The following is a 230,686-nucleotide window of genomic DNA, read 5'->3' on the forward strand; positions in this document are numbered from 1 at the left end:
ATGGAACCGTAAAATGTCAGTAAGCGGCGATTCCGTCAGCGACGCATCCCTCAACAAATTGGGTGAGCAGGACCTCGCGATCCCGGACGCTCCCCTTCCGGTGTCGGTTTTGACAGGTTTTCTGGGCAGCGGCAAAACGACGGTCCTGCGCCATCTTCTGGAACAGCCCGATATGGCGAACGTCGCGGTGATCGTTAATGAATTCGGCGAAATAGGCCTAGACCACATGCTGGTCGAGAATGCCAAGGAAGATACCGTCCTGCTGAGCAGCGGTTGTCTGTGCTGCACCGTTCGCGGCGACTTGGTAGAGACTATGCGCAAGCTATTCAAGCAGCGCGTCCGGCGCGAGGTCCCACCCTTCGACCGACTGGTCATTGAGACCACGGGCCTCGCCGATCCGGCACCGATCCTGCAAACCCTGATGAACGATCCTTTCCTGGTCGAACGCTTTCGCCTGGATGGAGTGATCGCAACAGTCGATGCGGCCAACGGCGGCAACACACTGGACAATCATTTCGAGTCGGTGAAGCAGGCTGCAGTGGCTGACCGTCTTCTTTTGACCAAGACCGATGTCGCCGATGCCGCAACGGCAGAGGTCTTGATGCTGCGGTTGAAGGAACTAAATCCAGCAGCTCCAATCCTTCCGGTCGCTCAAGGTGCGGTTGAACCCTCAGCTCTCTTTAACGCCGGGCTTTACGACCCGACCACCAAGAGTCTGGATGTGCAACGCTGGCTGAAAACCGAGGCGTACGACACGCCAGATGCCGCGCAACACCACGAACACAATCACGGCGGAGGGCATCATCATGACGTAAATCGTCACGATGCCAGCATCCGTGCTTTTTGCATCACCCGCGACGAACCACTGAACTGGGACCGCCTGAACTCCTGGGTCGAGATGCTGATCATGCTTTACGGAGGGAATCTGCTGCGCATCAAAGGCATCCTGAACATTGAAGACAGCGACGGGCCGATTGTGATCCATGGCGTGCAGCATATGTTTCACCCGCCGATGCAGCTGGAGAGCTGGCCGGATGACGATCATCGCTCACGCCTGGTCTTCATTACCCGCGACCTGGAGCGGGAAATGTTCGAACACACCCTGGAAGCCTTTGCCGGCGGGTCCGATCTGACCTGACGACCGGCAAGATCACATTCCGCTGTGCAGGCCTTTACAGTCCGGGATAAAATAATCGCATGAGCAAAGCCTTCACAAAAGAAAGCGACGGCGAAGACGAGGACCTGCCTGAAGAGGCGGAACCGCTGCCGCCTGGACTTAAGAACTATATCACGCCCGAAGGCTTGCAGCGTTTACGGGACGAACTCAAGCACCTGCGCGTTGAGGAACGCCCGAAAGTGGTTGAGGTGGTCTCCTGGGCGGCCGGCAATGGTGACCGGTCGGAAAACGGCGACTATATCTACGGCAAAAAGCGTCTCCGCGAGATCGATCGGCGCATGCGCTTTCTGATCAAGCGGATAGAGATTGCCGAGGTCGTGGATCCCGCTCGCCAAACCAACCGCGAGCAGGTCTTTTTCGGTGCCACCGTCACTTACGCAGATTCGAATGACGCCGAACGCACGATCCGCATCGTGGGCGTCGACGAGGCCCGCAGCGAGTTCAACGAAGTAAGCTGGATTTCGCCGATTTCCCGGGCGTTGCTCAAAGCCGGTGAGGGCGATGTCGTCGAGGTCCGCACACCAAATGGACGGGAGCCTATCGAAGTGCTCGAAATCTCCTATCAGGACACCTGAAACGCGGCCTAAACCGACAGCGTATTATGGTTGCGGTCAAGAAATTCGCGAAAGGCGTCGAGCCCGACCTCTATGCCTTCCCGGCCAAACCCGATCCTAAAGCGATCAGCCGGTGTCTCCATCAATTCTGACCGGTAGATCGATGCGGGCAGCAAAAGAACCCCGCTTTCTTCGATGAGCGCGGTACAGAAAGCTTCAACATCGCCTTGCCCCCGGTAACGGGGAAAGCCAATACAGCCGCCATCGGGATGCCGCCAGTTGAACATCGAGGGATAGTCGGCGAAAAACCGGTCCAGCGCTGCAAGGTTCCGTCGCAGCAATGTGCGGTTTCTCTCAAGAATTTTGTCACGAACAGTCAGTGCGATCACAGCGAGCCGCTCGCTCGGCGCAGAATTACAGATCGACAGGTAGTGCTTGTAGCGTTCCAGCTTCAAGAGAGCGTCCGTATCCTGGCTGGCAATCCAACCGATCCGTAGACCGGGCAATCCATATGCCTTCGACATGACCCCCAGGGAAAGGCCCTTCTCATAAGCGTCGGCGGCCTGCGGCAGGCATTTGGTCTCGTCAAGTTCGAGCATCCGGTAGACTTCGTCGTTGAAGAGATAAAGGCCGTGCTCACGACACAGCGCGATGAGTTCGGCATAATCCTCCTTTGGCATGACGGCGCCGGTCGGATTGTTCGGAAAGTTGACCGAGACAAGCTTTGTGTTAGGTCGAATCGCTTGCCTGATATCATCAACATCCAGGCGCCAGCCATTGTCCGGGTCGAGCGGCACACCGGTGACATCGCAGATGTCTAGGGGGATCGTTTCCGCTGCCTGATAGTTCGGTACCACCACGATCACATGATCGTCGCGCGTTAAGAGGACGCGCATAGCGGCGTAAACGCCTTCCTCGGCGCCCGCGAAGCAGAGGATGTTCTCCGGCGCCATCCGATCGTAGGTGGCGGCAATCGCAGTGCGAAGGTCAGGGGCACCCCAGGTTTCTGTATAACCAAGCCAGAGGTCCTTGAACACGTTCGCTTCTGGGATGCCCGCGAGACCGCAAAGAGCGCCGATGCTCATACTCTGAACATCTGAAGCCGTCATGTGATGCTTGGCGGTAAATTCCCATTTTGAGAAGTAGGTCTCGAGTTCGAAATTGCGCATTGGCCTACACCGCCTCCACCGAATCTTTGAACCCCATCGGATCCTTTTTGCGACGGGCATCTTTCAAAAGGTTGTAGAGACTGGCGCGGGATATTCCGAGCGTCTTGGCGGCATATTCCGGAGATCCCCGCATCTGTAGAACACCGGCCCGTTCGAGGGCTCTGATCAGCGCAACCTTGTCATCGCGCTTTGCTGTGACGAGTGTGACGCCGCGCTCTGCAAGCGTTTGCGCAATCACCGTATTTGCCGCTGCGCGCCAATCCTGCGCAAACAGCGCTTTTGAGTGCGGCGCCTGTCCGATCACGCTTAAGGACGCAATGAGATCCGCAGCCGCGGAAAAGGCAGCGGTGCGCATATTCACGCAAATCAGCCCGATGGGCCGGCTTTCGCTATCCCGTACGACCGCGGTGAAGGATCGCAGCACCTCCCCATCCCAATTGGTTTGCGCATAAGGGCCGATGATGTCGCAGGCATCGACATCCGCCTCAAGGCCTTTGGTGTCGATGAGTGACTCATCGCCCGCAACGCGATTGGAGAGGCTTCCCTCAATCCCCGCTATTTTGCCGGTAAGAAGATCATGCAGGACGACCTCCACCTGCCCGGGGAAAAGCCGGGCGATCAGGACGCTCACGGGGCCGTATTGCTGCGATAGTAGATTCATGCATTCATTGAGCACGATTTAAATAATATGTCTATTTTTATATTTTTTGTCTTATTCTTTCTGGCAGTCAGCTGCCGCGAACGAAGACGAGGTCGCACTGGAACGACAAACATTGCAGAAGCCAGCAAGACCCGCAGATCAGTCTCTCAGGCTGCGTAGAGTTTTGCGTAGCGCGAAGGCGTAAGACCAAAGGCGGATTTGAACATTCGGGTAAAGTGCGCCTGATCGGCGAAGCCGGCCTCCAGAGCCAGTTCAGCGAGCGATCCCTGCGGGCTCAAGCGGCAACGCGCGTAATCGAGGCGGCGCGCAAGGGAATAGCGATAAGGGCTGGTGCCAAAGGCAGATCTGAACTGGCGCGCAAGATCGTAGCGGGTCAGTCCGCTGACCATTTCCAGTTCCGCTGATGCCACGACCCGGTGGTGTTCGGCATCGAGAAATTGTCTGGCCTTCTCCAGCGCAGCCAAATCAAAATTTCTACAGGAGGTTCCAGAAACAGACTTGGGATCACCTTGGCGCAGGCCTTCCGCCAGCTCGAAAATCATGCTGTCCGCAGCCAGCGGCTCAAGCCTTGGCTGAAAACCGTCATGAAATGCGGTCCCGATCACTCCAGCAAGCTTCGGATTAACGGAGACAGCCTCAGGAACGAAAGGCAGGCTGGCCCTTGGGCCTGCAATCTGACGTACAGCCTCAATTACGCGTACGGGAGATACGTACAGCATGCGATAACCGAAGCCTTCGTCACTGCCTGCGTGCCCGTCATGCGCTTCATCCGGGTGCAATACGATCACCTTTCCAGCCGTACTGGCCTGAGAAGCACCGCGATAGTCAAAAGCCTGTACGCCCAGATCGGTAAGGCCGATGGCGTAGGTGTCGTGCCGGTGTTTGTCGTAGGCATGACCTTCGAACCAGGCCTCGAACAGCTCGACACCGGGAGCAGAGGCAACCGCGCGGAACCAATCGCGGCCATTTGCTCTACGCTGCCCTTTCGGCCCGCACAAACGTTCAAGACCTGCGCTGCTTGATCTGTTTCTCTTATCGACCATGGGACTCCGAAGTGGCTTATCCAGAATCAGATAGGAGGTGCCGTCATGCCTTACGACCCCGGTACGATAAATCTGGCCGACAAGTTCGGCAAATTTTCCGAGCGCTGGTCACCAAAGATCATTGGTCAGCTTAACAACTTGCATATCAAAATCGCGAAGATCCAGGGGGAGTTCACCTGGCACAGTCACGAAGACACGGACGAACTTTTTATGGTTCATAAAGGCCGCCTGACGATCAGGTACCGAGATGGAGAAGCGACCCTTGGCCCCGGCGACATCCACGTCGTGCCAAAAGGGGTCGAGCACCTGCCGGTTGCCGAAGAGGAATGCGAGATCATCATGATCGAGCCGGCTGGCACACTCAACACAGGCGACGCCAGTGATGAACGAACCGTCGAGGATCCACCCTGGATTTAGGCCCCCGTTTCCGGCAATTGAAGGGTCAAGCAAATGTCTCCCGAGCAGGCGCTCGCCTTTTTCCTCTTCGCCTTTGTCGCTGCCGTCACACCCGGGCCGAGCAACGTGCTGTTGACCGCGACCGGAGCCAATGCCGGTCTGCAGCGCGGTTTGCCCTGTCTCTTTGGGGTCGTCCTGGGCATGGGCTTCATGATGGCTGTGGTCGCCTTCGGTCTGGGCTCCGTCGTCCTGGACAGTCCCCGGGTTTTGGAGGTCTTGAAGTGGGGCGGAGCAGCCTTCCTGCTGTGGCTGGCGTGGAAAATCGCAAGCTCAAACCCCTCGGAGGCGCAATCCAAGCAAGAGCCCCAAAACACCAAACCGATCGGCTTCCTGGGTGCCGCATCCTTCCAGTGGGTCAATCCGAAGTCCTGGCTTGTTTGCGCTGGCGCCGCGGGAACTTACCTGCAGGCCGATGCCGCTGGTGCTTTGCTTCAGTCTCTCGCGCTCGGCGGGGTTTTCATCCTCGCCGCTCTGCCGAGTTCTTTCCTCTGGCTCGTCGCGGGCGTTGCCCTGCAGCAGGTCCTCCGCGAACCCAAGAGGCTGCGCCTCTTCAACATCATCATGGGTGGCCTTTTGGCTGGTTCAGTGGTGTTCTTTATCTGGTAACCTGTGGCAGTCACCGAGACTTGACGCAGAGATCCCGATAGCCTTTGGACAGTCCGGCGCAGATCGGATATGCAAGGCACAGCGCAGCGCGAACCGGAGGTGGAGAGATGAGCAGCAACCCAAGCAACGTGGGCCAGGACGTCAAAGGACTTGGGACCCTGTTTCCACTGGGCGAAGACACCACACCATACCGCAAACTCTCCGACGAAGGCGTTTCCGTCGAGAACTTCAACGGCGAAGAGATTCTAAAAGTCGATGCCGAAGCGATCCGACTGCTGTCCGAGCAGGCCTTTATGGACATCAACCATTTGCTGCGCCCCGGTCATTTGGAACAGCTGCGCAAGATTCTGGACGATCCAGAAGCTTCGCCAAACGATCGCTTCGTTGCCTTTGATCTGTTGAAAAACGCGAACATCGCCGCGGGTGAAATCCTGCCCATGTGCCAGGACACGGGTACGGCAATCATCATGGGCAAGAAAGGCCGCCGGGTCTGGACAGCAGGCGGCGACGACAGCGCGTTGGGTAGAGGTGTGCTTGACGCCTACGACAAGCGCAACCTGCGTTACAGCCAGGTCTCGCCAGTGACCATGTACGAGGAAAAAAACACCGCTAACAACCTGCCAGCCCAAATCGAGATCTACGCGGAAGGCGAAGACGCCTACAAGTTTCTCTTCATCGCCAAAGGCGGCGGCTCGGCCAACAAATCCTTCCTGTTTCAGGCCACCCCTTCGATGCTGACGCCGGATCGGCTGATCGAATTTCTGGACGAAAAGATTCGCACTTTGGGGACTGCCGCTTGCCCGCCCTATCACCTGGCGATCTGTATCGGCGGCACCTCGGCCGAAATGGCGCTGAAGACCGTGAAGCTGGCCAGTTGCCGCTACCTGGACAGCCTTCCGACCCAGGGTTCCGACCAGGGCCATGCCTTCCGCGATACCGAGATGGAAGCGCAGATCTTCAAGCTGACCCAGAACATGGGGATCGGTGCACAGTTCGGCGGCAAGTATTTCTGTCACGATGTGCGTGTCGTGCGCCTGCCACGCCACGGCGCCAGCTTGCCGATCGCGTTGGGTGTTTCCTGCTCCGCCGACCGTCAGGCCATGGGCAAGATCACCAAGGACGGCGTCTTCCTCGAACAGCTGGAGACCAACCCGGCCAAGTATCTGCCGGATGTCGATGCCGAATCGCTAGGTGGCGAGGTCGTGAAAATCGATCTCACCCGGCCCATGCCTGAAATCCTGACGGAGCTCAACAAGCACCCGATCAAGACCCGTCTTTCGCTGACCGGACCAGTGATCGTCGCCCGCGATGCTGCCCACGCCAAGCTCCGCGCACGTTTGGACGCCGGCGAGCCGCTTCCCGATTACTTCAAGAATCACCCGGTCTACTACGCCGGACCGGCCAAGACACCTGAGGGCTACGCATCGGGCTCCTTCGGGCCAACCACGGCGGGGCGGATGGATGGCTTCGTCGATCAGTTCCAGGCCGCCGGTGGCTCCATGGTCATGCTGGCCAAGGGCAACCGCAGCAGTAAGGTCCGCCGGGCCTGTGCCGCACACGGCGGGTTTTATCTGGGCTCAATCGGTGGCCCGGCCGCGCGTCTGGCTCAGGACTGCATCCGCAAGGTCGAATGCATCGAATATCCAGAACTGGGCATGGAGGCCATCTGGCGCATCGATGTGGAAGACTTCCCGGCCTTCATCGTGATCGACGGCAAGGGTAACGACTTCTTCCTCGACCTGAATCTGGAATAGCCCTAACCGGCCAACAGATGCTTTGCAAAGGCGCGCTCGGTGAGCGAGGGTTTCTTGTCGAGCAACTGGACCAGCGAGATACGGTTGATTTCATCCGCCGGACCGGAAAGAACGGCGCGTAACTCGCCACGCTGCAGTTCGGGCTCAACCAGGTGCGAACCGAACACCGCAAGGCCAAGGGACAACTTCACGGCTTCGACGAGGGCGTGGCTGTCATCAACCGTCAGCGCAATGTCCAGGTTTGGCGGCACCTTGCCGAAGTGATGGCGGAACCAGCTTTTGAGATCAAAGATCTGACTCTGATGAGTCAGGAACTCAGACTTCGCCAGCGATTCGAAACTTGTGTCTGCGAGCCCGTGCTGTTCGTAGTAATCCCGCGAGCAGAGCAGCGTCATGCGTTCTTCGAACAGGGTTTCCAAGCTGAATAACGACGATCGAAGCCGCGAGGGATTGAAGTCATCGAAGACGTCGGCAATCGTGAAATCCAACTCGCCTTCCTCAAGCAGCGACAACAGTCGCGTCTGATTACCCAGCTCAAGGGCAAACTCGACCTCGGGGTAACGGGCCCGGAAGGAGGCCAGCTTTGCCGGAAGATAACAGCGGCCGAAAGCGACGGGCGCGCCGAGTTTAAGCAGACCGGATGGACGCTCCCCCGCAGCTTTGATTGCGCGCACTTCACTCTCCAAGGACGACAGAAAGGGATCGATGCGCCGGAACAGGCTGTGTCCTGCCGAGGTCGGTACCAATCCTCTCGCTGCGCGGGTGAAGAGCGCCACGCCGATTTCCGCCTCCAGTTTGCTGAGCGATTGACTGACGGCGGAGCGGGTGACGGAAAGCGCACGTGCTGCCCCTACGGTGTTATTGTTCTGGTAGACGGCTTGAAAAGCACGCAGACGATTGAGATCCATTTTGCTTAACCTTGCTAATCCTGTAGCTGTAAATGATTAGCAGGAATTATCAAAAGGCGGCAGAAAGATTGATGTATCGCGGTTTTTTGGTTGTTTTCCAATGTGCTTAACCAGTAGCAAAACTATTAATTAACGAAGAGTTAAAATATGAATGACACTGACCTTTCAGCGTTGATTGACCGCTACTGCGCGGTCTGGCGGGAACCCGACTCGGCGGCACGAGCTTCCCTCCTGGAGGTCGTCTGGCATAAGGACGGGCGCTATTGCGATCCGACTGCTGAAGCGGTAGGACGCGCCGCACTCAACAATCTCATTGGCGAAACCCTGACGCGCTTTCCGGGCGGTCAAGTCATGCGCCTTAGCGCCGTGGATGTTCACCACGATTGCTTTCGCTTCACCTGGACTATGCAGCTGGGCGAAGGGAAACAACTGCCAGAAAGTATCGATTTCGGCAGGCTCGCGGAAGATGGGCGCATCGCTGAGATTGTTGGGTTTTTCGGATTGATCGGCGGCGAGTGAACCGGTGATTTCAGCGCGTGAACGACATATCCTATTAGGTTAGTACTGCTAATCCAATTCGTTACCAAGTTTAACTTTTTTACTCGTCCGACTCACCATAAATCTGAAGACAACAGCGGCCTCGGATGTCCCGATGGCCTTTCGCACTTCAGATTCAAAGGAACAGAGCAATGGACCTGCTACGGATTTCAGCCTTTTCGGAACATGGCAATGGCGGCAACCCGGCCGGCGTCGCCTTCGTAGAGACCATGCCGACCGAAGCGGAGATGCTGAAGACCGCTGCCGAGGTGGGCTATTCGGAAACCGCTTTCCTCACCCAGACCGACAAGGGTTGGCGCGTTCGCTACTTCGCGCCGGAAACCGAGGTGCCCTTCTGCGGTCACGCCACCATCGCAAGCGGCGCGGCATTGGGTGCGCGCTTTGGGGCCGGCACCTACGCGCTGGAGCTCAATGATGCCAACATCACCGTCGACGCGGAGCAAACCGGCAGCAACGGTTGGGGCGCAGCCCTGCAGTCGCCCGAAACCTGGTCCAAATCCGCGCCCGAAGACCTGACCAAACCGGTTCTCGCCGCTTTCGGTCTCAACCAGGATGACTTGGACCCACGCCTGCCTCTGCGTATCGCCAACGCCGGTGCCTCCCACCTGGTCATCGGCCTGGCCAGCCGGGCAACTCTCGCCGGGATGAGTTATCCCTTCGATGAGGTCAAAGCCATCATGGCCGACGCCGGCCTGACCACCATCAGCCTGATCTGGGCCGAAAACGACAGCCGCTTCCATGCCCGCAACCCCTTTGCGGTCGGCGGCGTCTACGAAGATCCGGCTACCGGGGCGGCAGCCGCCGCTTTCGGCGGCTATCTGCGCGATATCGGCTGGCTCAAGGACGGCGGCACCATCGAGATCCTGCAGGGTCAGGACATGGGTGCGCCCTCTGCACTAATGGTCAAGATTAGCCCGACTAAAGGAGAGAGCGTACGGGTATCAGGCGGCACGCATGTGATTGAATGAATGGGAATGAGCTGCGCATAAAGTTCAGCACAGCCCTCACCCCGCCTCGATCACCACCACCAGATCATGCGGCTCTACGCGAGTGCCCGCCGGAGCGACGACCTCAATCACTTTACCGCTCACCTCCGCGTAAACCGCCGTCTCCATCTTCATGGCTTCGATGGTGAAGAGGCGGTCGCCCTGTTCGACGGCATTGCCCGGTGAGGCAGAGACAGAAACGATCAGGCCGGGCATGGGCGCGCCGATCTGGCCGGGGTCGTTTTCGTCGGCCTTACGGTGCGTACGTGCGTTGGCGGCGAGCTGTCTGTCGGTAACCTTGACCGTACGTGGCTGGCCGTTGAGCTCGAAAAAGACCGTACGTTCACCGTCATCATTGGCATCGCTGGTGGCCTGATAGCGGATGATCAGGGTTTTGCCGCGTTCGATATCGACACCAATCTCCTCGCCATGTTCCAGGCCGTAGAAAAAGGCGGGGGTCGGGAGGATTGCGACGTTACCGAAGCTGCGGCGGTGCTTGGCGTATTCCTCAAAGACGCTCGGATACATCAGATAAGAAGCCAGATCCCGGTCGCCGACCTTGCGGCGCAGCTTTCGCTCGATCTCGGCGCGTTCCTGCTCCAGGTCCAATTCCGGCACCACGGAGCCCGGACGCACGGTGATCGGCGTCTCGCCCTTAAGGATCTTGTCCTGCAGCGCCTTGGGAAAGCCACCCGGCGGCTGCCCCAGGTCGCCGCGGAACATCTCGATTACGGACTCGGGGAAGGCGACATCGTGGTTGGGATCCTGGACCTCGGCGGGGGTCAGATCGTTGGTTACCATGAACAGCGCCATGTCGCCGACCACCTTCGAAGAGGGCGTAACTTTGACGATGTCGCCGAACATTTCATTGACCGCAGTGTAGGCTGCGGCGACTTCGGGCCAGTGGGCTTCAAGACCCATTGAGCGCGCCTGCTGACGCAGGTTGGTATACTGACCGCCGGGCATGCCATGCTCGAATACACCCGCCGAGCCGGAGCGCATATCGCTCTCAAAGGCCTGGTAATAACGCCGGACGCCGTCCCAGTAGTTCGCGGTCGAACGCAGAGCCACCCGATCCAGGCCCGGATCCCGCGGCTGACCGCTCAGGGCCTCGACGATCGAACCCAGGTTGGGCTGTGAGGTCAGGCCGCTCATGGAATCCATTGCAGCATCGGCAGCATCCACACCGGCTTCTGCAGCCGCAAGAACCGAAGCACCGGCAATACCACTGGTATCGTGCGTGTGGAAATGGATCGGCAAGCCGACCTCTTGCTTCAGTGCGCCGATCAGCTCACGCGCAGCAACCGGTTTGCAAAGACCCGCCATGTCTTTGACCGAAATGACGTGAGCGCCGGCCGCTTCGAGCTGCTTCGCCATATCGATATAGTATTTGAGGTCGTATTTGGTCCGGCTCGGATCGGTTATGTCGCCAGTATAACAGATCGCGGCCTCGCAGATCTTGCCGGTTTCGATCACAGCATCCATTGCGACACGCATGTTCTCGACCCAGTTCAGAGAATCGAAGACCCGGAAGATATCGACACCTGCGTCGGCAGACTGCTGTACGAAAAAGCGCACCACATTGTCAGGGTAGTTCTTGTAGCCAACACCGTTGGAACCGCGCAGCAGCATCTGGAACAGGATGTTTGGAATTCGTTCGCGCAGTTCGGACAGACGCTCCCAGGGATCCTCCTTCAAGAAGCGCATGGCAACATCGAATGTCGCGCCACCCCAGCATTCGAGCGAAAAGAGCTGCGGCAGGGAACGTGAATAGTGCTCGGCGATCGCCAGCATGTCATGGCTGCGCATACGTGTCGCGAAGAGCGACTGATGGGCGTCCCGGAAGGTCGTATCTGTAACCAACAGCTGTTTCTGCTCCAGCATCCATTTGGACAGGCCCTCGGCGCCAAGCTCATCGAGCAGATCGCGACTGCCTTTGGGCACTTCATCGACGTCCGACGTGGTGGTGACGAGGATCTTGGTTGCAGGAAGCTGAGGCTCTGGCATAGGCCCGGGCAGCGGGCGCCCCTCAACCTCGGGATTGCCGTTGATCAGGACATCGCCTATGAACGAAAGCAGACGGGTCGCCCGATCGCGGCGAGGATGTACTTCGAAGAGCTCCGGCGTCTGATCGATGAACCGCGTCGTATAGTCTCCGGCAACAAAACTCGAGTGGCCGATCAGGGTTTCCAGAAAGAACAGGTTGGTCGCCACACCGCGAATCCGGAACTCGCGCAGAGCCCGGTCCATGCGATTGACGGTTTCTTCAGGCGTCGGCGCCCAGGCTGTCACCTTTTCCAGCAGCGAATCGTAAAACGGCGTGATCAATGCGCCGGAATAGGCTGTGCCGCCGTCCAGGCGAATGCCGAAGCCGTTGGCACCGCGATAGTTGGTGATGCGCCCATAGTCGGGGATAAAGTTGTTCTGTGGATCCTCGGTCGTGACCCGGCACTGTAGGGCGTGACCGTTGAGCTGAATGTCTTCCTGTGACGGAACACCGCTCTCCGGCGCACCAATCTTCGCACCCTGAGCGATGCGGATCTGTGCCTTGACCAGATCGACGCCGGTAACCTCTTCGGTCACGGTATGCTCGACCTGGATCCGTGGGTTTACCTCGATAAAGTAAGTCTCGGCGCTGTCCACATCGTAGAGGAATTCGACCGTCCCAGCGTTCTGGTAGCCCGCTGCACGGGCCAGCTTTACCGCGGACTGACAGAGTTTTTGACGTTGCGCCTCGTCGAAGTAGGGGGCCGGAGCACGCTCGACGACCTTTTGATTGCGTCGCTGCATGGTGCAGTCGCGCTCGTAGAGGTGCACGATGTTGCCGTGCAGGTCGCCCAGCACCTGAACTTCAACATGACGCGCCCGTCGTACAAGTTTCTCGAGGAACACTTCGTCCCGGCCAAAAGCAGCCCTGGCTTCGCGTTGGCCGGCTGCGACCTGTTCGAAGAGCTCATCCGCGGTTTCGATGATCCGCATGCCGCGGCCGCCACCGCCCCAACTGGCTTTCAGCATCACGGGATAACCGACCTTCTCGGCCAAGGCCGCGATTTCGGCTTTGTCGTTGGGCAGCGGACCGGTCGCCGGCATGACCGGTACGCCGGCAGCTTCGGCCATCTGACGGGCCTCGACTTTACTGCCGAAGCTGCGCATCACGTCCGGCGACGGACCGATAAAGGTAATACCGGCACGACGGCAGGCGTCGGCAAAGTCAGGGTTCTCAGACAAAAAGCCGTAGCCGGGGTGAATGGCATCGACTTTGGCTTCCTTGGCAACCCGAAGAATTTCGTCGATTGCGAGGTAGGCCTGAACAGGCTCACGACCCTTACCGATCAAATAGCTCTCGTCCGACTTGAAACGATGCAGAGCGAAGCGGTCTTCGTGGGAATAGACGGCAACAGTGCGAATGCCCAGTTCACTGGCGGCACGCAGCACGCGAATCGCAATCTCACTTCGGTTTGCAACCAGGAGCTTCCGAAAACCCTTATGACCGCTTTTACCCTGTGCTCCCGGCATGCCTGCACTCCTGTCTTTTCATCTATTCGCCTTAGATTGGCGTCCCATTTTTTCGCCGTTCTCATGACGGCGCCCCTTGAGTTCGATCGCTTCACTCCTCCCCCGAGCGAAACGTGAATCAGCCACAGCCTGATTAATTTAGAGTGCGATTCACGTCCTTGATTACTTCAATCAAGAACGATCGCGCTCTATATGCCCCAGCGCCCTCTGCGACTCCAGGAATTCGGTTGACCAAACGTCTGTTTTGCCAGCTTTAGAGGGCCAAATGACTGCATGACCGAGAGTCCGAAGGGGATCAAGCGCGTTAATCGCGTTGTAATCTTCGAACCAACCTGACTCTCGAGTCTTTTGTCCACCCAGCCAGATCGCTTTATCTCTCCGCCTGGAGTCGCGCCGCCCCAGCACTGGATTGATCAGCTTGGTCTGGAACCTTTTGGGGGAAGCGGTTAGTGTTCAGAGCTTGCTGTGAAAGGTAGGTTCTACGCCTTTCACAACCTGGGTCGGCGAGGACTCACCACGGCAAGCTTCGGTTCTCTTTTTGCGCAAGGTTCGACTCAGGTTCGATGAACCACAAAGAAGTACAGATGATGGCTGCGGAGTTCGTGCTCGGAACGCTGAACCGGGCCATGCTGCTGCAGTTCAAGGACGAACTGACCAATAATCCGGCATTGCGTGAAGCCGTTAAAGATTGGGAGCGCCGCCTGGGCGTTGAACGCACGGGCGTCGCATGCCAGCCCAAAGCGCAGAGCGATTTGAAAACAGCGCGACAACCTTCCATACAAGGTGCAGGCGGCGACCAGGAAAACGGGAAAACTGCCGCTACTGACGTTGCGGTGCCGGTCAACAATCTGGAAGAAGCTGCCTCACCTCCAATTGTCGAAGCTGTTCGCAGTGAACCCCAAACCGGACTAAGGGCGTCCGAGACTGGTCCTGAAGCGGAAAAATCAGAGGCCGAACCTGAGGCCGAACAGTGGGTCGAACCGACGCAACCTCAATCGGTGAAGGCAGAATCTGCAGAATCTACTGAATCGCAGGCCCCTGCAGATAAGGCGACCCGCGAAAATCCACTTGTACTGCGCGCGGAAGAAGGCGAATGGGAAGCCTTGGCACCACGGGTCTACAAAAAACTCCTGAACCGCGACGATAGTTTTAACCGGCAGAGTTATCTGCTGCGAATGATCCCGGGCGGCCGGATACAACCCCAGCGCCGGGGCGGCATTGAAGAAGTTTACATTCTGGAGGGCCGGCTCTCGATCGGTGAGAACTCACTTGGCCCAGGTGACTTCCACGCCTTTCCGGCGAAGAGCTTCGTCCCCGAATTCACAGCGTCGAGCGACAGCCTCATCCTGGTCCGCGGACATATCGCCGAACGGATTCCAGATCCTGCGGGCACGGCTTGATTTTTTCAGATTTATACGCAAGCACTTGACTTTTGGCACCTTTTGCCACTAGACCGGAATGTTGGTTAACCATATTCACTCAAGACTAGTGCCGGATATAACCGTCAGTTCGTTTACGTCTTGGTCATAAACTGCTGCGAGACTGTTCGAGCTGAACAACGGCAATTGAGGATGAAATACGTGTCGATACTGCCTATCGGACATCTCGCGTTTACCAAGGCCGATATCAACGTGCTCGTCGAGGCGGGCAACACTTTGGTGGACGACCGTTTGGCCGGATCCTGCGTTCCGGTCGAAATCGACAACGGCGAGGTTGTCGTCGCTATCCTGGACCAGGACGACGAATATCTCCTCTGCGCGTTCGGAAAAGACCACGGTTGGTACTGCGCTTACGATTCGGAATGGTCTGTGATTGCCCGCAGCCAGTTTATCCAGGACGTTATGGATGTGCTGCCTGGTGTAGCGGCAAACGACCGAAGGTCGGCAGCCAACGCCGCCTGAGCACTCGCCTCAAACCTGATCAAGTTTCCCTCTGCGTCCACCGATCCACGAAGTGCGTCCGGATCGGGCGGGCGGCAGAAACCGAAAGACGGCGGCCCCGAAAGGGCCGCCGTCAATTCGCTCAGATAGGTCTTTCCCGCTGAAGCGCGATCGTTCTTGATCGAAGCGATCAAGAGGATGAACACCCTTCAACTCATCATGACAGAGCCCGGTTCGCGCTTTTCGCTTTAACAGCGAAAAGCAATCAGACTCTCGATCAAACTCTCCACCTCAATTGTTTCCAATTAGAGGCAGTTTGATCTGACCCCGATGACGGGCTCCCTACTCCTTGGGAACCGCCGGATCCTGGGACGATTGGGCGTCAGGCACCTGCTCAAGAGCCGGTACTTCACTCTGCTGTTGCTGCGAGGGATCATCGCAAGCAGCAACCGCTGCACCCAAAGCAAACACCGCAAGGATTGGCGCAAATCGCTTCACTTCAAACATTTCAGTAACCTCCATAACAATACACCATCGTTATGAATCGGATATTTGAGTCGGTAAAGTGACATTCAATCGTTTTTTACATTGTTTCTTTTATGTCACAGAATGTCATTTATTTGACATCCATTAATCACTGCGCGATCACAGAAGCATGTCTCTGTGATGACTTGTTGTTGGACAGTGAACGCCATCCGCCTAACTTCATATATCTCGCGCGTTACTTATTCGGCACTTGTTTGCTCGCCAACCCGCGTCCCCGGAGTCCGACAATTTTCACTGCCTCAATAAAAAATATGAGCCAGTCTCTGCTATGACACTTTGGAGGGCGGGTGAATTTCTAAATCGCTTCGATCAAGAACGATCGCTTTTCAGCGGCTTCATGTCCTTGGCCGTGGCGTAGATCAAAGACGCCAACAACAAAGCGGCGGCGATCGATGCAAAGCCCAGACGATATCCCTGTTCATTCGACAATCCATTGCGATTACTGATCTCCAGCACGATGCCGAAGCCGCTTTGCATCAGCGGAATGCCGGCCACCGAAACCAGAGTCAGTAAGGTCGAGGCCCGGCCGACGAAATGATCCCCAAAAAGTGACCGATTATGTGCGGCCAGAGGCAGGTAGAACTGCTGGCAGAACGTCATGAGGACCAAACAGGCGATTGCCGCAACAAGTGGAACCTGTGGCCAGATCGCAAGCAGAGAGAGGCTGCAGAACGACAGGCAGGCGCAGCCGAGAATCACACCTTTACGCGTTCCGAAACGGCGGTCCAACGGACCCACAACCAGTCCCGCAACACTGGTCGACAGAAAAAGGGCGAAAAGGATCATACCGGTTTGAGTTCGTGTGAGGCCGTGTATCTCCTGAAAGTAAGGACCACCCCAGAGTCCAGCGATAGCCGTAATGGGCGCAAAGGTGACCAGACCCAGGGCCAAGATCTTGTAAAAATCCCGATTACCGAAGATCTCACGGTAACCGTACAGGGTTTCCTTGATCGAACTGGGGCGGGCCTGGCTTTCGCGATACTCGGGCGGTGCATCCCGGATCGTTAGATACCCGAGCAGAGACACTGCCAAGATGAGCAGGCCCACAGCGGCGAAATTTGCGCGCCAACCGAAAAGTCCGATGGCTTCGGCAAGCGGATAAGTCCCCGTCAATCCGCCAATCCCGCCGATCGCAACCATTAGGCCTGACAGTGTGGCGAATCTGTCCTGAGGATACCATCTGGTAAAAAGGAGATAAGCCCCGGCCGTGAGGGACGCAAATCCAACACCCAACATGATGCGCGCGGCCAGGAGCCACTGGACGTCGTCGGCCTGGGAAAAAAGCAGGCTGCCAAATCCAGACACGGCAAGAGATAGCGGAACGACCCGTCGAACGCCGTAGCGATCCAACGCAATGCCCGCCGGCACCTGCATAATCACCGTGGCAATAAACATCGCGCCGATTACGCCACCCAGCGCTGTCGGCGTCAGCTCAAGTTCTTCAGTCAGAACCGGCGATATGATCCCGCCGGCCGCACGATGAAACTGCGCGACACTGAAAGTCATGGCACTGAAGAGGACGATCCAGATCCGAGCCAAAGGCGAAACAGATGAAAAGATCAAGAAAACCGCACTCTCTTACTTCCCCGCCGCTTTTGTCGTGAACACATCAAAATCCCTCACAACCTTTGCTGCGACAAGGAAGGCTCTACCTTCGTCCGATACGGGATCGCATAACCAAAGGCGCATTCTCTGCCTGTAAAGCCACGAAATGCTGTGATCTTGGAGAACGCCGGCCGACCGGCAGCAAAACTTAACGGACAGCAGGCCGTTTCCCAAAGAATTTTGATTGGTCACTGGAAGAATGGAGCGGGCGAAGGGAATCGAACCCTCGTCGTAAGCTTGGGAAGCTTCTGCTCTACCATTGAGCTACGCCCGCGACAGGCATTTTGTATAAGCGATGGACAAAGGCGATGCAATGGCGCTGCCGCCAAGCCTGCCTCCCGCGTGACAGCCTTGATTCACCGCACGAAAGGTAAAAGCCGCGTGAACGCGATTTGCAATTACTGACATTGATGGATATGCGCGTTAGGTTGCGGCTCGCTCAAGGGTATCCGAAGCCGAAGAAAAGAAATAATGATGCGCACCATTTACACCCGAATTCGCCAGATTTTTATTGGACTGGCCTGCTTGATTGTTGTCGCAAGCGCCGCTCAATCCCAAGCCCTGGCGCAAACTCAATCTCAAAACCCGACCTGGGACGAGACCCTTGCCGCAGCCCGTGGTCAAAACGTCTATTGGAATGCCTGGGGTGGAGACGAGCGCATCAACGCCTACATCGCCTGGGTCGGCAAGCGTGTCTGGGACGAATACGGGATCAGCCTGAATCATGTTAAACTTGCGGATACAGCCGATGCGGTGTCCCGCGTTCTGGCAGAGAAAGCCGCAGGAAGGACCTCTGGCGGCTCGATCGACCTTATCTGGATTAACGGTGAAAACTTCGCCGCCATGAAGGAAAATGGATTGCTGCATGGCCCCTTCACCGAGCAGCTTCCCAGTTTTGCCGCCGTCGATTTCGAGCACAAGCCAAGCACGCGTGTAGACTTCACAGTCCCGGTCGAAGGCCTGGAAGCGCCCTGGGGCATGGCCAAGATCAACTTTATCTACGACAGCGCCCGTGTAAAAACCACCCCGCGCTCAGTGCCGGATTTTCTAACCTGGGCTGAGGCCAACCCGGGCCGATTCACCTACCCAACCCCACCTGACTTCATCGGTTCGACTTTCCTCAAACAAGTTTTGATTGAGCTGACTGAGGATCGTGACGAACTGCAGAAGCCTTTTGTCAGCGAAGAGCGCTTCACGGCAGTCACCGCACCACTGTGGGAGTATCTCGACAACCTGCATCCGCATCTCTGGCGCAAGGGCGAGCTGTTTCCGGCCAACGGGCCAGCCCAGCGGCAGCTTCTCGATGACGGCGAAGTCGATATTCACATCTCCTTTTACCCATCGGAGGCATCGTCGCTGATCGCAACCGACCTGCTGCCGGGCAGCGCGCGTGTCTTCGTGCTTGAGGAAGGCACGATCGGGAACACGCACTTTGTGGCCATTCCCTTCAACGCGTCCGGAAAGGAAGCCGCGATGGTTGTTGCCAACTTCCTGATGAGCCCGGAGGCACAGGCCGAAAAGCAGAATGAATCCGTCTGGGGCGACGACACGGTGCTGGCAATGGCAAAGCTTTCGAACGAAGACCGCCGGCGCTTCGACGATCTGCCCCGTGGCGCGGCCACATTGCCTCCGGAAGAACTGGGCGCCACCCTTTTGGAGCCACATCCCGCCTGGATGACCCGGATCGAGGCAGAATGGCAAAAACGCTACAGTCGCTAGAGGGCGAATTACGTTCGTGCTTGTTTCAGACGGGAATGACCGCACTCTGGAGCAATGATCAGCGAAAGTGCCTCGAAAGTGAGCGCTGGATCGGCGCGCAGGTTTGCCCTGCGGCACCGTGACTTGCGCTTCAGTATCCGGGTGAATGAGTTGTGAGCAAATTTCAGCGGATTGAGGTCCTTCGCTTTGCGCCCATCTTCACCATGGTGTTGTTTCTGGCCCCGGTCTGCGCAGGATTGATCGGAACCTGGTTGCCGGCAGTTGGAATTTTCCCAGCCTTGGGCGGAGAGGAATTCAGCCTCGCCGGTTGGCACGAACTCTTCGCTTACCCCGGCCTTGGCTCGGCGCTCCGCCTGACGTTGACCTGCGGTCTTCTATCAACCGTCCTGTCGCTGGTTCTGGTCATCGGGTTCGTGGCGTCCTGCAACGAGCGAAAATCCTTTCGTGCTCTCCGTCGCTTCATTACCCCGCTCCTGGCGGTGCCACATGTGGCCATCGCAATCGGTCTTGCGTTTCTGATTGCTCCCAGCGGATGGTTCGTGCGTCTGTTTTCGCCCTGGGCGACCGGTTGGACGACGCCTCCGGACATCGCCAGCGTGCAAGATCCTTACGGATTCGCCCTAACCGCCGGATTGGTGGTCAAGGAGTTGCCGTTCCTCTTTCTCATGACGCTTGCAGCCGTGCACCAGACCCACGCCGATCGCCGACTGGCAATTGCCCGATCGCTTGGGTACGGTCCGGTCACCGCATGGATTAAGACCGTGCTCCCGGCAATCTATCCGCAGATCCGTCTGCCGGTATATGCCGTTCTCGCCTTTTCACTGTCCGTCGTCGACATGGCCATGATCCTGGCTCCGACCACTCCGCCACCGCTGGCGGTGCTGGTTCTGCGCTGGTTTAACGACCCCGATTTGAGCATGCGCTTCGTAGCTGCGGCCTGTGCAAGCCTGCAGTTCGGCATTGTCGCGGCCGCCATCGGCGGTTGGCGGCTGCTCGAAATCCTGGTCGCCAGACTTGCAAGACCCTGGTTGATCGACGGGCGGCGGGGCGGCGGCGGTGATACCCTTGCATCCATCTTCGGCTTCACGGCCACAATGGTCTGCGGATTAGGGGCGCTCAGCATCCTAGGGATGGCGCTTTGGTCCTTCACGCGACGCTGGCGTTACCCGGATGTGTTGCCAAGCGCCATTTCCCTGGACAGCTGGATGCGTCAGGGCGGATCGATCCTGCAGGCCGGCCTGAACACACTGTCGATCGGGCTGGCATCCGCGGCAATCGCGACGATTCTCGTTGTCGCCTGCCTGGAGAACGAGCGCCGGCAAAGCGTGCAAACAACAACGCGCGGTCTTTGGCTGCTCTACGCGCCCCTGCTGGTGCCGCAGATCGGCTTCCTCTTCGGCACCCAGGTTCTGGCGGTGCAATTGAACATCGACGGCACCTGGTGGGCCTTAGTCTGGACCCATCTTCTATTCGTGCTGCCCTACGTGTTCCTCTCACTTTCCGACTCCTACCGCAATCTCGACGAACGCTACGTGAGAAGTGCACTTTGCCTCGGTGCATCGCCCAACCGGACCTTCTGGCGGGTCAAGGTTCCCATGCTGCTGAGGCCAATCCTCTATGCCATGGCGATCGGATTCGCGGTGAGTGTCGCCCAGTATCTGCCAACTCTATTTGCAGGTGGTGGCCGATATGTCACTCTGACAACCGAAGCTGTCAGTTTGGCGGCCGGTGCCAATCGCCGTGTTGTCGGGGTTTTTGCTCTGTTGCAGGCGACCTTGCCGATGATCGCATTCGGTTTGGCAATCGGCATACCGGCACTTCTTTATCGCCATCGGCGCGGCTTGAGGGGAATCGCGTGAATCAATCGTCCGGACAAGGCAGGACACAGGGCCGCTTGGCCTTGCGCAACGTGACGCTTGGAATCGGTGGCCGCCCCCTCATTGCACCGCTTGATCTGGAAGTTACCGGCGGTGAGATCGTGACCCTCATGGGGCCGAGCGGATCGGGAAAGTCCAGTATCCTTGCCTTTGTCTGCGGCACATTGGACCCGATCTTCGACACGGCGGGAAAAATTTTCATCAATGAACAGGATATGACCAACCTCCCGCCCGAACGTCGGCGGGCCGGTATTCTTTTCCAGGACGATCTGTTGTTTCCACATCTGTCGGTAGGCGAAAACCTCGCCTTTGGCCTGCCTCAGCGAATCACCTGTCGACAGGAACGCCAAGAGCGCATCGGCCAGGCTCTCATCGAAGCGGACCTGGAAGGATTTGAACGGAGAGACCCGGCAACATTGTCCGGCGGGCAGCGCGCCAGGGTCGCGCTGATGCGCACACTTCTATCCGAACCGCGAGCATTGCTGCTGGATGAGCCCTTTTCGAAGCTTGACGTGCATCTGCGCGAGCGGGTGCGCCGGTTCGTCTTCGATCATGCGCGCTCCGAGGGATTGCCGACTTTACTGGTGACCCACGATCCCGAAGATGCAGCCGCAGCGGGAGAAAAGGTTCTTGAAGTCAAACCCGCTATGGTTGACAATTTCGCCGCACCTATTACGCCGCAAAAAAATCATGAAATGTCCACAAATGATCGCGCCGAAGTCGGGATAATAAAAAAATCGATCACTGTAACGCGATAGGATCAGAGTCGGCGTGGATATTTGCCGTCAAACAGTTTTGACAGCAGGAATCGCTACAACTAAACTGCGGTCTCACCAGTATCAAGTCAGTAACAACACGTATTGCAAAGCCACTTGGATCCGGATCAGAATTACATCGTTATTATATTCGGCGCGCCATATTGAGCCGCCGTCAAGGAGAGTGTGAATATGTTCCCCACTAAATTACTCGGCGCTCTCGCCGCTTTGACCCTTTTAAGCGGCTGTGCTGGATTCGGTGTTGGCTACGACATCGAGAACATGCGCAACGCCACTGCGAGCGGCGGCACGCCTTTTACCCAGGCGCTGACCGACGAATATCGGCAGATCACTCTGTTCGAAGCCGATGAAATGTATGACTGGCAGGATGCTGGTTATTTTGCCCAGAAAGGCCTTCGCGCCTCGGGCGGCGAGACTGTACTGCCTGAAGAAATCAGCGCATGGCACCTACCGGCCGATAAGGTTGGCGAGTTGACAGATGCCCGTGCCAGACTCATGGCTGCCCTCGATGGGGGCGGACGCGAGAACAAGCCCATGAAAGCGGCGCATGCACAGGGTCGTTTCGACTGTTGGATCGAACAACAGGAAGAGAACCATCAGCCTGATCACATCGCAGCCTGCCGCGACGAGTTCTACGCAGCGATCGAAGCTCTGGAAGACAAGCCTGCGCCGGCACCTGCGCCAGCACCTGCACCTGCGCCAGCTCCGGTAGAAGCGCCTAAGCCTTTCGTCCTTCTGTTTGATTTCGACAGCTCCAGTGTTCGGGGCGGTGACTTCCAGAAGCTCGACGAGGCCGTTGCAGCAGCAAGCGCTTTGGATGACGCCGAATTTGCCGTTACCGGTCACGCAGACCGCGCCGGCGCCGAAGATTACAACATCGATCTTTCTCTCAAGCGTGCGGACGCGGTTCGTGCGGCTCTGATAGAGCGTGGTGTGGCTTCGGACGCTGTCTCGGTCGGCGGTCGCGGTGAAGCCGAATCTGCAGTTCCGACTGCTGACGGTGTACGCGAACAGGCCAACCGTCGCGTCGAGGTTATTATCCAGTAACCTGAAGCGTACTTAACCGGGGTCATCCCCGGCTGATCCAAGGGAACGGCGTCGCGCAAGCGGCGCCGTTCTTATTTTGCTTGATCGCTAGTCGCGATATACTAAGGTCCGCCCGAGAAAGAGAGCAGGGCCTTTCCTGATCGAAACGATCAAAAAGGTGGTTCTCTCTTCAACTAGTTAGAGTAGAGACTGTTTCACACTTCATCTCGAGCCGAAGTGATGTAATCAGGCTCTGAATGGCCTCATGGCCGCAAGCGGGCGAGGCCACGAGGGTCTGCGCGGCGGCAGTAGTCAGGCAAGGAGTTCCACGGGCCATGTATTCCGCGACGACGCGCGGTATCCGCGTTACGGTCAAACCGGTCTATCTGGAAGAACAGTCATCTCCTTCCGATAGCCATTTCGTATGGGCTTATCAGGTCCACATCGAAAATACCGGCAACGAGATCGTCCAACTCCTCAACCGCTATTGGCGGATTACCGATTCGCTGGGCCGGGTTCAGGAAGTTCGGGGGGCCGGCGTTGTTGGCGAACAGCCACAGCTCAGTCCCGGCGAATCCTATGAATATGCCAGCGGCACACCGCTTTCGACCCCATCAGGCATCATGGTCGGCTCCTACGAGATGGAATGCCCGAATGGCGAACGTTTTGACGTCGAAGTCCCGGCCTTCTCGCTCGATAGTCCGCACCAACCCGTGCAGTTGAACTGACACCGGAACAGCATCGAACCGCCGCTAGACCCGGCAAAATGACCCTACACCCCCTTGCCTGCTGCGGATCCTCGTCCAGATCATTGCCGAAACAAGGCGAAATTGGGCCGCAGTAACATGGAGTTTCGAGCGTGAACACAGATCCTTCCTCAGACGCTTCATCAATACCGGAGCACGGCAGCCAGGAAAAACCGACGCGCGAAGAGGCACTGCGCGCTGTGGAAACCCTGTTGCGTTGGGCCGGCGACGACCCAAAGCGCGAGGGTTTGCTTGGCACACCGGACCGCGTGGTGCGCTCCTATAATGAGTTTTTCGGCGGATACGACGTTGATCCCGACGAAGTGCTTCAGAGGACTTTCGAAGAAGTCGAAGGCTATGACGAGATCGTTTTGTTGCGCGATATCAACTTTGTCTCACACTGCGAACATCACATGGCCCCAATCATCGGCCGTGCACACGTCGCCTACATGCCCGATAACCGGGTCGTAGGCATCAGCAAGCTGGCACGGGTGGTCGAAGCCTATGCTCGCCGTCTGCAGATTCAGGAAAAAATGACCGCGCAGGTCGCAAATACGATCAACGACGTGCTGAAACCCAAGGGCGTCGCCGTGGTTATCGAAGCGTCTCACCAGTGCATGACGACTCGGGGCGTCAATAAATCCGGTGTCACGATGGTTACCAGCCGCATGCTCGGTTTGTTTCGCAGTAACGCCTCGACCCGCCGGGAATTTCTGGCGCTGGTCGGCTCGCCACAGACCAGGTCTTCCTGAAAGCAGGCAGGTTCAACCTGAAACACTTGAGTTCCAGGCCTCAACTGCGCCTAATAGAGCGGGTTCAGCGGCAAAATATAACTGATGACAGAACGCGACGATAAGATAACTCGGTACACGGTGCGCCCGGCGGCGCCCGGCACGCCTTCTTGCCGGGAACCCTTGGCCACATCGAAAACGCAGCGCGGAGCCTCAGCGTGATGGAGCTGCGCCCGGTCGTTTTTGTTGCCGGTATCCTGATGTCAATTCTTTCAGTGGCGATGATGATCCCTGCAGTCGTCGACGCTGCCGCCGGCCACTCTGACTGGCAGGTTTTCGCAGCCTCGTCGGCCATTGCCCTGTTTCTCAGCGTCTGCATGGTTCTGACAACCCGTTCCGGCTGGTTGACCTTCACCCTGCGCCAGGCCTTCATGATGACCAATCTTTCCTGGCTAATGATCGCTACAGTCGGTGCGCTGCCTTTCGCTTTCAGTGAGCTCGAGTTGAGCTTCACCGACGCCTTTTTCGAATCCATGTCCGGCGTTACAACCACCGGCTCGACAGTAATCGTCGGCCTCGACAATGCGCCACCCGGTATTCTCCTTTGGCGAGCCATTCTTCAGTGGCTCGGCGGCATTGGTATCATCGTCATGGCAGTCGCGATCCTGCCGATCCTGCAGGTCGGTGGTATGCAGATGTTCCGCGTCGAGGCCTTTGATACCGACAAGGTCCTGCCGAAAGCCGCCCAGATTGCGGCTGAGATCTCCATCGTCTATGTGTCGCTGACCGTCTTCGCCGCGATTCTGCTCTGGAGTCTGGGCCTCTCCGGCTTCGATGCCATCGCCCATGCCATGACCTCGATCGCAACTGGCGGCTTTTCGACCTATGACGCCTCAGTCGGGCAGTTCGACAGCAGCGCCGTCGACTGGTCGATCAGTCTCTTCATGATTTTGGGCAGCCTGCCCTTCGTGCTCTATCTGCGGGCAGTACGTGGGAATTTCCGTTCCCTGATCAACGACAGCCAGGTGCGTGGTCTAATTGCGTTGGTCGTTCTTGCGATTCTGGCGACCGCTGCCTGGGTAGTATCCCATGAGATCATGGATATACCGGCCGCCCTACGATACAGCACATTCAACGTCATTTCGATTATCACCGGAACCGGCTATTCAACTGCGGACTTTGGCCAGTGGGGCGGCTTCGTCGTGATTCTTTTCTTTATGCTGATGTGCGTCGGCGGCTGCGCCGGCTCAACCACTTGCGGCATCAAGATCTTCCGCTTTCAGGTACTCTACGCCACCGCGAAAACCCAGCTGCATCGCCTGATGCAGCCTCACGGTATCTTCTTTCCCTATTACAACAGAAAGCCGATTTCCGAAGGCGTCTCGGAATCCGTGATGGGCTTCTTCTTTCTCTTCGCCGTCAGCTTCGCGTTACTGGCCATTGGTCTTGGCATGTTCGGCCTCGACTACATCACAGCGCTTTCCGGTGCTGCGACCGCACTCGCCAACGTAGGTCCCGGCTTTGGCGAAACCATCGGGCCTTCGGGCACCTTCGCGCCCCTTCCGGATGGTGCAAAGTGGCTTATGAGCGCCGGCATGCTGCTCGGCCGGCTCGAACTCTTTACAGTTCTGGTCCTCCTCACCCCCGCGTTCTGGCGCGGATAGGCACCCAAATCCATTGAAATAGGTTACATCATGGCAAGACAGACGTTCACGACGCGCGAAATGATCGACCGGCTGATCGGATTCGACACCACCTCCGCTCTGTCGAACTTGGCGCTGATCGACTTCGTCGAAGACTATCTGCACGGCTATGATGTTCCGACCCGGCGCACCGCCAATGCTGAGGGGACGAAGGCAAATCTCTTCGCAACCATCGGCCCCGAGATCGAAGGTGGAATTGTACTCTCCGGCCATACCGATGTGGTTCCCGTCACCGGGCAAAACTGGGCAAGCGACCCCTTCACGGTCGTTGAACAGGATGGGCGGCTTTACGGTCGCGGCACGTCGGATATGAAATCTTTCAGCGCGGCGGCGCTCGCGCTGGTCCCGGAATTCCTCGCCAGGCCGCTGAAAAAACCGATCCACCTTGCGCTTTCCTATGACGAGGAGGTCGGCTGCCTCGGCGTTCGGAGCCTGATCGCCGATCTGGCTGCGAATCTGCCCCGCCCTGCCATGGTGATCATCGGCGAACCAACCTCTATGCGCATCGTCAACGGTCATAAGGGGATCGCGGTCTACGAAACCCGCATCACCGGTCAGGCGGCACACTCCAGCCAACCGCATCGCGGCGGCAACGCAATCATCGCGGCAGCTATGCTAATTGATTTCATCCGCAAAATGGCCGAAGAAAAACGTGCCAACGCCATGCCGGAATCAGGCTACGAACCACCCTATACAACCTTCAATGTCGGGGTGATCGAAGGCGGTACCGCGCAAAACATCATTGCACAGAACTGTAACTTCCAGTGGGAACACCGGACATTACCCGGCGACGACCCTGCAGCCATTCTTGCCAGCTACCAGGGCTTTGTCGCAGAAACCGTCTTACCGAAACTGCGGGAGTTCGCACCGGAGGCTGAGATTTCCACCGAACTGCGCTCAAGCGTGCCAGCATTGATGCCAGAAGAAGAAGGGGCAGCCGAACAGCTTGTGCGCCTGTTGACCGGTCTGAACGCCAGTGAGGTGGTTTCATTCGCAACCGAAGGCGGACTGTTCCAGGAGATCGGCATCTCGACCGTCATGTGCGGACCCGGCTCGATCGATCAGGCACATCAACCAAACGAATTCATCGATCTCTCACAGGTCGAACTCTGCGAGTCCTTCCTGAACAAGCTCGCCGATTGGGCAGCGAGCGCGTGATCGCCACCATCCAGGAACTCAAAGTGTCATGTAGGGGAAAAACACGCGCCGGATCGTTGGGTCGAGTTGCTGATCGATATCGCGCATGATGTCTTCAGTCAGCTTGAACCAAACTTCCTCGCGTTCACGCAGAGACAGGTCTTCCGGTGTTGTGGTCGAGCGTTCAGCCCTTGCATTCAGATTCGCGAGCGTGTTGCCGAAGTTGTCGACGATCTTCATCTCAACGACCATACGTGCCAGATAACGCTCCGTCTGCTCAGTCGTGAAAGCGCCAGTCAGACCGCCTTTGGTCTCAAGCTGCTCTTCTGTCACCGATGCGTCTTTCAGGATGAAAAACGCCTTGTTATCGGGCCCCACGGCGCGCAGGCGATCCGCTGCCCAGCGCTCAGCTGCCTGAGCCGGCGCCACCGGAAAAATATGATCGACATTCGGAGCGGTCTTTGGGGCCTCGTACTCGGACTCGTAAACGATCTCACTGACGTTCAGCTTGATCTCGGGCAAGTGACGGAATGTGATTTCCGCGAAGTTGTTCTGTGAAGGCGGCGTCTCACAGGCAGCAAGAACCAGACCGAACAGTACCATCACGGCCACACGAGCCGTACCGCGCAAAGCGAGGTGCATTTTCCCCAATCCTCTCGAAAGCAATCGTCTTGAACTTGGTCGGTCCATTCTGAATCAAAACAAACCGGGAATCAGTCCCTTTTTCAATAAAAGAGAGAGCGGCTCGCATCCCTGATTGTTCCGGTCAAGAACGGTCACACCCTGATCAGACTTATAGCAGTAAATTGTGTTCAAAAAACAGCTGCAGTACGGGCGTTCTTGCTTCGAACGATCAGAGACTTGAACCAGATACATAAAGACCGGCGGAATTCCGACTACTTATACAATCGGTCCAGCGCTGTGTCGTCATAGCGATAGTCGGTGTTGCAAAATTCACAGGTCGCAACGACCTCACCGTCAACCTTTAACGTCTCCACCTCTTCGCGCGGCATCTGACTCAAGACGGCCTCAAGACGACTGCGTGAACAGCGGCAACCGAACATGACAGCCCGGCGTTCAAACACACGAACGCCTTCCTCGTGGAACAGGCGGAACAATAAGTCGTTGGCTGGCAGGTCGATGTCGAGGAGCTCATCTTCCGTGCAGCTGGCTTGCAGTATCATGGAGCGGCGCCAGTCTTCTTCACGCAAATCATCGTTCTGCCCGCTAGTCTTGGCTTCGTCCGGCAGGCGTTGCAAACCAAGCCCGCCGCCGCGCCATCGCCCGCCGACCTTTTGCACAGCGATCATCAGGCCAGTCTGGAGCTGTTCCGATTGCCGGAAATAATGCAACAGACAATCGGATAGACTGTCGCCATCCAAATCGACGATGCCTTGATAACGCTCACTCGCAGACCCCTGATCGACGGTAAAGGCCAGATAGCCTTTACCAAGGAGTTCGGGGACGGTGAAACGCCCGGAATCCACGTCCCGAGAGGCCATGACAGCAGACAGCTTATCTTGATCAAATCCGGCATAGCCGCGCAGATCACCTTCAGAAGTGACGTCCGCCACCATGATGTTGATGGCGCCTTCCCCCTTGACCTGCAACGTGAAGACCCCGCTGTACTTGAGCATACTGGAGAGAAGACCAGCAAGCAGGAGCAATTCACCAAGCGTTGCCGCCACGGCGTCGGGATAATCGTGCCGCCCGAGTATGGTCTCCAAGCTATCGCCCAGCTTAACCAGACGGCCACGAATGCCCGATGTCTCAAGGATGAAGGGCTGAACCAAATCGTCGAGAATCGGACTATCGGAGGGGCCGGCACCTCTATCTGAAGTTATTTCGCCAGGCACCAGTAGAGAATCCCTTTTTGAGCGTGCAGTCGGTTCTCGGCTTCGTCCCAGATCACCGACTGTGGCCCATCGATTACCGATGCGGTCACTTCGTCGCCGCGATGTGCGGGCAGACAATGCATGAAAACCGCGTCCGGCTTCGCGAGTGCCATCAAGCGGTCGTCAACCTGATAGCCGCGCAGAACATTGTGCCGAGTCGTCCCGTCATCGTCCCCCATGGAGACCCAGGTATCGGTAACCACGCAGTCCGCGCCCTGGACCGCGGCCTCCACATCCGGCGTCACAACGATCCGCCCACCCTCGCGCGCCGCCCATTCAAGAACGTCTTCGGGCGGAGACAGGATATCCGGACAGGCCAGCCGGAGTTCAAATCCAAAGCGGGTCGCCGCATGGATCCAGGAAGTGGCCATGTTGTTGCCATCGCCGGACCAGGTAATGACCTTGTCCTTGATGGCGCCACGGTGTTCCTCGAAGGTCATGACGTCTGCCATGAGCTGACAGGGATGTGTCCGGTCTGTCAGCCCGTTGATCACAGGGACCGTCGCGTACTCCGCCATCTCCAGAAGGATATCCTCCCTGGTGGTACGGATCATGATGGCGTCGACATAACGCGAGAGAACACGCGCTGTATCGGCTACGGTCTCACCCCTGCCAAGCTGAGTGCCGCTGGGTTCCAGAACCACAGCATCGCCACCGAGTTGACGCATGCCAACCTCAAAGGAAACACGGGTTCGGGTCGACGGTTTCTCAAAGATCATCGCAAGCATCTTGCCGGCGAGCGGCTTGCTCTCCCCACCAAGAATTTCACCCTGCTTTAGAGACTTTCCGATGTCGAGGATGCCATGTAGCTCCTCACCGCTGAAGCTGTCGAGATCAAGAAAGTGATTGAGATCGGATTTCGAGGACGATGTCATGCGACACCGCCCAAAGCCGTCTTAGGCCAATCGGCACAGACCTGCTCGAGAGCAGTCAGAGCCTCATCGACCTGCTCTTCCTCAATAATCAGCGGCGGCAGGATACGAATCACGTTTTCCGCTGCACCGACCGTCAAAAGTCCACGATCCCGCAAAGCAGCAATGAGTTCACCGTTGGTGGGAACTGCCTTCAGGCCAAGAATAAGTCCCGTGCCGCGAACTTCTTCAAAGACATGCGGATTGGCGGCAACGAGCTTCTCCAGCTTCGCTTTGAGAAGCTTCCCGATAGCTTCAACGTGCTTAAGGAAACCTTCGTCCAGCATGACATCCAATACGGCGTTACCGATGGCCATAGCCAGCGGGTTGCCGCCGTAGGTGCTGCCATGAGATCCGGCTTTCATCCCCGAGGCAGCCTCTTCGGTCGCCAGGAAAGCCCCAAGCGGGAAACCGCCGCCAATGCCCTTGGCCAATGCCATGACATCCGGTGTGATCCCGGCCCACTCGTGGGCAAAGAGCTTTCCGGTCCGGCCCATACCGCACTGAATCTCATCAAAGATCAGCAGGAGGCCGAACTCGTCGCAGACTTCCCGCAGGGCGCGTAGGTATTCCGGCGACGCAGGACGGATCCCGCCTTCGCCCTGAACCGGCTCAACCAGGATCGCAGCCGTTTCCGGCGTAATCGCTGCGCGCAGTTCATTCATATTGCCAAAAGCAACATGATCAAAGCCTTCGGGCTCCGGACCAAAACCTTCCAGATACTTCGCATTGCCGGCCGCAGAAAGCGTGGTCATTGTCCGGCCGTGAAAGGCGTTGTTACAGGCAATCACCCGATAGCGTTCCGGATGTCCTTTGGCGTGATGGTATTTGCGAGCAAGCTTCAGCGCCCCCTCCATCGCTTCGGCCCCGGAGTTCGAAAAGAACACGCGATCGGCAAAACTGTCGGCTACCAGCCGTTCGGCCAGGCGCTCACCATCAGGAATCTGATAAAGATTGGAAACATGCCACAGCTTGGCGCCCTGCTTTGTCAGCGCGTCGACCAGATGTGGATGGCTGTGTCCCAACGCGTTTACGGCGATACCTGCAGCAAAGTCGAGAAATCGTCGTCCATCGGCCGTGTACAGGTAAGGGCCCTCACCTCTTTCGAAGGCGAGGTCAGCGCGGGCGTAGGTTGGCAAGAGTGCTTGGCTCACGAGGTCCTCCTTCTGGCTGCACGTCGACCAAAAAAAATGCCCGGGGAGGCCGAAGCCACCCCGGATACCAGCAGAATATTCGCTGAAAGCTTCTTTCTGTCAACAGAGCGCTGCGCAAAGCAGCTATGAGCGCAAGGGAGCGCATCTAGTGGAGAGAGAATCAGTAGAGGCGGGTAAGCCGGTAGCCCTGGCCTTGCAGAAGTTTCAAAACACCTTTTTCGCCCGGTAAGTGGAGAGCGCCAACGGCGACGAATGCCGCACCTTCGTGCAATCGCTCCTGCATGCGCTCAACCATCAGGAAGTTACGCCGATCAATAACATCGGTTTGAAAACTCTCCCAGGCCTCTCTGTCGGCCTCGTCGAGACTTTCCATGGCCAGCGACTGTATCGCCGAAATATCCCGGGCCAGATAAAGCTGAAGCAGCCGTTCGAACTGCATTTCGAATTGATCAAGCTGGCGCAGAACGGAATCCAGATATGCCACCTGCACCTCATCCTGGAGGCTATCGAAAAGCGCAAGCTGTTCGTCCAGCGTTTCCAGACCATAGACCGGAACACCAAAATCTCTCGCTCTCGTCTGCAGGGCAAAGTCGAGTGCCTTTTTACCCTTTGCTTTGCGCTGTTGTTCTGACGGCGGGACTGAAAACATCAGGTACAGCGCCCAGGGCTTGAAACGCTGTAAGACGTGCTCGGGCAAGCCGTAGAGCTCTGCAGCCTTGCCGACCAGCTTCAACTGCTCCCGGTTCAGATAATCGCCAAGTGTCTTGCCGCCATCGAGAGACATCAATTTGAGGGCCCTGGCCTGATCGCTCGAGGATTGGCGAATTTCAAAGGTGGCCGACTTTGCTAAGGCAAAGGCCTCGCGAACCGCCTTTGGCAGGTTGAGAATGCGTGGGTCCGATACATGGATCGTTCCCAGGACGTAACTCGGTTCCACACTATCGTTTGGCGCCTCTACTTTCCAAAGAAGACCCTGACCGTAAACCAGCTCCCGGGACTGGACCGATGATCCCACTGGCCAAACGACGAGCAGCGCAAACACCAGCGAAGCGGAACGGTGCCGCGCGCCCTGCAAAATCAAGTCAGCGATTGTTGAAATTTTTCCCGCCAAGCTCATATCGGCCCTCACCAATCCACACACCTACTCGTTTATGCCTGAGCCCGAACCACTTCCCAGTACGCCATTTCCACCCCAAATTATAGAAATTCTATTAAAGATTGCATTTGATCAAATTTACGATGCCCCACTCACACAGGTTCACGCTTTGATTCGATATCCAATGGCGAACAACCGCCAGGCAAGAAGCGCCAACAACCCAGCAAGTCCCGCGATAAACAATCCTCCGGCCAGCACAGATGCATCGCTGTGGCCGGTCAGAGCGGTCCTAAAGCCATTAATTGCATGGAACATCGGATTGCCGAGCAACAGCCAGTCATAGCCGTCAGGCACGCGGTCGATGGAAAAGAAGGTGCCGGAAAGCAGCCCCAAAGGCATCACCAGGAAAGTCTCGGCTGCGCTGAAGTGATCCCAACGTTCCGCCCAAATTCCAACGATTACGCCAACCAAAGAAAAAAGCACGGTCCCACCAAACGCAAAACCAACAGCCATCATAGGGTCGGAAAAGGGCAGATCGATGAAGATCGCAAAGATCGCCATCAGCACGCCGCCTGTGATGAGGCCGTTGGTCGCTGCTCCCAGGCAATAACCAAGGGTGATTTCGAACGGCGTCAGTGGCGCCATCAGCACGTCCTCGATAATGCCTTCCTGTTTATCGTGGATGATCATCACCGCCGCGGAGTCGAAAGCGACCTGGGCGAGCGTAAACATCGCGATGCCGGGTATGACGAATTGAGCTAGCGTGAGATCGGGCGACATGGGGGCACCGCCACCCAGAGCCAGGACAAAGACAGTGACGAAAATACAGCTTGAGACCACCGGACCTGCAATTGATTCCAGACCATAGCGCAGGAACCGCAACACCGCCTTTCGCGAGTAGAGCACCCAAAGTCCGCGCCAATTCACCGAACCATAGCGTCTGGCCAGTCTTGGTCGTCTCGTATGCTGCATCGCGCCCGAGCTCATGAATGACCCGCTTTTGCTCTACTGAAAGACGCCCTGGACGGGCAATCGCCCATGCCGTTTCACAACGGTATCATGCTTTAAGGCGATAACCTGTCGCAATCATGCGATGGGCTGTAAATCCCAGAAAAAGGTTCACCGCAAGAACCAGAAAGAAACCTATCGCCAGCGAACCGTCCGCATGGCCGATGAAGCCATAGCGAAACCCGTCAATCATGTAAAAGAAGGGGTTGAGATGGGCGATGAAGCTCCAATTCTCGGGAAGCCGCTCGATGGAATAGAAGGTGCCTGAGAGGAATGAAAACGGTGTAATGATGAAGTTGGTCACGGCGGCGATGTGATCGAACTTTTCGGCCCAGATCCCTCCGATCAAGCCAAGTAGCGCCAGCATCAACGATGCATTGACCGCGTGCCAGACAATAAATCCGGGATTATGGATCGACAAGGGAACGAACAACGACATGCCCAACGCAACCACGAAGCCGACCATCACACCACGTGTGACACCGCCGCCGGCCACGCCGATCACAAGCTCAGCCGGAGACAGCGGCGGCATCAGCAGATCGACAATGTTGCCTTGGACCTTGGCAATCAAGATCGAGGAAGAGGTATTGGCAAATGAGTTCTGCACCATGGACATCATGATCAGGCCGGGGCCCAGGAACAGGATGTAGTCAACGCCCCCCGCCTGACGCCCTGCGCCACCCAGCGCGAGCGCGAAGACAGCGAGAAACAGCAGGGTGGTTACCATGGGGGCCAGAAGCGTCTGGGAAAAGACGTTCATGAACCGGCGGACTTCCTTGACGTAAAGCGTCCAGAGTCCGCGCCCGTTGATCGCCCCCATCTTGCGCGGGGACAAGGGTTTTGTCGTCGGAGAAGATTGCATAGCGGATGAAATAGTCCTCTCACGCGCCGCTTGCAAGCCGTGCGTTGCGCAATCAGCCTGGCAACGGTTGCACCGACATTCAAACAACGCGTCGAAACATGGCCGGAACACCCGCCTGTAAGCAGTGTCGAGAAGCTTTGCGAGGGCGTCGTCAGCCCGACCGCGCTATTTTCAAAGGAGCCTCGAGCGGGCGAGGAAAACAGATTCGAACAGATGTGCCTTGGCCGGAACTGCTGGTAATCGATAAGCTACCGCCGTGAAGCTCAATCAAACTCTTTGCAATCGGCAATCCGAGCCCGGTACCGTCATAGCGCCGTTCCAGACCGTCATCCACCTGCGTAAAAGGCTGCAAGATCCGGTCAATATCCACTTTCGCAATTCCTATCCCGCTATCCTCAACGACCAATAACACCTGGTCTTCCTGCGAAATTGCCTCAATGTCCACGGATCCGCCGGGCATCGTGAATTTGATCGCATTGCCCATTATATTCAGCAAAATTTGCCGTAGGGCCTGTCGGTCGGCATCCAATTGAATAGACGTTTCGCAAGTGCGACAATGAAGCGTTATGCCCGCTTCTTCAGCCTGAAGCGAAAGAAACACAATTGCCTCACCCACCGCCGCACCAACGTCCACCGTCTCGTAGCGCAATCGTTTATGTCCTGCCTCGATCTGCGCCATCTCGAGAATACCATTTACAATGTTGAGCAGATGGATGCCCGCACCGTTGATCGTTTGCGCATAGTCTTCCGCCTTTTCAGCAGAAACCTGGGTAGCAGCGAGAAGTTCAGAGAAGCCGATAATCGCGTTCAGCGGCGTTCTTAGCTCATGACTGGTCGCAGCTAGGAACGCTGTCGTGGCTCGCGATGCAGACTTTGCTTCCTCCATCGCCTCGCGCAATTGAACCAATGCCGCTTCGCGGATCGTAACATCCGACCCGACGCCATGCCATCTGCCGTCATCTCTCTTTCGGCCGGACAGGGAGATCCAGCGATCCCGACCGCCCACATCCTGCGTCCGGACGATCAGATCGCGAAAACGGTCCTGTTTTGACAAAGCTTCCAACAGCTCCGTCCAACCCGAATCTTCTCCGCCTGTCACTAGATCCTGGAACCGGCAGCCAGCAAGACCGTCACCGCGTCCTCCGAAGAGAAGTTCCATTCGTTCAGGCGGCGAATGCAGCCGCTGTTGCGTGTCTGTTTCCCATAACCAGTCGGATGCTTGCTCTTCGTAGGTATTTAGAACCAATGCGATGGTTTCGGCCTGGCGAGCCTGTGCTTGGCGGGCCAAAACATTCCGCGCAAAACTGTGGTAGGCCTGCCCAAGAAATGCGCCCATGGAGCCAGCATAAATGATGCAAAGGATTGCTAGAATTGCAAAGCCGTCGCCATCCAACGTCGCAAAGCGCAGTGCCGCCGGCACTAGAATTGACCCGGTGTAGGCAAGCGCAGCGGAAGGCACCGACGCCAACGTCGCCGTCCCGCCCGCCGCCATTCCGAGCCCCAGCGCGATAAGAACAAACCGGCCGAGGGTATCAGCGCCAGTGAAAAACACGGAGAGGGCGATCCCCCAAGACAGACCAAGCAGCCCGGCTTGGTACGTCATGCGGCGAAGGGTTTGCTTGGAAACCGAAACAGGTAGTGGGCGGTTGCGGTTACGCAGCCACACGCGGAGGTTAAAAACCGCCATCGAACCGATAACGGTCGCCCAAAGGATCAGAAATTCCTGCGGCACCTGTGACCACAGACTGCCGACGAGACACGCACCATTCGAGAGCACCAGCACCATGGTAAAGCCCGATTGCCGGACAATCACGGCGACCTGATCAGGCCGCAATGCAGCGAAATCCGCATGGTCGCGTCGAAGAAACGGGCTTGAAATGGCGGCAAGCGGAGAGAGTGGTAAAGCTTCACCCGACTCCTGCGAACTGCGGGAAATTACGAAGAATCGAAGCCCGGCCCACGCAGCCGCCACGAGGCCGATAAGGGCTCCAAGGGTGAGCACGATATGGCTGCCGACGGAACGCATCGCCGATGGATCGATAAGAACCCTTTCCAGCGTGAGTTCGCCGACGTGATTGCCATCCGCTTCGAGAGGGATGGTTTGGGAAACCACATCCTTCGGGTTCGTGTCTGGCCCCGTCATCTGGCCGACACTGACGAGAACGCCGGCCCGGGCACCGGAAACTGCGAGATACGAGAGATCGTGATCGACCGCGATCTCTCGGAGAATGCGCCGGAGAACCGGACGATCGGCCTCCCCGAGCTGGGGTATTGCGGAATGGGAGGCTTCGCGTGCGACGAGCGACAATTCGGTCTGTATCAGGCGACGCCGCTCGCTGTCGGCACTGTCAATGAAGAACCCTGCCAATAGCATTAGCGCGACCAGGATAGCTGCGAAGAACGCGTAGACCTGCGCTTCGACCGATTTTCTAACCGACCCCGTCATATATCACGCCACCTGTCCCCACGCAGCCCTGTCTCATCTCTTCACTGCAGCTCATGAAGTGTATTGTGAGACGAATTTCCTAAAATTTAGGCCTACTACGTACGAGTTTCTGCACCCGCGAGAGTGAAGTTTGCGCCGAATGCAACCATTTCGACTAATTATAGCACCTTCGACACAATCCCAAGTGCGCACGAACGCTCGAGCTTGGATATGCTCTGTCGATTTTAACTGCGTACCCGCCGAGTCACTTTCGAATCCGACCGCAGGCAGCTTTGGAGTTATCTTTTCGCAGTCCCCATTTCTTTTACGCACTTCGACCGTCGGTCACTTCTTAAACCGTGAAAATCCCTGGCACTCGTGGCATCGTAGATTCATATGTCTGGAACCCATGAAAACGAGCGCGGAGAGCAACGATCTCAGCAGCGCAGACGCGCGCCGAAAAAGGCAACCGCGCGCTACCTGGAAAACGCAGCGCTTTACCATCTGGACCGCTTCGCGACCTCCCGTGCGCATTTGGGCCGGCTCCTGATGATGCGGGTCGAACGCTCGGCCCGAGCCCACGGCACCGACCGCGAAGAGGGCCGCCAGCACGTCGAGGCAATTCTGGAAAAACTAACTCGGAATGGCCTCCTAGACGATCAAAGTTATGCGGAAACCCGCGCCCGAAGCCTTCATCGCCGCGGCACGTCAGCGCGCGGCATCCGGGCCGATCTGGCTGCCAAGGGTGTGGCACTGGATCTGGTTGAGCGTGCGCTCGCCGGACTAGCCGAATCAGTATCGAACCCTGAAATCGAAGCCGCAATCGTCTATGCCAGAAAGCGCCGCCTGGGCCCCTATCGCAGCGGCGAACAACGGGCGGAAAAGCGCGAAAGAGACATGGCGGCCCTGGGCCGAAAGGGCTTTAGTTACGATCTGGTTCGGCGGGTTATCGACGCGGAAAACCTGGAAGCGCTCGAAGAATTGATTGAACGATGAGATGTAAGATCAGAGATGACTTCGAACGAGCGAACAGTCAAAATTGCGTTCACCTGCATCTGTATCCGGAATCCTGAAGAACATCTGCTGGCAGATGACAACGATGACGCCAATGCTTAAGGCCGATATGACAATGATGAACTGTACCGCAGCCTGCAATTCCGCCCGGTTCTTGAGCGCACTAGCCCTCGTTGTCTTCGTTCTCCTGCCGCAGAACACCCCTCAGGCAACGGCAGCCGGGCCAATCGGGTATGGCACCGAAGAGGGAACCGACGATGAACTGCTGCGGGCCGTAAAGCTTATCAATCTAGGCAGTTACGCCTCGGCGATCCCGCTGCTCAAGAAAGCCATCGCGACAGACCCTCGTAATCCCGACGCCTTCAGCCTGATGGGTTTCAGCCAAAGAAAAATCGGGAAACAGAAAGCCGCCCTCGGTTACTACTATAAAGCACTGGAGCTTGAACCAGCGCATTTGGGCGCCAACGAGTATCTTGGGGAACTCTACCTGGAGATGGACGATCTAACGCGTGCAGAAGAGCGTCTTGAAGTTCTGAAGTCCGCCTGCGGCACGAGTTGCGACGAATACCGGCAACTTGAAAAAGCCGTTTTGGAATTCAAGTCCAAAAGCTGAGAAACCCCGTTAAAGGGGCATGAGTTAAGGGGCCTCTGCAGGTTCCACCTTGCTCGTCGTTGCTGTCTCGTCGATAGCAAGGTCCGTGGCCTGCTCAACGACCCGGACCATCAAGCCACCCTCCCGGCCGCGGACTTCGATGTGGTGGCTGGTAAAATCTTTAGCATCCAGACCAGCCAACTCCGCGACCGGGTCTGAAACTACGAGCTGTGCACCGAATTCCTTCGTCATGGTCTCAAGCCGGCTTGCAGTATTCACGGCGTCACCAATTGCCGTGACGGAGGTCGCAGAGCCATATCCCATTTCGCCGACGATCACGGGCCCCACGTGGATGCCTATCCCTATCCGAAGCGGCGTCTGCAAATCGTTGGCCAAGGCACGGTTCAGTTCGGCAAGACGCTCCGCCATGGCGCGCGCGGCACTCAACGCGTTGCGGCTGCCGGCTTCCGGTCCGCCTTCAATACCGAAGAGAGCCATCACGCCGTCACCGATAAACTTATCCAGCCGGCCACCAGATGACTCGACTGCAGCCCCCATCGCAGCAAAATACCGATTCAGGATAAAGACGACGTCGTAGGGCAGTTTATGCTCCGCCAGGGTGGTGAATCCGCGCAGATCCGCGAAGAGTATTGCGATCTCCCGTTCCTGGCCCTGAAGATAACCAGGACCATCAGCCGACTGGCGCGGGCTGACGCTGGCGGGAAGCATCGGCGTCACTTCCAGATCAGCTTGCGGCCGCGTCTGGCAGGCCAGGCGTTGATTGGGTGGCGCACCGACTCGATCAAGGACTCGCTTTTCCTCCGGGCTAGGTTCCGGCAGGCCCTGGGCGCCGGCGCCGATGCGGACTCTGCAAGTCGAGCAGCGCCCGCGTCCTCCGCAGACCGAAGCATGTGCAATGCCGCCGCTGCGGCTGGCCTCCAGGATTGTCGTCCCCTGGACCACCGAAACCCGCTGACCGTCCGGATAGGTCAGATGAACCAAACCACGCATGCGATCGACCGTCCGCCGAATCACGCGGCCGAGTAAAGCAACGACCAGCAGTGCGCCCAGGCCCCAGAGAATAGCATTTTGCAACCACATCGCCTCTGCCACCTGGCTGCTGTTTGCGAACTGTACCGTGGCTTGGACTTCCTTCAGCCAGAAGGGGTCCTGCGCCAACACCTGGATCTGGCGCCCGGCTACAAAAATGCCGATCGCAGCCAAAACGGGTATGAGCAATGCGAGGGCGGCAGCGATCGGCATGACTCGTGGATACCAAGGCTTGAGACGCAGCCAGAAATGTATTCCGAGACAGCCGTGAATCCAGACAACGCCGATAGTGATGAATTGCTTGATTCCGTAGTCTGGGCGGAAAACGAAGAAGATCATGAGTTCAGCGAGATAGTTATCCTGGACCCCAAAAACTTCGTAAAGAAAGCGCGTGCCCAGGATGTGCCCCACAAGAAGCGGCGGAATTGCAAATCCCAGTGCCGTTTGCCAAAACTCCCAAGGCGCCATTTTTAGACGCCGGCGCTGATACAGAGCCCAGAACGCCAAAGATACATGCAGGATGAGCGAGCCGTAGAACAGGATGCTTGCCGGCGCCGAACGCCAGAACGCAATAAAAACACGGCGTCCCGCCTCCAGCCACTCCAGTGAAAGGATCCCAAGCGCGTGGTTCGCGAAGTGCGAAAGAACGAACGCCAGCAAGAACAGCCCGCTGCAGAGGCGTAATCGACGAACCATTATAATCCTGCCCTTGCGCGCGTAGCGTTGAAGCAGAGGCTGACTATCGTCCGATACAATGAATCGAAATAAAACAATCAGGCTCTAGCAATTCGACTTGAAAGGATATATGGGGTTTTCCCCTGTAGGCAAACACGCAGTCTGTTTCGGGAAACACGTTCTTGTTAAGACAGTTAAAGTTTCCAAAGGTTAAATTCAGATGCATGAGGCATCAAAACTCGGAAGGCAGTTCCATGAGGGCCGCTGAATTGAGGATTTCACGCACTTGAGCGAATCCCAAGACACAGAGCGCGCTGCCCGCAGAGCGCGTCGCCGGCAAGCCCGTCTTCGAGGACTCGACCGGTCGGTCCCTTCTCCCTGCATCAGCGTCTGTCAGCTCGATGATGCCAGCGGATTGTGTATCGGCTGTCACCGCAACGTCGACGAGATCAGAGACTGGCCCATACTAAGTGCCGACGAAAAGCGCGCCGTTCTGGCTGAGATCGAGACGCGCGGGCAAAAAAACGACCCGTAGAATTACTACATTCGGTGGCAATATTACGTGTAGTAAAATTAATGCATGTTTTTGCAATCTAAAATAGATTTCGGGAATTTTCACTGCTTTCGACATAAAAAATTAACCATTTAAACACCGAATATCATTAAAACTTCCATTTCGAATTACAAATCCCCGATTTAATACTTCCATAGCCTGTATTCGTTGACTAACATCGCCACAAAATAAGCAACCTCCAGATGAAATTTGGACAGAATTCACAGGCTTGTTCAGATCAACAGAACAGCTTCCCAACCACAGACAAGGTTAGACGATGAATAGAACTTTTCGGCGTGCGTTTGCTGGTGTCGTACTTGCGGCATCCGCGTTTGTAGTTTCCGGTTGCGCGACGGTCATCAAGGGGACGGACGAAAGCATAAGCGTTATCACTGAACCCGAAGGCGCCACCTGCACCCTGGTTCGCGAGGGTAAGACGGTCGGCGTTGTTAACCCCACACCAGGTTCAGTCGAAGTCGACCGCGACAAGGACGATGTCACGGTCAATTGCGTCTTGGAAGATTACGAAGACAGCTACGAGGTCGTCAGCGCTGAATTTAGCGGGTACACAGTCGGCAACGTAATTGCAGGCGGTCTCATAGGCGTCGCCGTCGACGCTGCGTCAGGCGCCAACAGTGAGTATCCTGATGAAGTGACGGTCCTCATGGTTCCCAAGGAATTCGCTTCCATTGAACAGCGCGATGAAGTCTACGGCAAACTCAAGGCGCGTGTTACCGAGCGGACTGCAAAGAAGACAGAAGAAGTCAATGCGCAGTGTAATCCGGACGGACGCCGGCAATGCGAAAAAGAAATCGCAGAAATGGAAGAAGCCAGAGACAAAGAAATCGCAGAAATCGAAGAAAAGCGGCTGAACGCAAAGCTAAGCGGTTCGATCTAAACGATACGAAAGTGCGGGCGGCGGAGCCGTAACGCAAAAAGAATTGATCCCCGACAAGAGTTTACCAACTCGTGGCTCGGGGATCTTTTTTTTGAGGGGATCGATGCCGCCCAAGCGGTCTTTCAAACTCGCAAACATTCTGTCATCACCATCAAAGGCGCAGAGAAACTCCGACCTTCTGACGAGCATTAAGGCTACGCGCGTTCGTAGAGATGGCGAGGTAGTTTGATCGTCAGAGTCGTCCCTTGGCCCACTTTGCTGGTGAGTGACAGATTGCCGCCGTGGAGTTCGATCAACCCCTTGGCGATCGATAGTCCCAGTCCGGTACCCTCGTAGCGCCGCGCCAGGCGGTCATCGGCTTGGGCAAAAGGTTGAAACACGCGATCGATATGGCGGCTTGCGATTCCGATGCCGGTGTCACGCACCATGATATCCACCATTCCTTGCACCTCGCGAAGCCTGATATCGACTGAGCCGCCAGCAGGTGTAAACTTAACTGCATTGCCAATGATGTTGAGAAACACCTGACGAAGCGCCTGACGATCAGCATGCAGGATCACCGGCTTTTCGCCTGGATCGCAACGGATTTGCACTTTTGCCTGTAGGGCCTGCAGCGAGAGGAACTCAACAGATTCCCTGACAACCGCTTCGAGATCGAAATCTTCTCGGATCAAGCGCTTGTTGCCCGCCTCAATCTGCGCCATTTCAAGGATTCCATTGACGATCAACAACAGATGCTGGCCAGCCTGGTTTATTGTCTCTATGTAATCGCTCACCTTCTCGGGCGGGAGCTTGTCCAGGGTCAACATCTGCGAAAAACCGATAATCGCGTTCAAAGGCGTGCGAAGCTCGTGACTGGTGGTCGCCAGAAAAGCAGAGGTCACACGGGACGCTGACTCAGCCGCCTCCGTCGCCTCTCGCATGGAAGCAAGCGCCTGCTCCCGTGCCGTTACGTCCGACCCTACACCATGCCATTCGCGGTTGGCTCTGCAGCGGCCGGACAAGGAAATCCAGTGCTTCTTGCCACTCTTGTCGATGGTTTCAACGACTTTGTCGCGAAAACTTTCACCCTTTGCAAAACTCTGAAAGAGTCCCCTCCATCCAACACTTTTCACAATGTCGCCGAGCTCTTGAAAACTTCGGCCGTTCAATCCACCAGGATCTGTGCCGAACAACATCTCCATACGTTTGGGCGCGAGGCGAAGACGTCCCTCGGGATCGGTTTCCCAGAGCCAATCCGACGCCTGTTCCTCGTAAGTGTTCATAACCAGCGCAAGTGTCTCTGATTGCCGCGCCTCCTCCAGCCGAGCCAGAACGTTGCGGGCAAAAGCGTGGTAGACCTGGGCTAAGAACGCCCCCATAGCACAGGCATAGAGCACGCAGAGAATCGCGAGTGTCGTAAAACCTTCTCCCTCAAGTGTCGCGAACCGCAGTGCGCCAGGTACAAGTATCGCGCCGGAGAACGCAATGGCGGCGGAGGGAATTGGTGCAAGCGCGGCCGTTCCGCCGGCTGCCGTGCCAAGCCCGACGGCAATGAGGATGTAACGCGCGACCGGACCGGCATCGGTAAAGAACACAGATAAAGCAATGCCCCAGGCCAGACCGAGCAGACCGGTGCGAACTGTCATCTTGCGCAACGCTCGCTTGGAGACTGCCGCGGGCAGGGGCCGTTTGTGATTCTTCCACCAAGACCAAAGGGCGGAAAGCACCAGAAGGTAAACTATCAACGACCACGCCACGAGCAGCAGGCGGGGGACTTCCGACCAAAGAATGCCAAGAAGGAACGACACATTGGCGAGGTTTACCAACATGGTGAAGCCAGCCTGGCGAACTACGGCCGCAACCTGATCGGGTCGCAAGGCGGCAAAGTCGGGCGAGTCCTGTTGACGAAAGGGACTCGCAATCGCATGCAGCGGAGAAAGAGGACGCATTGCGGCTTGGCTCGACGAAACGCGCGCAACGATAAAGATCTTGAGACCGATCAATGCGGAAGCGGCCACGGCAACAAGAGTCAACAGTGATATCAGCAGATGTGCACCGATGGACCGCGATTCGGACGATGGAAAGACCGTCTTTTCCAACTCAAGCTGCCCTTGCAGCTTGCCGGCGTAGATGACAGGTACATCGAGCGTAATGGTGACGAACTTCGCAGCGGTCTGCTGGTCGTCAAATTTCCGGCTTTTACGATCTATCTCGTAGATCTTTGCTGTCAGGCTATCCATATACTGGATGCGAGAGAGACCTTCGGCCGCGGCAAGCTGCTCTAACAGCTGCTCTAATTTTGGGGTTGGCGAAGACCTCAACTCGAAGGCCGCCAGCCTGGCGATCCCATTGGCAACGGCCTTCAGTTCAGCTTCGGCCAACCGTCGATGTTCGCTCTCGGAACTGTGGACGAAAAACCCGATGAAAGTCAGCAGGCTAATGAGGCCGGCTGCGACCGCAATATAGGCTTTTCCTTCCTTCCGACTGTCGCTCATCATCCGTCTGCCGCTCAGGGCGCGGCGATCGGAATCAGATCGGGCCACCCTCGATTCCGGGCAACAAACGGCCGCTTGATCGCTTCTTTTAGATTAGAACACCATCACCGCTCAAAATTGCGAACAATAGTTGCTTATACGGCATCAGGGGCGATCACTGGCATGTTGCCACTACAAATGAAGCAATACTAATTCGATAAAAGACACTCCGCGAAGAAAATCATACACTTTTCGCGGGTTATTTTTTACTTTTTTTGTCCTAATCGGTGTCTTATTTAGGCACATCCCGTCTTCGAAACGATTCCCAGGGCGAAACCGCGCCCGAAAATGTCCAGTGAACTGGGGGAATCTTCTCCACGTGAGATTGCGGTTTTCCACCTGATTTCCTTCCATTCTCCGAAGGCGCGACCCCCCTTGTGCTTCTTCTGAGTGACGACAACGCGCAGGTGAATTCAGTTTTTGGTTGACGTCAGGTCCCTCGGCCAGTCACGATGTTGCTGTACCAACACTACGTTGATACACAAACAATAAGAATACGCGTCACAAAATAACCAGGGTGGTGGTTAAGCGTATGGGGAATTTTTCGAGACCAACTTGTCTCGACGACGCCTTGCGGAACATGGAAAACGGATCGTGGCGAATCCTCGCCGGCGGAACCGATTTCTATCCGGCGCAGGGTGACCGGCCGATCACCGAAAACCTTCTCGACCTGACGGCTATCCCCGAACTACGCGGTATCTCCCAGCTTGACGATGGATGGCGCTTTGGGGGTCTGACGACCTGGAGCGACGTCATCAAAGCATCTCTGCCACTGGCCTTTGACGGCCTGAAAGCGGCGGCTCGAGAAGTCGGATCGATTCAGATCCAAAACAGCGGAACCATTGCCGGCAACATCTGTAATGCATCGCCTGCCGCCGACGGCATGCCGCCTCTGCTTTCTCTGAGTGCCGAAGTCGAGTTAGTTTCACCAAGCGGAACTCGTCGGATGCCGCTCGACGATTTCGTGACCGGAGTCCGGTCCACCAGTTGTCGTCCCGACGAGCTTGTACGCGCCGTTCATATCCCGGCCGTCAGCACCGGAAGCCGGAGCGCTTTTTTGAAGCTTGGCGCCCGGCGTTATCTGGTCATCTCAATTGCAATGGCCGCAGTGCTGATCGATTCAAACGATCAGGGAAAGATTACGCGCGCCCGAATTGCCGTCGGATCCTGTTCGCCGGTTGCACAGCGCCTGATCGGCCTGGAACAACGCCTGTTGGGTGAATCCGCTGCGAGCGGATTATCTGAACTGGTTACAGGCGGAGATATTTCCGTGCTCAATCCGATCAACGACGTTCGTGCATCCGCGTCCTATCGTCTGAGTGCCGCGGAAGAATTGGTCCGGCGCGCGCTCGAAGAAGCGGTTAGGCCAGGGGTCGAAGCGTCATGAACGGCGGCATCGAACTTTCCTTTTCGCTAAACGGCGAACCACAGAACGTTATGGCCCCCCCTGCAGAACGCCTGACCAAACTTTTGCGTGAGCGCTTGGGCAAAACCGGCACAAAGGTTGGCTGCGATGCCGGCGACTGCGGCGCCTGCACAGTGCTGGTCGACGGAGATCCGGTCTGTGCCTGCATGATGGCCTCGGCCCAGGTGAATGGCCGCACTGTGACCACGATTGAAGGTTTGGCTGCAAATGGCAGTCTATCAAAACTTCAACAGTCCATGCTTCATCACGGGGCCGCCCAGTGTGGAATTTGCACACCAGGCATGATCGTATCCGCGGCGGCCCTGTTGGAAAAAACGTCCACCCCAAACGAAGACGAAATCATGGATGCGCTGGGCGGCGTGCTTTGCCGCTGTACCGGCTATCGCAAGATCATTCGCGCAGTGATGGACGCACCTGAGTTTGCGGAAGCGCCGCAGCGCAGCAATTCGGGTGCTGCCGTGGGTGCGCGCCTGAACCGTGTCGACGGAGACGCCAAGGTCAAGGGCACGGAACTGTTCGCCGCCGATGCGGGATTTGCTAACAGCCTGCTGATACGTGCGATCCGATCACCCTATCATCGTGCAGGCTTCAGATTCGGTGATCTCAAGTCCTACGTCTCGGCTCATCCCGGTGTCGAATGCGTCCTGACGGCCGAAGACATTCCGGGGCGCAATCTCTTTGGCGTGATCCCGCCTTTCGCCGATCAGCCGGTCTTTGCAGAACAGGAAACGCGTTTTCGGGGAGAAGCGGTCGCTGCTGTCGTCGGTGACACCGAGGCGATCGAAGCACTTGATCTCTCCAACTTTCCGGTCGAATGGGAAGAATTGCCGCATACGCTCTTGCCAAGTGACGCCCTTGAGGAGACTGCACCGCAACTGCACGAAAACCGGCCAGGCAATCAGATGACCAGCGGTTTGGTTCGCTGCGGCGATCAAGAAGCCGGATTCCGTCAATCCGCCGCAACAGTCAAAGGTCGGTTTAGCACGGGCTATATTGAGCATGCCTACATCGAACCGGAAGCAGGCGCAGCACGGCGAGTGGGAAACCGGGTTGAAATCAAGGTCTGCACGCAAGCCCCTTACATGAACCGTGACGACATTGCCGCCATCCTCGGAATTGCGCCGGAACAAGTACGCATCATGCCGACGGCGGTGGGCGGCGGCTTCGGATCAAAGCTCGATCTTTCCACGCATCCATTTCTGGCAATTGCGGCCTGGAAGCTCGATCGAGCGGTCCGCATGGTTTATACGCGACCAGAGTCCATGGCCTCGACCACCAAGCGGCATCCCTCCGAGATCACCGCGAAGATCGCTGCGACCCAAGACGGCAAGCTCTGCGCCATGGAATTCGAAGGAATATTCAATACAGGTGCCTACGCCTCCTGGGGCCCGACTGTTGCAAACCGGGTCCCGGTGCATGCATCCGGCCCTTATCACATCCCGAATTACAGCGCGCGCTCACTTGGCGTTCACAGCAACGGTCCTGTGTCAGGCGCGTTCAGGGGATTCGGTGTTCCCCAATCCGCCATCGCGCAGGAAAGCCTGTTCGATGAACTCGCCGACGCTCTGGCGGTCGACCGGCTTGAGTTCAGGATCAACAATGCTCTGGAGAACGGCATTCCGACCGTGACCGGACAGGTTTTCGACCAAGGCTGCGGCGCAAAGAAATGCCTTGAGACTCTGCGCGGCCGCTGGCAAAGCGCACGCACCAATGCGGCCACTTTCAACGCCAATTCCAAAAACACGGGCCGTAGACGAGGCGTTGGCCTCTCGGGCCTCTGGTACGGCTGCGGAAACACTTCTCTACCCAACCCCTCAACGATCCGGGTCGGTTTGCGGGACAACGGCACGCTGGTGCTTTTCAGCGGCGCCGTCGACATCGGTCAGGGCGCCAACACCGTCATCGCGCAGATCTGCGCCGACGCTGTGGGTCTGCCCGTAGAAGCCATGGTCTTCGTCAACGATGATACGGATCTCACGCCGGATGCCGGCAAGACCTCTGCGTCACGCCAAACGTTCATTTCTGGAAAGGCAGCATTCCTGGCCGGCGAGAATCTGCGCGAAAAGCTGTTGCGCTTTGCCAATGTATCGAATGAAGCCCGACTCGCCCTCGATGGTACGTCCCTGACGGCAAGCGAGGGCGATGCTACGCACCGCATCGATCTCGCCAGCCTGGCGATCGACAACGAAGGTTTCGTCGCTCTGGGTGAAGGAACTTTCGACCCGCCCACCTCACCGCTCGATGAGAACGGCCAGGGCAATCCTTACGCGGCCTTCGGCTATGGCGCGCAGATGGTTGAGCTGGAAGTCGACGAGGCGCTGGGAACCGTCAAACTGTTGAAACTCACTGCCGTGCACGATGTCGGCCGCGCCATCAATCCAACTCTGATCGAGGGCCAGATCGAAGGCGGTTCGGCACAAGGGATCGGCCTCGCGCTGATGGAAGAGTTCATTCCGGGACGCAGCGAAAATCTGCACGATTATTTGATCCCGACTATCGGCGACGTGCCACCGATCGAATCGATCATCCTGGAAGAACCGGATGCCTTCGGCCCCTACGGCGCCAAAGGACTGGGTGAACACGTTCTGGTCGCCACCGCGCCGGCAATTCTCAATGCGATCCGGGACGCCACTGGTGCCACCATCCGAAATCTGCCCGCCACACCTGACAAGGTCCGTTCGGCGATCGTTGCGGTTCAAACACAACAGGTGTCAGATGAAGCAGGCTGAGCAACAAGCGACAGCACCAAAGAAGGACAAGGCAGCAGAAAAAATCCGCTGCGACGCCTGCCCTGTCATGTGCTACATCGCCGACGGAAAATCCGGTGCCTGCGACCGCTACGCAAATCATGACGGTGTACTGGTGCGCCTGGATCCACTGACCATCGTCGAACAAGCCAAAAGCGACGGACACAAGCTCGTACCTTTCATGAATCGGGACGAAGAGTGGAGCGGCGATCTTGTGGGTCAGAGCGGCTTTGTCACTGCAGTTGGAGCCGGCACGACCTATCCGGACTATAAGCCCGCACCCTTTATCGTTTCCAGCAAGGTCAGCGATGTTGACATGGTGACCGTCGTGACTGAAGGCATCTTCAGCTACTGCGGCGTCAAAGTGAAGATCGACACCGACCGGCACCTGGGGCCGGAACAGGCTGCAGTGCGTGCCGGAGGCGAAGTGGTCGGACACGTCACGACCGGAGAGTACGGATCGCAAATGCTCTCGCTCGGTGGAGTGAATCACCTGACCGGCGGATCGAAAAAAGAAGGCCGCATCACCTGCGACGCGCTGCTGAACCTCTGCAACGGTGCCGCGGTCGAACTGACCATTGACGAAGGATCCGACGTAGTGGTCCAGGCCGGAAAGCCGCCGATCGTCAATGGATTCCAGGAAGAGCGTATGCGCGTCGGTTGCGGCTCGGCCACAATCGGCATGTTCGCTCAACAATGGTTCGGTCACAGCGACGACGTGGTGGTGGTCGACGATCACATCACCGGCGTGCTCTCAGAGCATCAAGCCGGCAAGGTGCTGGGCGTGGAGCCCACCGGTATCAAGATCAAAGGCCGCCGATCGACCCCAGGGCGTTATTTTCAGGTCGCGGAACCCGGCGCCGGATGGGGTGGAACCGACATCGACGACCCCCTTGCCATCCTGGGGGATTTCGATCCCAAGGTCGCCAAACCAGGTCAAAGCCTGCTTATGGTCTCCACCACCGGCGAGCAATATGCCTATTTTGAACTGGATGAAAACCTGAACCCGGTGGAAGCAGACTTACCGGAAAGCTTGAGAGTCTCGGTCGACCGGATCGCGGAGAACTGCGAGCCGGCCTGCTGTTCTGTTCTCTTCATGGGTGGCGCCGGCGGGTCGCTGCGCGCCGGCGTCACGGAAAATCCAGTCCGCCTGACCCGTTCGGTCAAAGATACCTTGACCTATGTGTCCTGCGGTGGCGCTCCGGTTTACGTCTGGCCTGGCGGCGGCATCACGGTGATGGTCGATGTGACCCGCATGCCGGAGAATTCCTTCGGCTACGTGCCGACGCCCGCCATCGTGGCGCCGATCGAATTCACGATGCGCCTCGATGATTACGAACAACTCGGCGGTTACATGGATGCCGTGGTTTCCATGGAAGACGTCTTGGCGCAAAGCGATTCTCGCCGTGTACAACATCCCGACGACAACCCCTGGCCCACGACAAGCAAGCTCTTTCGGTGGGATCGGGAGCGCGGGTCATGAGCTGGTCTCGCCCCAATGCCGCAATACTTTCCGACGGGCGCCTGCATCTGCAGCATGGACCAATCGATCTGATTATTGAGGCCACAGCGCAACAGGACTCGCGGGAACACGCTTTGGCGGCGGCGCAAGCGCGTTTTCAGAGTGTCCTGTTCGAACTTGTTGACGAACTGCCTGACCTGCGGTTGGAAACATCCGGCGACACAGACCCGCAGGGCCGGATTGCATGCCAAATGGTTCGCGCAACGAAGACTCTCACCAAGCGACACTTCATCACGCCCATGGCTGCAGTTGCCGGCGCGGTCGCAGACGAGGTGCTTGAAGCAATAACCGATGCGGCGAAAATCGAAAAAGCCTATGTAAACAACGGCGGCGATATCGCTCTCTATCTAGCGCCGGGACAATCCTTTACAACCGGGTTGGTCGCCAATCCCGAGAGACCGCAGCTCGATGGACGCTTCACCGTCCGCTTCGAGCATCCAATGCGCGGGATCGCCACCAGCGGGCGCCATGGCCGCAGCTTGTCGCTGGGGATCGCCGATGCCGTCACGGTGCTTGCCGCGAATGCAGCTACAGCCGATGCAGCGGCGACCATCATTGCCAATTGCGTCGACCTGCCCGGCCATCCCGCAGTCACGCGGCAACCCGCCTGCGAGCTGGATCCGGACAGCGATCTCGGAACCCGTGAAGTCACCACTAGCGTGGGTAAGTTAAGCCATCACGAGGTGGCGCTTGCGCTGTCGAGCGGGCTCGCTGAAGCACGTCAGCTCCAGGCAGAAGGTTTAATCCATGCCGCAGTTCTAACTCTGGAAGGCCAAGTCGAGACCTGCAACGGTAACCTTCCCTTGGCCCTTCACACTCCAACGACAGAAAGAGCGGCCTATGCCTGACGTCGAGTTGCGCAAGACATTTGTTACCGTCGAAACCATCTATCATGAGTTTGGTCCGGTGCCCGCCATGCCGCTTCGGCGTGCGGCAGCTCTTGCCATCATCCGCAATCCCTTCGCGGGGCATTACGTCGAGGACATTGCCGGCTTCATGGACGACCTGAAGCCTCTGGGCCTGGATATGGCTGATCGTTTGATTGCGGCATTAGGTGGCGATCCGGACGTCGTCGAGGGTTTTGGCAAAGGGGCGATCGTTGGAACCGGCGGCGAGTTGGAACACGGGGCGCTCTGGCATGTGCCCGGCGGCTACTCCATGCGCGAGCGGCTAGGCGACTCAAAAGCGATCGTGCCTTCGACCAAAAAGGTCGGGGGCATGGGTACACGGATCGATATCCCGATCACCCACATCAACGCCTCTTACGTGCGCAGCCACTTCGATGCCATTGAACTCGGGTTGCCGGATGCGCCACACGCGGACGAAATGCTGCTCGCCCTGGTCATGACTACGGGGGCCAGAATTCATAATCGGGTCGGCGGCCTCGCGGCGGCGGATATCAAAGGAGAGGACGGTTTGCGATGAGCGCAAAGATCAGAAAAATAATCACGTCGGTCGAAGAAACTCATCAGGAAATCGGCCGGAAGATCTCTCCACCAACACGTAAGGCGGTGGCGGTTGCCGTCATCGAGAACCCCTTCGCTGGAAAGTACGTCGAAGACCTGGATCCGCTGATGCAGATCGGCGCCGAATTAGGCGGCATGTTGGGAGATGCCTGCGTTGCGGCCCTCGGAATCGAGCCTGCTCAAGCTGAGAGTTACGGCAAAGCTGCCATGGTCGGCGAGAATGGTGAGTTGGAACATGCCGCCGCAATTCTGCACCCGCGTCTGGGCGCACCTTTACGCAAGGCGGTCGAAAAAGGCGCGGCCCTGGTGCCGTCGTCGAAGAAGATGGGCGGCCCGGGTCAGGCGCTCGATGTTCCTTTGGGTCATAAGGACGCCGCATATGTGCGCTCCCACTTTGATGGCATTGAAGTAAGCCTTCCGGATGCGCCACGCGCCAATGAAATCATGGTTGCTGTATCGGTAACAGACTCCGGTCGGCCGCTACCGCGAGTTGGTGGTTTGAAGGCGGATGAAGCCGTTGGCGAGGATGGGCTGCGCTGAAACCAGCTCTGCTCAGGAGTAAACCGGAGAAAGAATTGACGTTCTGAAGATCATAAACGAATAGCAATAGGGATCGAAATACCGCATTACAGATGGCTTAACTGGCTCTATTCGACCCGAACTTTAGAACGACGAGGTAAATATGATTGTGTCCGTGATCGACCGCGAAGGTCAAACCCATGAACTGACCGCCAAGCCGGGACAGGTACTGATGCGCCTGCTGCGCGAAGCCGACATGGGGATCAAAGCAGAATGCGACGGCTGTTGCGCCTGTGCGACCTGCCACATCTATGTGGACAACGACTGGTACGGCAAGTTGAACACGCCGGAAGATGAAGAACAGGACATGCTTGATGAGGCCTTCGACGTTCAGGAAAATTCGCGACTGTCGTGTCAGATCACGTTGAGCGAGGCCCTGGACGGATTGAAAGTCGTGATCGCACCTGACTGGGATTGATACCGGCCCAAAAGCCGGCTCGATCAACCAGTTTGGTGCTAGCCACTGGAGTAAGAGGTGATGGAATACGTTCGGAATACTTGGTATGTCGCAGGATGGTCGCGCGAGTTCGATCGCACCCTCGCGCGTGCAACGATTCTGGAAGAGAACGTCGTCCTTTACCGCAAGAATGACGGTGGGGTTGCCGCCTTGGAAGACCGCTGTCCCCACCGGCTGATGCCGCTATCCAAAGGCAAGCTCAAGGACGACTGCATCCAGTGCGGTTACCACGGCATGACCTTCGACCACGACGGTAGCTGTGTGCGGATTCCAGGCCAGGAACGCATCCCCGAAAGTGCCTTCGTCCGCACCTATCCGACCCATGAACGCCACGGTATTGTTTGGATTTGGATGGGCGATGCCGACAAGGCGGACCCGGATCTAATCTTCGATCTGCCACAATTCACCGACCCCAAGTGGTCGATGCATCACGGCGACGCCCTACATCTGAAATCCAACTATCTCAATGTCGCAGAAAACCTCTGTGATCCGGCGCATGTGAGTTTTGTTCACCCCACGACCCTGGGCAACGCGGCCAGCGAGAATGTCCCAGTCACAACCGAGCGTGCCGGCGATGTGGTTATCACCTCGCGCTGGATCCGCGATGCGCCACCGATCGGTTTTTTCCAGAAATTCGGGGGCTTTAGCGGCAATGTCGACCGTTGGCATTACTACTACCTCCATGCGCCCTGTGTGGCTGCGATCGATTTCGGCAGCTCTGATGCAGAACTCGAACTGGCGGAGGATCGGCGGGACGAGGGGGTGCGAATCTTCGCGCTGCACTTCATGACCCCAGTCAATGCGACCTACACGATCGATCGCTGGATGCATCTGCGCAACACCGCGGTGGAGGATGAAACCGCGGGCGCACAGATGGACGAGTTATTCCGGGTCGCCTTTGCCGAGGACAAGGTGATCCTGGAAGCGATTCAGGAAGAGGAACTGCGGCCCCGCAGCCGCCGGCCGATCAGGCTCGCCATCGACAAAGGACCGAATTTCTACCGCTGGATCGTCGACAAGATGATCGCTGCGGAAACCCAACCGGACGCGGAGACCGCAGGAGACGCTTCGCAGTCGGCCGCCCAATAACCCTGGGGCAACAACAGAATAACAAGAACTGAAAAACAGGAGAGAACGGATGTACAGGAAAGTGATTGGTTTGACGGCCGCCGTTGCGATGGCCGCCAACGTTATGGGAATGGGGACGGCAGCCGTAGCCGCGGATACGATCAAGATCGGCGACATCAACAGCTACAAGCGCCTACCGGGTCACACGATCCCCTATAAAAACGGCGCAGTTCTGGCGATCGAAACCATCAACGCCAGCGGCGGCGTGCTCGGCAAGCAATTGGAACTGGTTTCGCGCGACGATCAGGGCAAACCCGGTGAAGCCATTAAAATTGCTGAAGAACTTTTCACCAGTGACGAAGTAGCCATGATCTCCGGCTCGCTCTTCAGTCACGTCGGATTGGCGCTGGCTTCCTATGCGGGCCAGAAGAAACGGCTGTATCTGGCCGCTGAGCCACTCGCCGATGCTCTGGTCTGGGGTAAAGGCAACCGCTACACCTTCCGTCTCCGGCCTTCGACTTACATGCAAGCGGCCATGCTGGCCGAGATCGCAGCAAAGAACCCAGCCAAGCGCTGGGCCACGATTGCGCCCAACTACGCATACGGCAAGGACGCGGTCGCGGCCTTCAAGAAGGTGCTGATGGAAAAGCGCCCTGATGTGGAATTCGTTACGGAACAATGGCCTGGTCTCTTTAAGATCGACGCCGGAGCGGAAGTTCAGGCGATCGAAGCCGCCAAACCGGATGCCGTTTACAACGTGACTTTCGGTGGCGATCTGGCGAAGTTCGTGCGCGAAGGCGCACTGCGCGGGCTGTTCAAAGACCGGCTGATTATGGGCCTTCTGACCGGTGAGCCGGAATATCTCGATCCGCTGAAGGACGAGGCGCCGGAAGGTTGGGTCGTAACAGGTTATCCCTGGTACGACATTGAGGATTCCGCCCATAAATCCTTCGTCGAAGCCTACGAGAAACGCTGGGAAGACTATCCCCGGATCGGCTCGCTGGTCGGCTACAACACGATGCTGAGCATCGCGGCCGCCATCAAGAAGGCGGGCTCGACCGACACGGAAGCTCTGGTCGATGCCATGAAAGGCCTATCGCTGGATACGCCTTCCGGTTCAGTTACTTACCGGGCGATCGACCATCAATCCACAATGGGTGCCTGGGTCGGTACGACGACCGTCAAGGACGGCAAGGGCATGATGGTCGACTGGGCCTACAAGGAGGGCGCGAACTACCTGCCTTCCGACGCGGAAGTGAAGAAACTGCGTCCGGCGACCGACTGATCCAACGCGACCTTTTAAGCGATCCCGGCGGGGGCGAAACATCCCGCCGGGAGATCGGTTTGCATGAGCGAAATGACACCGCTTTGCCTCGAAAAACGGTCGTTATAACCCGCAATAACCACAGGCGTTCGAAAGTCATGGGCTTCGACGTTAGCGAGATCTGATGGACTTCTTCGTCGTTCAAATTCTGACCGGCCTGGCGAATGCCGCTGCGCTGTTTCTGGTCGCCTCGGGACTGTCGATCATCTTCGGCGTGACCCGGGTGGTCAACTTCTCGCACGGCTCCTTCTACATGCTGGGCGCCTACATCGCCTATTCGCTCATGACGGTGCTGCCGGGCTTCATCGGCTTCTGGGCGAGCATTCTTCTGACCGGCGTCGCGGTCGGCCTGATCGGGCTGATCGTCGAGCTGGGTGTGCTGCGGCCGATCTATAAATCGCCGGAGCTGTTCCAGCTGGTCGCGACCTTCGGGGTCATCCTGGTGATCCAGGATCTGACTCTTCTGATCTGGGGTCCGGACGACCTGATCGGCAAAAGATCCCCCGGTTTCGAGGGCGTGGTGAAGATCGGCGATCAGCTGCTGCCGGCCTACGACCTGGTGCTGATCTTCCTGTCGTTCCTAGTGCTGGGGGGGCTCTGGTATCTCTTCAATAAGACGCGCGCCGGAATCCTGGTGCGCGCCGCGACTCAGGACCGGGAGATGGTCGGTGCGCTGGGCGTCAACCAGTCCTGGCTGTTCAGCGGTGTCTTCTTCCTGGGCTCGGCTTTGGCCGGTATCGGCGGCGCGGCGCAGCTGCCCAAGGGCGGCGCCGACCTGCTGATGGATTTCAACATCCTGGCCCCGGTCTTCGTGGTGGTGGTGATCGGCGGCATGGGCAGCATCCCCGGCGCCTTCGTCGCGGCCCTGATCATCTCCGAGCTCAACGTCTTCGGCGTCCAGCTTTTGCCGCAAAGCACTCTGGTGCTGATGTTCGTGGTCATGGCGGTGGTGCTGATCTTCCGGCCCTGGGGTCTCTTTGGCAGGCCGGAGATCGTCGGCAGTCACGGCAGTCAGGGTCCGCCCGAAGCGCCCCTGCGCGCTTTTTCGGGCCGGCTCTGGCTGGTCCTCGCCGCCTGCGCGCTGGCCCTGGCGGTCGTACCGCTGTTCGGCGGCAACTTCCTGCAGGTGCTGCTGGCCGACGTGATCATCGCCTGCCTCTTCGCCACCAGCCTGCACTTCATCCTGGGGCTCGGCGGACTGGTCTCCTTCGGCCATGCCGCGACCTTCGGCGGCGGGGCCTATGCCGCGGCGCTGATGGTGCAGTACGCCGAGACGCCCATGGAGCTCGCCCTCCTGCTGGCGCCGCTGGCCGCCGGGCTGCTGGCCCTGGTCATCGGCTGGTTCTGCGTGCGCCTCTCGGGCGTCTACTTCGCCATGCTGACCCTGGCCTTTGCGCAGGTGGTCTGGTCGATCGCCTTTCAGTGGAGCGAGGTCACCGGCGGCGACGACGGCATTCTGGGCATCTGGCCGAGCGCCTGGGCGAGCAGCACCACGGCCTACTACTACCTGGTTCTGGCGCTGGGCATCGGCGGCATCACGACGCTGCTGTTCATGGCCTATACGCCCTTCGGCTACGCCCTGCGCGGCAGCCGGGATTCGGCGCTGCGCAGCGAAGCCATCGGCATCAACGTGCGGCTGGTGCAATGGTCGGCCTTCATCTTCGCCGGCATGATGTCCGGGCTGTCCGGCGCGCTTTTCGTCTTCGCAAAGGGCAGTATCTTTCCCACCGAGCTGGAGATCGCCCGCTCCTTCGACGCACTGATCATCGTCTTCCTGGGCGGCGTGCAGTCGCTGTTCGGGCCGCTGGCCGGCGGCGTGGTCTTTACCCTGCTGCAGGACTGGCTTTCGCGCTTCGAGTACTGGCGGCTATGCCTCGGCCTGATGATCATCGCCATCGTGATCCTGCTGCCCAACGGCCTCGTCGGTGTGGGACATTGGGTCCGAGGACGTTTTGGCCGGAATGCCGACCCCCTGAGCGATGCTGAAGAGGAGGCGGCCTGATGTCTTTCCTCGAAGTCCGCAATCTCTCCAAATCCTTCGGCGGCGTGAAGGCGGTCAACGAAGTCTCGCTGGACCTGAACGAAGGCGAGCTGCTGGCCCTGATCGGCCCGAACGGCGCGGGCAAGACCACCTGCTTCAACATGCTCTACGGCCAACTGCCCCCGGACCGGGGTTCGGTCAAGCTGAATGGCCAGGAACTGATTGGCCAGACGCCGCGCAGGATCTGGCGCATGGGGGTCGGGCGGACCTTTCAGATCACGGCGACCTACGCCTCCATGACCGTCATGGAGAACGTGCAGATGGCCCTGATCTCCCACCACCGGGGCGTCTTCTCGGTCTGGCCGCCCGCGTCGCGCCGCCACCGCGACGAGGCGCTGGCCTTGCTGGAGCTGGTGGGCATGGAGAACCAGGCGGGGCGCGCGGCTTCGGTGCTGGCCTATGGCGATCTGAAGCGCCTGGAGCTGGCCATCGCGCTCGCCCACAATCCGCGCCTGCTGCTGATGGACGAACCCACCGCCGGCATGGCGCCGAAGGAACGCGTGGGGCTGATGCAACTGACCGCCGATATCGTGAAGGACCGCAAAATCGGCGTGCTCTTTACCGAGCATGACATGGACGTGGTCTTCGCGCATGCGCATAGAGTCCTGGTGCTGAACCGGGGCGAGATCCTGGCCGAAGGCACGGTCGATGAGGTGCGCGCCGACCCGAAGGTGCAGGAGGTGTATCTGGGCGGCGGCTCGACCTTCGGGGGCGCAGAAGGAGAAAGCGCTGAGGGGGATCTGGCCGATGCTTGAACTGGACCGCATCAATTCCTTCTACGGCCGCGCGCACATCCTGCACGATCTGTCGCTGTCGGTGGCCGAGGGCGAGGTCGTCGCCCTGCTGGGGCGCAACGGCGCGGGCAAGTCGACCACCATGAAAAGCATCATGCGGCTGGTCGCGGCCAAGTCGGGCAAGATTAGCTACGCCGGCCGGGACATCACGGCCCTGCCGCCCCATAACATCGCCAAGCTGGGCGTCGGCTACGTGCCAGAGGAGCGGCGCATCTTCACCGACCTGACCATTCTGGAGAACCTGGAGGTCGGCCGGCAGACGCCGCGCGCGGGCGCGCCGGAATGGACGCCAGGAAAACTCTTCAAGCTCTTCCCCAACCTGGAGGAGCGGCGCAACAATCTGGGCGGCGCCATGAGCGGCGGCGAACAGCAGATGCTGACGATCGCCCGCACCCTGATGGGCAATCCGAAATTCGTGCTGCTGGACGAACCCTCGGAAGGTCTTGCGCCGGTGATCGTCGAACAGGTCGCCTTCACCATCCGCGAACTGAAAAAGCTGGGTCTAACCATCCTGCTGTCGGAACAGAACCTGCACTTCGCCAAACTGGTCGCCGACCGCGCCTACATCATCGAGCGCGGCAGCGTGCAATATGATGGGACGATTGAAGAACTGGAAAACAACGAAGAGGTCCGGAACGCGTATTTGAGTGTTTAAGCTGTTTTATTAGGTTCGGTTTACACCGAACCGGCACCAGGAGATGCGCTTTGATTAGGTTCGGCTCGCGCCGAACCGGCACCAGCCCTCTCCCCCTCCCGGCCACCCATCGGAATTATCATGTGGGTGGCCGGGAGGGGGAGCGGGCCGGCACCGAGCCAAATTAAAACAAACCAAATCACGCGTCCGAAACACAACTGAGAAACACATGAAGCAAACCGCCGCAGCCAAAAGACCGCAGAGCGAAGAAGCCCCGGAGAGCGAGAATCACCTCTATCACCTGGACCAGCAGTTCGGCTTCATCCTGCGTCAGGTCAGCCAGCGCCACACGGCGATTTTCGCCGAGACCATCCCCGAGGGCCTGACGACAACCCAGTTCGCCACCATCGCCCGCCTCTATGAAATGGGCTCCTGCTCCCAGAACCGCCTGGGCCGCCTGACCTCCATGGACGCCGCCACCATCAAGGGCGTCATCGCCCGCCTGGCCAAACGCGGCGTCGCTGAAACCTGGACCGACCCGGAAGACAGCCGGCGTTTACTGGTGGGATTGACGGATGCAGGGCGCGCGTTGGCGGAACGGGCCTTTCCGAAGGCCTTCGAGATTACGGACAAGACGCTGGAGCCGTTGAGTGAAAGGGAGCGGGAGGTGTTGATGGAGCTGTTGGTGAGGTTGCGGTAAAAACGATTTAGGCCACAAATAACGCTGCGTGTTCTTAAGCCGGGACAAAGTGAGGTTAAGGTTTCGTCCAACTTTTGATTGACTTGGCTGCTTTTTGAATTGCGGCAACAACATCGTGGATAGGTTGAGTGCCACCCGAAACTAAAGCTGAAACGATGACAACGTCCAAGGCTGCTGTTAACTCCTTATGATCTTTTGAAATTGGAAGATTAAGTGCCTCAACAAGGCCAATCGATCCTAATGCACCGACAAGCGCTCCAACGACAACCCCAAATCTCAGCGCCCAAGTTCTCGTTTCTGCGCGGTAGCTCAATAGATCAATATCTGCAATCACCAGGTCATTTTGAAGCCTGACGTCCTTTGAAAACTTACTGCGCTTTCGTAAGCCTTCAACGATCGCTTCGCGAATCTCCCGGCCAGAACGTCGCCTAGCCGATATGACGACTTCGTTAACTCGCTCAAGAATAGCCGCGACAAGAGTTAAGATCAGCAACAGATAACCTATCTCAGCCAAAGCTCCCAAAGTCTTGACTGCATCAGGTATTTTCTCAAACAGCGTGGTGCTCGGTGGCGAATAACCGCGACAAGCTGAGATTGCAAGCACAATGGCAAATGTTGCCCCTGTTTTCCACCAGCGAGCGAGGGCAGTTTCGGATGCGTTGGGAACACAAGTAAAGGCACTCAACGGGGAGGTTTCGAAGATAGGTGTTTCAGTGACGGAATCCACCGCGAAGTTAAGGTCAACACAAACCTTTCGCTTCAGATCACCTTTCTTCGGGCTGCTAACGGAAACAGGTAAGCTCAATGACAAACCAGTATCAGACGGTTGAAAACTTACTTCCGTTTTGAGAGTTTCCCCGCTTTCCCAAAACCATCCGACGCTATTCGTTACCTCGGAAGACGAAAGGCCTGAAACAGAAACTGTCGTCCTGACGGGAACCTGGACATTCGTGATCTTCCCTTTTGCATTACCATCGCTTTGCACAAAATCAACGATTATTGTGAGAGTGCCGATTAACTTCGTGATTTGATCAGCATGCCAGAGAAGCCGGGTGCTAAGGTGAGGCTCTATCATGCTTCTGACTCAAACCCGTCTTTGAGGCCGGACAGGATTTCGAAAATCGCTTCTCCAATTTCCTTTATTTCATTGGCATTACTAATGAGATCCCCAACGTCATCTGCAGAGAATTGATCCTTCAATTCATCAACATGTTCTGAAAGCCCCTCTGCTGCTTCCTTGATTTTTTTGAGGCGCGCAGCAACTTGTGCAAACTGAGTCGCGGCGACCGGGAAAAACAGTGATGCTGCTTCGTCGTCCGCCATTTCTGCACCAAGTTTAAAAACATCACCCAACCCTTGGAAGTGTTCTTCGACGAGTTCTTCAAACTTCTGAAAGACTTCATCCGCTGCGGCTTCATCAAGCTCATACTTCATGATTCTGAATTCGTCTCGCCTGCTTTTAGGCGACACATATCCAATTACCGCTTTGAACCGTCCCTCGGCGTCTTCCCGCAAATCTATGTCATTGTTAGCAATTGCATCCCTTATGTCTTGCAGAGCTTTAATCGCATTTGCCTCAGCTTTATCACTCATAGTTCTTTTCCTTCAAAAGACTTGTAACTGGAATTAGGCGCACGAATTTTATTTCGAACGATTTTGCAAAAACACGCCTAGCTGTTTTCGTCTTCGAGAAATGGCTGCACTAAATTTTTGATGCGTTTGCCTGCAATAACGAGGTTGGCAGCACTGTAATTTCCGCACGACCACTTCAGTGACCGTATACCGCCGCATTTCTGTAAGATTTCGCGTGCTTCGGAATGCGTTTCTCCCCACACCGCAGCTGCCGCAGGAATTTTCTCAAGAGAGGCCACTCTTTGTAGTGACCAAGCTTCACTCTCCGTCAAGCCTCGCCGATAGATTGCAACAGTCTTCTCTGTAAGAGCTAGCAAACCAAGCTCGTCATGAAGGCGGGAGACGTCACTGGCACCGAACAGTTCTTCACGGATTTTGTAAGCTGTTCCCCCTAACTGATGGTTATGCCAACCAATTAGTTCAGGCCCTGCTTCGGCCTCGAGAAGATCAACCTCAAGCCTGTACAACTCATCTACAATCTTAATTTGAGCTGCTGAAGCCAAAGTGAGACCAGTAACCAATTTGTCGATTGCACCGCCTCTCACTTCAAGCACATGCATCTGACGAGCTAGGGATTCTTGAGCCTCCGCCTTGGTTATGAGCGCTCCAACCTCTTCGATCACGGGGCCAAAAGGTGCAGCGAGTGGGTAGGCTTGACCAACCGTCTCCAATATACTCTTCACTGATGTCAAAATCGATCTTGCAGCGTCACGGCCAGTTTCACCTTTAGCCGCCAGTGCCGCGATAGCATCAGCATAGAGCACCATGGCTTCCATAGTTGCATCTATCGTGGAGGTGTTTTCAACAAAGCTATTGTACTTTCTCTTCCAATCCGTGGACTTTCGAGCCTCCGTTAATACACATTTCTGCGCTTCACAGACTTCAAGACGTTGCACAACAGACTGAAGCCGTTCAGATGTATCTTTATTTACAGTCCCAACATCACTCGCCAGTTCGCTTGAAGCCGTCGCCCAGCCAGCCAGATCTGGGGTTGGTGTGCAAGCTGATGCGCCAAGCAAAAGCAAAGAAAATGCTAAAAGTCTCAGGAATTGTACTTCTAAAAAGTGAGCGGTATTGCGCTTTAGAGACAAGAAATTCATCATAAAAGTTTCTCCAATGAATACAGCTAACTGCGTCAAGCAGCTCAAACCGAATGAAGAATACTGCGATCGAAACGAAGCTTGGTTAGGTCTCTTTTTATGTATCGACAGACATGTTGGAGTACATCAGGTGAGACGTGTTCCCGTTTCTATTCATTCACAGCGCGAAGGTTCGTTCAGTTCAAGCGAGAGAAATCAAGGCACATGATCCATTTGGGTCATGAAACGCGTTTTGGACTTCGGTAAATAGTCCGTGTAAGCAAAGTCAGGTCTCGATTCGTGCATCTATAGGCATTAGACGCTTCATCTCAATGATGTATGCACAAAATAAGACCTGACCCCTTTGAATCTCTGTCGAAGTTGGAACAATATTAGCGCTAACGATTTCCGGACTGCTCCAAAATTTCGGCTGCAGCAGCGCCAATGCTTATAATTTTTAACGGGGATGATCATGGGTCACTTATCTACTGCACGATTGGCTAGTTTGGCCTTCGGCACGAGCCTGTCCGCGCTGCTGATCAATCAACCCGATGGCCCGGCAGGACAGCTGCCCGAAATTTTGGTTGCCCAGCTTGATCCGTCCGCAAACCAAACTGCGACAGAGGATCCCGATAATCCCTGTGCCGCCAAGAACCCCTGCAAACCCTGTTCGGCTGCAAACCCGGGCACCCCGGACACTGGGGTAATTCAAAAGCGAGCGCCTGATGAAGACGTGTACATGCCGAGGCAATTCATCGATCCATGCGATTTGGAACACCGGCCATCGTTCTGCGAAGAAAACCCAACAGAATAATCCGAAAATTTGGTGCGTAGTGAAATGTCAGTAAAAGAAGTAAGCCAAATTACCTACAACTTCGGTTTCGTCATATTGGCCGCAGTCGCAGGTTACGTGGGGTGGCACGAATACAAATCCGCCCAAACCGAACAGAAAATTGGCAGATCGATGGTGGTGTGGGAAAGATTCTACAGATCGCCCGTAAGTGACTCCTGGAAAATAGTATCCGCATCTGTACTTAAGCACGATGGAAAAATATTAGACATTTTGAAAAACAGCACGGTGGGGAACATAGATAAAAATTATCGCGACGTTGTAATATCTATTATTGTTAAAGATGAAATCGAACATGACGTTCACGTCATATTGGATTTCTTTGATGAATCTATATTTTGCGTCGAAAGTGGGTTATGCGACCGCACAGCAATAGAAAAGCCCTTCAAACATAAGATGAAGAAGTTTCGAAATTTTTTCCGACCCTACTTCATCGAGTTAGGCACTTCTTACAACAGCAGTATCGATGGCAACCTAAAAAGATTCATACAACATTAATGGTAAGGGTCAGGTCTGAGGTTGTGCGCCTTCGATAGAGGCCGGTTGGCTTTTGCTGCGTTGGCCCCGATGGCTGACACACAAGCTATGACCGAACACCACTTCCGGAAGCCGCCAGCCCCCCAAAGACCGTCACAAATCCCAGCGCCGCAGCGCCGAGCGAGAAGCCGGCGGCGAGGCCGAACATGTAGGGCCAGGCCAACCCCGCCGCGATGCCGGCGAGGACCGCGCCGAGGGCGCCGATGCCGTCCATCAGCGCGAAGGCGAAACCCAGGGTCGAGCCTTCGCTGTGGCCGACGTGATCGATGGCGCCTGCGAGGATGGCGGCGCGGATCGCGGTGAGGGCGGCGACCGCGAGCATCATCGCTGCGATCATGATCCAGAGCTGGGGCTGGAAGATCATCAGCAGGGCCGCCAGCGCCGCCGTGAGGTTGCCGAGCACTACGACTGGGCGGCGGCCGGCGATGTCGGAGAGTTTGCCGATCCAGGGCTGCGCAAGCGCGCCGACGATCAACATGGCCGAGAAGGCAATGCCGGCCGCCTCCGGCCCGAATCCGTGCCGATCCGCGAGATAGAGCGGGATCATGCTGAGAAGCGCCATGAGCGCCATGTTGTAGAGGCAGATCATCGCCACCAGGCGCGGACCGCTGCCCCGCCGCCAGATGTTCATCAGATCGAGCAGGCTTCCTTTGCTGACGCGCTTTCTTTCGACCCGCGGGACCGCGCGCGCGACCCAGAAGAAGCACACTCCCATAAGCACGGTGGGAAGCACCGAGATCGCCAGGGCCTCGCGCCAGTCGAGGTAGGCGAGCAGGAAGCCGACGGCGAGCGGCGACAGCACCTCGGCCAGCGAGCCGCCAATGGCGTGAATGCCCAACACATGCGCGCGCCGCTCCTTGTTTTCGCGGGTGAGCACGCCCGTGGCGATCGGGTGCCAGGCCGCATCGCCCATGCCCGCGACCGCCAGCAGCAGCGCGAGGCTCCAGAAGCCCGGTGCCAGGGAGGCCAGCAGGTATCCGATTGCGACCCACCAGAAGGTCGCGGCGAGCAGCCGGCCGCGGTCCGAGACGTGGTCCGTAAGAATACCGGCCGGCAGATAGGCAAGTGCCCCACCGAAATTGCAGATCGTGAAGAGCAGGCCGATTTCGGCCGGCGAGAGCCCCATGGCGAGGCCGGCCGTCGGCACGATCAGCCACAGCGCGGTGATCGGCCAGTCGTTGGCGAAATGGCCCAGCGCGAACCAGGTCAGGAAGCTGCGGTTGTTCATGGCGGCGGCAAGCTCTGTTCGGGGGAATGAAAGTACCCTGTTCAAATGACTTGCGTACTCTAGGTCAAAACCATATGTCTTTCATTCGACATCTAGACAAATGATATCGAAAATTCGTCACGTAGCATGACCGACCTAGCGCCATGACTGAGCTGCCACCATGACCGAACTGAAAGACCATCCCTCAAGCGATCCCGGCGAAGCACGCATGCCGCGCTATCTGGGGGCGACGGTCAAGTCGATAGCCAGCGAGAGTTACGGCTGGCACAGCCACGGCTGGGGTCAGCTCATCTCCGCGGCTTCAGGGTCCATGTACATCGGCACGCCGGATCGAGTCCTGTTGCTCAGCCCGGCGATGATCCTGTGGGTTCCGCCTGATGTGGAGCACTGGATGCGTTACGGGCCGAACAACGAGCTGCGCTACGTCGACGCGCGCCGGGACGAAGCCAGGGAGATCGGCACGGATTGCCGGATCATCGCCATGACGCCGTTGTTGAAGGCCCTGATGGCCGAAACCGTTCCGCGCGAGGGAAGCGGCCAGGGAGGGGGCCGCGCGAACGGCCATGACGATGCGCTTCACGATCTCCTGCGTCATGAACTTGCCGCGGCGCCGGACGTGCCGCTCTCGATCACCCTGCCGCGGGATCCCCGCATTCGCCGTTTCGCGGAATCGGCACTCGACGATCCTGGTGTCATCGAATCGGTCGAGACCTGGCTTGCCGACGCCCCCGCCAGCCGCAAGACCGTGGAGCGCCTGTTCATCGCCGAAACGGGCATGCCGCCGTCAAGATGGCTGCGGCATGCGCGCCTTTTTCATGCTATTTCGAGGCTTTCCGCCGGCGAGAAAGTCAGTTCGGTCGCCTTCGACATGGGCTATGCCTCTTCCAGCGCCTTCAGCTATATGTTCCGCCGCAGCCTGGGGCGAAGCCCGAGCGAATTCTGCATCTGAGTACCGGAGGGAGAGTGCCAGGCCTGAGTCTTGGGACCTGAGTCCCGGGTCTGACAGAGTCCTGGGGCCAGGTTGTCTCCGCGCTGCCTGCGCATAACCCGGCCCTGAGACTGTTCAAAACCGCTCTAAATCTTCTTGGCGTAGGACTTGATGACGTAGTCGTTGCCCAGGTGCTCGACGTAGCCGGACTCCCAGTAAAAGCCGCCGGGCGCGCCGAACCACTTTTCGAAGTCGGCCGCTTTCTCGAAGTAGAAAATGCCGTAGTTGGGGTCGAAGAACATGGCGTCGGCGCCGACGAAGGCCGCGAGCGCGTGTCCGCCCGCCGAGCCATGAAGGGAGATGATCTTGTAAGACCAGTAACCGGCGCTGTGCTTTCCGACGATGGACTTGGCCAGACGCCAGGCGAAAGCGGTATCGACGGCGCGGCTGGAGCGGCCGATCTTCATACCCGGAGAGGTGAGGTTCAGCGCCGGGTTGGAAATTTTCATCTGCCGCAGGATTCCGCGTTTGCGCAGGAACTCGTCGGTGAAGGCGTCCTTGATACGGCCGGCCTCCGCCCAATTCCTGGCTTTGTCGAGCGCGTCGCCGTAGGCGAGCTGATTGAGGGCCATCTTCACGCCGGAATAATCACCGCCGCTGCGCGGATTAGCGCCGGACCCCATGGCCTTCGCCGCCGCGGCGAAAGAGGTGGGCTCGTCATTTGCGTGATGGGCGACCCAGTTCATACAGAGGGATTTGCAGACCCCGTCTCTGGTTTCGGTGATCGCCCGCATGATGTTCCCTAGGCCTTCCGTTCGGTCGCCCTGGTCAAAAGCTTCGATCAGATGTCCTTTAAAAATGCGCGCGGTACCGCGCACGATCGCACTCGAGCCGAACATGTCAGTCTCCTTCTCGTGTCTGCCCTCCAGGCGTCTGCCAAACGGGGGCGATGTGTGATGATGTGGATGGTCGGGTAAGGTGACCGGTTAGGGTCTATTGAGCTTCAGGTTGTTATCAGGTGAAGGCCGGGCTGTGCCCTTCCTTCAAGGTCCGGTGTAGAGAGAGCGCTAAGCGCCCAGAGCAACCGGCGTTACGTCAATCTCGCTGGCCGCGAAGGCATTGCCGGGAATGAGCGGCAAGGACCGTGTGCCAGAGGCTGGCCGCATAGGTGCGCCCCATGGCGATGACCCCCATGATGGCGAACCCGGACAGACGGTCGTCACTGCTGCCTGCCAAGCCATTGGAGAAAGCACAATGCCGTCGTGCGGATTCGCTCTTTCGCCGCATCTCAGGGGTCGCTTAAGAGAAACTTGTGCAGGCATTCGACTGTCCTCGCTTTGGCTGGCTTACCGCCGTTCTGGCGGCCAATGAGCCTCGATATCGCAACAACAATCTGGCCGTTCACTTTATTCCAAATTTTTTTCCGTAACGCTGATCACGGGCGCGAAACAGGCTTGACACCAAATTGCATAGATATCGACCCATCGAGATCGTTTCTGCGCTCCAGCGGGCAGGAGAGAAAGCACAGGCGATACGGCGTATCGGCCAGCTTTTTCGACGCCCTCCGCTGGCGTGCAGAAGCGACCGGAACGGCGCTTTGCCGAGACTTTTGTCCGCGTTGCGCTCAGCTTGCGATAATCCATATCGCTGCGCTGGATCGCTCCTAACCAAAAGCCTCGACAAAGCGTCTGGATGAGTCGCTATCTAGGCAACTTGGTATTATGCAGTTTCCTGCGACATTTGTTCCCTTGGTGGCGGTCGTCGGTCTGGCCTATGGTCGGACAAAGGGGATCTCCGGTTCGCCGGGAGATGTCCCCACCTGGCAAAACCGGCGTTCGGTTCGATGACGGTGGATTGATTATGACTTCAGCACTTCTTGCGGCGGTCCGCTGTGACCGGGGCGATGTGGATAGCCTTTTGAACGAGGTCGAGAAGGCGCTCTCCGGGCAGGGCAAGCGCGTGCGGGGCGTGCTGCAGACCCAGGGCGTTTCGAACGGAGAGTGTTTCTGCGCCGACATGGACCTGCAGGTCATCGGGTCCGACCGCAGCTTCCAGATCTCGCAGTCCCTGGGGCCTGGATCCAGCGGATGCCGCCTGAATTCCGGCGCGCTGGCCGACTGCGCGGCCTATCTGGAACAGAGCCTCACCGCCGATACGGATCTGCTGATCCTGAACCGCTTCGGCCGGGGCGAGAGCGAGGGCAAAGGCTTTCGCGATCTGATCGGCGCGGCGGTTGCATCGGACGTCCCCGTCCTGACGGCCCTGCGCCCGGCCTACGTCGAGGCCTGGACCGCCTTCGGGGCGGAGATGGCCTGTGAATTACCGGTGGAGCGGGACGCTGTTCTCGAGTGGTTCAATGCTGTGCAGGGCGCACACGAGTCCGCGTAAGATCTCGTCAAAGCACCCATGCGAAACTTCAGCACGGCGGGAAGCCTGTGACCGGGGTTTGAGGAGATGTCACGAAATACGATTTAAATATTATGTCCCTTTATTTATAAATCGATTTCACGTTCATACATCCCAATTCTCCTTGCGGAAAAACTCTAAAGCGAAGGAGGTTGGGAAGAGTGTCCGAAACACATCAAGCGACGAAGGTAGCTCGCTCGTCTTCTTCATCCCTTGCTACTTTTTCCGGCAACCATTTGAGGATTGCGGCGGCCAACGTTTCCTTTTTAACCGGCTTGGAAACATAGTCGTCCATACCGGCCGCGAAGCATTTATCCCGATCGCCCTTCATGGCGTTTGCGGTCAGCGCGACGATCGGTGTCGCCGGCAAGTTCTTTTCGTTTTCGCGTTTTCTGATAACGCCTGTCGCTTCGAAACCGTCCATCTCGGGCATTTGGCAATCCATCAGGATAAGGTCGAATTCCTGTTTTGAATTCCGTTCCACGGCTTCCTTGCCGTTCGCGGCTGGCGTGATCTGACATCCGAACTGCTTCAGCATTTCAGTGGCGATGATCTGATTGACCGTGTTGTCCTCGACCAGAAGGATTTTCGTTTTGTCGAAGCGGAGGTTTTTGACGTCTATCTCATCCGAGCCGGCATTTTCACCGGCCTCTTCCGCCGTTGACAGAGCAAGAGACATGGTGAACCAGAAGGTCGCGCCCTCACCGAAGACGCTGTCAACGCCGATGGTTCCGTCCATCTTCTCGACCAGCTTGGAGCAGATCGCCAGGCCCAGGCCCGTGCCACCGAATTTACGTGTCGTCGACTCTTCGGCCTGGCTGAACTTGTCAAAGATATAGTCAAGCTTGTCTGCCGGAATGCCGATACCCGAATCTTTAACTGCGACGCGGAACTCTTGCTTGCCATTTCTTTCTCCGATGGCGTCGACGCTGATCCTTACGTGACCCTCCTCGGTGAATTTAATGGCGTTGCTGACCAGATTGAACAACACCTGCCGGATGCGTCCGGAATCACCCTGAACATAGCGCGGGGCGTCCTTCTGCCAGGCGATCTGAAACTCCACACCCTCTTTGACATGCACGGACATGACACTCCGGACTTCCTCCATCAGGATTTCCAGATCGAAGGGCAGGATTTCGAAATCGAGTTTTCCAGCTTCGATTTTCGAGAAATCCAGAATGTCGTTGATAAGCTGCAGCAGGGATTCCGAGGAATTGCGGATCGTTGCCACGTATTCCTGCTGTTTCTTGGAAAGCTCGGTCGCCGTCATCAGGCTGGTGGTGCCGATGATCCCGTTCATCGGCGTGCGGATTTCGTGGCTCATATTCGCCAAAAATTCGGATTTGGCCCGGCTGGCTTCTTCAGCCTCTTCTTTGGCCAGCTTTAGATTCTCCTGCTGCTCAATCTGTTCGTCCTGCCATGCCCCCATTTTCCGCACCATGAACACGGCGATGATGGCGGACACCAAGATACTGATCGCCAGAAAGACGGCGTTTGTATCGGATTCGTGTAGCTTTTCTTCTACGAGTTCAGCAACGTTTTGCTCTACCTTCTCGATCAGTTTTTGTACGCCGTCGGCGTATAGTGCTTTATTTTCTCTAAAGGTTTCACCAAACAGAATCTCGGCAGCCTCGCGGGTTTTTCCCTGCTCAGCGAGCCTCATGGATTGTTCTTCAAGTTCGATCAGCTTTTTGTTGGCCCTGTCGGTCTGATCCAGAAACTGTTTCTGTGTTTCCGTTCCAACATAGGAGAAAGATTCGGCAAGAACCTGATCAAGAATGGGCACATGGTCGGCATAGCGTTGCTTCCATTCAGCTTCGCCGGTGAAGACGTAAGTGCGCGCCGACATGGTCAGAACTTCGTCGAGATAACTGATATCCTTGGCTAGAGTTTCGGCTCTGATATCGCGCGCCAAAAGCCTTTCCAGCTTGGTGTGTGTGCTGATCGTAAAAAACAGCCCGGCACAGAGCGTTCCGATCAGGACGGTCAGCAGGAGGACGATCGGCAAACGCTCTCGGCAAAAAATACGCGACAGTGTCGATTGTTGATTTTCTGAACAGGAAGTTGTCATGGCGTATTCCATCATCTGCGCCCCAAAACCGCAGGGGCCGAGACGACCTTCACAAGTTTTTTTACTCTCCGACAACCGCCTCTCACGATCGGTGCAAGCGATTATCGGCATTTTTTTCAGCGATGCAGCCGTTTCGGGCAATATCCGCTGCATAGCGCTTTCTCACAGGGGCACTTAATGGGTGACGAATCATGTACCGGAATAGTTGCAATTAGAGATAAATAAACACTTAAATTGCATGCGGAGAGCAGATACCAAACGGCGGTCAAGACAACCGTCGATCCCAAGGGTGCTGATCAGATCCGCGGGCGTCGAAGCCGACCAGGATCGGCTGCCAGTTCGTGCAAGACCGATCGCCGCCAGATGCACAAAGCCGAATCTCACCGCGATTACTGCTCAAGAGAAAAATTCTGAACGAATAACGACGAATCATTCAGAAAAGAATGCCGGTCGTACAGAAATTGCCCGGATGTGTTCCGGCAGCGGCAATCTCCGCCATATGCAGTCCACACCCTTGGATACTATCGGAGAAAAGATGTGACGAACGATCAACCCGCTCTTAACGGTTACTGCCCTGTCGCTTACTTCGTTGCCGCCGGCCCGCTGGTGGGAAGTGCTGAATTTGCCTCGACGCACGATGGCAAGACCTACCATCTGGTCAGTGCCGACGCCAAAAAGATGTTCGATGCAGACCCGGATAAATATGTGCCTGCCTACGGCGGTGCCTGCGCATTTGGAATGTCCGTCAAAGAGAAGTTCCCGGTCGAGCCCACGAACTACAAGGTCGTCAATGATCGCCTGTTTTTGTTCTTAAAGAACGCCGACACAGATGCGTTGGACCTGTGGAACAACGAAAACGAGAGCGAGATAATTGCGAAGGCGGACACGAATTTTTCTGCCAGGTAACACCCTCGAGAGGCGGATGGTTCATGAGCTATCCGTTTCTTGTCTCTCTACGAAAAGTATGCGTTACACGAAGCGGAACCTGACCTTGATTTCACGCAGCCAAGGCATCCTCTACCTGGCCCAAGAAACGATCCGCCAAGCAGGGTCTTCAGATAGAGGTTTCAGTTTAGGGAATTTGCCGAATCACCAGATTGAATTTCTCGAACAAAGGAAATCGGCCAGTTAGAGTCTCCCGCAGTCGATTGCCGTTTCAGTATTGTGAACAACCTGTCATAAGCACCGTTCGGTGGTGTGGGGTCATAGAGGTGAACGAAGGCATCCGGACTGCGTTCGATGGAGAGGACGAACAAGCAATGGCTCACGTCCGTTTCGTTACCGGATATCGGAATGATTGTTTTTATCGTGTCGATGAATTCTCGCTGCGGATAGCGCATTCGCCCGATGCAGACATGCGGGCGCCGCGTTGAAACACAGGCGTCAATCATGGTTTGATAGACATTCTGGCAAGGCAGATAATTCAGGTCGCTTAGCAGACTGCGGCTGAAATCTCTGCCGTAAGCGTTAACAATGCCGGTTCCGACAACTGAAAACCTCCAATCGTCTTTTTGTGTCTTTTCGAGCAACATTACGTTCGGTAATGCACTCTTAAATCTGACTGGATCTATGGACGACTTGGACACCCATCCCTGAGGTAATACATTCTGTTCAAAAAAACTTAGTATTAGCGCATGTAAATCACTCGCCATCCACTCATTTGCCTGAAGTTCTCTTGTCAAATTCGTATGCGTCAACAGCACTTCAATCAAATCCTCTAAGTCGAAACCCCACAACCACTAGATTAACAATGGTAATGCTTTCGCTTTTTTTGATAAAGCAATCATGTAAATTTTAGCAGATTTTTCAATATCTCTACTAATATTTTTATCTTAAAGAGTATTAACACCTAAAATTAATCATCTAAATTGAGTTATACGATCATCGCGCGCACCCGACTTCTGCGCATGAGTAAACTAAGATCTTATCACTATTTCAAAAATCTGTTTGAATTCATGTCTCTGGTTCTTATGCGAGAAGTCGACTTCTCGCTCACGTAGAGGTGGAGGGATTTGTCTGGACCGCTTCGTGCGTTATCTTAGACGGACCGTCGTTTGGACTATACCGCGAACAGGTTTGATCTTATCGGATCGAAAGAAAACAACAGAATCAGCGTCGTCCAACTCTCCATTATGCCAAAACTCACCGGTGACGCTCCCAGACGGCGGGCCTGGTCGAATTCCGCCATCTTCCATACTCCTTGAACTGATCCAACGCATAAAATAAAGCTAGAAAAGATCTCCGACGAGGGTTTGCGATGCGGTACGACGGCTCGCAACGAAAACCTATCGCGAACAGCTACAACAATTTCGAGGTTTCGCCATAGCTTCCGCCCCTATCAACCGTGCCATTGCCGGGCTGAGCGCGCCGCCGATTCCGGTTATTCAGAACGCTGCCAGAAACTATGATGGCGGTTACGGCGACCTCATTGATCTCTCGCAGGCAGTGCCCGGCTACGCGCCACCGCCGCTGCTGCTGAAGTGTCTCAGCGAAGCGGCGGGCCGGCCAGAGTTGCTCGGCTATGGCAACATTGAAGGCGAGGACGCCCTCAGAAGCGCTTACGTAAAAGACCTGGAACGCAGCTATGGCGCCCCATTCGACAGCACGGGTTTCGACAGCGCCGAAGTGCATATCACCTCCGGCTGCAATCAGGCTTTCGTCGCAGCAGCCTTGACGGTCGCAGGGCCCGGCGAAAAGCTGCTTCTGATTACGCCCTTTTACTTTAACCACGAGACCACGCTGGCCATGCTGGGCATCGGCGTCGAGAAGGTGGCGGCCACGGCGGACAAAGGCTTTCTGCCCGCTCCGGAAGAGTTGGCGGCGGCAATCACGCCGGAGGTGAAGGCGCTTGTCTGCGTGACCCCGAACAATCCGACTGGCGCCGTTTACCAGCCTGAGCTGATGGAGGCGCTGTTCGATCTCTGTGTCGAACACGGCATATGGCTGTTGGTCGATGAAACCTATCGCGATTTTCTGCCGGAAGGCCGATCCGTTCCGCATCGACTCTTTCAAAGAGCAAACTGGCGGAAACACCTGATTGGCCTCTATAGCTTTTCGAAATCCTTCTGTATTCCCGGACACCGGCTCGGTGCCATCACCGCCGACCCGCTCATCGTCGACAACGTCGCCAAGGTGATGGATAACCTGCAGATCTGCGCGCCGCGTGCTGCTCAGGTGGCCGTCGCGCAGGCCATGCCGGATCTCGCGGACTGGCGCAGCGCGAACCGCATTGAGATCGCCCGGCGCCGGGCAACGCTCGAAGCCGTGATCTCCGGCCTGCCGAACTGGCAGATCGAGACAATCGGGGCCTATTTCAGTTATATCCGTCACCCCTTCGAGAAATCCAGCTCGAGCGAAGTGGCGCAGCTCCTTGCCGAGAAGCATGGGTTGCTATGCCTACCCGGGGCATTCTTCGGGAACGGTCAGGAGGCGTTTTTGCGGGTGGCCTTTGCAAATGCCGACTGTTCGGATCTCGAACAGCTGGCCGCGCGCCTGCCATGAACCGTATTTACTCCGCATACATGATTCGACTGTCCGGCCCTAGGTTAGGAACTCCTATTCCTTGACGATCTTGACGACAGATTTGGGTTTTCTGGCTAGGAGTTAGGATCGGATCGATGCAACGGCATCGTGCCTCTGCCATAACTGGACCGACAACGCGACGCTGTCCAGAACGTGGTTCCCAGAACTCATAATCTTGTCGCCCAAACGGCATCGTATTTTGGGAGGTTCAGGGGCTTCGAGCCTCTCACCGGGCTTTCACCGCTTTCAAGATCTCTCCTGCCTGAACCCTCCCAAATTACGATCAAGGCCATCAAGGAATAGGAGTCCTCAACCTCGCCCGTTTCCGTGAAGTTATGAACTGCGTCAACGCAGGCACTAACCCGTCAATTGCAAGTCGACATGCGAATTTGCACGCCCTAACGTGAAGGTCCGCATAGGGAAGTTGAATCCCGGTACCCGCCAGCCAGCCTCTGAAGGAAGGGAAACTCCAAGATGTTCGGCTGCGATCAACGTAGGACGACACAAGCAGCGATAAGCCGATGAGGTTACGCGGCATTGAACTGCCAGCGCCGTCCACCTTCCTTGAGGGTCAAATCAGCACAATTCGCAACCGGTCTGGCGGAAACAGAGCGCTTCCAGTCATGCAGTCGCGGTGCACGAACTTGAGTCTTTGCAGATGGAGAACCAAAACGATGAATGCAGTTACTAAGTTTACAGGCGCCGCTGTTGTGGCGATCTCGGCCACAGCCTATTCAGCAGGACCGGCGACGGCGGCGGACGCGCTGACCATCGTGTCCTTTGGCGGCGCTTATACTAAAAGTCAAATCGAAGCTTACCATAAACCCTACATGGCCAAGACCGGCATCCGCATCAATTCCGAAGACTACAACGGCGGACTGGCGCAGGTTCGCGCACAGGTCGAAGCGGGCAATGTGGTCTGGAATCTGGTCGACGTCGAACTGTCCGACGCTGTGCGTGGCTGTGACGAAGGCATTCTAGAGCCGATCGATCACGGGATCCTGCCGCCGGCACCAGATGGTACGCCAGCGACCGACGACTTCATCGAAAACACACTGACCGAATGCGCAGTTGGTGAAATCGTCTGGTCAAACGTCTTTGCCTACGACGCCACCAAGTTCTCGGGCAAAAAACCGACAAAGATTGCCGACCTCTTTGACACCGAGACGTTTCCCGGCAAACGCGGTCTGCGCAAAACCCCAAAGGTCAATCTGGAATGGGCGCTGATGGCCGACGGCATTCCACAGGACCGGATCTATGATGTCCTAAGCACACCTGAGGGGGTCGATCGGGCCTTCGCGAAGCTCGATACCATCAAGGACGACGTGATCTGGTGGGAAGCCGGTGCGCAGCCGCCGCAGATGCTGGCTGATGGTGAGGTGACCATTGCCGCGGCCTACAACGGGCGACTGTTCAATGCGATCTTCAACGAAAAGAAACCGTTCGAAATCGTGTGGGACGGACAGGTTTGGGATCTCGATCTCTGGGTGATCCCGAAAGGGGCAAAAAACATGGAAGCCACCCTGGATTTCGTAAAGTTCTCGACCGACACGCAACGCCTCGCCGATCAATCCAAATGGATCTCCTACGGTCCGGTGCGGAAATCCTCATTCCCGCTGGTTGCTGACGAGATGAAACCGCACATGCCGACGGCGCCGGAAAACTTTAAGACCGCGCTGCAGAACGATTATGAGTTCTGGGCGGATCATACGGACGAACTAAACGAACGCTTCGCCGCCTGGCTGGCAAAGTGAGCATTTGGGTACTGTCATCGACGTGGAAGGTCAGGCCTTAAGGTTGGTCTATGGACGGAGTACAACCTGGCTTCTGGGCAGGGGTTCAAAATCTTCCCTGGGTTTTGACCCCCTGCTGTGAGTAAAACTCCGTGCTGCTATCCAGAATTGGAAGGACGGGATCGACGACAGAGTATCCAAAGTGAATATCGCTTCGTACTGTGAGAAAGCTGCTGGATGAAAAAACGCCACTTTTCCTCCACGCCAAAGGCCATTGCCTCATCAACTACCATACGAGCTACCGCCACCGCTCAACTCGGACTGGGTGAATGTTTCGCGGATCTGCACAAAAGGCGCTTTGGCGATCGGCCATAAGCACAGCCTGACAGTCGGCGGCGCCAGATTCGTTTCCGTCGTAAATTTGGTTGCATAAATCTGCCGAATCCCTCCAAATCAGCAAGGTTTAGCCAGCGAAAGAAATCGTGGAGTCAAATACTGTGAGCGCACCTCAACCTGGAATCCTCTCGCCTGTTCCGTCGCACGCCCGCTTTCTGGAGTTCGTGGCCCTTCCGGACTGCGATACGCATGCGGTTCTGCGTGACCTTGCGGCGTTGAGCGATTGCCAGAATCTGGTCGTCGGCTTCGGCAGCGGATTGATCCGGACGGTCGGCGGGACTATTGCCGCTTTGCACGCATTCCCTGCAATGAGTGGGACGGGTTGCGAGGTACCTTCGACCCAGGCCGATATCTGGTGCTGGGTCACGGGAGAGGACCGGGGTGAAGTTCTGCACCAGGGGAGACAATTTGCCGCAGCGGTCAGTGCCGCGTTCCGCTGCGTCCGCGCCGTCGACGGGTTCCGATATAAAAGCGGGCTGGATCTCACGGGCTACGAAGACGGGACCGAAAACCCAGAAGGGGAAGACGCCGTGGAGGCGGCGATCCTGCAGAGCGCGGGGCCGGGTCTGGATGGCTCCAGCTTCGTTGCCGTTCAGCAGTGGTTGCATGACCTCGATCATTTCGAAACCCTCCCGCGCGAAGACACGGACAACATCATTGGCCGGCGGCTCAGCGATAACGTCGAATTCGACGGCTCGCCGGAATCCGCCCATGTCAAGCGGACTGCCCAGGAAAGTTTCGAACCAGAGGCTTTCGTCCTTCGGCGGTCCATGCCCTGGGCAGACGACAACGGTGCGGGCCTATACTTCACCGCCTTCGGGAAATCCTTCGCCGCCTTCGAAGCGCAACTGAAACGCATGACCGGCCAGGAAGACGGCGTCGTGGATGGACTGTTCCGCTTCACCCGCCCGATCACCGGCGGATATTACTGGTGTCCGCCGCAGGTCGACGGTTCCCTGGATCTCTCAGCGCTCGAGATCTAGGGCAAACGCGATCACAATTGGCTCCTGTCCAGAAATCGCCTGGCGGACCGAAAATCAGTGCGAACAGATCGGGTTATGTACTAATCGCCAATTTCATCGCTCACCTCTCCCGGTAGAATAGATCTTCAACAGCCTGCATCGGACGCAGCCCACGGACACCAACCTGGGCCGTACCGCCTGCCGCAGGACCGGTCCGCTTGTCGAAGATCACATCACATTGGGAGGAAAACATGCTCAAGAAACTTGCCGTTTCCGCTGTCGTCTCCATCTGGCTTTCCGCCGGACTCTCGGTCACACTGGCGCTGCCCGCCGACGCGCAGGACTGGACGACCTCGCCCTGGGGCGCAGAGGACGAGATCGGTGCCGTCAATCTGATTACGCCCGAATCGGTACTCGCAGCGTCCAAGCTGATCAAGACCGGCAAGACCTATAACCTCGGCATCATAGTGGATTCCAAGACGCCGGCCTTTGCGCCGAGGACGCTGAGTCTGACCATCCTTCAGCCGAACCAAATCTCGACCCAGGGTCTCGGCGACAACCACATGACCTACAACGACGACATTTTCATGGGCTGGTTGGGCATCGGGCCACAGATCGACGGGCTCGCACATATTGGAATCGACCACGTCTACTACAACGGCCATAAGGATTCGGAAATCGCCAAAGCCGATGGCATGACGAAGCTGGGACTTGAAAAGCTGCCACCGATCGTCGCCCGCGGCGTGATGCTGGATATGGCCGCCTACTACGGCGTCGATATGGTCGAGGAGGGTACGCCCTATACCAAGGACGACATCATGGGCGCCGCCAAAAAACAGGGCGTCGAGATCCGCAAAGGCGATGTAGTGCTGTTCCATTCCGGTTGGCTCAATCTGCTGGATGGCGAGAATCCAGACCTCAAGCGATACGTCAGCGTGGAGCCGGGAATCGGTAAAAGTGGCGCGGAGTATCTTGTCGAAATCGGTGTGGTCGCGGTCGGTGGCGACACCTGGGGCCTCGAAGCCGTGCCCTTCCCGGAAGGCACCGGCGTTTTCGAAATTCATCAGATCCTGATCCCGAAAAACGGCATTTTCATTCTCGAGAACATGGACACTCGGGAGCTAGCGAAAGACAAGGCCTCGGAGTTCCTCTTCGTGCTCGGTCCAGCGAGACTGCGCGGCGCCGTCCAGATGATCATCAATCCCATCGCCATCCGCTGAAAGTAAACGCCTGAAGGTTTTCAGGCGCGTGCCTGGACGAAGTTTATATATACGAGTTCTCATTGGATGAGGATGGGGATCTACAAACTGCGGCCGTTCTCGACGGTAACAATCAAGAACGGCCGCGCTACTGTGAGTGCAGCAACAAACTGTATAAAGGGACATAATAAATGATATAGTTGATAATTATGTCCCTTGTTCTAAACAATGCTTTCGTTAAAAATAGAAATGCCTTGATCGCTTTTCCGTCGAATTAACCCTGAGCTAGATCTCCGATCCTGACAGAAGTCCTCTCTTTCTGGAAAAAGATTTTCTAAGCTCTTGAGCAACAGGAGCCTGATACGAAAAAGCGTCCCTCCTGATCGATAAAGCCTAGCGCACCGATCTACATCGGCGATACACCGGCGCGATCGGCGGCCCTCGTGCTTGCAACTGCCCCTGTTTTTACTTGGTGCGGCAGAAGAGGAGAAACGTTCCGGTGCCCTTCGAAAACGGTCGTCAGTTTCTGCCGATGGGTCAACATCAATTCAACATCGTCGCTTGGACAGACGTTTCTCGACGCCTCGCGATCTGAAGCCAGGAAAGAAACGCCACAAAGCACTGCTGAAAGATACAATGGCGCCGGTCAGTCGACTTTAACTTGCGGCAGATCTGTTGGTGTTTCGGGTTGATTTAAAGACTTACGAGGGCTCTTTTCTGGCTTAAAGATACCGAAAACCCGGGCGAACAATTGGAACCCGGAACAAAGGAAGAAAGACACAGGTATCATTAACAAAAAAGGCAGCATGAAAATCGAAAACACTATCTGGTTCAGATTTATGTCGAGCGTATTCATGCGATGCACGCTTGTTGGCAAGGGGTTTCTGAAATCCTGGTTCAGAATGTCCGGGCCATTTTGATACAACACCAGCACGCACAAACTGCCCAAGACCCAAAACCCGGATTTATCACGCCCCTCCCGTATATATTCGCGGATCCGAAGAGGTATGCCGCTGTACCAGACAAAGAAAATTGTCGATAGCGGGATGGCCAGAAAAAACGGAAACACCAGGGTCAAAACCAGCCCGCCGAGGGCACTCGCCTCGTTTACTTCTTTGGAATAAACGTAAAAATATCTGACCGTTTTATTAATGGAGTCGACATTGGTGAAGATGTACTGGGCCGCGCCGTCGAAGTAATGCCAGGGAAACGGAGTATGTTGCACCAACTGCGCATTCAGGATGCTCAAGGATGCTCCTAGCGCCACAAACAGGAGCAGGTAAATCAGAAAACTATAGCCTTGGGTCCTGGAAAGCATATACCGCCGGTTCTCTGGTCGAACAATCGCCGTAGCTCAAGTTATAAGCCCACGCACTCCGGAAGGTGCGATACCAACCGATACGCGAAATTTGAGTTCAGTCAGCTTACCTCCATTCACGCTGGAACAAGAACAACATTCTAAGAACCTCGCGTAAATGGCAGGAGTTCCCGATGGAACCGCCAGGAACCGCGAGGCGACAGGTTGCGCGAATTTGGCATGGGTGGGCGATCTGTCTCTGCCCTGCCGCCCGCCCATCAAACCTGAACCCAACCTTAAAACCGCCTTCAGCTTCGTTTCATTCGAGTAACGCATAACGTCCGCCCGGCGTGACCGTTTGTCGTACCAACGTTGCGATGAACCTTCTGACTTAAGACTTCTGGATGCCAATCGAAGGAGAGCACTTGATGCGAAGCGCCAACGAACGACCGCAAGCGAGCCGCGGTGTCGACCCAACACCTGACCCCACAAACGAGGGCCTGATTAGCGAGTTTATGGAAGAGATGGAAGCAGATCTGGCGGCGGCCACGCAGCAGCAAGATGCCGGCGAACGCGGTGACGTCAGAAACACTGACGTTGGAAACAACAGCGAGATCAGAAACGGCGAGGGCGACCGCAACAACAATGGCGAACGTCAATCAAATGAGGGAATGGGGCGACGCGGTGATGACAGTAGGTCAGGAGGTGACAGGCCGCGTGGCGACGAGCCCGGAGGAGACGATTTCGAGGTCGTGATCGGTGAAGCACGGCCCATCGATGGAATAGGCTCCAACGAAGATCAACCGGACTGGGGTGGGGTAAACCAGACGCTACTGCGTCTCGGCGAGGCAAACTACGCTGATGGAATTAGCGAAGTATCAGAAGACCTGCCCAACGCGCGCGAAATCAGCAACGCTGTTGTGCAACAGACCGGGGACGAGCCCAATTCCTTTGGTCTCAGCGATCTCTTGTGGGTCTGGGGTCAGTTCGTCGATCACGACATCGATCTGACCGAGTCCGGAGAGACCGAATACACGCCCATCGCAGTGCCCGTCGGCGATCCAGCGTTCGATCCCAACGGCGAAGGCGATGCCACCATTCCCTTCTTCCGGGTCGATCCATCGGAGGGGACAGGCGAGTCCACACCGCGCGAATACGTCAACGAGATCACGGCCTTCATTGATGCTTCGATGGTTTACGGCTCTGACGAAGAGACGGCCGCCGCCCTACGCGCGGATGGCGGAAAACTGATCCTCGACGATGAAGAACTGCTGCAGATTACTGATGATGGGAACGTCCTCGCCGGAGATGTGCGGGCTGCCGAGAACGTCGCCCTCACCTCAATGCAGACACTCTTTGCCCGCGAGCATAACAGATGGGTCGACGAACTCGCTGAAGCCAACCCAACCCTTAGTAATGACGAGCTCTATCAGGCGGCCCGCCAGATGGTGGAAGCGGAAATCCAGGCCATTACCTTCAACGAATTTCTGCCTCTATTGGTGGGCGCAGAAGCCATTGCCGCCTATGAAGGCTACGATGCGGCAGTCAATCCGGGAATTTCGGTCGAGTTTTCGACGGCTGTTTTCCGATTCGGCCACAGCCTTCTATCGCCGGAAATTCAACGACTTGAAGAAGACGGTTCGGTGATTGATTCGGGCAATCTTGCCTTAAGCGACGCCTTCTTCTCGCCGGAGGAAATTGCCGAGAACGGCGGCATTGATCCGATCCTTCGAGGTTTGGCCGATGGCACGGCGCAGGAGCTCGATACCCAGATCGTAGAAGACGTCCGCTCTGCCTTATTTGGCGCACCCGGCGACGGCGGCCTTGATCTCGCGGTTCTCAACATTGAACGCGGCCGCGATTTGGGCATGCCCAGCTACAACGACCTGCGCGAGGCCGTGGGCCTGGAACGGGCTGCAGACTTCAGCGACATCACCTCGGATGCCGAGCTGGCGACTGCATTGCAAGAAGTCTACGGCGATGTTGACCTGGTCGAAGCCTGGATCGGCGGGTTGGCCGAAGACCCCTTTGGCGATGGCGTGGTCGGCGAACTCTTCGCCACCGTCATCATCGATCAGTTCGAGCGATTACGTGACGGCGACCCCTTCTGGAGCCAAGGCTCCGATCTTCCGGAGGAACAGCTGGCCGCACTCTGGGACACCAGCCTCGCCAATGTTATCGAATGGAACAGCGAAATCGAATCCATCCAGGACAACGCACTGTTGGCGTATAACCGCATCGGCGGAACGGGCGAGAATGATGATCTAACCGGCGCGTTGCCCGGCAATCTGGTTTCGTCCGATCTAATCCTTGGCCTTGCGGGTGATGATCTGCTCTCCGGCGGGGAAGGCGACGACCAGCTCGAAGGTGGCAAAGGACAGGATTCCTTATCGGGAGATGACGGCAATGACATCCTCTACGGTGATGACGGGCGCGATGAACTCTCGGGCGGTGCCGGAGACGATATGCTGACCGGCGGTAAAGACAGCGATACATTCATATTCACCGGTATCTTCGGTGACGACGTCATCACGGACTTTTCCACAGGCCGCGGCGAGGACGACGCCATTCTGGTCGAAAGCGATGTCTTTGCAGACGAGGCCGACCTTCTGGATGCCGCGGTACAGAGTGGTGAAGATGTCGTAGTCGAGTTCGGCGATGCCGGGTCGATCACCCTTGAGAGTTTCAACCTCGCCGACCTCAGTGAAAACGACTGGATGCTGATCTGACCGGTCCCTCTGGCAATTGACCGATCAGATGCGGCAGGAGGAGGGGGTCGGCGCAACCCGTCGACCCTCGCCTTCTCCCATTTAGAATCCACATTTACGGATCTCGACAAATGAAGTTTTTACTTGTCGACGACGAAGCTGTGTTCGCCAGACAGATACAGGACGCAGCAAACAGGGAAGGCTTCACTCTGGACCTCGCCGTCAATGGCGCGGACGGCTATCTTCTCGGGCAGAGTGAACGCTACGACGCTGTGATTCTCGACCTCGGCCTTCCGGTAAAGGATGGTGTCACCGTCTTACGGGAATGGCGCGCCGAAGGTATCACAACACCGGTGCTCATCCTGACCGCGCGTGGCCGCTGGCAAGACCGGGTCGATGGCCTGAACGCCGGCGCGGATGATTATTTGGTGAAGCCGTTTCAAACGGAAGAACTGGTGGCGCGTTTGCGGGCGCTGGTTCGCCGCTCGGTCGGCGCCGCGACTAGCGAGTTGAATTTCGCTGGTGTTTCGGTCAATACCGAAACCGGACGGGTCTTCCACCGGGACCATGTCATCGAAGTAACCAATATCGAGCTCAAGCTGCTGACCGCCATGATGCTGAGGCCCGACAAGGTGCACAGCAAATTCGAGCTGGCGGAGAGGGTATACGGTTACAACGAAGACCGGGGGTCCAACACCCTGGAGGTTTACATTGCACGGCTGCGCCAAAAGATTGACCGCACGTTCATCCGGACCATTCGCGGGCGTGGCTACACGATTGGGAACGCAGACTGCCCGGATCTCTGACGTTTATGGTCAATCGAGCATAGGCCTGGCTGCAAAATACAAGAAGGAGTCGTTTTTCAAACTTGCGTCGGAGAGCGCCTTCGGGATGAATCGCAGTCGATTCCTGCAGCAATAGAGACCGCACACATGCCAACCAGCACGAAAAGCATCGAACAGGATGCCGCCACTATGAAAACCTGGCTGGCCAATCGTCCGGACACAGAATCAGTGGCCAACTTCGTTCCAGGACCGGGCATTCAAAAGCTGGACCTGCGCTTCGACATTGCGAAGGTGCGAGAGGCTTTGGGCCAAGCGCTAAAACAGGTCGACTTCAAGGGTGATTTGAGCAAGGGCTTTGGGGCTTTTTCCCTGACCCGCCGGCCGGGAGTCGAGGTGGAGACCGCAAACGACCTCTCCGGACGCTTCTATACCCGTGTCGACGAGAGCTACGAAGAGGTCTCCCGCGAAGACATCGTGGACGAGCATGCCTTTTGTGAATTCGTCCCGGGCTTCAAGGGGAGCTATTTCGAATTTATGCATCAAGAGCTGGTGAAGCGTTTTCCCATTGGCCGCATGCGCGTGCTTTCCAAGGGAACCTATAACTGCAACTCCTGGCATCGGGACCCGGAACCCCGGCTGCACATCCCGGTCATCACAAATCCAGGCGCCCTCTTCATCGTCAATCATCACGTCACGCATCTTCCCGCTGACGGATCGGTGTATTTTACCGACACGCGCGGTTATCATACGGCTCTCAATGGCGGTGAGAGCCATCGCGTTCACGTGGTGGCCGCCCTCCCTGGATAGATTCAAGAGGAAAAACGGCAGATGGCGATGTACGAGGGTATGAAAGCAGATCAAGCGGCCGGTGCCGGAAGCAACCGACGGCGGATGATCGATCTGCGTAGCGATACGGTCACACGTCCCTCGGCCGGAATGCGTCAAGCCATGGCAGATGCCGAAGTCGGTGACGACGTTTATGGAGAGGACCCGACGGTTGACGCCCTGCAGGCCAAAGCCGCCGAGCTGCTGGGCAAAGAGGCTGGTCTTTTTCTGCCGACTGGAACTCAGAGCAATCTAGTCGGCCTCATGACCCATTGTCAGCGCGGCGAGGAATATATCGTCGGAGACTGTTATCACATCTTTCACGACGAAGCCGCTGGCGCAGCGGTGCTGGCCAGCATTTCTCCCTGTCCGCTCATCACGGACGACAAAGGCGGTTTGAGCGTCGATGCTGTCCAAATGGCAATTAAGGCCGACGACCCGCACTATGCGATTTCTCGCCTGGTTTGCCTGGAGAACACGGTCAGCGGCCGGGTTCAGGATCAGGACACGATCGATGCTATCGCGGAAATGGCCCATAACCGCGGAATGAGCGTGCATCTGGACGGGGCACGCCTGATGAATGCAGCGGTCGCCTCGAACTGCTCTCCTGCACACCTGGCCCGCAATGCGGACACGGTTTCGCTCTGTCTTTCCAAGGGTCTGGGGACACCGGTCGGTTCCGTCCTTTGCGGGCCGCGCGATTTCATCAACCGCGCCTTCAGAGCACGTAAGATGCTCGGCGGTGCCATGCGTCAGGTTGGTGTACTCGCTGCCTGCGGTCTCTATGCGCTCGAGCACAATATAGAACGTCTGGCCGACGACCATCGGCGCGCGACCCGCATGGCCGAAGGCCTTTCCCGCTTTCCGTCGCTGGGCGTCACCCACGATCCCGATCACACCAATATGCTGTTCGTCGAACCTCGGGATGAGGATCATGCGCCGCTACTCGAACATCTTGCCGGCGAAGGCATCGTATTCGCGGCCCAAAAGCCGGCGATCCGCCTGGTGACACATCTGGATATCAGCGACGAAGACGTGGAAACGGTGATAACAGCGGTCGGCGACTACTACGCCAAGGCCGGCAAAAGCTTGGCTGCGGCGGGTAGCTAAGTCGGCCGCGGAATGCTATGAAGCGATCAGGTTGCTCTGGACCCTGAGTTCCTTGAGTTCGTTCACTTCTCCCGCAGAGAGTTAAGACACTTGTTAGACAGTCCGCAGATGAATACGGACAGAGCCTTCGCGCGTTACGAAGAGATTCGCCACAGGCTTCCCCTAGCCCGATTTCCATCTTCTTCGATTCAAGCACATGACCTTAGCGAGCTGGCGGGAGACTTCGATGTTTTCGTGTTGGATGCCTTCGGCGTCATAAACGTCGGCAATACGGAGGTGCCCGGCGCACCGGAAGCCATCGCTGCTTTGCAGGCTGTGGGGAAAACGACCTATGTCCTTACAAACGGCGCGACCTACAACGCAGCGGCGGCTCTGGCGAAGTACCGACGCCTGGGTTACAGCTTCGCGCCAGACCGGATTGTCGCCAGCCGCGATGTCCTGGCCAGCCACATGACAGCCTATTCCCCCAATTTCAGATGGGGTTTCATGGCCAAACCAGACTCCAGGATTGAGGAGCTCTGCGCGCACCCCACTCTGTTGCAGGACAACCCGGCCGTTTATGACGAGGTGGAGGGTTTCATCCTGCTTGCCAGTTCGGGCTGGACCACCGCACGACAGGAACGATTGATCGAGTCCTTGCTGAGAAACAAACGTCCGGTCCTGGTGGGAAACCCTGATCTCGTAGCACCCCTGGAGGATTCTCTGTCCTACGAGCCCGGCTTTTTCGCCCATGATCTCGCGGACCGCACGGGGTTAGAACCGCTCTTCTTTGGAAAGCCCTTCGCGAACGCCTTCGAGGAAGTGGCCAGACGCATCGAACGAGACCGCCCGGGCACGCCTGGCCATCGCGTCGCCATGGTAGGAGATACGCTGCATACCGACGTTCTGGGCGGGGCCGCCGCTGGCTTCCGGACAATCCTGGTCACCGATCATGGCCTCTTCAAGGGCCATGCGGTTTCACCCTATATCGCTGCTTCCGGCATAATGCCGGACTTTATCGTTCGAACAACCTGACTCTAGTGTTCAGGCCAATTCGGGTAGCGTTGTAGCGGGCGGCGTATTGCGGCTGCGCTGGCTGCGCACAATGCCGTCGATGATGGTCATACCGACGCCTGGCAAGTTGCCTTGTTCAACCGATTCCAACATGGTCTTCCCCGGGGCGTGCTGGGCGCGGTCCATGATGATGAAATCGGCGGATTTGCCTACTTCGATCAGACCGCAGTCGAGTTCGCGCATCCGCGCCGTGTTGCCGGTGGCGAAACAGAAGGCCGTCTCTGCGGGAACATCACCCAGGCTGGACAACATGGCGATCATGCGAAGTATCCCCAGGGGCTGAACGCCTGATCCCGCAGGTGCGTCGGTACCCAGGATCACACGTTCGACCTGATCCAATTCCCGGGCGGTACGCATGGCCAACAGAGCCGAGCGTTCGTTGCCGTTATGGACCAACTCAATGCCTCGCGCGCATTGCTCACAGAGACAAACGATCTGATCGTCGGGCAAGGCGGTATGGCCGCCATTGATATGGCCAATGATATCCGCGTCAGCTTCCAGAACCACATCCTTATCGATCAGACCAGAGCCCGGGATGGAGGGGCCGCCGGTATGGATCGTGCTCTGGATGCCGTACTTACGCGCCCAGGCAACCATTTCCTTGGCCCGATCACCAGCCTTCACGCTTCCCAGACCGACCTCACCCAGCAGCTTCACACCGGCCTCGGAAAGTTGCTTGAAGTCCTCTTCTTCCATGCCTTCTTCGATAACCGGTGCACCAGCATGCACCTTTACGCCGGACGGGCGGAAGTTCTCGTACCAACGCTGTGAGGCGATGGCCATGGCCTTCAGACCAACAATATCCTTGGGGCGGCCGGGCAGATGAACCTCTCCTGCAGAAATCATGGAGGTGACACCGCCATGAAGACAACTGTCGATCCAGCTGATCTGTTGTTGGCGCGGCGTGTAGTCACCGATTACTGGATGTACGTGGCTGTCAATCAATCCCGGCGAGAGTGCAGTACCCTTGGCATCGACGACAACGTCGGCCTCACCGATATCCACATCGGCTTCCTTGCCGAATGCCGCGATCCTGCCATCGATTGCGACGACGGTGTCCGCGTCGAGAATTGGTTGCTCGAGCGCGCCGCTCAACAGCAATCCGATATTTTTGACAACAAGCTTGCTGCTGCTCTCCGCCATGGAACTCCCCCTGCATTTTCTTTGTTCGTTGCAAGCGTGACACTGCCCTTACAGGGTGATGGAGCAAAACAAAAAGAGCAAGAAAAATAGCAACTTAAATGGGGAAACGCACTGACTTCGCGCAGAAGGTCGGATTGAAAATCAAACGATCATGCTCTGCGAAAAATGACCATCACATCATGCGCAAATTGGAAACAAGCCGCCTCGGATATAATCCGAAACGGCTTGTCACACGGCGTACTTCCACGCAAATACCGGTAAAGCCGATTATGCTGCCTTAGAACTTTCCGCGGAGGAATCGTTACGGCTCTGTCGCATTGTCGTGGACGAACGCAGCCGGATACGAGGACATCGGTTTATGACGCTGCGAACTGGGCAAACTGGCGATGTAGTCGCAAGATGACTATTTGCCAAGAACGGTCGCCGGTGATGATGCGACAGATCCGTCTCAAGAAAGAATGCTCTTTATCGGTTCCGCAGGTGATGGATCGAAGCCAATCAGGTCATTGAACAGCTTCGCCACAGTGCCGTCCGCCACCATTTTTGCACGTGTTGTGTTGACCGCTGTTACCAAATTCGGCTTCCCCTTCTTCACAGCCCAACCCATCTGGTATGGTGAGTGCAATCCACCGATGAGCTTTAGCGGCAGACCCGCCTTGGAAATCGAATAGGCGCCTGCGATTGAATCTGTCACCATTCCGTCGATCTGCTCGTTGACCGTATCCTGCATGGCCTCAACATCGGCCTTATAGTGTACTGCCTCGGCTCCCCAACCTTCGACCAGCGGCACAAAGATCGACGCCGTGATCGCGCCGATACGCTTGCCTGCTGTCGCCTCTGCACTGGCGATTTCGCTATCCTCACGAACAATCAGCTGTGCTCCAGACTCCAGCCAACCGTCACAGAAGGTGACTTGCTTTTGCCGCTCTTCGGTAATGCCCATAGCATTGCCGACGATATCGTACTGATCAGCCTCCAATGCAATCAGCATGGAATCCCACTTGATCACGACGGGCTTGTATTCGAGGTTCAGACGATCGGCGATCTCACCCATGATCCGCATCTCTAGGCCGTCCAACACGCCGCTTGCATTGCGGAAGCTAAACGGCGGGAACGTGCCCTCGGTTGCCGAGCTCAAAACACCGGGCTCAATGAGTTCAAGATCATCGGCGGCAAAAGCACGGGAGCCAATGACATAGGGCGCGGCCAAAGCAACGGCGCTACCTTTTAGAAATTGTCTGCGTTTCATGGGTTTCCTCCTTGTTAATTGCGATGATCAGCTGATTTGGTATTTGCTCTCCCACCAAGCGGCGAAACGGCTGAGTACTGTTGTCAAAGCAAGGTACAAAAGCGCCGCCACGATATAGAAATCAAAGGGTCGGAACGTGGCGGCGATGGCCATCTGCGTGAACAGCGTCAGCTCCATCACCGTGATCGCCGATAGTAGAGAGGTGTTCTTCAGAGTATTTACCGCTTCGTTGGTTAAGGGTGGTATGATCACCCTCACAACCTGTGGCAGGATGATCCGGCGCATCATCAATGCGTAACTCATCCCGACCGCCCTTGCTGATTCCCACTGCCCCTTAGAGATTGCGAGCAAGCCACCACGCACGACCTCTGCCACGTAGGCGCCTGAGCAGAGGCCGATCGCGATCACACCTGCGACAAAAGGAGACAAGCGGATGCCGAGCTGCGGCAGGCCGAAATAGATGATGAAGATCTGGATAAGTGATGGGGTTCCGCGGATGAACCAGATGTAAAAGTCAGCCGGCATACGAACAACGCGATGCGAACTCGTTTTCATCAGTGCCGCGACAAGGCCGAGAACCCAACTCAAGAGGATCGCTAGGACGGTAATCTGAAAGGCCAGCCAGCCGGCCACGATCATCCCCGGGAGATACGCCCAGATGGTGTCTATGAAGGAAGAAATGCGGGTCATCGTCCTGGACTTAAATGTGGTTGAGGACGCGGTTCAGGAATTGCTGCGTCTCCGGGTTTTGCGGACTCCCCAATACAGATCTGGACGGACCGATTTCGGCAATCTCACCTTTGTGAAAGAAAGCTGTCCGGTGGCTGACATGTCGCGCAAAACCCATCTCGTGGGTAACCACGAGCATTGTCATTCCTTCTTCTGCAAGCTGCTTCATGAGGTCGAGAACCTCTCCAACCATTTCAGGATCGAGCGCCGAGGTCACCTCGTCGAAGAGCATGATCCTTGGCTGCATCGCCAAGGCCCGGGCGATCGCCACCCTTTGTTGCTGGCCGCCTGACAGAGTTGACGGCCAGGCGTTGCGCTTTTCAGATAAGCCAACCTTGGCCAGAAGCTTTTCAGCCGTGTCGATTGCCTCATCCTTTGGCATTCCCGTCACATGAACCGGCGCCTCAATCACGTTTTCCAGGACGGTGAGATGCGGCCAAAGATTAAAGCTTTGAAATACCATCCCAATTTTGGTGCGTAGCCTTTCCTTGTCGCTCTCGCGCGTCCGGCCACACGCGACATCGGCAAAATCAAGCGACTGTCCGAAAAACTCCATTCGGCCAGACTCCGGGGTTTCCAAGAGGTTTACGCAGCGCAAAAGCGTACTTTTGCCCGAGCCGCTAGCCCCAATGATCGACAAAACTTCGCCTTTGTGAACCGACAGCGTGACGCCTCGGAGAACCTTTAGAGACCCGAAGGATTTATGAAGATCTGCCAGTTCCAGCTCACTCACGCTTAAAACCCTTGCAGCAAAATACAATAAATATATTTAAAATATATTTTCATTAATGTAGCTTTTGGTCAAGGACAGGAGCAAGCGTTGCTAATCTTTTCATCGAGTGAGTACGAAAGCCGGTGGAAACGGGCAGATCGAGCTCTAGCCGCTGAAGGGCTTGAGGCTGCGGTCGTTTGGGGACGGACAGCATCGACCTTCGACCGCGCCGGAGACGTCATTTATCTAACCAACTATTTTTCTTCGAAAGTTGGTCAGGGCTTTGATGCACCGCCGTTTGCTGCCCGCGCTTACTGTGCGGTGATTTTGCGACGGGGGGCAGAACCCGTGTTGATTGCCGACGATCCTGATGTCCATTCCGACGTGGTTTCAGTCTGTGACTTCCGCGTGGCGGGAGACCCGATTGCCAAAACGGTCGATACACTTCGCGAATTTGGTATCTCGGGACGGATCGGCTTTGTCGGCACGGATTTCTTTCCGGTGAAATACTGGGATCAGTTGATTGCACTGAAACCCGACGTTGATTGGACCCCGTGCGATGATCTGATCCGCCGCATCCGCATGGTTAAGTCTACAGCGGAGATGGATGTCATCCGAGTGGCCGGTAAAACGGCCAGCAAAGCCATGTCGTGCATGATGGAGGCCCTGATCGAAGGTGCGACCGAGACGGCTGCCGCCGCATCGGCGGCGGAATGCGTTGTTGCTGGCGGCGGCGTGATAGACAAAATTCAGATAAACCATGGCAAGACCATTGCCTACACCTGCGGCGACCCCCTTTCGGGCTATCGCAACGTGGCGCCAGAGCGCGGTGACCTGCTACGCGGATTCATTATCGGACCTTTCTATCAAGGTTACTACCTCGACCCTGGGCGCACCGCGGTCTGCGGCAACGTACCTAACGATGTTCAGGCGGCGCTGATCGAAAGCTGCGCCGATATCGTCGAAGCTATTGCCGCCGCCATCAATCCCGGTGTCCGCTACAGCACTGCAGCTGCGATCGGCGACCGGATGACGGCGGCCTTCGCGCCCGACATGGATCCAGCCGCAGAGAAATTTCCCTTCTTCGGCCATCCGCATGGACTATACTTCGAAGGCCCACCTTATATCAGCACGGTGCTGGAACATCAGAACGCGGTCTTCGAAGAGGGCATGCTAATCGGGGTCGAAGCATTTCTCGCGCGTAAAGGCGTCGGTAATGCAGGGTTCGAGCAAAACTATCTGGTCACCGCCACCGGGCTGGAATGCGTTACGACGACACCGATGCTCTGGCATCGCCGTCAGACGCCGCAACCGGAAACGGCTCCGGATCGAAAAACCGTTTGAGGATATTCTCCGTTACCCGGCTCACCGAATTTTTGCCCCCATCCCACATCAGCGAAGTAGCCCAGGCAATCGAACCCGTGGACCACACAGCCCCACCACCGGGCGTGATAAAGAACACCATATCACCCCGGACCCGTCCATTCTGTGCCCCATCGAGTCCCCGGGTTGTGGTGATATATTCCTCGCCTGTCAGCAGACCGCCCTGGCCCACATGTTCCGAGGTCGCCAGTATCACCGATCCCGGCGGCGAACCGAGCCCCGCATCCCACCGATCGATCTCGAGCCCCACACAACCGCCGCCGCGAAAGCCGAAATCACCTATGATGTCTGAATTCAAACCCTCGAAAACAAAATCATAAGCAACGTCGCGTGAGGCTTCGCTGCGGCGGAAGTAGGTTGAGCGCACAAAAAAAGTCGAGCTGAATCCGGTGCCCACCAGCCGCTGCGGCGCCCGGCCGTGCGAGCGCCAGAGTCCACCTGGTTCGCCGGTAAAACTCAAATGATGCTCGCCCGGCTCGCCCTCCCAGGTGCGTACGCCCGACATGCCGCGACGGTTCTCGATCACACCGGGATGAGCCTCTGAATACGCGACTCGCCAGTAGAATCCGTTGCCACCCAAGTACATGTGTCGCCCGCCACTCTGCTGATAGGCGAACAGTGCATCCCACATTTCAGTTGAGTAATACTCCGGATGGGAGGCCGTCATCACGACACGGTAGTTGTCCAGCAGATCGCCCCCATAACGATGCAGATCCTCGTCGGTTGCGACATCGTACGCGAAGCCCTTCGTCTCAAGCCATTTCACGATATGGGTATCGTTGAGATAATTGAACGTATACAGCCCCGGTCGCGTGTTCAGCAGCGGACGCCGTTCGCCGACATAGATAACCCCTGAGTCGTCAGCGTGTGTGTCGTAGTGTGATAGCCCGAGGTCCCGGTGCTCGTTGAGATAGAGTTCGTCCTCACTCAGCGTCATTGGCGCTTCGTAAAGGTTTTCAGTGTTGTGACTGTCGAACTTAATGTGCGTGTTGGCATAGGAGAGATAGGTTGCTGTCGGTGCGATGAGCAAAAGTTCTGCCTTCGCTCGACCGGGACGAACTGAGAGAAAGAACGGCACGTCGCTTTGCACGCCTTCGTCCTGCAGACGCGCGATGTAAAAGCCCGGCCGGGCATCGTGCGGCGGATGAATTGTCAGCGAAGTCTCCCACCGGCAATCAGTCATGTCGTCTTCGTGGAAATGAATTGCGGCGTACTGGTCGGGTGCTATTTGCCAGCTTTCGGCCGAACTGTCCCAGTTCGAGCCGCTTGCGCCTCTCATCGGTGTGTTAATCAGCGTCAGATGGCATCCCTGCGGACCTGTATCGGTCGCTTGCGTTCCCGACTGGTCCAGTGAAAAATCCCATACTGCGAGAAGATCATCGGCTTGATCCTTGTCAGGCCTCATCGCAAAGAGTGTCGGCGTCTCGATCTTTCCGTTGAAGGCATCGGTCGTAAAAAGGCGCTTGCCGTCGGCCCGGTCCAACGCCGCTGCAATCAGAACGGGATCGTCAGTTCGTGCAAGATCTGCGCAGGGCAGTGCGCACGACTTAATCTCTTGGCGGGGCACTGATGCAATCTGTGTTACAAGTTCCGCGGAAATGGACAATATCTGCGCGCCGGCGTTGACTTCAATGCGATACCAGTGTCGTTCGAGCATCGGACTGGACAGTGCGATGACCGTCTCACCTAAGCGTGCCGTCAGAATGCCACCTTGCAACAGATCCAGGCGTAAAGGTCCCCAATGGAACAGGCATTGGCATGACCGCTCGATCAGCGTCGGAAATACCGAGAGCGTAAGCCGAAGGCCAGTTGCACTGCCTGCGTCCGGGCCTTTCGCGGCATAACCAAAGGATCCTGAATTGACCGGCTGGAAAGTTACAGGCAAGCGTACAGCGCCCCCCCAGCCCATCCGCTCGAACGCCTCGCCCGGCCCGTTTGGGTCGATATCTCCGCAGATGATACGGTAGACCGTAACGTCGCAGTGCTGCGGCCCATTGCTGGAGATCTTCAGCTCCGTCGCCTCACCCCCACGAAGGGTCAGCGGCTGGCAATACCCTATGAGGTCGGTTGCACTGGTCATGGGTCTTCGACCGTCACGCTATGACTGGTCAGGTCTTGCCAACGCCGTTTGAACAGGTCCCACTCGGCCTCTGCGAGCGATGTATATGTCACTCCGTCAATCCGTTCCGGCGGCACCCCGCGTTCGCCCGAAAGCCGCGCCAGACTGAACCTGCGAAACGGCTCATCAACAATAAGCGCGTAGCGCCCCTTCATCGGGGTCGAGCGCATTTTGTCCAAGACGCGTTGCAATTCGAGACTGAAGGGCCCTCGAAGATTGTCGCGATATTCGCGCGCAAGGTCCATGCGCATCCCGTCGATCTGATAGATAGCGTTGTCGGGGTCGTATAACAGCATCCCAGCCTCACATTCCCACTTTACAGCCTAATTGCGCTGATAATATATTTCAAATATATCTATAGAGGATAGCTAAATGCAGATCGCACAGCGGATGCAGGCGATACGTGTCTCTGGCACGATCCGGCTGGCCAATATGGCACGTGAAAGAGCAGCTGCCGGACTGCCGATCATCGACCTGGCAGAAGGCGAGCCCGATTTCGATACCCCGTCACATGTCATCGAGGCCGCGCATCGGGCCGCCCTAGACGGTCAAACCCGCTATACCGCCGTTGCCGGAATTGCTGAGCTGCGAGAAGCTGTGGCAGAAAAGTTCCGGACCGAGAACAGATTTGATTGCGCGGCGCGCCAGACCATCGTCGGCACAGGTGCTAAACAGCTAATCTTTAATGCCTTACTAGCCAGTCTCAATCCCGAAGACGAAGCAATCATACCGGCGCCTTACTGGGTTAGTTACCCTGACATAGTCAAGATTGCCGGTGGAGTTCCGGTGACCGTGCAGTGCGATTCGCCAGCATTCAAACTGTCACCGCAAGCCTTGCACAAGGCGCTTACCCCCCGCACACGCTGGCTGATTCTGAATTCTCCCTGCAATCCGACCGGAGCTGTTTACTCGGAAGTCGAACTCGCCGCGCTTTCCGATGTCCTGCGCACCCGACCGGAGGTCGGTGTCATGTGCGACGATATTTATGAGAAGATCCTTTATGGAAGCGCCGTCTTTGCAACGTTGGGGCAAGTCGCTCCCGACCTTGCCGACCGCATTCTCACGATCAATGGTGTTTCGAAATCCCACGCAATGACCGGATGGCGAATTGGGTTTGCCACCGGACCGCAGGACTTGATCGACGCGATGATCAAGCTGCAGGGGCAATCGACGACAAACGCAAGTTCCGTTGCCCAGGCCGCAGCGCTAGCGGCGCTCACCGGACCGCAAGAGCATGTGAGCGACTGGTGCCGCGCCTATTCCAGGCGCCGGAGTTTAGTCCTGTCCGCGCTTGAAAGTTGCCCGGGCCTGACGGCGTCCGCACCCGATGGCGCATTCTATGTCTTCGCGAACTGCGCAGGAGCGCTCGGAAAGGCCGCTCCGTCTGGCTCAGTGATCGAAACCGATATCGAGCTTTCGGAATTCCTGCTGGAAACCGCTGGTGTTGCCATAGTCCCGGGCACGGAATTCGGGTACCCGGGGCATCAGCGCCTGTGCTTCGCGAAATCCGATGAAAACCTGACATGCGCTTTAGAGGCGATCCGCGAAGCTCTGTGTTCGCTGACATAGGGCCAGTCGACACTTAGTTTTCAGGCGCAGCGTTTCACTTTCTATCCGCAACATCTCACTAAAAAAAACGGAAGGGGTGAATTAACGTCTCTTTTCTGGTTTTTAATAAGATGATGATCGAATTCGGCAGCAGCACCCTAATCAGTACGGCCCTAACGCGTGAAAACCGACATTCTCGAGGGTACGGGCACAGGTATCCTGTTGAGTTCAATTATCCCACCGATGGAACGGGTCATACATCGTGCGAAATATGGCGTTTGAGCAACTCCAGACCTGCAACCAGCAAGCGGTCAATTGCCTGAGTCGTCAGCCAGGCAGAATGTGGGGTCAGCGTGACATTATCCATCTCGTAGAGGGGACAACCGGCTTCGAGCGGTTCCCTGACAAACACGTCCAGCGCGGCATGGCTGACTTGTCCCGCACGAAGGGCCGCCAGAAGCGCCGTCTCGTCGATTAGGTCTCCGCGCGCTGTATTGACAAGCACGACACCCGGCTTCATTGCGGCAAAGGCACCTCCGCCGATCATACCCTGCGTCTCAGGCGTCAACGCAAGGTGAACCGACAGGATATCTGCCTGCGCCAAGACCTCTTCAATTGGCAGAAGATCAACCGGCGCTCCACGCGTATTGCCAGAGGGCGTCCAGGCGATCACCCGCGCGCCCAAAGCATCGGCGATCCGTGCCGTCTCCACGCCGATCCCCCCGAGGCCCAAAACCCCGAAGATTTTGCCCGCAAATTCCTCGGTCCGCATTAGCTGCCAGGCGCCATTGCGCACCGCGCGATCCATCTCCGCCAGGCGTTTCAATCCCGCCAACGCCAGCGTGACCGCATGCTCGGCCACCGCACGGTTGCCATAGCCTTTTACCCCTTCGAACCGGATCCCGAGTTCTTTTGCAATCGCAAGATCGCCATGGGTCGCAAGACCGGTAGAGAGATAGGCGATGGTCTTTAATTCGGGGCAGGCTCGCAACACTCGTTCCGACATGTAACCCATATAAACGAGAACATGCCGCCGCTCCGATAGCCGATCGATCAGCGAGCGCTCGTCAAGGGTCTCACCAGAAAAAACCTCCAGGTCCGGCACAAGCTCCAGCATCTCGCCGGTCAGCCGACCAGCCAAGTCACCGTAGCAATCGACGAATGCTGGACCAGCCATCTCCTAGCCCACAACCGAAAAACTGCTCTCGCTGTTGATCTCGCGCTTGCGAGAGCAGAATCTCATGTTCAATACGTAGTCCATGTTCGGGAGTGGATACTCCAGCGGTTCTTTATCGTGATCGGCACCACCTTCGACATAGTCGACCAACGCGTTCATCATCATGCCCACCACTGGGGCGTTCTTGAATTGGTTCCCACTGGTTCCGATAGCCATATAGAAACCTCCGAGGTCCGAACAATCATAGATCGGGATCCAGTCATCGGATGCGTCATACAGATCGGCGATACCCTGCACGGAATTCGGCACACCCATGGAGGGGAAGCGCTGTGCCCCGCGCATAGCCTGAAGCCGGGCCTGCTCCGTCACGTCTGTATTATAGTCATCAGGATCAACCCATTCGAGGGGATCGCATTCCGGTTCTTCGCTGCCGATCAGGATCTTGTTACCAACCTCGGGCCGCCAATATCCTCCAATATCTGCATCCGAGCAGATGTAGCCGTTTCGCTCAAAATCAAACCCATCGGGTGATGGCACATGGGCGACCTCGACACGGAGCGCCTTGGTTTTGATGTTCATGCCTTCGCTGACACCTGCCATATCGTTGATCTTGTATGAATGAGGGCCGGACGCATTGATCACCACCGATGAATGGAACTCACGCCCGTCTTCGAGAGCGATTCCGGTGACACGCCCGCCTTCCTTGAAGATCTCTTCAACGCGTTGACCCATGATGAATTCAGCGCCGTGACGCGTCGCAGCACTCTGGAGGTTCTGGGTCGCGAGCATTGGGTCGCTGATAAACCCGGCCTTCGGGAAAAAAAGCACATAGCGCATCTCGCCGGTCTGCAACCCAAATTCAGGATCGTCAACCGTTTTGGCGGGATGGAAATGGCCTGGATTGATGATCGACAGCCTGTCGCGCATTTTTGATGGCGTCCAGACCTCGTAGGGAATACCAATCGTGTTGGCTATCTCCTCAAGCTTGATCCCGTAGTTGTTTTCTTCAAAGCACGTATAGAGGCAACCGACCTCACGATACCTGGCCAAGGTCGCGCCTGGTTCAGCGCCAACATAGTCCGCCCAGTTTTCCCAATACGGATAGTTCGACTTGGCGAGCGCCGCACCATCCAAGGTCGAGTAGTGTGTGCGGATGATTGCACAGGAATTTCCCGTGGAGCCAGAGCCGGCCACGGCATTCTTTTCGATACCCAAAACCCTTTTCCCGGACTTGGCCATCTCGAAGGCAATCGCACATCCAATCACCCCGGCGCCAATTACGATTGCGTCGTAACTCTTGGACATTTACGCTCTCCCACTTAAATATATTTCAAATATATTATATTGCCATCGCGACTGCGCAACGGGAAATTTTCCGGGAAACGGTAGGCAATGATCCACAATCCCAATGGAGAGACGAATTAAGTTGAGAACCCCTATTCCTTGATGGCCTTGATCGTAATTTGGGAGAGTTCTGGACAGCGTCGGTTCGTCAGTCCAATTCTGGCAGAGGCACGATGCTTCGGCATCGCTCCGCTCCTAACTCCTTACCAGAAAACATGATTTTGTCGTCAATACCGTCAAGGAATAGGTGTTCCCAACCTAATCAAGAGTCGCAATCTGATAAAATACGTTGCAGCACAGAGCAGCGCCGCGCGCTTGTTCGGGAAGACTTTTTTTGGGACCTCCTGGCGTTGGAGTTCGCGGAGCTCCCACTTTCCGTCAAAGAATAACGCTTGGCAGCCACAGCGCTATCTGCGGAAAGATTGCAATAATCACCGCTGCGAGCAACATGAGAAGAAAGAATGGAAAAGCGCTATAGGCGATTTGGCCGATGGGTTTGGCCGTGATCCCCTGCAGCACGAAAAGGTTGAACCCGATAGGTGGCGTGATCAGGCCGAGTTCGATCATGATGACCAGGAAAATGCCGAACCAGATCGGGTCCCATCCAGCCGCAACAACGATCGGCAGAGTGATCGGCAGAGTCATGACCATGATCGAAAGCCCGTCGAGGAACATGCCGAGAATGACATAGAACACGCCGATCAGCACGATAATGCCCACCGGCCCCAGATGCATTGCGGCGATGAGCTTCGCCACTTCCTGCGGCACATGCATGTAAGCCATTGTCGACGACATGAAGCTTGCCGCCACGAGGATTGTCACAACCATGCAGGTGATGCGGGTGGCCCCCGTCAGTGCATCCAGAAATACCTTCCATGAGAACTGCCCCAGTACGGTCACCATCAAAATCGAGGCGGCGAATCCCAGGGCAGCAGCCTCGGACGGAGTCACGATTCCAGTGTAAATTCCACCCAAAACGACAAACATCAGAACAAGGATTGGTGCCAGATCCAGAAGACTGCGTAAATAATCCATTACACTGTAACGGGTGTCATCCAAGTGACCGGTCACGTCACCAGTCAATGCGCGATAGACAATGTAGGCCGAATAAAGCGCCGATATGAGAAGCCCAGGTAGGATCCCCGCCGCGAAGAGACCTGTAATCGATTGCTCGGCCAAGACCCCGTAGATGATCATTGAGATCGACGGCGGGATCATCAGGCCCAGGCTTCCTGCCCCGGCCAGCGAACCCGTGACGAGGTTTGAATCGTATCCCCGCCGGTCAAGTTCGGTCATAGTGATCTTACCGACCGTCGCCGTGGTCGCGGTGCTCGATCCGCTGACGGCAGCGAACAGCGTGCAGCCAACCACGTTACAATGCAGCAGTTTACCAGGAATCAGATTCGTCCATGGCGATAGACCGCGAAACAGCCGGTTGGAAACATCTGTCCGAAACATGATCTCGCCCATGAACACGAACATCGGGATCGCAGCGAGCTCCCAGGTAGACGCCGTTCGCCACATTGTGCCTTTCATGATTGACCCTACCCGGACCAGCGGAAAATCCAGCACTACCAATAGCGAGGTCAAACCCACCATAAGGATCGCGATGAATATCCAGGTGCCGACCCCCAGGTAAAAAGCCAGAAACAAGAAGACGGCGATGGCGAAGAAGACTTCTTCCATCTCGGCCTATTCAATCCCCAACTCGGCGGCCTTTTCCGACGACAGGTCGATTTCGCCAGATAGGACACGAAGAAAATATGACAGGAACTGTACCAGTAGTATTGCCAGTCCGATTGAAATGAATGCCTCCGGCAACCAGAGAGGTACTTGCGCCACCGTCTCGCTGACATAACCGCGCTCGTAGTTACGCAGAACATTTCGCGTAAAGAACCAAAACGCCATTCCACAGCTGAAGAGGCCGAAACCTATGCATAGAAGCTCGACAGCAAAGCGTACCGGCCCCTTCGGACGCAGCCATGAAATCAACAGGTTCATGCGGATCAGAGTACCCTTCTCCAGCGATTGCCCTAGAGCAAGGAAACTCATTGCGCCGATACCGTAGCCTACGAGTTCGTCGGCCATGTGGGTCGAACTGGCGTACCAAGTGCGCAGCACAACCTCAGTCAAGATCAGTCCGGTCATCGCCAGCAGGACAATCACGGCACCAATCATACCAATCAGCGACAGCACAAACGCAAACCTGTGAAACAGAGCCATCAGCGACTATCCTCGTTCACAGCAGCGCCGCCCCAAAAGGGCGGCGCCTGAATTTCTTAGGCCGGATACTACTGGCCGACCTTCTCGAGCTGTTTGGCATAGGCAGCGAGAATCTCGTCGGCCTTTTTGTCGCCGAGTTGGGCTCGCCATTCGTCGATAGCAACCTGGGCGGCGCCTTTGAGCTCGTCGATGAAACTCGCCGGCACATCGGTGATCGCCGTAACCTTTGCTTCGGCCAGACGCTTAACATTGAGGTCGATCCGATCCTGGGCTTTCGACCACAATTCGTCCTCAACTTCGGCTGCTGTATCGAGAACGATCTTCTGGAGGTCGTCGGGGAGCGCGTTGAACACGTCCTTGTTGATATGCACCATGTTCGAACCCATAGTGAAGTTCACATAGTGGAAGTGATCCAAATATTCCTGGAACTTGGCAGACAATCCGCCTTCTTCAGATGTCAGAACCGCCTCGATGGTGTTGGTCGAGAGCGCAGGAACAACATCCGCCCAGCTCATCTGAATTGCCGCAGCGCCCAGTTCCTTCAGTGTTAACGTGCCGTTCTTGTCGTAGGTTCGGATTTTAAGGCCCTGCATTTCGGCCGCGGAGTTGATCTGCTTTTTTGACCAGATCCCAACCGGAGACCAAGGTTCGGTCAACAACAGCAACTGATTACCCTTTTCGAACGCCCCGGCATAGTAAGGTCGCGCGGCATCGATCAACGCCTTGGACTGTACCGGGTTCGTCGCCACGAAGGGCAGGTTGTTCATCAGGAAAATCGGATCGAACCCTGTGAAGACGCCCGTATAGGTGCTGGCTAGCGGTACGGCCTGATCTTCCACGGCAGACCAGTGATCCTTCGACTTGAATCCCAGAGACCCGCCGAAATGGTTGGTTATGACAATCCGCCCGCCACTGTTGGCTTCAAGACGTTCGGCGAACACCTTGTCCGCCTCACCGGAGATCGAAGTTTCGCCATACTCGTTCGGCATATCCCACGCAATTTCCTGGGCCGCGACCGGTGACAACCCGATTGCAGCCGCCGTGGCCAGGATACTCAGGGGCAATCTGATGTGTTTCATTTTACTTCCCTGTTCGCTTGAGTTGATTGGAGTACTCTCCTCAAAGGCCCATCTGTGTAAAAAGCGCGGCGGTCAATGGGCTCAATCTATTTCTGTATTCGCCGGCAACATTGACATGGTCGTGGTTACCGACTTCCAGATAACTCACGTCAAATCCAGCCACCCGGCAGGCGTCTGTATAGATACGAGACTGCCGGCGGAACTCATCGGTCTCTCCCCCACCAACGGCGACAACAGTAGGCGGCATCCATCGCGGCAGCTGGTGGATTGGACTGTTACGGACAGTCATCTCCTCGTCCATCTTAAGGTCAGCGTTCAGATAGGATCGCCGGAGCGGTTCGAGGTCGAACAGACCGCTCAGCGGCACCGCACCGTTCACCACATCGAAGGGTAGGTCATAGACGGACCACTCCGTGGCCATGAGCATCCCTGTAAGGTGGCCACCCGCGGAATGGCCAGTGACATGAATACGCCCGGAGTCGCCGCCGAATGAAGCAGCATTCTTGTAGATCCAGGCCATCGCAGAGCGGTTTTGAGCCGTAATGTCGTCCATCGTAACGCTCGGACACAGGCCATAGTTGTTTAAGATGACCGCCGCCCCGGCTTCGACGAAGCGTTCAGCCACAAAACTGAACATGTTCTTGTCGAAAGCCCGCCAATATCCTCCATGGATGAATAGAAGAATGGGCGAGCCGCCGCGCCCCGGCCAGATATCCAGCGCTTCCAGCGTGCTCTCACCAAATGGCACATCCAAGCGCGTTTCATAATTCGCGATGGTGCGCTTATTGTGAACGTCCATGGCGGCGAAGGTCTCGGCAAAATGCGGACACCTCACCCTCATGTCGTATTCGTAATCGAGCTCTTCCTGAGTGAACGCCCCGTAGACAATGCCTGACATGTCTCACCCGTCAATCGATAGCACTCACATAATCAAGTGCGTTTTTTTATCAGGCTAGGTTAGCCAATGGAGCATTGCAACTAAAATATATCTCTAATATATTTCATACGATACGATAACAGAAGGAATGCTCTGGATGTTCGTTCGAATGGCCTATTGGAACTGCAAAAAGGACTCTTGGGGCGAGGATTCAGAGCTGTTCGAGTCTGACGCAGTACCAATCATGCAAGGCCATAGCGGATTTGTCCGCGCAATGCTGCTGGCAACCCCGGGAGAGGTGCAGCGCATAGCCTTCACCGTCTGGCGCGACAAGGCAGCTTACCTAACCTTCGTCGCCAGCCCGGACCTGGAAAGAATCACCCAAATGTTCGCGCATATGTACGTCGAGGGCGATCGGCCGGAGCCGGTCGAATACGAGGTTCGGGCACAGAGCGATGTGTGACACCCGAACGCAATCACGTCGTGAATCCGGACCCTAGGAGATTGAAATGGCCCAACTCTTGGATATTGAAACGGCCGCACGCTACAACGGTTGGGCAAATATCCGTATCTACAACGCACTGCGTCAATTGAACGATGCGGAGCGCAAGAAAGACCGGAAGGCTTTTTTCCGATCGATCCACAACACGATGAATCACATTCTGCTGGCAGATCTGATTTACCGTGAGCGATTGGAGAAAAAGCCAACCACCTTTACCAGTCTCGACGAGGTTCTCTACGAGGATTTCGAGGACCTGGAGAGGGCACACCGCGCCAATGACATATGGTATGTTGGCCTTTGCGCAGCGATGAGCCAGGAAGAACTCGACGCACAGCTCACATTTACCGCCGTGGGTATGGATCAGGAAGAGATATTTTCCCTACCGATGAAACTCTGTCTGACCAATCTCTTCCAGCACCAGATTCACCACCGCGGCCAAATACACCAGATGATCAGCGAAACGGGCAGTTATCCGCCCCCGGTCGATGTCGTAAAGTTCGGACGCGGCGATACCGACGAATGGAGCGACGCCGCATGAGCGACGCCGCAGATGTTCTCATCATCGGCGCAGGGCAGGGCGGGCTTTCAGCCAGCTACTATCTGATGCAGGCCGGAATTGAGCATCGTGTTCTGGATCGCGGCGAAATTGGCCATGCCTGGGCTGCTCATCGCTGGGATTCCTTTTGCCTGGTCACGCCGAACTGGACCGTCAATCTGCCTGGACGCCCTTATGAGGGAAAGGATCCGGACGGGTTTATGCTGCGCAACGAATTTGTAACCTACCTAAAAGATTGGGCGGCCTCTTTCAATGCACCGGTTTCAGAGGGAATCGATGTCACCCGAGTAACCCCCGGCCAATCAGGCTTTCGCTTGCAAACGTCCAGAGGCGAGATGCGGACGCGCGCGGTGATTATCGCCACTGCCACCTATCAGCATCCTAAAGTCCCGGCGGTTGCCACGCGAATGCCTGCAGAGATCCTGCAACTCCATGCTGAGCAATATAAGAGTACGGAACAGGCGGCAGAAGGAGGGGTGCTCGTCGTGGGCTCTGGCCAAACCGGATGCCAGATCGTAGAGGATTTCCTGCGCGAAGGTCGCAAAACCTATCTGTGCGTCGGACGCACGGGCCGCCTGCCCCGCCGCTACCGCGGACGTGATGTGCTTTTCTGGCAGCGTGACATGGGGCTTTTGGATCGCACGCCCGATATGCTGGATAGTCCCGCCGACCGCTTCATAGGCGATCCGCACCTTACAGGCCGTGACGGCGGTGCAACCGTGAGTCTTCACGATTTCCGGCGACGCGGCGTGACCCTGTTAGGGCGGCTCACGGACATCGAAAGTGGCATGCTGCATCTCAAGGATGATCTGGCTGAAAACATGGCCTTCGCCGACCGGTTTTGCGCAGATCTCATTGCCCGGATCGACACTCATATCGAGGAACAGGGTATTGAGGCTCCGGCTCAAACAGAAGCGGAGTTTACCGGGGATCCTGAAGCCGGGGTGCCTTTACCGCAGACACCGGGCACGCTGGACCTGGTTGAAGCCGGAATCAACACCATCATTTGGGCCACAGGTTTCACATACGACTTCTCTTGGATCGACGACGTACCCACGGACGATCTCGGATATCCGGTGACAGATGGCGGCGCGAGTCCCCGGACGGGGCTGTTCTTTTGCGGGCTGAACTGGATGACCAAGCGTAAGTCCGGAATTCTCTACGGTGTCGATGAAGACGCTCGCCGGGTGGCGGAACAGGTTGGTTCCCATCTCGGTCAGCCATGCGTCAACTGTTTATAAAGTAACAAGAGCTCAGGAATATTCTGAATGTATATCGGTGTCGATGTGGGTGGAACCTTTACCGATATCGCGATAAATCGCGATGATGGGTCGAACCTGCTGCTCCACAAACTTCCCTCGACCCCGGACGCGCCGGAACAGGCGATCGTCGAAGGCCTCCGGATGATCATGGAGCAGGAAGGATTGTCGGCAGCGAACGTACGGCGGCTTGCCCATGGCACCACGGTTGGAACAAATGCACTTATTCAGCGGAAATGCGGAACTGTCGGACTGATCACGTCGAGGGGCTTTCGTGACTTGCTTGAGATTGGCCGCCAAACGCGCCCGGCAGTCTACGACATGCATTCAGACCACCCTGCGCCGCTCGTGGAGCGTCACCTGCGGATCGACGTCCCGCAGCGGACACTGGCCGATGGCTCAGTGCATGTACCGCTCGACGAGGACGCAGTGCGCGAGGCGGCCGGACGCCTGGCTGCGGCGAAGGTCGATTGCGTCGTGGTGTGTTTCCTTCACTCCTATGCCTTTCCTGCCGACGAACAGCGCGCGGCACAAATCCTGTTGGCCAACCTGCCAAACCACGTAACGGTGATCAGTTCGTCCTCTGTCTATCCTGAATTCAGAGAATACGAACGTTTTTCGACAACGGTACTTAATGCCGCCCTGATTACGATCATAGGGTCCTATCTCGACCGTCTGACCGCATCGGTCGCCGGACTGGGCGTTCCATCGGAGGTCAAGATCAGTCAGAGTGCAGGCGGGCTCATGTCAGTGCGTATGGCGCGCGAATATCCCATTCGCGCATCACTTTCAGGTCCTGCCGCCGGCGTGCAGGGAGCGTTACGACGGGCAACAGCAGCAGGATTTCCGGACATCATCACACTTGACGTCGGCGGGACCAGCGCCGATGTCGCGCTCTTGCGAGATGGCACAGCGGTCGAAGTCAACGAACGCGACTTGGCCGGTTTTCCCATCCGCATTCCCGCGCTTGATGTTAACGCCGTGGGAGCAGGCGGAGGCTCGATCGCCTGGATCGACCGTGACGGGCTGCTAAAGGTCGGCCCGCGAAGCGCAGGCGCGGTTCCGGGGCCGCTTTGCTACGATCTTGGAGGCACCGAACCAACGGTAACCGACGCTAATGTCATGCTGGGGCGCCTTAATAACGAAACGCTACTGGACGGGCGCATGCCCATCGAGGCAGGGGTTGCCGTCGACGGAATAACTCGCCTGGCCACTGCGCTAGAGGTGACACCGGACGAGACTGCATTGGGAATTCTCCGTGTCGCCTGCGCGACGATGGTCAAGGCGATCCGGTCGATCTCGGTCGAACGCGGTCATACTCCGTCCGATTTTGCGCTTTTCGTCTATGGCGGCGCCGGCGCACTTTTTGCGTCGGACGTTGCGCGGGAACTTGGCATGAAACGTGTCGTTGTCCCTCCGGATCCGGGGATCCTCTGCGCCGAAGGGGCGATGAATGCAGCACTTTCAACCGATTTCGTTACGACAATCCTCGCACCATTGGGCACCGAAGGTCTTCGTGATCTACGCAGTGCGGCAGAGGAACTGCAAGCACGGGCCGCCAATTGGTTCACCGCTGAATCCGTGCCGGTCGAGCAGGAGCGGCGGGTCTGGACTATTGGCGCGCGCTATTTCGGACAGAATTACGAACTGACTCTGCCATTTGATCTGACTCTCAGTAGCGACCGGCTGATGGCTGAACTAAAAGAGGCGTTTCACGCGAAGCATGAAACCACCTATGGCTTTGCGTCTAAGAGCGAGCCGATCCAAATCGTGAACGTCGCCGTCAAGGCGATCGGAGAACTAGAGCGCCCCAGCCTTCCAGTGCTGTCCGAAGACGGTAAAGCCGCGCCTGTCAGCAGGCGTCCTGTCCTCTTTGACAATGATCATCGAGTCGATACGCCCGTCTATGCACGGACCGATCTGTTCAGCGGTCAGCTAATCGCCGGACCTGCAATTGTCGAGCAAATGGATACCACGGTCGTCATCTTCCCCGAGGAAACTGCGGTCGTGGACCTCTGGGGCAATCTCGTGATCGATATTAGAAGGCTCTGACCATGGCAATGTCGCCGATCGACGCCGAACTCTTGCGCAACGCCATGGCGAGCATTGCGGACGAGATGTATATCGCCTTGTTAAAAAGTGCTTACTCCACGAACATCAAGGAGCGACGCGATCACTCCACCGCTCTGTTCGATGCAGCCGGCCGTGTCGTCGTACAAGGCGAAAGCATGCCGCTGCACCTCGCCTCGATGCTCGGACTGGTCGAAGTGGTCCTCGAAAAATACGGGACCGAGGGGGTGCGCCCAGGCGATATGTTCTTATCGAACGACCCCTATGTTGGTCGCGGGTCGCACTTACCGGACGTCGCGATCGCTGCGCCGGTGTTTCATGATGGAAAGCTTATCATGTTCGCCTGCAACATAGCCCATCACGCCGATATCGGGGGCATGTCGCCGGGCTCCATGGCCGGGGGAATGACCGAAATCTATCAGGAAGGCCTGCGCATTCCACCGATCCGGCTCATGCGGGATGGCGAGGTAATTCAGGACGTCATGGATATGATCCTGTTGAATGTACGCGTGCCAGAAGAGAGACTCGGCGACTACAATGCCCAGATCGCCGCAAACCAGCTGGCGCTTCGCCGCACGGCGCCATTGATTCAGCGTTGGAGTCCCGACCGGATCATTGAAGGCTGCGACGCCATTATCGCGGCGGTCGCTCGCCGAACCCGTGCTGCGATCAGCGACCTGCCCAACGGAGTCTATCACTTCGAGGATCTGGTCGACGACGACGGTTTGTCACGCGAAGATATCAGGATCAAGGTGGCCATCAGCGTGACGAACGACGAGATCGAGTTCGATTTCGACGGTACGGATCCGCAAGTCGAGGGCAACAACAACGTCACCATGGCAGGGTTACAGGCGGCTTGCCTATACTGTCTCAAGGTGCTGCTTGACCCGGATTGCCCTCAGAACCATGGCATGCTCAACCCGGTCACCATCAAGGCCCCAAAAGGCAGTGTAGTAAACGCCACCTTTCCCGCCGCATCTGCAGCCCGTGCGCAGACTGCGCAACGGATCGTCGACGTTATTCTGGGCGCCCTCGCACCGGCCTACCCCGAACGCATAACGGCCGCGAGCAATGGTGCAAATACCTCGGCGGCGTTCTTTGGGCGCTCCGCTGAGGGGAAGTATTATGTTTATCTTGAAACACTCGGCGGCGGCGCCGGAGCACGTGCCTACCGAGACGGGACCGACGGCGTGCAAGTCCATATGACCAACACCTCGAACCTGCCGATCGAAGCGCTTGAAACGGAATATCCGCTGATGATCGAAAGGTATGAATATGTCGAGGATTCAGGTGGTGCAGGTAAGTACCGGGGCGGACTTGGTATTCGCCGCGACTATCGTCCGATCGGTCACGAGACAACATTTTCGGGCCAGGGCGAACGTTTCGTGCATTCGCCCTGGGGAATCTTCGGCGGCGCTCCTGGCGCCACAGGGAAATTCGCCATCCTTTCCGACTCAGGCAAGGAAAGGCGGCTCGCCAACAAACCTTCCGCATTGCGTGTTGGACCCGACAGCGTTATCAACGTTGTGACCGCAGGTGCTGGCGGCTATGGCGATCCGCAGGAGCGGCCGGTCGACGCCGTTGCCGGGGACCGGAAATCCGGGAAGTTCAGCCAGGACTATATCGACAAGCACTACCCAAAACAGTCGTGAGCCCTGTTGATTGAGCCGCTCGGGACTGGGAGAGCACAATTGCAGATGCAACGCAGAACCCTTGACGGTCCGGAACCAGTTTCAAAAACCGATCTGGCCACAAACACTTTGCGCGACCAGATCATCACTCTTTCCCTGGAACCCGGATACAATATCGACGAGAAGTTTTTGCTGAGTCGATTCGACTTCGGACGAACACCATTGCGCGAAGCACTGAATCGGCTGATCGCAGAGGGTCTTATCGAGTCGCGCGGCTCTCGTGGCCTGCGTGTTTCACCATTGAACTTGTCAAACACACGTGAGCTCTTCGACGCCTACATCCTGGCCGAACGCATGGTGGCGTCGGTGCTCGTCTTTAACGACGACGGTCTTGTTAGTGACCTTCTGGATATTCAGAAGACATACGAAGCGCATACTCAAAGCGTTGATTTCTTGAAGGTGACAAAAACAAATGCCGCCTTTCACAATCGGCTCGCAGCAGCCACCCAGAACGCAATTATTGCGCGGTACTCGGAGCAACTGACTAATCTGGCCCGCCGGATCTCATTTTATATTTTCAAAAGCGAGTTTGGACGAGAAGCCCCAAATCGCGACTTGGAGGAAAGACTTTTCCAGCGCCCGATCAACGAGCATCAAGGCATCATCGATGCGATCGAGGCAACGGATCGCGATCAGTTGGTGGAATTAATGACAAACCACGCGAAATATTTTCGAGACCGCTTGCGGAAACTAATAGGTGGAAGCGCACCGTGTGATCTCGATTTCACCATCGTACAAGAACGGTAAGCGGGCGCTGTCAGGTTAATCCGACTTGAGACCGACCGACCCAGACATCAGCATGGCCGCATGTCAATGAATCCAGTTCGCGGCATCGTCACATCTTCGGGTCTTGTCACGTTGCTATGCACTGGCCAGCGCAACTCGACATAAACTCTTTTGTTCAGACGACAATGGTTGCATCGCTCCATGCGATCGTTATCCGACCCAATCGTTGTAATTTCCATAGTGGATGGCCTCTTCTCCAACTGGATCACTTACACGAACCTGTCTGACACATAGATGCCGTATAGGTGGAGTCAATCATCCCATAACATCTCTCACTTGTCCGCTCGCGCGGCGACAATCTCGATTTCAACCTTGAATATTTCACGGGCGAAACCTGACACAATCATCAAGGTTGAGGCTGGCGGTGGAGAAGTAACGAAACGGTCTCTCACCCGCATATAAGGCTGCAGAAAGCTGCGGTCGGTGACAAAGCTATTGATCCGCACTAAATCGCCAAAATCCATCCCGGCATCCGAGAGCAACAGTCCAATATTGTGAAAACAAAGCTCTGCTTGCGCCGCAGCGTCTTCAGGAATTTGATCATCTGGTGCAATACCCAACTGACCGGAGCCGAAAAGCACACGGGTTCCTGGCGGCACAACAACACCATGGCTGTAGAGTGCAAAGGGGGCACGGATGCTATCGGGTGTGTGATGGCTCAACATTGCGCTACACTCGCCTTCGTTGCTGTTCAACTCCGTGAGGGTAAGTAGAGTGCTGCGCTATTGGCAAGATCTGACGACCGACGATTTCGCTGACCTCGATCCCGAGACCACCGTGGCTATCATGCCGCTCGGCGCGATCGAACAACATGGGCCGCACCTTCCGGTTTCGACCGATGCCGTGATAGCCGAAGAAATGGCAAAGAGATCCTTGCAAATCCTGCCCGAGGCGGTTCCCGCCCTGTTGATGCCGACCCAGGCGATTGGGAAATCCAACGAACACCTGGCCTTTGCCGGAACATTGACCCTGACCCCCAAGACTCTGATCGATGTCTGGTACGAAGTGGCCGAAGGGATCAAGCGTGCGGGACTCTCGAAAATTCTGTTCGTCAATGCTCACGGAGGGCAGCCGCAGGTGATGGAGATCGTCGCCCGCGAACTGCGCGTCAAACAGGGTATTCTCGCGGTGACCTCGAGCTGGTGGCACATGGGGTTGCCAGAGGGCTTGGTGGCCGCGGAGGAAATTCGGCACGGCATTCACGGGGGAACGGTCGAAACCTCGATCATGCGGTACCTGCGCCCAGACCTGGTCAAGATGGACAAAGCGGCGAACTTCGTATCGGTGCTACCGGAGACGGAATCCACAAATGAGCGCCTGCGTTATGTCGGCGGAGTGGGAATCGGCTGGCAGGCACAGGATCTTCACCCACTCGGTGTCGCGGGGGACGCCAGCGCTGCAACGACCGAAATCGGAGAAGCGGTGGTAAAACACGCCACTTCGGCCCTCGCACAGTTGATCACCGAAGTATCGCGGCATCCGCTGTCTTCGCTGGTATCGCGGTGAACTAATTACACGCAGTTTGGGACTATCTGTTGTTCGAAAAACAACCGTGATATTGTAGCGGACAGATAAGCAGCAGATGCTCAAATAATAAGCTGACTTTGGAGGTTTCTCAGCGCCGTTCCACATCGCCGGTCCAAGAACCCTGATGTGACGTTTTGGCACCGGAACTGCGGCAGACAGCGGTTTGAGATCGACGAGAATTCAGCGATGGCGCCGGATCAATCCCGGCTCCATTCTCGTAAGGCAGAACAAGGGAGAACCGGGCAATGGTAGAGGTGAGAGACGAATCCGACGTCGTGGCAAAAAACAGAGCCGTTGTGAAAGCACTTATGCGTGCCGCAACGGCAGTAGCAACCGGCGCCGTCATGGCGGTATCTTCGGTCACAGCGGCAAACGCGCTGGACGAAGTCACATTCGGCACCAACTGGGTGGCTCAAGCCGAACACGGTGGGTTTTATCAGGCGGTGGCTGACGGCACTTATGAGAAGCACGGCCTCAAGGTCACCATCGCTCCGGGCGGGCCGCAGGCCAACAATCGTCTCTTGCTGCCGACCGGTAAAGTCGATTTCCTGATGGGCGGCAATATGTTGCAAGCCTTCTCGGCCGTGGAGCAGGGAATTCCGACCAAGGCCATTGCGGCGGTGTTCCAGAAGGAACCGCAGGTGATCATGACTCACCCTGGTCAAGGGCTCGACAGCTTCGAGAGTTTGAAGACAATCAATCTTTTGATCGGCAAGGGCGGACTCAACAGCTTTTATCAGTGGATGATCTCGGAATACGGCTTCTCCGAAGACCAGGTGCGGCCCTACACCTACAACTCGGCCCCGTTCATCGCGGATAAACGGTTGGGACAGCAGGGTTATCTGACTTCGGAGCCCTTTGCCATCGAACGCGAAAGCGGCATTAAGCCGAACATCTTTTTGCTGGCGGATTACGGTTTCGATACCTATTCGACCACTATCGAAACCCGGAATGAACTGATAACGGAAAACCCGGATCTGGTGCAGCGCTTCGTCGATGCCTCGATCGTCGGCTGGTACAACTATCTCTACGGCGACAACGCCGCCGCCAACACATTGATCAAGACTGACAACCCCGAAATAACCGACGCGCAAATTGCCTTTTCCATCGACAAGATGAAGGAATACGGCATCGTGGATTCGGGTGATACAGAAACCATGGGTATCGGTGCCATGAACGACGCTCGCATGGTCAGCTTTTACAACAAGATGGTGAAAGCCGGGATTGTCAGCGCAGACGTGGACTACAAGAAATCCTACACTCTCGATTTCGTAAACAAGAAGGTCGGCCTGAATCTAAAGCCCAAATAACGAGGCTGGCTTGATGGCCAATTCAATGACTGGCCCGGATGCAGAACAGGGCTCAGGCGCCTCGACGGTCGTGTCCCTGCGCCACGTTTCCAAGCGTTTCTCGAACGGAACCCTGGCGCTGCAAGACATGTCACTCGACATCGAAAAGGGCGATTTCGTCAGCCTGCTGGGGCCGTCCGGGTGCGGCAAGTCAACGGCCCTGCGGATCATCGCAGGGTTGGGCGACACCACGGAAGGACAGGTTCACTGGCCGGACGGCAAACCCGAACGCGGCGACATCGGCTTTGTCTTTCAAGAGCCGACCCTGATGCCTTGGGCGAATGTCTATGACAACGTGTGGCTGCCTCGGCGCCTGGATGGTGAATCGCGCGCGGCCGTAACGGAGGAAGTCACCGAAACGCTGGAGATGGTCGGCCTCGGAGGCTTTGCAAAATCCTATCCGCGCGAGTTATCGGGTGGCATGAAGATGCGGGTCTCAATTGCCCGTGCCTTGGTCACTAAGCCTAAGATCCTGCTGATGGACGAACCCTTTGCCGCCCTCGACGAGATCACGCGATTCAAACTGAACGACGACCTGCTGCATCTCTGGGAAGCCCATCACTGGACCGTGGTCTTCGTGACCCACAGCGTGTTTGAATCGGTTTATCTCTCTAACCGGATCGTAGTGATGGCAGCCCGGCCGGGACGTGTGGCCGAACAGCTTGGCAATAACGCACCTCATCCGAGAGGTGAAGGATTCAGGACCTCTGAAGAGTATGCTCATCTCTGCCGTACCGCTTCGGAGGCGCTGCATAGCGCGCTCTATCAGCCAGAAATGCCGGAGGATGAAATCGCGTGAATGTCTCACCTGCCGAGCGGTCAAATAATGCACGTGCAAAGCGCGCAGCAGCCCCGTCCGGGCAGAGTAATGCGGGATCCACGACCAGCATTCTCGAAGAAGAAGCCGTAAAATCCGGGCCTGATCTGCGAGCCGCAGCCGCACGCCGGGAACGTCTGCTGCGCATCATTCTGCCGGTCGTCATTTTAACGGCAGCGATCCTGGGTTGGGAGGCAATGGTGCGGATCAAGGAGATCCCGCATTACATTCTGCCTGCGCCGAGCCTGATTCTTGAGACCCTGGTCAAAGACTGGGCGGTCCTGTCGGTTTCTCTGGTAAAGACCCTGGAAATCACCTTTGCCGCCCTTGCAGTGGCGGTGGCTGGTGGAGTCGGGCTGGCGGTTCTCTTCACGCAGTCAAAATGGATCGAGATCAGCTTCTTCCCCTTTGCCGTAATCCTGCAGGTCACGCCGATCATCGCCATTGCACCCCTGATCTTAATTTACGTCGACACCATCCCGGTCGCATTGCTGATCTGCGCATGGATCGTCGCTTTCTTTCCGATCTTGTCGAACACGACGCTCGGCTTGAACTCCGCAGACCACAACCTGCGTAACCTCTTTCAGCTTTATGGCGCGACACGTTGGCAAACTCTACGATATCTGCGGCTGCCTGCAGCCATGCCGTATTTTCTGGGCGGCCTGAAAATCGCCGGCGGTCTGGCACTGATCGGCGCCATCGTTGCGGAGTTCGCCGCGGGTTCCGCCGGACGGGGTGCCGGCCTCGCATACCGCATCCTTGAATCCGGCTATCGGCTCAACATTCCACGCATGTTCGCGGCCCTGCTGTTAATCTCGGTCACTGGCATTCTGATTTTTCTAACCTTCAGCCTGCTCTCCCATCTCATGCTGCGAAAATGGCACGAGAGCGCAATTAAACGGGAAAACTGATGTGACGGTGAGCAGAATGGAAACTACCTGGATCACCAACGTGCGGCTTCCGGTCGTACTTCTGGAGAACAGCACGGAGCTTGATCTCGAGACCACGGATTCAGACGGCTTGATCGCGGCAGACCTCCGGATTGAAGGCGAAAGAATAGCTGAAATCACCTCAGCTGCAGCCCGTCCTGGCTGCAACGTCATCGATCAGCGCGGCGGTATGGTCTTACCCTGCTTCGTGGACATGCACACCCATATCGACAAGGGGCATATCTGGCCCCGCAAATCAAACTCCGACGGCACCTTCGACGGCGCGCTTGCCGCAGTCATTGAAGACCGGTCGGCTCATTGGGGCGCCGAGGATGTACGTCGGCGCATGGATTTCTCGCTCCGCTGCGCCTATGCCCATGGCACGGCGGCCCTGCGTACGCATCTCGACTCCAGCGATCCACAACACAAAATCTCCTGGCCCCTGTTTGCCGAGATACGCCGGGAATGGGCCGGACGGATCGACCTGCAGGCGGTTTCAATTCTGGGCATCGACCGTTTTCTTGAGGGTTTCGGTCCGGAACTCGCCGACCAGGTCGCTAAATCTGGCGGTATACTGGGTGCGGTCACCTTCATGATGCCGGAGCTCGACGAAGCCCTGGATATCATCTTTCAGTTGGCAATCGAGCGCGGTCTCGATCTCGACTTTCATAGCGACGAAACGGCGGATCCCGAGTCCCGAAGCCTGCGCCAGGTCGCAGAGGCGGCTATCCGCAATGACTTCACCGGGCGCATTGTTTGCGGCCACTGCTGCTCGATCGCCAACCAGCCGGCAGACGAGGCCGAAGCCTGCCTGGACCTTTTGCTCGAAGCTGGCATCGCCGTTGTCTCCCTGCCCATGTGCAATATGTACCTGCAGGACCGGGCCGGACAGCAGACGCCCCATTGGCGCGGCGTAACGCTGCTGCGGGAGATGCGCGACTGGGGAATTCCCGTGGCAGTCGCCTCTGATAACACCCGCGATCCCTTTTATGGATATGGTGATCTGGATGGCCTGGAGGTTCTGCGTGAGGCAGTGCGGATACTCCAACTCGATTGCCCTGTCGGAGAATGGGTCTCCGCGATGACGCGCTGGCCCGCCGATATTATCGGTCGGCCCGATCTAGGGCGCCTATCGGTAGGCGGCACAGCTGATCTGGTACTATTCGACGGCCGTAATTATTCCGAACTGCTGTCCCGCCCTGAAAGTAACCGCCAGGTCATTCGCGACGGTAGGATAATTGACCGCAGTCTTCCAGATTACCGGGAGCTTGATGATCTGATGTCTGCCAAATCACTCAAGGGAGCAGCATGAGCCTTTACGACATATCCGCGCTGAAGCAGGACCTCGCCGGTTTGTCGATGGTCGATGATCCCCGCCTTGTGCGCCAAAAGAGTCGGGATTTTTTCTGGTACTCCCCGGTCTTGAAACGCCAGCTCGACCATGTATCCGGCGATCTTGTGGTTACGCCGCGTAATGAAGACGAAGTGGTCCAGGTCCTGACGGCCTGTCACGCACGTGGAATCCCAGTCACTCCTCGTGGTTCAGGCACCGGCAACTACGGCCAGGCTATGCCGCTGTCAGGCGGTGTGATCCTCAATCTTGCCGAAATGCAAAGCGTCCGCGAGATCGGCGAGGGCAAAGTGATCGCCGAACCCGGCGCGATTCTGTCCAAGGTCGATGACGAAACCCGGGCACACTCCAGACAAGAACTGCGGATGTTTCCCTCGACCTACCGCACGGCGTCAATCGGCGGCTTTATCGGTGGCGGCTCGGGCGGTGTCGGGTCGATCACCTGGGGCGGCCTGCGTGACTTTGGCAACGTTCTCCGTTTGCGTATCGTCACTATGGAAGCCGAGCCCCGGCGGCTGGAACTGACCGGTGAAGACCTGCACAAGGTCATGCATGCCTACGGCACCAACGGCATCATAACGGAAGTGGAAGCCCCGCTGGCGCCGGCCTACGACTGGGTCGAGGTGATCGTAGGCTTCGATGACTTTATGAGCGGCATGCGCTATGCCAACGATCTGGCCCGCCAGGACGGGATCCTGAAAAAGCTGATCACACCAATCGCAGCACCCATTCCGTCCGAGTATCTCAGCCGCGATTTTAGTTTCACCCGCAAGGACCAGTCGATCGTTCTGCTGATGATTGCACCGCACGCCATGGGGGCTTTCCTCGCCTTTCATCGGCGGGCAGCCGCCGGAAGCAGAGAAATTCTGTTCCGATCGGACAAAGCAACCGATGAAGAGAGCAAGAACCTGCCACCGGTCTACGAACTGGCCTGGAATCATACGACGCTTTGCGCGCGCCGGCTCGCAAAGGACATCACCTATTTGCAGGTGCTCTATCCCTTCCCGAATCAGATAGAACTGGTCGAGAAGATTCACGCTCGATTCGGCGACGAAGTCTTGGCGCACCTGGAGTTCGTGCGTTTCGATGGCGACATAACCTGCTTCGGCCTTCCCCTCGTGCGCTACTCGAACGAGGAACGCCTCGAAGAGATCATGAAAATCCACGAAGACTTAGGCGCTCCGATCTTCAACCCGCACCGCTACACACTGGAAGAAGGCGGCATGAAGCAGACCGATGCAGTGCAACTCGCCTTTAAACAGGAAGCCGATCCACAGGGATTGCTCAATCCTGGCAAGATGATTGCCTGGGACGATCCAAGTTTCGACTATGCCAGTCAAACGACTTACCTTTTTCCCGGTCTGCAAAACCCAGAACAAACTGCAGAGTAGGCAATGCGCGTTCTGGTTCTTTATGCGCACCCGGTCGAGACTTCGTTTCAGGCCGCCCTTCACGCACGCGTCGTCGAATCACTCCGATCCAGCGGTCATGACGTGGATGACTGCGATCTTTATGCGGAGGACTTCGACCCTCGGCTGACTCGCGCCGAACGTCTTGCCTATCACGACACAGCAGCGGATCGCGCGGCGATTCAGAGCTATATTGATCGGCTACAGGCCGCTGAGGCCCTGATCTTGGTATTTCCCATTTGGAATTTCGGTTATCCAGCGATCTTGAAAGGGTTCTTCGACCGCGTGTTCCTACCGGGTGTTTCCTTCCGGATGGAAAACGGCAAGGTCACACCGGCACTGAGCAACATCAAACGCACTGCCGCAGTTGTGACCTATGGCGGCAACCGTATTCGCGCGTTGCTACTCGGCGATGCTCCGCGCAAACAGGTCACCCGCGTGTTGCGTGCACAAACTTTGGGTGCCAAGCAGGATTATCTGGCACTCTATGACCTCAATCGCGCGTCCGCGCAGAAACGCGAGCGTTTTCTCGAACGCGTTCAGACAGTCATGAAAGGTTTTGGGTGAGAATCCTGGTCGTTTACAGCCATCCGGTGCCGGAGAGCTTCAACGCCGCCGTGCGCGATACGGCGCTGGAAGCCCTTCGCCGTGGCGGACACGACGTCAAACTGCTCGATCTCTACGCCGAAGGTTTCGACCCGGTGATGCAGGCACAGGAGCGGCGAGATTATCATACTCAGGACCTCAACGAGGATCCGGTGAGGGATCAGATCGCGCTGATCCAATGGGCTGAAGGATTGCTTTTCGTCTACCCGACCTGGTGGTACGGCCTGCCGGCGATGCTGAAAGGTTGGCTCGACCGGGTTTGGGTACCCCATGTGACCTTTTCGATGCCCGAGGGCAACCAGCCGATCCGGCCGCTCATGACCCACGTCCGCTTCCTGGGCGCCGTCACGACCTGTGGTGCCCCATGGTGGTGGAGTAAAGTCGTTGGTGAACCGGGACGCCGGACTATTTTGAGGGGAATTCGGGCACTCTGTGCGAAACGCTGCCGCACCTTTTGGCTCGCCCACTATAAAATGGATGCCTCAACCGACGTGACCCGCAAAGCATTTCTGTCGCAGCTACAAAAGAAACTTGGCCGCATGAGGTAACTGAACCGCAAGGAGGATCTGATGGCGACTTACGTACTGGTACACGGTGCCTGGCACACTGGAGAGCTGCTGGAAGCCACCGCGGCGCCCATCCGTGCCGCCGGCCATGAAGTGCATCTTCCCACACTCGCCGGAAATCGGTTGGGCGATGCGAAGAACGTCGGTCTGTCCGAGGCGATCCAGTCACTCGTCGATTACTTCACGGAAAACGACATCAGCGACGCAGTGCTGATGGGACACAGTTATGGCGGAATGATCATCACAGGTACCGCAGACCGGATTCCAGAACGCATTCGACGGCTGGTCTACTGGAATGCCTTTGTGCCGAATGATGGTGAGAGTCTGAACGACATGGTGCCACCGGGCTACGTTCAATTGTTCGGGCAACTCGAACAGAATGACGGATCTGTCGAGCTGCCCTACCCCATATGGCGCGATGCCTTTATCAACGATGCAGAGGGAGACTTGGCAAAACAGGCCTACAATCTCTTAAACCCGCATCCGAACAAGACCTTCAAGGATCCCATTACGCTGTCGCGAAACCCCGCGACCATGGAGATCCCGAAATCCTACTTAAACTGCACGGAGGATACTTCCCTGCCGCACAGTTTGCCGTGGCATCCACGCCTGTCTGAGAAGCTCGGCCTCTTCAGATTGGTTCAGATGCCTGGCAGTCACGAGGCCTGCTTCTCAAACCCGGAACTGTTAGGCCGGAAAATTATGGAAGCCGGCCGGGATTGAAGGCTTCGACATTCGCTGAGCGGTTCGCGTTCTTTCCATTTACCGTCAACAACCATCGCACTCGTAATTTTAGCCTTCGGCCAAACTACGGCAGAGTTGACGAAGGGCGTTCTGGTGTTTGGCGTTTTCAATCCGCGAGAAGTTGCGGACCAGATCCATGTGATGCCGCTTGGGAGAAGCTGCGTCAGACTCAACACCCTGCTCGATACCCTCGTAGAAGTAGCTGATGGAAACACCCAGCACACGGGCGATCTCGAATAGCCGGCCCGCGGTTACCCGGTTGGTGCCCCGCTCATACTTCTGGGCCTGCTGGTAAGTCACTTTGATACGTTTCGCGAGCATCTGCTGAGTAAATCCAAGCGCAATTCGCCGCTCGCGAATCTTGCTGGCGACATACTTATCGACTTGCTGGTTGGTGGGCGCCGCGGCCTGTGGTTCCTGATACATTCTCATTCTGTCCTTTAGTTCAAAGTTGGAGAGTTCCGGTGGAAGGCCGGGTGCCCTGCGTCTTGTTCGTTTTCAGATGTTTACTCGCCAATCTCTTAGTCGATCGGCCTATCAATTCTCATCAACCTCAGATGCGTAGGGCTGATATTGATACAGAGGTCCGGTGCCGGTATCGACGGCTGCCAACCGGGTCGTCAACATGTCGCTGACCGCCGCGTAACTTCGTGGTTCGACCATGACATCAATGTTGAGATAGCCCTTCGCCAACGCCAATTCCTTTGCCGCCCGGAGGAAGAAGCTTTCCTTCTGCGAGGTAAAAAGCACATGCGCGCTCGAATCGCGTTCATGGAGCCAATTGACCAGCTCGATCCCGTCCATACCTGGTGTGAAAAAGTCGAAGACAATCACTGATGGCGAGAACTTCTCATAAATCGTGGCAAGTTCCCGTGCCTTCGATGTGGATTTCACCTCGAATCCCAAGCCTTCGCCGATCTCACGCGCGAGCTCTACAAAACCGCTATCTCCATCGATCACCAGGAGCCGGCGGCGGGAATCATCGTTTGCGGGCATCAATTCTGCACCAGCCACAATGGCGGGATTCACTTCCACACACATGTTGGTGGTCTTTCGGTTGTTTGTTGCTAATAGCAAAGATAGGTATTACGTGTGCGGACGTCAAGAGAATTGTTGCTATTAACAACGACATTTAGTATGGTCCGGCCATGAGGGAAAACACTTATGATCAATCCAAGTAGGGCCGATATGGGTCTTTCGCTGCTTTTGGAGCAGACCGCGCGCTCTATTTATGACAAGCGCGGACCCGCGGACATTCACCCGGGACAGTGGTCAGCCTTACGGTATTTCGCCCGGGCAAACCGAAAAGCCCGCACGGTGGCCGGTCTCGCCACTTTTCTGGGCGTGACACGTGGTCCGGCTTCTCGAGCAACCACAAGCTTGGTCAAACAAGGCTTTCTCTCGTCTGAAGTTAATGAGCAAGATCGCCGCTCCCCTCTTTTCACCATCACTGAAAAGGGAGATAACGTATTGAAGGACGCCCCGATCATCCGTCTCGCCTCGGCAATTTCTGCCATGGAGCGAAAGCAGCGGATGGATTTAGCAGAAAGCCTGGAGCAGCTTTACTCTTCCTTGAACTCATAACTCTTGTCACAATCCAGTCGACCGGTCCGCCGTAACTAGACTGCGATCTTTCTTGATGGAAACAATCAGGAAGGTGAACCGCGCTCTAGCTGCAGAAACTAGGGTCTTGGGATTTGATGTGATGAAAGCGAACAGGGGCTCCTGGAAGGAGTTGCTCCATCTCTTTGCCGGGACTCGTCCCGACTCCCCGTCGTCAAGCCAAGTTGAAAGCCGAGACGATCTGCAAAGCAAGATCGACGAGCTGGAAGCCACCAACAGCAGATTGCTGGCGGAGATCCAGGCCCAGATTGAAACACATGCGGCGCTCGAAGAAAGCAAAGCCCAGTTGAGTGACCTGGCTGCTGCCGCATCCGACTGGGTCTGGATGCTGGACGAACAACTGCGTTTCTCCTACGTGTCCGAGAATTACGATCTCCGAAGCAACGGCATCACAAGCGAGATTCTTGGGAAAACCCGATGGGAATTTGCAAAAGCGGATCCGGAAAACGATGCGCACTGGACACAGCACCGCACCTGCCTTGAAGCCCGAAAACCCTTCCGAGACTTTCGATACAGCTTTATCAACAAGAAAGGTACGCGTGAGTATTACCGCACCAGCGGGGTTCCCTACTTCGATGCCAGCGGAGAATTCAGGGGATACCGCGGCACGGCGAACAGCGAGACCAAAAAGGTGCTGACGCGGCAAAAAGCCGCTCAACTCGAACAAAGCTATCGGGAAATCTATGAAAACGCAGTCGTCGGCATCTTCCGTGCGACGCCCGAAGGCGAGTTTGTGCAGGCGAACCCGGCGCTGGTCAAACTCTTCAACTTTGAAAACGAGAAGGAGTTTCTTTCAGCTGTCAACAGGGCGCCGGAAGATCTCTTCCCCGAACCGGTTCTGCGCGTGGCAATTAAGCAGGAAATCGAAAAAAACGGGATGATCAAAGACTTCGAAACAGAGTTACGGGACAAAACCCATAACGAACGTGTGTGGGTTGGCATAACTGGTGGTGAAGTGCGCGATGAAAAGGGCGTCCTGAATTATTACGAAGGTATGATCGAGGACATCACGAAGCGCAAAACGGCCGAAGCGACCCTAATGCGGCGTGAACGCGAGCTGGCACAGGCCCAGCGCATCGGGCGCAGCGGCCATTGGCGATGGTTTGTCGATGAAGGAATTATTGAACGATCGGATGAAATGTGCCGCCTGCTGGGGATCGCGACAGACAGTACCCGGTCAACGAAGCAGGAGGGCGATAGTTTTATTCATCCTGAAGACCGCCCGGCTTTTCAGGAACGTCAACGGCGCGCCATTGAAAAGGGGATTCCCTATAAGAGCGAACATCGGGTGGTGATGCCGGACGGTGAGATCAAGTACCATTCCTGTGAAGGCCATCCCGAACACAACGGCAATGGGAGGATTGTTTCCATCTTCGGAATCAATCGGGATGTTACCGAACAAAGGGAAGCAGAAGAAGCTTTAAGGGATAGCGAACGCCAGCTCAACGAAGCTCAGCGGCTTGGTCATATGGGGCATTGGCGGTTTGACAACAATCGCGAGTCGACGAGATGGTCCGACGAGCTGTGGCGCATTTTCGGCCTTAAACCTGAAGACCGGGAACTGGGGCTCGACGAGATTTTTTCCAAGGTCCACAAAGAAGACCGGGAACGCATACGCAAGGAGAGCAAAGAAGCCTGGGCTGCCCTCAGGCATTTTACTCAGGATTACCGGATCGTCCTGCCGGATGGAAATATTAGGTATGTCAGGGTCGAAGCCCATCCACAGACCGACGACAATGGAAATCTGCTGTCCTATTTTGGGGTCACTCAGGATGTAACCCAGAAGACCGAGGCTGATGCCGCCCTCAAGGAAGGCGAAGAGCGCAATCGCGCGGTTGTGGAAGCTTTGGACCGGGCGAATGTCGGCCTGAGCATTACGACCGATGAGCGCGGCATCACCGACGTCAATTCCGCCATCCTGAAATTCGCCGGCGTGTCCAATAAGGAACAGATCATCGGACGAAAGCTGGCGGAACTTCAACAGCATGGGCGATCCGATTACGCCGCTATCGGCGAAGAAATGTACGAATCGATTGCGAGGAATGGTTCATGGGTCGGCGAGTTGGACTGGCGCCGGCCGGACGGTGGGATTGTAAATCTGAACGTTCGATCCGCTCCCTTCATCGACGACGCGATCATTCATATCGTCTCCGACATCACAGACCAGAGGAAGCGCGAACAGCGGGAAGCCGAACTTGAGGAGGGTATGAAGCAGAGCCAAAAGATGGAAGCGCTGGGTCAGATGGCCGGCGGTATCGCCCATGAAATCAATAATCTGCTCCACCCCATCATCAACTTTACCAAGCTGACCCGTGATCAGGTCGAAGACTCCCAACTTAAACATTATCTATCGCGCACGTTAGAATGCGGACGTAAAGCAGCGGAGATCGTGAACGATGTGCTGACTTTCGCCCATAAAGGGTCCGGCCAACGCAAAGTGGTCGATTTGGTTGAGTTGACCAAACGCACCATCCGATTTGCCCAGGACATCACACCGCCCGACATAGTCTTGTCCATCAAGACGATCGATGGCACCGCAAGCGTGAAAGTAAATGAGACCGAATTTATTCAGGTCGTGCTCAATCTTGTGCAAAACGCCAACGATGCCATGGCGGGTGTCGGCGAAATCCAGTTGGAATTGGACCGTATTCATCTGGCCCAGCTGGAATCCGGAAAGCTGGGGCTGGCAAAAGGAGATTACGCCCGTATCACCGTTATCGACCGGGGGCACGGTATCTCCGACGATCTCGTTGAACATGTTTTCGAGCCGTTCTTTACGACTAAGGAAGTTGGCCGCGGTACCGGGCTGGGGTTGGCAGTCGTCTATGGTATTGTCAAAGGCTGGGACGGCGCTATTTCGATTAAAAGCAAAAAAGATGTAGGCTCCAGCTTTGAAGTATATGTTCCAATGATCACCAACACTGAATCTGCTCCGGAGAGTGAAGGCGCATGAGCAAAATCCTGGTCGTAGACGACGACGAATTCGTACGGGAAAGTGTCTGCGCAGTTCTTAACGTCGCCGGTTACGATACCGTGGAAGCCACAAACGGCGAGGAAGGCATCACCCTGATCGAGAAAGAGGCACCTGATCTCGCTATCGTCGATATCTGGATGCCAAAGGTCGACGGCTTGACCCTCCTGCGGCGGGTGCGCGCTGAAAACTCAGATCTACCGATCATTATCGTATCCGGTGGCGGACCGGGAGAAACCCTGGAACGCGCGACAGCCATCGCGGACATCTATAATGCAGACCACGTCCTCTTCAAACCCTTTGAAGACACAGAGCTTCTCGAAATGATCGAGAAACTGCTCGAGTGCGATCAAGCTTGACATAAGCGGTCAAAGGGTGAATCGCCCTAGCACTATGAAAAAGGGCTGACCTGCGCTGAGCGCGAAGCCGTGAGACTTCGCGCCCATAGATCGCAATATGAGATTTATGGTGCGGTGTAGCTGGTCTTCACCGTCGTGTAGAATTCAACCGCATAGCGTCCTTGCTCGCGAGAACCGTAGCTGGAACCTTTACGGCCACCGAACGGCACATGGTAATCGACACCGGCTGTCGGCAAATTGACCATGACCATACCTGCCTCGGCATTGCGCTTGAAGTGGCTGGCGTGTTTCAGGGACGAAGTAGCGATACCAGCGGAGAGGCCAAAACTGGTGTCATTGGCGGTTGCAAGCGCCTCATCGTAATCCTTGACGCGCAGGACCGTGGCCACCGGACCGAAGATTTCTTCGCGGTTAACCCGCATATCGTTGCTGGTTTCGGTGAAGAGTGCGGGCTGCAGATAAAAGCCCTCAGTCTCCCGGTTCAAACGTTCACCGCCCCAGGCGAGTTTGGCGCCTTCTTTCTGTCCCGCCTCGATGTAGGAAAGATCCTGGTCGAGCTGGCTCTGGTCGACCACAGGGCCGATGTGGGTCGTGGGATCGAGCGCATTGTCGATTTTGAGCCCTTTGAGTTTTTCGATGACCGTGTTGACGAAGCTGTCATGAATGCCCTCGGTGACGATCAGCCGCGAAGAAGCCGTGCAGCGCTGGCCCGTCGAGAAAAAGGCGCCGTTCACGGCAGCATCCGCAGCAACGCCAACGTCGGCGTCGTCAAGTACTACAAAGGGGTTCTTGCCGCCCATTTCCAACTGCACCTTCTTGAGGCTCTCGGCACATTTGGCAGCAACATGTTTACCCGTAGCGACAGAACCTGTGAAGCTAACTCCGTCGATCTGTGGTGACGACAAGATTGCCTCGCCGACCACGGAACCACGACCCATCACCAGATTGAGCACGCCCGCCGGCAGACCGGCACGCACCAGAATGTCGGAGATGGCCCAGGCACAGCCTGGGACCAGATCCGCAGGCTTCAGAACCACGCAATTTCCAAAGGCCAAAGCAGGCGCCAGCTTCCACGCAGGGATCGCAATCGGGAAGTTCCAAGGCGTTATGATGCCGATCACGCCGAGGGGCTCGCGCGTAATTTCAACATCCACGCCGGGACGGATCGACGCGACCTTTTCGCCTGGCGTACGCAGAGCTTCGCCAGCAAAAAACTTGAATATCTGGCCGGCGCGCATGGTCTCGCCGATACCCTCCGCCAGGGTCTTGCCTTCTTCGCGTGACAGCAGTTCGCCAAGTTCCGCCTTACGCGCCATGATTTCGTTGCCGGCGGCTTCCAGGATGTCGGCGCGCTGTTGAGGGGTCGTGGCGGCCCAGGCGGGAAAGGCTGCACGCGCGGCGGCAATGGCTTGTTCGGTCTGCGCCGCAGACGCGCGGGCATAACGTCCTACGACATTGGACAGATCGGAGGGGTTGATGTTGTCGTTCGCATCGCTGCTGTCGACCCAATCGCCAGCGATGTAGTTGGCCTGCATATTCATAACGTCAAAAACTCCTCTCTCCGCGTTCGCGAGAACGCCGTGAAAATCTCAATGGATCATCGCGCCGCAGCACCATTGCCTTTGCAAGGGCAGAACTCACGGCACGCAAAACCATATGACCAAGATAACGTCCGAGTGCGCTGTCAGATGAGCATCCGACAGCGACCGGGCCGGGAATGGCATGTAAGCACGAAAAGAACATACCCGACCGTCTGGTCCCTCGGCAATGCAGAGATCCTACGCGTGTATGACGAAACCCGCAGACCAGAGTGCGTGTCCCGCGCTTTTACCGCCGTCGCCACGCTTGTGTGCGCTTTTCAACGACGCGGGACACCACACCGTAAATCAAAACCACCGTCAGGTTCGTATAAACGATCATCATGGCCATGGCGGCGGCCGGTGCGATATCCCCGGCGTCGTCCATATTCATCACCGCAACGGACGCCAGATTGGTATCAGGCGAATAGAGAAACACCACGGCCGATACCGTCGTCATGGCGTTCATGAAGAGATAAACCGCCATGGAGAAGAGCGCAGGCTGGCAAACCGGCACCGTGACACGCCTGAAAGTGATCCAAAAGGGCACCTTCAGAGACGAAGAAACGGATTCGAATTCACCATCGATCTGCTTCAGCGCTGTCACCGCGGTCAGGTGTGCGACGGTATAAAAATGGGCGACCGTTGAGAGCACCAGAATTGCCAGGGTGGCATAGATGCCGTTGAGCGGATTGGACGGATTGTTGAAAAAGAAGATGTAGGCCAGACCGAGCACCATGCCTGGAACCGCCAGGGGGACCATGGCCATTGCCTGGATGACGACGCGACCAAAGCGCGCGCCCTGCCCTTTTTCGACCAGATAGGCCACAGTGAAGATCATGGTCGTGCCGATCAGGGCGGTAAGAGCCGCCAGCTTCATGGAATTGAACCAGGCACCCCAGCCGCCGCCGTCCATGATCTCAAAATTGTAGTGGGTCAAACCAAGTTCGAGATTATAGGGCCAAAACTTAACCAGGGACGCGTACGCCGCAACGCCTAAAACCAGCAGCAGCATACCGGCCATCACGGTACAGAATACAAGAGCCCCAATATCGCGGCCGCGCGCAGGCTTCGGCTCATAGGGAACCGCCCGTGCGGACAACAACGCCACCTGACGACGCTGTACAAGCCGGTCAACGCCGAAGGCCAAAACCGCCGGAATGAGCAGCATCACGCTGACCACCGCCCCCATCTGGAAATTCTGCTGCCCGATCACCTGCTTGTAGATGTCGGTTGCAAGAACCGAATACTGGCCACCAATAACCTTGGGCACACCGAAATCGGTAATGACCAGCGTGAAGACCACGAAGATTGCGCTGATAACACCATACTTTGCTCCGGGCAGAGTTACGGTGAAGAACGTGCGCAGCCTGGAGGCTCGCAGAGCCTCGGCGGCCTCGTACAACCGCGCATCAGAGAGCGACAAGGCGGTGATCATGATGAGCAGCGCGTGGGGAAAGGTCCAGAAGCTGGAGCCCAGAACGATACCAATAAAACCGTAGATCGGTTCGCCCAGCAGCAAATCGCGCATGAAGCCCTTTTTGCCGAACATATAGATGAAGGAGATTCCCGGCAGTAACGACGGCGCCAGAATCGGCACCAGGGCGACCAGACGAAAGAACCCTTTGAAAGGCATGCAGGTGCGGGTAATCGCATAGGCGTAGGCGAAGGCCAAGCTGATCACAATCACCGTCGCCACGATCGAAACGGTCAGGCTGTTCGAAATCGAGTAGGACAGCGACGGCGTGTCGAAATAGGTCGCATAGTTCGTCAGGCCAACGAAGGCACCATCCTTGTCCTCGAAGGACTTGGAAAGCATCGCGTAAAGAGGGAGGATCACTGCAACGATCAGGAAGATCCCGGCGATGGCGATACCGCCACGCATGACCCATGCTTCCGAATCAAAACGCGCACGTGGGCCAGAGGTGGCGCCGGGTGTCAAAGCAGCATCGGTCATGACACTACACTGCTCCACTTGAGAAGATGCGTACGCGATCAGCCGGCAACTCGACCGTCAGATCCTTCCCTGTTTCCAGGCCCATGCGCCGTACGGCGTTGATCGAGAAATCCGCCAGAAGGTGAGATTCGCCCAGGGCTTCACAGGAAAGCTCCGCCCGGAAGAAGGAGCCCAGGAATTCCATATCCTCGATACGCGCATCAAAGGCATTGCCTGGACTCTCGATGACATCGGGCGCACCTGGCGAACGGGCACCGGCGCCGTGGGGTATGACGTCCTCTGGACGGATCGCAAGGATTGCGGGCGCACCGCTTTGGATCTTGTGATCCTGGCATGCGAGACTCAACGCGCCGAGCTTCACACCGCCGGCACCGTTCACTTCGCAGGGCAACTGGTTCATGGTGCCGATGAAATTGGCGACGAATGGGCTGACCGGTTCGCGGTAAATTTCAAGCGGTGAGCCGACCTGTTCGACAACACCGTGATCCATGACCACGATGCGGTCGGCCATGGTCAACGCCTCTTCCTGATCATGGGTCACCATAATAGTGGTCACACCCAGTCGGCGCTGCAGGCTTTTGATTTCGTGACGCAAGTGTCCCCGCACCTTGGCATCCAAGGCAGACAAGGGTTCATCGAGAAGCAGCAGTCCCGGCGACATGGCCAAGGCGCGTGCGAGAGCCACTCGCTGTTGCTGCCCGCCCGAGAGCTGCGCCGGGTACTTGTCGCCCTGATCAGGCAAACCGACCAAAGCAAGCAGTTCCTCAACCCGATTACTCGTTGCCTCTCGAGCCGAACCCGTGTTGTCGAGGCCGTAAGCGACGTTCTTGTTCACAGTGAGATTGGGAAAAAGCGCATAGGACTGAAACACGATACCGAAGTCGCGCTGGGACGGCGGCAGGTTCGAAATATCGACCTCTGCCTGAGTAATCTGGCCCGCCGATTGAATTTCCAGACCAGCGATGATGCGCAGAAGGGTTGTCTTGCCACAGCCCGAAGGGCCAAGGAAGCAGACGAACTCGCCTTCATTCACATCGAGTGCGATATCCTGCAAAGCCGTAAAGCTGCCAAAGGATTTCGAAACGCCTTGCAGGCGTAGGTACGGCGCCGAAGCGGACATAACGGCCCTCTCGTCAAAAGAGCGGCGCGGCAGACCCATTCAGGCCCGCCGCGCACAGATCAACAGGCCTATTTCGCCTCGGATTTGGAATCGTAACGCTTCTGCCACTCGGCCAGAATGCTCTTGCGGTTCTTGGCGGCAAAGTCGAAGTCGTTATCAATCATCGCATCAACCAGACCTTCGGGGAAGTGCTCGACCGGCTTGGCCACACCAGGATAGGCAACAACGGCATAACCAGCGTTGTACATTTCGTTGGCTTCCTTGGTGACGATGAAGTCCATCAATTTCTGCGCGGCACCCATGGCGTCCGTGCCCTTGACGATGGCCGCGGCTTCCATGTCCCAGCCGACGCCTTCTGAGGGGACGATAATCTCAAGTGGCGCACCGGCGGCTTTGGATTTCGCGCCCCGGAAGGCGAAGGAAACGCCGATTGGAATCTCGCCTGCAGCGGCGAGTTTACAGGGCTTGGAGCCGGAATGGGTATAGCGGGCGATGTTGTCGTGCAGTCCGTCCATGTAGGACCAGCCGCCTTCTTCACCGAACATCTGCAGCCAGGAGGAAACGTCCAGGAAACCGGTACCTGATGACGCCGGATTCGGCATGATCACGTGCCCCTTATAGACCGGTTTGGTGAGGTCCTTCCAGGAGGCAGGCATCGGCAAACCAGCGGCCTCAGCCTCGGGAATGTTGACACAAACCGAAGCAACCCAAGCATCCATACCCACCCAGGACGGCGGGGTCGCTGAGTCGACAAACTTCGCATCCAGGTCCTTAACGCCCTTCGGTGCGTAAGGTTCAAGCATGCCTTCGCCCTTTAGCAGGATGAGACTGGTTCCCGCCAGGCCCCAGACCACATCAGCCTGCGGATTGTCTTTTTCCGCCAGCAGCTTGGCCGTTACGATACCCGTCGAATCGCGAACCCACTTGATCTCGATGTCGGGATGATGAGCATTGAAGGCTGCTGCGTACTTTGCGAGATCTTCCGCCTCGACCGCAGTATAGACGGTTAGCGTTTCGGCCGACGCGGCATTGACCGCAAGCCCGCTTGCAATGGCGAGGGCGGCCACGCCGCTCGCGTATTTAGAGATATCGATTTTCATTTTTAACTTCCCTGTACTATTTACGATTTAGATTTATTTGCTCGTGGAGTTGAGATCCCCATTCTCTCCAGGCGAGTAAACTCGTCCTGTTTCTTATGACTTTGGTTCAGCGATTGTAGAGTTCCCCTCCAATCCCTGGCTGCGCAAGCGTTCGGCTTGCTCCTCGCTCACCAGACGGGAACTTCGCAGCTCTCCTCGGCGACTTAGAATCGGATAGGCCACAGAGGTTAGGTGAGAATTGATACGTTTGAAATCGCGCAGCATGTCGAGATGTAGACTGCTGGTTTCGATACTCTCAACCATGCCCGAACGAAGGCGTTCCAGATGCCATTCCGTGCCTTCGAGCTCCATCTTCCGGAACTGGTCTTTCCGCGCCATCAGCGACCGCGCCTGCTGGGCATCTTGGCTGATGAACACGCTCAGTGACAGGCGGACCGTTTCCATCAGCATGGCATGGACATTTGCCAACTCTGACAAACCCTGATCCGAAAAACTCAGCTTGCCTTTGATTTTTTTTGCCGCAAGTTCCATCAAGTTTTTGTCGATGATGTCACCGACATGTTCCAGATTAGTCGTGAAGGTAATAATCTCGATGCAGCGTCGGCTCTCGTCATCATCCAGTTCGTCCCGGGAGAGACGCATCAAGTAGAGCTTTACCGCCTCGTAGAGCTGGTCGACTTGATCTTCCTGCGCTTCAACATCGGACAGCAGTGCTTTGTCATCTTCCCGAAAGACCCGGATGGTTTTGGCCAGCATGTCTTCGATGATGTCGCCCATTCGCAAGGTTTCCCGCGCCGCCATGCTGAGGGCCAGCGACGGCGTCTCCAACAGATGCTCGTCGAGATGGCGCGGACCGGTATCATTCAGATTGACCGCGGGTTCAGGCAGAACCTTTGTCGTGAGCACCGCAATCGGCCCCACCAAAACAAGCGACAGCACACAAAGCGCCGCGTTAAAGGCGACGTGGAACGCGACGACCTGTTCCGCCGGTCCGGGCACGAGACGCACCAGTTCAGGCTCCAGCCAAGGCAGTGCGATCCAGCAGGCCACAACCCCGAGAAAGCGAAAGAAGAGATTCCCCAACGGTACCCTGCGGGCAGAAATCGGTTCTGCGATCGTCGCACTGATCGCCGGCAAGGCAGCCCCCAAATTGACACCCAGCACGATGGTCATCAGCGCATCGACCGGGAAAGCACCTGCCACGGCAAGGGAGGAGACCAGCAGGACAACAGCAACGCTGGAATAGGCCATCCAGGTCAGAACCAAGCCAACCACGACCGCCAGGAAAGGTTCGTTGGCCATGGCGTTTAAGACTTGGCTGACAATCTCACTGTTGCCGAGCGAGCGTGACGCGGTTCCAATCACATTAAGAGCGACCAGCAGCATCGCAAAGCCGATCAATATACGGCCGATGTGTTTGATTCGAGGGCTGCGCTTCTCACCCGATGCGTGAACGACATAACCCAGAAACGCAAAAACCGGCCAGACAGCCGCAATACCCGAGGCAACGACGACAACGGCAACCGACGATCCCAGATCTGCCCCCAGCATCACAGCCAAGGCCGGCGCGGTTGTCAGCGCGCCGCGCCCCACGAAGGAACAGACGATAAGCGCCGTTGCCGTCGAAGACTGCACGAGAGATGCGACAAGCGCTCCGGCACCAGCGGCGAAAATCCTATTACTGGTCCAGGCAGCGACAACGCTGCGCAGTTCTGTTCCGAACGCGCGAGTCATGCCGGTCCGAATCATCCGCGCACCCCAAAGAAGCAGCGCGACGCCACCCAAAATCGTCAAAAAAACCTCAGTACCACTCAAACCTTTGTCCTTCGTTCGGTCTTGTCTGCTCAGCCTTCTCGGTTACGTTTGTCATCCTGGTCTTGGCCGGGGAGCACAACTTTGCCGGAGGTGCTGCTCAATCGCTTGCAGCGCGTTCGCTGTGTACCCTAGCCCCGAATCCTTAACCCCGCCGAGTGGCGACATCACAATCTGATATTTCGGCACGCCTCAGATGTTCGCCCTGTCGACCGACAAGCCATTCGAACTGGCTGGAATACGGTCCGCTGACCTCTTTGGCCATCAGTTCCGCTGACTGATCAATCTCGTCAACAAAGGTCAGCGACTGCGGGGCATCGTGGCATTCACAATTGTACAGGATTTCAACGCCGGTTTCCCCTGATTTGTAACCCCTACACCTCCTCGCCATATCTTCCGTCAAATTCATCTCTTTTATCCAACTCGAGCCTGATCGTTTTTCGCTGGCCATGTGAGTAACATGAACAAGTGTCTTTAACGTCCTAATCCACCGATAGCTTTACAATGGCGCTGCCGCCACAGTCTCGTCTGCATAGTGACAGGCGACCATGTGTTCGGGGGCCAACTCTCGCCAGGCGGGCGCGTCGACCCGGCAGTTGTCTTTGGCGATCGGACATCTGGTATGAAATCGGCAGCCCGACGGTACGTTGGCCGGCGAGGGAATTTCTCCCTCCAGCTTTTGTGCCCTGCCACGGTCATCGGGATCCAAAGACGGAATCGCGGACAGCAGAGCTTTGGTATAGGGGTGTCGCGGCGTCGAAAAGAGTTCCCGCGACGGCGCCGTCTCGACAATCGAACCCAAATACATCACTGCCACCTGATCGCAAGTATGGGCCACAACACTCAGATCATGACTGATAAACAGAAAGGTGATGTCCATGTCCTCCTGCAACGTGCGCAGGAGATTCAATATATCGGCCTGAATAGAGACGTCCAAGGCGGCAACGCTTTCATCAGCAACGATGAACTTCGGTTGACAAACCAAGGCTCGAGCAATCGAAATACGTTGTCTCTGGCCGCCGGAAAAAGCGTGAGGGAAGCGTCGCAGATGTTCGAGATTCAAGCGGCACTTAGCCGCAATCTCGCGGACGCGTTCATCGGTTTCATCCCGCGATGAGGTCAAACCCATCACTTCGAGAGGCTCAGCGATGATATCGCGCACCGTCATGCGTGGACTGAGCGCTGCGTAGGGATCCTGAAAAATGAGCTGCGCCCGTTTGCGGTAATCCTTCAGTTCTGCTTTTCCGATATTGGCAATGTCAAACTCGGCTTCGCCGTCGTTGTAGCGTACATGACCGCTGGTGATCGGTGCTGCTTTCAAGATGGCCCGACCCAGTGTCGTCTTACCCGAACCACTCTCACCGACGAGCCCGAAAAACGATCCCTTGGGAATATCCAGTGAGACGTCGTCGATCGCCTTTACTACCAGTCGTTCGCCGAGAACCTTATGCCCGAGTCCATAGTGCACGGAGAGATTTCGGATGGAAATGTGAGATGGAGTGCTCATGCCGGCACCTCCGTCTTACCGCGCACCGCCTGATCAACGACAAAGCAGGCAGCGGCATGGCCGTCGGCAAGCGCTGTCACACTCGGGATCGAGGCATCGCAGGTGCCTTCAATAAACTGAGAGCAGCGGGTATGAAACACGCAACCGCTCGGTCGCTCCAACGGGCTCGGAATATCGCCTGGCACAGGCGTTAGAGGTTCGTCGAGCTTTTCCAGCTTGGGGAGCGCATTGAGCAAACCCTGAGTGTAGGGATGCGCAGGCTCTCGGATGACCTGCCGCACAGAGCCTGTCTCTACAAGCTCGCCCAGATACATCACAGCAACCCGGTCCGCCGTTTGTGCAATAACGCCCAAGTCGTGGGTGATAAACAGGATTGCCATGCCGAATTCTTCGACAAGGTCTTTCATAAGGTCGATTACCTGCGCCTGAATGGTCACATCAAGCGCTGTCGTCGGTTCGTCTGCGATGAGAAGCTTCGGCTTCGTCGATAGGGCCATCGCGATCATCGCTCTTTGACGCATACCACCGGAAAACTCGAAGGCGTGCTGATCGAAACGCCGCGCGGCATCTGAAATACCGACCCGGTCCAGCATATCAATGGCATGCTCACGCGCTTCTTTCTTGGTCATGCTGGAATGCAGCATAAGCTGCTCGACCATCTGCTTGCCGACGGTAATGGCCGGAGCAAAGCTTGCCATCGGTTCCTGGAAAATCATCGAAATCGCGCCGCCACGGATCAGGTTGAGCTCCTTGGCCTTTTTGAGCTCCAGGATGTCGATCGTGCCATCGTCCGTCTGCAACGTGATCCTGCTGTCGTCGGTGTAGACGGTGTTCGAGGAATTGAGCTGCATGAGCGCCTTGGCCGTCACCGACTTGCCGGAACCGCTCTCCCCCACCAGCCCAAGGACCTCACCGGGCGCGATGTCGAACGAGATTTTGTCGACCGCGGTAATCAATCCCTCGTCGGTGTGGAACTTGATCGACAGATTTTCAACACTGATCAATGGCTGGGTCATTACTTGTGATCCGAATAGGGGTCGGCGGCGTCCCGAAGGCCGTCACCGACAAAAACAAAGGCCAGGACCAGCGTCATGAAGAAGATGACCGGAATGAAATACCATTGATAATTCAACAGCACGTCCGCATTGGTGACATTTTGCAGCATAACGCCCAAGGAGTTGACCGGGTCCTTCAGACCCAAGCCGATGAAGCTAAGCGCCGTCTCGGACAGGACCATGTAAGGAAAGGAGATCACGAGATCGACGATAATGTAGCTGGTAAAGCTGGGCAAAAGGTGACGCCCAATGATGTGGGCCGGTGAGGCACCACAGAGCTTTGCAGCCAGGACATATTCCTGATTTCGCTCTGTCAGGAGATGAGTACGCACCCTTCGCGCCAGGGTCGGCCAGCCAATAAAACCCAGAATGATTGAGATGAAGAAAAACCGTGCTTCCGCACTCCATTCATCTGGAACAAAGGCCGCGAGCGCCATGAAGAGCGGTATCGCCGGAACCGTTCGAACGGCGTCGGTCAACATCTGAAAGAAACTGTCGATGCGTCCGCCGAAGTAGCCTGATGTGCCGCCGATAATCAGTGCCAAGATGAAGCTGATCAGAACCCCGATGGTTCCAACGGCAAGCGACGTCGAAATGGCGTGAAGGGTTCGTCCGAAAATATCCTTGCCCGAGGAATCCGTGCCAAAAATATGAATCCCGCCTTCTTCGATACCGAACAGATGAGTGTCGAAAGTCACACCGCGGACCCGGTAATCGAGCGCTTTGCCTGGTAGATCGATGTCGAATGCGAAATAAGTGTATTTCCAACCTTCCGGGAAAAACTCGACATAGCGCCTTGCTTCGGTGTCGATTTCGGTCACCCATCGGAAGTTCGTTTTAGCCGAACGACTGCGCTTCAAGCTATGTAGGAAGGGTCGCCAGGAACAGCCGTTATGATCGCAAAACATCGGGATTTGCGGCGCACCGTTCTGATACTCCTTGTCCCGTCCGGCAATAGTCGGGTCATAAGGGGACAGGAAGGGCGCGATAAGGCCGGCAAGAACCATCAGAGCCAGCACGATGCCTGCAATCATCGCCGCCTTGTTTTTCCTGAATCGTGCCCAGATCAGTTGTCCTTGGCTGGCCGTAAAGTATGCTTCCTTACGCTTTTGCTCTGAGAGCGATCCTGATTGAAGGCTTTGATCGGACATTAACCTAACCTCCCATCACGCTGCGGCGGACACGGGGATCGAGAACTGCCAGCAGCATGTCCGTTATGAAATTCAAAAAGACAATCGAGGCTGTCAGTATGAATATGATCGCGCCCGCGAGCTGCTGATCATTCGATCGCGCCAGGGATTCGAGCAGTAGCGCACCCATCTCGGTAAGCGTGAGGATAACCGCGACGATCGGCAACTCGTTAAAGACCCGATTAAGGTCAAAGCCGAGCGAATTGACGATCGGACCAAGAGCATGGCGAGCCGGATACCGCCACAGAAGCCGAGCGCCGGAAACACCGCGCGCTTTGGCGGCGGTCACATAGAGTTTGCCGATTTCGTCCGACATCAGAGCGCGCACGGTCTGCAGAGCAAAGGCAGTTGCCGACCAACCGAGAATAAAGATCGGCAGCCATGCCCGGGACAGAAAGTCGATCACCCGGTCATAAGACCAGGGGGCATCTCTGAATTCTTTGGAAAAAAGTCCGGTCAGGCTGTCGCCGAAGACTACGGTCGAAAACAACATGATCATCAGGGCCAGCAAGAAGTTCGGCATGGCGAGGCCGAGGTAGGACACGAAACGGACAGCATTGTTGGCCGTTGCGCTGGTCGAGGTAGCCGAAATCATGCCGAAAGGAATGGCAATCAAATAGGCAAAAAGAAGGGATGTAAAACAGATGCCTAGTGTCAGGAAAATCTTTTCGCCAAGCAGTCTGTTGATGCTCAGGCGCAGGATACAACTTTCGCCGAAATCGCCCTTAAGAAACACGTTCCCGACCCAGCTGCCCCAACGAACAATGAAGGGACGGTCGAGCCCAAGTCGTTTTTCCTCGGCCGCGATATCTTCGACAGTGATCTGAGAGCCCTGTGTGTTCTTGAAGGCAAGGTAGCGTTCCGCACAGTTCCCGGGGACCAGCTCCATCAGGCTAAAAACGATAAAGGAAACCAGCAGCAATGTGACGATTGCCAGGCCGAAACGGGTCGCTGCAAACTGAGCAAATTGAAACACTAGACTCCCCCCAATAAAGCCGACTCTTATTTTGGCTCAACGACCCCTGCGCAAGAGGAGAATTGCCAAAGAATCAGAAAGCAGCAAAAGGAGGCTGACCCTGATTCGGGCACAGCCTCCTGTATTTGCTCGCTAACCGTTCATCATTATTCGGCCAGGAACCACTGCTGCGGGCGGTATGGGTAAGTCCGGTAATACTCGTAAGAAGCCGTCTTGAAGGGAACGAAATTCTTCAGAGCATTGCGGTGAAAAATCGGATCGACTGCATGCACTGTTCCGATCATCACCAGGTTACCAGTCAGATTCTCAACTAGCCGAGCGCCGATCTCGTTAGATGCATCACTGCCCACCGTTGCGGACTGGAAAGCGTCGATGTCGTCTTTCATGTCGTAGACCCATTTCGGGGGTTCGACACCCGATTTACCTTCCGTATCGATGTACTCGGCCCAGAGCATACCCGTACGGTGATTGAAGTAATCGCCGAATGGCGCAACAAAGCTCTCGTTAAGGCCCAGAACGTAGGCCAACGGCAGGCCCATTTCCCACGCACCGATGTCAAGTTGGTTCGACGACTGAGCCGAGCGGTACTCATCCGGCGTCACTTCTTTCGACGTCGTCTTAACGCCAACATCCGACCAATGCTGTGCGACCAACTCAACAACCTGGCTGGCTACACCCTGCGTGGCGAACTGAATGTTAAGCACCAGCTTGTCACCGTTCGGCAAGTCCCGGAATCCGTCGTTGTCCTTATCGACCAAGCCGATCTCGTCGAGTTTCTTTTTCGCCCCGTCCGGATCGAAAGCAACGAAATGCTGTTCCCACTTGGGATCGACGAAGTCAGGTGACGGTGAGAAACCGGTGTACTGTTTCGGCGTGCCCAACTCAAAGAACGCAACCTCGTTGATCTCGTCACGATTGATCGCCGATGACATCGCTTCGCGGAATTTGAGATCCCCGAAAACCTTGCGCTTTTCCATGTCGTCGGAGGTCAGGTTGAAAGAGAAGACCGGCATGGAAATGGTCGGCTTCAGGTCGATGGTGTAGTCGCCCTTTTCCTGACCGTCCATCAACATCGGTGCGGAAGGCAGTCGCAGCGACTGGGCTTTGTAGTCAACTTCCGCATTAACGAGCTTCAGCAAACGAACTTCGTTTTCGTTGATGTAGACTTCATCTTGCTCATTGATGTAGGGCAGCTGGTTGCCCGCGGTATCCACCATGTGGAAATAAGGATTGGCAACGAGGTGCCGTCCCTCGGTGGTATCGCTGATGGTAATGTGGCTTTCGAGCGTCGGCACGACTGCTTTTGGCATATTGCCGACCTGGTCGGGCTTCGACAGAAGCGGCGACGGTGTGTCGGTCCAGTCGGAATTGCCGAAATACGCTGCAATGACCTCATAACCGTTCTCGAAACCCAACGCCTTGGCTTTTTCGTCAGCATCTGCCGAGATATCCGGATGATACTGGCCGAGGAAGTGTTTCGGCTGAAAGCCCTGCGCATAGGACGTTGCAAAGTGAGCCAGAAGACCCGGCTTGGGGGCCGGCAGATTAAAGCGCACGGTCTGCGGGTCGATCACCTCGACCGTCATGCGCTCTCCCGCAACCAACACATAGTCTTTCGGCTTTTCGATAACCTTTGGATCGAGTGACAGGTTATCGTACCAAAACTTAACATCTTCGGCGGTAAAGGGCGCACCATCGGACCATTTATGCCCTTTGCGCAGATGAAACGTGAGCTGGGTGAAATCGTCGTTCCATTCCCAGTCCTTTGCGACATTCGGCACGATTGTCGTCAAGTCATCCGCGTAACGCACCAGATTCACATGCCGGACAGATAGAAAGTCGGATGTTCCGGCTTCTGTCGCATTGGAGAGTACGTCCAGTGTTCCACCGTATTTGCCCACTTCAGCGTAAGGAACAACCACCAGGGGCTCTTCCGGCAAGCGCTCGGCCAGCGATGGCAGATCCGGATTCCCTTTGATCTTGCCGTTCAGGTCCGCACTTGCAGGATTTCCGGCAAATTCGAGCTCGCAGCTGGCCAAAGATTGAAATTCGGCAAGTTCATACTGCTGCGGATTGGCGCCTGCCTTCACGCCTTTCATGTCTGCGATCGTTACTGCAGGGCAAGCGGCCTCAGCGCTGCCGGAGACAGCGATTGAAGCGGCGCCTGCAAGCCCGCCCGCAAGGGCGACGGCTGCAACACCGTTCACATATTTGGATACGTTGATCTTCATTTTTTACTTCCCTGTCCGTTTGACGATTTGAGTATTTCCGTCGTGGGGGTATGTCCCCCATTCTCAGGATATACGGAAATTACGCTTATTCTCTATAGCCTTGGTTCGGTGATCGTTGAACTCCTTTTCGCCACATCTGATCCTACTCCCCTTATCCTTGTCCTGTCAGGCGAACCGCGTCAAGCAGGCCAGGGCAGTGAGTAGGTTTTGATGTTCGAGAAACTCTTCATGGCTTCAAGCACGCCCTCTTTATAGCCGAGCCCCGAATCCTTGATCCCGCCAAAAGGCGACATCTCGATCCGATATCCCGGCACTTCCCAGATATTCACCGTACCGACAACCAGGCCATTCACAAAGTTCGTTATGCGGTCGAGCTGATTGGTGCAAACACCAGCAGAAAGCCCAAATGCCGTCGAATTTGAGATCCGCATAACCTCGGCATCGTCGTTCGGAACCCGGACGATCGGAATGACTGGTCCAAAGGTCTCTTCAAGCACCAGTTCCGATGTGTGATCGACCTTGTCGATGACGATCGGCGGCAACAATGCGCCCTGGCGTCCCGGATTGTACAGGATTTCCGCCCCAGCTTCGGCTGCTTTGTGAACCCGGGCCTCAAAAAGTGCCGCGGCCTCCTCATGCACCACCGTACCCAGATCCGTCTTGGGATCGAATGGGTCGCCAAACACGATCTTCCGGGCTCTTTCCTCAACCAGCGGCACAAAGCGTTCGGCGACATCCTGCTGAACCAGGATCCGTTTGACCGCTGTGCAGCGTTGACCGGAGTTCTTCGTCGCACCAGCCACTGCCAGATCTGCGGCCTTGGCCAGATCATCGTCCGAAAGGTCATTCAGGATGATCAGCGGATCGTTGCCGCCCAACTCCAACACCGTCCGCCGATAACCGGCCCGGTTTGCGATCAGCTTGCCGACCGGAACGCCGCCGGTAAAGGTGATCAGCTCGATGTTGTCGTTAGTAATGAATTCATCACCCAAATCCTCTGGCATGCCGGTGACGACCGACAGCATTTCCGGCGGCAGGCCGGCTTCGTAGAGGATATCCGCCAAGATCAGTGCCGTCATGGGGGTAAGGTCAGTCGGCTTGCAGACGATACAGTTGTTGGTCGCCACCGCCGGTGCAATCTTGTGCGAGATCATGTTCAGCGGATGATTGAAGGGCGTGATCGCACTGATTGCCTTGAGGGGCTCGCGCATGGTGTAGATCCGACGGGCCTTGCCTTGCGGGCTAACGTCGCAGGAGAAGATTTCGCCGTCGTCGCGAATGCAGAGCTGTGCCGTTAGAGTGTAAACGTCGAAGGCCCGGCCCACTTCGTAGAGCGAATCCTTTTTGGAGAGACCGAGTTCCAGGGAAATCAGGTCCGAGATCTCATCGCGCCGGGAGTTGATAATCTCTGCCGTGCGGAACAGGATCTGCTGACGCTCATAGCGGCTCAGCGTCGGTTTATAATCGCCGGCGATCTGAAAAGCCTCGCGCGCGTGCGCAGCCGTGCCACGTGGGACCGTTCCAATCACCTGATTGGTGTAGGGGTAGCGTACCTCGATCACGCCTTCGGCGTCGACCTTGCGGCCTGCAATGCGCATGGGCTCGTGCCGCGGTTTACCCGCCAAATCTTCCGCTAAACTCATCTCTCATCTTCCTAATTCATGCGGCAAAACATCCACCGCTAAGTACCAACAACTGATTCTTTTCGCCTGCAGCGTTATTGCGCAGCGCTCTGGACCGCCACCGCGTGGTTCAACGCGACATCGAACGCGTCGAAGTTACGCAAGCGCCGGTCAGCGAGCCCCTGCACCGGCCGGTTCACCATCAAAGGCACTGTCTGCTCCGACACGCCGCCGTGCGAGCGAAGCGGCACTTCCAGGCCGGAAAGGTCGTGCCGGGACTCACTTGTTCCCAACACAACGTGACGTTTTGAGACCACAACCAGATCACCGATCCGGTCTTGCGGCAGCTCGAAACGGGCACAGGCATCTGCATTTCCAGCTACATATTCAATGCCCTCGACCGCCAAAAGACGTGCGATAACCTGAGCTGAATCAGCGCCCTCGGGCAGATAGACCGTGGCAAATGACCCCAAAGCGCCGTGATGCACCACGTAAGGGTCGGTGATTGGCAGAATGACACGCGCCGCGGCTTCGCCCAGCCATTCATCCAACCGGTCCTGCAGGTAGATGACCGATGGCTCACCGGCGTTGTCATGCTTGGCATTCATGCCATGATCCGCGGTCAGAGACAGCACGCATCCCATGGCATCCAGTTGCGCCCAATAGCCATCCATCATGGCGTAAAAGGCGTTTGCGCCTTCCGTGCCCGGCGCATGCTTGTGCTGCACATAATCAGTGGTCGAAAGGTACATAAGGTCCGGACGATCCCGATCCATCAGCTTGACGCCTGCCGCAAATACGAACTCCGAAAGCTCGGCCGAATAGACATCGGGAACGGGCATATCGACCATCTCCACCACATCGGTGATGCCGTTTTCCTCCAAGCTCGCCTGATCGGATTTCTCCGAAGAAAAACAGGTCGCACCCTCTGCGCCGATCTTCAAGCCATGGCCGAGCAGCCGGCGTAGTTTGTCTTTCGCCGTCACGATCGCGATCTTCGCGCCTTCATCCTGGAAAGCCTTGAAGATGGTCGGCGCGCGCAGAAATTTCGGATCGTTCATCATGACTTCCTCGCCGCTGTCCGGATCGAGAAAGTAGTTACCTGAAATGCCGTGAACCGCAGGAGGTCGTCCTGTGACGATCGAGAGGTTGTTGGGATTGGTGAAGCTCGGCACCACACAGTCAGCCCGAAGATCTGCGCCTCGCGCCAGCATCTTGGCGGTAAATGGCATCACCCCGTCTGCGATGGCTGTTTCGATGTAAGTAGGTTCGGAGCCATCGATACAAACGACGACGACCGGCTGAGCCGGCCAATCGTAGCTGCGGTCGTTGACGGTGATCTTGCGGTTCATTCCTTAGTCCTCAAATACTTAGTTTTGCAACGGCAGTGCGAACCCTACTCCGCAGCCGTTGTCGTCCGACGCGGCGAAGCATCGCGCACATTCAGCTCTGCGAGCACCTCGCGCACAGCGCAGAGAAGCCCAGTGATATCTTGCTCTTCAAGAGCGCCGATGGTCCCAACCCGGAAGGTCGGGGCCGCTGTCAGCTTGCCCGGATAGATGACGAAGCCTCGTTTCGCCAAAAGGTCGTAAAACGCTTGAAAGGTGAAGTTTGGGTCGTTTGGCTCAATAAAAGTGGTGATAATCGGTGACTGGATCTCATCGGACAACAGCGTTTCAAACCCGATCGCGCGCATGCCATCGACTAAGACGCGGTGATTTTGCGCGTAACGGCCACCCCGGCCCTCGACACCACCCTCGGCAGCATGTTCGCGGATAGCTTCGACCAATGCTGCCGCCGAGTGAGTCGGTGGCGTAAAGCGCCAGCGGCCGGATTTTTCCAGATAGACCCACTGGTCGTGCAGATCAAGCGACAGGGAGTGTGCGTTGCCTGCCGACGCTTCCAAGGTGCTCCTGCGCAGTACGGCAAAACCCATACCAGGCACGCCCTGAATGCACTTGTTTGCAGACGAAACCATTCCGTCGCAGGGTAGGTCACAGACATTGAGCGGCAGGGCGGCAAAGGAGCTCATTGCGTCCACAAGCAACGAGCGGCCGTGGCGTGCTGTCACTTCTGAAATGGCGGTCAAAGGATTGAGGACGCCGCTGGTGGTTTCGCAATGTACCGCAGCCACGTGGCTAATCGTCTTGTCGCCGATCAAGGCTTGTTCGAGCGCGGCGACATCGTAGACGTCGGTCTCGGCGGTCTTCAGTACCGTACAGCGGCGTCCCATCACTCGAAGCGTCTTGACGATCCGGTCACCGTAAGCCCCATTGACCAGGACAGCGCAGTGACCGTCGCGGGGCACCATAGTACCTAACATTGCCTCGACGACGAAGGTGCCGCTGCCCTGCATCGGTACACAGACGAACTCGCTGCCACCCCCCGCAAGGTCAACAAGACTGCGACAAATTTCTGCCGTCAGATCGATGAAAGGCTGGTCCCAAGAGCCCCAGTCGCGCTGCATTGCCGCCTTCACCTTTTTTGACGTGGTCAAAGGCCCCGGCGTCAGCAGGAATTCGTGGTTTTCGCCGGTCCGGCCGGCGCGCTCCAGAACATTGTAATCAGCAGACATTTCGCTGCGCTTCCCCGCTTGGTTCACATCAAGTGTAGCGCGAGAATATGTCACGTTGATTTCATATGTAAAATCGATGTTTTCGATGTATATTATAGATTATGTCTATTATTTATTCGCAAATTCGGGCGTTCCATGCGGTCGCCAGCCACGGCAGCTATACACGCGCGGCGGCAACGCTGAACGTGTCACAACCAACCCTGTCTTCGCAGGTCAAGGCGTTGGAGGAGATTTACGACGTGGCGCTGTTCATGCCGGCTGGTCGGGGCATTGAAATCACACCGCTGGGCCGGCAGTTGCACGCCATAACGCAGCGACAATTCCGCCTGGAAGCTGAGGCAGAGCTTCTGTTGTCATCGACCCGCAGCCTGAAAGCCGGTTTCTTGAGAATCGGAGCGGATTCGCCCTATCACGCTCTCCCGCTGATCGCGCGCTACAAGGAACGCTATCCGGGTATCGAGATATCGATGAATTTTGGCAACTCCCGGGAGATACTTGCCGATCTTTTTGCGCGGCGAATCGATGTCGCGATGATCCCGCCACCACAAGACGATCCGCGCCTGATCTCCCGGCTCTTGCTGGCCGATCGGCTTGTCGCCTTTGTGCCGGTCACGCACAAATGGGCAAAGCGACAGGGCGTGACCCTCAAGCAGTTGGCTGGCGCCAGGGTGATTTTGCGGGAACAGGGCTCGACCACGCGGGCCGTCTTCGAAGCTGCGATTTCCGAAGCGAAGCTGGCCTTGCTGGATGTCTTCGAAATCGGCAGCCGCGAAGCCGTTCGTGCCGCGGTGGTTGAAGGCCTGGGCGTTGGCGTAGTCTCCGAGGCCGAACTGATCCTGGACGAAACCATCCACGTCCTGCCCATAATGGACGCCGATCTAAGGGTGCCCGAACTCCTGGTCTGTCTCACTGAATGTGCACCGCAACGGACAATCAAAGCCCTGTTCGATTTGATTGGGGATTAACCTCACTTAAGAGCATTAATCGAGTGCTTCTTCGGAACGGGACTTAGTAAGCAGCATTTATCGGTTTGAGGCATCTACTTGCAGCCCACCACTGGTTTAAACATCCGTTTCACAATGCCGTCCCGACCGATGAAGGCGTGTTTGGCGGCTCCCAAGATGTGGAGTGCGATTAGAGGAGGGAAGAGGTGTCCCGAGATTTCGTGAAGCTCCTCCATGAACTCGTGCAAACCGCGACTGGCTCCCATCGGGGAAGGGATTGAGGCCAAGCCGAAAAAATCGAGCGGTCTACCCAGCGACCAGGGCAGGAGATAGCCCGAGATGACCACGACGACAATCGCCACCAAAAAACCCCAGATCACGATTCGCGATGCAAGATTTAGAAGCGCTGCCTGATCCGGTTTTTCCGTCATTCCGGAATAAAGGCGGTGCCAGACCCGCCACAGCAAAAAAAGTCCGGCAATTGCGCCGCCGCTGACATGAAGCATACGTTCTGTGCTGCCGCGTTCCCCCTCGTGCGTGAAGAACAGAGCAATGACCAGTAGGGCGGCAAACCAATGCGTGGCAATCGAAATTCGCGAATAGCCGTCAGTTCGCCGAGCACCTGTCATCACATATACTCCTCTATTGCAATGCCATCCTATGCCCCGAAAATGCTTGCGTACAGGGGAGTGGTTTCGGATTTAGCTTCACTGCTTTCCCTGCTCCATCACAGGCAAATTTAACAAAACCGAAAAGTTATTGTCATCTCTCCGTCAGGGCTTTCCGTCAGGCTGTTTCAAACAGAGACGGGAGTGGAATATGGAGCCAGCCATTGAGGTCAATGGGCTGTCGAAGACCTTTCGGAAACATCGTGCGCTGAACAATGTCTCGCTGGCGGTCGACCGCGGCGAGATGGTGGCGCTGATTGGTGCGTCCGGTTCGGGGAAATCGACTTTGATACGTTTGATGTCCGGTCTGGAGCGCGGCGATCGCAGCGCAGATTCACCCCGACAAACAAGTAACAGACAAACAAGTGACAGACAGACGAGTGGCGGACAGATCCAGGTACTGGGTTCCCCGGTTCAGAGCGGTGGAAGGCTGGATGGCAGTATCCGCAGTCTGCGTGCCCGGATCGGGGTCATTTTTCAGCAGTTCAATCTGGTTGGCCGTCTGTCCTTACTGACCAACGTAGTCTTAGGGGTTTTGGGCCGCATTCCCGCCTGGCGCGGGACCCTTGGCCTCTTTACCAGGGAAGAAAAACTCCAGGCTATGGAAGCCCTACGCCGCGTCGGCATGGACCAATACGCAAGTCAGCGAGCCTCAACTCTATCCGGCGGTCAGCAGCAGCGCGGCGCCATCGCCCGTGCGCTGATGCAAGAAGCCGAGGTGCTGTTGGCCGACGAACCTATCGCCTCGCTGGACCCGGAATCGGCCCGGCGCGTAATGGAGAATCTGGCACGTATCAATCGCGAGGACGGCATCACGATCGTAGTGTCTCTGCATCAGGTGTCCTACGCCATGCGGTACTGTCCCAGGACCGTAGCTCTGCGGGCAGGAGAAGTGGTTTACGACGGACCAAGCGAAGCACTGACGCCGACATTCCTTCGCGAACTCTACGGTGCCGACAGCGAAGAACTGGTGATGGACGAGACCCTCGGCACCGCCGTGCGTGACGTCGAATTGACACCTCTGCCAGTCGCCGTGGTCGCCTGACGAGAGCTTTCGTCTTTGCACGCGCAATAACCCAAGCACCGAAACAACCGATAAATCCGCATTACTTTTTAATACTGCACAACGAGGAGAAGCCTAATGTTCGCCAAGTTCGCCGGCGCCGCTGCTGTGGCCGCGACCGCCCTGACAAGCACTCTTGCCTTCACGTCGGCCGCCTATGCCGAAAAGCTCGAGACCCTAAACTTCGGCATTATCTCAACCGAATCCACGCAGAATCTGAAGAGCGTCTGGAATCCGTTCCTCGCCGATATGGAAAAGAAGCTGGGTACGAAGGTTAAAGCCTTCTTCGCGCCTGACTACGCCGGTGTGATCGAAGCCATGCGCTTCAACAAGGTCGACGTGGCTTGGTTCGGTAACAAATCGGCCATGGAAGCCGTTGACCGCGCCGGTGGTGAAGTCTTCGTGCAAACCGTCGATGTAACCGGTAACCCCGGCTACTGGTCGCTGCTGCTCGCGCACAAGGACAGCAAGCTCGAGAAGCTCGAGGACGTCCTGGCCTGTAAGGGAGAGCTCGCGTTTGGCAACGGCGATCCTAACTCCACCTCCGGCTTCCTGGTGCCAAGCTACTACGTCTTCGCCCAGAACAGCGTTGATCCGAAGAAGTGCTACAAGACCGTGCGCAGCGCCAATCACGAGACCAACGCGCTGGCCGTGGCCAACAAACAGGTCGACTTCGCGACCAACAACACTGAAAGCCTGAGCCGGATCAAAGAGAACAATCCAAAGGCCTTCGAAAACATCAAGGTGATCTGGCAGTCGCCACTGATCCCTTCCGATCCAATCGTCTATCGTAAGAATCTCTCAGATGACACCAAAGCACAGCTCAAGGCTTTCTTCCTGGGTTACGGCCGTCTGGGCAACGATCTGGAGAACGAAAAAAAGATTCTTGCCGATCTCCAGTGGGCGCCTTTCCGCGACTCCTCCAACGCGCAGCTTTACCCGATCCGGCAGCTTCAGCTGTTCCGCGACAAGGTCAAGCTGGAGGGCGATGAGCGGATGGAAACCGGTGAGAAGACGGCGAAGATCGAGACCATCGACGAGAAGCTGGCAACCCTGAAGGTTCTGGCCAACAACTGACATCAGAATTTGGAAAACTGACGGCAGCGTTCCCTCTCGGGCGCTGCCGAATTTCCATCCGGTAAGTCCTCACCCAAAAAACACAAACCTCCGGATTACTCCCATGACAGACATCACTCAGCACAGCAGCAGGTTCAAAAGCGCAACGCAAAAACCGCCCGCGCTTGAACTTCCACCGCGCGACCTGAAACGCAGCACGTTCAACTTCATCGGTTGGGGGTTGTTTCTCGTGGTCCTGATGTGGTCGTGGGAAGGCGCCGAAATGCGGCCGCTGGATCTCTTTATCTATGGCGAAAACATGGGCGCATTTGCAACCGGGTTCTTCCCGCCCAACTTTCATGAATGGCCGACATTTCTCGAGCAGATGATCGTTACCGTGCAGATCGCCCTGTGGGGCACGGTCCTAGCTGTGGTCTGTGCCGTGCCCTTCGGTGTCCTGTCTGCCGAGAACATCGCCCCCATGTGGATCTACCATCCGACTCGCCGCCTGATGGATTCCGCCCGTGCAATCAATGAAATTGTCTTTGCCATGCTGTTCGTCGTCGCCGTGGGCCTTGGCCCCTTCGCAGGTGTGCTGGCTTTATGGATCCACACCACCGGCGTTCTCGCCAAACTCTTTTCCGAAGCCGTCGAAGCGATCGATCCACGCCCGGTCGAAGGCATTCGCGCGACCGGTGCCGGCAAGGTGCAAGAAGTGGTCTTCGGTGTGATCCCGCAGGTTCTGCCGCTCTGGATCTCTTTCTCGCTCTATCGCTTCGAATCCAACGTGCGCTCAGCCACCGTTGTCGGTATCGTGGGGGCCGGCGGCATCGGTGTCGTCCTGTGGGAATATATCCGTGGTTTCTACTACTCCGAAACGGCCGCCGTCATGATTATCATCATCGCTACCGTCGTCGTGCTGGATGTGATCTCCCAACGTCTGCGCAAGCTGGTTCTGTGACCTCGAAGCGCGCAGGGCGCGGCACGCTCGTCCTGGTCGTCGGGCCGTCCGGTTCAGGCAAAGACAGCATTCTCGGTGGCGTCGAAACTGCACTCGGCAAGGATCGTGACTTCTATTTTCCCCGCCGCGATATCACCCGCCCTGGAGCTTTCGGCGGCGAACCATATCGTTCACTTTCAGTTGATGAATTTCAGGACCAAAAGGCGAAAGGCGCTTATAGTCTGTCCTGGTTTGCGCACGGACTCAGTTACGGCATTCCTAAAGTCATCGAACGGCAGCTGGATAACGGCCATCATGTCGTAGTGAATGTCTCCCGCGGAGTCATTCCCGAAGCACGGCAGCGTCTGCAGCCAGTCCGGATTGTCTCCATTGAAGTGCCCCAAGAAACCCTGCGGCACCGCCTGAAGGGACGCAATCGCGAATCTGAATCCGAGATCGAGCTGCGGCTCGAACGCGCAGCGGCTTTTAAGATAAAGGGACAGGATGTGTTCGGCTTGAACAATGAGTCAACTTTGGACTCAGCGGTGGAAAAATTCGTCGCCTTGCTGACAGAGATCAGCCAAGCAATGGAAAACGCCCGCGCTCATTAAATCGCGCACCAGCCTCCGGCTGCTCACACAGCGAAATGGCCTCGATGGTCAGAGGTTTTTCGACAAGCGGTTCAAGTATCGGCTTTAAGATAGACAGCAAGCGTGATTGTCCGGTTTCATCCAGCCGGTTACTCAGGGTCATGTGGAACCGGAACTCTTCCAAGACGTAAGGATAACCCCATTTCATAAGTAGGTCTTCCTGGCGTTCGGTCAGCCCTGCGCCCCGACGGATCGCCAGCTCTTCGTCCGTTGACGGTTTGCGGAACGCGTCCAGACGACGGACGGCATCGCCTGCCAAAGCGTCAAGATCCGACGTTGATTCGGAAGTCCTCAAGGCAAGGAAATCACCCAGAATGACCAGTTCCATCGGTGGCAGAACAACACGTGGGCGTTCGGCTGCAAAATCGGCCAGAGCCATTTCAAGGGCCGTCAATTCCATATCTTCAGCCAGAAAAAACGGGGGCTTTAAAGTCGCGTGAAAGCCGTAAGTCCGCGGCGCGGATGTCATCGATCGCCGGTGATCCGGGTCGATCAGCCCGGACCAAGGAACTTCGTCTCCAAACACGGTTGCACCTGGCTCGTCGTTCAGCCAGGCATTTGCAAAACGCGCCAGATCACTGGAACGCTCAGGTGTGTAATAAATTGCGTAGCGTGCAGTCACGTCAATCCAGACCGCAGTGAGTTTTCAATGTGTTCGCGATACGCCTCGAACCCAGGTACCACTGCGTCGACATCCTTGGCCATATCGTCCCAACGTCGAAGCTTGACGGCATCCTCTGCTCCAGGCTGCCGCGACCAGGATTCCGCTTCATCGGCAGAAAAAGCGCCCCCTTGCAGTTCAAGACTTCGAACCGACACGGGCGACAGGATCTCGGCGTAACCAGGTTCGGTCGCAACAAGATAACGCTTGGCTGCAACGTGGTGCCGAATCGCATCTGTCACCTCCTCCTTGAACCAACGACTCAGGAAGGCCGCTCCGCAGGTCTCATGAAGAGCATCTTCGCCGCGCTCGGCCGCACCCTTTTCATCGCCATTTAGCAAGTGTCCGATGTCGTGCAGCAAGGCTGCGACAATCAGGTGTGACGCAGCCCCGGACTTTTCCGCCTGGTCCGCCGACTGCAAAGCGTGCTCGAGCTGTGTAACGGCTTCAGCGTCATAGAGCTGTCCGCCGCCATTCTCGTAGATATCGCGCATCAGGGTGAAGGGATCTTCCGTCACAGCCAAGCCTCCGATTGCTTTTAATCACCAAGACCTTATACGACGCGCACACCCTCGCGCCAGACACAGCGTACAACCGGCATGTCTTTATGATCGCAAACCCGCACGAGATCGGCGCGCAGGCCCGGCGCGATTTCGCCACGATCGTCCAATGCAACCATGCGGGCTGGGTTTTTGGTCACAATCGCCATGGCGTCGGGCAACGTCAGCCCCACGCGCCGGTGGAGACAGAAGGCACCGTGCAGCAGACTGATCGGCGCATAATCCGACGAGAGGCTATCCAGAAGTCCTTTTTCGGCCAACTCCGATGCCGAAACATTGCCAGAGTGAGAACGGCCCCGCACGACATTCGGTGCGCCGGCGACTGTCGCCATGCCACTATCGTGGGCAGCGCGTGCAGCCTCCAGCGTCGTCGGGAATTCTGAAATCGTAATTCCGAGAGAGTCCGCCTCCTTGATGTGATCTTCCGTCGCATCGTCGTGACTCGCCAAAGGAATAGATTGATCATTACAAATCCCGGACAGAGCCTGCCGGTTCTTGTCGGCATAGCGCAGGTGTTCCTGCTGCTGGCTGTCGATGAAGGCGTTCAACTCCTCATCGTTCATCTTGTACTTACCGCTGTAATAGTTTTTGAACTGTGCCAGATCAACAAACTGGCGTTGACCAGGCGTGTGATCCATCAAAGATACAAGGCGAAGCAAAGGCGCATCCTTGATCCGGCCGAACGTGCTCAAGACGTTCTCGGTCGCCAACTCGCAGCGCAGGTGGACGTAGTGTTCGCTGCGCAGGAGGTCGTTATCCTGCGCCTGCTCGATCCCCTCAATCGCGGCCGTAACAGTCTCTTCCATGGCAACATCGGAAGAACGGTCGCCGATGCGAAGGGCGTCGAAAACCGTGGTGATGCCGGCGGCCGCCAGAACGGAATCATGAGTAAAGAGAGCAGGAAGCATGGGCCAGACAACACCCGGCCGAGGGCGAATGTGACCTTCCAGATTATCGGTGTGAACCTCGATCAGGCCCGGAACCAGATAATCTCCCTCAAGATCGATTACCGATGGCAGTTGACTGTTTCCTGGTTCGATAGATTTTATGCGGCCATCTTCCACCGCCACCGTACCTTCGACGACCTCGTCGGCCGTAACGATCTTGGCGTTGGTAAAGAGTGTTTCCATGGTCATATCGCGAGATCCTGCCTGTCTTCGCTATCCACTGTGTCCGGGGCATCCCGGTTTCCGTCCGGGGCTGCGACGTGGTGGCGATGGGTGCAAACCGCGTCACGCACTTCTTCGTCATGAAAAATTCCCACGACGGCCGCACCGCGGTCGCGTGCCTCCAGAATCAATTCAATGACGGTTTGTCGATTGTCCGCATCCAGCGAAGCGGTCGGCTCATCCAGCAGCAATGCCGGATAGTCTACCACCATGGTGCGTGCAATGTTGATCCTTTGCTGTTCGCCGCCTGAGAAAGTTGCGGGGGCCAGATCCCAATGGCGCGTAGGGATTCGAAGACGCGTGAGCAGGGTCGCAGCCTTCTCGCGCGCGGCTTCAGGTTCAACCCCCAAGGTAATTAAAGGTTCACTGACCAAATCAATCGATGCGATGCGCGGAATGACGCGCAGGAACTGACTAACGTATCCAAGCGTCTCGCGCCGAAGGGCCAGAACCACCCGCGGTTCTGCACCAACAAGATTGGTCATTCGACCCTTGTGCCGGATGAGGACAGCACCGGACTGCGGCAGATAGTTTCCATAGAGGCATCGCAACACCGTTGATTTTCCCGCCCCGGAGGGCCCCATCAAGGCAACACAGTCGCCCGGCGCCACTGACAGGTCCGTGGAGGAGAGAACATCGAGTTTGATACCGCCCTGTGTATGCAGTGTGAAACTTTTGTGAAGATTCCGAACCTGGATGATGGGCGCCGTAGGTTTCAAATCGCTCATATCTCCGGTCATCGCGAACCAAACCTCTTTTTCATCGCAGAACTTGTCGTTCTATATCTCATCCTGGCCCCTTCATCCTGGCACTCGAGTTAAACCGGTAAAATGGAAGACACCAGCATCTGGCTGTAAGGGTGCTGCGGGTCGTCAAGCACTTGATCCGTCAATCCTGTCTCCACAACTTCGCCTCCCTGCATGACCATAATGCGATGAGACAGCAGGCGTGCGACCGCAAGATCATGTGTCACCAGAACAGCGGAGAGCTGCAACTTCGTCACGAGGCTGCGCAACAGGTCCAACAACCTTGCTTGTACCGATACATCGAGACCACCCGTAGGTTCGTCCATGAACACCAATCGTGGATGGGTCACCAGATTGCGGGCTATTTGAAGGCGTTGTTGCATGCCTCCGGAGAAGGTATTCGGCTGATGGTCAAGGCGTGCAGAATCCAGTTCGACCCGATCCATCCAGTTCTCCGCAGCGCCGCGTATCTTACCATAATTGCGTGCCCCGACCGCGATCATACGCTCGGCAATGTTGGCTCCGGCACTGACCCGCATACGCAGGCCTTCGCGCGGATTCTGATGCACGAACCCCCAGTCGGTGCGCATCAGAAATCTCCGTTCCGCCTCGCTCAAAGCGTGAATGTCACGCATCACGCCGTCACGCATCAGATATTCGATCTGCCCGGTGTCGCAGGACAGCAGAGCCGAAATGCACTTCAGCAGCGTCGTCTTACCGGATCCGGATTCCCCCACGACGGCCAGAATTTCCCCTGGCCAGAGATCAAAGGAAACATCACGGCAGGCCGGGAGGCCGCCGTAGCTCTTGGCGAGTTCAGTGACCCGCAGCAGAGGCAGTTCGCTAGCAGGCGTTCCGGCTTGCGACATATGGGCTCGCGTCCTATCGGTCTGAGTCACTCGGCGGCCTCCCGCTTTCGATTGCAGTGATCCGAGTCCGAGCAGACAAACATGCGACCGCCGCGGTCATCGGTGACGACTTCGTCGAGGAAGGTATTTTCCGCGCCACAAAGTTCACAGGACTGTTCCCATTGCTGGATCTCGAAGGGATGGTCTTCGAAATCCAAGCTATAAACCGCCGTATGTGGTGGAATGGCGTAGATCCGTTTTTCGCGGCCCGCACCGAACAGCTGCAACGCCGGCATGCGGTGCATTTTCGGATTGTCGAATTTCGGTGTCGGCGAGGGGTCCATGATGTAGTGACTGTTGACCTTGACCGGATAAGCATAGGTGGTTGCGATGTGCCCATGCGTCGCAATGTCTTCATAAAGTTTGACGTGCATGAGGCCGTATTCACCCAGGGCATGCATCTTGCGCGTTTCGCTTTCGCGCGGCTCCAGGAAGCGCAAAGGTTCTGGAATCGGCACTTGATAAACCAGGATCTGATCCTCGCTTAGCGGCTTCTCGGGAATGCGATGCCGGGTCTGGATGATCGAAGCTTCTTCCGTGTGCTCGGTGGTTTCGACTGCGGCGGTGCGCACAAAGAACTGGCGGATGCTGACGGCGTTGGTGGTGTCGTCAGCGCCCTGATCGATGACTTTCAAAACATCATCAGGGCCCAGAATGCTCGCGGTCACCTGAACGCCGCCGGTGCCCCAGCCGTACGGCATCGGCATCTCACGGCTGGCAAAGGGCACCTGATATCCTGGGATCGCAACCGCTTTCAGAATCGCGCGGCGGATCATCCGTTTGGTCTGTTCGTCCAGGTAAGCGAAGTTGTAGTTGGGATCCGGTCCAATCTTGTCAGCGTGGCCATGCTCGACCGCTTCGCTCTGCGCCGGATTTTTCTGAGCTGACTGCGTCATCACTTCACCCTGTCCCTATTCTGCGGCTTCGACGGCTTGAGGGTCTTTTTCACCCAAATCCGCCTCTCGCCGTTCGCGGCGCATCTTGCGCACCAGCTCCAGTTCCGACTGGAAGTCCACGTAGTGCGGCAGTTTGAGGTGCTCCACGAAGCCGCTGGCTTGAATATTGTCGCTGTGCTCCATGACGAATTCTTCGTCCTGCGCTGGACTGTCCACCACTTCCCCTAGTTCGCGTCCCTTCAGAGCACGATCGACCAGAGCCATGGCCATGACCTTGCGCTCACAGTGTCCGAAACTGAGGCCATAGCCGCGCGTGAATTGCGGCGGCGCTTCTGTGGAACCCTTGAACTGGTTGACCATCTGACATTCGCTGAGGGTCACCTCGCCGATTTCGATGGGAAAACCAAGATCCTCCGGCACGAATTCGACCGCCACTTCGCCGAGGCGTATCTCGCCGGCGAAGGGGTGGCTGCGGCCATAACCTCGCTGAGTCGAATACCCCAGGGCCAACAGAAATCCCTCATCACCACGTGCCAGATTCTGCAGCCGGACGTCGCGGTCCACGGGAAAGTTCATGGGCTCGCGGGTCAGATCACCGATGGACTCGGGTTTTTCCCCAGGCCGCTCTTCCTCAATCAAACCTTCATGCTTAAGAAGATCAACGACGCGCGGCATGGAGTCGTCCAATTGCGCAACCCCATCGGGCAGCTCGGCAAAATCGGATCCGGAGGTCTCACCTTCGTCCCCTTCTTCCGCGGCCAGCTTGAAATCCAACAGGCGGTGAGTGTAATCGAAGGTCGGCCCCAGAACCTGACCGCCGGGAATATCCTTGAAGGTCGCGGAGATCCGGCGCCGGATGCCCATTTTGGCCGTATCGACCGCAGCGGAGTAACCGAAGCGGGGCAAGGTGGTCCGATAAGCACGGATCAGAAAGATCGCCTCGATCAGATCGCCACGTGCCTGTTTGATGGCAAGCGCTGCCAGTTTGCGGTCGTATAGCGAACCCTCCGTCATAACCCGGTCGACCGACAAGCTGAGTTGCTCTTCGATCTGTGCAGTCGAAAGTTCAGGCACGGCAAGGTCGCCCCTGCGCTCTTCCGCAAGAAGCTTGTGCGCCTCATTGATTGCCGCTTCGCCGCCCTTGACCGCGACATACATGGCTCAGACCTCCACTTGCGTTGTACGAGGCAGCGCCGCAATCCGGTCTTCTGCGCAGAGAACGATGTCCACACCCTTGGGGAAACGCGCATGATTCTCCTGAACCTGCTGCCAGAAACCGCCAGGAAGACCTTTGCCCTGAATCGTCTGTTTGTTTTCGATGCCCGGACCGCGCAGAACGACACCACGGCTATCGTCCAGGCGTTCGACCTGGATGAGAAGCGTCGCGGATTTGTCCGGATATTCATCGCTGCCTTCCGGGAAGGCATCGAGCGACGGCATTTTACAGGGATCGGTGATAATTGCGAATGCCGCATGACCGTGCGCCTCGACAATGGGACAACCACAGTGAAAGCGGAGATAATCGACCAAAGCCTGTTGCGCAGCGGCAGCAGGGTCCAGCCAGAGGGGCGTATCGAAGTCGAGCAGTGTCAGGGCTGCGGCTGCAGTCGTCTGCGCCAGAGATGCCGGCACCTCCAGCAATAATTCACAGGGAACTATATGCCCCGGCCGGGACATCGCGCTCAACAGGACCCGGTACATGGCCTGCGACTGCAAGACAGGGTTATCGAAGCCCACGTTCGTGACCGCAATGCCTTCCGCACCACGGCCGGACGTCTGGCTATCTGTTCCGATCATCAGTCTTCCCCTCTGACAAGCGTAAAGAAATCGACCTTGGTCGCGGCCGATTTGGCGGAAGCTTGATGACGGCGAGCCTCCAGACGCGCAGCAAGTGGCTTGATTACGGCATCTTCCAACGCCGGTCGCCGTTCGGAATTCTGTAGCAGCGCATCAAAAAGCGCCGCTAGCTCGGCATGGCGGCGGTTCCGCCCGGCCAAATAACCCTGCCCGGTGTAACTCTGGTCAGCGCCATTTTCTCCGCCTTCGGTAACCACTGCGCAGCGTGTCACGGTGATTTCACCCAGATTGAAAGGCGCTCCTGTACCGCCCGCCCGACCGCGCACCATGACCAGGCCCGTCTCCGGTTTGCGTAACCAGCGCCACTTCGGCTTGTCTTCGAGATCATCCCAGGCGCGAATCAGATCGTCCGGATCTGATTTCGCCAGTACGGACATCCAGGTGCCTCGTAGGCTGGTCACCGCATCGGACGAGGTCTGACCGGCCTCTTTTTCTGAAGTTGATGCTATATGATTTGACATATTCATCTATTCATCCATATGATTTGTCCTAGAGTGAGGCAAAAGATGGGATCCGTAAAGGATCAAAAAATGAAGTTTTGATGACCACGGGCAATGCCCTCGAGGAAACAGCGCGGAACCTGAGAATAGACGGAAACAATATGATTGAACGTGGAACGGGGATCGCTCTATGGCGCCAGATTGAACAGCAGCTGGCGGATGACGTCACCTCGGGTAACTTTCCGGAAGGCAGTCGCCTGCCGACGGAACCGGAACTGGCCGAACGTTTTGGAGTCAACCGCCACACCTTGAGGCGGGCGGTATCCGGATTGGTCGAACAGGGGCTGCTGCGCGTCGAACAGGGTCGCGGCACCTTCGTTCAGGAGAATGTCGTCGACTATCTCATCGGTAAGCGGACCCGCTTCAGCGAGATCATCACCAAACAGCACCGCAATCCCGCGGGACGCCTGTTACGGGCATACGAAATCGAGGCCGATCAAAGTGTTGCTTCCGGCCTGGAAATAAAACCCGGAACAGCTTGCATCCTTTTAAAAACCATCAATGACGTTGACGAGCGGCCGCTATCGGTCTCCTGGAATTACTTCCCTGCCCGACGCTTCCCCGATCTGATTCCGGTTTATTCAGAAACCCGCTCGGTGACCAAAGCCCTGACCCACCATGGCGCTGGAAACTACACGCGCCGTAGGACCAAGGTCACGGCCCGTCTGCCCGATGCGGAAGACGCCAAAATCCTTAAACAACCGGCCAATCGCCCCGTGCTCGTCGTCGAAAGCGTCAATGTCGACGAGACCGGCAAGCCTGTTCAATTCTGCATTGCCCACTTTATCGCCGACCGCATGCAGATCGTTTTTGAGACTTGAATTTGCGCTGCTTGACCGGAAACGGGAAATCCAAACATAAAGTATATTCATCTATATCTTTTGAAGTTCGTTGACGACACATCAGGATGGTTAAAGTTATCGCACGGGGATCGGATCCTGTTGCTCTGTCCTGGCAACAGGTGAAAACCTGTCGATAGGGTTGATCGACGTTTGAAGGTGCAGGCAGCGACATAACAACATAGCACCGCCTGGTTGAAATTTTCATTAGCATACATATCGTTCTTCGATGTAATCTTGCCGCGGTGTCGACGGCGGGGCGCGCACATGCCTGATTCTTTTTAGAATCTGGTTCCTTCACTTTGGTGGAGGGCGAAACACATCCAGTCTTTTGCTTTTTGGATTTAAGAGGGAAGTGATGGTGACGATTCCAGACGAATACATGCGGCCAGAAATGATGGCGATTGGAGATTCGCTTTATCAGGGCGTGCGGTCCCTGACCATGAAGAGTGGCATGATGCAACTCAGCGCGCCGGCGCTTGCAGCCGAGGGACTCGGCATCCGCCACAGGTTTTCCTGCCCCGACCCGCAGCGCCCGATCATTGTCGACATGGAGAAATGGCTGCGCATGCTGCCTGACATCGGCCGCATCAAAGAGGATATGGCGAAGAACATCGATTACTGGTTTAAAACCAAACCTCCATCGTCACCTTCCGGACGCCTGTTGTTCGAGAATATCTCAATCGCGTCGGCCACCATCGCTGACCTTTACACTCAAACCTGGCAATCCTCCGACGATTTTCTCAAGACGCTGCCACCTGGTGCCAAGACCAGAATCAAGAAACTCAATCTCGCAGAAATCAAACTCAGCCCGACAATTCAGGCCCTCAACGCACGCTTCACGCTGAACCCTTCGGGTCAGGCAGAGTACAGGAATCTCAGTCAGGTCGGCATGGTCGCAGCGCGCAAGCCAAAACGCCTGCTGGTCAACATCGGCAGTAACAACGGTCTCTGGGAAATCGCCTTTGAATGCAATCCGAATGCGCGGATGAAATTCAAGACCGAACTGAAAAAACTGGCGCAAGCATTAAACGCCCTGCCGCCCGAAGTCGAACATATCTATTTCAACAATCTCGGTCTACCCAGCACCGTCCCGAATTTAATGCCGGTACCTGAGCAGGTCGAATGGGACGAGACGAACAAGCCGGGCAAGGGCAAGTACTACGACACTTACGAAAACCGCTTCGGGTTTGGCTATGGCTGTATGACCGGTAAACAGTTGAAGAAGCTTGATGAGCATATCGCGGAGGTGAACAAGGAAGCCGCACAGATCCTGAAATCCGCCTTCGATAAACCCTCGAGGCTTCACTTCGTCGACATCGCAAAACTGCTTCTTAGTTATGATTCAAAACATCAGAAACGCACCGACAAAAATGTCGTCAATCTGGCCAACGGAAAAACGATTACCAATGTGATGGTCAATGCCAGCCCGTTTGGAAATTTTCGGCGCGGCGGCACACAGGGGCTCGATGGCATGCACGCAAGCGTGGTGGGGTATGGCCTGATGGCACAGCAGGTGCTCGATTGTATTGAAAAGGCCGAACCTGGACTCAAGCCAAGCAAGATCGATCTCAATGCCGCGTTCGATCGCGATAAACTACTCAACGACTTGCCTCCAGTGTGGAACGCAGGCCTTTGGCTGTGGCGGGACATTCGCCGTGCTCAAGCCGAGAAAAAACCTGAACCGGTGGAAATATCCGACGACGAAACAATGCGGGATGTCATGAGATTCTCCAGTCAGGCGGTCGGACGCCCCTAGGGAATAGCCGGAGCCTGATTGTCTGAGAGTCCGTCATCCACTCAGTGCGCTTGACTTTTGCTATAATGTTATATCAACATATCATTAGCTCAATAAATTTAAGCGACCCACCATGCTGTGCAAGTTTCGATTGGCGGCACAACAGAGAACGGCATGAACCAGGCCCAGCAAAACCGCTCGCAGCAGGGCTCCACTGTAGATGGTACGCAGGTGCCAGCGGGTGATCTTGCGCATCCACAGTTGCAACTCGGCGCGCTGGGCCTCAAGACTCCGCTCTATCATCAGATCTATCTCATCCTGAAAAATCAGATTACCGACGGCATCTACCGCACCGATGCCCGCCTGCCGAGCGAGCAGGATCTGACCGAACGTTTTGGCGTTTCACGCATCACCGCGAAACGCGCCATGGACGAACTGGCCGCTGAAGGACTTGTGGTTCGTGAACGCGCCCGTGGCACACGGGTCATCTACGAGCCACCCTCAAGCCCGATTGTCTCTTCGGTTGAAGGTCTGTTGGAAAATCTGATCGCCATGGGACTGGAAACCAAGGCGCAACTTTTGACGTTCGAGTATCTGCAAGCTTCGGAAGCTATCGCGCAGGCCTTGGAGATCGAGCTTGGGGATGAAATTCAGCGAGCCGTCCGTGTGCGCTACATTGACGACGCGCCGTTCTCCCACCTAACCACCTATGTCCCCGGGAAGATCGGTCGTCAGTTCGACGCCGACGAGCTCTCTAGCACATCGCTGTTGTCGCTTCTGGAGCGCTGTGGCGTGCAGGTGGAGTCCGCGGACCAGACCATTTCGGCGACACTCGCGGACGCGGTCGTGGCCCAGCACCTCGGCGTCGACGCCGGTGCCGCCCTGATGAAAATCACCCGTGTGGTCCGCGACCAGAATGCTTCCCCGGTCGAATTTATCACCGCACTCTATAGGCCGGACCGCTACCAATATCGCATGGCGCTGTCACGTGTGCAGGGAGAAGTACAGAATCGCTGGACGCCGGAGGCCGAAAAACCTGACGAAACCCAAAGCCAATAGCGAAAGTACCGATGAAAACGAAGGCACTCGATATACGCCCACGGTCAGGATGCAATGCGTAGCAACGATCTAAAAAAAGTCGATCCGCGGATGGCACGATGACAGAAGCACCTCAGACACTGGCGGAAAAGATCATTGCGAATGCCGCCGGTCGCGAATCAGTGAAAGCCGGCGAGGTCGTCACCTGCACTGTTGATCTCGCGATGATCCACGATAGCGGCGGACCGCGCCGGGTCAAACCGATGCTGGAACGCCTTGGGGTGAAGGTCTGGGATCCCACGAAAATCGTATTGGTGTCAGATCACTATGTCCCCGCCTTCGATGCGCAGAGCGCCGCTATCCTGAAGCTCACGCGCGACTGGGCACGCGACCAGGAGATCGAAGGCTTCTACGACCAACAGGGCATCTGCCACGTGGTCTTGCCCGAACGTGGACATCTGTCACCCGGTATGTTCGTGGTTGGTGGGGATAGCCATTCCCCGACAGGCGGTGCGTTTGGAGCCTACATGTTCGGTATCGGCGCAACCGATATGGCGGGCGTTCTGGCAACCGGCGAAACCTGGATCAAGGTGCCCGCTACTATACTGCTGCGCTGGAACGGAGCTCTGTGCGACGGAGTCACCGCGAAAGACATGATGCTGAAGCTCTGTGCTTCACTGGGCATGGATGGCGGTGACTATCAATCCATCGAGTACACCGGCTCGACGCTTTCCGGCCTGTCGATGCAAGAGCGCATGACCCTGAGCAACATGGCGGCGGAGCTGGGAGCGCAAACAGGATTGATTGCGCCGGATGCTGTCACTGCAGAGGCGATTGAAGAAACCGGCGGCGAAGCCGGAGATTGGGCGCACTGGTCGAGTGATGCGGGCGCCGGATACCGCAAGGTTCATGAATTCGAGGCGTCGGAGCTGTCTCCTCAGATCGCGGCACCACACAGTCCCGCCAACGCAGGATCGGTCGAAGATGTTGGAAAGGTCGCCGTCGACCAATGTTACATCGGCGCCTGCACCGGCGCGAAGCTGGTCGATCTGCATGCCGCCGCGCGCGTGCTCAAAGGCCGCAAAGTGGCAGCCAGCACCCGGCTGATGATCGCGCCGGCCTCAACCCGGACGACGGCAGCGGCGGCAGCCGATGGTTCTCTCGCGGCACTCACCGAGGCAGGCGCAATCCTGTTGCCTTCCGGCTGCGGCGCCTGCGCTGGATATGGGGCCGGCGTCCTGGCAGAAGGCGAAGTCTGCATGGCCTCAACCGCCCGCAACTTCAAAGGCCGGATGGGATCGCGGGAATCATTCGTTTATTTAGGCTCGCCCTATAGCGTTGCAGCGGCTGCGGTCATGGGCCGTATCGCCGATCCACGACCGTTGCTGGCGGAGAATAAAATATCATGAGCCATGAACTAGCGGCCGGACGGGTCTGGAAATACGGTGACGGCGTCGACACCGACCTCTTAGCGCCCGGCACCTACATGAAAAGCTCTATGGAAGATTTGGCAAGCCACTGTTTGGAAGCCATCGACCCCGCTTTCGCCGGGCAGGTCAAAAACGGCGATATCCTGGTCGCAGGCAAAAATTTTGGCATCGGATCAAGTCGCGAGCAGGCGGCAGAGGTACTTCGCATGCTCGGTGTCACGGCGGTGATCGCAAAATCCTTTGGCGGCATCTTCTACCGCAATGCCTTTAATCTAGGTCTCTACGCCCTGGTTTCCAACGATGTCGATCGCATCGAAAAAGATCACAAGGTTGCAATCGATCCCTTGACCGGCCGCATAATCAACGAAACCACAGGCGACAGGCTGGCCTGTGAACAGGTCCCCGAACACCTCGCGGCGATCGTTACGGCGGGTGGACTGATTCCCCATCTCGAAGAAAAATTGAGGAAAACTCTATGACGCCGCAAAAACGGCTCAGGCAGCAACTCTCGGACGACGGAATCGTCGTCGCGCCTGGTATCTACGATGCTTTCGGCGCCATGATGGCAGAGCGCGCCGGCTTCGAGACACTCTATCTTTCCGGAGCCTCGATCTCCTATACCCAGTTGGGCAGCCCGGACATCGGCCTCGTAGGGATGGATGAAGTTGCCGGTGTGGTGGGGCGGGTCCGCGAGCGGGTCGATCTGCCGATCGTGGTCGACGGCGACGCCGGGTTCGGCAACGCGCTGAACGTGCAACGCACGATCGGGGTCTTTGAGCGCAACGGTGCCAGCGCAATCCAACTGGAGGATCAGCAGCTCCCGAAGCGCTGCGGCCATCTGGACGGCAAGAACCTTGTTTCGATCGGCGAGATGAGCGGCAAGATCAAAGCCGCCACCGACAGCCGCGCAGACGCTGACACCATCATAATCGCCCGTACCGATGCCGTTGCAGTGGAGGGTTTTGAAGCCGCGCTGGAACGCAGCGAGGCTTATCTGGAAGCAGGTGCGGACATGTTGTTCGTCGAGGCCGTAAAGACCGAACAGGAAATGCGCCGGGTTGTCGCACAATTTGCCGGCCGGCTGCCCCTGATGGTCAATATGGTCGAAGGTGGGAAGACACCCGTTATGCCCGCCAAGCACCTGGCGAGGATTGGCTTCAAGCTAGTGATCTTCCCGGGTGGGCTAGCCCGAGCTATCGCTAAGACCATGAGCGCCTACTTCGAAAGCCTCCAGCAGGAAGGAACGACGGCACCCTTTATGGACGATATGCTGAACTTCACCCAGCTCAACGATCTGCTTGGCACCCAGAAGATACTGGACGGCAGTCAGAAGTACGAGGATTGACCCGATGACCACGATCGATCCCGTAACGCTCTCGGTCCTGAAGGGCCGTCTGGAGCAGATCGCCGACGAGATGGACGCAACGCTGTTCCGCTCCGCGTTCAATCCGATCATCGCCGAGGCACACGACGCCAGTCATGGTCTTTATGACGCAAAAAGCGGTGATACTCTGATCCAGGGCAAGAGCGGCCTGCCGGTCTTCGTTGGTGCCATGTCCTTTGCGGTGAAGGCGGTGATCGACAAGGCAGCCGCGTCAGGAGACGTCCCCCAGGATGGCGACGTTTACATCTTCAACGACCCCTACGACGGCGGCACGCATCTCTCGGATTTCAAGTTAGTGCGGCCATTCTATCGCAACGGCGATCTTTTCTGCTATCTGGCCTCAGTCGGGCATTGGCACGACGTCGGCGGCAACGTTCCGGGCAACTACAATCCGGTGGCCACAGAGTGCTTTCAGGAAGGCATGCTGATCCCACCGGTCAAGCTCTACGACAAGGGTGAATTGCGACAAGACATCATAACGATCCTGCAAGCCAACTCCCGTTTGCCGGGCAGCCTGTACGGCGACCTCAACGGACAGCTCAATGCTCTTGATCTCGGTGTACAGCGGTTGCATAAGCTGCTCGACGAATATGGCGAGACTGCCATCTCTGAAACCTTGGTCGAGTTGCGCAGACGGGCCGCACAATTGATGTCGAGTTTCATCTCGGAACTGCCCGAGGGCCGCTATTCAGCGGAAGACTGGCTGGACAACGACGGCATCACGGACGAGCCCTTGAAAATCGCCCTGGACATGGACATCGGGGGTGGGCGCATGACTCTCGATTTTTCCCGCAGCTCACTAGCCTGCGCCGGTCCGGTCAATATCGCCCGCTCGACGACGGTGGCCTCCTGCTACGTCGCACTGAAACACATCTTCAAGGACGTCCCCGCCAACGCCGGCGTACTGGATCCTATCGACTTCGTGATTCCGGAAGACAGCCTGCTGAGTGTCAAAGCGCCCAAGCCGGTTGGGGGTTACACGGAAACCATCCTGCGTATTATCGACGTGATCTTTGTCGCCCTGTCTCAGGCGAACCCCGACATCACAAATGGCTGTGCCTACGGCACCATCAATGCGCTGTCGCTTGCGGGTCACCGGAAAGATGGGCGCCGTTGGGTGATGTTCTCCTTCTTCGGTGGCGGCCACGGCGGCCATCCGAAAGGCGATGGACTCAACCACGGCAACGCGCCTATTTCTACGGCAACCATTCCTCCGCTTGAAATTCTGGAGGCGGCCTATCCGGTGCGCTTTACCCAATGGGCCCTGCGGCCGGACAGTGGAGGAGTGGGCGCGCATCGCGGCGGTTGCGGTGCAATTTATGAGCTTGAGTTACTGGAGCAGAACGCCGAAGTGTTCCTCTTCGGTGAGCGGGGCAGGTATGCCCCGCCTGGAGTGGCCGGTGGATCATCGGGCGCCAAAAATCTTTTCAGCTACCAGCAGGACGATGGCGATCATACGCCGCCGATGGCGTCCAAGATGGTAGGGATCAAGCTGACCAAAGGACAACGCCTGCATCTGGAAACACCCGGCGGTGGTGGCTACGGCCCGGCATTGGAACGGAATCTTGCCGAGATCGGCGAGGACGTTCGGCTGGGCTATATCACCAGAGAATCGGCCCGAAAAGACTATGCCTGTGTCGTCGATGACCAAGGATCACCGGATCTGCAGGCGACCGAGGCCTTGCGCCGGGAGATCGCCTCGTGAGCGAACAAGAGCGCAAGACCGTCATCGGTGTCGACGTCGGCGGAACCTATACGGATGTGTTCTTTCTCAATGAGGCCGACGGGGCCTGCGATGTCGCAAAGGTGCCCACAACACGCGGCGATCAATCTCAAGGTATCCGCAGCGGTATTCAGCAGCGGCTCGAAGAACTTGGCAGCATCTCGACTATCGTCCACGGCACGACGGTCGGCACCAATGCTCTGCTGGAACGCAAAGGCGCGCGCTGTGGCGTGATCACCACGAAGGGCTTTCGCGACGTGCTTGAAATGCGCCGCCGCGACCGGCCTCAGACATGGGGTCTCTGGGGGAACTTCGAGCCGATCGTGCCGCGCGATCTGCGTGTCGAGGTCAGCGAACGGGTTCTTGCAGACGGCACTCTGCTGGAACACGTCGATCAGAGTGAAGTCCAGGCTGCCGCGCGTAATTTGCTTGAGACGGGCGCAGAATCGCTCTGCATCTTCTTCATCAACTCCTACGCCAACGACGAAAATGAGCGCACTGCCGTACAGGCCGTCCGCGATATCTGGCCCAGCGAGCACGTTACCGCGTCATCCGAAATTCTGCCGGAGGTACGGGAGTTCGAGCGCGCTTCGACCGCATCATTGAACGCGTACCTGCAGCCACCGGTCGGTAGCTATCTCGAGCGCCTTGAAGCGGGCCTTCGCGACGGGGGTTTCGGCGGACAGGTTCTTATCGTGCAGTCAAACGGTGGCGTGATGGCGGTGGAAACAGCACAACGCTTTCCGGTCCGTACGGCACTTTCCGGGCCGGCAGCGGGCGTCATCGCGGCGGCACATATTGCGGGCTCGGCAGGTTTTCCCAATGTCATTACTTGCGATATGGGCGGGACCAGCTTCGATGTTTCGCTTATCGCCGACGGCAAGAGCGCACTCTTTCCGCAGACTTCGATCGATTTCGGCATGGTGATCCGCACGCCGATGATCGAGATCACCACTATTGGCGCCGGTGGCGGCTCCATCGCCTGGGTCGATCGCGGTGGGCTGCTCCAGGTCGGTCCTGAAAGCGCGGGATCGGACCCAGGACCGGCTTGCTATGGCCTGGGCAACGACCGGCCGACAGTGACGGACGCCAACGTGGTCATGGGCCGAATCAACGCAGACCGGCCGATCGGCGGCAAGCTTGAACGGCTCAACGTGGAGGCCTCCAAAGCGGCGATCCTGAAACATGTCGCCGAGCCGCTCGGCCTCCATGTGATGGCGGCCGCGGAAGCAATTATCCGCGTCGCCAATGCTAAAATGGCCGGCGCCATCCGGTTGGTATCCGTTGAACGTGGGCACGACCCGAAGAGCTTTTCGGCCATGCCTTTCGGTGGCGGTGGCGCCCTGCATACCGGCGCCCTGATCAAAGACGTCGGGCTGAAGAGCGCGCTGGTCCCGCGCTATCCAGGTGTGACCAGCGCACTGGGCTGTGTCATCGCTGATATGCGCCATGACCGGGTGATGACGATCAATCAGATGCTGGACGATCTGGATGTCCCGGCGCTGGACCGGCAGATGAGCGTAACGGCCGCGGCGGGACAAAAGTTGCTTGAAGAAGCTGACATTGCCTTTGAAGGTGTCGTCTACGAATTCGAACTGGATATGCATTACCTCGGGCAAACGCATACCGTCACTGTTCCGCTGCCGCTCAGTTTCAATGAGGGCGCGACAGGCGTCACGCCAGAGATCATCCGTGATGCCTTCGAGATAACTTACCGGCAAACCTACGGCCGCCTGCTCGATAGCATCCCTATCCGGATCATGAACCTGCGGGTCACAGTGGTGGGCCGGCGACCTAAGTTTGACCTGTCGATCCTCGCCCCCGCGACGGAGAAAGGCATGGAGATACAGGCAAACACTACCCGCCAGATCTGGGCGGAAGGCCGCTGGCATGACGCGTCGGTTTTCGAGCGTCTCACGTTGCCCGAAGGCGCAATCGTGTCTGGACCAGCCATTCTGGAACAACCGGATACGACGATCTTTATCGACCCTGACCTGAAAGGCGAGGTCGACCGCTTTGGCAATCTTTTGATAGCGCGAAAGGACGAGGTGTGACATGAGCAGCTACGGCAGCGAGCAAACGGCGTTGTTGCTGGTCGATATGCAGAATGACTTTCTGCATCCCGATGGCGCTTATGCCCGCGGCGGTGCAAAGTCCGAAGCCATCGCCGCTTTGTCCTCACGCTTGAAACCGGTTGCCGACGCCATGCGTGCCAGCGGCGGCTGGATTGTCTCGACACACTTCACGCTGGTGCCTGATAAAGGTGGGGCGCCTTTCATTTCACCTCACCTGAAGCAGCTGCGGCCTTTTCTGACGACGGGCGACTTCGCCCCCGGCAGTTTCGGTCAGGCCTTGATCGATGATCTGGCGCCCGCCGACATTTCTGTGGAGAAAGTTGCCTACTCCGCCTTCTACATGAGCCGCCTCGAATGGGTGCTCGGGCGCGCGGGGATCAAGCGCCTGATCTTCGCCGGTATCGTGACCAACGGCGGAGTTGCCTCCACTCTGCGCGATGCGCACGTGCGGGACTATCACACCACCCTCTTGACCGACGGCTGTGCAGCCTTTGACCCCCAGGTGCACGAAACCGCCATCGCCAGCATGAAGGGCATCGCCGAACTCACGAGCTGTGCCAATCTTCTGACCAGCCTGAGTTAGCAATCGGTGACGATACTCTCCGCAAAAGACGTCGACTTCCCGATCACTGTCTCCGTGGCAATTGTCGGCGCAGGCGCCTGCGGCCTGACGGCGGCCTTGGCGGCCGGCGATGCCGGTGCCGGAGTGCTGATTGTAGAACGCGATCCGATGCCGGCAGGTTCAACCGCACTGTCCTCCGGGCTAATCCCCGCTGCGGGCACACGGTTTCAGTCAGCCCTCAGGATAGATGACACTGCGGCTCTCATGGCCGATGACATCCAAGCCAAAGCGAGGGGTGACGCGGATCCCGACATCGTGGACTGTGTTGCCAGGGAAGCGGGACCCAGCCTTGAATGGCTTGCCGACCGCCATGGATTGGAATGGGTAGTACTCGACGACTTTCTGTATCCCGGTCATTCGCGGCATCGTATGCATGCGGTTCCGGAGAAAACCGGCTCAGCTTTGATCGGGCGCCTGTTGGGCGCGGCCCAAGCCGCGGGCATCGACATTCTTTCGAATGCGCAGGTTGTCGCACTCTACGCAGATGAAACCAACGGCCAGATAGCAGGCCTGCGTATCGAACGCCCGAAAGGCGAGACGGAAGATATCGGTTGTGAGGCGGTGATCCTGGCCTGCAACGGCTACGGCGGCGATCCGGAGATGGTCCGCGCACATATTCCCGAGATGGCGGAGGCCGATTACTTCGGGCACACAGGAAACCAGGGAGATGCAGTTAAATGGGGGATGGCGCTGGGCGCAGCTGCGCAACATCTTAGCGCCTGTCAGGGTCATGGCTCGGTCGCGACACCGCACGGCATCCTCATCACCTGGGCCCTGATGATGGAGGGCGGCATACAGGTGAACTTAGAGGGCAACCGTTTCTCGAACGAACACCAAGGATATTCCGAACAGGCGGTCGATGTCTTGAAACAGCCCAGCGGAACTGTCTGGAACATCTTCGATGCGCGCCTGCACGAACTGGGTCTGTCATTCGACGACTACCGCAATGCGGAGAAGCAAGGCGCAGTTCGGAGCGCCCAATCCCTGCAGGAACTCTCACGAATCACCGGCCTGCCGCTCGAAGCACTTAAAGCCTCGGTTAGAGAAACGGCTGATGAAAAAACCGATCGGTTCGGCCGCGATTTCTCGAAAACCTCCGCACTCGCATCACCCTATTATGCAGTTAAGGTCACCGGTGCGCTTTTTCATACTCAGGGCGGCTTGTGCATCGATCGAAATGCCCGCGTTCTGCGCGAAAATACCACCCCCATGCCGAACCTCTTCGCCGGCGGCGGCGCAGCCTGCGGTGTTTCGGGGCCCAGAATCGACGGTTACCTTTCTGGTAACGGTCTTTTGACGGCTGTCACTTTGGGGCGGATCGCCGGACAAAAAGCGGCAGAACTTGTGTCGCAAAACTAACCGTCAAGCCAGGTGCCGGTCGACGCAACGGCAAAATTGAGGCAAGCTCCCCAGTACTCGCCGAGCAGGTCTTTGGGCACCGCGGCGACAGAGCGGGAGCAGTTGCATGCAGTCGCGCCTTCGTTCCAGCTGCTTATCAATGGCGATGGGCCTGTTGTTGGTCTTCGCAACACCAAACGCTGCCGCTGCTGGGGCGCTCTACTTGAACAACTACGGCAGTGGCTGGGGTCTTTGGCTGCGCGGACACTATGTCCTCAAGGAGACCGAGAACGACTACGTCCTGGAGGTGGAACGGATTTCCGTGGAACCCAATCGCGCGTATCCGCAGAGCTTCGATATTTCCGGCTTCAAGCTAACCTACTACTTTCGGGACAAAGATAGTGGCGAGGCTTTGGATCGCGATGTCGTGGCCGGACCACCGGCACATTTTCCAGCCAAACTTCGGCCGACCGAAGCCCTAATCGTCGAAGGGGTAACGATGGCAGTTGCTAAAACAACCCAGCCCAACGCAAACGAATCACTGATCTTGGAACTTCACGTGATCACCACATCAGGCGCCTCAATCGGCGTCGCAGTCGGTGAGTTTTTCAGCGACTAAAGCGTTTATACCAACGCTTCTTGGTATTAATCCCAGTCCGGCGAAAAGTCGAAATCGCAGATCCGGTGGTTGCGTTCCCGCAACGCGGAGATGGCAGCCATCTCATCATCAGAAAGCGCGAAGTCGAAGACCTCGAAATTCTGACGGATGCGCTCGGCATTGCTCGAACGCGGAATGGCTATCACGCCCTCCTGCTGCACGTGCCAGCGCAACACGATCTGCGCCGGTGTCTTGCCATGAGATTGAGCCGGATCGGCAACTTCCGGCAAGCCAAAAAGATCTGATCCACGCGCCAAAGGACAATAAGACACCATCGCCATACCATGCCTGTTGCAAGCCGACTTGACCGTATCCTGGTTCAGGAAGGGATGATACTCGACCTGATTACAGGCCAGTGGGTGCGTTGATAGCGCCACAGCTTCTTCAATGAGAGTAGAGGTAAAGTTCGACACACCTATATTGCGGGTCAAGCCGCGCGTGTGCACCTCGTTGAGAGCTCCAATTGAATCCGCCAAAGCTACCGACTTGGAGGGCCAATGAATAAGGGCAAGATCCAGATAATCAGTACCGAGGCGCTTGAGGCTCGCTTCTACGGAACGCTGCAGATCACCCTCGGCGATATCCGTATACCAGATCTTACTGGTCAAAAAGATCTCGTCCCGCGCCAGACCCGAAGCACGAAGTCCCGCACCGACCGCCTCTTCGTTCTCATACATCGCAGCAGTATCGATGTGCCGGTACCCTGACTTAATGGCGCTTTCGACAAGTTCGGAAGCGGCTTCATCTCTCAGGGTCCAGGTGCCCAGACCGATTGCCGGAATTTTCGCGCCGTTTGCTGAAACTCTGTGCATGGATGTAGTCCTTCGAAATTCTGTCGGCAGCAAGGATGTTACCCTTCTGGCTTAGCTCTTTACCGCACAGCGGGCAAGTGCCGAGAAGGCAGAGTGTCATCGCTTTACTAGACAGATTCTGCTCGCTGATTCTGGGGCCCGTTTGTATGAGCAGTTGGCGCAAAAGAGATAAATTGTATTCGCGTCTGAACCATAAATGCCTCTGGATTGATTGATACTCATCGATGAAATCGAATCCAGGCCAGATGAGGACGCAAATGATTGTTATGCATGGACTGTTCGGGCTCAAGGATGATTGTGACGAGGTGCAGTTTCGTGATTCCTTCGACGCCTTCTCCGGCCATTTAAAGCAGCTCAATTTGCTCATCACCTGGAGGTTTATGCGCCAAGAACCTCACGATGGCTACAATCGCCGGCCACCGGAGGCGCCTTACTACGTCTCGATGGAGTTTTTGGACAACGATCAAGCCGAGGCCTGTTGGGCCTATGTCGAACAGGATGAAGAACCGTTGAAATCACTGCATCGCGCGATGAACCGTCAGGTTCAGAACACACAGTTCTTTCTATCCTCCGACGTTTAAATCAGATTAAAAGTGAGAGTATCACGAGTATCTCCCAACCTCAGAATTCTTACCTCGTGCAATCTTCAATGTTCCAGAATCAAACTGAACGAGAACCATAGAAGCCGATGACCAGTTTCGCCGACAAGGTCGCGCAATCCTTTCCAAGCGGAATCAGTCTTCCGGATGAGCTTCGGGCGCTATTTGATTGGATGGAATCAACTGGCGCGTTTGTAAGAGGCCGAAACGCTGATTGTGCCATGCTGTATCCATTGGGATCGGTTGAAGAAGAAAGCTTGATGATGTTCTTTACGCCTGCAGATGCGGAGGACATACCAGCATGGTTTGGGACCAATGATCCCGACATCACAAATAGGGTAACCAAATTATTTTGTACCGGTGGTGACGGTTCTTACGCCGGGATCTGGTTGGATGATGATGGCAAACAACAATTTGTGCATCTCGGATCAGGTTCCGGGTCAGTTTTGTGTTGCGTGGTCACGGACGACCCGGTCGATTTTCTTCGACTACTTGCCATCGGTTACGAAGAGCTATGTTGGCCCGAGCACTACGAGCTTCTGCCGGAGGACGTCGAAGACCGTGATGGCCTACCAAAACCCGTCGAACTGCAGAAGTGGGTCAAGACAACATTCGGCGTTTCCATTCCAAGGACTGCATCCGAAATCGTCGCTCCGATCGCGGAGATGACTGACAAACAGTCAGACGATCCATTTTGGCGATGGACCGAAAAGGTTGGAGGATAAGTACGTCGATCAGTACGACTTTTGATCGGCCCCACTATCGATATCGGCAATGACAAGCAGCCGCCCTGATCCTACCAAGCTCGCAGCAACTGCTTCGATCTCGCGACCCAGAGGCCGGTCCAATTCGACAGTGGGTGAGATTTTCCTCACCTCGTCAAGCACGGCAGCAAGACGAGGCGCGATAGGGTCGGGGTTTGCCAGCTCAATCGCCTGAGCTGCGAACAGCAGTTCGATTGCAATCAGGTGATCCAGCTTGTTCAGGAGCTTGAGAAGCTTGCGCGCCGAGATCGGCGTGTGGGTTAGAATATCCTCGACACCCTCGGCCGAGGAGCTGTTGGCCAGCGGTGCTGGATTGGCAAGAAGTGTAATCTCGCCAACCAGTGCTTCAGCGGGTTTCATGAGTGGCGCAAAACCGGCCGACTCGCTACCACCCAGGGAAAGAAAACGGGGCAATCCGCTAAGTGCAGGGGAAAGCAGCCGAGCAATCCGGGCGAGGCTCGCCGTGGCCAGACCCGACAGTGCGCGAGCGACACTATCCAAAGCGATACCCAGAAGGGGTGCCTGGAAATTGCCGTTGGAGATCATCTCACCACTCTCTGTCAGCAAGGGATTGTCACTTGAACCGTTCAGATCCGCCGTCAAGGGTCCTGCGAGGAAATCGAGCGTTCCATAGACTGCGCCATGGGTCTGAGCCAGGCAGCGGATAGAAAGCGGGTCCTGCAGGCGGCGCGCTGCGCCGCCCTCGAGCAGCAACCCGCCGGACAGCAGTACCTTCAGCTCTTCCCCTGCCGTGATCTGCCCAGGCTGGGGCCGCGCCCGCAAAGCCTCTTCGCGCAAGGGCGAACAATTGGCACGAAAGCCTTCCATAGTCATAGCGGCGGCAATCTGCGCAGCGCGTAGAGACCTCAGGGCAGCAACCTGTCCCAACGCCGCCAAACCGGTTGAGAAAGCTGAAGAGCTGCAAATGGCAAGGCCATCCTTAGGCCCTAACTCTAAAGGCTCGATACCCGCCCGCTGCATCGCTTCCGCAGCAGGAAGGCGCTCTTCATTGAAGAACATTTCTCCTTCACCCGTCAGGGCGAGTCCCATGACCGCCTGAACGCAAAGATCGCTCGCGCCAACCGATCCGGTCTGCGGCATGACCGGCGTCGCACCCCGGTTCAGACATTCAACCAGGATCTCGGCGACCGCAGGACTTGCTCCACTGCCGCCCGCACAAAGACTGTTCAGGCGTGCCACCAATACCGCCCGTGCCAGCGGCCAGGGCAAGGGATCGCCAAGTGCCTGGGCGCGGCCGCGGAGGGTCTGCAACGAGAAGGCGGCAAGCTGATCGCGCGGCAAAGCTTCGGTCGACTTGGATCCCAAACCGGTGGTCAGGCCGTAAACCGGGTCGCCGGCATCGACGTGGCGGTCGACCACCGCACGGTCGCGCTTCAGGCGCTTCATCACGTCGGGTGCCAACGCTACTTTGCATCCATCAATCGCGATGTCATGAAGGCGCTGTGGCGTAAGATCCCGCCCTGTCAGAGTGAGATAGTTATCAGATGGCAATGCTGTACTCCCTGATGCCTTTTCTCGTTGCAGCTTGCGACCAAATTTCAGAGTTGTGCAAGAGTGTTGCGAAAGCGTGACTGTACAAAACGGCGCAGGGCTTCGTAAGCTCGCACCTTCAACGCAAGCACCTCAGGAGCCACCGCCCAGATGACCGAGAAGCTGACCATCACTGCACTCAAAAGCCGCGCTATCGTCGCTCCGCTTGCCCGACCCGTGCGGACCGCGGTGGGAACCTTGGCCAACGCGCCGCTGGTGCTGATTGATGTGGAAACGGATCAGGGCGTTACAGGCTGTGCCTATATCTTTGGCTACACCCCGACAACACTCAAAGCGATCGCGGCTTTTTTATCCGATCTCGAGGAGAGTCTTGTCGGCCAAGTGGTTGCACCCGCGGAACAGGCCCGGTTTTACGAGAACCGCTTTCGCTTGCTGGGGCGACAGGGACTGGTCGGTATGACCCTGTCCTGCCTCGACATGGCGCTGTGGGATGCGCTTGGAAAAAGCGCCGGCCATCCTGTCGTTCGTTTGCTAGGGGGCCTGCCACGGCCAATGCCCGCCTACGACAGCTACGGCGTTGTCGATCCGATCGAGGATCGAGGCGATCTGGAGCGCTCGCTGGAGCGCGGCTTCCGCGCGATCAAAATCAAGGTTGGCGACGGTGATCTGATGCGGGACATCGAAATGGTGTCCGGCGTACGCGACATCATCGGTCCGGATGTCGAACTGATGATCGATTTCAATCAATCGCGCACGGTGCCTGATGCCGTCCGCAGGATTGATGCTCTAAGCAACTTCGACTTGACCTGGGTCGAGGAACCGGTGCCCGCGGAAGATTTCGTTGGACACGCGGAAGTCCGGGCCGCTTCAACCCCGCCGATCCAGACCGGCGAGAATTGGTGGTTCCCACAGGACATGGCCAAGGCGATCGATGCCGGTGCTTGTGACTGCGCCATGCCGGATCTGATGAAGATCGGCGGCATCACTGCTTGGATACGGGCTGCCGGAATCGCCGAAACAAAATCCATTCCGGTCTCCAGCCATCTCTTCGTCGAAGCCAGCGCGCATGTTCTGCCGGTGACACCGACCGCCCATTATCTGGAATTCCTCGACATCGCCGGCTCGATTTTGCAAGAACCAATGCTCGTGGAAGACGGCAAGGTCACCGCCCGCGGTCCGGGGTTGGGTATGGTTTGGAACGAAGACGCCGTCGCGCGCTACACACTCTGACGTCTTTAACGAGACGATCGCAGATAACTCGGAGTCGGAGTGGGAACCGTGTCGGTCCGCTGCAGCCACTAGGCTGAAGAGTACATATGGCTTTAAGCGCGGCACTGGGGAGTAAAAGGTGGCGATTACAAAGACGTTAGCATTCCTGCACGGCTTATCATTCGACGACCTGCCCGGCGAGGTCAAACACCAGGCCTGGCGTTGCCTGCTAGATCTTTGCGGCGTTGCGGCTGCCGGCAGTGGAACAGAACTCTCGCACATCATTCGCAACCACGCAGCCGCGCAGTTCGGTGCCGGAAGCGGCGCTGCCGCGCACTTGATGTTCGATGGACGACGCGTCAGTCCGGCGGGCGCGGCGCTGGCCGGCGGCATGACCATCGACAGTGTCGATGCGCATGACGGTTATCCCGGCGCGAAAGGCCATGCGGGTGCGGCGATATTGCCTGCGCTTCTTGCGTTGGCCGGTCATTCCGGTGACAGCGCTGAAATGGACGCCAAAGAGTTCATGACCAGCTTTGTGATCGGCTATGAACTCGCCATCCGTGATGGGCTTGCACTCCATGCCACCGTTCCCGACTACCACACGTCAGGCGCTTGGGTGGCAGTTGCCTGTGCGGGATTAGGGGCACGGCACCTGGGGCTGGACAACGCCCACAGCCGCCATGCGCTTGGAATTGCCGAGTATCATGGCCCACGCAGTCAGATGATGCGCTGCATCGATCACCCAACCATGCTGAAAGACGGGGCCGGCTGGGGGGCTATGTCCGGTGTCAGCGCTGCATATCTCGCCGCGGACGGCTTTACCGGTGCACCGGCACTCACGATGGAATCGGACGAAGCAGCATCGCACTGGGCGGACCTCGGGACACGCTGGCTGATGCTGGAGCAGTATTTCAAACCCTATCCGGTCTGCCGCTGGGCACAGCCTGCAACGGAAGCAGCGCTGGATCTGCGCAACGACCATGGCTTGACCGCAAGCGACATTGACCATGTCGAGGTCTTCTCATTTCACGAGGCGATCCGTCTGGCCACGCGCGAACCGGCGAACACAGAAGCGGCCCAATACAGTCTGCCTTTTCCCTTGGCCGCCGCACTGGTGCACGGACAACTGGAAGCGAGGCAAATTGACGGACAAGCGCTGCAGGATCCCGAAATTCTTCGCCTAAGTCGCTCCCTGATCCTTCGGGAGAGCGATGACTACAACGCGCTGTTCCCGTCAGAGCGATTCGCCCATGTCACCCTGCACCTGAAGGATGGTCGTCAGTTGACGTCGGAACCATCTGCGGGACGCGGGAATGCCGAAAACCCCTTAAGCGACGAGGAGATCATAGAGAAATTTCGGCGTTATGCTGCTTGTGCCCTTTCGCCAGCCAGATGCGACGCACTCCAAATGGCCGTGAACACAATCTCAAGAGGCGAAGGCTCGGCTGCAGGGTTGCTCAAGGCGATCACCGCAGCCGCCGATGCACAGAAACGCTCTTCTGCCGCCTAAGGTTCAAGGTGCCGAGGTTGAGCGCGAGCGAAAGAGGCTGAAAAGACTCATGCCGTCCAGCGAATATGGCCTCTCGACCAAAAGAAAAAGTCCAGCCGAAACGACACTTGCCGCGATAAAAGCAGGCAGAAACAGCAGCCAGAACCAAAAGAAGCCGGCGTAGCTCTCGGACGGCAGAACAACCCCCAACACCAAGAAAAAGAACTTCAGCGTCAAGCCGTGAATCAGATAGAAAGAATAGCTGATGTTGCCGAAATAGCGCAGATAACGCCGTGAGAAGAAGCGGGAAAGCCAACCATCTTTGCAGAAAACAGCGACGCACAACAAATAACAGGCGCCGAACAACATCACTTGATTGACTTTTCCGGCATTCTTGAAAGTCACCAGATCGAAATGGATTGAGGTCTTGAATGCCAGAACCACCACAAAAGCAGCCAATGCGAGCAGAGTCAGTGCGGGTGAACTCCGCTCGCGAACGATCACTTGCGCGGTCTCGTAGACCATGATGCCAGCAATGAACATCGACGCGCGGAAGTGCTGGGGCACCGCCAGATAGACCACTACCCAAAGCGCAAACCAGAAAATCACCCGCAGTCTGGGAGAAAGTTCGCGCAGCCGAAAAATCGGCAGGATCAGCGGCATAACTAAGTAAAAAAACATTTCGTAGCTCAGCGACCAAGCCACCGTGATCATTGGATCGATATCCAGAATTCCTGGAAATAACAGGTAGTTGGCGACAAGGTACCAAGCAGCTTCGCTCTCGCCGGCAGGTATCTTGCTTTGATCGGGCAAAGCCAGCGACAGGGCCGTGTAAAGCAACATGACGGCAAGAAAGACGGGATAGATTCGAAAGATCCGCCGCTTCGCATAAGGCAAGATCGGCCGTTCTCTGCGAATCAACATGGCGTAGATCAGAAACCCGCTGATGGCGAAGAAGACGTCGACACCGACGTTGCCGATGGAAAAGAGGGTCTCGTTGAGGTCGTAAGTGAAGGATCCCTCTGGCACCCAAGGTTTGACCAAAGTGGCATAGTGCACGAGAAACACCATAAAGGCGCCGAGGCCACGAAGACCTTCGATGGACTGCATCCAGCTTTTGGAATGCCCCTGAAGCTCAAAAGCCCTATCGGCTGCGTGATCTAAACTTGCCAAGATCTTCATAAAAAGAAATCCGCTGCGGCGACTATGCGCCTGCTGACCACTCCGATTGCAAAAAACGGCACCACTTTAGGGCTCACGACCATACGCGATAGAATTTCGCCGCCAAGGATTTTTATTCCGTTAAACTTTGCACAAACCCGTCTCTAAGCTTACTGGACGGACCTGCGCTTCTCCGGCATTCTCCCCGCCATGAACAACTCGATTCCCTTCAATCACATCTACCTGATCGACGGTTCCGGCTACATCTTCCGGGCGTTTTTTGGGATCCCCCGCATGTCCCGCCCCGACGGCACGCCCGTCAACGCGGTCTTTGGTTACACCAACATGCTGATTAAGCTGCTGAACGACCACGATTCAGATGGGTTCGCGGTAATCTTCGATGCGGGACGAGAGTCCTTCCGCAACGAATTCTATCCGGAATACAAGGCCCAGCGGCCGGACGTCCCGGAAGATCTGATCCCGCAGTTTGCCTTGATTCGCGAAGCGACGCGCGCTTTCAATCTGCCGTCGATCGAGATGAAGGGCTACGAAGCCGACGATCTGATCGCAACCTACGCACAGCAAGCCAAGGCCGCCGGCGTAAAGGTTACGATCGTGTCGTCGGACAAGGATCTGATGCAGCTGGTCGAGCCCGGGATCGAATTGCTCGACCCCATGAAGAACATCCCGATCGGTGAAGAACAGGTGCTCGAAAAGTTCGGCGTCAAGCCGGACAGGGTGATCGATGTTCAGGCTCTTGCTGGCGACTCTGTAGACAACGTGCCCGGCGTACCCGGAATCGGTATCAAAACCGCCGCGCAATTGATCAATGAATACGGCGACCTGGAATCCCTGCTGAACCGCGCCGAGGAAATCAAACAGCCGAAACGGCGCCAGAATCTGATTGAATTTGCTGAATTGGCGCGTGTGAGCCGTCGCCTGGTGGAACTGAAACGAGACGTACCGGTCGACGACGACCTCGCCGGCTTTGACCGCAATGATCCCGACGGCATTGTCCTACGTGCCTTCCTGGAAGAAAACGGTTTTCGATCGATCATCGCCCGTCTGGGTGAAATTCTGGGAAGCGATGATGCAGCTGGGGTCGTCGCTGCGCCGGAGGAGGAACCGTCCGAAGCAGAGTACGAACTGGTGCAAACCCGCGCCGAATTGGAAAGCTGGATTGCGGCTGCCAACAAGGAAGGTATCGTCACCATCGATACCGAAACCACCTCACTGGATGCTCATAGCGCCGAACTCGTCGGAGTCAGTCTGTCCGTTAAATCCGGAAAAGCCTGCTACATTCCAGTCGGCCATCGCTCTCCCGAAGCTGCGGCAGCGGCTGAGTCCGACCAGGGTGGACTGGATCTCGCGGCGCCCCAGGATAAGGCGCCGGACGCCCCTAAGCAGATTCCTCGGGATGAGGCCGTCGCGTTGCTCAAGCCGTTGCTGGAGGATCCGGGTATTCTCAAGGTCGGCCAGAACATCAAGTACGATATGATCGTCCTGGCGCGCTGCGGCATCGAAATGTCGCCGATCGACGACACCATGCTGCTGTCATATGTGGTCGAAGGCGGCCTACATGGCCACGGCATGGACGATCTCGCCCAACTGCATCTTGGCCACGACACCATCAAGTTTAAAGACGTCGCCGGTAGTGGCAAATCCCAGGTCACCTTCGACAAGGTACCGCTCGACAAGGCTCTGGACTACGCTGCCGAAGATGCAGATATCACAGGGCGTCTGCATCGCCTGCTGAAGCCCCGGCTGGTCACCGACCAGATGGCCACGGTCTACGAAACGATCGAACGCCCTCTCGTGCCGGTCTTGGCAACCATGGAACGCACCGGCATCAAAGTTGACCGTGACGTCCTGCGTCGAATGTCCAACGATTTCGCCCAGCGGCTGGCAGAGCTGGAAACCCAGATCCATGGTCTGGCCGGACGGCCCTTCACCATCGGCTCCCCCAAACAGCTCGGCGAGATCCTCTTCGATGAAATGAGCCTGCCGGGCGGCAAAAAGGGGAAAAGTGGAGCCTACGCCACCGGGGCAGACATCTTGGAAAGCCTGGCAGCCCAGGGCCACGACCTGCCTGCCCGGGTTTTGGATTGGCGGCAGCTAGCCAAACTCAAGAGCACCTACACAGACTCACTTCAGGAACAGATCAATCCGGAAACCGGACGGATCCATACGTCCTACTCGCAAGCCATCGCCTCAACCGGACGGCTGTCGTCCAACGACCCAAACCTCCAGAACATCCCGATCCGCACCGAGGAGGGCCGAAAGATCCGCGAAGCTTTCGTGGCTGAAGACGGCTGCAAACTGCTATCGGTCGATTACAGCCAGATCGAATTGCGCCTCGCGGCGGAGATCGCCGAGGTCGAATCCCTGCGGCAAGCCTTCCTGGAAGGCCAGGATATTCACGCCATCACAGCCAGCCAGGTTTTCGGTGTGCCGGTCGAGGGTATGGATCCGATGATCCGGCGCCAGGCCAAGGCAATCAACTTCGGCATTATCTACGGTATCTCGGCCTTCGGATTGGCAAACAACCTGCGCATTCCGCAGAATGATGCCAAGAACTACATTGCCGCCTATTTCGAGCGCTACCCCGGAATCCGCGCCTATATGGATCGGGCAAAGGAGCAGTGCAAGAAGCAAGGCTTCGTGACGACCCTCTTCGGGCGAAAGATTCACATCCCTGCGATCGGGGAAAAGAACCCGGCGCGCAAGAATTTTGGCGAGCGCGCGGCCATAAACGCACCGATCCAGGGTACAGCCGCGGATATCATCAAGCGCGCCATGATCCGCGTTCCGCGGGCCATGAGCCAGGCCGGCCTGGACGCAAAAATGCTGCTGCAGGTGCACGACGAACTGCTGTTCGAAGTACCCGAAGGGCAGATTGAGGAGACCACAGCCGTTGTGCGCGAAGTCATGGAAACGGCTTGCGATCCCGTGCTCGAACTTTCGGTGCCGCTCGTGGCCGATGCAGGCGTCGCCAACAATTGGGCCGAAGCCCACTAGAGTCTATTCCAGTAGCAGATGATCAGACTTCAGAGTCTGACCACAAAAAAAGCTTAACCCCGAAGCAGAGCAAAATGCTTCGGGGTTAAGCCGTTCGGTTTCACTGGCTGGGGAGGGAAACCTGCTTTGCGGTTTTTCCGGCTATTTTGCCAACCGCCTGAAAATGTCTTTGTCGTTTGTCGGTCGCGATTAGGTAGGCAAGGCGTTAGTGGGTCGTCGTCGGACTGCCGTAATCGCTATAACTAGGGTGATCGGCGTAGTAGGCTTCTTCGAGCGGTGCGTAGGTCATACCCTTTGTCGTGGCGAGAAATGCACGGTCCTGCTCCTGAAAGTGAATCGCGTGAAACTCTTCACGCAGACCTTCGAAAAAGCGGTCGGTGCCTTCGATCAGCCGGCCGGTCCAAGCAAAAAATGCGGTGGAAGAAGTTATTGTGCCTCTGAGCTGCATGTCCGTCGATCCTTTAGCGCGGGGTTTGGTGTCGCTTCCGACAGCACCCAATAAACGCCTGAGACCTTAACGTGAGCTTAACAAACCGCCTCGCAGCCGAGAGAAACCAGTATATCACAACGATGTCACGGATGTATCGCAATGCTGATAAAATTTCTCATAAAACGAGAGATACATCAGCCGATACCCGCGTAAGCTATGATCTGGGACGAATTGACGCTTTCGGGCCGCGCGAACAACCTCGAGAATCAGGACGATGACCCAAAAACGAACGGCCCCCGCTATGCGGAGGCCGTTGTTCCAAAGGCATTCAGCCATCATTGATGGCAAGGTTTCACATCATGCGGCTTCGTGAATACCGGCAGCCTTGATATCTTCGTCGACATAGGCTTCGAACTGCTTGAAGTTCGTGGCAAAGCGCTTGGTCAGTTCTCGCGCAGTCTGGTCATAAGAGGATTTGTCCGCCCAGGTCAGGCGCGGATCCAGCACATCGGACGGAACATCTGGGCAGTTCCGCGGGATCAACAGTCCGAAATCCGGATGCCTGGCCGTGTTCACGCCCGCCAGCTTACCGTCCAGTGCAGCCCTCACCATGGCCCGGGTATGAGCGATACTCATACGCTGGCCGGTACCGTAGGCACCACCCGTCCAGCCAGTGTTGACCAGCCAGCACTTGGCGCCGCTGGTTTTGATCTTTTCACCCAGCATGCGGGCGTAGACCGAAGGATGCCGCGGCATGAAAGGGGCCCCAAAACAGGTCGAAAAGGTCGCTTTGGGCTCTGTGACGCCCTTTTCAGTCCCCGCAACACGCGCCGTATAGCCCGAAAGGAAATGGTACATGGCCTGTTCGGCTGACAGCTCACTGATGGGAGGCAGCACGCCGAAGGCATCGGCTGTCAGCATCACGATGTTCTGCGGCTGGCCCCCGCGTCCATCCATAGACACGTTGGGAATGAACTCGATGGGATAGCTGGCGCGGGTGTTTTCGGTAAGACTCCCATCATTGAAATCAAGTTGCCGGCTGTCCGGATGCATCACGACGTTTTCCAGCACCGTGCCGAAACGCTGCGTCGTTGCGAAGATCTCAGGTTCGGCTTCCTGCGAAAGATTGATAACTTTGGCGTAACAGCCGCCTTCAAAGTTGAAGACGCCGCCGCTTGACCAGCCATGCTCATCATCCCCCACCAGGGTACGGCTGCCGTCAGCCGAAATCGTCGTCTTGCCGGTTCCCGAAAGACCGAAAAAGACCGCTGCATCCCCGCTCGGACCAATGTTAGCCGAACAGTGCATAGGCAGAACATCCCGGTCGGGCAGCAAATAGTTCAGAATTGAGAAAATCGACTTCTTGATCTCGCCTGCATAAACGGTGCCGCCTATCAACACGACTCGCTCGGCAAAATTGACAACGACGAAGCACTCGGAAGTCGTGCCGTCAGTGGCCGGGTCAGCATGAAGAAAAGGCGCATGCAGAACCGTGAAATCCGGAACAAAATCGGTCAGCTCAGCAAGCGCCGGCTGAATGAACATGTTGCGGGCAAACAAACTGTGCCAGGGACTTTCACTAACCACACGGGCACGTAGACGATAATCGCTGTCGGCACCCGCATAAACATCCTGAACAAAGAGATCACGCTTCTGAAAGTGGGCCTGTACCTTGCTGTAGAGGCGGGCGTAGTTCTCCGCGCTCATTGCAACGTTGACGTCACCCCACCAGATGTCACCGCTGGTCGATGGCTCGTCGACGATGAACTTGTCTTTGGGCGAACGTCCTGTGTGGTGACCGGTACGCACCACCAGCGCACCACCCGGCGCAATAACGCCGTCACCTCGCCGCACCGACATTTCGTAAAGGGCCGGCGCATCCAGGTTCCAATATGCAGTGTTGAAATTGCGGACAGCATGCCTGTCCAGGCCGTGACTGCTCACGGCCGGGCCTAAGTTGGTCACGTCGTGTCTCCCTTTGCGTGGCCATGTTGTCGACCCTCTTCAATTCAGCAGGCTAATTTTGACCTCGTGGCCTGCAAACAGAGAGAGCTCAGCTTGTTTGTACAGAGGTAACGCAGAATGAAAAGGGATGCGAGTCCGTATCATAGTTAACAATGCAAAAATTCCACCGACCCCTATCGTACAACCGGCTGAACATTTTTGATTTCGGTATAAATAATACTTTTCAGATAAAATTAACGAAGAAACACCAGAAGTGAACGCAACAAAGAGTTGTTTAAACATCAATAAATAGAATCGATTCTACAAATTTACTTTTCATACCCATGTATGATTAAATGCGAATTCTGGACCTCGGTGGAGTGGGAGTAGTTGAGATAGATACCTACGGTGATTGGCGGCTCCCCGGTCGCGAGCACGCGCGACCAACTAGGCCTGATTCCTGGCGGAAAGCGGCAGTTCGAGCCGCAGAATTCGTATTTTGCGAAGAAACCCTGGTCCTTCTCAATCATTGGCGGGGTCTCGGACAACTCGCCCGGCCGCCTGGTCGCAGAGACCTTAATCCGGCGCAGCTCGGTGCTGCTCTCTCCCATATCTGGCTAATGGACTTCGAATCGCGGGAGCGCCGGCTCTACTACCGCGAAGTCGGTGAAGATGCTGCCAGCCGCTACACAGAAAGCCTGATCGGCAAATACCTCCACGAAATTGTCGAACCCGAAGCCTATCCACGGGTCGCGCCCTACTTTCTCGCCTGTGTCGAACTGCCGGCCATCTCCATCGTTTCCGGCCGCCTGTTCCATGAGTGGCCAAGGCCCTGGTTTGGAGAGCGCCTGCTGCTGCCGCTGTTCGACGAAAACGGTCAACCCGAGGGCCTGGTCGGCGTTGTCAATTGCCGGAAGACCAGCCTTGATAAAGCGGATGCCGAGAGAACGACGGAACGCCGGGTACGCATTATCCCGCTCGAAGGTGGCGATATCATCGAGTCGGTCAGTTAAATATCTGAACCAACGCATTTTTTAGAATCTGGATTGCATTAAGTTCTTGATTGAACACATCGAGAACCAACCGCTTGATGCACACGATGAATTAATGCCTCGCTGGGCCCGTGCATTAATCGGGTCCATCTCCATTGCGCACACAAATTCCCTCCTGAAATTTCCGGCAGGCAAGATTGCCTCCGTGGCAACATCAGGTCTGCGCGTTTCAATTCCCAATTAAACACCGGAGTTGAGCAGCGTCAGCCATAGCGGCGATGCGCTAATTCTCCGCACTCGACAATCGGCAATATTTTTCCCTTTATCGAATAAAATTTATTGTTTATCGATAATTTTCTATTGATTATCGGATTTCCTATAGATATCTAGATGCCAATCACACAACGCATGAGGAAAACGATGGACGGGATAGACCATCAAATCAGTCGCTTCAGTCATCGCATCCGGATGGGCCTCTTCGCCCTTCTCGGGGTGATCGCTGTCGCGACGTTGCTCGCCCTGGTGATGGACAAGGGAACCGTTTGGCTTGGGATCGACGGCATCAATCTTGGTGTAGTGTCCGGCGACGGGGGAGAGTTCGGCGAAGCCGGTCAGCCTGGGGAGGAAACAGCCGAAGAAGAACGCCTGCTCGAGGCGTTTGAAGATCGGCTGGAGTGGGTACTCGTAACCCAGCTTCTTCTCACGGCTTCATTCTACATTCTACTGGTCTTCCAGCTCGAGCGCCTGTTTGCCGCCTATCAGCGTGGAGAGCTTTTCTCGCAGATGAACGCACGGCGGATCCGCAATATCGGGCTGTTGTTCTGTGTTGCCGCCGGCATCGCAATCCTGGACAGCCTGCTTGACCTCTATATCACGCAGGAATTCATGGCCGCCTCCACAGAGGTCGATCGCGAGCTCGATTGGGATCTGGTTCGTGAGATCCGACTCCCTCTCCCTTTCTTACTTGGTGGTGTAGCGATCGTGCTCATCGCCCGGGTGATGGAAAAGGGTGCCCAACTCCAAGACGAAATGGACCACCTGATCTAGCACGAGGCCACAAGGAAGCAGATATGATTATCGTCAATCTCGACGTCGTTCTGGCCCAACGCAAGATGCAGTTGAGCCAGCTCGCCGAACAAATCGGCATCACCTTGCCCAATCTTTCGATCCTGAAGTCCGGACGCGCCAGGGCGATCCGCTTTTCCACACTGGATGCGATCTGCGACGCGTTGGATTGCCAGCCCGGCGACATCCTGGCCTTCGAACCCAATGCCGGCGACGACAAAGACGCCGCGGCAAACACCTAGTTTTGTTGAGGATGTACATCATGAAATCAAACCTCTCCGACCTCCTGCCCCGCTGGGAGACTGGCTTTCTCGTCTCGGTCTTTTCGGTCGGCTTTTTCGCCACGCTGCTGTCCGTTGCCGTCATGATTTCGGACGCCGATGCCAAAGAAAATTACTGCCGGGAATACCAGACCAAAGTGATGATCGGCGGAAAGGAAGAAAAAGCCTATGGCACGGTCTGCCGAAAGCCCGGCGGTGCCTGGAAAGTTCAAGCTGATGCTTCGGGCCGTACGCAACTTGCCATTGCCCAAACACATCAAGACTCAGCACCACGAACTGTCCTTGTCGTGCCGGCGCCGGTCGCCGATGCCGTATACTTCGAGGACGGGGTTCTCCTGCTGGATGACTGGCCGGATGAGGCAGAAGTCCTTTATTACGACGATAGCGGGACGACCGTCATAGTCGAGGAGTACGCTGCTTTCGAAGATGAAGAAATCTATGTCTACGGCGAGCCCAACCGTGTGATCATCCTGGAGAACGACGATGACGAAGTCATTATCCTGGACTAAGCCCGATGTCTCCTCGGGACCTGCAACGCACTTTTGCGGTTACCCAGGATTTGGAAGAGCCGTACTCTGGCGAACATTACGCTTCGCACTACTGCTAAAAACGGCCGGAGCGCAGCGCAGCGCCATCGTGAAGCACATCAAATGGCCTTTTCGAGCCCGGTCAGTTTTGATCGAGTTGATCAAGACCCTGGATCGTCCATTATACTATTAACGACTGGTTGCACCTCGTTCTCGGCCATTTCTGCCAAGAACGGCCGTCTCTTAGGAGGGCGCGTCTTCCTGCTGTCTGGCGCGCTTTGTCAAGCGCACGAGTTCGACCCTCGCCGTTTCGGCGTCTGTAACACTCTTGTCAAAATCTGCCCGTGCAAGAAGGCTGTGACAGCGCAAGTCACAGCCTTCCGGATCAACACCGGTCAAAACCCACGCTGGTTCATCGCCGCCTCCCTGACGCCCGGCAAGCGGAGAGGCAATCCGGGCCGCAATCAAGGCGACAGCGTCTGCGTGATCCTGGTTCATGTGCGACACGATGTCCTCTTCGGCGCTGGCCAGCTTCGTGGCTCGAGTGACGTCCAAGAGGACATCTGCCGCTTCCACCCAGTGAATTTGCCCGAACCCTGCGACCAGGTGTGCAGACTCAATCTGTAAGCGATAGAGATTGAAATCCTTGAAGCCGGCGTAAAGTTCAGAACTTGGATGGCGACGCATAAAGCGGTTCAGGAGACGCCGGTCTTTCACTACTTCGGCATTGCCGAGAACCGATGCACGCGGCCCGGCTAGAGGGTCCCGGTAGCTTCCGGTTCCGTCGAACAGCAATGCAAGTTCCGGCCGGGCCTTTAGATTGGCGGTATGATCTGCAAGATCCGAGAGCAGCAGCAACGGGCTGGCATCGTGGTCCAGCGCCACCAGTGCCAAGGAAACATAGGGTCGCCCAGATCCATCACGCGCCAGCGCGGTAGAGACACTGACCTGGGGCGCAGATCGCATGAGACCGCGTATTACGGCACCGGCTGGTGTCGGCTGCTCGCTCGCATCCTGACTCGGCATAGAATTCCTTTCACGACCTCGGCTTTCCGACGTTTGGACGGGGCACGCTCTGGAGTCTGATCTCTTCCACTGAATAAGCGATAACCTGAATCAGCCTCTTTTTCACATACCTAGAGCAGGTCAAACTTGACGAACAAATGATATCTAGCCGATCGGCACGCCCTTTGACGTCGAGTACTCGAAATGCAGTTCCTGCTCCGGATAGACCAGCGGATGAATCGCATGTGCTGCCATTGCCGCCTCGGAAAAGCCGGTCAGGATCAGCTTCAGTTTTCCGTTGTAGGTCGATACATCACCGATCGCGAAGATACCCGGCTGGTTGGTCTGACTCGATGCAGGATCCACCAGAATATGGTTTCGTTCAGCATTCAACCCCCAGCCTGCAATCGGACCGAGGGACGTTGCCAAGCCATAGAAAGGCAAGAGGATGTCCGCCTCAAGGCTTCGTTCCTCACCGTCCAACGTTGAAACACGGACCGCGGAAAGCTTACCGTCGCTGCCGTCGAGTCCGCTCAATTGATAGGGAACGACAAGATCCAGTTTTGACGTCTCCGCTAGCGCATGCAGCCGCGCCACGCTTTCCGGCGCGGCGCGAAAGCGGTCACGGCGGTGCACGACATAGACTTTTTCGGCCACATCAGAGAGTGACAGTGCCCAGTCTACGGCTGAATCGCCGCCACCGGCGATCACGATCCGACGGCCGCGTAAGTCCTCGCGCCGCCTGACCATATAAAAGATCGACTTGCCTTCGTAGTCTTCCAACCCCTCCAGAGGGGGGCGGTTGGGGCCAAAGGCACCGGCACCTGCAGCAATCACGACCGCCTTGGCATCGATACGGGTGCCGTTACTGGTTTCCAGAAGCCAACGGCCGTCGCCGTTGGGAACCAAACTGTCGACCTGTTGCGCCAACTGGTAAACCGGATCGAACGGCGCCGCCTGTGTTTCCAATTGATCGATCAGTTCGGCTGCATGAACGCAGGGGTAGCCGGGAATGTCGTAGATGGGTTTTTCGGGATAGAGCGCCGTACACTGGCCACCGATACCTTCAAGAGAATCGATAACATGGCAGCGCATCTTCAGCATACCGCATTCGAACACTGCGAAGAGCCCGACCGGTCCGGCGCCGATAATTGCAACATCAGTGGTTTGGATGTCCTTGGTCATGGCGCCATCTTTAGCGCCGTCAAGCGCCAAAGACCATAGAGGAAAATGCGTCTCACAAAATTAAGGTACCGTCGCGCTTCAAGACCAATCAAAAAACATGGATGCCGCTTCAGGTCAGTCTTCAGCCATCTGATGCGACTTGTGTTTGATCAGGGCAAATGGCAACGGAAGCCCCTGATGCCGCAGTATCTTCTGACCCAGGTTCCAGGATGCGCTCATCGTTATATGTGCGAAATCACGATACTGCCTTAAGCCGTTCTTATCGAACGCGGCGCACTGACCTTTGGGGCAGAGGTAGGGCGTTGCATCGAAATAAGCGACATTCTGATGTTTCGCGGCAAAGGCGCGGAGCCGGCCATTCACATCCGTTATCTCATCCGCGACCGGGTTGTTGGGGTTGGGACAATCGAGAAAAGGTATCGAGAGTGATTTTTCGAGACATCGGTGATCAAATCTCGCAATCGTCGGAACTTTCCCGAGCAGGATGACCAGCTTCTCCATCCGCGCGAGCCTTTCAGCGGTCTTCATTGCTGCTTGTATAAGCCTGTCTGATCGACCCCGGTAGCTGGACCAGGAAGAGGACAGAATGACAACGTCAAAGGCTTCGAGCCGCGGTCGAACAATATTAAGCGACAACCGGCAGTCCGACAGTCTGTTCGCCGCGACAAAGGGCTTCGGATCGCCGTCAATCCCCGGGCAGGCGCCGACCGCAACGTTTCGAAATTTAAAGCCGGCTTCCCGCGCAAAGCTGGCAAGCATCCCCACGTAGTGGCTGGCGTTGGAATCGCCCCACAGAATGACGTTCGCATCGTCGGCGAAGCTGGGGCCCAGAATACAGTCGTCGTTCTGCAAATCGCCCCTGGCCAGCCGCTTTTCCTGGCAAACATAGCTGTAATTGAAGCTGCGCGTTTTCTGGGCTCTGATCTTATGCAACTCCGTCGGATAACTTCCCGACAGGGACCGTAACCCGAAGCCGTCGAGATACATGGCACCCAGACCTAGACAAGCGATCAACCCTGCCGGCGCAATGTATTGCTGGAAAAACACGGTGACCGCCCGCGACCGCGACCGGCGTGCTGGCTGCTCGACAAAACGATAGGTCATCCAGGCAAGCGCCAAAGTGCCGCACAATGCCGCAGCCCCTGTAATCGGCGTGATTTCATTATAGCCATAATGCAGGAACGCGAGCAGAGGCCAATGCCAGAGGTAAGCCGAATAGGAAATGAGGCCGATGGCAACAAGGGGTCTGATGCTCAGCGAGCGGCGCAGAAAATCGTTCTGACAATGCCCGGAAAAAATGATCGCTGCCGTCCCCAGGGACGGGGGAATGGCGTAGAGGCCCGGGAAAACGTCTTTTTCGCTTAAACCGACCAGGCTTCCCACGACAAGAACGGCGCCGATCCACCCCAAAGGCACGATCACCTGAGACGAAACAGCGCGCTCGGCCTGGTTCAGAACCGCGATCGCCACTAGGGCGCCAGAAAGTAACTCTCCCGCCCGAGTCGGAAGCATGTAGTAGGCAAAGGACGGGTCATCGACGAATACGTGTTCGGCGTAAACGAACGACGATAGCGCCACACACAACAACGCTATGAAAAGAATACGGACGCGGCAAAACCGGTAGAACAACATTAGGAAAAGCGGCCACATAAGATAGAACTGCTCTTCAACTCCCAGCGACCAGAGATGCAGAAGAGGAAGCTCATTGCTTGCTTCCGCGAAGTAGCCAGTGTCCAAATTCAGCCAGAAATAAAAATTCGATAGCGAAAACAAAGACCAAAGGGCAGAGTCAGCAGTGCGTTCAGCGTCTTCCGGCAGCAGCCAGAACTGAGCAAACACAAGGGTCGTAAAGACCACGAGCAGCAAAGCCGGTGCAATTCGCTTCACACGCCGGTGATAGAACTCGAGGATCGAAAAGCTGCCGTCCGTGATGCCCGTCACTATGTTTCGGGTGATCAGAAATCCCGAGATTACAAAAAAGATATCGACGCCGACGAACCCTCCCGGCAGAAGTTCCTTGTCGATATGAAAGACAATAACCGAGAGGACGGCAATAGCACGCAATCCATCGATGTCAGGTCGATAGTCCGTCATGGAATTTACGTTCCTCGACCCAAAACGTTCCCTGAACCGCGCCAGACAGTCGGATCCAGCGCCGGTCGTCCTCGGTTAATGACGATTGCAGATGTAGCTTTTTGATTTCAAAGAATAAATAGCAGGGGCGCCTGCAGCCGGCCTGCGTCAAAACTGTGATAGGTCACGGGTCTGTTTTAATAAGCGAGCGCTCTGAATTCTACGATTTGGATGCGCCGGCGAGCGCTACTTTGCTGCAGGAATAACTTGAATTATCTGCCGTTAGGAGAATTTAACAGGGGTCAGCTGCCGGATCGGTTTTACCAATGATCCCCGTTGCGCCCAACAGTTGCCCCAAAAACGCCACAGTGTGGCGATTAGTGAGACACTGAAAGCCACAGAAATGCCCCGGTTAAGTGCAAGTTGTTCCCCGTGGGCGAAAAACACTATAAAGAAAGACGATGATGCAGCCGACAATTGCCCTGGTCGACGACGACCGCAACATCCTTACTTCGGTCTCGATCGCTCTCGAGGCCGAGGGATTCAAGGTGCGCACCTATAACGACGGTACGGAAGCCATGCGCGGTTTGGCCGCCAATCCGGTAGATCTGGCCGTGCTTGATATCAAGATGCCACGTATGGACGGCATGGAACTGCTTGGTCGCCTGCGCCAGAATTCCAACGTACCCGTCATCTTTCTAACTTCGAAAGACGACGAGATCGATGAAGTCCTGGGACTGCGCATGGGTGCGGACGACTACATCACCAAACCCTTCTCCCAGCGTCTTCTGATCGAACGTATCCGCGCCCTTCTGCGGCGTGAACGCGCGGCGCAGGACGATTCGGAACAGGAAGGCGTCGAACCACCCCTGGTGCGCGGCGACCTGATGCTGGATCCTGCCCGCCATCTCTGCACCTGGAAGAGCGAACCGGTCAATCTGACGGTGACGGAATTCCTGATCCTGAAGGCCCTCGCCCAGCGCCCCGGCCACGTGAAGAACCGCGATCAGCTTATGGATGCGGCTTACGGCGATTCGATCTATGTCGATGACCGAACAATTGATAGCCATATCAAACGCTTACGAAAAAAATTCAAGGATGCCGACGACGACTTCGCGCAGATCGAGACGCTCTATGGCGTGGGGTATCGGTACCGCGAACAGTGACGGACCGACGGGCCGGGAGTGTCGGAAACCGACGTGTAACCATCGATAGCGATCGTCGGGCAAGACCGACGCAATTGGTGGTGCCGGCCCGGTCACGCAAAAAGCTTGAGAAGGTCAGTCAGTCTCACGATGCGGAAGAAACACCGTCTCCCGTTCCCTCACCCCTGACTGCGATGTCCGAAGCGGCCAGCCCGCCCGTCGCCAAGAGGCGTTGGCGCAGGTCGTGGCGGTCACCGCTGACGCGCCGGATTTTGGCGCTCAATACACTAGTGCTTCTGATTCCTGTTTTCGGTCTGCTGCATCTCACTCAATACCAGAGCTCCCTGATCGGCTCGGAGCTCGACTCTCTGCGAATCCAGGCACGCGCCTTTTCCTTGAGCCTGGCCAACAGTGCAGTGGTGACCGCGCAGGTCGGCGAAGAACAGCTGGTGCCGGACCAGGCCCGCAGCCTCATGCGCGTCCTGCTGGCGGAAACCGGGGTCAGAGCCCGGCTTTTTGCCGAAACCGGCGGAATTCTGGCGGACAGCTATGTTTTGAGCGGACCCGGTGGTCAGGTACAGATGATCGAGCTGCCGCCCCCCGAAGACGGCATCCCCATGACTTGGATGGGCCGCCACCTTGATCGGCTTGTGAACTGGCTGCCCGGTCAGGACAATTTCGAGCTCTACACTGAAGCCTCCAAGCAACATTCCGACGACTATATGGAGGTTGAGAAGGCACTGAAGGGGGACAGCCCTGGAATGGTGCGCCAGGACCGGTCGTCCCACCTGGTGCTCTCCGTAGCCGTTCCGGTCCAGCGTTACCGCCGCATTCTCGGTGCGTTGATGCTCTCGACGGGCGGAAGCAGCATCGAAGCTGCGGTAAGAGACCGGCGGATCGACATTCTGATGGTCTGTGGCGTGGCCCTCGGCATGACCATCCTCATTTCACTCTATCTTGCAGGCAATATCGCGCGGCCCCTTGTCCGTCTCGCGGAAGCTGCCGATCGCGTGCGCTACGGCAAGGGACGTCAGTACGAAATCCCGGACTTTACCTCTCGCCGCGACGAAATAGGGGAATTGTCCGGCGCATTGCGCGACATGACCGAGGCCATGTGGAACCGGCTGGACGCTATCGAGGGATTTGCCGCAGATGTCGCACATGAAATCAAAAACCCGCTGACATCGCTGCGCAGTGCAGTCGAAACCGTGGCACGCATCGAGGACCCCTCGCAGCAAAAGCGCTTAATGGCCATTATTCTGGACGACGTGCAGCGTCTGGACCGCCTGATCTCGGATATATCCGACGCTTCCCGCCTGGACGCCGAACTGTCACGCGCCCACACCGAATCGGTCGATGTCGGCCGGCTGCTCGACGCCCTGGTCGAGGTCCATCGTGCCACTGCAAGCGAAGGTGGCCCCCGTTTTCAAGTTGAAGTCTCCGACAATCGGCCGCTCGTTGTGCAGGGAATCGAGGGGCGTCTAGGTCAGGTTCTGCGCAATCTGATCAGCAATGCGATCACCTTCAGCCCACCGGACGGCCTGATCAGATTGCATGCCGAACGCAATGACAATGACATCGTGCTTTCCATCTCAGACGAAGGTCCCGGCGTTCCAGAAGGCAAACTGGAAGCTGTTTTCGACCGCTTTTATACCGAACGCCCGAAATCCGAGAAATTCGGCACCCATTCGGGCCTGGGTTTGAGTATCTCGAAACAGATTGTCGATGCGCACGGAGGCAAGATCGTCGCGCAAAACCGTTACAATGGCTCGGGCGAAGTCACAGGCACCTGCTTCAAGATCACGCTGCCTGCTGAGGAGGCTTAAAGCAGTGGAAGATAGGGATGCCGACGTTGATGTCGCAGCGGATACCCTCACCTATTCGATACTCTTACATGCTACCTGTGTGTCGTTTTCGGGCAATGCAGACAAGACTTTGGGCGTTTTGCTATCCGGACCCTCCGGCGCCGGTAAATCCGATTTGGCGCTACGGCTCATTGATCAGGGCGCAGTCCTTGTTTCGGACGATCAGACCCGTGTTTCGCTGCGCGACGGCAGGCTTTGGGCGGCCCCGCCAGAGACCCTTGCGGGGCGGATGGAAGTACGGGGTTTGGGCATTGTCGAGGTGCCGTATCAAGAGAGGGCGCTCTTGGGCGCCTGTTTTGACCTCGTGGAAGCTGCTAAGATCGAACGCCTGCCGGAGCCCGAGACCCGCAGGTTCCTGGGCATTTCCCTCCCCAGCCTCCAACTTTATCCCTTCGAAGTCTCCGCGACAGTAAAGCTGCGGCTTGCCGTGCGGGAGATGAGCGGGTTTATTATGGATCAGGATTAAGAGACTCGGCGCAATCATGTCGATCTCGTCTTTTTTTGAATGTGACGAAATCGGATGTCTCAAGAGACGCCTCCATTGCCTGTTGTTCTTATCACCGGCCTGTCCGGTGCAGGTCGCTCTTCGGCCCTTAGCGTTCTCGAGGACGTCGGTTACGAGGCTATCGATAATCTGCCCTTGAATCTTCTGGAAACAATGATCGACGAGGGCAGTGCCGAACGTGCCGTCGCCGTTGGCGTTGATATCCGTACACGCAACTTCGCCGTCGAGCCGTTTTTGCAGCAGCTGGATAAACTGGAACGCCGTCAAGATCTTGATCTGAAACTGGTTTTCCTGGATTGCGACGACGAGGTGCTGAGCCGTCGCTTTACCGAGACCCGTCGTCGCCATCCCCTGGCCCAGGATCGGCCTTTGCATGACGGCATCGTGGCGGAGCGGCGTTTGGTGTTTCCGCTACGCAGTAGAGCGGACCATGTCATCGACACCTCCAGTTTGACACTTGGCGGCCTTCGCCAACAAATCATCGGCCAGCTCGGCCTGTCCGAAGCATCCGGCATGGCGATTTTCGTCACTTCCTTCTCCTACCGGCTTGGTCTGCCGCGGGAGGCGGATCTGGTCTTCGATGTGAGGTTCTTGACGAACCCGCACTACGTGCCGGATCTCAGGCCCCAGTCAGGCCGGGATAAGGCCGTTGTCGACTACATTGCCGCGGATTCCGCTTTTCAGCCCTTCTTCAAGGAGCTAACGGCGATGCTGAAACCGCTGCTACCGCGTTACGAGAGCGAGGGAAAGAGCTACCTGACCATCGCTTTTGGTTGCACAGGTGGGCGGCACCGCTCCGTCGCCCTGGCGGAGCGGCTATCGGACTGGTTGACGGATCACTGGGGCAATGTGAGCCTGATGCACAGGGATATTGACAGAGAATCACAAAGAGAACGGGCCGCGAATCCTCCTTCCGGCACCAAGCCGGAAACAACGAAAACGCCCGCATGAGGCAGCCCGCATGAGACTGAAGGACGAACAATGATCGGAATGGTTTTGGTCACACATGGGCGGCTCGCCGAAGAGTTTGCCGATGCGCTTGAACATGTGGTCGGGCCACAGCCAAACCTCGCCTGCATCTGTATCGGCGCTGAAGACGACATGGAGCAGCGGCGCCAGGACATCATAGAGAGCGTCAAAAAGGTTGATCAGGGCAAAGGTGTCGTGCTGTTGACAGACATGTTCGGGGGAACACCATCGAACCTGGCGATCTCTGTGCTTGATTACGGCGAAGTCGAGGTCATTGCCGGCATCAATCTGCCGATGCTGATCAAGCTGGCCAGTTTGCGCGAAACCCACGATATGAATGCCGCAGTCAAAGAGGCACAGGACGCCGGGCGCAAATACATTAATGTTGCTTCGCAACTCCTGACCAACGAGCAGTCGTGAATACAGCTATGATTTGTCGTTTGGTCACGATACAGAACCAACGTGGTCTGCATGCGCGGGCATCGGCCAAGTTCGTCAAGGTGGCCGGCGCTTTCGATGCCGAAGTGCTGGTGCGGAAGAATGATACGGAGGTATCCGGCTGCTCAATCATGGGCCTCATGATGCTTGCGGCGTCACCAGGAAGCCAAATTGAACTGCGGGCCACGGGACCGGCAGCCGAGGAAGTTGTGAACGCCTTGACGGCACTTATCGTCAGTAAATTCGATGAAGACTGAAACGACAGTATCTGCGCGCGAAGAAGCGGGCGAACAGGTTTTCGAAGGCCTGGGGGTATCCTCCGGGATCATCGTCGGCCCGGCGCATCTGCGCGATAGCGGCGAGATCCAGGTTCTCGAATATCGCTTACCGCAAGCCAAGCTGGACGATGAGGTTGTTCGCTTTCAGGACGCGGTGGAAAAAGCGCGGCGGCAAGTCGGAAAGTTGAAATCCAAGGCTGAAAGCTACCATGGAGCGGCGGCTGAAGAGCTGGGATATCTGCTCGATGCGCATCTTCAGATGCTCAAAAGCAACAGTCTGCTGGGTGCCGTCGAACGTCGGATGCGCGGTGAAATGCTGAACGCCGAAGCTGCGGTCATGGCCGAAATCGGCGAAATCTCCAAGAATTTCGCTGAAATGGACGATTCCTACCTGCGGGCCCGCGCGCAGGAGGTGCGCGAAGTGGGATTGCGGATCGTCCGGAACCTCACAAAGACGGAATACGGCGGCTTCGAACATCTGGCGCCGGGCAGTATCGTCATCGCGGAGGAAATCACGCCCGCCGACACGGCCTTGATGGACCCGAAACGGATCGGCGGTTTCGCAACGGATCTTGGTGGCGCCGAGGGACATACCGCGATCATGGCGCGTTCTCTCGGTCTGCCCGCGGTGCTCGGTGTGACCGGCCTCTTCGCAGGCATCAAGACAGGCGACAGGGTCCTGGTCGACGGCAGTAATGGCCGGGTTATCGTCAACCCGACAGATAAAAGACTCTCCGACTACAAGCTGCGCCGCAAGGCTATCGAACAGGAATCCCGCTCGCTTGCCCTGCTCAGGGATGTGGACGCGACGACCAGGGACGGTAGAAACGTCAGCCTGCAGGCCAACCTGGAACTCCCGCGGGATCTGGTACAGGCAGTTGCGTCCGGCGCCCAAGGAGTCGGCCTGCTGCGCACCGAATTCATGTTCATGAACCGCGAGGATCTGCCCGACGAAGAAGAGCAATATGAATCTCTGAGAACCATCGTCGAAGGTATGGACGGGCAAACAGTTACGATCCGCACGCTCGACGTCGGTGGCGAGAAACTAACCTCTTCGCTCGGCGGACATATGGGCAGCGCCCTAAATCCTGCATTGGGACTTCGCGCGATCCGGCTGTCGCTAAAAGAAATCTCCCTCCTGGAAACTCAGCTCTCGGCAATCTTGAGAGCGGGAGCCCATGGTCCGGTGCGCATCCTTCTGCCAATGATCTCAAACGTTGGTGAGGTTAAGGAAGTCAAAAAAGTCCTGACGTCAGTCGCCCGAAAGCTGACCGCGCGGGGTGTGGACATCGCCGATCCGCTTCCGCCGCTTGGCGCCATGATCGAAATTCCCGGTGCCGCCCTGGCCGCCGACGCCCTGGCGCAGGTTGTGGACTTCTTTGCCATAGGCACCAACGACCTGACCATGTACACGCTGGCCATCGACCGCAGTGAGGAGCAGGTGGCGCACCTCTATAATCCATTGCATCCAGCGGTGTTGCGATTGATCCAATTTTCCGTCGAAGCCGCCCTGCGGGCCCGTATTCCGGTATCGGTCTGCGGGGAAATGGCGGGCGACCCTAAATATACCGCCTTGTTGCTGGGTCTTGGCGTACGCGATCTCTCGATGTCGGCAACGGGCCTTCCGCGTGTAAAGAAGCGAATTCTGAAGATTGACCTCCGAGCGGCCAGCCATCACGCCATGGCGGTTATGGATCAGCACGATTCGGGACGGATTGCGGCTTTGCTTGACGATTTCAACGAAGGTTATTAACTCTGCGGTAAGCCACAGCGGTTAAATCAGGTGAATTGCGAAAGCGCCAGGATCGGCCTTTTGCCGTTGCGATAAGCTTCTGACCCTGTTTTGTAGCCTTGAAGCCACAGGTTTTCGCTGTTACATGAGCCCCCAGAAATTAATGCTCAATAGTCTTGGCGCCTTCTGAGCCGGCGCATCCTTTCGGAGAAATAAATCAATGGTCGAGTTCACAGACTATAAGGTCGCCGACATTTCCCTGGCCGATTGGGGCCGGAAGGAAATCGAAATCGCTGAGACCGAGATGCCCGGTCTGATGGCCCTGCGTGCGGAATACGGCGACAGCCAGCCCCTGAAAGACGCGCGGATCGTCGGCTGCCTCCACATGACAATCCAGACTGCCGTGTTGATCGAAACGCTGACAGCGCTTGGTGCAAGCGTCCGCTGGTCGTCCTGCAACATTTTCTCGACCCAGGACCAAGCCGCGGCCGCCATCGCGGCCGCCGAAATTCCAGTGTTTGCCTGGAAAGGTGAGAGCGAGGAGGAATTCTGGTGGTGTATCGAGCAGACCCTGACCGGACCCGGCGACTGGAAGCCGAATATGATCCTAGACGATGGCGGCGACGCCACCGCAATCATGCATGAAAAGTACCCTGAGTTGCTGGACGATGTCCGTGGCCTTTCGGAAGAAACCACGACCGGTGTGCTGCGGCTTTATGAAATGGCCAAAAACGGCACTCTCAAAGTCCCGGCCATCAACGTCAACGATTCGGTTACCAAGTCCAAGTTCGACAACGTCTATGGCTGCCGCGAAAGCCTGGTCGACGGCATCCGCCGCGCTACGGACGTGATGATGGCGGGCAAGGTCGCCGTGGTTGCCGGCTTCGGCGACGTCGGCAAAGGATCCTCCGCGTCGCTCCGCAATGCGGGTTGCCGCGTCATGGTCACTGAGGTCGATCCGATTTGTGCCCTCCAGGCCGCTATGGAAGGCTACGAGGTCGTCACCATGGACGACGCTTGCAAATACGGCGATCTCTTCGTCACGGCGACGGGTAACGTAGATGTCATCACCACCGACCATATGGCCGCCATGAAGGACCGGGCGATCGTCTGCAACATCGGTCACTTCGATTCGGAGATCCAGATCGAGGCTCTGCGGAATTACAAGTGGGACAACATCAAGCCACAGGTCGACCAGATCGAATTCCCCGACGGAAAGAAGATCATCGTTCTGGCTGAAGGCCGTCTGGTGAACCTGGGCTGTGCCACCGGCCACCCAAGCTTTGTCATGAGTGCCAGCTTTTCCAACCAGGTTCTGGCACAAATTGAGTTGTGGCAAAACCACGCGAATTACGAGAACGAGGTTTACGTTCTTCCAAAGAAACTCGACGAAAAAGTTGCTGAACTGCATCTGGCCAAGGTCGGCGCAAAGCTGACCAAACTGTCCGATAAGCAGGCCGGCTACATCGGCGTCGGAAGCGAAGGTCCCTTCAAGCCGGAAACCTATCGCTACTAATTTAAGGGCCGTCCTTCACCTTACGCCCGAAAAGCGTGGGATTGGCCGCTCAGCGGCCACCCAGGGTGGAAGGAAAGGCACGAAGTATCGAACGGGGAGGTCAGAATTGACCTCCCTGTTTTTTTGTTCCGCAGCTTCGCCCCGCCAACGGCTTGTCGCGGCGCGCGTAAACCCTTAGACTCTTAGCATGAATCCGAACCGAGACCGTTTGCCGAACCGGCACGCGGGGTTTGGTTGTATCTGATCGGATCCGGGCAGGCGGCGGATTCGATCCGGTTGGTTGGGGGGAAGACAACTTGGCCGGACTACCGGTATATCTGCCGGGACTGTTACTTGCGGCGATCGGCGTGACCGGGGCCGTTTTGTTGGCGCTTGCCTACCGTAAGCGCTGGCTCGACGCCGAAGCTGCAGTTGTGAACGGAACGCAACAAGCCCGGATTCTCAGCACGGTTCTTTCGTCTGCGCCTTTTGCCTGTCTTGCCTTCCATCATGAAAGCGGCCGCCTCAACCGGAGCGGCAATCTGGCAGCTATTCTGGGTATGAATCCGGAGCAAGTCACCAGCCTGGAAGATATCTGCGCAGCATTTTTCGAGCACGACGGGCGCCAACTCTCGGAATCCGATCAGGCGCTCAAAACCTCCGGCGAGAACTTTATTCTCAGCCTCCGGCACCGGGACGGCACCCGAATCTTTGAAGCCCTTGGCTTGCGGTCCCTTTCCGGTGAGGGTACGCCAGTCGCCGACAGCATCTGGTTCCGTGACGTGACGGCTCAACAGAGCGTATTGAACAGCGCGATGCGGGAGACGGAAGACCTCAGCACGATTTTAGACGCCCTACAGATACCGATCTGGCGCCGCGACACTGATCTAAATCTGACCTACTGCAACGCGGCTTATGCCTCTGCCCTCGACACAACGCCAGAAGGCGCCATGGCGGAGAGCCTTGAACTCCTTGGTCTGTCACAAGGCCGTATCGGCCAGGCCATTGCGCAACGCGCCAAGGAAAGCGGCAAGATGGAGACGGAAAGCCATCATATCGTCGTCGGCGGCGCGCGACGGCTCTATCAGGTCAAAGAACGCCCGTTAAAGGATGGCCGCCTAATCGGTTATGCCTTCGACGATACGACCCGCGAAGACCTGCAATTGGAGTTGACCCGTCACATCGACGCCCAGGCAACCGTGCTCGAAAATCTCGGAACCGCGATCGCGATTCTTGGACCCGATATGCGCTTGAAGTTCTTCAATTCAGCTTACGCGGCTCTATGGCGGATCGACGAGGACTTCCTAAACAGTGGTCCTGATATGAGCGACATCCTGGATGCAGCCCGAGACGAACGCCGCCTGCCTGAATACGCCAACTACCCTGAATTCAAGCAGCAGCGCCTGCGTGAGTTCCGCACCATGATCGAACCTCTTGAGGAACTGCAGCACCTGCCCGACGGCAATACCCTGCGGATGGTTGCCACGCCCCATCCCTTTGGCGGTGTGCTCATGACCTATGAGGATGTGACCGACCGCCTTACTCTGGAGCGCTCCTACAACACCTTGATCGACGTGCAGCGGGAAACGCTGGACAATCTCTATGAAGGCGTCGCGGTCTACGGCGCTGACGGCCGCCTGAAGCTATCCAATCCGGCGTTTGCACGCATCTGGAACCTCCCCGTAGAGATGCTTTCCAGCGAGCCGCACGCGCGGCAAGTCATCGATCGCATGCGTGATTTCTTCGACGTCACTCCGGAAGAATGGCCCGAGATCCTGGAGACCATGGTGGCCCAGGCAACCGAAGCCGAATCCATGAGCGGACGTTTCGAACGGGCCGACGGGTCGATTGTCGATTGGGCGCAGGTGCCGCTGCCGGATGGCGCGTCGCTCTATACTTTCCTGGACGTTACGGATTCAATTCGCGTCGAGCGGGCTCTGCTGGAACGCAATGAGGCGCTGGAAACTGCCGATCGTCTGAAGTCCGAGTTTATCGCCAACATCTCCTATGAGCTTCGAACGCCTCTGAACGCCATCGTCGGCTTCGCGGAGATCCTTGAAAATCAATTCTTCGGCAGCCTCAACGAACGTCAGTTGGAATACAGCCACGCGATCGTCGAATCCTCTCAACGTTTGATGACCCTGATCAACGACATTCTCGACTTGGCCTCGATCGAAGCTGGTTATCTCCATCTGGACCGCACCGAAACTTCGATAAGCGGTCTGTTGGAAACGATCGAAACCCTGGGTCACGAACGGGCGCTCAACCGGAACATCCGCCTCAAGCTGGACTGTCCGGACGATGCCGGGACCGCCTTTGTCGATGAACGACGCTTGAAACAGGCACTTTTCAATCTGCTCTCCAATGCCATCAAGTTCACCCCACAGGGCGGCTCGGTCACCCTTGGAGCAGAACGCAGCGACAACATGGTCTGCCTACGCGTGACGGATACCGGTGTCGGCATTCCGGGCGAAGACCAGGCACGCGTCTTTGGAAAGTTCGAAGTCAGCGGTGGACAATCCCGTCAGTCAGGCGCGGGTTTGGGACTCTCGCTGGTGAAAAGCCTTGTCGAAATGCATGGCGGCTGGGTCGAACTGGAATCCACGGAAGGCAAGGGAACCACGGTGACCTGCCACATACCATCGGATCCACCCGGAGCTTAAGACCTACCCCACGTGGATTGTGAGAAGCCGCATCAAACGGGCTGTATGCAGGCAAGCGAGCCACGCAAGCGGACCCCCGAGCAGAAATCCGGATTAGACGGGATCGTCCAAAATGATCCATCGGCCTGCTGCATCTACTCGACCTAGCAAGATAGAGCCGAATCACATGATATGAGCAAACCACTGGGTGGTTCCGAAAAATCATGCTCCGTTCTAGAAACAATCGCTGTCGGAGCGGTCACTCCTCTGTTGCCGCTCACAGGTCCGGCGGTTAAAACCTCTTCTATCATGAAACCGCTTGATGCCCCCGATCAAAAGCTGACTCTGCCGCTAGCCGACGAAAAGGCGACGGCTGCGTTGGCACAGGCCTTGAGCCAGCTGGTCAAAGCCGGCGACATCATTGCATTGTCCGGAGATCTGGGCGCAGGAAAGACCAGCTTCGCCCGCGCTTTCATCAACGCGTTACCGCGGGAAGGCGACCTTCGGGGCGATCAACATGAGACCTCGCAGGAGGAAGTGCCAAGCCCAACCTTTACGTTGGTCCAACTCTATGAACGGGCGCCCGCGACCGTTTGGCATTTCGATCTTTATCGCTTGAAACAAGCCGAGGAAGCTTACGAGCTGGGCATCGAAGACGCCTTTTCGGACGGTATCTCGCTGATCGAGTGGCCCGAACGGCTGGGCGGCTTGTTACCGGCGTCACGATTAGACTTGGCGCTCGACTTTGGGGCCACTCCAGAGTCGCGCCGGGCTCAAATCACCGCTTATGGCTCCTGGTGTGAGCGGATCGCCGCGCTGCCACTGGCGAAAGGAGCAGCTTGCGAATGAGCGAACGGGAAACTCATCTCGAAAGTTTTCTCGCGCAAGCCGGATGGCAGAGCGCGGAACGGCACCCCTTGCTGGGCGATGCCTCTACGCGCCGATATATCCGGCTGCACCGGAGCGGCGAACAGGCCATGCTGATGGATGCGCCGCCACCCATGGAAAAGGTTGGCGCCTTTCACGATATTGGCAGACTGTTGAGAAAATTCGATTTCAGCACACCCGAATTCTTGGCCACGGACCTGGACCACGGCTTCCTGTTGCTGGAGGATTTCGGCGACCGGACCTTTACGAACGAACTGACCAAGGGCCGGGATGAGGCGGAGCTCTATCGCCTGGCGGTCGATACTTTGATTGCGCTTCAAAGCCGTTGGAATGCATCGGCAAGCGATCTGGAAGAAATCTCCGTTCCACTTTACTCGGATCAGGTTTTGCTGGAAGAAGTCGGGCGATTTGCCGAATGGTATCTTCCCGAAGTTCTCGGCGCGCAAAATGCGGCGTCATTCCAGAACGAGTTTCTGGACCTGTGGCGCGAGGCACTGCCCGGCGCACGCTGTGTTTCCGATAGCCTGGTTCTGCGCGACTACCACGTCGACAATCTGATGGTCCTGCCCGGGCGGGAGGGGATTGCGGGCTGCGGATTACTTGATTTTCAGGACGCTGTGGTCGGACCGCTGACGTACGATCTGATGTCTTTGGTCTGCGATGTGCGGCGCGATGTCTCAACCGACGTCGCATCGGAGATGGTCGACCGCTATCTCAGTGCCTTTCCCGATCTGCCCGAAGACAACTTCAGGCGATCCTTCGCCGTCATGTCTGCCCAACGCAACGTGAAGATCCTCGGAAACTTCGCCCGGCTTCTGCGACGTGATGGGAAACCGAGCTACCTTAAATTTATCCCCCGGACCTGGCGCCTCATCGAAGAGGCACTCGAACATCCTGCGCTTTCGGCCCTGCGCGGCTGGTTCGACCAGACTATTCCGGCGAAGCATCGAATTGTGCCCGGAGCCAAGGATGGCCAGGGCGATGGAGGAAATGAATGACGACCGAGATCCCATCACAGGCCATGGTGTTGGCTGCAGGCCTGGGGACGCGCATGAAGGGGCTCACTGAGAACCTGCCAAAACCTCTCGTCGAGGTTTCAGGGCGCGCCATGCTGGATACAATACTGGATCGCATCTCGTCTGCCGGGATCGAGAACGTCGTCATCAACCTGCACTACCTGGGAGATCGGATTGTCGAACACCTAGAGGCGCGTGACGCTCCCAAGATTGCCTACTCGCGCGAAGACGACCTGCTGGAGACCGGGGGTGGCGTTAAAAAAGCTTTACCGCTGTTGGGCGAGAACCCGTTTTTCGTGACCAACGGGGATGTGTGCTGGCTGGACGGTTACTCCTCCGCACTTAAGCGTCTGGCAGAGCATTGGGAAGACGACGAGATGGATGGCCTGCTGCTGCTCCATCCTACCGTCTACGCTTTCGGGTACGACGGCGCCGGCGATTTCATGATGAATCCGGACGGCCGCATTCAACGCCGGGCCGAGCGTATGGTCGCACCTTTCATCTATGCGGGCATTCAGATCTTGCACCCCAGGTTTTTCGACGGTGCGCCTGACGGACCCTTTTCACTGAACCTGCTATACGACCGAGCCATAGAGAACAGCCGCCTGTTTGGAATCCGTCACGACGGCGAATGGTTCCACATTGGCACACCTGAACAACTCCGCGACGCCGAAACTGCGCTGGAAAATCTGTCCTTCACATCGGTGCAGACATAGGGTGCAATCGTTCCTGATTGAATCGATCGAGGACACGAATCGCCTTCGAACACTATGACCATGTGGCTGGATCATAATTTTCACTGAACGGGTGAAAAACGATCGAGATTTAACGAGCGGTAATGGGCAGGAAACGGCGAGCAATGAACCAAAGCGGCAAAACGCAGATGCCTCCACAAGGGCGATGAGCGTGGCCGGCCCAAAGGTTCTCAACATTCCCGCGGGCGTTGCCTTTGCCGACGCGTTGGCTGAAGGCGTTATCCAGAGGTGGGGGCATGATCCCCTCACTCTTGCCAAGATCAGAATCCTGCTGCCCAACCGGCGCGCCTGCCGGGTTTTGCAGGATGCCTTTCTACGAGTCTCGGATGCACGGGCACTGCTGTTGCCGCGCCTGCTGCCGCTCGGCGATCTGGATGCCGACGAATTGGAGCTGACCAGCAGCGAAGTGGTGTCTGAGGCGGCGGCGGAAACCGAAATCCCGCCGGCGATCCCGCCACTGCGAAGGCAGTTGCTGCTGGCACGCCTGATCATGAAGTGGGGCGAAGTCAATGCCAAAGATGACGGCGTCGATGCTCCAAGCGAGGATCAGGCGGTACGTTTGGCGGCAGAGCTCGCCAGTCTGCTGGATCAAGTCGAAACAGAAGGCCTGGATCTTCGGGACTTGAAGAACCTCGTGCCGCAGGAATATGCCAGTCACTGGCAGATCACCCTCGACTTCCTCGAAATCCTCTCAGTGCAATGGCCCGCCATCCAGGCTGAATCCGATTGTGTTGGTATTGCCGAACGCCGAAGGCTTCTCCTGGAAGCGCAAGCGGCTGCCTGGCGGGATAAACCCCCGAACGATCCGATCATTGTTGCAGGTTCCACAGGCTCGATCCCTGCCACGGCCCAACTGATTAAAGTCGTCTCGACACTGCCTCAGGGACATGTCGTTTTACCGGGTGTGGATCTGCTGGCCTCTGATGCCATCTGGCAGGCGATCGGCGAAGACCCGAGCCATCCACAATATGGCTTGCATCGCCTGCTTGAGGGACTGGGGGCCGAGCGCAGCGATATCGCTCTCTGGAGCAGTGATCTTGAAGATCCGGACGCCCAGCGACGCGCCAGCCTTCTCTCCACGGCATTGCTGCCTGCCGCCGCCACGCCGGAATGGCTGAATGTCATCGAAGAAATGCAGCCGGACGACATGCGTGCTGCATTGGAGCCTCTACAGCGGATCGATTGCCCTGGTGCGTCGGAAGAGGCTCTAGTCATCGCCCTTTTGATGCGTGAAGTCCTGGAGGAGGATGGTCGGCGTGCGGCCTTGGTGACTCCCGACCGGTCCTTGGCCAGACGGGTGGCAACTGAGCTTGGCCGCTGGGGTCTCGCCGTCGATGATTCCGCAGGTGAGCCGCTCGCGAGCTCATTACCGGGCAGTTTCCTTCGTTTGACTGCGGAGATGATCTCCGGCGAACTGGAACCTCTCGCTGCTCTGGCTGCCTTGAAGCATCCGCTGGCTTCCGGTGGGCGACCTCGGCCTGAGTATTTGGTCTTACTGCATCAGATCGAAAAAGAGGTGTGGCGCGGCGTCCGTCCGGCGCCTGGATTTCAGGGATTGATGGACAGCCTCAGTGAGGAAAGCGCTAATCCGACCACAGGTGAGGTTAGGGCCGAGTGCAGCAGCTTCGTCGCCTGGCTCAGCGAGGCCGCCCGGGAATTTGAACAAAGCCTGCAGACATCCGAAAGCAACTTCGAAAGCGTTATCGACAGCCACATCGCGTTCATGGAAGCCTTGGCCGCAAGCGATACAGAAAGCGGTGCAGACAGGATCTGGCAGGGAGAAGCCGGAACTCTGCTGGCCAACTTCGTCGATGAGTTGCGGGACGCCGCCGGTAGTCTGCCCCTGGTATCGCGTTGGCGTTACTCTGCCCTGCTCAGCAGCCTGCTGGAAGGCCGGGTGGTACGGCAGGCTTTCAGCAGTCACCCAAGGCTGACGATACTCGGACCTCTCGAAGCCCGCCTGCTGCACCCGGACGTGATGATACTCGGCGGATTGAACGAGGGAACCTGGCCGATAGAGGTCGATTCGGGCCCTTGGTTAAGCCGGCCCATGCGTGCAGACTTCGATCTTCCGTCGCCGGAGCGCCGGATCGGGCTATCCGCGCACGACTTCGCGCAAGCCGCGTCGGCACCAAGGGTCTACATCACGCGCGCGACACGGGTCGATGGAACACCGACCGTGCCGTCGCGCTGGCTGTTGCGCCTGGACGCGTTGCTTCAGGGGTTAGGCATTTCCGATGCGCTGATGAGTGAAGCACCGGACTGGTTGGCCTGGGCGCAACTGCTGGATCAACCCGGCCGTTCCCTGCGTGGCAAACCACCGGCGCCACAACCACCTGTGGCGGCACGCCCGCGCCGTCTTTCGGTCACCCGCGTCGAGACTTGGCGCCGCGACCCCTACGCACTCTATGCCCGGGAAATCCTGAAGTTGCGGCCGCTCGATCCGATCGATGCCGATCCCGGCGGGGCAGAAAAAGGCACCTTGATCCATGAGATTCTGGAAATCTTCCTTGGGGAATATCCAGATGCGTTACCGGCGGATCCCGAAGCGAAGCTGCTGGAGATCGGCGCAGAAGTTTTCGAACGCGCCGCGGTACGGCCTGGCCTGCGCGCATTTTGGTGGCCCCGCTTCGTGCGGATCGCCGAGTGGTTTGCAGTGGCCGAACAGACGTGGCGCGAAGAGACTCGGGGATCCCATGCCGAGCAAACTGGCAAACTGGTTTTCAACGCCCCGGGTGGGCTCTTTGAATTGACGGCCAAAGCCGACCGGATCGACGAGTTGCGCGACGGCAGCTTTGCCATTCTGGATTATAAGACCGGTCGGATCCCAACCGATCCAGAAGTCGAAATGGGGTACGCGCCACAGCTACCCCTCGAAGCCGCCATGTTCAATGCAGGCGCCTTTGGGGATTTGCGCGGGAGCGTTTCGCGCCTTGGTTACTGGCGCTTGACTGGTGGAGCGACAGCCGGAGAAAACAAACCTCTTAAACAATCGGCGACAAGCTTGGCCGATGCCGCACTTGCTGGTCTGGAAACGCTCGTTTCCCGCTTTGACTCTCCGGAAACGCCCTATCCTGCGCAACCGCGGCATGACCGGCGGCTGCGGTTCAACGATTACGCGCATCTCGCGCGCATAAAGGAATGGTCTGCCGGCGAAGGAGGGGCAGAATCATGACCTCTCCGAACAGCGCAGGCACCTCGGCCGAGGAGATCACTGAACGAAGCAACGCCATCAAGCAGGGTGCTTCGGTTGCCCAGCGCCGGGCAGCCTCGCCGGAGTCTTCCGTCTGGGTCGCGGCTTCGGCGGGTACCGGCAAAACCAAGGTCTTAACCGATCGGGTTCTGAGCTTGCTGTTAGAGGGCACAGCCCCACCTCGCATCCTTTGCCTGACCTTTACCAAAGCGGCCGCCGCAGAGATGTCGAACCGTTTGGCTCAAAGACTTGCGCGCTGGGCAACATTGGGCGAACAAGCGTTGGTGGGCGAGCTTCAATCGCTGACCGGACTCGCCCCCGATGGTGCGCTGATCGAGACCGCACGGCAGCTCTTTGCGCGGGTGCTTGACGCACCGGGCGGGATGAAAATCCTGACCATCCATTCCTTTTGTCAGTCGTTGCTGGGACGCTTCCCGCTCGAAGCCGGCGTCGCGCCGCATTTTCAGGTGCTCGACGACCGTTCGGCAGAAGAACTGCTACTCCAGGCGCGCGAGGGCATTCTCTCACGTGCGGGCAGGGCCCCTGACAGTCCGCTTGGCCTCGCGTTGACAGAGATCGCGACGCACGCGCAAGAGCAGAGTTTCAGTGATCTGATCGCGGAACTCATCATGGCACGCGGCCGGCTCACCCAGGCCTTACAAAGGCATGGCGGATTGGAAGGGTTGATTGCCGCCATCTTTGCCTGCCTCGGTGTGGAGCAGCATGAAACGGTCGAAGATCTGCTCGAACGCGCCCTTGAGGATGTTGCGCTGGATTTGATCGGGCTCCGCCTCGCCTGTGACGCCTTCTCCGCCGGATCGAAAACTGATGTGGTCAAGGGCGAAGTGCTGGCAAGGTGGCTAGCCGGCAATCTCGAAGACAGGATCGCCGGTTTTAACGACTATGCGTCCATATTTACCACCAAGAAGCGGGAGGTGGCGAAACGGCTGCTCACCAAAGCAGCAGCCGCTGCCGTCCCCAGCGCCTTACCGGTGCTGGAAGTCGAGGCACAACGAATTCTGAACGTTCAGAAACGTCTCGATGCGCTCGCCGTCGCTAAAAAATCGGTCGCGCTGCTCCGGCTGGGCGCCGAAATGCTCGGGCGCTATGCAGACTTGAAATCGAACCGGGCGCTACTCGATTACGACGATCTGATTTTCCGCACTCGGGAGCTGCTGCAGCGTCCCGATGTGGCGCCCTGGGTGCTCTTCAAACTCGACGGTGGACTGGACCATATCCTCGTGGATGAGGCGCAAGATACAAACCCGGATCAGTGGGCAGTCGTGCGCCACCTCGCCGATGAATTCTTCTCGGGCGAGAGCGCCCGCGAAGACCGCCGAACGCTGTTCGTCGTAGGTGACGCCAAGCAATCAATCTACAGTTTTCAGCGGGCGGACCCTGCGGTCTTTGAAGCGATGCGCGCATACTTTGCCGAACGCGTTCACCAGGCAGGTCAATCCTGGGATGAGGTTGGTCTCGGTGTTTCCTTTCGGTCCACCTCGGCCGTGCTCAGCTCGGTCGATGAGGTCTTTGCGCAACCCGAAGCCTTCGACGGTGTGCGCTTCGGCGAAGAATTGATCGAGCATCTGCCCGCACGCCTCGGCCAGGGCGGAATCGTCGAGGTCTGGCCACCCGTCGATCCGCAGGAGGAAGACGCGCCGGAGCCCTGGGAATTGCCGGTCGCCGGGCAAAGAATCGATTCCCCGCGCAGCCGGCTGGCACGGCTGATCGCAAACAAGATCCATTACTGGACCCAGTCGGATGCGGGTGCCAATGATCCCGAAGCCTGGCTCGCCTCGAAAAACCGGAGAATGGACCCTGGCGATCTGCTGGTTCTGGTAAGGCGCCGGAATGACTTTGTCGAAGAACTCGTGCGTGAGCTCAAAACCCTTCAGGTTCCAGTTGCCGGTGTCGACCGGATGGTCCTGACGAACCAACTCGCTGTCATGGATTTGATCGCACTCGGCCGTGTTCTGCTGTTACCCGAAGACAGCCTGACGCTTGCCACCGTACTCAAAGGTCCGTTGATCGCGTTGGAGGAAGATCAGCTTTTCGATCTGGCACACGGCCGTTCCGGGTCGCTCTGGATGGAATTGTGTCGATACGCTCAAGAACATCCGGCATTCCAAGCAGCCTACACCATGATTGCAGCGCTTTTGGAGCGTGCCGAGGTCGTTCGTCCATTCGAACTTTTTGCCGAGGTCCTGGGTCCCCGTGGCGGCCGCCAGGCTCTGGTTGCCCGCCTCGGCCCCGATGCCAACGATCCTATCGATGAATTTCTAAACCTTGCGCTCAGCTACGAACGCGAACAGACGCCGACTCTGGAAGGTTTCCTGCATTGGCTGGAACGCGGCGAGCAGGAAATCAAACGCGATATGGAACATGGCGGTGGCGCGGTTCGGGTCATGACCGTTCATGGCTCGAAAGGCCTTCAGGCGCCGGTAGTCTTTCTGCCTGACACCCTGCAGGGGCCGTTGCCGCATCGCGGCCTGATCTGGCTGAAATCCGATGGCGATTTGCCGATCTGGTCGCTTGGGCAGGATTTTGCCGGCCTCGCCGAATCAACCGCCCGGCGCGCAATCTCACAGGCGAGCACCCGGGAATACAAACGACTGCTCTACGTGGCCATGACCCGGGCGGAAGACCGCCTCCTGCTCTGTGGTTGGAATGACAAGAGACGAACACCCCCCGACGACTGCTGGTACAACCTCGTTCAGTCCGGAATCGCGCCTTTAGCGGACGAAATTGAGTACGATTTTTCGACCAGCATCGCCGACGGCTGGTCCGGCACGGGTTGGCGGCTGGAATGGCCACAGATTGCCGATTCAGAAGCAGCCGGCAGCTTTCCAGAGGCTCAGCGCGGCACGGCACGGCTTCCAGCCTGGGCAGGCGCAAAACCACCGGCCGAACCTTCACCGCCCCGTCCATTGGCTCCGTCTCGCCCGTCAGGTCCAGAGCCTGCCGTCCGCTCGCCGCTGGGCGGCGATCGAGGGCAAAGATTCCGCCGTGGTCGTTTAATTCACCGATTGCTCCAGACCCTGCCTGAATTGGCGTTCGAGCGCCGCGAAGAGGCTGGCAGGCGGTTTTTGGCACGCCCTCTCCACGACCTGACAGAGGCGCAACAGATCGAAATCCTGGACGAAACCCTTGCCGTTATTGAAGATTCTCGGTTCGGCGCACTTTTCGGTCCAGGCAGTCAGGCAGAGGTACCGGTTGTCGGCGTTGTTCCACAAAGACGGGATTCGAGCTTATTTCGAGGCGCGGAAGTGATTTCAGGGCAAGTGGACAGATTATTGGTTACCGATAACAAGGTCTGGATCATCGACTACAAGACCAATCGCCCTGCACCTCTCGATCCCGAGGCGGTTCCCGCTATCTATTTGAAGCAAATGGCGTCTTACCGAAGTGTGCTGCGGCAGATCTATCCTGACAAGCAGATTGAGACCCTGCTGCTATGGACGGACGGCCCGCGTTTGATGCATCTCAGCGATGCTCTGATCGCGGATCACGCACCTTGACGGCGCGCCCCCGGGCTCCCTACATTCGTATCATGAAAGTGCGGTAGGCCCTTTGGTCTACGGTCGACAACAGGTCATAGAGGTTATGATGAATACCAGTCCCGTCAGCGATTCTTCCTTTGAACTCGACGTTATCAAGGCGGATGGGCCCGTTCTGGTAGATTTCTGGGCCGAATGGTGCGGCCCTTGCAAAATGATCGCGCCGGCACTCGAAGAAATCGCTCAGGAGATGGGCGGACGGCTCACCGTCGCGAAGATGAACATCGACGACAATCCGATGACCCCCCAGAAGTACGGCGTGCGTGGCATTCCAACGCTGATGCTGTTCAAAGATGGGCAGGTTTCTGCAACCAAAATCGGTATGGTCGCGAAGAATCAGCTTATTGAGTGGGTTGAAGAGGTCATCTGACCCACCCTCCAGCGGTCCCTAAGCGGAAAAACACCTTCGTTGCTTTCAACGGAGGTGTTTTTTTGTTGGCTTGGAGTCCAGTGGCTGTTCGTTTTTCACTGAACTCGCGGAAACGTAAATCGCACTCGAAAGCAGACCCCCGCCGGCTGGAATCGCTTAAGATGGTCTACTGACCGGGTTAATCTGCTCCAGGTAGAGTCGCCTGATGACAATTAGGATGTCACGCATTTTCCGACAAGATGTGGCCGGCGAGGTACAGTGAACCGCACACGAGAATGCGGCCACCCGGAAAGCGCTCTCTGATATCGACGATTGCGGCCTCGACAGAGTCGCTGGCAGTTGCCGCAAATCCCTGAGCAACCGCATGGGCTTTCGCATCCCCCGCACTGAGTGATGCTGTCGCGTCGGGTATAGCAACCGCATGGAGGCTCGACGCCCTTTCGGCGATTGGCCGCACAAAGTCCTCGGCGACCTTGGTATTGAGCATCCCATAGATCAGATGCACCGGCCGGTCGTCCCAGTCTGCGAGAACATCCGCAAGCGCTTCGCCGGCTGCGGCATTGTGTCCGCCGTCGATCCAGAGCTCCCAGCGGCGCTCTGACGAAGCTTGACCCGCTGACTCCATACCGAGCAGGTTCAAAAGCGGCCCCTTCGTCAAGCGTTGCAAACGCGCTGGCCAAACCGCTGAGGCGATGCCCTCGGCGACTTTCGGCCGGAAGCTATCAAGCTGCTCGGCACAGGCAGCGGCAAGACCGGCATTTACGATCTGATGCGCACCCCGTAAGGCCGGTTTGGGATAGTGCTGAGAACCATTGCGGCCACTGAAGAGAAAACCGTCATCGACGGCCTGAACATCCCAATCAATGCCGCCGCGATAGAGTGGTGCATCGAGCTCAGCGGCGCGGGCTTCAAATACGGCCATCACCGCGGGATCCTGAGGTGCTATCACACAAGGAACACCAGCCTTCAAAATACCGGCTTTCTCCACTGCGATCACTTCCTGTTCACTGCCCAGGAACTGCACATGATCAATCGAAATCGGCGTGATGGCAGTCAGCAGAGGCTGTTCCAACACATTGGTGGCATCAAGCCGCCCGCCCAACCCGGTTTCAAGCAATAGAACGTCCGCCGGCATCCGTGCGAAGGCCAGAAACGCCGCAACCGTCGTGATCTCGAAATAGGTAATGGATTCGCCCAGATTCGCGGTCTCGCATTCTTCGAGCAGTTCGACGAGGGTATCCTCGCCGATCAGGGTGCCGGCAAGCTCAATCCGCTCGTGAAAGCGAACCAGATGCGGCGATGTATAAGCATGAACGCGATTTAAGCCCGACGCCGGGTCGCCGCCCAATGCCAGCATGGCACGCAGATAGGCGATCAAGGAGCCTTTACCATTCGTCCCCGCGACGTGGATCGCCGGCGGTAACTGCCGCTCTGGATGATCCAGACGCTCCAACAAGGTCTCGACCCGTCCAAGGGAGAGGTCGATGATCTTTGGATGAAGACGGGTAAGACGCTCTAGGACTGCGTCACTCCGTCTTGCCATCTTCCGGTTCTCCCTTGCCGTTTTCGGCGGTCTCCTGGGATGTCTCCGCCTCGACCTCAGCCTCGGCTTCAACCTCTACGGCAATATCCTCGGTCCCCGGTAGAGGAACGATCTCAGCGGAAGGCGACTTCACACTGAGCAGGTTCAGAACACGCCCAAGCGTCACTTTCAGTTCCTGCCGCGGTACCACCATGTCAACCATGCCGTGATCGAGCAGATATTCGGAACGCTGGAAACCTTCCGGCAGTGTCTCGCGAATAGTCTCTTCAATCACCCGCTTGCCGGCAAAACCAATTGTCGCACCGGGCTCGGCAATTGCGATATCGCCCAGCATGGCAAATGACGCTGAAACGCCTCCGGTCGTGGGATCGCTGAGCAGCACGATGTAGGGAAGCCCTGCTTCCTTGACCAGATCAACCGCGATCACCGAGCGCGGCATCTGCATCAAAGACAGGATGCCTTCCTGCATACGTGCGCCGCCGGATGCAGGTACCACAATCAAGGCAGCATCCTGCAGGACCGCCAGACGCGCGGCTGCCAGAAGACCTTCGCCGACCGCCATGCCCATGGAGCCGCCCATGAAACTGAAATTGAAGGCTGCCAGGACAACCGAGGAACCGCCAATCTCGCCGTGAGCGACAACAATGGCCTCCTTATCCTCGTTCTTCGCCTGGGCTTCCTTCAGCCGATCGGTGTAGCGTTTTCGGTCGCGGAATTTCAGCGGATCCGCAAGCGTTTCAGGCAGCTCGATGACCTTGAACTCGCCATCGTCGAAGAGCCACTCAAGGCGCTGTCTGGCACTGATGCGCAGGTGATGATTGCAGTGCGGGCAGACCCGCAGGTTGGCATCCAGCTCGCGATGGAAAACCATCTGCTCGCAGCTCGGACACTTTTCCCAGAGATTGTCGGGAACGTCAGGTTTGTTGACCAGCGCCCGGATCTTAGGGCGGACGAAGTTGGCAATCCAGTTCATAGCGTTTCGTTCTCTGTGCGCGAATGGCCCTGATTAGTCTATTTCATCCGGTCTGGCGAACGAATTCGACCAAAAATCCAATAGGTTTGGGCGCGGCTAATGCGGTTCGACGAACTATCCCTGCCGCGCCGAGCGAACTCCGGCGGCAAGAGAGGCAACATATCCAACGACACCTTCAACTAAATTGGGACCGGCAATCCCGTCGGGGGAGAGTCCAGCCTTGACCCGCTCGACAATCGCAGTTCCAACAACGGCGGCGTCCGCCACCGCGGCAACTTCGGCAGCCTGCTCCGGCGTGCGGATGCCGAAACCGACGGCAACCGGCATATCAGTGTGCTTCTTCAAACGAGTAACCGCAGCACGAACGGCATCGCCCGACGCCGCCTTGGTGCCGGTGATTCCCATGATCGAAACGTAGTAGATAAATCCGCTGGTGTTCGTCAGAACCTTGGGCAGGCGGGCATCGTCGGTCGTCGGCGTGGCGAGGCGAACAAAATGCAATCCGGCGGCATTGGCAGGTTCGCAAAGCTCGTCGTCTTCTTCCGGCGGCAGATCGACAATGATCAGGCCGTCCACCCCAGCCGCAAGCGCATCCTTGATAAAGACGTCGACGCCATAGGAATAGATGGGGTTGTAGTAGCCCATCAGCACGATCGGTGTCGTGTCGTCCGCTGCCCGGAAATCGCTGACCATTTGCAGCGTCTTGCGCAGCGTCATACCGGCATCCAGGGCCCGCAATCCCGCAGCCTGGATCGAGGGACCATCGGCCATGGGATCCGAGAAAGGCATGCCCAGTTCTATCACGTCTGCACCCGCGTCCGGCAAGCGCTTGAGGATTTCAAACGCCGTGTCGTAATCCGGGTCACCAGCAGTCGTGAAGGTCACCAAGCCGCCTCGACCTTCGGATTTCAGCGCCGCAAAACGGCGTTCCAAACGACTCTCGCTCATATCGTTACTCCGAGAGCTTCGGCAACGGTAAAGACATCTTTATCACCACGCCCGCACATATTCATGACCAACAGATGGTCACGCGGCAAGTCGGGTGCGACCTTGCGCACGTGAGCGAGCGCATGGGACGGCTCAAGTGCAGGGAGAATGCCTTCAAGGCGGCAACAAAGCTGGAAGCACTCCAAGGCTTCTGTGTCAGTCGCCGAGACATATTGCACGCGTCCGATGTCATTGAGCCAGGAATGCTCGGGGCCGATCCCCGGGTAATCCAGACCGGCAGAGATCGAATGCGCATCTTTGATCTGCCCGTCATCAGTCTGCAGCAGGTAAGTCCGGTTACCATGCAGGACACCCGGTCGGCCACCGGTCAAAGAGGCCGCATGCTCACCGCTTGGAATCCCGTGTCCCGCCGCCTCAACACCGGTGATCTGAACATCGGTATCGTTCAGGAAAGGATGGAACAGGCCCAGCGCGTTCGAACCACCGCCAATACAGGCAACAAGGCTGTCGGGCAGTCGGCCTTCGGCCTCCATCATCTGCTCGCGCACTTCACGGCCGATAACCGACTGGAAGTCACGCACCATGGCCGGATAGGGATGTGGGCCTGCGGCGGTGCCGATGATGTAAAAGGTCGATTCCACGTTGGCGACCCAGTCGCGCAGAGCGTCGTTCATGGCGTCCTTGAGGGTGCCGGTGCCGCTGGTCACGGGCACGACTTCTGCCCCCAACAGCTTCATCCGAAAGACATTCGGCGCCTGGCGGGCGATATCGGTTGCACCCATGTAGACAACACAGGGCAGATCGAACAGCGCACAGACGGTTGCCGTCGCCACACCATGCTGGCCGGCACCGGTCTCGGCGATGATCCGGGTTTTACCCATGCGCTTGGCCAGCAGAATCTGACCCATACAGTTGTTGATTTTGTGGGAGCCGGTGTGATTCAGCTCATCGCGCTTGAAGTAAACCTTGGCGCCGCCGAATTCCTTGGTCAGGCGCTCCGCAAAATACAGCGGGCTGGGTCGGCCGGTGTAGTGCTTGGCATAATAGTCGATGTCGGCCTGATAACTCGGATCGCTCTTAGCGGCGTTATACGCCTCTTCGACCTCAAGGATCAGCGGCATGAGCGTCTCGGCGACGAAGCGGCCGCCGAAATCACCAAAATGGCCGCGCTCGTCGGGCCCGGTTGTATAGGAATTGGGCGTTGTCATTCTGTTACTTAAGCCTCAGTAGGGGACGGCGGACTTTGCCGCAAAATCGCCGCTATCGCAAGACGCGCTAAATTACCTTGGCTGCGGCGATAAAGGCGCGGATCTTATCCGGGTTCTTGATACCTGGACGGTCCTCGACCCCCGAAGATACATCCAAGGCCGATGCACCTGACAGATCGACAGCGCGCGCCAGATTATCAGCCGTCAGCCCTCCGGCCAGCATCCAGGGCTTCGGCCAGGCCTTGCCCTTCAGATAGGTCCAGTCGAAGGATACGGCATTGCCGCCGGGCAGCGGATTTTCCAGGTCGGCGGGCGGAGCTGCATCGAACAGAATGCGATCGGAGACTTCGAGGAAATTCTCTACCCGGCTAACGTCATCGGGGCCACGGATCTTGATGACCTTCATGACCGGAACACCGAAGCGCGATTTAATCGCTGCAACCCGCTCGACAGACTCACTTCCGTGTAATTGGAGCAGATCCAGCGGGGCAGCCTTTAATACCTCTTCTATCAGAGCATCAACGGCGTCGACAAACAGACCGACCTTAGTCGCCCGATCACCAACCGGCGCCAGCAGTTCGCCCGCCCGTGACGGCGTGACCGCGCGTGGACTGGGCGGGAAAAACACTGTCCCGACATAATCAACCCCCGCCTCGATCGCAGCTGTCATGGTTTCGGGCGTCGAAAGACCACAGATTTTAACTTCTATGCACATTGGGCAGTTTTAGTGAGTTGAAACGTCCGATGCACTCAATTTTTGGCAGAACTAAACCTGCATTGTCGTACGGACAGTCGGGAAAAACCCATCGCGTGAAAAATTATCCGTCGATGAAGCGCTTGAATGGGTTAGTGTTGTCCGATTGAATTGCTGCTGCCAGCAGGTTGCCAGTCATTTGTATCGGATCGCCGGAAATTCCCATCTCAATTGAATTGATTAGTTACATATCCGCACATGAATAGACTCTGGTTAGGATTTGCAGCGATTGCTGCCTATGGGTCGATCTATCCCTTCGACTTTCAGTTTCAGCCGCTCGATCCTTCGGCAATGCAGGCTTTTATCGATACCTGCTGCCGCGAGACCAGCCGCGGCGACATCCTGGGCAACGTCGTTCTTTTCCTACCCTTTGGATACCTGGGCATTCTGGCCGCCGGTGCAGAGGCGCGGCTCGTCCGGCAGTTTCTTTTCGTTTGCGTCGTCGGAGTCATCTTCGCCTTTGCGCTGCAGGTTGCGCAGCTCTATCTGCCGTCACGCGATGAAAATCTGCAAGACGTCATCTGGAACCTCCTGGGTATCATGATTGGCGCTGCTTTGGGCGTACCCTCACGCCAATTTATCCGCCGTGCGGCAGATCAGGCCACGAACCTGCAGCTGGTTCCCTGGATTCTGATCGGAAGCTGGCTGGCCTACCGCTTAATTCCCTTTGTTCCCTCGATCGACTTCCAATCGATCAAGGACTCCATCAAGCCGCTGCTGGCTTACGGTGACCTCAGTTTACCGTCCGTAGCCTATCACGCGGTCGCCTGGCTGCTCGTGGGATACTTCCTGAATCTTGGCCTGCGCGGCAAGCGGCTGGGACGCCTGTTGCCGCTTCTGGTACTCGGCACCTTCGGGTTGGAGATCCTGATCGTCTTTAATGTTCTGACACCGTCCAATGTCGCGGGCGGTCTCCTCGCGATCCTGCTTCACTGGACCCTCTTCAGCAGACTGCGCCGGGTAGAACTACCGCTGCTGATCTGCTTATTGTTCAGCTTGGCCTGGAGCGATCTCACACCCTTTATTCTCCGGGCGGAACCCACTGCCTTCAACTGGCTACCATTCCGGGGCTTTCTTGGCGGCTCGATGTTCGTCAATGCGCAATCGGCCAGCGAGAAGGTCTTCGCCTACGGCAGCATTGTCTATCTGTTGCTGCGCATGGGCGCCGGCGGCTGGATCTCGGTGCTGGCGGCCACGGCCTGGGTCGCCGCTATTGAGTTCGGACAGACCTATGTTGCGAACCATACGCCTGAGATCACGGACCCTCTGCTCGTGATCTTTGCCGCGTTCGCAATCTTTGCGGTTGAGGGATTGAGCCAGCAAAGGTCAGAGACAGAGCCGCGGACACGACGGAGACGACGGAGCGGGGCATCGGAAGCAGAAAGCGGGCCTGCTCAGAACTGGTCCGAAGACTGGATTGTCGAGCGCGTGAACTTGAATTCCACACAAGGAGAGCTCTTAGATCTTCTCGCTCAGGAATTGGGCGTTTCGGTCTCGGAAGCAAGCCGGAAAATTATCGATGAGGCCGTCGAACTGGCCGCTCAAAACGCTCAAAACGCGGCTGACCACAGGCGAAGACTCAGTGCCCTTGTATTGACTGGTTCTGCAGGCCTGATAACACGCGAGAACGAAAGCAGCAGCTGGAAGTCTTGGAATATAGAACTTCATCCCGATCAGCACGACCTTCTGCAAAAGCTCTCTCAGGAATGCGGCAGCAGTGTCTCCAGGTTGGTACGGCGGATCATCGACCGGTTCTTCTCCGAACTGGAGGCTGACGGTACCTAACGAGACTGGGGTTACCAGCTCCCTATATTCCAGTACGTTAATCTCACGATTCCCAGGGCTGAACCTCTTGGCTTGCAGGGGCTTCAGGTACCCAACCGGTGCAGGTCTGGAAAGCAATCGAGAGATAGGAAATAACCGCCAGACCGTTCAGAATCCCGATGACAGTCGTTACCACGTCGATCCAACTCCACGTCATCCGCGACTGAACTGCGCCTCCGGAAAAGGCTGCGCTGAACAGTTCCCAGTTCAATCCGACTGAGATAATCAGTGCCGGTAGAAAACACAGAATGAAACCCGTAACCAACCGAGTTACCTGGCCTTTGGACTGTTTCCAGGCATTCATCAGGCCATAGTTTTCATCGACCGCGACCGCAGGAAAGACGAAAGACAGCTTTGCCAGGAGAGCCATGCCGATAAGAAAAAGAATAGGCACAACAAGCAAGACGCCAACGGCGCCCGCCCCCCCTGATACCACAACCAGAAAAGTCACTACCAAGGTGATAATAAAGGAAAGAACCCCTAAGGAGATTGCAATGATGATCGTGACGAGCACCATGTATGCAAAATACATCATGTGTCTGCGCGCGATCGGATAAACAAACCTCGGCCGCCCGTCGATGGGCCCGAAGAGGACGAGACGGTGCCAGGCCACATAAAGCAACGTCAGGGCTGCGAACTGGACCACACTGGAGAGCATGGCCACCTTGAAGATCTGGCCGACGGGTAATTGTTCCGGGGGCACGCTGTTGACACTGTTCAGAAGGGCGCCCCAACCCGTCGATTCGAGAACCATGTACCAGACCAGATAAATCAAAGCAGGCAGGCAGATCGCCGCAGGCACAAGACGCAGGTTCAGAAACACGAGCCGATAAGCATTGGTAACACTCGGGATAACAGCGAGACTTTGGACCGCATTTTCGGGCGGTGTCGAAGAAGTGTTCATGAGGGCCCTAAGAGCTGAGGGGGACAACGAGGTTGCAATCCAATGCAAATGACCTCGCGGAGAAAATGGCACGCCGCTTTCCGGCAATCAATATCACAACAGATACGGGACAGCCGGCACTGCTGCCGAGGACTGTGTTTTGCAGTTTAACATATTGAAGATTTGGCTGAACCGCGCTTTTTGCGTGCCTAAGAAAAACGACCGGACACCAGCTCACTCGCCCATCTGTTCAGGCACCCATCCGGAGCATTTTTGAAAGGCAATTGTCACAAAAGATAAAGAGACCAAGGAACAACAGCCAGCTATGGCAACGTTAAAGACAGCGAGCCAAGACGGCAGTTCGCGTTGGAACACTTCGCCCAGAGGTTCGAAAAGATCCCGAGGCTCATGCGTCGCAAGAATGCTGTGAAGGTCGAAAAAATAAACCGAAAAGCTCGATACCGACATTAGTGCGACACCAGGAAAAATGCAGAGCAGCAAACCGAGAGGCATGGCAAATGTCAGACCCCGGCTATGCCTGTAAGAGGCAAAAAAGCTGTACTTTTCGTTCAATGCCACTGCAGGAAACACAAAGAAAAACCTGCCGAACAAAACGGCCCACGCCGTAGGATTCACCAGAAGAAAAAAAATTAATGCGTAAGGAAGCCAGCGAAACGGGGATGCGGGAAAACCGTCGCCAAACGAATGATCAAAGGAGAACATTGTTCCAACGGTTATAAGCGAGACAATGAGAGATTCTACGATCGATATAAAAACAAAGAAGACGAATGAAGCAATGACTACAAAAATAATATAGCCGTGATAAATCCAATAGCTGCGCGGTAAAAAATACATCCAGCGCACAGAAGAGTTGGCAGGTCCGAGGACAAGCAATCTATGCCAATTCACTGCTATCAACGAGAAGGGAAACGTCAGGAGCAACGGAACCATGAGCGAAACACCGGTCAATCGCCTGCGATTTTCACCGTCTTTCACAATCTCGCCAAATTCAAGAAACTCGATTTCGTAAAAATCGAATAGGGCCCAAAAGGCGCAGAACATCAAAAATGGCTGAAACAAAACCGCCGGCAAATACCGCGCGTTCCGAAAAAAGCTGCCGTAGGCAGAGCCTACCGTGGATAAGACCGGAAGACTGCGATCAGTCTTCGGCGACTGCATGTCGCTCATAACGCCGAAACATCCTGTCGTTCGATCCGCTTTATACTGCAGAAGACGCAGACTGGCATAGCTGATCAACCTAATCAATCAGAGGATGTTCTTTACCTTGAACACCGCAGGGCTCGCCCGTTTCTAATGCCCTGCCAACTCCATCGCGATTCTATCAGCCGCTTCCGCCGGATCCTCGGCAGAAGTAATCGGACGTCCGATAACAATATAGTCGGCGCCGATCGACACAGCCTCTGACGGCGTCATAATGCGCTTCTGATCACCCGCGACCGACCAAGTTGGACGAATTCCAGGCACGATCAGCTTAAAGTCTGGGCCACAGGCGGCCCGCAACACGGCGATCTCACGTGGCGAACAGACCACACCATCTAATCCGCAATCCTGCGTCAATGCCGCCAGCCGCTCGACCTGGGCGCTGGCCGGCCCTTGTTGTCCGACCGCCACAAGATCCTCGTCGTCCAGGCTCGTAAGCACCGTGACGGCGATAACCAATGGTTTCGGCACAGCAAGTGCCGCTGCTTCCTCCTGCGCAGCTTGGGCGGCAGCCGTCATCATCGCTCTGCCGCCTGAGGCATGAACATTGAGGATCTGCGGCTTCATGCGCAGCGATGACCGGACGGCTCCCGCGACGGTGTTTGGAATGTCGTGGAACTTGAGATCCAGGAACAGCGAGTCGTCCCCTACGAGCTTTCGGACCGCTTCTGGTCCCTGCGCCGTGAAAAACTCCTTGCCGATCTTGATGCCGCCAACACGTCCGGCCACACTGCGCACCAGGCTCTCTGCACGCGTAAGGTCAGGTGTGTCGATGCCCACGAGGATGCGTTCTTTGGGGTCCATTCTCCAATTTCCTCCTGAATCTGCTGATTGTGATGGCGACAGCTCCTTCTGACGAATTTTGCCTGTCGGCACAACCGAAGATCCGGCTGCGGTCGTCGGGGGAGCAAGACAATTGATAGAATCGTTAAGCCCGCTCGAAGGTCAGTTGCGCCGCAGCAAGATCCTCGATAGCTGTCCCCACAGACTTGAAGAGCGTGATCTGGTCGTAATACCGCCGGCCCGCACGATCACCACGGGTCATATCAAAGAAATCCCCTGCAATATCCGCGGGGTCAAGCACCCCCTCCTGGATCGGCTGTATCAGATCGCCGGCCTCACCGAGAGCACCCTCACGCGTATCGACAAAAATTCTCGACCGCCGGATCACCTCGTCATCACTTTCCCGCATGTCGGGCCGAAAGGCACCCACCAGATCGACATGCTGTCCGGGCCGAAGCCAACTGCCCCTGACGAGCGGTTCACTGCTTAGGGTCGCGCAAGAGATGATATCCGCACCCTTAACAGCCGCCTCCAGATCGGTGGTGAAATTGACTCGAAAATCGCGCCGGTTAAGACGCCTGGCAAGCTTCTCTGCTTTTTCGGAATGACGGCCCCAGATCAGAACGTTGCAGAGGGGCCGGACGGTCGCGTGGGCAGTAATCAGATACGGTGCAAGCGCCCCGGTACCGACCATTAAAAGGCGTTCGCAATCCGGGCGTGAAAGATAACGAGATGCCAGAGCGGAAGCGGCGGCCGTACGTTTGACCGTCAGCATAGGACCGTCGATCAGGGCTTTGGGCGATCCCGTCTTGCCGTCGAGGAGCAGATAGGCACCCATCACGGCCGGCAAGCCACGCTCTGCATTGCTGGGGAACACCGTTGCCAGTTTTACGCCGATACTCTGCCCCGCCTGCCAAGCGGGCATCAGCAGTAACGCAGCCTCGTCGCCGTTTCCATCCTCCAAGTGATGGTAATGGCGAGGCGGAACGCCGGTCTCGCGCCGAAAGGCCTGACGCAAGCGCTCCACCAAACTGGTGAAGTCCAAGGCCCCTTCAACTTCGGCAGCAGAAATGATCCGCATAAGGCTGTTATTTTGAGCCTTGGGTCACGTCCCCGTCAAACGGGCCGCCGCTGTGTCGCTCGACGCTGACGCTGCCTGTGTTTGAGAGGGAGAGGCGCCGATCTGGAGCGGTGCAGTCCCACCGGAGGCCGCAGCAGCAGACTTGTGTGCCTGGGTGGCAGCCTCGCGTGAGGCCTGCTGTTTCAGGCTCGCGTTCTCCCGCTTCAGACCAACGGCTTCAAACTCTGCTTTGCGCGCCCGGCGCCTGACCTTTCCGGCAGAGAACCAAAGAACGACGCCGCCACAGACAAAACCGACAACGAAGGTCAGAAGAATTGCGATATAGAGCTCAAGCGAAAAAGTGCCTTCCAAAGGCCAGAAGCCGAAGGCAACTTCATGCAGATTGCTGATCGCGAAGATCACGACGATCACGGTGATCGGCAACGTAATGATCCAGGAAAGATATTTCACATTGAGCTCGCAGCTGTTGTCCTAGAATCCGACCGTCTCGTTCGAAAACGAGATAGAAAGCGAATCGACCTCACTTTGATTACGCGAGATACGATTCACGTTCTTGATCACTTCAATCAAGAGCGATCTCACCCTAGCACAGCTCAGTCGGGACATGGAAGCGACCCAACACGACCAGCCAGGCATACCCGAGCCCTACTGCGGAACATACTGGGCGAAGCAAGGTTCACATATTTCAGCGAAACCACAAAGTGGATCCGGTAAAATATGATCCGGTCTAGAGGGCAATCGGCGGTTTTAAAATAGCAGAGAAAACCAGCACAGAGACTGACTCAGTACGCTAAATCACTCGATTGTATGCGCCCGCAGCCAAAACCTAGGATTCGCCGTTGAGCCGCTCCCGGAGCTGTTTGCCGGTTTTGAAGAAGGGGATGTGTTTCTCTGACACACTGACGGCATCGCCCGTACGCGGATTCCGTCCGACGCGGGCTTCTCTATGCTTCACCGAGAAGGCACCAAACCCGCGGAGTTCCACCCGATCGCCGCGTGCCAGAGCTTCTGAAATTTCATCGAATATAGTGGTGACGATTCGCTCGACGTCACGATGATATAAATGCGGATTCAGCTCCGCTATATGCTGAATGAGCTCCGACTTGGTCATAATGCCCCTTCCCCCTGGCAGGCCATGCGGTTCAAGACCTTGCGCTGATCAAAGCCTCAACGCCCCATTTGTCTGTTCAACCGCCAAAGTCTTTATTTTCGACCGTCGTTTCCATTTCTTATGGAGCAACGGAGCCTCGAAAACCGCTTCGGCTCAAGTTCATTGGACCAAAGGTTGCCAGAGGGACGCGAAGGCGTCAAGTGTAACCCACTAAGATCAAAGGTTTTTTTGAGCGGCGTAATTAACTAAACGACCGAACGATACAAAAACGGCCCGGCAATTCCGCCGGGCCGCTTTTTCAGGATCGCAGCGCCGAAGCGCCGGATCGATAGGATCAGGCCTTTTCGCTGCCTTCGGTTGCTTCGCCCGTATCGGCTGCGGCATCCTCGGCCACGGCTTCTTCGGAGGGAGCTTCCTCTGCCTCGGCCTCGGCGGCCTCGGACTTGGCAGCAGCCTTCTTGGCCGGCTTGGGCTCTTCAGTGTCGCGACCTTCAGCCGCCTTAGAAAGAGCCGCACCTAGAATATCGCCCAGGCTGGCGCCGGATTCGGTCGAACCGTAATCCGCCATCGCCTGTTTCTCTTCCTCGGCTTCACGCTGCTTGATGGAAAGCGAGATCTTGCGGGTCTTGCTGTCGATCGTTGTGATCTTGGCATCGACCTTTTCGCCAACCGCAAAGCGGTCTGGACGTTGTTCGCTGCGATCGCGCGACAGTTCGGCCTTGCGGATGAAGCCAAGCGCACCGTCGGCGAGCTGCACTTCGATACCACCGTCGGTGATCTGATGGACGGTCACCGTCACCACATCGCCCTTTTTGATGTTCTGGGTCGAACCGGCGAAAGGATCGTCGCCCAGCTGCTTGATACCGAGGCTGATGCGTTCCTTGTCGACATCGACATCCAGAACCTTGACCTTGACCATCGCACCCTTCTCGTAGGACTTGACGGCTTCTTCACCGGACAGGTTCCAGTCCAGATCGGACAGATGAACCATACCGTCGATCTCGCCAGGCAGACCTACGAACAGACCGAACTCGGTGATGTTCTTGATCTCGCCCTCGATCTCGCTGCCCGTCGGATAGTTGTCGACGAAGGCATCCCAAGGATTGGAGCCACACTGCTTCAGACCAAGGCTGATACGGCGCTTCTGCTCGTCCACGTCGAGAACCATAACCTCGACTTCCTGGCTGGTCGAAACGATCTTGCCAGGGTGGATGTTCTTCTTGGTCCAACTCATCTCGGAAACGTGGACCAGACCCTCGATACCGGGCTCGAGCTCGACGAACGCACCGTAGTCGGTGATGTTGGTCACGCGGCCGACAAACTTGGCACCCATCGGGTATTTGGCCGAGACGCCTTCCCAGGGATCGGCTTCAAGCTGCTTCATGCCCAGGCTGATGCGCTGGGTTTCGGCGTTGAAGCGAATGACCTGAACGTCGACCTGCTGGCCGATGGCAAGGGCTTCGGTCGGATGGTTGATGCGCTTCCAAGAGATGTCGGTAACGTGCAGCAGACCATCGACACCGCCAAGATCGACGAAAGCGCCGTAATCGGTGATGTTCTTGACCACGCCCTGCAAAACCTGGCCTTCCTTGAGGTTCGCAACCAGTTCCGAACGCTGTTCGGCGCGGGTTTCCTCTAGGACGGCGCGGCGTGAGACAACGATGTTGCCGCGGGCGCGATCCATTTTCAGGATCTGGAAAGGTTGTGGGGTACCCATGAGGGGCGAAACGTCGCGAACCGGGCGGATGTCGACCTGACTGCCGGGCAGGAAGGCCACAGCGCCGGAGAGATCGACGGTGAAACCACCTTTGACACGTCCGAAGATGACGCCGTTCACGCGCTCATTGTCGTTAAAGGCTTTCTCAAGCTGGGTCCAGGCTTCTTCGCGCTTGGCTTTTTCGCGCGAGATCATGGCCTCGCCGAACTTGTTCTCCATCCGCTCGAGGTAAACCTCGACGTCGTCACCAACCTTCAGCTCGGGAACCTTCCCGGCTTCGGAGAATTCTTTCAGGGCAACGCGGCCTTCCGATTTCAGGCCAACGTCGACCATGACGGAATCGCTGTCCATCGAGACGATGGTGCCTTTTAGAACGGTGCCCTCAAGGCTTGGGATGGTGCCGAGGGATTCTTCAAGAAGTGCTGCGAAGCTTTCCTTCGCTGGTGTCGGGGTTTCTACGGCTGCTTCAGCCATGTGTTAAAGTCCTTTCAAGTCGCACTATTCGGGCCGGCCGGTTGACTCCGGCGGTCTTCCCGGGACCATCCCGGGCTTACAATTATGTCGTTCGGCCTCACGGCAACTCCCGGCCCACGGGAGACCGCGCTGTCGGCAAACGACCGAAAGGCGGCACGGCTCCAGCCGAATTACCGCCCTCTTAACTCTCACCGCTTTCTAGAACCGCCAGTTGAGCCTTTTTAAGCCTTCCCACGGTAATAACGGCACTTGGCAAACACCGGCGCTATAATCCGCGCGAGCGTATGATATTCAAGGCCGTTTCCAGGACTTCGTCGGCTTCCATATCGCTGGTATCGAGATACACAGCGTCTTCCGCCGGTTTCAGGGGGGCCGTTACTCGCTGCGAGTCCCGGGCATCCCGATCCATCAAATCCTGTAGAACGCGCGCGTATATAGACTCATCGCCGCGTTCAATCAACTCTTTATGGCGCCTTTCGGCCCTTGCTTCGGGAGTCGCAGTCACAAAGAACTTCAAATCGGCACCGGGACAAACCACAGTCCCGATATCGCGGCCATCCAAAACAGCACCTGAGGCCGCACCTGAGGCCAGATCAGGTGGGTTTGCCGCAAAATTTCGCTGAAACGCCAATAGCGCGGCCCGTACCTGGGTGTTCACAGCCACGGTCGAAGCTGCAAGACCAACGGACTCCTGGCGCAAATCCGAACGCTCCAGATCAAGCGGAGCTAGGGATTGTGCCACACGCAGTGCGGCTACGGGATCACCTGGATCTTCTTTCCGTTCGAGGATCTTGGCACCCACGGCCCGATAAATGGAGCCGGTATCCAGATAGGCAAGATTGAGTTTACGGGCCAGATTTCGGGCCAGCGTCCCCTTGCCCGCCGCAACCGGGCCGTCAACAGCGAGAATCACGACGCTCCAGCTCCTGTTATCCGGGCACCCAGTCTCGACATCAGGTCGGAAAAATCTGGAAAAGAAGTGTCGATCGCGGTGGCGTCGTCAACGGTAACGGCTTTACCGGCTACCAAACCGAGCACCAGAAAGCTCATGGCGATACGGTGATCGAAGTGAGTGGCCACGGTCGCACCGCCAAGCGGCCGATGGTCGGCCGCAGCACCAACCCCGTGGACGACCAAGCTGTCCCCACCCTCCTCCACCTCTACACCGCAAGCCTCCAGCCCACGAGCCGTGGCAGCAAGCCGGTCGCATTCCTTGACCCGCAACTCAGCGAGACCACGCATAACAGTAGGCCCTTCGGCACAGGCAGCCGCCACCGCCAGGATAGGATATTCGTCAATCATGGAAGGCGCGCGCTCAGACGGAATTTCGATGCCCTTCAGAGTTCCCGCCTTGACGATAAGATCGGCAACCGGCTCGCCGCCTTCTTCGCGCGGATTGGCAAAATCGATCTTCGCTCCCATTTCGCGCAACGTTGTATAAAGCCCGGTGCGGTGAGGGTTCATACCCACCGCAGGCAGGGTGATTTCGGATCCCGGAATCAAAAGAGCCGCTACCAGTGGAAAGGCCGCGGAAGACGGATCCGAGGGAACTTTGATATTCTGACCCGTCAGTTCCGGTTGTCCAGACAGGGTCGTTGCCCGTCCATTCGCCGTTTCCTCGACCCTCAACTCTGCACCGAAGTGCCGCAACATAAGCTCACTATGGTCGCGCGTGTGGGCGGGCTCTATCACCGTCGTGTCACCAGGCGTGTTCAATCCCGCGAGCAAAACCGCGGATTTGACCTGCGCCGATGCCACCGGCAGCTGGTAGGTGATCGGGATGGGATCGGCAGCACCACTTACGGTCAGCGGTAGAAGCTCACCGCCTTGCGCAGAAGCCCCCGAACGTCCGGTGAATAGCGCCCCCATCTCGCTCAACGGCCGGGTGACCCTGCCCATCGGTCTTCCCCGCAGAGATTCATCGCCGGTCATGGTCGCAGTCAGCGGATGCGTCGCCAGGAGCCCGAGCAGCAAACGCGCAGCAGTACCCGAGTTGCCCATATCGAGCACGGACTCAGGTTCGCAAAGACCGCCGACGCCTCGCCCCCAAACATGCCAGACTCCGTCGTCAGCCCTTTCGACCTCGGCCCCAAGAGCCCGCATCGCCGCCGCCGTGCAAAGAACATCCTCGCCCTCCAGCAAGCCTTCAATCCGGCTCTCGCCAACAGCAATGGCCGCGAGCATCAGCGCGCGATGCGATATCGACTTGTCACCCGGGACGCGGACTTCGCCAGTCAGTGGCCCTGAAGTGTTGGCGGTCAGAGGTTTCACGGTCCTATGTTCCGGCCCGATTTCCGGATCCGGCTCCTCGATGGCTGGAGTGCTGCACAGATATCAACTGGTTCAGCAGGCCATCCGCATTATAGCGGAGTCGCCCGGAAGGTTCCGGCTGACTGGTTCAAGCATTCCAGCACTTTGATCAAAAACGCGCATTGCTCTAGCACACAGCAGCCTGATGACAAGCCTTTCGAAGCAACCCTCAAAAGCATCAAGCAAAACAACAGCTCGGCAAAATCTGAGCGGGCTACTATTCTGCCTGCAAATTTGGCATCTAAAGCGATCAATGCGTGAAACATCGATTTACCTTTTGACAGGCGCAGGCGAACATGGCAAACGCCACGCCCGTAGCCGTTTGCAAGTCTATTGGAGGATTGGCCGTGGCCAAGCCGGAATGGGGACTAAAGCGCGTTTGCCAGAGTTGCAGCGCGAAATTCTATGATATGCAGCGCAATCCGATTGCCTGCCCGAAATGTGGTGCCAGCTTTGACCCGGATGCCTTATTGAAATCCAGGCGCCCGCGGCCGGCAGCGGCCAAGCCGGTGCCGAAGGAAGTCGTCAAGAAACCAGTCGAGAATGAAGACGACGTGCTTTTGGCCGATGACGACGACGACGGCGTCGATGCGGTCGAAGACGACGACGACGATGCAGTCCTGGCCAACACCGACGATCTCGAGGGAGATTCGGATCTGGCCGACGTCGTCGTCGAAAACAAGGATGAGGAACGCTAGCGTCCGGTTGCACTTTTGGCGGCAATGCTCAGCCGCTTTACTAACTGCTGTGACGTTAGGTTTCTGCTCAAGGCAATGGGCGCGTAAGCAGCTCATCCTGCAGGCGCTGAAATCGGGAAACGCTTCGTCGACCAGTTAGGTTTTCGTTAGCTATTTTTCCCTTGCCTTGATCCGGGCAGGCACATATCTTCCCGCCGTTCGCGCAGACCGCACAGGCGGCGAAGCTTTGATTTCCAAAGCGCGACAGAGATGGGGCCGTAGCTCAGTTGGGAGAGCGCTACAATGGCATTGTAGAGGTCAGGGGTTCGATTCCCCTCGGCTCCACCAAACCGCACTTAGCGATAAAAAAACTTCCTAACATATTGAACGGTAATGTCGTTTTTGCGGTTCGAAGACCCGCTTTTCGATCATAGGTTAGCGGCTCCGCGAGAGCCAAATTCAGCACGATTCGGCGAAGCCCGAGATGTCCAAAATCCCATATTTTCCAAGGATTTGATAGAAACTTCATAGCGAGTTCGAACGTGTCCTCGAAGGTGGCAGGCGGTTTGTCCGCATTTTTGATGCGATCCTCAATTACTCGCCGCTCGTGTTGCATCCCTTCAATCCGCGCCTCGTAGGCCTTCACAAGGGTCTCTGTGTCAGCGTCCACGAGACGATCTACCACTCGATCTATCTTTTGCTGAATTGCAGATACATCCTCCCTGAGACGCTCTGATACTTTCGCTGTATCCGCTCGGCGGATGTCCCAGGCATCACGGAACATCGCCTTGCAAAGTTTAAATGTCCGTCATCATATAGTTTGAGACAGAAGGCGTTTTGACTTTGAGGAGTCATCGCTCATCTGGGTTTAGTTAAGCAGCGGCCTTAGCGTGCTGCAAGCGCCTCGACTTCATAGTTTTCCTTTTTATCTTCTCGCGTTCAAGCAAGATTGTGTGGCCTCGGCCTGTGTAAACGTCGGCGGGTGTGACGTTGTTCAGGCTCTCGTGGTATCGCTGGTGGTTGTAATGCCCAACGAAGGCAGCGATATGGGCTTCGAGATCACCAGGTAGGAAGTAGTTTTCTAGCAGGATGCAGTTCTTCATCGTCTGATGCCATCGCTCGATCTTGCCCTGTGTTTGCGGATGATAGGGCGCGCCGCGTGTGTGCGTCATGCCTTTGTCTTCTAGATATTCAGCGAGATCTCCGGAGATGTAGCATGGGCCATTATCTGACAGCAGGCGGGGGCGATGCACCACATTTACCTGATCCAACCCAGTTGCCTCCAGAGCTTGATTTAACGTGCCCTGAACGTCTGATGCGGCCATTCCGGTGCAGAGCTTCCAAGTGATGATGTAGCGACTGTAGTCATCCAAGATCGTGCTGAGGTAGAACCAACCCCAACCGATGACCTTGAGATAAGTGAAGTCAGTCTGCCAAAATTGATTGGGTGCTGTGGTCTTATCGCGGAACTCGTTCGCCGATTTCATAACAATGAATGCTGGGCTGGTGATCAAATCATGAGACCTCAGAAGCCTGTAAACACTGGCCTCAGAGACGAAGTAGCTGCGCTCGTCGGTGAATGTCACAGCCAGTTCCCGTGGGCTCAGTTCTGGCCGCGCCAATGCCATATCCAACATTGCCTGGCGCACCGTGTTGCGGTCTCGCACCCAACCCCGCGTTTACGCGGGGTTTTTTATTGGGTCGCTCGGCGATGGCCAAGGGTGCATGCGCAACCCGTGTTTGGAAAGGAAGGTCGGCATGAAACAACAAGGAAACACTTGTGAAGACAGGATCGAACGGCACCTCAAGTACCGCATCGAAGACCTGCAGAGGCTCTGGCGGTCATATTGTGCGGGAGAGGAAAGCGCGGATGGAGAAAACATCTGCGAGTACGGTCTGGGTTTCGATTATGTCGCGCCGCACACCTTCAAGGATCAACGGGAAGGCTATTTCCGCTACCAGCTTTCGTATGGCGGCCCTTCCGACGAATTCAGGTTTTTCACAAACCCTGACTTTTTCTTGCCACCGCATCGAGTATTGGTTTCTCGACTGGTTTGCTGGCGCCCACCGCACCCTAAGCGGCAGCGACGAGGCTTTGCTCTGCGAACTCTGGGACTGGTTCCGGGAGTGCGGATTAGCGCAAGACGCCTTTGAAAAGGCCAAACAAGTCTAGCCGGAATGCAGCGCCGAGCGGTTCTCATCCCTGACCGCTCCACGGTGCAATCCCGCATCACTCAAACCTCTCAAAAAAGGAGAAACAAAATGACTATTGAAATGATCCCCCTTACTAAACTGCGTCCTTCATTGGACAATCCGCGCAAGCAATTCGACGAGGAAACGATTGCAGGCCTCGCACAAAGCATCAAGACAGATGGCCTGTTGCAAAACCTTGTCGCGGCAAAACCGGAGGGGCGCAAACGCATCTACCCGATTATCAGCGGTGAGCGACGTTACCGCGCCTTATCGCTACTGGTGGAAAACGGCGATTTTCCAAAAGATGTCTCCGTGCCCGTGGAAGTGCGCGAGTCTCTTTCTGATTCGGATATCCTGCGTATCGCAGCAGTCGAAAACATCCAGCGGGAAGATCTTTCGCCGTTGGAAGAAGCTGATGCTATCCAAACGCTGGCGGAACACGGCGAATGTCTTGACGAGATTGCCGCGCAAACCGGATTGTCCGAACGCACTATCCAACGCCGTCTTGTCCTGCTTGGTCTCAGTGATGCCACGAAGGCGGCATTGAGTGACAAGCGTATCTCATTGTCACAGGCCGAAGCCCTCAGCCTTGGCAGTCACAGCGAACAGGACGGGTTACTGGATCAGGTGATTAAAGGCTGGTACTCGGCGCCGTCCGACATCAAAGGCCGTTTGATTGGCCAGGCTCCCAGCATGGCGCAAGCGATCTTCCCCAAGGAAGACTACAAAGGGTCACTGACAACCGATCTGTTTGGTGAAGACGAAACCTCTTACTTCGATGATGCCGATGAGTTCTTCCGTCTGCAAAAAACGTCCGCCGAGAGCCTTGTTGCAGAGTATGAGCAAAGTCACGACTGGGCGGAATTCATCGAGGGCAGGTTTTCATCGCTTGAATACCGCGAGGCCGGGGAGGGCGAGTCCGGCGGTGTGGTGGTGCAACTGTGCCCGAGCGGAAAGGTCGAGATACATGACGGGCTGATCCGTAAATCCATCGATGCTTCTGTCTCGAGGGCGCTGAACACCAAAGCGACCTATGCCAAACCCGTCTGCGAATACTTCGCCATGCGCAAAAGCGCCACCTTGCAAACCGAGTTGCTCTCCCATCGGCGCAAGGCCAAGGAGATCGGTGTGGTTACGATGATGTTGCAGTGCGCGGTTCACGGCTGCTACGACTATCTGGCAAACAGTGACGGGGATGACGCTTACATCAGTGCCATCGAAGCTGAAGCGGCTGCTTTATTGGATCTACTCGGTGAGGATACACACGGTCAGGACGCATTCAATACCCTGTTCGGCCTCGGTTATTCGAAGGCACAGGCATACGAATGTATTCAGCGGCTTGACGATGATGGGCTTGACCGCCTGTTTGCCTTCTTCTCGCTGGTTCGGTTCGGACAGGAAGATTGCGACAGGCTTGATACCAACAAAGAGAGTCTCTTCAACCGCGTTGCAGGTGACATCGGTATCGATATGCGTAAGCACTGGGTTCCCGATGCATGGTTCCTCAGCCGCAGAACCATGACCCAGCTTCAAGCCATACTCCGTGACAGCGGGTTATCCCGTCTGTTTGGCAATGGAAACGGCTATAAGAAATCGGAACTGGTGCCCATGATGGTGCGCTACTTCTGCAAGGTGCGGAATATGCCCTCGCCCCAGCCTGACCAGCTGCAGGCGCGCGACTGGCTTCCCGAAGCGATGCAGTTTCCCGCCATTGACCCGGACGCTGAGCCTGCGCAAAGCGAAGCGGAGGAAAGCGCCGACGATCTTACCGAGGCCGCATAGCGCGATCTCAATAAAGCTCAAAGGAAGGGCCGTGTGGCTGCACGCGGCTCTTTCATTTGCGTTGCTTTAGAATGATACATATTTCGATATCTTTTCCAGATATGATATCGAGAGATGTATCGGTGTTTGCATCATATCTCGATTTTTGATATACTTAAATATATAATTCCTATGATCGATGCAGAAAAGAATATCAAAATGAGTTACGATGCACAGGCAATCTCCAAAAGACTGCAGGACGCCCGCGCGGCAAAAGGCCTCAGCCAGCGCGAATTGAGCAAGCTGGCAGGCGTTCCGCAGGGTCAGATTTCCCGTATTGAAGCGGGCGCAGTTGATCTCCGTCTTTCCAGCCTTGCCGCCCTTGCGCATGCCCTCGATCTGGAACTGACACTCGTGCCGCGTAAAGCGTTGCCTGCTGTCCATTCACTCATTCGGCAGGCCGCAGGAACGCGCTCTCAAGCGACAAGTGCATTCGAGAAGACGAAAGCAATTCGAAACACTTTGGCTCACAGTTCAATATTCAGGCAGATAGAAGACGAACCGAAACCAGCTTATTCGCTCGATGAGGATGATGATGGCTGATATCTCGACCCTCAATGTCTTCCTGCACGGTCAAGCAATCGGCACGCTCACCTATCTCGGAGGAGAGCGAACGCTATTCGCGTTCAATGAAGAATACATCGCCGATCCGGAACGGTCGACACTGGGCTTGCGCTTCAAGGACAGGTTTGGAGAGCTGATCACCGAATTCCGGCCCTATCGCATCAAGCTCATGCCGTTCTTCTCCAACCTTTTGCCGGAAGGACATCTTCGAAAATACCTCGCCGAGAACGCCGGTATTCATACCGACCGCGAATTTTTCCTCCTTTGGGCTTTGGGCCGCGATCTCCCCGGTGCAATTACCGTGCGTCCGGCAGAAGGAGAAGCACAGCCTCCGGCTGAACAACTCGACGCGCTGGATGAGCAGACACGATCAAGCGCGAAGGCAGAAGCCCTGCACTTCTCTCTTGCGGGCGTTCAACTGAAGTTCTCGGCTGTTACAGAGGCATCAGGCGGGCTGACAATTCCGGCAAGCGGTGTCGGCGGCAACTGGATCGTAAAGCTGCCTTCCCAGCAGTATCACGGTGTCCCTGAAAACGAATTCTCGATGATGACGCTTGCCCGCATGATTGGAATCACCGTTCCTACTATTGACCTGATCAATATCAAAAGCATAGGCAACATGCCAGGCGGCATAGACGCCCTTGGTGAAAAGGCATTCATCATCGAACGCTTTGATCGCAGCAGCGATGCGCCCATCCATATCGAGGACTTTGCACAGGTCTTCGATGTCTATGCCGAGGACAAATACAAGCGAGCAAGTGCCCGCAACATTGCCTCAGTTATCGCCGCAGAAGCAGGTGACAGTGATATCGCCGAGTTCATCCGGCGCCTGACCTTTAACACACTGATCGGAAACGGCGACATGCACCTCAAAAACTGGTCGCTGATCTATCCTGACAGACATCACGCCCGTCTCTCCCCGGCCTATGATTTTGTCTCGACGATTCCCTACATCGCGGACGACAAAGCCGCGCTGAACTTCAGCAGATCACGCGCATTCACGGACTACACGAAAGACGAGCTCTTCCATCTCTCCGCCAAGGCTGCCTTGCCACGCAAGCTGGTGTTGGATACCGCCCTAGAAACAGTCGATCTCTTCATGGAGCGGTGGCAGGCAGAGAAGAAACACTTCCCGATGGGTACAGATGTTCTCCGCGCCATCGATGCGCATCTGAAGACTCTGTCAATTGTGCAGGGTGGTGAATGAGGCAGGCCACAGTAAATGCTGGCGGCACAGTTTGGTGTTCACGTTTGCAACGGAGAGAAGGCACCTATTGATCTTCAAGTAATTATTGAACGAAGGAGATTGCCAAGCTGATGTCAGGTCAACTGTTCAAATTGCTACGTCCTCTAAAGCGATGAGCGGGTCAGTCGACCGTTTCGAGTCATCAGTGCCTAGCGCTGCGTATTCAATCTTCTATTTCTTCACAGCCAACTCGGTAGGTGCGGGTTACAGTTCATCAATCAGCTTGAAGACCCGTGGGATATGATAAAGCGGCACTGCCAGCAAGAAGAGCGCGAAGATGCCGCCTAAATAAAACAGTGCCGCTCTAGTGTCCCATTCATCCAACAAGACTGGTATGAAGATAGGAAGGACGAAGAGAAATAGCGCAGCAGGCGCGATCAACAGGATTATTGCTATGAAGACCCCTGCGTATGACCATAAACCGTGAAAAGCATAGAAGCTTGGCAAATTCCCAACGACGCTCTCTCCGATTCTTACTCCAGATAAGTAGCGCAATGCTCTAGTTGTGTAGATCGCAATAGATAAAGCGCAAAATGCCAAAATCCATGGCCCTATCAGGATTGCGTCGCGTAGCTGAAGAGATATCGAGATAACAGGAATATTGATTGTGCTGGATTGCCCAGTTGCCCTCAGTAGAAGTGCGACTCGCTTTTCGTGTGCTACCTTCAAAGCCACACTTGGTTGTGCGAGCGT

At 56.8% G+C, this 230,686-nt stretch carries 203 protein-coding genes, 2 tRNA genes and 1 pseudogene (2 of these 206 only partly in view); 116 read left to right on the top strand and 90 right to left on the bottom strand.

What is annotated here, in order from left to right; genetic code table 11:
* The 3 genes in view from QMZ18_RS00480 to greB are tightly spaced (at most 59 nt apart) and all read left to right on the top strand, a layout consistent with a single transcriptional unit that may run on beyond the window.
* Positions 1 to 23, top strand: the 3' end of a protein-coding gene (locus tag QMZ18_RS00480; RefSeq protein WP_282604263.1) for a COX15/CtaA family protein. The gene continues 1,096 nt to the left of window position 1, outside the view; only the last 23 of its 1,119 coding nucleotides appear in the window; its start codon lies beyond the left edge, outside the window; the stop codon is at positions 21 to 23.
* Positions 14 to 1,138 carry a GTP-binding protein gene (locus tag QMZ18_RS00485; protein WP_282604264.1) on the top strand — a complete coding sequence of 375 codons (1,125 nt, stop codon included), beginning with the start codon at positions 14 to 16 and terminating at the stop codon, positions 1,136 to 1,138. Before QMZ18_RS00480 ends, QMZ18_RS00485 begins: the two co-directional genes overlap by 10 nt.
* A gap of 59 nt (positions 1,139 to 1,197) precedes the next feature.
* Positions 1,198 to 1,752 carry a transcription elongation factor GreB gene (gene greB / locus QMZ18_RS00490; RefSeq protein ID WP_282604265.1) on the top strand — a complete coding sequence of 185 codons (555 nt, stop codon included), beginning with the start codon at positions 1,198 to 1,200 and terminating at the stop codon, positions 1,750 to 1,752.
* Between the two features lie 8 nt (positions 1,753 to 1,760).
* On the opposite strand, the gene QMZ18_RS00495 is transcribed toward greB, so the two are convergent.
* The 3 genes from QMZ18_RS00495 to QMZ18_RS00505 all read right to left on the bottom strand — a co-directional run bounded on the left by QMZ18_RS00495 (position 1,761) and on the right by QMZ18_RS00505 (position 4,604).
* On the bottom strand, positions 1,761 to 2,900 hold the full coding sequence (locus QMZ18_RS00495) for an aminotransferase class I/II-fold pyridoxal phosphate-dependent enzyme (RefSeq protein ID WP_282604266.1): 1,140 nt from the start codon (positions 2,898 to 2,900) through the stop codon (positions 1,761 to 1,763).
* A gap of 4 nt (positions 2,901 to 2,904) precedes the next feature.
* Positions 2,905 to 3,561, bottom strand: a complete 657-nt coding sequence (locus tag QMZ18_RS00500; protein ID WP_282604267.1) for a transcriptional regulator — start codon at positions 3,559 to 3,561, stop codon at positions 2,905 to 2,907.
* Positions 3,562 to 3,707: 146 nt separating this feature from the next.
* A complete protein-coding gene (locus tag QMZ18_RS00505) occupies positions 3,708 to 4,604 on the bottom strand; it encodes an AraC family transcriptional regulator (protein ID WP_282604268.1) in 897 nt (298 codons plus the stop codon).
* A gap of 45 nt (positions 4,605 to 4,649) precedes the next feature.
* Between QMZ18_RS00505 and QMZ18_RS00510 the strand changes: the two genes are divergently transcribed.
* The 3 genes from QMZ18_RS00510 to QMZ18_RS00520 all read left to right on the top strand — a co-directional run bounded on the left by QMZ18_RS00510 (position 4,650) and on the right by QMZ18_RS00520 (position 7,420).
* Positions 4,650 to 5,021 (top strand): cupin domain-containing protein, encoded by a 372-nt coding sequence (locus tag QMZ18_RS00510; protein ID WP_282604269.1) that lies wholly within the window; start codon positions 4,650 to 4,652, stop codon positions 5,019 to 5,021.
* Positions 5,022 to 5,054: 33 nt separating this feature from the next.
* Positions 5,055 to 5,666, top strand: coding sequence for a LysE family translocator (locus QMZ18_RS00515; protein WP_282604270.1), 612 nt, complete (start codon positions 5,055 to 5,057; stop codon positions 5,664 to 5,666).
* A 107-nt stretch (positions 5,667 to 5,773) separates the two neighbouring features.
* Positions 5,774 to 7,420 (top strand): fumarate hydratase, encoded by a 1,647-nt coding sequence (locus tag QMZ18_RS00520; RefSeq protein ID WP_282604271.1) that lies wholly within the window; start codon positions 5,774 to 5,776, stop codon positions 7,418 to 7,420.
* A gap of 2 nt (positions 7,421 to 7,422) precedes the next feature.
* Here QMZ18_RS00520 and QMZ18_RS00525 read toward each other — a convergent pair whose 3' ends face one another.
* Positions 7,423 to 8,328 carry a LysR family transcriptional regulator gene (locus QMZ18_RS00525; protein WP_282604272.1) on the bottom strand — a complete coding sequence of 302 codons (906 nt, stop codon included), beginning with the start codon at positions 8,326 to 8,328 and terminating at the stop codon, positions 7,423 to 7,425.
* Between the two features lie 147 nt (positions 8,329 to 8,475).
* Between QMZ18_RS00525 and QMZ18_RS00530 the strand changes: the two genes are divergently transcribed.
* The gene (locus tag QMZ18_RS00530) at positions 8,476 to 8,847 is read left to right on the top strand and encodes a nuclear transport factor 2 family protein (RefSeq protein WP_282604273.1); all 372 of its coding nucleotides are present in this window, start codon (positions 8,476 to 8,478) and stop codon (positions 8,845 to 8,847) included.
* A gap of 170 nt (positions 8,848 to 9,017) precedes the next feature.
* On the top strand, positions 9,018 to 9,854 hold the full coding sequence (locus tag QMZ18_RS00535) for a PhzF family phenazine biosynthesis protein (RefSeq protein WP_282604274.1): 837 nt from the start codon (positions 9,018 to 9,020) through the stop codon (positions 9,852 to 9,854).
* Positions 9,855 to 9,890: 36 nt separating this feature from the next.
* Here QMZ18_RS00535 and QMZ18_RS00540 read toward each other — a convergent pair whose 3' ends face one another.
* A complete protein-coding gene (locus QMZ18_RS00540; protein ID WP_282604275.1) occupies positions 9,891 to 13,388 on the bottom strand; it encodes a pyruvate carboxylase in 3,498 nt (1,165 codons plus the stop codon).
* A gap of 584 nt (positions 13,389 to 13,972) precedes the next feature.
* On the opposite strand from QMZ18_RS00540, the gene QMZ18_RS00545 reads away from it, so the two are divergent.
* Complete coding sequence (locus QMZ18_RS00545) at positions 13,973 to 14,788, top strand: hypothetical protein (RefSeq protein ID WP_282604276.1); 816 nt, start codon at positions 13,973 to 13,975, stop codon at positions 14,786 to 14,788.
* Between the two features lie 180 nt (positions 14,789 to 14,968).
* On the top strand, positions 14,969 to 15,289 hold the full coding sequence (locus QMZ18_RS00550) for a hypothetical protein (protein WP_282604277.1): 321 nt from the start codon (positions 14,969 to 14,971) through the stop codon (positions 15,287 to 15,289).
* Between the two features lie 321 nt (positions 15,290 to 15,610).
* On the opposite strand, the gene QMZ18_RS00555 is transcribed toward QMZ18_RS00550, so the two are convergent.
* From QMZ18_RS00555 to QMZ18_RS00565, 3 genes are all read right to left on the bottom strand, one after another.
* Positions 15,611 to 15,775 (bottom strand): hypothetical protein, encoded by a 165-nt coding sequence (locus QMZ18_RS00555; protein WP_282604278.1) that lies wholly within the window; start codon positions 15,773 to 15,775, stop codon positions 15,611 to 15,613.
* Between the two features lie 348 nt (positions 15,776 to 16,123).
* Positions 16,124 to 17,377 carry an MFS transporter gene (locus QMZ18_RS00560; protein ID WP_282604279.1) on the bottom strand — a complete coding sequence of 418 codons (1,254 nt, stop codon included), beginning with the start codon at positions 17,375 to 17,377 and terminating at the stop codon, positions 16,124 to 16,126.
* Positions 17,378 to 17,619: 242 nt separating this feature from the next.
* Positions 17,620 to 17,693, bottom strand: a tRNA-Gly gene (locus QMZ18_RS00565).
* A gap of 197 nt (positions 17,694 to 17,890) precedes the next feature.
* Here QMZ18_RS00565 and QMZ18_RS00570 point away from each other — a divergent pair.
* From QMZ18_RS00570 to argE, 8 genes are all read left to right on the top strand, one after another.
* Positions 17,891 to 19,138, top strand: coding sequence for an ABC transporter substrate-binding protein (locus QMZ18_RS00570; RefSeq protein WP_282604280.1), 1,248 nt, complete (start codon positions 17,891 to 17,893; stop codon positions 19,136 to 19,138).
* A gap of 152 nt (positions 19,139 to 19,290) precedes the next feature.
* Positions 19,291 to 20,997, top strand: a complete 1,707-nt coding sequence (locus QMZ18_RS00575; protein ID WP_282604281.1) for an ABC transporter permease — start codon at positions 19,291 to 19,293, stop codon at positions 20,995 to 20,997.
* Positions 20,994 to 21,773 carry an ATP-binding cassette domain-containing protein gene (locus QMZ18_RS00580; protein ID WP_282604282.1) on the top strand — a complete coding sequence of 260 codons (780 nt, stop codon included), beginning with the start codon at positions 20,994 to 20,996 and terminating at the stop codon, positions 21,771 to 21,773. The genes QMZ18_RS00575 and QMZ18_RS00580 overlap by 4 nt, the downstream gene beginning before the upstream one ends.
* A gap of 189 nt (positions 21,774 to 21,962) precedes the next feature.
* Positions 21,963 to 22,838, top strand: coding sequence for an OmpA family protein (locus QMZ18_RS00585; RefSeq protein ID WP_282604283.1), 876 nt, complete (start codon positions 21,963 to 21,965; stop codon positions 22,836 to 22,838).
* Between the two features lie 314 nt (positions 22,839 to 23,152).
* On the top strand, positions 23,153 to 23,545 hold the full coding sequence (gene apaG / locus QMZ18_RS00590) for a Co2+/Mg2+ efflux protein ApaG (RefSeq protein ID WP_282604284.1): 393 nt from the start codon (positions 23,153 to 23,155) through the stop codon (positions 23,543 to 23,545).
* Positions 23,546 to 23,676: 131 nt separating this feature from the next.
* Positions 23,677 to 24,315, top strand: coding sequence for a GTP cyclohydrolase I FolE (folE, locus tag QMZ18_RS00595; RefSeq protein ID WP_322097108.1), 639 nt, complete (start codon positions 23,677 to 23,679; stop codon positions 24,313 to 24,315).
* A gap of 200 nt (positions 24,316 to 24,515) precedes the next feature.
* Positions 24,516 to 25,958: a TrkH family potassium uptake protein gene (locus tag QMZ18_RS00600; RefSeq protein ID WP_282605570.1), complete on the top strand. Its 1,443-nt coding sequence runs from the start codon at positions 24,516 to 24,518 to the stop codon at positions 25,956 to 25,958.
* Between the two features lie 30 nt (positions 25,959 to 25,988).
* On the top strand, positions 25,989 to 27,155 hold the full coding sequence (gene argE, locus QMZ18_RS00605; protein ID WP_282604285.1) for an acetylornithine deacetylase: 1,167 nt from the start codon (positions 25,989 to 25,991) through the stop codon (positions 27,153 to 27,155).
* Between the two features lie 18 nt (positions 27,156 to 27,173).
* Here the strand turns inward: argE and QMZ18_RS00610 are convergent, their stop codons facing one another.
* From QMZ18_RS00610 to QMZ18_RS00645, 8 genes are all read right to left on the bottom strand, one after another.
* On the bottom strand, positions 27,174 to 27,776 hold the full coding sequence (locus tag QMZ18_RS00610) for a hypothetical protein (protein WP_282604286.1): 603 nt from the start codon (positions 27,774 to 27,776) through the stop codon (positions 27,174 to 27,176).
* A gap of 254 nt (positions 27,777 to 28,030) precedes the next feature.
* Positions 28,031 to 28,990 carry an Hsp33 family molecular chaperone HslO gene (locus QMZ18_RS00615; RefSeq protein ID WP_282604287.1) on the bottom strand — a complete coding sequence of 320 codons (960 nt, stop codon included), beginning with the start codon at positions 28,988 to 28,990 and terminating at the stop codon, positions 28,031 to 28,033.
* Positions 28,975 to 29,904, bottom strand: a complete 930-nt coding sequence (argF, locus tag QMZ18_RS00620; protein WP_282604288.1) for an ornithine carbamoyltransferase — start codon at positions 29,902 to 29,904, stop codon at positions 28,975 to 28,977. The genes QMZ18_RS00615 and argF overlap by 16 nt, the downstream gene beginning before the upstream one ends.
* On the bottom strand, positions 29,901 to 31,094 hold the full coding sequence (locus QMZ18_RS00625; protein WP_282604289.1) for an aspartate aminotransferase family protein: 1,194 nt from the start codon (positions 31,092 to 31,094) through the stop codon (positions 29,901 to 29,903). The genes argF and QMZ18_RS00625 overlap by 4 nt, the downstream gene beginning before the upstream one ends.
* A gap of 160 nt (positions 31,095 to 31,254) precedes the next feature.
* Positions 31,255 to 32,211: a TraB/GumN family protein gene (locus QMZ18_RS00630; protein ID WP_282604290.1), complete on the bottom strand. Its 957-nt coding sequence runs from the start codon at positions 32,209 to 32,211 to the stop codon at positions 31,255 to 31,257.
* Between the two features lie 141 nt (positions 32,212 to 32,352).
* Positions 32,353 to 33,162, bottom strand: a complete 810-nt coding sequence (locus QMZ18_RS00635) for an ABC transporter permease (RefSeq protein WP_282604291.1) — start codon at positions 33,160 to 33,162, stop codon at positions 32,353 to 32,355.
* A gap of 85 nt (positions 33,163 to 33,247) precedes the next feature.
* Positions 33,248 to 34,060 carry an ABC transporter permease gene (locus QMZ18_RS00640; protein WP_282604292.1) on the bottom strand — a complete coding sequence of 271 codons (813 nt, stop codon included), beginning with the start codon at positions 34,058 to 34,060 and terminating at the stop codon, positions 33,248 to 33,250.
* Between the two features lie 151 nt (positions 34,061 to 34,211).
* Positions 34,212 to 36,506, bottom strand: a complete 2,295-nt coding sequence (locus tag QMZ18_RS00645) for a HAMP domain-containing sensor histidine kinase (RefSeq protein ID WP_282604293.1) — start codon at positions 36,504 to 36,506, stop codon at positions 34,212 to 34,214.
* Positions 36,507 to 36,881: 375 nt separating this feature from the next.
* Between QMZ18_RS00645 and QMZ18_RS00650 the strand changes: the two genes are divergently transcribed.
* Together QMZ18_RS00650 and QMZ18_RS00655 are read left to right on the top strand one after the other, a co-directional pair.
* A complete protein-coding gene (locus QMZ18_RS00650) occupies positions 36,882 to 37,481 on the top strand; it encodes a regulatory protein RecX (protein ID WP_282604294.1) in 600 nt (199 codons plus the stop codon).
* 103 nt (positions 37,482 to 37,584) lie between these two features.
* Positions 37,585 to 38,112, top strand: a complete 528-nt coding sequence (locus tag QMZ18_RS00655) for a M48 family metallopeptidase (RefSeq protein ID WP_282604295.1) — start codon at positions 37,585 to 37,587, stop codon at positions 38,110 to 38,112.
* A 24-nt stretch (positions 38,113 to 38,136) separates the two neighbouring features.
* On the opposite strand, the gene QMZ18_RS00660 is transcribed toward QMZ18_RS00655, so the two are convergent.
* On the bottom strand, positions 38,137 to 39,837 hold the full coding sequence (locus QMZ18_RS00660; protein WP_282604296.1) for an adenylate/guanylate cyclase domain-containing protein: 1,701 nt from the start codon (positions 39,835 to 39,837) through the stop codon (positions 38,137 to 38,139).
* A 265-nt stretch (positions 39,838 to 40,102) separates the two neighbouring features.
* Between QMZ18_RS00660 and QMZ18_RS00665 the strand changes: the two genes are divergently transcribed.
* Together QMZ18_RS00665 and QMZ18_RS00670 are read left to right on the top strand one after the other, a co-directional pair.
* On the top strand, positions 40,103 to 40,351 hold the full coding sequence (locus tag QMZ18_RS00665; protein ID WP_282604297.1) for a DUF1289 domain-containing protein: 249 nt from the start codon (positions 40,103 to 40,105) through the stop codon (positions 40,349 to 40,351).
* 295 nt (positions 40,352 to 40,646) lie between these two features.
* Positions 40,647 to 41,267: a hypothetical protein gene (locus QMZ18_RS00670; RefSeq protein ID WP_282604298.1), complete on the top strand. Its 621-nt coding sequence runs from the start codon at positions 40,647 to 40,649 to the stop codon at positions 41,265 to 41,267.
* Between the two features lie 194 nt (positions 41,268 to 41,461).
* Here QMZ18_RS00670 and QMZ18_RS00675 read toward each other — a convergent pair whose 3' ends face one another.
* Positions 41,462 to 43,744 carry a HAMP domain-containing sensor histidine kinase gene (locus tag QMZ18_RS00675; protein ID WP_282604299.1) on the bottom strand — a complete coding sequence of 761 codons (2,283 nt, stop codon included), beginning with the start codon at positions 43,742 to 43,744 and terminating at the stop codon, positions 41,462 to 41,464.
* Positions 43,745 to 44,315: 571 nt separating this feature from the next.
* Here QMZ18_RS00675 and QMZ18_RS00680 point away from each other — a divergent pair.
* From QMZ18_RS00680 to QMZ18_RS00740, 13 genes are all read left to right on the top strand, one after another.
* On the top strand, positions 44,316 to 45,170 hold the full coding sequence (locus QMZ18_RS00680) for a xanthine dehydrogenase family protein subunit M (RefSeq protein ID WP_282604300.1): 855 nt from the start codon (positions 44,316 to 44,318) through the stop codon (positions 45,168 to 45,170).
* Positions 45,167 to 47,938 carry a molybdopterin cofactor-binding domain-containing protein gene (locus QMZ18_RS00685; protein ID WP_282604302.1) on the top strand — a complete coding sequence of 924 codons (2,772 nt, stop codon included), beginning with the start codon at positions 45,167 to 45,169 and terminating at the stop codon, positions 47,936 to 47,938. Before QMZ18_RS00680 ends, QMZ18_RS00685 begins: the two co-directional genes overlap by 4 nt.
* Positions 47,925 to 49,439, top strand: coding sequence for a 6-hydroxynicotinate reductase (locus tag QMZ18_RS00690; RefSeq protein ID WP_282604303.1), 1,515 nt, complete (start codon positions 47,925 to 47,927; stop codon positions 49,437 to 49,439). Before QMZ18_RS00685 ends, QMZ18_RS00690 begins: the two co-directional genes overlap by 14 nt.
* A complete protein-coding gene (locus QMZ18_RS00695; protein ID WP_282604304.1) occupies positions 49,436 to 50,326 on the top strand; it encodes a UPF0280 family protein in 891 nt (296 codons plus the stop codon). The genes QMZ18_RS00690 and QMZ18_RS00695 overlap by 4 nt, the downstream gene beginning before the upstream one ends.
* Positions 50,319 to 50,903 carry an amino acid synthesis family protein gene (locus QMZ18_RS00700; protein WP_282604305.1) on the top strand — a complete coding sequence of 195 codons (585 nt, stop codon included), beginning with the start codon at positions 50,319 to 50,321 and terminating at the stop codon, positions 50,901 to 50,903. Before QMZ18_RS00695 ends, QMZ18_RS00700 begins: the two co-directional genes overlap by 8 nt.
* Positions 50,900 to 51,484, top strand: coding sequence for an amino acid synthesis family protein (locus QMZ18_RS00705; protein WP_282604306.1), 585 nt, complete (start codon positions 50,900 to 50,902; stop codon positions 51,482 to 51,484). Before QMZ18_RS00700 ends, QMZ18_RS00705 begins: the two co-directional genes overlap by 4 nt.
* Before the next feature lie 142 nt (positions 51,485 to 51,626).
* Positions 51,627 to 51,941, top strand: coding sequence for a 2Fe-2S iron-sulfur cluster-binding protein (locus QMZ18_RS00710; protein WP_282604307.1), 315 nt, complete (start codon positions 51,627 to 51,629; stop codon positions 51,939 to 51,941).
* Between the two features lie 60 nt (positions 51,942 to 52,001).
* Entirely contained in the window at positions 52,002 to 53,069 is a 1,068-nt protein-coding gene (locus tag QMZ18_RS00715; protein ID WP_282604308.1) for an aromatic ring-hydroxylating dioxygenase subunit alpha, read from the top strand.
* Between the two features lie 49 nt (positions 53,070 to 53,118).
* Entirely contained in the window at positions 53,119 to 54,333 is a 1,215-nt protein-coding gene (locus QMZ18_RS00720; RefSeq protein ID WP_322097109.1) for an ABC transporter substrate-binding protein, read from the top strand.
* A 163-nt stretch (positions 54,334 to 54,496) separates the two neighbouring features.
* Positions 54,497 to 56,374 carry an ABC transporter permease gene (locus QMZ18_RS00725; RefSeq protein WP_282604309.1) on the top strand — a complete coding sequence of 626 codons (1,878 nt, stop codon included), beginning with the start codon at positions 54,497 to 54,499 and terminating at the stop codon, positions 56,372 to 56,374.
* Positions 56,374 to 57,168, top strand: a complete 795-nt coding sequence (locus tag QMZ18_RS00730) for an ABC transporter ATP-binding protein (RefSeq protein ID WP_282604310.1) — start codon at positions 56,374 to 56,376, stop codon at positions 57,166 to 57,168. The genes QMZ18_RS00725 and QMZ18_RS00730 overlap by 1 nt, the downstream gene beginning before the upstream one ends.
* Positions 57,161 to 57,862, top strand: a complete 702-nt coding sequence (locus QMZ18_RS00735; protein WP_282604311.1) for an ABC transporter ATP-binding protein — start codon at positions 57,161 to 57,163, stop codon at positions 57,860 to 57,862. Before QMZ18_RS00730 ends, QMZ18_RS00735 begins: the two co-directional genes overlap by 8 nt.
* Positions 57,863 to 58,070: 208 nt before the next feature.
* Positions 58,071 to 58,541, top strand: coding sequence for a MarR family winged helix-turn-helix transcriptional regulator (locus tag QMZ18_RS00740; RefSeq protein ID WP_282604312.1), 471 nt, complete (start codon positions 58,071 to 58,073; stop codon positions 58,539 to 58,541).
* A gap of 55 nt (positions 58,542 to 58,596) precedes the next feature.
* Here the strand turns inward: QMZ18_RS00740 and QMZ18_RS00745 are convergent, their stop codons facing one another.
* From QMZ18_RS00745 to QMZ18_RS00755, 3 genes are all read right to left on the bottom strand, one after another.
* The gene (locus QMZ18_RS00745; protein WP_282604313.1) at positions 58,597 to 59,616 is read right to left on the bottom strand and encodes a hypothetical protein; all 1,020 of its coding nucleotides are present in this window, start codon (positions 59,614 to 59,616) and stop codon (positions 58,597 to 58,599) included.
* Positions 59,613 to 60,134: a hypothetical protein gene (locus tag QMZ18_RS00750; protein ID WP_282604314.1), complete on the bottom strand. Its 522-nt coding sequence runs from the start codon at positions 60,132 to 60,134 to the stop codon at positions 59,613 to 59,615. Before QMZ18_RS00750 ends, QMZ18_RS00745 begins: the two co-directional genes overlap by 4 nt.
* A gap of 77 nt (positions 60,135 to 60,211) precedes the next feature.
* Positions 60,212 to 61,276, bottom strand: a complete 1,065-nt coding sequence (locus tag QMZ18_RS00755; protein WP_282604315.1) for a hypothetical protein — start codon at positions 61,274 to 61,276, stop codon at positions 60,212 to 60,214.
* A gap of 814 nt (positions 61,277 to 62,090) precedes the next feature.
* On the opposite strand from QMZ18_RS00755, the gene QMZ18_RS00760 reads away from it, so the two are divergent.
* Positions 62,091 to 62,600: a hypothetical protein gene (locus QMZ18_RS00760; protein WP_282604316.1), complete on the top strand. Its 510-nt coding sequence runs from the start codon at positions 62,091 to 62,093 to the stop codon at positions 62,598 to 62,600.
* Positions 62,601 to 62,685: 85 nt separating this feature from the next.
* Here the strand turns inward: QMZ18_RS00760 and QMZ18_RS00765 are convergent, their stop codons facing one another.
* Entirely contained in the window at positions 62,686 to 63,867 is a 1,182-nt protein-coding gene (locus tag QMZ18_RS00765) for an MFS transporter (protein ID WP_282604317.1), read from the bottom strand.
* 160 nt (positions 63,868 to 64,027) lie between these two features.
* On the opposite strand from QMZ18_RS00765, the gene QMZ18_RS00770 reads away from it, so the two are divergent.
* Positions 64,028 to 64,816: a helix-turn-helix domain-containing protein gene (locus QMZ18_RS00770; RefSeq protein WP_282604318.1), complete on the top strand. Its 789-nt coding sequence runs from the start codon at positions 64,028 to 64,030 to the stop codon at positions 64,814 to 64,816.
* A 125-nt stretch (positions 64,817 to 64,941) separates the two neighbouring features.
* Here the strand turns inward: QMZ18_RS00770 and QMZ18_RS00775 are convergent, their stop codons facing one another.
* Together QMZ18_RS00775 and QMZ18_RS00780 are read right to left on the bottom strand one after the other, a co-directional pair.
* Entirely contained in the window at positions 64,942 to 65,694 is a 753-nt protein-coding gene (locus QMZ18_RS00775) for a YopT-type cysteine protease domain-containing protein (RefSeq protein ID WP_282604319.1), read from the bottom strand.
* Positions 65,695 to 65,890: 196 nt separating this feature from the next.
* Positions 65,891 to 66,082 (bottom strand): hypothetical protein, encoded by a 192-nt coding sequence (locus tag QMZ18_RS00780; RefSeq protein ID WP_282604320.1) that lies wholly within the window; start codon positions 66,080 to 66,082, stop codon positions 65,891 to 65,893.
* A 573-nt stretch (positions 66,083 to 66,655) separates the two neighbouring features.
* Between QMZ18_RS00780 and QMZ18_RS00785 the strand changes: the two genes are divergently transcribed.
* Complete coding sequence (locus QMZ18_RS00785; protein WP_282604321.1) at positions 66,656 to 67,183, top strand: DUF2478 domain-containing protein; 528 nt, start codon at positions 66,656 to 66,658, stop codon at positions 67,181 to 67,183.
* A 193-nt stretch (positions 67,184 to 67,376) separates the two neighbouring features.
* On the opposite strand, the gene QMZ18_RS00790 is transcribed toward QMZ18_RS00785, so the two are convergent.
* On the bottom strand, positions 67,377 to 69,272 hold the full coding sequence (locus QMZ18_RS00790; protein WP_282604322.1) for an ATP-binding protein: 1,896 nt from the start codon (positions 69,270 to 69,272) through the stop codon (positions 67,377 to 67,379).
* Between the two features lie 537 nt (positions 69,273 to 69,809).
* Between QMZ18_RS00790 and QMZ18_RS00795 the strand changes: the two genes are divergently transcribed.
* Entirely contained in the window at positions 69,810 to 70,178 is a 369-nt protein-coding gene (locus QMZ18_RS00795) for a YHS domain-containing (seleno)protein (RefSeq protein ID WP_282604323.1), read from the top strand.
* Positions 70,179 to 70,339: 161 nt separating this feature from the next.
* Here the strand turns inward: QMZ18_RS00795 and QMZ18_RS00800 are convergent, their stop codons facing one another.
* Positions 70,340 to 70,975, bottom strand: coding sequence for a PAS domain-containing protein (locus QMZ18_RS00800; RefSeq protein ID WP_282604324.1), 636 nt, complete (start codon positions 70,973 to 70,975; stop codon positions 70,340 to 70,342).
* 634 nt (positions 70,976 to 71,609) lie between these two features.
* Here QMZ18_RS00800 and QMZ18_RS00805 point away from each other — a divergent pair.
* From QMZ18_RS00805 to QMZ18_RS00820, 4 genes are all read left to right on the top strand, one after another.
* Positions 71,610 to 72,773 (top strand): aminotransferase, encoded by a 1,164-nt coding sequence (locus QMZ18_RS00805; protein ID WP_322097158.1) that lies wholly within the window; start codon positions 71,610 to 71,612, stop codon positions 72,771 to 72,773.
* Between the two features lie 695 nt (positions 72,774 to 73,468).
* Positions 73,469 to 74,548 (top strand): polyamine ABC transporter substrate-binding protein, encoded by a 1,080-nt coding sequence (locus tag QMZ18_RS00810; protein ID WP_282604325.1) that lies wholly within the window; start codon positions 73,469 to 73,471, stop codon positions 74,546 to 74,548.
* A gap of 476 nt (positions 74,549 to 75,024) precedes the next feature.
* Positions 75,025 to 75,906 carry a Dyp-type peroxidase gene (locus QMZ18_RS00815; protein ID WP_282604326.1) on the top strand — a complete coding sequence of 294 codons (882 nt, stop codon included), beginning with the start codon at positions 75,025 to 75,027 and terminating at the stop codon, positions 75,904 to 75,906.
* Between the two features lie 230 nt (positions 75,907 to 76,136).
* Complete coding sequence (locus tag QMZ18_RS00820; RefSeq protein WP_282604327.1) at positions 76,137 to 77,105, top strand: cyclase family protein; 969 nt, start codon at positions 76,137 to 76,139, stop codon at positions 77,103 to 77,105.
* A gap of 625 nt (positions 77,106 to 77,730) precedes the next feature.
* Here the strand turns inward: QMZ18_RS00820 and QMZ18_RS00825 are convergent.
* A complete protein-coding gene (locus tag QMZ18_RS00825) occupies positions 77,731 to 78,333 on the bottom strand; it encodes a hypothetical protein (RefSeq protein WP_282604328.1) in 603 nt (200 codons plus the stop codon).
* A gap of 476 nt (positions 78,334 to 78,809) precedes the next feature.
* Here QMZ18_RS00825 and QMZ18_RS00830 point away from each other — a divergent pair, with 476 nt between their 5' ends.
* From QMZ18_RS00830 to QMZ18_RS00850, 5 genes are all read left to right on the top strand, one after another.
* Positions 78,810 to 81,110 (top strand): peroxidase family protein, encoded by a 2,301-nt coding sequence (locus QMZ18_RS00830; protein ID WP_282604329.1) that lies wholly within the window; start codon positions 78,810 to 78,812, stop codon positions 81,108 to 81,110.
* A 110-nt stretch (positions 81,111 to 81,220) separates the two neighbouring features.
* The gene (locus QMZ18_RS00835) at positions 81,221 to 81,895 is read left to right on the top strand and encodes a response regulator transcription factor (RefSeq protein WP_282604330.1); all 675 of its coding nucleotides are present in this window, start codon (positions 81,221 to 81,223) and stop codon (positions 81,893 to 81,895) included.
* Between the two features lie 126 nt (positions 81,896 to 82,021).
* Entirely contained in the window at positions 82,022 to 82,681 is a 660-nt protein-coding gene (locus QMZ18_RS00840; protein WP_282604331.1) for a hypothetical protein, read from the top strand.
* A gap of 21 nt (positions 82,682 to 82,702) precedes the next feature.
* A complete protein-coding gene (gene ltaE / locus QMZ18_RS00845) occupies positions 82,703 to 83,809 on the top strand; it encodes a low-specificity L-threonine aldolase (protein WP_282604332.1) in 1,107 nt (368 codons plus the stop codon).
* Between the two features lie 108 nt (positions 83,810 to 83,917).
* Positions 83,918 to 84,823 (top strand): HAD-IIA family hydrolase, encoded by a 906-nt coding sequence (locus tag QMZ18_RS00850; protein ID WP_282604333.1) that lies wholly within the window; start codon positions 83,918 to 83,920, stop codon positions 84,821 to 84,823.
* 9 nt (positions 84,824 to 84,832) lie between these two features.
* Here QMZ18_RS00850 and QMZ18_RS00855 read toward each other — a convergent pair whose 3' ends face one another.
* From QMZ18_RS00855 to QMZ18_RS00870, 4 genes are all read right to left on the bottom strand, one after another.
* Positions 84,833 to 86,005 (bottom strand): amidohydrolase family protein, encoded by a 1,173-nt coding sequence (locus QMZ18_RS00855; RefSeq protein ID WP_282604334.1) that lies wholly within the window; start codon positions 86,003 to 86,005, stop codon positions 84,833 to 84,835.
* Positions 86,006 to 86,453: 448 nt separating this feature from the next.
* Positions 86,454 to 87,254 carry a transporter substrate-binding domain-containing protein gene (locus QMZ18_RS00860; RefSeq protein ID WP_282604335.1) on the bottom strand — a complete coding sequence of 267 codons (801 nt, stop codon included), beginning with the start codon at positions 87,252 to 87,254 and terminating at the stop codon, positions 86,454 to 86,456.
* A 27-nt stretch (positions 87,255 to 87,281) separates the two neighbouring features.
* Positions 87,282 to 87,944, bottom strand: coding sequence for an amino acid ABC transporter permease (locus QMZ18_RS00865; RefSeq protein ID WP_282604336.1), 663 nt, complete (start codon positions 87,942 to 87,944; stop codon positions 87,282 to 87,284).
* 10 nt (positions 87,945 to 87,954) lie between these two features.
* Positions 87,955 to 88,716: an amino acid ABC transporter ATP-binding protein gene (locus QMZ18_RS00870; RefSeq protein ID WP_282604337.1), complete on the bottom strand. Its 762-nt coding sequence runs from the start codon at positions 88,714 to 88,716 to the stop codon at positions 87,955 to 87,957.
* Between the two features lie 87 nt (positions 88,717 to 88,803).
* On the opposite strand from QMZ18_RS00870, the gene QMZ18_RS00875 reads away from it, so the two are divergent.
* The gene (locus QMZ18_RS00875) at positions 88,804 to 90,039 is read left to right on the top strand and encodes a M24 family metallopeptidase (protein ID WP_282604338.1); all 1,236 of its coding nucleotides are present in this window, start codon (positions 88,804 to 88,806) and stop codon (positions 90,037 to 90,039) included.
* On the opposite strand, the gene QMZ18_RS00880 is transcribed toward QMZ18_RS00875, so the two are convergent.
* On the bottom strand, positions 89,963 to 92,158 hold the full coding sequence (locus QMZ18_RS00880; protein ID WP_282604339.1) for a N,N-dimethylformamidase beta subunit family domain-containing protein: 2,196 nt from the start codon (positions 92,156 to 92,158) through the stop codon (positions 89,963 to 89,965). The genes QMZ18_RS00875 and QMZ18_RS00880 overlap by 77 nt on opposite strands.
* Positions 92,155 to 92,493 (bottom strand): hypothetical protein, encoded by a 339-nt coding sequence (locus QMZ18_RS00885; protein WP_282604340.1) that lies wholly within the window; start codon positions 92,491 to 92,493, stop codon positions 92,155 to 92,157. Before QMZ18_RS00885 ends, QMZ18_RS00880 begins: the two co-directional genes overlap by 4 nt.
* Positions 92,494 to 92,569: 76 nt before the next feature.
* Between QMZ18_RS00885 and QMZ18_RS00890 the strand changes: the two genes are divergently transcribed.
* Positions 92,570 to 93,766: a pyridoxal phosphate-dependent aminotransferase gene (locus tag QMZ18_RS00890; RefSeq protein WP_282604341.1), complete on the top strand. Its 1,197-nt coding sequence runs from the start codon at positions 92,570 to 92,572 to the stop codon at positions 93,764 to 93,766.
* Between the two features lie 232 nt (positions 93,767 to 93,998).
* Here QMZ18_RS00890 and QMZ18_RS00895 read toward each other — a convergent pair whose 3' ends face one another.
* The 6 genes from QMZ18_RS00895 to QMZ18_RS00920 form a co-directional block, all read right to left on the bottom strand.
* Positions 93,999 to 94,922, bottom strand: coding sequence for a D-isomer specific 2-hydroxyacid dehydrogenase family protein (locus tag QMZ18_RS00895; RefSeq protein ID WP_282604342.1), 924 nt, complete (start codon positions 94,920 to 94,922; stop codon positions 93,999 to 94,001).
* A 3-nt stretch (positions 94,923 to 94,925) separates the two neighbouring features.
* Positions 94,926 to 96,227 (bottom strand): FAD-binding oxidoreductase, encoded by a 1,302-nt coding sequence (locus QMZ18_RS00900; RefSeq protein WP_282604343.1) that lies wholly within the window; start codon positions 96,225 to 96,227, stop codon positions 94,926 to 94,928.
* A gap of 417 nt (positions 96,228 to 96,644) precedes the next feature.
* Complete coding sequence (locus QMZ18_RS00905) at positions 96,645 to 97,952, bottom strand: TRAP transporter large permease (RefSeq protein WP_282604344.1); 1,308 nt, start codon at positions 97,950 to 97,952, stop codon at positions 96,645 to 96,647.
* Positions 97,953 to 97,958: 6 nt separating this feature from the next.
* Positions 97,959 to 98,489: a TRAP transporter small permease gene (locus QMZ18_RS00910; protein WP_282604345.1), complete on the bottom strand. Its 531-nt coding sequence runs from the start codon at positions 98,487 to 98,489 to the stop codon at positions 97,959 to 97,961.
* Between the two features lie 68 nt (positions 98,490 to 98,557).
* The gene (locus QMZ18_RS00915) at positions 98,558 to 99,568 is read right to left on the bottom strand and encodes a TRAP transporter substrate-binding protein (protein WP_282604346.1); all 1,011 of its coding nucleotides are present in this window, start codon (positions 99,566 to 99,568) and stop codon (positions 98,558 to 98,560) included.
* Between the two features lie 40 nt (positions 99,569 to 99,608).
* Positions 99,609 to 100,466: an alpha/beta hydrolase gene (locus tag QMZ18_RS00920; RefSeq protein WP_282604347.1), complete on the bottom strand. Its 858-nt coding sequence runs from the start codon at positions 100,464 to 100,466 to the stop codon at positions 99,609 to 99,611.
* Positions 100,467 to 100,602: 136 nt separating this feature from the next.
* On the opposite strand from QMZ18_RS00920, the gene QMZ18_RS00925 reads away from it, so the two are divergent.
* Genes QMZ18_RS00925 through QMZ18_RS00950 form a run of 6 tightly spaced genes read left to right on the top strand, consistent with a single transcriptional unit; the run spans position 100,603 to position 107,270 of the window.
* Positions 100,603 to 100,908, top strand: coding sequence for a hypothetical protein (locus QMZ18_RS00925; protein ID WP_282604348.1), 306 nt, complete (start codon positions 100,603 to 100,605; stop codon positions 100,906 to 100,908).
* A gap of 46 nt (positions 100,909 to 100,954) precedes the next feature.
* Entirely contained in the window at positions 100,955 to 101,485 is a 531-nt protein-coding gene (locus QMZ18_RS00930; protein WP_282604349.1) for a DinB family protein, read from the top strand.
* Complete coding sequence (locus QMZ18_RS00935; protein ID WP_282604350.1) at positions 101,482 to 102,744, top strand: NAD(P)-binding domain-containing protein; 1,263 nt, start codon at positions 101,482 to 101,484, stop codon at positions 102,742 to 102,744. The genes QMZ18_RS00930 and QMZ18_RS00935 overlap by 4 nt, the downstream gene beginning before the upstream one ends.
* A 27-nt stretch (positions 102,745 to 102,771) precedes the next feature.
* The gene (locus tag QMZ18_RS00940) at positions 102,772 to 104,814 is read left to right on the top strand and encodes a hydantoinase/oxoprolinase family protein (RefSeq protein ID WP_282604351.1); all 2,043 of its coding nucleotides are present in this window, start codon (positions 102,772 to 102,774) and stop codon (positions 104,812 to 104,814) included.
* 2 nt (positions 104,815 to 104,816) lie between these two features.
* Positions 104,817 to 106,484 (top strand): hydantoinase B/oxoprolinase family protein, encoded by a 1,668-nt coding sequence (locus tag QMZ18_RS00945; RefSeq protein WP_282604352.1) that lies wholly within the window; start codon positions 104,817 to 104,819, stop codon positions 106,482 to 106,484.
* Between the two features lie 45 nt (positions 106,485 to 106,529).
* Positions 106,530 to 107,270: a GntR family transcriptional regulator gene (locus QMZ18_RS00950; RefSeq protein WP_282604353.1), complete on the top strand. Its 741-nt coding sequence runs from the start codon at positions 106,530 to 106,532 to the stop codon at positions 107,268 to 107,270.
* A 311-nt stretch (positions 107,271 to 107,581) separates the two neighbouring features.
* Here QMZ18_RS00950 and QMZ18_RS00955 read toward each other — a convergent pair whose 3' ends face one another.
* Positions 107,582 to 107,974 (bottom strand): RidA family protein, encoded by a 393-nt coding sequence (locus tag QMZ18_RS00955; RefSeq protein ID WP_282604354.1) that lies wholly within the window; start codon positions 107,972 to 107,974, stop codon positions 107,582 to 107,584.
* A gap of 49 nt (positions 107,975 to 108,023) precedes the next feature.
* Between QMZ18_RS00955 and QMZ18_RS00960 the strand changes: the two genes are divergently transcribed.
* The 9 genes from QMZ18_RS00960 (at position 108,024) to QMZ18_RS01000 (ending at position 116,586) form a co-directional block, all read left to right on the top strand.
* Positions 108,024 to 108,815, top strand: coding sequence for a creatininase family protein (locus QMZ18_RS00960; protein ID WP_282604355.1), 792 nt, complete (start codon positions 108,024 to 108,026; stop codon positions 108,813 to 108,815).
* Positions 108,816 to 109,081: 266 nt separating this feature from the next.
* Positions 109,082 to 110,146, top strand: coding sequence for an ABC transporter substrate-binding protein (locus QMZ18_RS00965; RefSeq protein WP_322097110.1), 1,065 nt, complete (start codon positions 109,082 to 109,084; stop codon positions 110,144 to 110,146).
* Between the two features lie 25 nt (positions 110,147 to 110,171).
* Positions 110,172 to 110,984, top strand: coding sequence for an ABC transporter ATP-binding protein (locus QMZ18_RS00970; protein WP_282604356.1), 813 nt, complete (start codon positions 110,172 to 110,174; stop codon positions 110,982 to 110,984).
* Positions 110,981 to 111,913, top strand: coding sequence for an ABC transporter permease subunit (locus tag QMZ18_RS00975; RefSeq protein ID WP_322097111.1), 933 nt, complete (start codon positions 110,981 to 110,983; stop codon positions 111,911 to 111,913). The genes QMZ18_RS00970 and QMZ18_RS00975 overlap by 4 nt, the downstream gene beginning before the upstream one ends.
* 7 nt (positions 111,914 to 111,920) lie before the next feature.
* Positions 111,921 to 113,243 (top strand): cytosine deaminase, encoded by a 1,323-nt coding sequence (locus tag QMZ18_RS00980; RefSeq protein WP_282605575.1) that lies wholly within the window; start codon positions 111,921 to 111,923, stop codon positions 113,241 to 113,243.
* Positions 113,240 to 114,673, top strand: coding sequence for an FAD-binding oxidoreductase (locus QMZ18_RS00985; protein WP_282604357.1), 1,434 nt, complete (start codon positions 113,240 to 113,242; stop codon positions 114,671 to 114,673). The genes QMZ18_RS00980 and QMZ18_RS00985 overlap by 4 nt, the downstream gene beginning before the upstream one ends.
* Positions 114,674 to 114,676: 3 nt before the next feature.
* Positions 114,677 to 115,258: an NAD(P)H-dependent oxidoreductase gene (locus QMZ18_RS00990; RefSeq protein ID WP_282604358.1), complete on the top strand. Its 582-nt coding sequence runs from the start codon at positions 114,677 to 114,679 to the stop codon at positions 115,256 to 115,258.
* A complete protein-coding gene (locus QMZ18_RS00995; RefSeq protein ID WP_282604359.1) occupies positions 115,255 to 115,845 on the top strand; it encodes an NAD(P)H-dependent oxidoreductase in 591 nt (196 codons plus the stop codon). Before QMZ18_RS00990 ends, QMZ18_RS00995 begins: the two co-directional genes overlap by 4 nt.
* A gap of 21 nt (positions 115,846 to 115,866) precedes the next feature.
* The gene (locus QMZ18_RS01000) at positions 115,867 to 116,586 is read left to right on the top strand and encodes an alpha/beta fold hydrolase (RefSeq protein WP_282604360.1); all 720 of its coding nucleotides are present in this window, start codon (positions 115,867 to 115,869) and stop codon (positions 116,584 to 116,586) included.
* A 69-nt stretch (positions 116,587 to 116,655) separates the two neighbouring features.
* Here the strand turns inward: QMZ18_RS01000 and QMZ18_RS01005 are convergent, their stop codons facing one another.
* Together QMZ18_RS01005 and QMZ18_RS01010 are read right to left on the bottom strand one after the other, a co-directional pair.
* Entirely contained in the window at positions 116,656 to 117,033 is a 378-nt protein-coding gene (locus QMZ18_RS01005; RefSeq protein ID WP_282604361.1) for a helix-turn-helix domain-containing protein, read from the bottom strand.
* A 111-nt stretch (positions 117,034 to 117,144) separates the two neighbouring features.
* On the bottom strand, positions 117,145 to 117,603 hold the full coding sequence (locus QMZ18_RS01010) for a response regulator (protein WP_282604362.1): 459 nt from the start codon (positions 117,601 to 117,603) through the stop codon (positions 117,145 to 117,147).
* A 168-nt stretch (positions 117,604 to 117,771) separates the two neighbouring features.
* Here QMZ18_RS01010 and QMZ18_RS01015 point away from each other — a divergent pair, with 168 nt between their 5' ends.
* The 3 genes from QMZ18_RS01015 to QMZ18_RS01025 all read left to right on the top strand — a co-directional run bounded on the left by QMZ18_RS01015 (position 117,772) and on the right by QMZ18_RS01025 (position 121,560).
* A complete protein-coding gene (locus tag QMZ18_RS01015; RefSeq protein ID WP_282604363.1) occupies positions 117,772 to 118,191 on the top strand; it encodes a MarR family winged helix-turn-helix transcriptional regulator in 420 nt (139 codons plus the stop codon).
* A gap of 121 nt (positions 118,192 to 118,312) precedes the next feature.
* On the top strand, positions 118,313 to 121,183 hold the full coding sequence (locus QMZ18_RS01020) for a PAS domain S-box protein (protein WP_282604364.1): 2,871 nt from the start codon (positions 118,313 to 118,315) through the stop codon (positions 121,181 to 121,183).
* Complete coding sequence (locus QMZ18_RS01025) at positions 121,180 to 121,560, top strand: response regulator (RefSeq protein WP_282604365.1); 381 nt, start codon at positions 121,180 to 121,182, stop codon at positions 121,558 to 121,560. The genes QMZ18_RS01020 and QMZ18_RS01025 overlap by 4 nt, the downstream gene beginning before the upstream one ends.
* Positions 121,561 to 121,664: 104 nt before the next feature.
* Here the strand turns inward: QMZ18_RS01025 and QMZ18_RS01030 are convergent, their stop codons facing one another.
* From QMZ18_RS01030 to QMZ18_RS01095, 14 genes are all read right to left on the bottom strand, one after another.
* A complete protein-coding gene (locus QMZ18_RS01030; RefSeq protein ID WP_282604366.1) occupies positions 121,665 to 123,101 on the bottom strand; it encodes an aldehyde dehydrogenase family protein in 1,437 nt (478 codons plus the stop codon).
* Positions 123,102 to 123,387: 286 nt separating this feature from the next.
* Positions 123,388 to 125,094, bottom strand: a complete 1,707-nt coding sequence (locus QMZ18_RS01035) for a putative 2-aminoethylphosphonate ABC transporter permease subunit (protein ID WP_282604367.1) — start codon at positions 125,092 to 125,094, stop codon at positions 123,388 to 123,390.
* A 4-nt stretch (positions 125,095 to 125,098) separates the two neighbouring features.
* On the bottom strand, positions 125,099 to 126,214 hold the full coding sequence (locus tag QMZ18_RS01040) for a putative 2-aminoethylphosphonate ABC transporter ATP-binding protein (protein WP_282604368.1): 1,116 nt from the start codon (positions 126,212 to 126,214) through the stop codon (positions 125,099 to 125,101).
* 68 nt (positions 126,215 to 126,282) lie between these two features.
* Complete coding sequence (locus QMZ18_RS01045) at positions 126,283 to 127,314, bottom strand: putative 2-aminoethylphosphonate ABC transporter substrate-binding protein (RefSeq protein WP_282604369.1); 1,032 nt, start codon at positions 127,312 to 127,314, stop codon at positions 126,283 to 126,285.
* Between the two features lie 93 nt (positions 127,315 to 127,407).
* Entirely contained in the window at positions 127,408 to 129,129 is a 1,722-nt protein-coding gene (locus tag QMZ18_RS01050) for a Na/Pi cotransporter family protein (protein ID WP_282604370.1), read from the bottom strand.
* A gap of 142 nt (positions 129,130 to 129,271) precedes the next feature.
* The gene (locus tag QMZ18_RS01055) at positions 129,272 to 129,577 is read right to left on the bottom strand and encodes a hypothetical protein (protein WP_282604371.1); all 306 of its coding nucleotides are present in this window, start codon (positions 129,575 to 129,577) and stop codon (positions 129,272 to 129,274) included.
* Positions 129,578 to 129,625: 48 nt separating this feature from the next.
* The gene (locus tag QMZ18_RS01060) at positions 129,626 to 130,633 is read right to left on the bottom strand and encodes an ABC transporter ATP-binding protein (RefSeq protein ID WP_282604372.1); all 1,008 of its coding nucleotides are present in this window, start codon (positions 130,631 to 130,633) and stop codon (positions 129,626 to 129,628) included.
* A complete protein-coding gene (locus tag QMZ18_RS01065) occupies positions 130,630 to 131,649 on the bottom strand; it encodes an ABC transporter ATP-binding protein (RefSeq protein WP_282604373.1) in 1,020 nt (339 codons plus the stop codon). The genes QMZ18_RS01060 and QMZ18_RS01065 overlap by 4 nt, the downstream gene beginning before the upstream one ends.
* Entirely contained in the window at positions 131,649 to 132,839 is a 1,191-nt protein-coding gene (locus tag QMZ18_RS01070; protein ID WP_282604374.1) for an ABC transporter permease, read from the bottom strand. The genes QMZ18_RS01065 and QMZ18_RS01070 overlap by 1 nt, the downstream gene beginning before the upstream one ends.
* Before the next feature lie 4 nt (positions 132,840 to 132,843).
* Positions 132,844 to 133,854, bottom strand: coding sequence for an ABC transporter permease (locus QMZ18_RS01075; RefSeq protein WP_282604375.1), 1,011 nt, complete (start codon positions 133,852 to 133,854; stop codon positions 132,844 to 132,846).
* Positions 133,855 to 134,000: 146 nt separating this feature from the next.
* Positions 134,001 to 136,085, bottom strand: a complete 2,085-nt coding sequence (locus QMZ18_RS01080; RefSeq protein ID WP_282604376.1) for an ABC transporter substrate-binding protein — start codon at positions 136,083 to 136,085, stop codon at positions 134,001 to 134,003.
* A 179-nt stretch (positions 136,086 to 136,264) separates the two neighbouring features.
* A complete protein-coding gene (phnY, locus tag QMZ18_RS01085; RefSeq protein ID WP_282604377.1) occupies positions 136,265 to 137,728 on the bottom strand; it encodes a phosphonoacetaldehyde dehydrogenase in 1,464 nt (487 codons plus the stop codon).
* Positions 137,729 to 137,802: 74 nt separating this feature from the next.
* Positions 137,803 to 139,059: a phosphonoacetate hydrolase gene (gene phnA, locus QMZ18_RS01090; RefSeq protein WP_282604378.1), complete on the bottom strand. Its 1,257-nt coding sequence runs from the start codon at positions 139,057 to 139,059 to the stop codon at positions 137,803 to 137,805.
* A gap of 44 nt (positions 139,060 to 139,103) precedes the next feature.
* On the bottom strand, positions 139,104 to 140,282 hold the full coding sequence (locus tag QMZ18_RS01095) for a 2-aminoethylphosphonate--pyruvate transaminase (RefSeq protein WP_282604379.1): 1,179 nt from the start codon (positions 140,280 to 140,282) through the stop codon (positions 139,104 to 139,106).
* Between the two features lie 101 nt (positions 140,283 to 140,383).
* Here QMZ18_RS01095 and QMZ18_RS01100 point away from each other — a divergent pair, with 101 nt between their 5' ends.
* Entirely contained in the window at positions 140,384 to 141,247 is an 864-nt protein-coding gene (locus QMZ18_RS01100) for a LysR substrate-binding domain-containing protein (protein WP_282604380.1), read from the top strand.
* 74 nt (positions 141,248 to 141,321) lie between these two features.
* Here the strand turns inward: QMZ18_RS01100 and QMZ18_RS01105 are convergent, their stop codons facing one another.
* Entirely contained in the window at positions 141,322 to 141,855 is a 534-nt protein-coding gene (locus QMZ18_RS01105; RefSeq protein WP_282604381.1) for a cytochrome b, read from the bottom strand.
* 190 nt (positions 141,856 to 142,045) lie between these two features.
* Between QMZ18_RS01105 and phnC the strand changes: the two genes are divergently transcribed.
* The 4 genes from phnC (at position 142,046) to phnN (ending at position 145,564) form a co-directional block, all read left to right on the top strand.
* On the top strand, positions 142,046 to 142,939 hold the full coding sequence (phnC, locus tag QMZ18_RS01110) for a phosphonate ABC transporter ATP-binding protein (RefSeq protein WP_282604382.1): 894 nt from the start codon (positions 142,046 to 142,048) through the stop codon (positions 142,937 to 142,939).
* 96 nt (positions 142,940 to 143,035) lie between these two features.
* Positions 143,036 to 144,034 (top strand): phosphonate ABC transporter substrate-binding protein, encoded by a 999-nt coding sequence (gene phnD, locus QMZ18_RS01115; RefSeq protein WP_282604383.1) that lies wholly within the window; start codon positions 143,036 to 143,038, stop codon positions 144,032 to 144,034.
* A gap of 103 nt (positions 144,035 to 144,137) precedes the next feature.
* Positions 144,138 to 144,974, top strand: a complete 837-nt coding sequence (gene phnE, locus QMZ18_RS01120) for a phosphonate ABC transporter, permease protein PhnE (protein ID WP_282604384.1) — start codon at positions 144,138 to 144,140, stop codon at positions 144,972 to 144,974.
* A complete protein-coding gene (gene phnN / locus QMZ18_RS01125; RefSeq protein WP_282604385.1) occupies positions 144,971 to 145,564 on the top strand; it encodes a phosphonate metabolism protein/1,5-bisphosphokinase (PRPP-forming) PhnN in 594 nt (197 codons plus the stop codon). The genes phnE and phnN overlap by 4 nt, the downstream gene beginning before the upstream one ends.
* Here the strand turns inward: phnN and QMZ18_RS01130 are convergent.
* From QMZ18_RS01130 to phnG, 9 genes are all read right to left on the bottom strand, one after another.
* On the bottom strand, positions 145,530 to 146,225 hold the full coding sequence (locus tag QMZ18_RS01130; protein WP_282604386.1) for a DUF1045 domain-containing protein: 696 nt from the start codon (positions 146,223 to 146,225) through the stop codon (positions 145,530 to 145,532). The genes phnN and QMZ18_RS01130 overlap by 35 nt on opposite strands.
* Positions 146,222 to 146,782, bottom strand: coding sequence for a phosphonate degradation HD-domain oxygenase (locus QMZ18_RS01135; protein ID WP_282604387.1), 561 nt, complete (start codon positions 146,780 to 146,782; stop codon positions 146,222 to 146,224). The genes QMZ18_RS01130 and QMZ18_RS01135 overlap by 4 nt, the downstream gene beginning before the upstream one ends.
* A 35-nt stretch (positions 146,783 to 146,817) precedes the next feature.
* The gene (locus QMZ18_RS01140; protein ID WP_282604388.1) at positions 146,818 to 147,960 is read right to left on the bottom strand and encodes an alpha-D-ribose 1-methylphosphonate 5-triphosphate diphosphatase; all 1,143 of its coding nucleotides are present in this window, start codon (positions 147,958 to 147,960) and stop codon (positions 146,818 to 146,820) included.
* Entirely contained in the window at positions 147,957 to 148,733 is a 777-nt protein-coding gene (gene phnL, locus QMZ18_RS01145) for a phosphonate C-P lyase system protein PhnL (RefSeq protein WP_282604389.1), read from the bottom strand. Before phnL ends, QMZ18_RS01140 begins: the two co-directional genes overlap by 4 nt.
* Positions 148,734 to 148,810: 77 nt before the next feature.
* Positions 148,811 to 149,608, bottom strand: a complete 798-nt coding sequence (gene phnK / locus QMZ18_RS01150) for a phosphonate C-P lyase system protein PhnK (RefSeq protein WP_282605576.1) — start codon at positions 149,606 to 149,608, stop codon at positions 148,811 to 148,813.
* A gap of 26 nt (positions 149,609 to 149,634) precedes the next feature.
* The gene (locus QMZ18_RS01155; RefSeq protein ID WP_282604390.1) at positions 149,635 to 150,543 is read right to left on the bottom strand and encodes an alpha-D-ribose 1-methylphosphonate 5-phosphate C-P-lyase PhnJ; all 909 of its coding nucleotides are present in this window, start codon (positions 150,541 to 150,543) and stop codon (positions 149,635 to 149,637) included.
* 15 nt (positions 150,544 to 150,558) lie between these two features.
* Positions 150,559 to 151,701, bottom strand: coding sequence for a carbon-phosphorus lyase complex subunit PhnI (locus tag QMZ18_RS01160; protein WP_282604391.1), 1,143 nt, complete (start codon positions 151,699 to 151,701; stop codon positions 150,559 to 150,561).
* 3 nt (positions 151,702 to 151,704) lie between these two features.
* Positions 151,705 to 152,340, bottom strand: coding sequence for a phosphonate C-P lyase system protein PhnH (gene phnH, locus QMZ18_RS01165; protein ID WP_282604392.1), 636 nt, complete (start codon positions 152,338 to 152,340; stop codon positions 151,705 to 151,707).
* On the bottom strand, positions 152,340 to 152,867 hold the full coding sequence (gene phnG, locus QMZ18_RS01170) for a phosphonate C-P lyase system protein PhnG (RefSeq protein WP_282604393.1): 528 nt from the start codon (positions 152,865 to 152,867) through the stop codon (positions 152,340 to 152,342). Before phnG ends, phnH begins: the two co-directional genes overlap by 1 nt.
* Positions 152,868 to 152,941: 74 nt before the next feature.
* Here phnG and phnF point away from each other — a divergent pair, with 74 nt between their 5' ends.
* The 11 genes from phnF (at position 152,942) to QMZ18_RS01225 (ending at position 165,706) form a co-directional block, all read left to right on the top strand.
* A complete protein-coding gene (gene phnF, locus QMZ18_RS01175; protein WP_282604394.1) occupies positions 152,942 to 153,721 on the top strand; it encodes a phosphonate metabolism transcriptional regulator PhnF in 780 nt (259 codons plus the stop codon).
* A gap of 376 nt (positions 153,722 to 154,097) precedes the next feature.
* Positions 154,098 to 155,498, top strand: coding sequence for an SGNH/GDSL hydrolase family protein (locus QMZ18_RS01180; RefSeq protein ID WP_282604395.1), 1,401 nt, complete (start codon positions 154,098 to 154,100; stop codon positions 155,496 to 155,498).
* 153 nt (positions 155,499 to 155,651) lie between these two features.
* A complete protein-coding gene (locus QMZ18_RS01185) occupies positions 155,652 to 156,536 on the top strand; it encodes a GntR family transcriptional regulator (protein WP_282604396.1) in 885 nt (294 codons plus the stop codon).
* Positions 156,537 to 156,634: 98 nt separating this feature from the next.
* The gene (locus QMZ18_RS01190) at positions 156,635 to 157,924 is read left to right on the top strand and encodes a 3-isopropylmalate dehydratase large subunit (RefSeq protein ID WP_282604397.1); all 1,290 of its coding nucleotides are present in this window, start codon (positions 156,635 to 156,637) and stop codon (positions 157,922 to 157,924) included.
* Positions 157,921 to 158,424, top strand: coding sequence for a 3-isopropylmalate dehydratase (locus tag QMZ18_RS01195; protein WP_282604398.1), 504 nt, complete (start codon positions 157,921 to 157,923; stop codon positions 158,422 to 158,424). Before QMZ18_RS01190 ends, QMZ18_RS01195 begins: the two co-directional genes overlap by 4 nt.
* Positions 158,421 to 159,290: an oxaloacetate decarboxylase gene (locus QMZ18_RS01200; protein WP_282604399.1), complete on the top strand. Its 870-nt coding sequence runs from the start codon at positions 158,421 to 158,423 to the stop codon at positions 159,288 to 159,290. Before QMZ18_RS01195 ends, QMZ18_RS01200 begins: the two co-directional genes overlap by 4 nt.
* Before the next feature lie 4 nt (positions 159,291 to 159,294).
* Positions 159,295 to 161,034, top strand: coding sequence for a hydantoinase B/oxoprolinase family protein (locus QMZ18_RS01205; protein WP_282604400.1), 1,740 nt, complete (start codon positions 159,295 to 159,297; stop codon positions 161,032 to 161,034).
* Positions 161,031 to 163,106 carry a hydantoinase/oxoprolinase family protein gene (locus QMZ18_RS01210; protein WP_282604401.1) on the top strand — a complete coding sequence of 692 codons (2,076 nt, stop codon included), beginning with the start codon at positions 161,031 to 161,033 and terminating at the stop codon, positions 163,104 to 163,106. The genes QMZ18_RS01205 and QMZ18_RS01210 overlap by 4 nt, the downstream gene beginning before the upstream one ends.
* Position 163,107: 1 nt before the next feature.
* Entirely contained in the window at positions 163,108 to 163,710 is a 603-nt protein-coding gene (locus tag QMZ18_RS01215; protein ID WP_282604402.1) for a cysteine hydrolase family protein, read from the top strand.
* A gap of 6 nt (positions 163,711 to 163,716) precedes the next feature.
* A complete protein-coding gene (locus QMZ18_RS01220) occupies positions 163,717 to 165,108 on the top strand; it encodes an FAD-dependent oxidoreductase (RefSeq protein WP_282604403.1) in 1,392 nt (463 codons plus the stop codon).
* A gap of 106 nt (positions 165,109 to 165,214) precedes the next feature.
* On the top strand, positions 165,215 to 165,706 hold the full coding sequence (locus tag QMZ18_RS01225; protein ID WP_282604404.1) for a hypothetical protein: 492 nt from the start codon (positions 165,215 to 165,217) through the stop codon (positions 165,704 to 165,706).
* Positions 165,707 to 165,732: 26 nt separating this feature from the next.
* Here QMZ18_RS01225 and QMZ18_RS01230 read toward each other — a convergent pair whose 3' ends face one another.
* Complete coding sequence (locus tag QMZ18_RS01230; RefSeq protein WP_282604405.1) at positions 165,733 to 166,557, bottom strand: aldo/keto reductase; 825 nt, start codon at positions 166,555 to 166,557, stop codon at positions 165,733 to 165,735.
* Between the two features lie 257 nt (positions 166,558 to 166,814).
* Between QMZ18_RS01230 and QMZ18_RS01235 the strand changes: the two genes are divergently transcribed.
* On the top strand, positions 166,815 to 167,138 hold the full coding sequence (locus tag QMZ18_RS01235; protein WP_282604406.1) for a DUF6614 family protein: 324 nt from the start codon (positions 166,815 to 166,817) through the stop codon (positions 167,136 to 167,138).
* 107 nt (positions 167,139 to 167,245) lie between these two features.
* A complete protein-coding gene (locus QMZ18_RS01240) occupies positions 167,246 to 167,881 on the top strand; it encodes a hypothetical protein (RefSeq protein WP_282604407.1) in 636 nt (211 codons plus the stop codon).
* A gap of 9 nt (positions 167,882 to 167,890) precedes the next feature.
* Here QMZ18_RS01240 and hutH read toward each other — a convergent pair whose 3' ends face one another.
* Entirely contained in the window at positions 167,891 to 169,432 is a 1,542-nt protein-coding gene (hutH, locus tag QMZ18_RS01245) for a histidine ammonia-lyase (RefSeq protein WP_282604408.1), read from the bottom strand.
* Between the two features lie 150 nt (positions 169,433 to 169,582).
* On the opposite strand from hutH, the gene QMZ18_RS01250 reads away from it, so the two are divergent.
* A complete protein-coding gene (locus QMZ18_RS01250) occupies positions 169,583 to 170,662 on the top strand; it encodes an enolase C-terminal domain-like protein (protein ID WP_282604409.1) in 1,080 nt (359 codons plus the stop codon).
* A 118-nt stretch (positions 170,663 to 170,780) separates the two neighbouring features.
* A complete protein-coding gene (locus tag QMZ18_RS01255; protein ID WP_282604410.1) occupies positions 170,781 to 172,154 on the top strand; it encodes an MmgE/PrpD family protein in 1,374 nt (457 codons plus the stop codon).
* A gap of 3 nt (positions 172,155 to 172,157) precedes the next feature.
* Here QMZ18_RS01255 and QMZ18_RS01260 read toward each other — a convergent pair whose 3' ends face one another.
* The gene (locus tag QMZ18_RS01260; RefSeq protein WP_282604411.1) at positions 172,158 to 173,315 is read right to left on the bottom strand and encodes an acyltransferase; all 1,158 of its coding nucleotides are present in this window, start codon (positions 173,313 to 173,315) and stop codon (positions 172,158 to 172,160) included.
* Positions 173,316 to 173,504: 189 nt separating this feature from the next.
* On the opposite strand from QMZ18_RS01260, the gene polA reads away from it, so the two are divergent.
* Positions 173,505 to 176,312 (top strand): DNA polymerase I, encoded by a 2,808-nt coding sequence (polA, locus tag QMZ18_RS01265; protein WP_282604412.1) that lies wholly within the window; start codon positions 173,505 to 173,507, stop codon positions 176,310 to 176,312.
* A 205-nt stretch (positions 176,313 to 176,517) separates the two neighbouring features.
* On the opposite strand, the gene QMZ18_RS01270 is transcribed toward polA, so the two are convergent.
* The gene (locus QMZ18_RS01270; RefSeq protein WP_282604413.1) at positions 176,518 to 176,760 is read right to left on the bottom strand and encodes a hypothetical protein; all 243 of its coding nucleotides are present in this window, start codon (positions 176,758 to 176,760) and stop codon (positions 176,518 to 176,520) included.
* A 339-nt stretch (positions 176,761 to 177,099) separates the two neighbouring features.
* Complete coding sequence (locus QMZ18_RS01275) at positions 177,100 to 178,707, bottom strand: phosphoenolpyruvate carboxykinase (protein WP_282604414.1); 1,608 nt, start codon at positions 178,705 to 178,707, stop codon at positions 177,100 to 177,102.
* 335 nt (positions 178,708 to 179,042) lie between these two features.
* On the opposite strand from QMZ18_RS01275, the gene QMZ18_RS01280 reads away from it, so the two are divergent.
* The 4 genes from QMZ18_RS01280 (at position 179,043) to QMZ18_RS01295 (ending at position 181,533) form a co-directional block, all read left to right on the top strand.
* The gene (locus tag QMZ18_RS01280; protein ID WP_282604415.1) at positions 179,043 to 179,699 is read left to right on the top strand and encodes a hypothetical protein; all 657 of its coding nucleotides are present in this window, start codon (positions 179,043 to 179,045) and stop codon (positions 179,697 to 179,699) included.
* A 399-nt stretch (positions 179,700 to 180,098) separates the two neighbouring features.
* Positions 180,099 to 180,725, top strand: coding sequence for a DUF2975 domain-containing protein (locus QMZ18_RS01285; protein ID WP_282604416.1), 627 nt, complete (start codon positions 180,099 to 180,101; stop codon positions 180,723 to 180,725).
* A gap of 23 nt (positions 180,726 to 180,748) precedes the next feature.
* The gene (locus tag QMZ18_RS01290; protein WP_282604417.1) at positions 180,749 to 180,985 is read left to right on the top strand and encodes a helix-turn-helix transcriptional regulator; all 237 of its coding nucleotides are present in this window, start codon (positions 180,749 to 180,751) and stop codon (positions 180,983 to 180,985) included.
* A 20-nt stretch (positions 180,986 to 181,005) separates the two neighbouring features.
* Positions 181,006 to 181,533 carry a hypothetical protein gene (locus tag QMZ18_RS01295; protein ID WP_282604418.1) on the top strand — a complete coding sequence of 176 codons (528 nt, stop codon included), beginning with the start codon at positions 181,006 to 181,008 and terminating at the stop codon, positions 181,531 to 181,533.
* A gap of 261 nt (positions 181,534 to 181,794) precedes the next feature.
* On the opposite strand, the gene QMZ18_RS01300 is transcribed toward QMZ18_RS01295, so the two are convergent.
* The 3 genes from QMZ18_RS01300 to QMZ18_RS01310 form a co-directional block, all read right to left on the bottom strand.
* Positions 181,795 to 182,577 carry a HugZ family protein gene (locus QMZ18_RS01300; RefSeq protein WP_282604419.1) on the bottom strand — a complete coding sequence of 261 codons (783 nt, stop codon included), beginning with the start codon at positions 182,575 to 182,577 and terminating at the stop codon, positions 181,795 to 181,797.
* 144 nt (positions 182,578 to 182,721) lie between these two features.
* A complete protein-coding gene (locus QMZ18_RS01305) occupies positions 182,722 to 183,741 on the bottom strand; it encodes an NAD(P)/FAD-dependent oxidoreductase (protein WP_282604420.1) in 1,020 nt (339 codons plus the stop codon).
* A gap of 114 nt (positions 183,742 to 183,855) precedes the next feature.
* Positions 183,856 to 185,835: an acyltransferase family protein gene (locus QMZ18_RS01310; RefSeq protein ID WP_282604421.1), complete on the bottom strand. Its 1,980-nt coding sequence runs from the start codon at positions 185,833 to 185,835 to the stop codon at positions 183,856 to 183,858.
* A 443-nt stretch (positions 185,836 to 186,278) separates the two neighbouring features.
* Here QMZ18_RS01310 and QMZ18_RS01315 point away from each other — a divergent pair, with 443 nt between their 5' ends.
* The 15 genes from QMZ18_RS01315 (at position 186,279) to trxA (ending at position 206,662) form a co-directional block, all read left to right on the top strand.
* Positions 186,279 to 186,980, top strand: a complete 702-nt coding sequence (locus QMZ18_RS01315; protein WP_322097159.1) for a response regulator transcription factor — start codon at positions 186,279 to 186,281, stop codon at positions 186,978 to 186,980.
* The gene (locus QMZ18_RS01320; RefSeq protein WP_282604423.1) at positions 186,977 to 188,785 is read left to right on the top strand and encodes a stimulus-sensing domain-containing protein; all 1,809 of its coding nucleotides are present in this window, start codon (positions 186,977 to 186,979) and stop codon (positions 188,783 to 188,785) included. Before QMZ18_RS01315 ends, QMZ18_RS01320 begins: the two co-directional genes overlap by 4 nt.
* 4 nt (positions 188,786 to 188,789) lie before the next feature.
* Positions 188,790 to 189,290, top strand: coding sequence for an HPr kinase/phosphorylase (locus tag QMZ18_RS01325; RefSeq protein ID WP_282604424.1), 501 nt, complete (start codon positions 188,790 to 188,792; stop codon positions 189,288 to 189,290).
* Positions 189,291 to 189,365: 75 nt separating this feature from the next.
* Positions 189,366 to 190,280 carry an RNase adapter RapZ gene (gene rapZ / locus QMZ18_RS01330; protein ID WP_282604425.1) on the top strand — a complete coding sequence of 305 codons (915 nt, stop codon included), beginning with the start codon at positions 189,366 to 189,368 and terminating at the stop codon, positions 190,278 to 190,280.
* Between the two features lie 30 nt (positions 190,281 to 190,310).
* A complete protein-coding gene (locus QMZ18_RS01335; protein ID WP_282604426.1) occupies positions 190,311 to 190,718 on the top strand; it encodes a PTS sugar transporter subunit IIA in 408 nt (135 codons plus the stop codon).
* 8 nt (positions 190,719 to 190,726) lie between these two features.
* Positions 190,727 to 190,993, top strand: a complete 267-nt coding sequence (locus QMZ18_RS01340; protein WP_282604427.1) for an HPr family phosphocarrier protein — start codon at positions 190,727 to 190,729, stop codon at positions 190,991 to 190,993.
* Entirely contained in the window at positions 190,983 to 192,767 is a 1,785-nt protein-coding gene (ptsP, locus tag QMZ18_RS01345; protein ID WP_282604428.1) for a phosphoenolpyruvate--protein phosphotransferase, read from the top strand. Before QMZ18_RS01340 ends, ptsP begins: the two co-directional genes overlap by 11 nt.
* 199 nt (positions 192,768 to 192,966) lie before the next feature.
* The gene (gene ahcY / locus QMZ18_RS01350) at positions 192,967 to 194,262 is read left to right on the top strand and encodes an adenosylhomocysteinase (protein WP_282604429.1); all 1,296 of its coding nucleotides are present in this window, start codon (positions 192,967 to 192,969) and stop codon (positions 194,260 to 194,262) included.
* Between the two features lie 296 nt (positions 194,263 to 194,558).
* Positions 194,559 to 196,904 (top strand): PAS-domain containing protein, encoded by a 2,346-nt coding sequence (locus tag QMZ18_RS01355; RefSeq protein WP_282604430.1) that lies wholly within the window; start codon positions 194,559 to 194,561, stop codon positions 196,902 to 196,904.
* Between the two features lie 288 nt (positions 196,905 to 197,192).
* A complete protein-coding gene (gene tsaE / locus QMZ18_RS01360; protein WP_282604431.1) occupies positions 197,193 to 197,732 on the top strand; it encodes a tRNA (adenosine(37)-N6)-threonylcarbamoyltransferase complex ATPase subunit type 1 TsaE in 540 nt (179 codons plus the stop codon).
* The gene (locus tag QMZ18_RS01365; protein WP_282604432.1) at positions 197,729 to 198,769 is read left to right on the top strand and encodes an aminoglycoside phosphotransferase family protein; all 1,041 of its coding nucleotides are present in this window, start codon (positions 197,729 to 197,731) and stop codon (positions 198,767 to 198,769) included. Before tsaE ends, QMZ18_RS01365 begins: the two co-directional genes overlap by 4 nt.
* Complete coding sequence (locus QMZ18_RS01370; RefSeq protein WP_282604433.1) at positions 198,766 to 199,503, top strand: nucleotidyltransferase family protein; 738 nt, start codon at positions 198,766 to 198,768, stop codon at positions 199,501 to 199,503. Before QMZ18_RS01365 ends, QMZ18_RS01370 begins: the two co-directional genes overlap by 4 nt.
* Before the next feature lie 184 nt (positions 199,504 to 199,687).
* Positions 199,688 to 202,717, top strand: a complete 3,030-nt coding sequence (addB, locus tag QMZ18_RS01375) for a double-strand break repair protein AddB (RefSeq protein ID WP_322097112.1) — start codon at positions 199,688 to 199,690, stop codon at positions 202,715 to 202,717.
* A complete protein-coding gene (addA, locus tag QMZ18_RS01380; RefSeq protein WP_282604435.1) occupies positions 202,714 to 206,253 on the top strand; it encodes a double-strand break repair helicase AddA in 3,540 nt (1,179 codons plus the stop codon). Before addB ends, addA begins: the two co-directional genes overlap by 4 nt.
* 88 nt (positions 206,254 to 206,341) lie before the next feature.
* On the top strand, positions 206,342 to 206,662 hold the full coding sequence (trxA, locus tag QMZ18_RS01385) for a thioredoxin TrxA (RefSeq protein WP_322097113.1): 321 nt from the start codon (positions 206,342 to 206,344) through the stop codon (positions 206,660 to 206,662).
* 220 nt (positions 206,663 to 206,882) lie between these two features.
* On the opposite strand, the gene QMZ18_RS01390 is transcribed toward trxA, so the two are convergent.
* The 5 genes from QMZ18_RS01390 to QMZ18_RS01410 form a co-directional block, all read right to left on the bottom strand.
* The gene (locus QMZ18_RS01390; RefSeq protein WP_282604437.1) at positions 206,883 to 208,205 is read right to left on the bottom strand and encodes a folylpolyglutamate synthase/dihydrofolate synthase family protein; all 1,323 of its coding nucleotides are present in this window, start codon (positions 208,203 to 208,205) and stop codon (positions 206,883 to 206,885) included.
* Positions 208,189 to 209,178, bottom strand: a complete 990-nt coding sequence (accD, locus tag QMZ18_RS01395; protein WP_282604438.1) for an acetyl-CoA carboxylase, carboxyltransferase subunit beta — start codon at positions 209,176 to 209,178, stop codon at positions 208,189 to 208,191. The genes QMZ18_RS01390 and accD overlap by 17 nt, the downstream gene beginning before the upstream one ends.
* 114 nt (positions 209,179 to 209,292) lie before the next feature.
* Positions 209,293 to 210,126 carry a tryptophan synthase subunit alpha gene (gene trpA / locus QMZ18_RS01400; RefSeq protein WP_282604439.1) on the bottom strand — a complete coding sequence of 278 codons (834 nt, stop codon included), beginning with the start codon at positions 210,124 to 210,126 and terminating at the stop codon, positions 209,293 to 209,295.
* Positions 210,123 to 211,334 carry a tryptophan synthase subunit beta gene (gene trpB, locus QMZ18_RS01405; RefSeq protein ID WP_282604440.1) on the bottom strand — a complete coding sequence of 404 codons (1,212 nt, stop codon included), beginning with the start codon at positions 211,332 to 211,334 and terminating at the stop codon, positions 210,123 to 210,125. Before trpB ends, trpA begins: the two co-directional genes overlap by 4 nt.
* Before the next feature lie 67 nt (positions 211,335 to 211,401).
* The gene (locus QMZ18_RS01410; protein ID WP_282604441.1) at positions 211,402 to 212,049 is read right to left on the bottom strand and encodes a phosphoribosylanthranilate isomerase; all 648 of its coding nucleotides are present in this window, start codon (positions 212,047 to 212,049) and stop codon (positions 211,402 to 211,404) included.
* A gap of 237 nt (positions 212,050 to 212,286) precedes the next feature.
* On the opposite strand from QMZ18_RS01410, the gene QMZ18_RS01415 reads away from it, so the two are divergent.
* Positions 212,287 to 213,873, top strand: a complete 1,587-nt coding sequence (locus QMZ18_RS01415; RefSeq protein WP_282604442.1) for a VanZ family protein — start codon at positions 212,287 to 212,289, stop codon at positions 213,871 to 213,873.
* Positions 213,874 to 213,916: 43 nt separating this feature from the next.
* Here QMZ18_RS01415 and QMZ18_RS01420 read toward each other — a convergent pair whose 3' ends face one another.
* From QMZ18_RS01420 to aroA, 9 genes are all read right to left on the bottom strand, one after another.
* Complete coding sequence (locus QMZ18_RS01420; protein ID WP_282604443.1) at positions 213,917 to 214,816, bottom strand: hypothetical protein; 900 nt, start codon at positions 214,814 to 214,816, stop codon at positions 213,917 to 213,919.
* Positions 214,817 to 215,029: 213 nt separating this feature from the next.
* Positions 215,030 to 215,983 carry a hypothetical protein gene (locus QMZ18_RS01425; RefSeq protein WP_282604444.1) on the bottom strand — a complete coding sequence of 318 codons (954 nt, stop codon included), beginning with the start codon at positions 215,981 to 215,983 and terminating at the stop codon, positions 215,030 to 215,032.
* A gap of 123 nt (positions 215,984 to 216,106) precedes the next feature.
* Positions 216,107 to 216,820: an orotidine-5'-phosphate decarboxylase gene (pyrF, locus tag QMZ18_RS01430; RefSeq protein ID WP_282604445.1), complete on the bottom strand. Its 714-nt coding sequence runs from the start codon at positions 216,818 to 216,820 to the stop codon at positions 216,107 to 216,109.
* A 124-nt stretch (positions 216,821 to 216,944) separates the two neighbouring features.
* A complete protein-coding gene (locus QMZ18_RS01435; protein WP_282604446.1) occupies positions 216,945 to 217,880 on the bottom strand; it encodes an ornithine cyclodeaminase family protein in 936 nt (311 codons plus the stop codon).
* A 24-nt stretch (positions 217,881 to 217,904) separates the two neighbouring features.
* The gene (locus tag QMZ18_RS01440) at positions 217,905 to 218,330 is read right to left on the bottom strand and encodes a lipopolysaccharide assembly protein LapA domain-containing protein (protein ID WP_282604447.1); all 426 of its coding nucleotides are present in this window, start codon (positions 218,328 to 218,330) and stop codon (positions 217,905 to 217,907) included.
* A 376-nt stretch (positions 218,331 to 218,706) separates the two neighbouring features.
* Positions 218,707 to 218,991: an integration host factor subunit beta gene (gene ihfB, locus QMZ18_RS01445; RefSeq protein ID WP_282604448.1), complete on the bottom strand. Its 285-nt coding sequence runs from the start codon at positions 218,989 to 218,991 to the stop codon at positions 218,707 to 218,709.
* A gap of 334 nt (positions 218,992 to 219,325) precedes the next feature.
* Positions 219,326 to 221,182 (bottom strand): 30S ribosomal protein S1, encoded by a 1,857-nt coding sequence (rpsA, locus tag QMZ18_RS01450; RefSeq protein ID WP_282604449.1) that lies wholly within the window; start codon positions 221,180 to 221,182, stop codon positions 219,326 to 219,328.
* Positions 221,183 to 221,447: 265 nt separating this feature from the next.
* Positions 221,448 to 222,095 carry a (d)CMP kinase gene (gene cmk / locus QMZ18_RS01455; RefSeq protein ID WP_282604450.1) on the bottom strand — a complete coding sequence of 216 codons (648 nt, stop codon included), beginning with the start codon at positions 222,093 to 222,095 and terminating at the stop codon, positions 221,448 to 221,450.
* Entirely contained in the window at positions 222,092 to 223,453 is a 1,362-nt protein-coding gene (gene aroA / locus QMZ18_RS01460; protein WP_282604451.1) for a 3-phosphoshikimate 1-carboxyvinyltransferase, read from the bottom strand. Before aroA ends, cmk begins: the two co-directional genes overlap by 4 nt.
* A 6-nt stretch (positions 223,454 to 223,459) precedes the next feature.
* On the opposite strand from aroA, the gene QMZ18_RS01465 reads away from it, so the two are divergent.
* The 3 genes from QMZ18_RS01465 (at position 223,460) to QMZ18_RS01475 (ending at position 224,517) form a co-directional block, all read left to right on the top strand.
* A complete protein-coding gene (locus QMZ18_RS01465) occupies positions 223,460 to 223,753 on the top strand; it encodes a hypothetical protein (RefSeq protein ID WP_282604452.1) in 294 nt (97 codons plus the stop codon).
* A gap of 35 nt (positions 223,754 to 223,788) precedes the next feature.
* Positions 223,789 to 224,190, top strand: coding sequence for a TIGR02300 family protein (locus QMZ18_RS01470; RefSeq protein WP_282604453.1), 402 nt, complete (start codon positions 223,789 to 223,791; stop codon positions 224,188 to 224,190).
* Between the two features lie 251 nt (positions 224,191 to 224,441).
* Positions 224,442 to 224,517, top strand: a tRNA-Ala gene (locus QMZ18_RS01475).
* A 524-nt stretch (positions 224,518 to 225,041) separates the two neighbouring features.
* Here the strand turns inward: QMZ18_RS01475 and QMZ18_RS01480 are convergent.
* A pseudogene (locus QMZ18_RS01480) lies at positions 225,042 to 225,806 on the bottom strand (transposase); the annotation flags it as partial.
* A gap of 233 nt (positions 225,807 to 226,039) precedes the next feature.
* Here QMZ18_RS01480 and QMZ18_RS01485 point away from each other — a divergent pair.
* The 4 genes from QMZ18_RS01485 (at position 226,040) to QMZ18_RS01500 (ending at position 229,954) form a co-directional block, all read left to right on the top strand.
* A complete protein-coding gene (locus QMZ18_RS01485; RefSeq protein WP_282604454.1) occupies positions 226,040 to 226,342 on the top strand; it encodes a hypothetical protein in 303 nt (100 codons plus the stop codon).
* A gap of 89 nt (positions 226,343 to 226,431) precedes the next feature.
* Entirely contained in the window at positions 226,432 to 228,144 is a 1,713-nt protein-coding gene (locus QMZ18_RS01490) for a ParB/RepB/Spo0J family partition protein (RefSeq protein WP_282604455.1), read from the top strand.
* A 171-nt stretch (positions 228,145 to 228,315) separates the two neighbouring features.
* Positions 228,316 to 228,726 (top strand): helix-turn-helix domain-containing protein, encoded by a 411-nt coding sequence (locus QMZ18_RS01495; protein WP_282604456.1) that lies wholly within the window; start codon positions 228,316 to 228,318, stop codon positions 228,724 to 228,726.
* On the top strand, positions 228,716 to 229,954 hold the full coding sequence (locus QMZ18_RS01500; RefSeq protein WP_367575936.1) for a type II toxin-antitoxin system HipA family toxin: 1,239 nt from the start codon (positions 228,716 to 228,718) through the stop codon (positions 229,952 to 229,954). Before QMZ18_RS01495 ends, QMZ18_RS01500 begins: the two co-directional genes overlap by 11 nt.
* A gap of 243 nt (positions 229,955 to 230,197) precedes the next feature.
* Here the strand turns inward: QMZ18_RS01500 and QMZ18_RS01505 are convergent, their stop codons facing one another.
* A protein-coding gene (locus QMZ18_RS01505; RefSeq protein ID WP_282604458.1) for a hypothetical protein crosses the window boundary here: on the bottom strand, positions 230,198 to 230,686 show its 3' end. It continues 777 nt past the right edge of the window; the window shows 489 of its 1,266 coding nt (coding positions 778-1,266); its start codon lies beyond the right edge, outside the window; its stop codon occupies positions 230,198 to 230,200.

The sequence above is a fragment of the Pelagibius sp. Alg239-R121 genome (assembly GCF_947331435.1).
In the GTDB taxonomy this organism is placed as follows: domain Bacteria; phylum Pseudomonadota; class Alphaproteobacteria; order Kiloniellales; family Kiloniellaceae; genus Denitrobaculum.

Bases quoted from the DNA above. Each gene is read 5' to 3' on its own strand.
- QMZ18_RS00485 (WP_282604264.1), top strand. From the start codon at position 14: ATGTCAGTAAGCGGCGATTCCGTCAGCGACGCATCCCTCAACAAATTG.
- greB (WP_282604265.1), top strand. From the start codon at position 1,198: ATGAGCAAAGCCTTCACAAAAGAAAGCGACGGCGAAGACGAGGACCTG.
- QMZ18_RS00495 (WP_282604266.1), bottom strand. From the start codon at position 2,900: ATGCGCAATTTCGAACTCGAGACCTACTTCTCAAAATGGGAATTTACC.
- QMZ18_RS00500 (WP_282604267.1), bottom strand. From the start codon at position 3,561: ATGAATCTACTATCGCAGCAATACGGCCCCGTGAGCGTCCTGATCGCC.
- QMZ18_RS00505 (WP_282604268.1), bottom strand. From the start codon at position 4,604: ATGGTCGATAAGAGAAACAGATCAAGCAGCGCAGGTCTTGAACGTTTG.
- QMZ18_RS00510 (WP_282604269.1), top strand. From the start codon at position 4,650: ATGCCTTACGACCCCGGTACGATAAATCTGGCCGACAAGTTCGGCAAA.
- QMZ18_RS00515 (WP_282604270.1), top strand. From the start codon at position 5,055: ATGTCTCCCGAGCAGGCGCTCGCCTTTTTCCTCTTCGCCTTTGTCGCT.
- QMZ18_RS00520 (WP_282604271.1), top strand. From the start codon at position 5,774: ATGAGCAGCAACCCAAGCAACGTGGGCCAGGACGTCAAAGGACTTGGG.
- QMZ18_RS00525 (WP_282604272.1), bottom strand. From the start codon at position 8,328: ATGGATCTCAATCGTCTGCGTGCTTTTCAAGCCGTCTACCAGAACAAT.
- QMZ18_RS00530 (WP_282604273.1), top strand. From the start codon at position 8,476: ATGAATGACACTGACCTTTCAGCGTTGATTGACCGCTACTGCGCGGTC.
- QMZ18_RS00535 (WP_282604274.1), top strand. From the start codon at position 9,018: ATGGACCTGCTACGGATTTCAGCCTTTTCGGAACATGGCAATGGCGGC.
- QMZ18_RS00540 (WP_282604275.1), bottom strand. From the start codon at position 13,388: ATGCCGGGAGCACAGGGTAAAAGCGGTCATAAGGGTTTTCGGAAGCTC.
- QMZ18_RS00545 (WP_282604276.1), top strand. From the start codon at position 13,973: ATGATGGCTGCGGAGTTCGTGCTCGGAACGCTGAACCGGGCCATGCTG.
- QMZ18_RS00555 (WP_282604278.1), bottom strand. From the start codon at position 15,775: ATGTTTGAAGTGAAGCGATTTGCGCCAATCCTTGCGGTGTTTGCTTTG.
- QMZ18_RS00570 (WP_282604280.1), top strand. From the start codon at position 17,891: ATGATGCGCACCATTTACACCCGAATTCGCCAGATTTTTATTGGACTG.
- QMZ18_RS00585 (WP_282604283.1), top strand. From the start codon at position 21,963: ATGTTCCCCACTAAATTACTCGGCGCTCTCGCCGCTTTGACCCTTTTA.
- apaG (WP_282604284.1), top strand. From the start codon at position 23,153: ATGTATTCCGCGACGACGCGCGGTATCCGCGTTACGGTCAAACCGGTC.
- QMZ18_RS00600 (WP_282605570.1), top strand. From the start codon at position 24,516: ATGGAGCTGCGCCCGGTCGTTTTTGTTGCCGGTATCCTGATGTCAATT.
- argE (WP_282604285.1), top strand. From the start codon at position 25,989: ATGGCAAGACAGACGTTCACGACGCGCGAAATGATCGACCGGCTGATC.
- QMZ18_RS00610 (WP_282604286.1), bottom strand. From the start codon at position 27,776: ATGCACCTCGCTTTGCGCGGTACGGCTCGTGTGGCCGTGATGGTACTG.
- argF (WP_282604288.1), bottom strand. From the start codon at position 29,904: ATGACATCGTCCTCGAAATCCGATCTCAATCACTTTCTTGATCTCGAC.
- QMZ18_RS00630 (WP_282604290.1), bottom strand. From the start codon at position 32,211: ATGAGCTTGGCGGGAAAAATTTCAACAATCGCTGACTTGATTTTGCAG.
- QMZ18_RS00635 (WP_282604291.1), bottom strand. From the start codon at position 33,162: ATGCAGCATACGAGACGACCAAGACTGGCCAGACGCTATGGTTCGGTG.
- QMZ18_RS00640 (WP_282604292.1), bottom strand. From the start codon at position 34,060: ATGCAATCTTCTCCGACGACAAAACCCTTGTCCCCGCGCAAGATGGGG.
- QMZ18_RS00645 (WP_282604293.1), bottom strand. From the start codon at position 36,506: ATGACGGGGTCGGTTAGAAAATCGGTCGAAGCGCAGGTCTACGCGTTC.
- QMZ18_RS00650 (WP_282604294.1), top strand. From the start codon at position 36,882: ATGTCTGGAACCCATGAAAACGAGCGCGGAGAGCAACGATCTCAGCAG.
- QMZ18_RS00655 (WP_282604295.1), top strand. From the start codon at position 37,585: ATGACGCCAATGCTTAAGGCCGATATGACAATGATGAACTGTACCGCA.
- QMZ18_RS00660 (WP_282604296.1), bottom strand. From the start codon at position 39,837: ATGGTTCGTCGATTACGCCTCTGCAGCGGGCTGTTCTTGCTGGCGTTC.
- QMZ18_RS00670 (WP_282604298.1), top strand. From the start codon at position 40,647: ATGAATAGAACTTTTCGGCGTGCGTTTGCTGGTGTCGTACTTGCGGCA.
- QMZ18_RS00675 (WP_282604299.1), bottom strand. From the start codon at position 43,744: ATGAGCGACAGTCGGAAGGAAGGAAAAGCCTATATTGCGGTCGCAGCC.
- QMZ18_RS00680 (WP_282604300.1), top strand. From the start codon at position 44,316: ATGGGGAATTTTTCGAGACCAACTTGTCTCGACGACGCCTTGCGGAAC.
- QMZ18_RS00685 (WP_282604302.1), top strand. From the start codon at position 45,167: ATGAACGGCGGCATCGAACTTTCCTTTTCGCTAAACGGCGAACCACAG.
- QMZ18_RS00690 (WP_282604303.1), top strand. From the start codon at position 47,925: ATGAAGCAGGCTGAGCAACAAGCGACAGCACCAAAGAAGGACAAGGCA.
- QMZ18_RS00695 (WP_282604304.1), top strand. From the start codon at position 49,436: ATGAGCTGGTCTCGCCCCAATGCCGCAATACTTTCCGACGGGCGCCTG.
- QMZ18_RS00700 (WP_282604305.1), top strand. From the start codon at position 50,319: ATGCCTGACGTCGAGTTGCGCAAGACATTTGTTACCGTCGAAACCATC.
- QMZ18_RS00705 (WP_282604306.1), top strand. From the start codon at position 50,900: ATGAGCGCAAAGATCAGAAAAATAATCACGTCGGTCGAAGAAACTCAT.
- QMZ18_RS00710 (WP_282604307.1), top strand. From the start codon at position 51,627: ATGATTGTGTCCGTGATCGACCGCGAAGGTCAAACCCATGAACTGACC.
- QMZ18_RS00715 (WP_282604308.1), top strand. From the start codon at position 52,002: ATGGAATACGTTCGGAATACTTGGTATGTCGCAGGATGGTCGCGCGAG.
- QMZ18_RS00720 (WP_322097109.1), top strand. From the start codon at position 53,119: ATGTACAGGAAAGTGATTGGTTTGACGGCCGCCGTTGCGATGGCCGCC.
- QMZ18_RS00725 (WP_282604309.1), top strand. From the start codon at position 54,497: ATGGACTTCTTCGTCGTTCAAATTCTGACCGGCCTGGCGAATGCCGCT.
- QMZ18_RS00730 (WP_282604310.1), top strand. From the start codon at position 56,374: ATGTCTTTCCTCGAAGTCCGCAATCTCTCCAAATCCTTCGGCGGCGTG.
- QMZ18_RS00735 (WP_282604311.1), top strand. From the start codon at position 57,161: ATGCTTGAACTGGACCGCATCAATTCCTTCTACGGCCGCGCGCACATC.
- QMZ18_RS00740 (WP_282604312.1), top strand. From the start codon at position 58,071: ATGAAGCAAACCGCCGCAGCCAAAAGACCGCAGAGCGAAGAAGCCCCG.
- QMZ18_RS00745 (WP_282604313.1), bottom strand. From the start codon at position 59,616: ATGATAGAGCCTCACCTTAGCACCCGGCTTCTCTGGCATGCTGATCAA.
- QMZ18_RS00750 (WP_282604314.1), bottom strand. From the start codon at position 60,134: ATGAGTGATAAAGCTGAGGCAAATGCGATTAAAGCTCTGCAAGACATA.
- QMZ18_RS00755 (WP_282604315.1), bottom strand. From the start codon at position 61,276: ATGATGAATTTCTTGTCTCTAAAGCGCAATACCGCTCACTTTTTAGAA.
- QMZ18_RS00760 (WP_282604316.1), top strand. From the start codon at position 62,091: ATGTCAGTAAAAGAAGTAAGCCAAATTACCTACAACTTCGGTTTCGTC.
- QMZ18_RS00765 (WP_282604317.1), bottom strand. From the start codon at position 63,867: ATGAACAACCGCAGCTTCCTGACCTGGTTCGCGCTGGGCCATTTCGCC.
- QMZ18_RS00770 (WP_282604318.1), top strand. From the start codon at position 64,028: ATGACCGAACTGAAAGACCATCCCTCAAGCGATCCCGGCGAAGCACGC.
- QMZ18_RS00775 (WP_282604319.1), bottom strand. From the start codon at position 65,694: ATGTTCGGCTCGAGTGCGATCGTGCGCGGTACCGCGCGCATTTTTAAA.
- QMZ18_RS00780 (WP_282604320.1), bottom strand. From the start codon at position 66,082: ATGCGGCGAAAGAGCGAATCCGCACGACGGCATTGTGCTTTCTCCAAT.
- QMZ18_RS00785 (WP_282604321.1), top strand. From the start codon at position 66,656: ATGACTTCAGCACTTCTTGCGGCGGTCCGCTGTGACCGGGGCGATGTG.
- QMZ18_RS00790 (WP_282604322.1), bottom strand. From the start codon at position 69,272: ATGACAACTTCCTGTTCAGAAAATCAACAATCGACACTGTCGCGTATT.
- QMZ18_RS00810 (WP_282604325.1), top strand. From the start codon at position 73,469: ATGAATGCAGTTACTAAGTTTACAGGCGCCGCTGTTGTGGCGATCTCG.
- QMZ18_RS00820 (WP_282604327.1), top strand. From the start codon at position 76,137: ATGCTCAAGAAACTTGCCGTTTCCGCTGTCGTCTCCATCTGGCTTTCC.
- QMZ18_RS00830 (WP_282604329.1), top strand. From the start codon at position 78,810: ATGCGAAGCGCCAACGAACGACCGCAAGCGAGCCGCGGTGTCGACCCA.
- QMZ18_RS00835 (WP_282604330.1), top strand. From the start codon at position 81,221: ATGAAGTTTTTACTTGTCGACGACGAAGCTGTGTTCGCCAGACAGATA.
- QMZ18_RS00840 (WP_282604331.1), top strand. From the start codon at position 82,022: ATGCCAACCAGCACGAAAAGCATCGAACAGGATGCCGCCACTATGAAA.
- ltaE (WP_282604332.1), top strand. From the start codon at position 82,703: ATGGCGATGTACGAGGGTATGAAAGCAGATCAAGCGGCCGGTGCCGGA.
- QMZ18_RS00850 (WP_282604333.1), top strand. From the start codon at position 83,918: ATGAATACGGACAGAGCCTTCGCGCGTTACGAAGAGATTCGCCACAGG.
- QMZ18_RS00855 (WP_282604334.1), bottom strand. From the start codon at position 86,005: ATGGCGGAGAGCAGCAGCAAGCTTGTTGTCAAAAATATCGGATTGCTG.
- QMZ18_RS00860 (WP_282604335.1), bottom strand. From the start codon at position 87,254: ATGAAACGCAGACAATTTCTAAAAGGTAGCGCCGTTGCTTTGGCCGCG.
- QMZ18_RS00865 (WP_282604336.1), bottom strand. From the start codon at position 87,944: ATGACCCGCATTTCTTCCTTCATAGACACCATCTGGGCGTATCTCCCG.
- QMZ18_RS00880 (WP_282604339.1), bottom strand. From the start codon at position 92,158: ATGACCAGTGCAACCGACCTCATAGGGTATTGCCAGCCGCTGACCCTT.
- QMZ18_RS00885 (WP_282604340.1), bottom strand. From the start codon at position 92,493: ATGCTGTTATACGACCCCGACAACGCTATCTATCAGATCGACGGGATG.
- QMZ18_RS00890 (WP_282604341.1), top strand. From the start codon at position 92,570: ATGCAGATCGCACAGCGGATGCAGGCGATACGTGTCTCTGGCACGATC.
- QMZ18_RS00895 (WP_282604342.1), bottom strand. From the start codon at position 94,922: ATGGCTGGTCCAGCATTCGTCGATTGCTACGGTGACTTGGCTGGTCGG.
- QMZ18_RS00900 (WP_282604343.1), bottom strand. From the start codon at position 96,227: ATGTCCAAGAGTTACGACGCAATCGTAATTGGCGCCGGGGTGATTGGA.
- QMZ18_RS00905 (WP_282604344.1), bottom strand. From the start codon at position 97,952: ATGGAAGAAGTCTTCTTCGCCATCGCCGTCTTCTTGTTTCTGGCTTTT.
- QMZ18_RS00910 (WP_282604345.1), bottom strand. From the start codon at position 98,489: ATGGCTCTGTTTCACAGGTTTGCGTTTGTGCTGTCGCTGATTGGTATG.
- QMZ18_RS00915 (WP_282604346.1), bottom strand. From the start codon at position 99,568: ATGAAACACATCAGATTGCCCCTGAGTATCCTGGCCACGGCGGCTGCA.
- QMZ18_RS00920 (WP_282604347.1), bottom strand. From the start codon at position 100,466: ATGTCAGGCATTGTCTACGGGGCGTTCACTCAGGAAGAGCTCGATTAC.
- QMZ18_RS00925 (WP_282604348.1), top strand. From the start codon at position 100,603: ATGTTCGTTCGAATGGCCTATTGGAACTGCAAAAAGGACTCTTGGGGC.
- QMZ18_RS00930 (WP_282604349.1), top strand. From the start codon at position 100,955: ATGGCCCAACTCTTGGATATTGAAACGGCCGCACGCTACAACGGTTGG.
- QMZ18_RS00935 (WP_282604350.1), top strand. From the start codon at position 101,482: ATGAGCGACGCCGCAGATGTTCTCATCATCGGCGCAGGGCAGGGCGGG.
- QMZ18_RS00940 (WP_282604351.1), top strand. From the start codon at position 102,772: ATGTATATCGGTGTCGATGTGGGTGGAACCTTTACCGATATCGCGATA.
- QMZ18_RS00945 (WP_282604352.1), top strand. From the start codon at position 104,817: ATGGCAATGTCGCCGATCGACGCCGAACTCTTGCGCAACGCCATGGCG.
- QMZ18_RS00950 (WP_282604353.1), top strand. From the start codon at position 106,530: ATGCAACGCAGAACCCTTGACGGTCCGGAACCAGTTTCAAAAACCGAT.
- QMZ18_RS00955 (WP_282604354.1), bottom strand. From the start codon at position 107,974: ATGTTGAGCCATCACACACCCGATAGCATCCGTGCCCCCTTTGCACTC.
- QMZ18_RS00965 (WP_322097110.1), top strand. From the start codon at position 109,082: ATGGTAGAGGTGAGAGACGAATCCGACGTCGTGGCAAAAAACAGAGCC.
- QMZ18_RS00970 (WP_282604356.1), top strand. From the start codon at position 110,172: ATGACTGGCCCGGATGCAGAACAGGGCTCAGGCGCCTCGACGGTCGTG.
- QMZ18_RS00985 (WP_282604357.1), top strand. From the start codon at position 113,240: ATGAGCCTTTACGACATATCCGCGCTGAAGCAGGACCTCGCCGGTTTG.
- QMZ18_RS00990 (WP_282604358.1), top strand. From the start codon at position 114,677: ATGCGCGTTCTGGTTCTTTATGCGCACCCGGTCGAGACTTCGTTTCAG.
- QMZ18_RS01000 (WP_282604360.1), top strand. From the start codon at position 115,867: ATGGCGACTTACGTACTGGTACACGGTGCCTGGCACACTGGAGAGCTG.
- QMZ18_RS01005 (WP_282604361.1), bottom strand. From the start codon at position 117,033: ATGTATCAGGAACCACAGGCCGCGGCGCCCACCAACCAGCAAGTCGAT.
- QMZ18_RS01010 (WP_282604362.1), bottom strand. From the start codon at position 117,603: ATGCCCGCAAACGATGATTCCCGCCGCCGGCTCCTGGTGATCGATGGA.
- QMZ18_RS01015 (WP_282604363.1), top strand. From the start codon at position 117,772: ATGATCAATCCAAGTAGGGCCGATATGGGTCTTTCGCTGCTTTTGGAG.
- QMZ18_RS01020 (WP_282604364.1), top strand. From the start codon at position 118,313: ATGAAAGCGAACAGGGGCTCCTGGAAGGAGTTGCTCCATCTCTTTGCC.
- QMZ18_RS01025 (WP_282604365.1), top strand. From the start codon at position 121,180: ATGAGCAAAATCCTGGTCGTAGACGACGACGAATTCGTACGGGAAAGT.
- QMZ18_RS01030 (WP_282604366.1), bottom strand. From the start codon at position 123,101: ATGAATATGCAGGCCAACTACATCGCTGGCGATTGGGTCGACAGCAGC.
- QMZ18_RS01035 (WP_282604367.1), bottom strand. From the start codon at position 125,094: ATGACCGATGCTGCTTTGACACCCGGCGCCACCTCTGGCCCACGTGCG.
- QMZ18_RS01040 (WP_282604368.1), bottom strand. From the start codon at position 126,214: ATGTCCGCTTCGGCGCCGTACCTACGCCTGCAAGGCGTTTCGAAATCC.
- QMZ18_RS01045 (WP_282604369.1), bottom strand. From the start codon at position 127,314: ATGAAAATCGATATCTCTAAATACGCGAGCGGCGTGGCCGCCCTCGCC.
- QMZ18_RS01055 (WP_282604371.1), bottom strand. From the start codon at position 129,577: ATGGCCAGCGAAAAACGATCAGGCTCGAGTTGGATAAAAGAGATGAAT.
- QMZ18_RS01060 (WP_282604372.1), bottom strand. From the start codon at position 130,633: ATGAGCACTCCATCTCACATTTCCATCCGAAATCTCTCCGTGCACTAT.
- QMZ18_RS01065 (WP_282604373.1), bottom strand. From the start codon at position 131,649: ATGACCCAGCCATTGATCAGTGTTGAAAATCTGTCGATCAAGTTCCAC.
- QMZ18_RS01070 (WP_282604374.1), bottom strand. From the start codon at position 132,839: ATGTCCGATCAAAGCCTTCAATCAGGATCGCTCTCAGAGCAAAAGCGT.
- QMZ18_RS01080 (WP_282604376.1), bottom strand. From the start codon at position 136,085: ATGAAGATCAACGTATCCAAATATGTGAACGGTGTTGCAGCCGTCGCC.
- phnY (WP_282604377.1), bottom strand. From the start codon at position 137,728: ATGAGTTTAGCGGAAGATTTGGCGGGTAAACCGCGGCACGAGCCCATG.
- phnA (WP_282604378.1), bottom strand. From the start codon at position 139,059: ATGAACCGCAAGATCACCGTCAACGACCGCAGCTACGATTGGCCGGCT.
- QMZ18_RS01095 (WP_282604379.1), bottom strand. From the start codon at position 140,282: ATGTCTGCTGATTACAATGTTCTGGAGCGCGCCGGCCGGACCGGCGAA.
- QMZ18_RS01100 (WP_282604380.1), top strand. From the start codon at position 140,384: ATGTCTATTATTTATTCGCAAATTCGGGCGTTCCATGCGGTCGCCAGC.
- QMZ18_RS01105 (WP_282604381.1), bottom strand. From the start codon at position 141,855: ATGACAGGTGCTCGGCGAACTGACGGCTATTCGCGAATTTCGATTGCC.
- phnC (WP_282604382.1), top strand. From the start codon at position 142,046: ATGGAGCCAGCCATTGAGGTCAATGGGCTGTCGAAGACCTTTCGGAAA.
- phnD (WP_282604383.1), top strand. From the start codon at position 143,036: ATGTTCGCCAAGTTCGCCGGCGCCGCTGCTGTGGCCGCGACCGCCCTG.
- phnE (WP_282604384.1), top strand. From the start codon at position 144,138: ATGACAGACATCACTCAGCACAGCAGCAGGTTCAAAAGCGCAACGCAA.
- QMZ18_RS01140 (WP_282604388.1), bottom strand. From the start codon at position 147,960: ATGACCATGGAAACACTCTTTACCAACGCCAAGATCGTTACGGCCGAC.
- phnL (WP_282604389.1), bottom strand. From the start codon at position 148,733: ATGACCGGAGATATGAGCGATTTGAAACCTACGGCGCCCATCATCCAG.
- phnK (WP_282605576.1), bottom strand. From the start codon at position 149,608: ATGTCGCAAGCCGGAACGCCTGCTAGCGAACTGCCTCTGCTGCGGGTC.
- QMZ18_RS01155 (WP_282604390.1), bottom strand. From the start codon at position 150,543: ATGACGCAGTCAGCTCAGAAAAATCCGGCGCAGAGCGAAGCGGTCGAG.
- QMZ18_RS01160 (WP_282604391.1), bottom strand. From the start codon at position 151,701: ATGTATGTCGCGGTCAAGGGCGGCGAAGCGGCAATCAATGAGGCGCAC.
- phnH (WP_282604392.1), bottom strand. From the start codon at position 152,340: ATGATCGGAACAGATAGCCAGACGTCCGGCCGTGGTGCGGAAGGCATT.
- phnG (WP_282604393.1), bottom strand. From the start codon at position 152,867: ATGAATATGTCAAATCATATAGCATCAACTTCAGAAAAAGAGGCCGGT.
- phnF (WP_282604394.1), top strand. From the start codon at position 152,942: ATGACCACGGGCAATGCCCTCGAGGAAACAGCGCGGAACCTGAGAATA.
- QMZ18_RS01180 (WP_282604395.1), top strand. From the start codon at position 154,098: ATGGTGACGATTCCAGACGAATACATGCGGCCAGAAATGATGGCGATT.
- QMZ18_RS01185 (WP_282604396.1), top strand. From the start codon at position 155,652: ATGAACCAGGCCCAGCAAAACCGCTCGCAGCAGGGCTCCACTGTAGAT.
- QMZ18_RS01190 (WP_282604397.1), top strand. From the start codon at position 156,635: ATGACAGAAGCACCTCAGACACTGGCGGAAAAGATCATTGCGAATGCC.
- QMZ18_RS01195 (WP_282604398.1), top strand. From the start codon at position 157,921: ATGAGCCATGAACTAGCGGCCGGACGGGTCTGGAAATACGGTGACGGC.
- QMZ18_RS01200 (WP_282604399.1), top strand. From the start codon at position 158,421: ATGACGCCGCAAAAACGGCTCAGGCAGCAACTCTCGGACGACGGAATC.
- QMZ18_RS01205 (WP_282604400.1), top strand. From the start codon at position 159,295: ATGACCACGATCGATCCCGTAACGCTCTCGGTCCTGAAGGGCCGTCTG.
- QMZ18_RS01215 (WP_282604402.1), top strand. From the start codon at position 163,108: ATGAGCAGCTACGGCAGCGAGCAAACGGCGTTGTTGCTGGTCGATATG.
- QMZ18_RS01225 (WP_282604404.1), top strand. From the start codon at position 165,215: ATGCAGTCGCGCCTTCGTTCCAGCTGCTTATCAATGGCGATGGGCCTG.
- QMZ18_RS01230 (WP_282604405.1), bottom strand. From the start codon at position 166,557: ATGCACAGAGTTTCAGCAAACGGCGCGAAAATTCCGGCAATCGGTCTG.
- QMZ18_RS01235 (WP_282604406.1), top strand. From the start codon at position 166,815: ATGATTGTTATGCATGGACTGTTCGGGCTCAAGGATGATTGTGACGAG.
- QMZ18_RS01240 (WP_282604407.1), top strand. From the start codon at position 167,246: ATGACCAGTTTCGCCGACAAGGTCGCGCAATCCTTTCCAAGCGGAATC.
- QMZ18_RS01250 (WP_282604409.1), top strand. From the start codon at position 169,583: ATGACCGAGAAGCTGACCATCACTGCACTCAAAAGCCGCGCTATCGTC.
- QMZ18_RS01260 (WP_282604411.1), bottom strand. From the start codon at position 173,315: ATGAAGATCTTGGCAAGTTTAGATCACGCAGCCGATAGGGCTTTTGAG.
- polA (WP_282604412.1), top strand. From the start codon at position 173,505: ATGAACAACTCGATTCCCTTCAATCACATCTACCTGATCGACGGTTCC.
- QMZ18_RS01270 (WP_282604413.1), bottom strand. From the start codon at position 176,760: ATGCAGCTCAGAGGCACAATAACTTCTTCCACCGCATTTTTTGCTTGG.
- QMZ18_RS01280 (WP_282604415.1), top strand. From the start codon at position 179,043: ATGCGAATTCTGGACCTCGGTGGAGTGGGAGTAGTTGAGATAGATACC.
- QMZ18_RS01285 (WP_282604416.1), top strand. From the start codon at position 180,099: ATGGACGGGATAGACCATCAAATCAGTCGCTTCAGTCATCGCATCCGG.
- QMZ18_RS01290 (WP_282604417.1), top strand. From the start codon at position 180,749: ATGATTATCGTCAATCTCGACGTCGTTCTGGCCCAACGCAAGATGCAG.
- QMZ18_RS01295 (WP_282604418.1), top strand. From the start codon at position 181,006: ATGAAATCAAACCTCTCCGACCTCCTGCCCCGCTGGGAGACTGGCTTT.
- QMZ18_RS01300 (WP_282604419.1), bottom strand. From the start codon at position 182,577: ATGCCGAGTCAGGATGCGAGCGAGCAGCCGACACCAGCCGGTGCCGTA.
- QMZ18_RS01305 (WP_282604420.1), bottom strand. From the start codon at position 183,741: ATGACCAAGGACATCCAAACCACTGATGTTGCAATTATCGGCGCCGGA.
- QMZ18_RS01310 (WP_282604421.1), bottom strand. From the start codon at position 185,835: ATGACGGACTATCGACCTGACATCGATGGATTGCGTGCTATTGCCGTC.
- QMZ18_RS01315 (WP_322097159.1), top strand. From the start codon at position 186,279: ATGCAGCCGACAATTGCCCTGGTCGACGACGACCGCAACATCCTTACT.
- QMZ18_RS01335 (WP_282604426.1), top strand. From the start codon at position 190,311: ATGATCGGAATGGTTTTGGTCACACATGGGCGGCTCGCCGAAGAGTTT.
- QMZ18_RS01340 (WP_282604427.1), top strand. From the start codon at position 190,727: ATGATTTGTCGTTTGGTCACGATACAGAACCAACGTGGTCTGCATGCG.
- ptsP (WP_282604428.1), top strand. From the start codon at position 190,983: ATGAAGACTGAAACGACAGTATCTGCGCGCGAAGAAGCGGGCGAACAG.
- ahcY (WP_282604429.1), top strand. From the start codon at position 192,967: ATGGTCGAGTTCACAGACTATAAGGTCGCCGACATTTCCCTGGCCGAT.
- tsaE (WP_282604431.1), top strand. From the start codon at position 197,193: ATGAAACCGCTTGATGCCCCCGATCAAAAGCTGACTCTGCCGCTAGCC.
- QMZ18_RS01365 (WP_282604432.1), top strand. From the start codon at position 197,729: ATGAGCGAACGGGAAACTCATCTCGAAAGTTTTCTCGCGCAAGCCGGA.
- QMZ18_RS01370 (WP_282604433.1), top strand. From the start codon at position 198,766: ATGACGACCGAGATCCCATCACAGGCCATGGTGTTGGCTGCAGGCCTG.
- addB (WP_322097112.1), top strand. From the start codon at position 199,688: ATGAGCGTGGCCGGCCCAAAGGTTCTCAACATTCCCGCGGGCGTTGCC.
- addA (WP_282604435.1), top strand. From the start codon at position 202,714: ATGACCTCTCCGAACAGCGCAGGCACCTCGGCCGAGGAGATCACTGAA.
- trxA (WP_322097113.1), top strand. From the start codon at position 206,342: ATGAATACCAGTCCCGTCAGCGATTCTTCCTTTGAACTCGACGTTATC.
- QMZ18_RS01390 (WP_282604437.1), bottom strand. From the start codon at position 208,205: ATGGCAAGACGGAGTGACGCAGTCCTAGAGCGTCTTACCCGTCTTCAT.
- accD (WP_282604438.1), bottom strand. From the start codon at position 209,178: ATGAACTGGATTGCCAACTTCGTCCGCCCTAAGATCCGGGCGCTGGTC.
- trpA (WP_282604439.1), bottom strand. From the start codon at position 210,126: ATGAGCGAGAGTCGTTTGGAACGCCGTTTTGCGGCGCTGAAATCCGAA.
- trpB (WP_282604440.1), bottom strand. From the start codon at position 211,334: ATGACAACGCCCAATTCCTATACAACCGGGCCCGACGAGCGCGGCCAT.
- QMZ18_RS01410 (WP_282604441.1), bottom strand. From the start codon at position 212,049: ATGTGCATAGAAGTTAAAATCTGTGGTCTTTCGACGCCCGAAACCATG.
- QMZ18_RS01415 (WP_282604442.1), top strand. From the start codon at position 212,287: ATGAATAGACTCTGGTTAGGATTTGCAGCGATTGCTGCCTATGGGTCG.
- QMZ18_RS01420 (WP_282604443.1), bottom strand. From the start codon at position 214,816: ATGAACACTTCTTCGACACCGCCCGAAAATGCGGTCCAAAGTCTCGCT.
- QMZ18_RS01425 (WP_282604444.1), bottom strand. From the start codon at position 215,983: ATGAGCGACATGCAGTCGCCGAAGACTGATCGCAGTCTTCCGGTCTTA.
- pyrF (WP_282604445.1), bottom strand. From the start codon at position 216,820: ATGGACCCCAAAGAACGCATCCTCGTGGGCATCGACACACCTGACCTT.
- QMZ18_RS01435 (WP_282604446.1), bottom strand. From the start codon at position 217,880: ATGCGGATCATTTCTGCTGCCGAAGTTGAAGGGGCCTTGGACTTCACC.
- ihfB (WP_282604448.1), bottom strand. From the start codon at position 218,991: ATGACCAAGTCGGAGCTCATTCAGCATATAGCGGAGCTGAATCCGCAT.
- rpsA (WP_282604449.1), bottom strand. From the start codon at position 221,182: ATGGCTGAAGCAGCCGTAGAAACCCCGACACCAGCGAAGGAAAGCTTC.
- QMZ18_RS01465 (WP_282604452.1), top strand. From the start codon at position 223,460: ATGTTCCGGCCCGATTTCCGGATCCGGCTCCTCGATGGCTGGAGTGCT.
- QMZ18_RS01470 (WP_282604453.1), top strand. From the start codon at position 223,789: ATGGCAAACGCCACGCCCGTAGCCGTTTGCAAGTCTATTGGAGGATTG.
- QMZ18_RS01485 (WP_282604454.1), top strand. From the start codon at position 226,040: ATGGAGAAAACATCTGCGAGTACGGTCTGGGTTTCGATTATGTCGCGC.
- QMZ18_RS01490 (WP_282604455.1), top strand. From the start codon at position 226,432: ATGACTATTGAAATGATCCCCCTTACTAAACTGCGTCCTTCATTGGAC.
- QMZ18_RS01495 (WP_282604456.1), top strand. From the start codon at position 228,316: ATGATCGATGCAGAAAAGAATATCAAAATGAGTTACGATGCACAGGCA.
- QMZ18_RS01500 (WP_367575936.1), top strand. From the start codon at position 228,716: ATGATGGCTGATATCTCGACCCTCAATGTCTTCCTGCACGGTCAAGCA.